Below are 226030 nucleotides of genomic sequence, written 5' to 3'. Positions count from 1 at the left end.
CCCATAGCGGCAGTCCCGTTGCCGGGATTGGTAGTCCACGTTGACTGCACCGCATCGTAACTGCGAACTTTTGAAATTGTCTACGCATTCATAATGGAGATTTACTACGGAGAATAGGGCATAGTGTTGATTTCGGTCCACATCGAACAGGGGCCTCGGTGTGACCGCGGTCCGATAGCAGCTCAAACCCGGTAGCGACAAGGTTTCTCAGCACTCGGGACCGATGGCGTCGGGCCGTCATCATCCCGCTCGATCAAACGTGCCACTGAGGACTGTCGGATCTATGCGCCAATCCCAGAATCGGGTACGGTCCCCCTGCCGTCACTCTGTACTCCCGTTATCTCGGGGAAACAAAGGGGCATAACCGTGAATATATATAAGCCGGCTCGAACCGTCGGGCTTGTTGTCACTATCGGTGCGCTCGTCCTCAGTGCCGGATGTGCCAAAAAGGACGAGGGTGAGGTCCAGGCCAGCGGGGTCAAGCTCGTCAAGGCGGGCACCCTGACCATCTGCACCCACCTGCCGTACCCGCCGTTCCAGTCCAAGGACGCCAGCGGCAAGATCGTCGGCTTCGACGTCGACGTGATGAACCTGGCCGCCAAGAAGTTGGGCCTTGAGCAGGCGATCATCGACACGCCGTTCGAGGGGATCAAGTCTGGCCAGGACCTGAACACGGGCAAGTGTGACGCCGCCGCCGCGGGCATGACGATCACCGAGGAGCGGCGGAAGGTGATGGACTTCTCCGATCCCTACTTCGACGCGACACAGGCGATGCTGGTCAAGACCGGCAAGCCGTACAAGTCGCTGAGCGACCTGAAGGGCAAGAAGGTAGGCGTTCAGGCGTCGACCACGGGCCGTGACTACGCCCGCAAGTTCGAGAAGGAGCTGGACCTCAAGCTCGTGGAGTTCGAGGATCTCGCCGCCGAGCAGCAGGCCCTCGCCAACGGGCAGATCGAGGCCGCCATCAACGACCTGCCGGTCTGGGCGGAGTACATCAAGGAGAACCCGGGCGGGTTCGAGGTGGCGGCCGAGTTCGACACCGGCGAGCAGTACGGGATCTCGGTACGCAAGGACGGCAACCCGGAGCTGCTCAAGGTGATCAACGAGGAGTTGGCCAAGGCGAAGCAGGACGGCACGTACGACGCGCTCTACGAGAAGTGGATCGGCAAGAAGCCGAGCCTCTGACTCGACCCGTACCCTCTGCGCGACACTCGGCAGTTGGGTCGCCGCGCCCCGCACGGGTACGTTAGCCTAACGATCGTTTAGGTCGGTCGGCGGGCCCGTGCGGCGGCCGGCGTGGGTGGCGGCAGTAGGGGGTCGGCGTGACGCTCGACGGTGAGGCGCTGGAGCAACTGCGCAAGCGGGCCCGGGCCGGCGGCGCGGACAAATACCACGCGGCCAACGCGGCAAAGGGCAAGCTCTTCGCCCGCGAGCGGGTCGCCCACCTCGTCGACGAGGGCTCCTTCGTCGAGGACGGCCTCTATGCCAACGCGCTCGCCGAAGGGCTGCCCGCCGACGGCGTGGTCACCGGCACCGCCACGATCGACGGCCGGCAGGTATGCCTGATGGCCAACGACTCCACAGTCAAGGCCGGCAGTTGGGGCGCCCGCACCGTCGAGAAGATCATCCGGATCATCGAGCGGGCGTACTCCACAAGTGTGCCGATGGTCTACCTGGTCGACTCGGCCGGCGCCCGGATCACCGACCAGGTCGACCTCTTCCCCGGCCGGCGGGGCGCCGGCAAGATCTTCTGGAACCAGGTGCGCGCCTCCGGCTCGATCCCACAGGTCTGCGCGCTGTTCGGCCCGAGCGCCGCCGGTGGGGCGTACATTCCGGCGTTCTGCGACGTGGTCGCCATGGTCGACGGCAACGCCAGCATGTATCTCGGCTCCGACCGGATGGTCGAGATGGTCACCGGGGAGAAGACCACCCTGGAGGCGATGGGTGGTGCCAAGGTGCACACCGCCGAGTCCGGCGTCGGGCACTTCCTCTGCAAGACCGAGGCCGACGCGCTCGACGTGGTGAAGACCTACCTGTCGTACCTGCCGGCCAACTGGACGCAGGCGCCGCCGACCGCGCCGGCCGTCGCCGCGCCCGCGAAGGCCGACCTGGCCGCGCTGGTGCCGGCCAGCGAGCGGCAGGCGTTCGACATGCGGCGGTACGTCAAGGGCCTGCTCGACGAGGGTTCGTTCTTCGAGATCCAGGCACTCTGGGCCAAGGAGATGACAATCGGGTTCGGCCGGCTCAACGGCGAGGTCGTCGGCGTGCTCGGCAACAACTCGATGTTCAAGGGCGGGGTGCTCTTCGTCGACTCGGCGGACAAGGCGACCCGGTTCGTGCAGCTCTGCGACGCGTTCAACGTGCCGCTGCTCTTCCTCAGTGACGTGCCCGGCTTCATGGTCGGCAGCGTTGTGGAGAAGCAGGGCATCATCCGGCACGGCGCCAAGATGATCACCGCGATCTCCGAGGCGACGGTCCCGAAGATCTGCGTGGTGGTCCGCAAGGCGTACGGCGCAGGCCTGTACGCGATGGCCGGCCCCGGCTTCGAGCCGGACGCCACGATCGCGCTGCCCACCGCCAAGATCGCGGTGATGGGGGCCGAGGCAGCGGTGAACGCGGTCTACGCCAACAAGATCGCAGCCATCGAGGACGAGGCCGAGCGGGCTGCCTTCGTGGCCGCCAAGCGGGCCGAGTACGAGCAGGACATCGACGTCGTACGCCTCGCCAGCGAGTTGGTGGTGGACGCCATCGTCGAGCCGCACGACCTGCGTACCGAGCTGGTCCGTCGGTTCGCGGCAGCGCGTACCAAGGACCGCTCCTTCTCCCGGCGTCGCCACGGCATCACCCCGGTCTGATCCCCGACCGCCCGCTGCGACCGTCCGGCGTCACGAGCGTCCGGCGATCGTCCATAAAGGAGGACTGAGATGGACTTCCGGCTCACCGACGAACAAGCGGCGCTGCGGGACAGCGTGCGGGACTTCGCCCGCGAGGTGGTCGCCCCGGTCATCGCCGAGCACTACGAACAGCACACCTTCCCGTACGAGGTGATCCGGCAGATGGGCAAGATGGGCCTGTTCGGCCTGCCCTTCGCCGAGGAGCACGGCGGCATGGGCGGTGACTACTTCGCGCTCTGCCTGGCCCTTGAGGAGTTGGCCCGGGTCGACTCCAGCGTGGCGATCACGCTTGAGGCGGCGGTGTCGCTGGGCGCGATGCCGATCTACCGCTTCGGCACCGAGGAGCAGAAGGCGACCTGGCTGCCCAAGCTGCTCAGCGGCGAGGCGCTGGCCGGCTTCGGGCTCACCGAGCCGGGGACCGGCTCCGACGCCGCAGGCACCCAGACGCGGGCGGTGCTGGACGGTGACGAGTGGGTCATCAACGGGTCGAAGGCGTTCATCACCAACTCGGGCACCGACATCACGGCAATGGTCACCGTCACCGCGGTGACCGGCACGAACCCGGACGGCTCGAAGGAGTTGTCGACAATCATCGTGCCGACCGGCACGCCGGGGTTCACCGTGGCGCCGGGCTACTCCAAGGTGGGCTGGACCGCCTCGGACACACACGAGTTGACCTTCGACGACTGCCGGGTGCCGGCGGGCAACCTGCTCGGCGAGCGGGGCCGGGGCTTCGCCCAGTTCCTGCGGATCCTCGACGAGGGTCGGATCGCCATCGCCGCGCTTGCCGTCGGCCTCGCCCAGGGCTGCGTCGACGAGTCGATCAAGTACGCGAAGGAGCGGCACGCCTTCGGCAAGCCGATCGGCGCCAACCAGGCGATCCAGTTCAAGATCGCCGACATGGAGATGAAGGCCCACACCGCCCGCCTGGCCTACTACGACGCCGCGGCCCGGATGCTCGCCGGCGAGCCGTTCAAGCGGCAGGCCGCCATCGCCAAGCTGCACGCCAGCACGATCGCTGTGGACAACGCCCGCGAGGCCACCCAGATCCACGGCGGCTACGGCTTCATGAACGAGTACCCGGTGGCCCGATTCTGGCGGGACTCCAAGATCCTGGAGATCGGTGAGGGCACCAGCGAGGTGCAGCGCATGATCATCGCTCGGGATCTGGGTCTCTGAGCGACCCCGCACCGGCCGCCGTCACAGGCCGGGCCCGTCTCCGCGCGATCCCGGGCACCGGCCGGGCGGCCCACTCGATCGTCCAGCCGGCCCAGGCCGGCTGTCCGTTCGGCTGTCGGATATCGGCGAGTGGGCGTCAGTAGCCCGACGTTCGACTGCCGCTGATCGGGGTCGAACCGTACTCTTCGTGCCCATGACTCCGGATCAGGAGTGGTCGGGGAGCCCGGCCGGTCGTCTCAGGCTGCCGGAGCTGCTCCATCGGCACCGGCGTGCCGCCGGCCTGACCCAGGCGGAGCTGGCGTCCCGAGCCGGCGTGGGCGTGCGGACGGTGCGCGACCTGGAACGGGGTCGGTCGGTCCGGCCCCAGCGCACGACCGTCGAGCTGCTCGCCACGGCGTTGGAGCTGACCGGTGCCACCCGGGCGGCGTTCCTGGGTGCGGCCCGCGGCACCGCCGGCGGTGATGCCCAGCCGGACGGTGTCCCGGGTGCGCTCAGCGGCGACAACGTGGCAGCAGGCGGGCCCACCTGGTCGGCCGCGCCTGTCGCCCTCCCGCCGCCTGTCGCCCTGATCGGGCGCGACCGCGACGTCTCCGAGTTGGCCGCGATGCTGCTCGCGGAGCGGGGGCCACGACTGGTGAGCCTGGTCGGGCTGGCCGGGGTCGGCAAGACCGCGCTCGCGCTCGCCGTGGCCCACGCGGCAGCCCGGGCGTACCCGGCCGGCGTCGCCGGGGTGCTGGTCGGCGAGGGCTCGGACGGCCCGGACGTGCTCGCCGGCGCGATGACAGTGCTCGGCGTGGCCCGGCTGCCGGAGCTCGTCGCCAAGTTCGCCGGACGGCCGGTCCTGCTGGTGATGGACGCGGTGGAGCGATCCCCCGGGCCGGTTGCCGAGACGCTGCACCGGCTGACCACTGTGGTGCCGTCCCTGCGGGTGCTGGTCACCGGGAGGCATCCGGTCGGGCTGCCCGGTGAACGGGTCTGGCCGGTGGCCCCGCTCGAGGTGCCGCCGCCGGACGCCCAGCGCTCCGGATCGACCACGCTCGGGTCGTGGCCGGCTGTCGCGCTGTTCATCGCCCGGCTCGCCCAGGTCCGTCGGGAGCCACCCACCCCCGAAGAGCTGCCGGCGTTGGCCGCGCTGGTTCGTCGGCTGGGTGGGCTGCCGCTCGCCATCGAGCTGATGGCCGCGCGGGGACGGCTGCTCGACCTCACCGAGCTGCTCGACAGGTACGGCGACCGGGTGCTCGACCTGGCCACCCCCGCCGACGCGGGCTGGGACGGGCCGGAGTCGGCAACCCACCGCGCGTACGGCACCGATGCCACGCGGGCGGCGGGGGCGGTCACCCTGCGGGATGCGGTGGCGAGCAGCTACCGGCTGCTGGCACCCGATGAGCGGGACGCGCTGCGTCGGCTCGCCATGTTCGGCAATCGATGGTCGGTGGAGCTGGCCGAGGAGATGCTCGTCGACGAGGCCGACCGGGACGGCACGGTGGCCGTCGACCCGGTCCCGCTGCTGGACCGGCTCGCCGAACTCGGCCTGTTGAACGTGCGTGGCACCGGGCCGTTCCGGTTCCGCCTGCTCGACGCCGTCCGTGAATTCGCTGTCGAGCAGGCGGTCGGCGGTGGCGAGTTGGCTTGCCACCGGCGACGGCATGCCGAGGTGGTCGCCCGCCTCGTGGCGCGGACCGCCGGCGACCTGGCCGGTCCCCGGCTGCTCGACGCGGTGCATCGGCTCGACGAGGTGAGCAGCGACATCAGCTCGGCGCTTGCGCACGCGGCCACCGACGATCCGCTTACCGCTCTCCGGCTGGCGGCCTGCCTGACCCGCTGGTGGCGGTTCCGGGGGCGCGACGTGGCCGGCCGGCAGTGGCTTCGCCGTCTGTTGGCCGATCCGCGGACCGCCGACGCGGACCCGGTCCTGCGCGGTTGGGCAAGTCTCGGGGTGGCGCGCCTCGCTGCCGAGCATGGCGCGGAAGCCGACGAGCTGCCGACCGCGCGGGCCGCGCTCGCCATGTTCCGGAAGGCGGGCGACGTGACAGGCGAGTTGGAGGCGCGCAACGTGCTCAGCGCGCTGCTGACCACCGTCGGCGCGCACGACGAGGCCCGCGAGCAGTCGGAGGCGCTGCTCCGACTGGCCGTCCGCAACGGGCGTACCCGGGACATGGCTGTGGCGCAGAACAGTCTTGCCTGGCACGAGATCCGGGTCGGTGACCTGGCCGCGGCCCGCCGCCGGCTGGCCGCCGTGGACCGGCTCGCGGCCGAGGGCGGTGAGCCGCGGTTGCGGGTGCTGGCCTGGGCCAACCGGGCCGAGGTCGCCCGGCTGGAGGGCCGGTATGCCGACGCCGTCGACGAGGGTCGGCGGGCGGTGGCGGCGCTGTCGGAGTTGGGCGATCCGGGCCATCGCCGCCGGGTGCTCGGGACGGTCGGGCTGGCGTTCGCCCAGGACGGGCGTGCCGCGGAGGCGACCGAGGTGCTCACCGAACTGCGTACGGGGGTGTCCGGGGCGGGGGTTGCCGCGCCGGGGCGACGTTCGGCGGAGCGGACCGGCCCACCCCGACCGCGCTCGGACGGGGCGGCGCTGTCCTGGGGCGGGCCGGAGGCGGGAATCTGTGCGTTGATCGAGGGGAACCTGGCCCTGCACAGGGGTGACCGGGAGTTGGCGGCCGAGTGGTTCGCTGCCGCCGTCGAGGCCGATCACGATCGGCGGGGCGTGGTGGAGGCGCTTGTGGGGCTGGCCGCGAGCACCGCGGACCCGGTCGTCCTCGATCGCCTCGACCGGGTCTGCGAGGAGAGCGGCATCCGGTTGTTACCGCAGGAATCGGGCCTGCTCTATGCGCTGACGGCCGGGCGCGGCGGACCGTCGGGCCAATAGTCGGGCGGGGAGTGGCGCGAGCGAAGAGCCCCCTTGGTGCTACCCCTCGCTGTTCGCCCGCGCCGTCACCCCCCGGTGATCCCCGGTGGACCTAGCCTGCCACCGCCGTCAGGGCGGAAGGTGCCCTTCAGGAGGTTTGTCCGGTCGGCAGGGTGAGTTCTGCCGGTCTTTCTGCCGGTGGTGTCGGCACTGCTCCGCCCACGCCCCGTCCACGTGGGACGGCCGGCGGGATCAGGCCGCGCCGGTGTCCTCGACCAGCTCGTACTCCTGGTCGGTGCTGCCGGCGGTGGCACCGGGATGCACGGCATCGCGCACGCGGCGCAGGCCGTCGAGCAGCGCAGCCAGGGCCTCGGGGTCGAGTTGGCCGGTAAACCACTGCTCGATGATCCGCAGATGCCCGGGTAACGTCTCATCGAGCCGCTGCAGGCCGGCTGCGGTAACCACCGCGTACGAACTGCGTCGGTCGTTCGGGCAGGCGCGGCGGGTGAGCAGCCCGTCGCGTTCCATTCGGTCCACGACGCGGGTCACCCCGCTCGTGGACAGGGACGTCTGAGCCGCGAGGTCGGTCATCCGCAGCTGGTTACCCGGCGAGCGGGCCAGTCGCGTGATCACCTCGAACTCGACCGAGGAGAGGCCGTGCTCTTCGAGTTGGGCGGAGAACCGGGCCGACAGCCCGGCGTGTGCCTCGTAGAGCAGGCCAACGGCGGTAATCCGGGGGTCGTCGAACACGTTGGTCACTCGTTCACCCTACCAGTACTTGACATGGGGAATATTGTTGCGGCTATAGTTGCTCAAGCAGTCGTTGGGCTACTAAACAATCCCCCTGGAGGAACAGCATGACCAGCAGCACCGATGCGGTTACCCGCGACTGGGACGGCCTCACCATCCCGGCGCCCGGCACCTACGTGCTGGACGCGGCGCACAAGCGCGTCGGCTTCGTCGCCCGGCACATGATGGTGAGCAAGGTCCGCGGCGAGTTCAGCGAGGCCACCGCCACCATCACCATCGCCGAGGACCCGCTGCAGTCCTCGGTCGTCGCGACCATCCAGGGCGCAAGCATCGACACTACCCAGGGTGACCGGGACGCGCACCTGCGCAGCCCTGAGTTCCTGGACGTCGAGAAGTACCCGACCCTGGAGTTCCGCAGCACCGGCGTCAAGTCCCGCCGCGGCAACGAGTTCGTCCTCGCCGGTGAGCTGACCATCAAGGACGTCACGCGTCCGGTCGAGCTCCAGGTCGAGTTCGAGGGCGTCGGCCGCAGCCCGTTCGGGCAGGACATCTTCGGCTTCTCCGCGAGCACCGAGATCGACCGCGAGGAGTTCGGCCTGACCTGGAACGTCACCCTGGAGACCGGTGGCGTGCTGGTCGGCAAGAAGATCAAGATTGAGATCGAGGGCGAGGCCATCCGCCAGGCCTGATCCCTCGGATCGCCGGCACGCCCGGGCCCACGCCGCATGTCGGTGTGGGCCCGGCGTCGTCTCCGAGCCCGTGTGAATTGTCACGAGCTGTTCGTACCGTCATCGGGTCGATCCTGCTCGGACGGGGTAGAGATGGCGCCACGAGCGCGTCCGCTCCGGCCGGCATCGGATCACCGCCGTCGGCCTCTGGCCCCGGCCAGGCGAGCGCTCTTAACGTGGGTGGTTCACAATGCGCTTTCCGGGACGGCAGGATCCCGACCGCGCCGGCTGTCGGGAGGACACAATGGGCAGGGACGTCGCGCAGGGCGCCTTCACCCGGGAGGACCGCGTCCGTTACCGGCAGAAGGTCCGGCGATGTCTTGACGTCTTCGCCCTGATGCTCGACGACTTCGGGTTCGACGCCGACCGGCCGATGACCGGCCTGGAGATCGAGCTCAACCTGGTCGACTCGGCGGCCGAGCCGGCGATGCGCAACGAGGAGATCCTCGCCGACATCGCCGACCCGCTCTTCCAGACCGAGCTGGGCCAGTTCAACCTCGAACTCAATGCCGAACCCCGACTGATCGAGGGCGCCGGTTTCGCCGACTACGAACACGACCTGCGCAGCAGCCTCTCCCGGGCCGACGAGCGGGCCGCCAAGTCCGACGCGAAGATCGTCCTGGTCGGCATCCTGCCCACCCTCACCGAGCGCCACCTGGTCGAGGACAACCTCTCCGCAAACGAGCGTTACCGGGTGCTCAACGACCAGATCGTCGGCGCCCGGGGTGAAGACATCGAACTCGACATCCGTGGCGTCGAGCAGTTGCGGACGCACACCGACTCGATCGCCCCCGAGGCGGCCTGCACAAGCCTCCAGTTCCACCTCCAGGTGGCACCGGACAGCTTCGCCGACTACTGGAACGCGTCCCAGGCCATCGCCGGAGTGCAGGTGGCGGTCGGAGCGAACTCACCATTCCTGTACGGCCGCCAACTCTGGGCCGAAACCCGGATCGCCCTGTTCAAGCAGGCCACCGACACCCGCCCGGAGGAGCTGAAAGCCCAGGGCGTACGCCCCCGGGTCTGGTTCGGCGAGCGGTGGATCACCTCGATCTTCGACCTCTTCGAGGAGAACGTCAGGTACTTCCCGCCGCTGCTGCCGATCTGTGAGGACGAGGACCCGGTGGAGGTGCTGCACGCCGGTGGGGTGCCCCAGCTGGGCGAGTTGCGGCTGCACAACGGGACTGTCTACCGGTGGAACCGCCCGGTCTACGACATCATGAACGGCCGCCCACACCTGCGGGTGGAGAACCGGGTGTTGCCGGCCGGCCCGACGGTCGTCGACATGCTGGCCAACGCGGCCTTCTACTTCGGTCTGGCCCGCGGCATGGCCGAGGCGGACCGCCCGATCTGGAGCCAGCTCACCTTCAGCTCCGCCGAGGAGAACTTCCACGCCGCCGCCCGGCGCGGCCTCGACGCCGTGCTGCACTGGCCCCGCCTCGGCGACGTGCCCGTCACCAAGCTGGTGCGTGACCAGTTGCTGCCCGTCGCCGCGACCGGCCTGGACACCTTCGGCGTCGACCCGGCGCAGCGGGACCGGCTGCTCGGCATCATCGAGCAGCGCTGCCGCACCGGCCGCAACGGTGCCGTCTGGCAGACCGAGGCGGTCTGGGCGGCGGAGCGACACCGGGGAATGGACCGGACCGCCGCGCTGCACCACATGGTCCAGCGCTACGCGGAGCTGCAACGCTCCAACGAGCCGGTCCACACCTGGCCGGTCGACTGACGATCCCGCCAGTCGCGCTTCCCACGGACCACCAGCAGGAGCGATCGACGCCGCAGGGCCGGGATCAGTCGCTGGTGGGGCGGGCTGGCCGGCGGCGCCGGCCAGCCGGGGCAGGGCTCTCCGTGGGTTCGCCGCCGGTGGATTCCGCCGGGTCCGAGAGATCCGGGTCCGTGCGGGGCGAGGGCACCTGGGGTACGCCGGCCCGGTCGCGGCGCGGCGGAGCGGCGACGCCCCGCGTCGGGGCCGCGTCGACGTCTCGGGGTGCGGCGGTGTCGCGGGTCCGTGATCGTGGCACCCGGCTCGTCGGCGAGGTGGCGTCGGCCACGCCGTCCCCAGTGGAGGATGCGTCCGAGGGCTCGGCCGGCCCTGCCTCGGACAGCGTCCCGACGGTCGAGGTCGCCCGAGCGTCGACACCCGGTGTCGCGCCGGCGTGAGCTGACGGTGCCCCCGGCACGGTCGCCCGCCGATTGGCGGCCCGGGTCCGCTCGGCACGTTCGGCGAGGACGGCGACCAGCACCGAGCCACCGATGCCGGCGATCACCGCGTACGGGGCGATGAGCTGGGTGGAGAACTGTGCCGGGCCGAGCGTCGCCCAGCGCGGCACTGTGGTCAGGTAGGCGAGCGCGACGAGGAGCGGGCCGGCCGCCCCGGAGGCCGCCGCACCGACCCGGTGCCCGCCCGATCGTGCGGCCCGCCGGGCGGCCAGCGCGCCGATCAGCAGCGCGGGCACGAGCGCCAGCAGCGCACCGGGCCAGTAGAGCTGACCCCCGATCCAGTACCGCGCGTGGTCCGGGTCGAGCTGCCAGGTGCCGAGCTGGGCGCCGGTCAGCCCGCGTCCGACGCGTACTCCGTCGATCACCGAGACCACCGCGAGCAGCCAGAGCCAGGCGGCCGTGGTGGTGATGTTCAGCGCGGCGGTCCGCGAGCGCAGCGCCCAGAGGGCGACGAGGACGCCGATCAGGATGCCCAGCGCCGCGTGCAGAGCGGCGACCCGCTGCGGCACGCTTGTGTCGGCACCCACCGCGACACGTGCCGGCACCGCGACCAGCAGCACGGTGACCAGTCCGCCGAGCCCGGCGGCGAGCGCCAACGCCAAGCTGCGGAGCAGGCCGTCGCGTTCGCCGGGCACCGTTTCGGCCACCTGCGTCGACCGACCGGCAGTCGCGCTCGGTCCGTCCTGAGCCGCGTCGGTGCCCGCGTCCGCCGGACCAGCCGCCGCCGGCTCCGGCTCGCCGGTCTCGTTGCCCGGGGCCAGTTGCGGCTGAGTGGACGGCGTCGGGTCCGCAAGGGGTACGCGCCTGTGGTGCAGCCGCTGCGCGCAGACCGCACCCAGCACCGTTGAGCTGGCGGCGAGCCAGGTGGCCCAGGCGAGGCCATCCGCCCAGGCCGTGTCGTTGGCCCCGGCATCGGTGGGCGTCCACGTGATGACGCCGAGCCCGTAGCCGAAGCCGAGCTGCGCGGCACCCGCGCCAGCAGCGACCCCGACCGCCGTCGCGATCGATACTCCCCAGCCCTGTCTGGCCATGCGGGGCAGCGTAACGTCCCGTCGTCGGCGCGGCGAGTCGCAGCGACCCGCCGGATGGACTGTCGGCACAACGGGGTTGGGCGACGAGCGGTACGGTCGCCGGTAATGAGGCGGTGGGCGGTATGACGGACGCGAACACGGGTCGGCAGGATTCCGCCGGCATCCGGGGCGGTGGTGGTGCGGGTCGGGCCAGCGTTCTGCTCGGTGGCGGGCTGGTCGCCGTGCTCCTCGCGGTTGTCGGTGCGACGGGCGGCTGGCTGCTGGCCGGCGAGGACGACGGCACCACAGCGGATGCGCAGGGGGTGGCGAGCGCGACCGCCACTCCGACGGGTCGGGCCACCCCGTCCCGACCGGCTACGAGCCGGACCACCCCCTCCGCCCCCCGGACGTCCGCAGCCCCGACCAAGGGGACGGGGCTGACCGTGCCACAGGTGGTCGGCATCGACTTCGAGAAGGCTCGCGACACGTTGCGCAAGCAGCGGTTGGGCTGGCGGCTCGTCTTCGGCAACGGCAGCGGCCGTACGGTGGAGAGCACTTCGCCGGCCGTGGGCACCGAGGTGTCCCGGGGCACCACCGTGCAACTTAAGGTGGCCGGCCCGCCGCCGCCCGCCGAGGTGCCGGACGTGGTCGGCGACGACTGCGCCGATGCGGCGGACGACCTGGTCGAGGCGGGTCTCTACCCGCGCTACCGCAGCGGGCGCGACGGAGAGGTGAGTCGGCAGGAGCCGGCCGAGGACGGCCCGGCTCGCTGGAACGACGAGGTAAGCATCTGGTGCGGGTCGGATCCGCCGAACCAGCCGACGACCAAACCCCCCGCCTGACCGGCCCCGCGCGCCGATCCCACAACCGGCCCAGCCGCTCGGTTCACCACGCCCACGCGGCCCTGCCGGAGTCGGCCGGGCGTCCTGCGGCGCGCGGTTCGTGCCCTTGATCCCCGCTCAGGTCGACCGGGGCGGTTAGGTTGGCGGTCGAGGGCCATGGTGCCCGCCCCGGTTCGGGAAAGGACGTGCGATGAGCGACGACCGCCAGGAGCCGCCCACCGGGGAGCCCGATGACGACCGGACGCGCGCTCTGCCACCTCCAGCCGACCAACCGCGGCCACCGGTGCCCGGCGCGTCGCCGGACGAGACGATGCCGATCGACCGGGCGGCGGCGGCCGGGCACACCCCGTCGCCGGACGCGACCGCCCCGATCGACCGCTCCGCTTTGCCGGACGCGACGATGCCGATCGACCGGGCTGCGTCCCCGGACGAGACAATGCCCATCGACCGGGCCGCGCTCGGGCAGCCGGGTGACCGGACGGCTCGGATGCCTGTGGAGCGGTCGACGACGACGCCGTGGGCTGGACGGGCCGAGGTCCGGGCGCCCCGACCGGCCGAACCCAGCGAGGGCTGGTACGTCGAGGAGCAGGGCGGCCGGCGCTGGTGGATGCCGATCCTGTGGGGAGTGCTCGCCCTGGTTTTCGCCGGACTGCTCGGGGCGGCGCTCTGGGTGGTGCTGAACGCGCGGGACGACGACCCCGACGGCCCCGGACCGACTCCGTCGCTGCCGCCGGCCACCACTGCAGCGCCGACAAGCGCCGCCCCCACGTCGGCCGCACCGACAAGCGCGACGCCGAGCAGCCCGCCGACAAGCGCCGCGCCGGAGGAGGTGCCGATGCCGCCGCTTACCGGCTTGGCGCAGGACACCGCCGAAGGGCTGCTGGATCGGCTCGGCCTGACCTATCGGGTGGTGTACCGCCCGTCCGAGTTGCCGCCGGGGACGGTGGTGAGCACCGAACCCGAGGCCGGCACGCCGGTGTCGACCGACGACGAGGTGCTGCTGGTGATCTCGCAGGACCGGCCGTCGACGGGGAGTAGCCCGGCCAGCGCGAGCCCGACTGTGACGAGCACGCCGTGACCGGCGCTCACCACATCCGGCGGCGGGTGCCGACCAGGCCGAGGCCGGCGAGCGAGATGGTGAGGCCGAAGATGCCGGACCAGAACAGTGAGCGGCGGACGTCCGTGGCGCTGTGGCCGGCCGGAGCCGCCGCGGCGGTCTCCTGGTGCCCGTCGGACTGACCGCCGGCACCGGCGCCGGCCGCCGGGCCGGTCGGGTCGGCGCGCCCCTCGGGCGGGTCGGCGGTGATCCAGCCGGGTTCGGAGGCCATCGGGTCGGAGTCGACCACTGTGATCTCGGGAGCCGGCACCGGAGTGACCAGCCGGGTGGACGACAACGCCGGGTCGCGGGCCAGCACCACGACTGTGGTCACTGCCCCGAGCAGGGCGAGGAGTCCGAGAGCATAGGTGATACGGGAGCGGTGGTGCCGCCGCACGGCGGGCTGATTGACCATGACCATCCCAGGCTCAGGGTCCGGGACGTGCGTGTGGAACGGTGCCGGGGTGGGCGTACCAATTCTATGGCTACGGCACGCCTACCCGTGGCGGTTCGCGCTGGTCAGCCAACTCTGACCGGAGTACGGGCGACAGGTCGCCGGGGCCGTACGGTGTGTTGGCGGGGCTGCGGTGCGGCCTGCGCCTGTCGCAGCCCGTCCCGCTGCACGAAGATCGACCGTCGGTTGACCGCGTCGCCAGCGGTGTTGAGTTCGTAGCCGTCGAGCCAGAGCCAGCCGTCGTAGGTCGGCCATTCAAGCACCCGGATCACCCGGAACATGATGGGCCTGAGGAACTGGACGCTCGCTGCGCGAGTCACATGCAGTACGTCACCGGAGCGGGGAAGCACATGGGCTCCTGGGAGGGTCGGCCGGCGACGTGCCGGCGGTGACTTGGCGGGGACGTCTCGGCCCGGTGACGGGGTCGCTCTCGTGGGCCGGTGGTGCGAGGTGGCGGTGGTCGGGCCGTACCCGCTGGTGGCGTGCCGCCACCCGACCATCACCTGACTGCTTCGGGGAACCGCGCCCACCGCCACAGCCAGCTGGCTTGTAGCGGTGGGGTCTTCACCCCGGGGCAGGTCTATGCGTCGCTGGCCGGGCTCGTGCCCCGAAAAACTCTCCGAGACCGGTGGGGTCACCACACCCGGAGAGCGGATCGAGACGCTGAGTGATCCCTGCCATACGGACAGAGTGCATCAGGGACGTGCTTCATGCAAGTTGCACGTCGACTTTTGCCAATACGTGAGTCCGACACGCAAACCGCTGCTTGAAGCCATCCGCGTGCGGACGGCACACTGGGGGCCGGTTTCGCCCGTCGCGGCCGTCCGATGCCGGCACCAACCCCTCGCCGCGAACGCCCGCCGGCCGACCATCGCGCCCCCGGCGGGCGGCAGACAGCGGCGCGTCGACCGGAGGTAGCCCGAGTGGGGTCGAGCAACCAGCGGTGGGAACCGGAAACTCAGAGGTCGCGATGAGTGAGCGGCGCAGCCCGACGATCAGACGGCGGAGGCTCGGTGCGGAGCTACGCCGGCAGCGGGAGTCGGCGGGGATAACCATCGAGGTGGTCGCCGAGCAGTTGGAGTGCTCGGCGTCGAAGGTCTCCCGGATCGAGACCGGGCACACCACTGCCACGCCGCGCGACGTGCGGGACATGCTGCGGATCTACGGGGTGGTGGGCGCCGAGAGCGACGAGCTCGTGCAGATCGCCCGGGAGGCGCGGCAGAAGGGCTGGTGGCACCCGTACAGCACCGTGCTGGTCGGGGCGTACGTCGGGCTGGAGGCCGCCGCGAGTTCGATTCGGGCGTACGAGCAGCAGGTGGTCCCCGGTCTGCTGGAGACCGAGGAGTACGCCGGGGCGATGATCCGCGCCGCCCGCCCCGATTTCACCGCCGACCAGGTGCACCAACGGGTGCGTGTCCGTCTGGGTCGTCAGTCGTTATTGACCCAGGACGATCCGGTCGATCTGTGGGTGGTGCTCGATGAGGCGGTGGTAAGCAGGCCGGTGGGCGGGGACGAGGTGATGCGCGGCCAACTCAGGCGGTTGGTCGAAGTGGCCGAGTTGCCGAACGTGACGCTGCAGATCCTGCCGTTCGAGGTGGGAGCGCACGCGGGCATGGACGGCACCTTCACGATCCTCAGCTTCCCCGAGCCCGGTGATCCGGATGTCGTGTATGCGGAGAACGCCACGGGTGGGCTCTTCCTCGAGAAGAGCGACGAACTACAGAAATACAGCTTCATCTTCGATCACATCCGTGCTGCGGCCATTCGTCCGGAGGAGTCCGTCGCACACATCGCAAAACTGGCAGAGGAGCCGAGATGGCGACCAAGGGGTTCCCCGTGGACCTGACGCAGGCAACGTGGTTCAAGAGCTCGAAGAGCGGGCCGAACTGCGACAACTGCGTGGAGGTGGCGTACGTGACCGGGGCTGTCGGCGTTCGGGACTCGAAGGACAAGGCCGGTCCGGCCCTGGTCTTCGCGCCCGGCGACTGGCACGCCTTCGTCGCCGGCGCCCGGGGTGGTGTGTTGAGCACGTCCTGACCCAACGGTCAGGTGAGGTCCCCGTCCGGCTCGACCGGGCGGGGACCTTCCGCGTCCCGGTCCGGGCTGCCCGAGGGCTCGGTTCGGCGGTCCCGGCGAGGTTCCGCCGGGAATCCCGTCGCCACAGCGCGCCCGCCTCGTTGAACCGGTCGGTACGGCGCTGGATCTCGACCCGCCGCGCCGACCGCACCCGAACGAGGTAGGCGAGACGGATGACGACGATCGGTTCAGACAACCTCACCAACGGTCCGGGCAAGCCGGAGCGGTTCGGTGGCAAATACCGCGGGGCGCGTCGGGACACCGTACTTACCGAGGTGGTCTCGACCGAGCAGGAGTTGAACGGCCGGGAATCGACGGACTCCGAGGGGGCCGACGCGCCGCTCTCGTTGCCGTCGCTGGACCCGAACCCGCTTGTCGAGCCGTCGTTCCCGCCGACCGGCTGGCCGATGGAGCCCGCCGGTTCGCTGGCCGACCACCCGCTGCTGCTCGGCCTGCTCATGGAGTTGCCCCCGAAGGGCAGCGTGCCGCCGCCGGGCTGGCTGGACCGCTGGTTCGAGGCCACCCGGGCGATCCTGGAGCTGCTATACGTGCAGGGAGCTGGTCGCTCGCGATGAGCGTGGCGCAACCGGAAGTGCCCGCTCGGCGAGTCGGCTGTGCCGGAGTGCGTGCCGGACGCCGATGGCGGCCACCGCGAGCGCGCCGACCGTGATCGCCGGCCCGGTGACCCGAGGCTCGGCGCCGAGGTCCGCTCCGGCTGCCGCGATGACCGCCGGCACGGTCGCCAGGGCGGTCACCTGCAACGGCAACCCGAGAAGCGGGTGTGCCGCGGCGGCGCGCAGCCCGTGCGGGGCAGGCGTGCCAGGTGCCGTCTCGAACGCGCCGGCACCGGCCCACAGGCGGCGGATCCGTCGTACGGAGCAGGCTGCCACCACGAACGCTGGGCCGATGGCGAGGGTGAGCGCCTCGGCGGCCTGCCCGACAGGGGTGGTGCCGGCACTTACCAGCCCGCCGATGGCCGCCGCAGCGGCGAGCGCCACGCCGGTCAGCGCCAGCGCCAGCAACCATCCGGTGCGCCTGCGCAGCGTGGACGTGTCGCGCAGCCGGGGCAGTCCGTCGGCCAGGACCGCGGCGGCCAGCCAGACGGCGGCTACCGGCAACAGGATCGCGAGCTGACTCTCCATGTTCGAGAGTCTTCCCCGATCCGGAGCTCGGCGAATCCGGGTCGGTCCCCGGTTCGCCCCGGACGTCAGCCCGTAGGGGCCATCCCATCAAGGTGATGGACGTTTCGACATGTTTCTTTGGCCGACCTACCGATCTACCCTCGGCTAGATCGGCAAGTGTCGATTGAGTAGATCGGTGGTCGTGGTTTCGCCGCCGGTCGGAGGGAGGTAGGGAGATGGGTCTTCCACGCAGGTCCGTACTTGTCGGGGTGGCAGCCGCGACCGTGCTGGCCGTCGGTACCCCGGCCCTGGCCGCCGAGCCCGTCGGCGTGGTCCGGGAGGCCGGCGGAGCCACCGCCGTCCAGGACAGCTACATCGTGGTCCTCAAGGACAGCGCCGTCGCCCGCGACCGCGTCGGCGACGCCGCGAAGCGGCTGACCGGCAGGCACGGCGGGTCGGTCGCCCGCACCTACGGCGCGGCGCTGCGTGGCTTCGAGATCGCCGTCAGCGCGAAGGCGGCGGCTCGGATCGCCGCCGACCCGGATGTGGCGTACGTCGAGCAGAACCACACCGTGTCGATCTCCGGAACGCAGGCCAACCCGCCCTCGTGGGGCCTGGACCGGATCGACCAGCGCAACCGGCCGCTGGACAGCTCCTACACCTACCCGAACACGGCGAGCAACGTGCACGCCTACATCATCGACACAGGCATCCGCTTCGCCCACAGCGACTTCGGTGGCCGGGCGACCTCCGGCTTCGACGCGGTGGACGGCGGGGCGGCCGACGACTGCAACGGGCACGGCACGCACGTCGCCGGCACCGTCGGCGGTTCCGCGTACGGCGTGGCCAAGGGCGTTCAACTCGTCGGCGTACGGGTGTTGAACTGCTCCGGCAGCGGCACCAACGCCGGTGTGATCGCAGGCGTCGACTGGGTCACCCAGAACGCCATCAAGCCGGCCGTGGCGAACATGAGCCTCGGCGGTGGGGCGAACAGTTCGCTGGACGCCGCGGTCCGCAACTCGATCGCGTCGGGCGTGACGTACGGCCTCGCGGCCGGCAACGACAACGGCGCGAACGCCTGCAACACCTCGCCGGCCCGCACCGCCGAGGCCATCACTGTCGGCTCGACGACAAACACGGACGCCCGTTCGTCGTTCTCCAACGTCGGCACCTGCCTGGACATCTTCGCGCCCGGGTCGTCCATCACGTCGGCCTGGTACACCAGCAACACCGCGACCAACACGATCAGCGGCACCTCGATGGCCACCCCGCACGTGGTCGGCGCGGCTGCCCTGGTGGCCAGCGCCAACCCGAGCTGGACCCCGCAGCAGGTCCGTAACGAACTCGTCGCCAACGCCACCCCCAGCGTGGTGACCAGCCCCGGCACCGGCTCGCCGAACCTGCTGCTCTACGTGGGCGCCGGTGGCACCACGCCGCCGCCTCCCACCGGCTGCACCGGCACCAACGGCACCGACGTGACGATCCCGGACGCCGGGTCGGCCGTCACCAGCTCGATCACCATCGCCGGATGTGCCCGCAACGCCTCCTCGTCCTCCACGGTGGCGGTGAACATCGTGCACACCTACCGCGGTGACCTGGTCATCGACCTGCTCGCCCCGGATGGCAGCGCGTACCGGCTGAAGAACAGCGGTTCGGACAGCGCCGACAACGTGATCGCCACGTACACGGCCAACCTGTCCAGTGAGGCCGCCAACGGCACCTGGCGCCTACAGGTGCGCGACGTCTACTCGGCCGACACCGGCTACATCAACAGCTGGACCCTGACCGTCTGACAGGTCCCGCACGACACGAGGCCCCACCCGCTCGGGTGGGGCCTCGCGCCGTACGCGAAATCGGGAGGGGGTCAGACCGCGAACGTCGCCGGTCGCTCCGTGGCCGGGGCCGGCGGGCGGGCCTTCCACAGGCCGGTCTTCTGCCCGGCCAGCCGGGCCAGGTATGCGGGGTTGAGGATCACGTAACGCTTCCAGAGGCGCTTCGGCTCCAGACCGAGCCGCCAGAACCACTCCAGGCCGGCGCGCTGCATCCACGGCGGCGGCTGACGCAGCAGCCCGGCGTGGTAGTCGAAGGCCGCGCCGACAGCCATCAGCGGCATGTCGAGCAACGGCCGCATGGCGTACGCGAAGACCTCCTGGCGCGGGCAGCCGAGCCCGACCAGGACGAGCCGGGCGCCGCTGGACCGGATCCGGTCGGCGATCTCGGCGTCCTCGCCCGGCTGGACGGCGCGGAACTTCGACGGCTCCACCCCGGCGATCTTCAGCGCGGGGAACATCCGCTCCAACGCCGGGATCAGCTTGGCAAGCGTCTCCTCGGTCGAGCCGTACAGGTAGACCGGCAGCCCTTCGTCGGCGAAGCGGGAGAGCACGTGCAGGGTGAGCGTCGGCCCGTAGACACGGTCGGTGAGCCCGGCGTGGTGCAGCAGGTTGAGCGCCCAGCGCACCGGCTGCCCGTCCGGGGTGACCACGTCGAACGAGTTGAGCCGGGCGTTGTGCGCCGGGTCCAGCACGCCTGTCATCACGCCGTGCACGGCGAGTGCGGTGAGCGCGAGCGGACGCCGCTCGTGTGCGGCGGTCACCACCGCGTCGGTGGCAGCTGAGTAGTCGGTGGCGTCGACGAGGACACCGAGCACATTGCGCTTGGTCTGTGCGGTCATGACTGCGGTACCCACTTGTCCACGTTTGCCTCATAGATCTCCCGCAGGATCATCGGCACGTCGTACGTGATCTTCCAGTCCGGGTACTGCTCCTCGAACCGGCCCATGCTGCTCACGTACCACTGGTGGTCGCCGGTGCGGGCCTGCTCGACGTAGTTGATCCGCGCCTCGCGGCCGGTGATCTCCTCGGCGATCCGGAACGCCTCGATGTGGGAGGTGTTGGAGTGCCGGCCGCCACCCAGGTTGTAGACCTCGGCCGAGCGGGGCGCACGGAAGAACGCCTCGAACGCTGTCAACACGTCGTGGGAGTGGATCGCGTCGCGGACCATCTTGCCCTTGTAGCCGAACAGGTTGTACGTCCGGCCCTCCATGACACAGCGCATCAGGTACGCCAGGAACCCGTGCAGCTCGGCGGCCGAGTGGGCCGGGCCGGTCAGCGTGCCACCCCGGAAACAGGCGGTCTTCATGTCGAAGTAACGCCCGTACTCCTGCACCATCACGTCCGCGGCGACCTTCGAGGCGCCGAAGACCGAGTGCAGCGAGTGGTCGATCGACATGTCCTCGGTGATGCCCTGGTACCAGCGGTGGTCCTCGGGCAGCTCGTACCGGGTGTCCAGCTCGATCAGCGGCAGGCTGTTGGGCCGGTCGCCGTAGACCTTGTTCGTCGAACAGTGGATGAACGGCGCGTCGATCGCGTGCCGCCGCGTGTTCTCCAGCATGTTGAGCGTGCCGCCGGCGTTCACGTCGAAGTCCGTGTACGGCTCCTTGGCTGCCCAGTCATGACTCGGCTGCGCGGCGCTGTGGATCACCACGGCGATGTCCGGGCCGTACTTCTTGAAGACCTGCTCAAGACCGTCGCGGTCCCGGATGTCCACCGCGAAGTGGGTGTAGGAGTCGCCCAGGTCCCGGCTCAGCCGCTCCAGGCTCCACGAGGTGGAGCCGTCCTCGCCGAAGAAGTACCGGCGCATGTCGTTGTCGATGCCGACGACGTCCAGGCCGAGGCCGGCGAAGTGTCGGACCGCTTCGGAGCCGATCAGACCACCCGAGCCAGTCACCAACGCGACAGTCACACGCCACTCCTGGTCCATTCGGAGGCAGAAACCATCGGAGCATAGCGTGATGCCCGGCACGCCCCGATACGACGGAAGGGTCCCGCATTCGGCGGAACGACGGAAGGGCCCCGCATCAGCGGAGCCCTCGTCATTTTGGTGGGGATGGGGGGAGTTGAACCCCCACGCCCTTTCGGGCACACGGACCTGAACCGTGCGCGTCTGCCATTCCGCCACATCCCCGTGGCACAACCCGGACCACTCTAGCCGAACCGAGCCCGTTGCATCCAACAGGGTTCCGGTGAGACGTGGTGTTTCCGGTGCTCGCCACGACCGGTTACCGTTCGTGGCGGTCGAAAGAGTAGCACGGCAGTCCCGGCCTTCCGAACAGGCTGGGAGCAGGCGGGCCGAGCGGCGTGTGAGCTGCGCGCGCGCCGGCCGGATACCATCATGTCCTCGGGACCCGAGGAGGAGCCGGTGAGCGTGCTGCAACGCTTCGAGAAGCGTCTGGAAGGCCTGGTCGAAGGGGCTTTCGCCAAGGTCTTCAAAGGGGTGGTCCACCCCGTGGAGATCCTCAATGCCATGCAGCGGGAGGCTGAGGCGCACAAGGCGATCCTGGCCGGTGGGCGAACGCTGGTGCCCAACCGCTATGTGATCGATCTATCGCCGTTCGACCACGGCCGTCTCGCGCCGTACGCCGCCGCGCTGGCCCAGGAACTGGCCCAGTCGCAGGCGGAGTTCATCGGCGAGCAGGCCTGGACGGTCTACGGCGACGTGATCGTCGAGATCGAGCGGGGTGAGGGCCTGGACACGGGAATGTTCCGGGTCACCGCCGAGGTCTACACCGGCGGCGAGGTAGCCCCCGTGTCGGCACCCGGCTACGACGCCGGCCCGCCCGCCTACCCCGCGTACGACCAGGGTGGGGGCTACGGTCCGCCGCCCGGGCACGGTGGCGGGCGCAACGTGCGGCTGGTCTCCGGCGACGGTCGCACCTACCCCCTCCAAATGGGGTCGACGGTGATCGGTCGCGGTGACCAGGCCAACCTGCGCCTGCCCGACGTCGGCATCTCCCGGCGACACGCCCGGCTGGATTTCGACGGCGGCCAGGTCGTGCTTACCGATCTGGGTTCCACAAACGGCACCATGGTCAACGGCCAGCGGGTCTCGGCCGTCGCCCTGAACCCTGGTGACATGGTCCAGCTCGGCACCACGACGCTGACCTTCCGCGTGGACGGCTGAGCCGCCTTGCCGGCACTGGTCATCACCGTTGCCCGGTTCGGGTTCCTGATCCTGCTGTGGATCTTCGTGTTCACGGTGGTCGGCGTGATCCGCCGGGACCTCTTCGCGGGAGCCCGGTCCGGTCGCCTGGTGGCGGCACCACGCGCGGTCGGCGCATCGACGGGGCAGGCGGCCAAACCAGCCAAGGTGAAGCGGGGGCGGGCGGCCCACCAGTTGGTGGTGACCGCCGGCCAACTGGCCGGCACCCGGATCACCCTCGGCGAAGCGCAGATCACCATCGGTCGGGCCGAGGATTCCACGCTCGTCATCACCGACGACTACGCCTCCGCGCGGCACGCCCGGCTCATGCCGCGCGAGGGGCAGTGGTTCGTCGAGGACCTCGGCTCGACTAACGGGACGTACCTCGATCGCGCTAAGGTCACCGGACCAACCCCCGTCCCCCTCGGCGTGCCGATCCGGATCGGCCGCACTTCCCTCGAATTACGGCCATGACTCTGACCCTGCGCTATGCGGCCCACAGCGACCGCGGTCTGATCCGTGACGGCAATCAAGACTCCGTCTACGCCGGGCCGCGGCTACTCGCCGTTGCCGACGGCATGGGCGGCATGGCCGCCGGTGACGTCGCCAGCAACATCGTCATCGGTGCCATGGCGCCGCTCGACGAGGACGTCCCAGGGGACGCACTTGTCGACGCGCTGCGTTCGGCCGTGGGCACCGCCAACCAACAGCTCCGCGACACGGTGGACGCCAACCCGCAGTTGGAGGGGATGGGCACCACGCTGACGGCGACCCTCTTCTCCGGCAGCAAGCTGGGGATGGTCCACATCGGCGATTCGCGGGCCTATCTGCTGCGCAACGGTGAGTTCGCCCAGATCACCAAGGACGACACGTACGTCCAGATGCTCGTCGACGAGGGCCGCATCAGCGCCGAGGAGGCCAGTAGCCACCCGCAGCGCTCGCTGCTGACACGCGCCCTGGACGGCCGGGACATCGACCCGGAATATTCGGTGCGCCAGGTGCTGCCCGGCGACCGCTACCTGATCTGCAGCGACGGCCTCTCGGGCGTGGTGAGCGCCGAGACCATCGGCGATTCCCTCCGCGAATACACCGACCCGCAGCAGTGCGTCGAGCGGCTGGTCCAACTCGCGCTGCGCGGCGGCGGTCCGGACAACATCACGGTGATCATCGCCGACGCCACCGACCACGACATCGTCGAGGCGACCCCGATCGTCGGTGGCGCCGCCGCCCGGGACCGGGGCATGGCCACGTCGGCCGACAACTCGACACCGGCCGCCCGGGCCTCGGCGCTGTCCGCCCCGCGCCCGCCAGTGCCGGAGGAGCCGGCGGCCTCGGACGACGAGCCGGAGCGGCGCAAGCACCGGCCGGTGCGGGCCACCGCCATGGCGCTGGCCCTGCTGGTGATCCTCGGTGGTGGGCTCTTCGCCGGTTGGACGTACACGCAGCGCCAGTACTACGTGGGTGCCACCGAGGAGGGTCAGGTCGCGGTCTTCCGGGGCATCCAGGGGCAGATCGCCGGGATGGACCTCTCCACCGTGCACCGCACCAGCGGCACCCGGCTGGACGACCTCACCGTCGCCGCTCAGGACACCGTCAAGGTGGGCATCCGGGCCAAGAGTGAGCCGGACGCCGAGCGTCAGCTCGCCGAGCTGACGAGCGACACCCCGAGCAATCCCAACCTGAAGCCGATCTGTCCGCCCGACCCGACAGCGGTGGGCGGCACGCCGACGCCCACGTCGACAGCGGCCCTGCCCGGGACGACGCCGTCGCCGAACGGCAGCCCCAGCGCCGGCCCGCCGGCGACCCCCGACGGGGTCGTGAGTCCGACCATCGCGGCCACCGCCGCTGCCGGCGTAACCGATCTGACCTCCCCATCCGACGCCACGCCCTCCGACTCGACACCGCCGGTGCTTGATCCGGCCGGCTGCCGGTCTCCTGAGTGAGCGTCGGCTGAGATCCCAAGGACTCCACCTGTGACCGTAGCGGCCACACCGGCACCCTCGCCCGCCACCACGGGCGGGGATTCCGGCGTACGCCTGGCCCGGTCCCGCCGCAACGCCGAGCTGTCCCTGCTGCTGCTGGCCATGGTGATCGTGGCCGCGTACATGGCGACCGTCGAGGCGAACCTGCTGGACACGGTCACCCCGGACTTCTGGATGCCCGCTGCCGCGGTCGGCGCGGTCTTCCTCGGCCTGCACCTGGTGATCCGGTTCCTCGCCCCGTTCGCCGACCCGGCCCTGCTGCCGGCGGTGGCCCTGCTCAACGGTCTCGGGGTGGGCTTTCTGCGCCGGATCGACCTGGGCGAGGCCGCGGTGGCCGACCGGGAGGGCCTGGCCACCTTCGCCGGTATCGGCGGCCGGCAGTTGGCCTGGACGCTCGCCTCGGTGATCCTCGCCGCCGCCCTGCTTGCCATCATGCGCGACCACCGTTCGATCTCCCGGTACGCGTACACCCTGGGGCTTGCCGGCATCGTGCTGGTGATGCTCCCGGCGGTGCTGCCCAGCAGCATCTCCGAGATCAACGGCGCGAAGCTGTGGATCCGGGTCGGTGGCTTCTCCATCCAGCCGGGTGAGTTCGCCAAGCTGGCGCTGCTTGTCTTCTTCGCCTATTACCTGGTGCGCAAGCGCGAGGTGTTGTCGCTGGCCAGCCGGCGGTTCCTCGGCATCGACTTCCCGCGCGGGCGCGACCTCGGCCCGGTGGTTGTGGTCTGGCTGATCAGCGTCCTGGTGCTGGTCTTCGAGAAGGACCTGGGCACCTCGCTGCTCTACTTCGGCATGTTCGTGGTGACGCTCTACATCGCCACCGAACGGGTCAGTTGGCTGTTGATCGGTCTGATCCTCTTCTTCGGGGGCGCCTACCTCGCCTACCTCCTCGGCTCGACTGTCGGTGGCCCGTTCGCCAACTTCTACGTGCGCGCGGAGATCTGGCTGGACCCGTTCGCCGATCCGCACGTCAAGGGCTATCAGCTCGTCCAGGGCCTGCTCGCCCTCGGTACGGGTGGGCTCTTCGGCGCCGGGCCGGGCGGTGGTCAGCCGGACATCCTGCCCGAGGTCCAGAACGACTTCATCTTCGCCGGCATCGGTGAGGAGATCGGCCTCTTCGGCCTCTCCGCGCTGCTTGTGGTCTACCTGCTGATCGTCGAGCGTGGCCTGCGCGCCGCGCTCGCGGTGCGCGACTCGTTCGGCAAGCTGCTCGCCGGCGGTCTCGCCTTCACCCTGGGCCTCCAGGTCTTCGTGATCGTCGGCGGCATCAGCAAGCTCATCCCGCTCACCGGTCAGACCACCCCGTTCCTGTCCGCCGGTGGCTCGTCGTTGATGGCCAACTGGCTGCTCGTCGCTGTGCTGCTGCGGGTCTCCGACGGCGCACGCCGGCCGGTGACCGGCGGTGGCGGCAAGGCGGCCCGACCAGCGGGTGGCCCGCCCGAGCAGTTGCACGGTGCTCCCACGGAGGTGATCAGGCCGTGAACGCACCCCTGCGCCGGGTCGGTGTCGTCGTCATGGTCCTTTTCGGTCTGCTCTTCGCCAACCTCAACTGGATCCAGGCGTACAAGGCCGACGAATACCGCACCAGCGACTACAACGGTCGGGTCCAGGTTGCCGACTACAAGCGCAAGCGCGGCAACATCGAGGCCGGCGGCACCGCGCTGGCAACCAGCAAGGAGACCACCGGCAAGCTGAAGTTCCAGCGCACCTACCCGGGTGGCGCCAAGTACGCCCACGTGCTCGGCTACAAGCCGGTCAACCTGGCCGATCAGGGCATCGAGCGGGTGGAGAACGACTTCCTGGCCGGCACCAGCGACCAGTTGTTCGGCGACCGGTTCAAGGACCTGTTCACAGGTGACGAGACCGGTGGCGGCAACGTGCTGCTCACGCTCTCCAAGCGGGCGCAGGACGTGGCGTACGACCAGATGCGCAACAACCAGGTGGGGGCGAAGAGGGGCGCGGCGATCGCGATCGACCCGCGTACCGGTGCGGTGCAGGCGCTTGTGTCCATGCCCAGCTTCGACCCGAACCCGCTGGTCAGCCACAACACCAATGAGGCGGCGGCGGCGTTCAACAAGCTCGAACAGGATCCGGACCGCCCACTGAACAACCGTGCGCTCGGCGAGACGCTGCCACCGGGCTCGACCTTCAAGGTCGTGGTGGCCGCGGCGGCGCTGGAGAACGGCATCGGCAAGAGCACCCAGATCCCCGCCGGGTCGAGCTACACCCCGCCCACCTCGGGCAGCCCGATCCGCAACGCCGCCCCGTCGATCTGCCCCGAATCGCAGGTCAGCCTGATGGAGGCGGTCACCGAATCCTGCAACACCGGGTTCGCGCAGCTCGGCGTACGGCTCGGCGCCGACACCATCAAGGAGAAGGCGCGGCAGTTCGGCTTCGAGCAGGAGGACCTGACCGTCGGCCAGCTCGGCGAGGGCGGCCTCCCCACGGCGGCCAGCCGGACCGGGGACATGCAGAACCCGGACGGCAGCACCGACCCGGCCGCGCTGGCCCAGTCCTCGATCGGGCAGAACAACGTCCGGATGACCCCGCTGGAAGGCGCCATGATCGCTGGCGCGGTCGCCAACAACGGCAGCCAGATGCGGCCGTACCTGGTCCGGCAGTTGCTCGCTCCGGACCGGACCACGAGTTACTACACCGCCAAGCCGCGGGAGCTGCGCCAGCCGGTGAACGGCCAGGTCGCCGGCGACCTGCGCGAGATGATGGTCAGCGTGGTCCAGAACGGCACCGGGCGGAAGGCCGCGATCAGCGGCTACACGGTCGGCGGCAAGACCGGCACCGCGCAGTCCGCCCCGGACCGGCCCGACCACGGCTGGTTCATCGGTTTCGCACTGGACAAGAACGGCACACCCGTCTCGGCGGTGTGTGTGGTGCTGGAGCAGGCCGGCAGCGGCGGCAGCGCCGAGGCCGCCCGAATCGCGGGCCAGATCATGCGTGCCGCCATCCTCGATCCCGGGGGTCGCTGACATGCTCAGCGCCGGTGTCCAGCTCGGCAACCGTTACCGCCTCGACGAGCGGATCGCCAGCGGCGGCATGGGCGACGTGTGGCGCGGCACCGACCAGGTGCTCGGCCGGACGGTCGCGGTGAAGAGCCTGCTCCCCGCACTGCTCGACGACCCGGACTTCGCCGAACGGTTCCGTGGCGAGGCCCGGACGATGGCCACCATCAACCACCCCGGCGTGGTGGACGTCTACGACTTCGGCAACGACCAGCAGATCGCCTTCCTGGTCATGGAGTACGTCGAGGGTGACGCCCTGTCGTCCACGCTGAGCCGGGTCGGTCGGCTCACCCCGGCCCGCACGATGGCCCTCGTCGCGCAGGCCGCCGACGCCCTGCACGCCGCCCACGAGAAGGGCATCGTGCACCGCGACGTGAAGCCGGGCAACCTGCTGGTCCGGCCGAACGGCACGCTCGTGCTGACCGACTTCGGCATCGCCCGCTCCGATCTGGTCGGCCAGCTCACCGCCGCCGGTTCGGTGCTCGGCACCGCCTCGTACATCTCCCCGGAGCAGGCCACCGGCGGGGTGGCGACCCCGGCGTCCGACGTCTACGCGCTCGGCGTGGTCGCCTACCAGTGCCTCGCCGGCCGTCGTCCGTTCGAGGGCGACAACCCCCTCGACATCGCCATGCGGCACGTCCGGGAGACGCCCCGGCCCCTGCCCGCCGACATCCCGCCGCAGGTCCGGGCCGTGGTGGAACGGGCGTTGGCAAAGGACCCGGCCGCCCGGTGGCCAAGCGCCGCCGCCCTCGCCGGGGTCGCCCGCCAGCTCAAGGCCGCGCTGTCTCAGCAGGCCAGGGCCGGTGGCAACCCCGGGCCGGTCTCGGCCGCGCCGTCCTCACCTGCCGCACCCGGCCGGGCGCAGGTGCCGCAGGCGCAGCAGATGCGCCCGCCAGGCGCCCCGCACCGCCCGGCGCCGCCCGGGCAACGGCCGACTTCGGTCCCGCCGGCCCAGCAGCCCCGCCCCACCTCCGGCGCGCCGGTCCAGCCCCGCCCCATCTCGGGCGCACCGGCCCAGCAGCTTCGCCCCACAGCCGTCGCGCCGGCCGTGCCCTACGCCCGGCCGCCGGCCGCCCCGACCAGCTACCCGCGCGGTGCCGCGGCGGTGCCGCCGGCACAGACCCGACAGGAACACCCTCCGGCGTACGTCCACCCGGCCGGCCCGGCGCCGTCCGCGCCGGACGCCCACGGGTCGCGGCCCGGAATGGTGCTCCTCGCCATCCTGCTGGCCGTACTGGTCCTGGTTTGCTCCGGCGTGATTTCCTACAACCTGCGGAAGCAGTCGCAGGCGAGTGCGCCAGCTCCACAGACCGCGACGTCCGGCGCGCTGAGGCTCGACGGACGCGACGATGCGACCCGGACGTCGTACCGTCGTGAGGTACGGCTCCAGCCGGGCGACGGCGGGACGACGACGAGCGAAGGACGACAGACGCGATGACAGCGCAGGCCCGCCTGCTCGGTGGCAGGTACCAGGTCGGCGAGCTGCTCGGCTATGGCGGCATGGCCGAAGTGCACCGCGGTCGCGACCTCCGGCTTGGTCGGGATGTCGCGATCAAGATGCTCCGCACCGACCTCGCCCGGGACGCGACGTTCCAGATGCGGTTCCGTCGGGAGGCACAGAACGCCGCCTCGCTCAACCACCCGGCGATCGTGGCCGTCTACGACACCGGCGAGGAGACCGCGCCGACAGGTGAGACGCTGCCGTTCATCGTCATGGAGTTCGTCAACGGGCGGACGTTGAAGGAGGTGCTCGGCGCCGAAGGGCGGCTGCAGCCCCGCCGGGCGCTGGAGATCTGCGCCGACATGTGCGCGGCGCTGGAGTTCAGTCACCGGCACGGCATCATCCACCGGGACATCAAGCCGGGCAACGTCATGCTCACCCAGACCGGCCAGGTCAAGGTGATGGACTTCGGCATCGCGCGGGCGCTGGCAAGCGGCGCGACAACAATGACGCAGACCAGCGCGGTGATCGGCACGGCACAATATCTCTCCCCGGAACAGGCGCGCGGCGAGGCCGTCGACGCCCGCTCCGACGTGTACGCAGCCGGCTGCGTGCTCTTCGAGCTGGTCTGCGGGCACCCGCCGTTCGTCGGGGACAGCCCGGTAAGCGTCGCGTACCAGCATGTGCGGGAGACGCCGCCGACGCCGAGCGACATCAACCCGGACGTCAACCCGGCTGTCGACGCCATCGTGCTCAAGGCGCTGTCGAAGAACCCGCTCAACCGCTACCAGAGCGCCGGGGAGATGCGGGCCGACCTGCTCCGCGCGGCCGCCGGCCGGCCGGTGCTCGCCACTCCGGTGATGCGCGAGGCCGAGACGGTGGCGATGGCTCCGGCTGGCGGCGGGAGCGGCTACCCGGCTGCCGCTGGGGCGCAGACCCGGCAGATCCCGGCCCGGGTCGGCGACCCGCGCCAGCGGAAGGCGTCCTCCTGGCTGATCGCCCTGTTCAGCGCGGTCGGCGTGCTGGCGGTTATCGCCTTGGTGGCGGCCCTGCTCTGGAGCCAACAGCAGGACAGGGACCTGAAGTCGGTGCCCACGCTCACCGGTAAGACACAGGACGTCGCGTTCAGCGAGATCCGCAACGCCAACCTCCAGCCGGTGTTGGGTGAGCCAGTCTCGAACAGCACCTGCAAGGAAGGCACGGTGGTCGGCCAGAACCCGCAGCCGGACACTCGCCTGAAGGCGGCCAGCACTGTCACCATCCAGGTCTGCGCCGGCAAGCCCGAGGTGACGGTCCCTCCGGGCCTGGTCAACTCCCAGGCCGAGAACGTCGAGTCTCAGCTCAAGGCTCTCGGGTTGGTGGTCGAGCAGCGCCAGGTCGACAACCCCGCCCAGAAGGGCATAGTTGTCAGGGTCAACCCGCCGTCCGGGACCACAGTCGCCCAGAACAGCAAGGTGACGATCGACGTCTCGCGGGGCAACGTCAACAAGGTCCCCAACGTCGTCAACTCGACGAAGGACGAGGCCGCTCAGGAGCTCCGCGCGGCGGGCTACGTGGTCGAGTTCCGCAACGGTGACGAGGTGTCGGCCGACCGGGCGGGCCGCGTCCAGTCGCAGAACCCGCGTGCCGGCACCGAGTTGGCCCAGGGCAAGAAGGTGACCATCGAGATCAGCATCCCGGAGAAGGTGGACGAGACGCCCAGTCCGCCGACGACGACGCCGACGCCGACGGTCACGCCGACCACTCCGGGTGGCGGTGGCGGCTCGGGTCAGCCGTTCCCGCCGATCCGGCTCCCCGAGGAGTAGCCGTCGCACGTCGGAGCGCCAGGGTGGACAGCGGCCTCAGCGCCGGCCGATGGCGACGGCACCTGCTCCGCCTGGCCGTCGCCGGCCTGGCCGTCCTGCTGCTGGCAAGCGTCCCGTGGCTGTGGACGACGATCGGTGCCCGTGGGCACGTACACGACGAGGCGGATGCGCCCGCCGCCGACGTGGTGATCGTGCTCGGCACCGCAGTGGCGGCGGATCGACAACGGCCGGGAGAACGGCTCGCCGGCCGCCTGGAAACCGCAGCGCAGTTGGTGACAAGTGGGCGGGCCAAGGTCGTCCTCGTGTCGGGCGACGGCGGCGGCAACTCGGGCGACGAGACTGCGGTGATGACGTCGTACCTCGCCGACCTCGGTGTCGACAGGCGTCGCGTGGTGGCCGACCCGTTCGGCCTCGACACCTACGACAGCTGCGTGCGGGCGCGCGAGGTGTACGGCGTCGAGCGGGCCCTTATCGTGACCCAGTCCTACCACCTGTCCCGGGCCGTGACGCTGTGCCGACAACTCGGCATCGACGCCGACGGCGTGACCGCACGCTGCGACGGTTGCGGTCGCGCGCTGCTCGCCGAGAAGTCGATCCGGGACTACTTCGCCAGCGGCAAGGCGGCGTGGGACGTGGTCCGGGGCCGGGCACCAGCGGTCAGCTCGCCTGCGGACCCGGCGGTCCAGAACGCGCTGCGGCTCTGACTGTCGCCGCGAGTCGAGCCGCTTTCTGAGGGGCGGATCGACAGGAGCCCGCTCAGGCGACGGCGAACGCCGCCCGGCGGCGGGTGTCGACCTCGGCTGCCAGCGCCGGGGCGCGGTCCAGGGCCTCCGGGTGACCGCAGCCGGCCAGCCAGTTGGCGAGCATCAGGTGGCCGCCCTCGGTGAGCACCGACTCCGGGTGGAACTGCACGCCCTCGATCGGCAACGTCCGGTGCCGCATCGCCATCACCACGCCGGACTCGGTCCAGCCGGTGACCTCCAACTCGTCGGGGAGCGTCTCGGGCAACACCGCAAGTGAGTGGTACCGGGTGGCGGTGAACGGGTCGGGCAGACCAGCGAGTACGCCGACCGAATGGTGCCGCACCTCGGAGGTCTTGCCGTGCAGCAGCTCGGGCGCCCGGGTCACTGTCGCCCCGAACGCCTCACCGATCGCCTGGTGACCGAGGCAGACGCCGAAGATCGGCAGCTTGCCCGCGTACTCCCGGATGACGTCCAGGCAGATGCCCGCGCGGTCCGGGCTGCCCGGCCCGGGTGAGAGCAGGATGCCGGCCGCGCCGACCCTGCCCACCTCGGCGACGTCGATCTCGTCGTTGCGGCGAACCTCGCAGTCCACGCCGAGCTGGCCGAGGTACTGCACGAGGTTGAACACGAACGAGTCGTAGTTGTCGATCACCAGGACGCGCATGGTCACCTGCTCGGGGAGGACGGTGCGGGGTTGTTCTGGTCGGTGTCGTACGGCAACTCGTGCTCGTCGCCGGCCGGCGGGGTCTCCCCGGTCACCGCGTCACCGCCGCCCGTCTCCGCGGGGACGCCGGACTCGACCTGCACGTCGTCGAAGGGCAGCAGCGGCTCGGCCCAGGGGAAGGCCACGAACCAGAGCAGGGCCACCGTGGCGGCCACGAGCAACACCGAGCCGGTCAGCTTGCCGACCAGGCCGAAGGGCAGCTTGCGCCAGATGAACGCGTACATCGGATCAGCCTCCCAGCTCTGCCGGGCGGCCCGCCGTCTTGGGCTGGGTCCGGTCCAGCTCGGCGTGGATGATCAAGCGCTGGTAGTTGTCGAACTTCGGGTTGCAGGTGGTGAGGGTAAGCATCCGCTTGGTCGGTTTCTTGTCCGGCTCGCCGGGGACCGGCGCCACCACCTCGACCTGCGTCGGCTTGACGATCCGGGACTGCGACACCTTGTAGACGTACCACTCGGTCTTGCCCTCGACCACGATCGCGTCACCGTCGTCGAGCTCGTCCAGCCGCCAGAAGGTGGCCCGGTTGCGGTGACCGGCGACGGAGAAGTTGCCTACCTGACCGGGCAGCGCGCTTGCCGGGTAGTGGCCCGGGGCGTACCGGATGTCGGCCTGGGTGACACCCTCGACGACCACCCAGTTCTTGTCGAGCTTGGGGATGTAGAGGCCCGCGATCGGCTTGCCGCGCACCGGCGGTGACGGCTTGGCGCTCGGTGCGGCCGAGGGTGCCACCGTCGGGTCGTCGGTCGGGGCCCACACCTGGGCGAGTTGGTTGCTGAGGTCGTTCTGATGGGCGTCGACGATTGCCGACTTGCCCCAGATCTCGTAGCCGGCGAAGAGCAGCACCACGAGGCCGAAGGTGATCAGCACCTCGCCGGTGATCCGGACGCCGGTACGGATCCGGGAGGCGAGCGACGGGCGGGTGAGTTCCGAGTAGACGCTCTTGTAGCCCTCGCCGGTCTGGTGCGGCCGGAGCTGGACCACCCGTTCGCCGCGCCGGGGGCGGGGAGGTTCGGCGGCGCTGTCGTCCGTACCAGCCGGATCGTCGGTCGTCGGGGTACGGGGGACGGCGCCCATCAGGGCCGTGGAGTCCATCACCGGGGGTCGGGGTGCGGGCCCGGAGGGCACGGCGGGGATGAGTGCGGTGGCGCCCGGGTCTGCCGCGCGCTCCGGCCCGCGACCGGGCCCGGCCGGGGAGACCGGCGCGCCGCCCGGAGAACCGGTCGGGCGGGTGGAGCGCGGACCGACCTGCGGGAGGAACGCGGTCGGCGCGTCGCCCTCGGACGGGTTCGGAGCACCAGGCGGGTTCGGAGTCACGCCAGGTGGGTTCGGAGTCACGTCAGGTGGGTGCGAGGGGCCGGCGGATGCCGTCGGCCGGGCTGCCGGGGGGTAGGGGGTCGGCGGCACCGAGGGACCGGACACTGCCGGCCGGGTCGGAGCGCCGTCGGGCGCACCCGGCCAGGTCGGAGCACCACCGGGACGGCCCGGCGGGGTGCCTGGCCCGGGCGGGCCGCTGGGGGCCGGCGGGCGGGGGGCCGCGGCGCCGGGCGCTGGCGGGCGGACGGGGACGTCACCGGGGACGGCCGGGCGGACCGGCCCCTGATCGGGGGAGGCGGTCGGTCGGCCGCTCCCGGCGGGGGGACGGCCGGGGCCAGCGTGCGGGCCGGGGCCGGCGTGCGGGCCGGGGCCGGCGTGCGGGCCGGGGCCGGCGGCTGCGGCACCGGGCCAGGGCGGCGGCGCGGCGGGGCCGGGATGGCCCGAGGCACGCGACGGATCGGGCCGGCCAGCGCTCGGCGGGGGCGAGTGGTCGGCCCGGGGAGGGTGCTCAGCGCGGGGAGAGTGGTCGACCCGGGGCGGGTAGTCAGCGCGGGGAGGGTGCTCAGCGCGGCCGGGGTGCGGCTGGGAGGCGCGGTCATCCCAGGGCGCGCCTGTGGCGCGCGGCGGCTCGGGAGCGGCCGGCGGGCGGGCCGGGCTCGGCCGTGCCGGCAGCACCGGCTCGGGCCAGTTGCCGGCCGGGGTCGGCCGGCCGGGCGTCGGCTCCGGGCGGCCAGGAGTCGGCTCCGGGCGGTTGACCCTGGGTAGGAAGTCGGTCGGTTCGTCGGCCTGGTCCCGATGTCGCCCGTCCCGGCGCTCGTCCGGGCCACTCATCGGGGCACCGTCGCGGAACGCAGAGCCGTGGAGTCCTCGAAGGCCGGGACTTCCACGGTGGAGACGGACTCCTTGTAGCCGAGCTGGTAGTCGTCGACAGCGTCCTTGAACAACCGGACTCCCTCAGAGCCGGCGAGGGCCTGCTGGAGGGCAGCGGGATCGCCGATTGCTACGATCTTGAACGGTGGGGAGTACACCCGCCCGTGCAGCAGCAGGGTGTTACCGACGCAGCGTACCGCGCTGGTCGCGAGCACGCGGACGTTCATGATTGACATGGCCTCCGCCCCTCCGGCCCAGAGCGCGTTGACCACCGCCTGGACGTCGCCCTGGTGCACGACCAGGTCGTCGTTGCTGGCCCCGGCGCGGGTCTCGTTGTTTTGCGGAGCGTCGTTCAGTTCGACTGTCACACCGGTGCCGATGAGCTTGGTGAACCCGGCCGCCTGAAGGTTGAGCTGGGCGCGGGCCTGCTGAGCCTGGATCGGGCCGTCCGACTTGGCCAGGGTATTGGTGCGTCGCTCGACTTCTTCACGCAGCGCGGCAGCGCGGCGCTCACTGGCGGCGACCTGCTGCTGGCGTTCCTCTTTGAGTTGGTTGAGCTGGGGCCGCCGGTCCTCCCGCAGTGCGGTGCCGCCGGCGGTGGTCGCGGTGGTGGTGAAGAGCAGCCCCGCTGCGGCGGCGATCAGGGGCACGCCGATCGACCAACCGGGTCGACGTTGCCGTGGCCGCCGGGGCAGCAGCCCGGCGACGGCCCGTCGGAGGACCTTCTGCCAGGAGGCCGCGCCGGATGTGTACTCCACCGAGCGTTCCTTCCGCGTGTCGGGGGGCAGGCCCGCCCCGGTCGGGCCGGGGATGCGAACAGTCCCGCCTTTTTCGGTCACTCCGCGCACCGGCCTGACCCCATTCGTGGTCCAGGCGGCCGATCGGGACTACGCTAGCTGTCGAACATTATTGGCCATGACCGTCGCCTCCGCGTCCGGTTGTCAGGCCGGCCGAGGTCGTCACCCCCTCTGGAGAGCGTCGTGCCCAAGTCCCAGGTCCGCAAGAAGAAGGTGTACACCCCGCCGACGGACGTTCGTCCGACGACGGCGGCGTCGACGCGCAAGCCTAGCCCGGTGTGGCTTCCGGTCACCGCCGTCGCTCTGATCGTCGCGGGCATCGGCTGGCTGGTGGTCTACTACCTCTCCGAGCAGCAGTACCCGGTCGCCTCGTGGCAGTACTGGAACCTCGCGGTCGGCTTCGGCGCGATGGTCGGGTCGCTGGTGCTGCTCTCCCGCTGGCGCTGAGGCGGCTCGGCGCGCCGCCGCGCCGCAGAGGTTTCGGTCATTCCGACGCGCCCCTGTCCGGCACGCCCGGGCGGGGCACCCTATGGTGTCCGCAGGCGGCGTGGCCTACTGCGAGATGACTCACGTTACTGCTGGGTAACCTTGCGCGTAGGCTGCACTGCATGACCGAGCGGAGCGAGGTCATCGACCGGTCCGGTCGCAGGTGCGGCGGCGCGACGCCGACTGCGTCCTGACCCGGCCCCGGTCGCTGTACTGCTCGACAGCAAGCACACCGGGGAGGCCAACTCGATGGGCAGCGTCCAGATCGTCACCACGATCCTCGCGGCCGGCATCACCGCCGTGGCGGTGTGGCTGGCGGTGCGTGCGGTCCTGAAGATGACGGCCGTCATCCGGCTCGGGCAGCCCGCTCCGGAGCGGTTCGCCGACAAGGCCACCCGCACGAAGACCATGCTTGTGGAGACCGCCGGCCACACCCGGATGTTCAAGTGGGGTGTGGTGGGGGCGGCCCACTGGTTCGTGATGGTCGGCTTCATCGTGCTGTCGCTGCTCGTGCTCGAGGCGTACTTCGAGGTCGTCACCACCGACGGCGGCCTGCCGATCATCGGGAACTGGACGATCTTCGGCCTGGTCACCGAGATCATCGGCGTGCTGGGCCTGGTCGGCATCGTGGTGCTGATGGCGATCCGGCTGCGCAACCGACCGAGCCGGCCGGGCGGCCGGTCCCGGTTCACCGGTTCCAGCATGTGGCAGGGCTATTTCGTCGAGTGGATCGTGCTCCTGGTCCTGGTCTTCGGGTTCGTGATCCGGGGCTTCAAGGTCGCCACCGACCACTTCGAGTTCCCGTTCTGGGCGACTCCGGTCAGCCACGCGGTCGGTGCGGTGCTCCCCGACTGGCAGGACGGCGTGAGTGTCGCCGCCGTCATCAAGATCATGATTTCGATGACCTGGCTGATCGTCATCTCGCTGAACGTCACGATGGGTGTCGCCTGGCACCGCTTCCTGGCGTTCCCCAACATCTTCTTCAAGCGTGAGCCGGCCAAGCCGGCCGGCTCCGGCCTCGGCGCGCTGCGCCCGATGACGAGCCAGGGCAAGCCGCTCGACTTCGAGGAGGCCGACCCGGAGAAGGACCAGTTCGGCGTCGCCCAGGTCGAGCAGTTCAGCTGGAAGGGTCTGCTGGACTTCAGCACCTGCACCGAGTGCGGTCGCTGCCAGTCGCAGTGCCCGGCCTGGAACACCGGCAAGCCGCTGTCGCCCAAGCTGCTCGTGCTGAGCCTGCGCGACCACGCGTACGCCAAGGCGCCCTACCTGCTGGCCGGCGGCGGCAAGGACCTCACCGGCGAGGAGAAGGCCACCCAGGCGCAGCTCGCCCACCTGGACGTCCTGTCCCTGGCCGAGGGGGACAAGCCGTTGATCGGCACCGCCGAGGAGGGCGGCGTCATCGACCCGGACGTGCTCTGGTCGTGCACCACCTGCGGCGCCTGCGTCGAGCAGTGCCCGGTGGACATCGAGCACGTCGACCACATCGTCGACATGCGGCGCTACCAGGTGCTTATCGAGTCGAGCTTCCCGTCGGAGGCCGGCGTGATGCTGCGTAACCTGGAGAACAAGGGCAACCCGTGGGGTGCCCCGCAGAACACCCGCGAGGACTGGACCAAGGGCCTCGACTTCGAGGTGCCCCGGGTGGGCGAGGTCGACGACTTCGAGTACCTGTTCTGGGTCGGCTGCGCCGGCGCCTTCGAGGACCGGGCCAAGAAGACCACGCGGGCGGTGGCGACCCTGCTCAACGAGGCGGGCGTGAAGTTCGCGATCCTCGGTGAGGGCGAGACCTGCTCCGGTGACCCGGCGCGGCGGATCGGCAACGAGTTCGTCTTCCAGATGCTCGCGCAGCAGAACGTGGAGACGCTGAACGAGGCGTTCGAGGGCCGCGAGAAGGCCAAGCGCAAGATCGTGGCGACCTGCCCGCACTGCTTCAACACCCTGGGCAACGAGTACGGCCAGCTCGGCGGCGAGTTCGAGGTCGTCCACCACACGCAACTGCTGGCCCACCTGGTGTCCACGGGCAAGCTCACCCCGGTGCAGCCGGTCGACGGCGGTGTCACCTACCACGACCCCTGCTATCTGGGCCGGCACAACCGCGTCTTCGCGGCTCCCCGTGAGGTTCTCGGTGACGCCATCGAGGGCGAGATCACCGAGATGCCGCGAAACAGCGAGCGCTCCTTCTGCTGTGGCGCCGGCGGCGCCCGGATGTGGATGGAGGAGAAGATCGGCAAGCGGATCAACGTGGACCGGGTCGAGGAGGCCATGGCCACCGGGGCGAAGACCGTCGCCGTCGGTTGCCCGTTCTGCTCGACGATGCTCAGCGACGGCGTGAACGGCAAGGGCGCAGGCGAGCAGGTCGAGGTGATCGACGTGGCGACCGTCCTGCTGCGCTCGGTCAAGCCGGAGGCACCTGCCGGTGAGCCGGAGGTCGTGCCTGCCGCAGGCTGAGGCGTACCCCGGCGGAAGCTGGACCACGACGGCGGCGGCACCCGTGCGGTGCCGCCGCCGCCCGTTCAGCTGACAGTGGTGGTGACGATGGCCGCGGTGGTCGTGACCATCAGCGCGGCCTGCATCTCGTCGATGGCCTTCTTGGCCGCGGCCGAGGCCCAGTCGCCTGCCGCGATCTCGTCCATCCGGGCCTTAACCCGATCCTTGGGCAGGTCGCGGAAGAGCTTGCGGTCCAGGCCGACCGCACGGGTCAGGGTGAGCAGCGCGGCCGTCCGGGCGTCGACCGGGCCGTCGCCGGTCAGCGCTGCCGCCATCCGCTCCCGGGCCGCCGTCTCCACCGCCGGCTGGGCGCCGGTCGGCGAGGGATAGCGGGTACGCGGGAAGACCAGCAGCACCCGGTCGGACTCCCGGCGCAGCACCCCGGCGTCCACCAACCCGGCGAGCACCCGCTCCAGCAGGCCCTTGGACAGCTTGCCGATCCAGTTCTTCGGCTTGCGGGGCCGCTCGGTGCCCATCATGGTCAGCGCCTCGTCGAGCAGCGGCACCCCGGTCGGTGTGGGATCGGTCACCACGAGGTGCTTGTCCGTCACCTCCACCCGGCCGGCGAGCGCCAGTTCCAGCAGCACCGCGCCGGCGAGGCCGTAGTCGAGGTGTGGGCGTCCGAGCCGATTGGTGCCGTCGTCGTCGTACGCGAGCAGGACCAGTTCATCGGTGAGTAGCAGACCGTCCATGCCACGACGTTACCGGGGACCCACCACCGGCACTCCCGTGTCAGAATCACGCGCATCGACGGACTTATTGTTTTGGCGCTGCTGCCGCTGATCGGTTTCGTGCTGCTGACCGTCGGCAACGCGTTCTTCGTCGCGGCCGAGTTCGCCCTGGTCACGGTCGACCGGGCGGAGATCGACAGGCGGGCGGCCGCTGGCGACGAGGCCGCCCGAACGGTCCGCACCGCGCTGCGCGAGCTGTCCTTCCAGCTCTCCGGAGCGCAGCTCGGAATCACCATCACCGCGCTGCTGACCGGCTATCTGGCCGAGCCGGCCCTGGCCCGGATCTTCACCCCGCTGCTGCGTCCCGTGGCCGGTGACAGCACCGACCGGTTCACTCCGTTCCTGGCGCTGGCCCTGGCCACTGTCATCTCCATGCTCTTCGGCGAGCTGGTGCCCAAGAACGCGGCGCTGGCCCGACCGATGCCGGCGGCGCTTGCCACCGCCGGCCCGATGCGCGCCTTCTCCCGGACGTTCGGGTGGGTGATCCGTGGCCTGAACGGCTCGGCGAACCGGCTGGTCCGGGCGCTCGGGGTGGAGCCGCAGGAAGAGCTGGCGAGCGCCCGTTCGCCGGAGGAGCTGGGCCTGCTGGCCGCCATCTCGGCCCGCGCCGGTGCGCTGCCTCCGGACACCGCGATGCTGCTGCGCCGCACCATCCGCTTCGGTGACAAGCGGGCGGCCGAGGCGATGACCCCGCGTGTCGACGTTGTCGCGTTGCGCGCCACCGCCACAGTGGCCGAGCTGTTGGAGGCGTCCCGGCGGACCGGGCGGACCCGCTTCCCGGTGTACGAGGAGACGCTCGACCTGGTCACCGGCGTCGCGGGCGTGCCGGACGCGCTTGGCGTGCCGCTGGCCGCCCGAGCGTCGATAGTGGTGGGTTCGGTGGCCCGCGAGCCGGTTTTCGTGCCGGAGAGCCTGAACCTGGACGGCGTGCTGACAGCGTTGAAGACCGCCGGTGCCGACCTCGCCATCGTGGTCGACGAGTACGGCGGCACGGACGGTGTGGTGACGATCGAGGACCTCGTCGAGGAGTTGGTAGGTGAGATAGCCGACGAGTTCGATCCGGCAAGCGTGGACGACCCCGGGCCGGTGGAGCTGACCGTGCCGGGCGGGGAGCGCACGGTGCTCGTCGACGGGGTGCTGCGCTCCGACGAGCTGGCCGAGCAGACCGGCTTCCGACTGCCCGAGGGCCCGTACGAGACGTTGGCCGGGTTCCTGCTGGCCCGGCTCGGGCACATCCCGCTGGCCGGCGAGACGATCCACGAGAGCGGCTGGGAGTTCACGGTGGTGGAGGTGGAGCGGCACCGGATCGAGCAGGTCCGGGTGCTGCGCCCGGCGGAGCCGGAGACCGATGACTGAGCTGCTGGTCACCGTCCTGCTGCTGCTCGGCAACGGGTTCTTCGTGGGCAGCGAGTTCGCGCTTATCGCGTCTCGGCGGACGGTCATCGAGCCGCTGGCCGCCGGATCGAAGCGGGCCCGCCTGGCGTTGTCCGCGATGAACCAGATCCCGCTGATGATCGCCGGCGCGCAGCTCGGTATCACGGTCTGCTCCCTGGGCCTTGGCGCGATAGCGGAGCCGGCGCTGGCGCACCTGCTGGAGTCGCCGTTCCACGCGATGGGCCTGTCCGAGCGGGCGGTACACCCGGTGGCGTTCGTGCTGGCGCTGGGCGTGGTGATCTTCCTGCACACGGTGGTCGGTGAGATGGTGCCGAAGAACATCACGCTGGCCGGCCCGGAGGTCTCCGCGCTGTGGCTCGGCCCAGCCATGCTGGCGTTCTGTGTGGCCACCAAGCCGCTGCTGCTGGCCATGAAGTGGGCGGCCCGCCGGGTGTTGGCGCTCTGGCGGATCGAGGCGACCGAGGCGGTGAAGACGGTGTTCACCGCCGAGGAGTTGGCAGTGCTTGTGTCGCAGGCGCGCACCGAGGGGTTGCTCGACGCCGAGGAACACACACGCATCACAGGTGCCCTGGCCCTGCACTCCCGGACCGCTGCGGACGCGTTGCAGCCGTGGTCGACTGTGGTGACTGTTGCCGAGGACGTCTCGCCCGCGTCGCTTGAGGTGCTGGCGACCCGGACCGGCCGTTCCCGGTTCCCCGTGGTGCAGCGGTCGACCCGTCGTGTGCTGGGCTTCGTGCACGTCAAGGACGTGCTCGGGTATGCCGGGCAGGGTCGTCGGGCACCGGTGCCGGCCCACGTTCGCCGGCCGCTGGCGGTGGTGCCGCCGGAGCGTACGCTAGCTGATCTGCTGCTGGCCATGCGCCGCGAACGGCGGCACATGGTGCTGGTCAGTGACGGCCGGCGCCCGCTCGGCGTAGTCACGCTTGACGATGTATTGACCGCAATCGTTGGCTAATGGAACAACACCGTTGGTGTGCAAGCGGTTGCGCGACAGTGATGGTGACGCAGTCCGCCTTGATTCCCGTCCAACGCTTCCCTAGTGTTGGGCACCGACCGCTGTGGGTCGTCTGCCTCGGCCCTTCCCTCACGCGAGGCGCCCGGCGGTCGGTTGTAAAGGAGTCGATGCCGGTGGCAACCGTGCCCCCTCATCGTCACGCCCCGGGGCTGTCCGTTCGACCGGGCGGTCTACGCCGGGTCGCCCACCGCCTGCTCGTCCTGGTCGCCGCCGCGGCCGTCGGCGCCGGCATGCTCGCCGTTCCGGCGCATGCTGAGCCCACGGTCGACGAGATCGAGGCGCAGATCGACAAGAAGTGGGAGCAGTTGGAGCCCACCATCGAGCAGTACAACAAGGTGCGGGCGGAACTGAAGGTCAACCGCAAGAAGTCGGCCGACCTGCAGAAGAAGATCGAGCCGCTGGCCCTGCAGAGCGAGTTGGCGCTCAACCGCGTCGGTGACCTCGCCTCCCGCTACTACATGTCGGGGCCGTCGCAGGAGATCAGCGCGCTGCTGGTCAGCGCCAAGCCGGACACGCTCACCGAGCAGCTCACCCTCCTCGACCGGCTCGCCGCGCGGGAGCGCAAGGAGGTCGAGGGCGTGCTTGCCGTCCGGGCCAAGTACGACGGCGAGAAGCAGAAGCTGGACGGGCTGATCGCCACCCAGACCAAGCAGCAGAACGATCTGGCGGCGAAGAAGAAGCAGATCGACGCCGACATCAAGAAGCTCGAGGCGTCGCTGCCCAAGACCACTGTCAAGACCGCAGGCTGCCCGACCATCAACGGTGTGCTCAGCGACAAGGCCCGCACCGCCATCAAGACGGCCTGCGGAAAGATCGGCAAGCCGTACGTCTGGGGTGCCACCGGCCCGAACTCGTTCGACTGCTCCGGCCTGACCCAGTACGCCTACAAGGCGGCCGGGGTCAGCCTCACCCACCACACGGGCAACCAGTGGAACGAGGGCAAGGCCATCTCACGTGCCGACGCCCGCCCCGGTGACCTGGTGTTCTTCTTCAGCGACCTGCATCATGTCGGCCTGTATCTGGGCAACGACCAGATGGTGCACGCCCCACGCGCCGGTAAACCGGTGCAGGTGGCAAGCATCAACAACATGCCGGTCGCCGGGTTCCGCAGACCCTGATCCACATCACGCAACGACGACGGCCCCCGGTCACCGACCGGGGGCCGTCGCGGTTTCGTCAGTGGGTCAGCGGGGTGCGCCCACCGGGGACGGGAGCACCTGCACGTCGGCCAGGTCGACGTACATGATGCGGTGGCCGAACTGGATCTGCACGTACCTGTTGTCGCCGCGGATCACTGTCCAGTCGCCGGGCGAGGAGCCATCGACAGTGCTGGCCCGGTAGTACTCGCCGGGCAGCACCGCCCCGACGGCGTACCGCTGACCGGCGGCCAGGGTGTACTGCAACGGCGAGATGGCCTGGTAGGGCACGCCGGCCGGGTAGGCGGCCTGCTCCGGGTACGCCCGCCCGTACACCGGAATGGTGGCGCGGCCGGGCTTCGGGGTGACCACCACGCCGACGGTCCAGGTGGCGGTGGGCGCGGACTTCGGGTTGTGGAACCAGGCCCGCTGCCCGAGGTACCAGATGGCCGTCCAGTCGCCCTGCCGCCCGGCCAGCGCGTATGTCTGGCCTGCGGAGGCGCGGGCGCCGTGGTCCGACACCTCCATCGTGTTGGGGGTGCCGTCGGGGCGCAGCGCGATGTCGTTGACAAGCGGCGCGTCCGCGGCCGGCGCGGTGCGCAGCACCACCGACGACGAACCGCGCGACGGGCAGGGCACGCCGGGGGCGTCGCAGCCGATGAACGCCGGCCTGTTGGTGGCGTAGTCCGGGTCGATCCGGACCAGGCCGGTGGCCGGGGTGCCGGTGTCCAGCCGTGGCGCGTGCAGCAGGTCGAAGTAGTGCGTCCAGTCCCAGTACGGTCCCGGGTCCCAGTGCATCCCGCGCACTGTCGACGCGGTGGTGCCGGGCACGTTGTCGTGGCCGATGATGTGCTGGCGGTCAAGCGGGATGCCCAACCGCAGCGCGAGGTGCCGGACGAGCTTCGCGGACGTCCGGTACATCGCCTCGGTGTACCAGGTGCCCTGCGCGGCGAATCCCTCGTGTTCCAACCCGATCGACTTGGCGTTGACGTACCAGTTGCCGGCGTGCCAGGCGACGTCCTTGGTCTTGACGTGCTGGGCGATGTGCCCGTCCACCGAGCGCAGCGAGTAGTGCCAGCTCACGTACGTCGGGTCCTGGACGAGCTTCAGGGTGGTCGCCCAACTCGCCTCGGTGTCGTGGATGACTATGTATTCGATCTTCTGCCGCTTGGGCCGGTCGGAGAGGTCGTGGTTGCCGTAGTCCCCGTCGCCGAACGCCTCGTACGGCGCCGGGATCCACTCACAGGAGATGGTGCGGGGACATTCCAGCCCGTCCGGGCGGGCGAGCTTGCGCAGGCCCAGCCGGTCCAGCCAGCTGCGCTCCGGCCGTACCGTGCGGGCCGGCAGCGTGACCCGCTGGCCGTCGTCGGTCACCCGGGACTCGCCCGCGCCGATCGTGGTGAAGACCTCGTCGGCGAAGGCCGCCGCGGCGTCGGCGCTGTCCGCGCCTGCGTAGCGGGCCACCGCGCCGTACCAGGCGGCCGGGTCGGTGCCGGCGCCGACAGGCGCACCCAACTCCCGTTGGTACGCCGCCAGCAGCGCCGCTCCGCCCCGGATGTTCACGATGGCGTCGGTGCGTAGCGACTCCGGGGCCGCGCCGGTCAGCGCGGCGGCGGCGTCCACGGTCTGTAGGGCGGCGCTGGGCGGTGCGGGGTCCGCGGCTTGGCGGGGGGCCAGCGCGGTACGCGATTCGTCGCCGCGCGGGTCCTCGGTGCCGGCGTCGTGGTGGCCGCGTCCGGGCAGGGCGGCCACGTGCCGGGCGTCGGTCAGGTGCATCGGGCCGTAGCCGCCGCTGGTGCTCGGTGTGCCGGCGTTGCTGTCCCAGCGCGACTCCAGATAGGAGACGCCGAGCAGCACGTCGGTCGGTACGCCGTATTCGCTGGCGGCTGCGGCGTACTGCTGCTGACGGTCGGCTGTGGGTGCGGCGGCGGCCGGACTCGCGGACAGCGGCAGCGCGGTCGCGGCGACAATGGCGGTGACCAGCAGTGCGTGCCGGCCGGACGACAGGGTTGGATGGTGCATCGAACCCCCTAGATTGCGTGGGTAACTGTGAGGTCACCCTCCCGCCGGCCGGGAGCCCGCGTCAATACCTTTCCATATCTCGACAGGCTCAGAAGGAAACTTTCGCCCACGGTCCGTGACATCTCCGGACCGGTACGGAGTGTCACGGCCCCAGCGGTTGCGGATCGGTAACGGCCGTCTCTACTCTGGTCATTTGTCGGCCCGGTGGCAGGTCTGCCCGTCCCGGGCGGTAACGGACCGACACCGCCGAGTCGCTTCAACAGCGAGCCGGGGACCCAGGTTCCCCGGGGTGAATCCGCAGTTCCTGCGGTAGGGCGCCCACTTCCCGCCCGAACCCGTCAGCTAACCCGGTAGGCGGTCAGGAAGAAGGAGTACGGAACCCCGGTGGCACTCCATGCCCCGCGGCCGTCGTCCGGGCGGTCGGCGTCAGCCGACCCGACATCGACAGTGCCGCGTCCACGCTCGTCCCGCTTCGCCGCCGCCCTCGCCGCCCTCGTCGGCGTTGCCGTCGTCCTGACCGGCAGCGCCACGGCGGCCCACGCGGACCCGTCCGTCGCCGAGATCGAACGTCAGATCGACGCCGACTGGAACAAACTCGAACCGATCATCGAACGGCACAACGCCACACGTGCCGACCTGGCCGCCAAGCGCAAGCAGGCCGACGCCCTGGCCGCCCGGATCGCTCCGCTGGAGCGCCAGGTCGACGCCGCGATGGACAAGGTGAGCGCGCTTGCCGTCCGCGCGTACATGGGCGAGAACGTCTCCACAGTCAACGCCATGCTCGGCAGTCGGTCGCCAAGCGAGATGGTCGGCCAGTTGGAGATGCTCGACCGGTTCGCCCACAACCAGCAGCAGGACGTGCAGCAGGTGTCCGACCTGCGCGACGAGCTGGCCCGACAGAAGGCGCCGCTGGACGAGATGGTGGCCCAACTGACCCTTACCGAGGCTCAGTTGGCGGCGAAGAAGAAGCAGATCAACGCGGAGATCGATCGGCTACAGAAGCTGCGCCTCAAGGTGTACGGCAACGGCGGCGGCGGTCCACTGCGTCCGGCGCCCTGCCCGGCCAGCTACCCGGGCGGCGGCGCGGGCACGGCCGTCAAGTTCGCATGCGCCCAGATCGGCAAGCCCTACGTGTGGGGCGCCGAGGGCCCGAACTCGTACGACTGCTCCGGGCTGATGCTTGCCGCGTGGGCCAAGGCCGGGGTGTCCCTGCCGCACAACGCCGCCGCGCAGAGCCGGGTGACCAAGGATGTCAGCCGCGCCGACCTGCGCCCCGGTGACCTGGTCTTCTACTACAGCGACATCCACCACGTCGGCATGTACGTCGGCGACGGCTGGGTGGTGCACGCCTCCCAGGCCGGTCAGCCGGTCAAGATGAAGAAGGTCGACGACGGCCCGATCCACAGTTACGGCCGCCCAGGCTGAACCTCTGCTGGTCGAGGGCCCGTCGGGATCCGTCCCGGCGGGCCCTCGTCGTTCACCCGACCCTCAACGGGTCGGCCAGGCCCGCCAGTTCTGCCAGGAGCGGCTCGGCGTCGGCCCCCGCTGACCCTGGTAACGCGAGCCGTAGACCACCGAGCCGTACGGGTGGTCGGCCGGCGAGGAGAGCCGGAAGATGCAGAGCTGACCGATCTTCATACCCGGCCAGAGAGTGATCGGCAGGTTCGCCACGTTTGACAGCTCAAGCGTCACGTGACCGGAGAAGCCGGGGTCGATGAAGCCGGCGGTGGAGTGGGTGAGCAGGCCGAGCCGGCCCAGGCTGGACTTGCCCTCCAGGCGGCCGGCGAGCTGGTCGCCGAGCGAGATCACCTCCAGCGTCGAGGCGAGCACGAACTCGCCCGGGTGCAGCACGAACGGCTCGCCGTCCGGCACCTCGACCACCGAGGTCAGGTCGTCCTGCTGCATCGCCGGGTCGATGTGCGTGTAGAGGTGGTTGTTGAAGACGCGGAACAGCCTGTCGAGTCGCACGTCGATGCTGGACGGTTGGACCAGGGTGGGTTCGAATGGGTCCAGGCCCAGCGCACCGGCCTTGATCTCGGTGACCAGGTCGCGGTCGGAGAGCAGCATCGGACCACCATAGCGAGGCGGCCGGTGACCAGCGTGTCGAGGTCGCTCTTCGTACATTTGTTCGATAGAATGTCAGCATGGCTTCCTGGTCCGATTTCGCCGCCGACGAGCCCCGACTCGCCGACGGGATCCGCGTTCTCCTGCAGCAGTACGGGCCGGGCTTCGGCTACCTGGCCACGGTCCGCGCCGACGGCGGTCCCCGGGTCCATCCGGTCTCCCCGGTCATCACCGACGAGGGTCTGTTCTGCTTCATCATCGACTCGCCGAAGCGCCGCGACCTGGAGCGCGACGGCCGCTACGCGCTGCACTCGTTTCCGCCGGAGGAGAGCGACGACGAGGCCTACGTGGCGGGGCACGCCTGGCAGGTGACCGATCCGGCCCGGGTGGCCCGGCTGGCGCAGACCGCCCGAGCGGAGCCGCAGGTCGACTGGAGGCTCTTCGAGTTCACCGTCGACGTGGCGATGCTGACTCGCCGCGAGCACCACATCACTGGCATTCCTGGCCTCCCGCCGAGCCGTCCGGCCGTGCGGGTCTGGCTCGACCCGCACGCCCCGGCGGCGGCCGCGCCACTCGGCGTACCCCAAGCTCGCCCGACCCGCCTCAGCCGTGACGTCCAGTGCACGGCCGCCGCCTGACCACGGCCCGAAAGACGTCGGTGCCGGCTCCGTCGTGACGGAGCCGGCACCGGGTGTACGCGGAGAGGCTAGGCCCCGCGGTATGCGTTCCAGGCGGTCAGCATGCGGCTGGCCTGACCCGGGGTGAACTGGTACATGCACGAGTCGTAGGTGTAGTCCATGAAGTTGGTGATCGGGTCGAGCCCGGCCGCCGAGCAGGTGTTGCGCCCGGTCGGGCACTGGTAGGCCGGCGACGCCTCGGCCGGGGTGTCGCTGACGCTGTCACCCGAGCCACCGCAGCCACCCTGGAAGGTGTGGTAGAGGTTCAACCAGTGCCCCACCTCGTGGGTGCCGGTGTCGCCCTGGTTGTAGTTGGTCGAGGTGCCACCCGGCAGCGACTCGTTAAGCGCGACCACGCCGTCCATCGTGCTGAGGTTCCGCTGCGGGAAGGTCGCCCAGCCCAGCAGGTTGTTGCTCAACTCGCCGAGGTAGATGTTGAGCGTGTTCTTGCCGCCGGTGCGCAGCGAGGACTTCATCGACCGCTCCGCCGACGAGCCCTGCACGATCGGATACCACGACGGGTTCGTCACCCGGTTGATCCTGTCGAGCCGGAAGCCGAACGCCGTGACCGCGCCGCCCGTCGCACCGGCGTACGCCTGGTTGAGCACGTTGATCTGCGAGGTGATCATCGAATCCGGGATGTTGCCGCCCGCACGGGTGCTGTTCTCCTGGATCACGTGGACCACCACCGGGATGGTGACGGTGGCAAGCGCGGTCGCGCCGGCACCCATGCGGTAGTTGGCGCGCTCCCGCAGCGCCGCGGCCAGGTCGGCTTCCCGCTCGCGGACCTGGTCGGCGGTCAACTCGTTCGGGTCGTGCTTGGCAGCCCCGCCGGGCTTCATGCGGGCGTTGGCGTGGCTGTCGGCCGGCTCCACGCAGGCGCCGTCGGGCGCTGCCGAGAAGGCTGATGCGGCCGGAACGACACCCACCGCAGCGGTGCTGAGCAGCAGCGCGAGGGTCGTCGATGCGACACCGGCGGTGCGCCGGGTCAGCAGGTTGGGACGGAGTCCCATGGGCCCACCTCTTTCTGGCGGCGCGGCAGGGGGTGTGTCACGCCGTGGCTGGGAACGTGTGGCAGACGTTACAACCCATCGATGCATTTGAGAACGCCCATATATTGCCGTGAGGAAACTTCTTGCTGGCCGCCTGCCGCTGTCGGCGCGCGGGGATGCCTGGGTGCACCGGCTCGGTGACTCGGGTACAGTGGTCCCGCCTGCGGGTGTAGTTCAATGGCAGAACATCAGCTTCCCAAGCTGACAGTGCGGGTTCGATTCCCGTCACCCGCTCCACGTACGGAAGCCCTGGTCAGGACACATGTCCCGCCAGGGCTTCCGTGGTTCTAGGTCATGCTGAAACAGGGATGGGCCATTAATGGGCCATTAGCTCGCCTCGGCGGCCGGTCCGTCGCCCTCGGCAACCCGCTTGACCTTGCGCTTGCTCGGCTTGCGCCGGGCAGCCTTGACCGCCTTGTCGATCGCGTCGGCGATGCCCTGGTCGGCCTCCCGATTGGCGTGCTGGTAGATCAGCGCGGCACGCGGGCTGTCGTGCCCCATCCGCGCCATGATGTCGCGCAGGCTCGCGCCGGGTGCCCGCGACGCGAGCGTATTGCCGGTGTGCCTCAGGTCGTGGAAGTGCAGCCCGGCCGCGCCGATCGCCGCTACCGCCTCGGGCCACTTGACTAGCTTGTTGAAGTTGCCGCGCCAGAGGTTCCGGCCGCTCTCGCCGGTGAACACGAACGCCTCGGATGCCTCGCCGACGTGGCTGCCCATGTGCTGTTTCAGCAAAGGTAGAGCCGCCTTGGGAAGGGCCACGGTCCGCGCGCCGGCCCGTGACTTTGGCGGGCCGAGGATCAGGCCGGTTCCGCGGTGCTCGACGAACGCCTGTCGCACCCGCACCGTGCCGGCCGACAGGTCGACGTCGCAGCGTTGCAGGGCGACCGCCTCGCCCCACCGCAAGCATCCGAACGTCGTGACCAGGATCAGCGCCCGGAAACGCTCCGGCATCCGCTCGGCCAGCTCGAAGATCTGCGGGACGGTGAGGACCGGCCGCTCTGCGGGCTTCTCCTGGTCGGCACCGACGACGCGACACGGGTTGACCCTGATCAGTTCGTCCTCCTTGACTGCGGTCATCAGGACCGCGCGTAGCAGCCGGTACGCCTTGGCGGCCATGGTCACCGACACGCCCTCGGCCAGCAGTCGCGACCGCCACTCGCGGACCATAGGCGTGTCGATCCGGTTGAGCGGCATGTCGCCGAGGTGCGGCGTGATGTGCCTGCCGAGGGTCCAGCGGTACAGGTGCACTGTCCGGGGCCGCAGGTTCGGCCGCTCGGCGATCCACCGCTCGGCGTAGTCGCGTAGCCGGATCTTGCCGCGCTCAGGGTCGATCCACTCGCCCCGCATCATCTGAGCCTCGACCAGCGACAGGTACTTCTCGGCCTCGGGCTTGCGGGCGAACGTCTGCGGAGCGGAGCGCATCCGCCCGTCCGGGCCGGGGTAGCGAGCCTGGTAGCGGCCGGACTCGCGTTTGCGGATGTTGCCGAATCGACGGTGTCCCTCTTGGTTTGCCATGATCAGGCGACACTCCTCAATCCGCGCCAAACGGTCTCTGCGGTCATGGGCTCGACTCGTCCGGCGTGGACGAACGCGGCCAGGTCGGCGGGGTCGATCCGGATCGACCGGCCGAGGCGGTGAAATGCGATCTGTCGCTCGGCGACGGCGCGGCGTACATAGCGCACGCTCATGCCGATGCGGCTTGCGGCTTCTTCGATGGTCAGCAACTCGGCGGGCAGTTCCAGGACCGGCGCGTTCTGGGTGATCCGCTTAGCCATCGGGTGTCCTTTCCGGGCAGTGCGGCCTATCAGGGGCGGTGCGGCAAGGCGTTGAGGGGGTCAGTAGCGGCTTCTCCAGCGGCGAGAGCGGTTCGGCGGGGGGTGGCGGGCCGCGTCGACAGAGAGCCATACGGCGGCCCGCTGAGAGCCACGCTGAGCCAAGATCTCGGGCTTCCCGGTGTCCTTGTATAGGTCTGTGCTGAAACAGCCTCATAAACCCCTGTTTCAGCATGTTCGGCAGGGTCACGGCCAGAGTCCCGTTGTCCCCGGGGTGTCCCCCTCGTTTTCGCTGCTCAGGGCGGGTTGGGGGACAGCGGGGACAGCGGGGACACCGGGGACTCGGTACCGGCCGCCGGTGTCGGCGGCGAGTTGCCCGTCGGCGAGCATCCGCTGACAGGTGCGCTTGACGTTGTCGTAGGCGAGTCCGACCCCCTCGGCGATGACCTTGGGCGTGCTGCCGGGGGTGGTCCGCAGGAAGCGCAGGATCGTCGCGCGGGTCTCGCCGACCTGGTGATCCTCGGCGGGGCCGTCGAGCATTTGCCAGGCACCGGCGGCGGGGTCGAATGTGAGGGCGTACTCGTTCTCGTCGACGTCGCGGCCGGTCACGTGCAGCACGCCGTCACCCTGGTTACGCGCCCGCTTGAGCACGAGGGTGGCGTCAGCAGCTCCGGCGAGTCCGTTGGTCCCCGAGACCTCAGTGAGGAAGTCGTCGGATCCGGCCTTGCGTACGTGGTGGACCAGGACAAACGCGACGCCGTAGTCGTCGGCGACCTTCTTCGCCCGGCCGACGGCGGCGTAGTCGGCGTCGTAGGCGGATGCGCCGGGTGCGGAGTTGCCGCGCAGCTTGGCGAACACGTCGATGATGACCATGCGCGCGGACGGGTTGCGGTCGAGCCACGCGGCGATGGCCTGGTCGCCACCCTGCGGCAGCGGCGGGCACTCGGTGGCGAGGGTGAGTCCGGCCGGGGCCTTGCGCTGGCCGAGGACCTTCCCGAGCCGGTTTTGCAGGCGGCGGGCGGTGTCTTCCAGAGCGAGGTACAGCACAGGGCCGGGCTCGACCGGGATCGCGCCGAACGCCTTGCCGCCAAGGGCGACGTCCAGGCCGAGGCCGAGCGACATCCACGACTTGCCGACCTTGGGCGGGCCACAGAGCAGGTTCACGCCCTCGGACAGCACACCGGGCACGGCCCACTTCGGCGGGGCGAACTCCATTGCCATGATGTCGGCGGCGGTCCACGACGTGCGGATCCGGGCGGGCCGCTTCGCCTCTGGCGACAGAACCTCGGCGGCGTCGTCCGGTCCGGCGACGTGCAGGTGCGGGCGGTCGGCGGGCATGGCGCTCATGCGGCCACCGTCCGGGGGCGACGGGCACCGGCGGCGAGGCCAGAGCGGATCGTGCGTAGCGTCTCGAACCGGCTGAGGCCGATCGACAGTGCGGTCTGCTCCAGCAGCGCGGCGGCCTGGTCGACGGACAGCGCTCCTCCGGCGGCAAGCTGGCCGAGGGCGACCGCGGACACGTAGAGCGTGTGGTTGCGCTCGCCCTCGGCCGCGTGCCGCAGGTGGTCGAGCTGGCGGCCGATCGCGGCGTCCAGGTAGGCGCCGGTCCGGCCGGACGGCAGGTCGACAGCGACCGGGCGTTGCGGCGGCAGCGGCGCGGGGGCGAGGCGTTCGGCGAGCCAGCCGGGAAGGTCGGCGACCGGCAGGTCACGAGCGACCGCGTAGGGGCGGCCCGCGACGGTGCTCCCGGCCGCGACGACGTAGCCACCGTGGGCGCGGGTGTCGACCAGCCAGCCGAGACCGTTGCCGCGCTCCCCGGCCGTGTTGCGTAGGGCCTGGCCGCCGGTGGGGTGTCGGAAGTACAGGTGCGCGCCGCCCCGCCCGGTGGTCACGGTGTAGGTGCCGTCGGGCACCGGCTGTCCAGCGGCTTCGCACAGCGCGGCGAGCACGTCGACGCCGTTCGTCGCGGCCGGGTACGGGCAACCGGTCGGCGGGACCTGGTCGGGCTTGCGCACGTCCAGGTCGACGACGACTAGTCCGGACGGGCCGCAGGCGATGCCGACGCCGTACGGGGTCTCGGCCCAGCCGCGCCGGATCCGGTCGGGGTCGACGGTGGCGCGAGCCTCCCAGCCGGTGTGCCCGTCGCGGCAGCGCGGGTCCCGGCCGAGGCAGTCGGCGGCCTGGTGGTCGGGAAAGGCGGGCCGCTTGTCGTTCGGCCGCAGGGGGAAGACGTGCCAGCCACGCGCGGCGGCGGCGAGAGCCACGTCGCGCAGGGATTCGTTGTCGGGCATGGGTTTCGGCCTCCTGATGTCGGGCATGGACGGGTGTTCGCGCTGGTAGTTCTCGCCGGCACACGCTGCGCAGTAGCGGGCCTTCTCCCATCGGGCGACCTGCAACGGCTGACCGGACACGGTGTCTTCGGCGGCGACGCTGCGGTCGCAGATGTGCGGGTAGGGCAGGTCGGTTGGCACGAGGCGGCCGAGGGCCTTGCTCGCGCCAATCCAGTGCCCGCCCGTCATCGGCCCGGCCGCCCGTCGTGGCAGTCCAGGCACTCGCCGAGCGAGCGGGGGATGTAGTAGTCGCGCAGCTCACCGCAGGTCGGGCAGATGCGGCGGGCACGCAGCGCGGCCGAGATCGCGCGCCGCTGGGCCGGCGTCGCGGTGCGCTTGGTTCGGGCGAGGTCGAGCCGGTACAGGTACGCGGTCCGGGTGCCACCGACGCCCCGCCAGAGGATCTGCGCGGCGATCGGCTGACCGCCCGGCCGCAGGCCGTGCGCCCGGAGCTGCCTGCGAGTGGCGTAACCGTCCGGCGCACCCTGCCACCAGAAGGTCGGGACGTCGTACCGCTCGGCGTCGGGATCCCAGTAGGCGGCCCGGATCCGCGACATCAGCCGGCCCTCCTGCCGAGCGCCGGTTGGTCGGCGGTCCGGCCGCGCAGGGCGGCGGGCCGGATCGCGGCGACAGCGGCCAACAACTCGCGGCACAGGTGCAGCACGAGGCCGAGCTGCCGCCGGGCGGTGTCCTCGATCCGGCTGAGCGGAACGCGGATGCGGATCTCGGCGTAGTCGACGTCGGCAGCGCGGACGCGGGTGATGACGGCTCGGCCGCCGAGCGGCCCGTCGGCGATGATGTCGGGGGCCTGGTGCAGGGTCACTCCGCAGCGGTGGTCGCGGGTGCACCAGGTGGTGTGCGGCGTCTCGGTCCGGGTGAACCGGGCCATGGTCCGGGCCATCAGCGGGTGCCCTTGCCGTGCACCTCGCGGAGGCTGTTGATGATGCGGCGGCCGATGCGCAGGCGGCGTCCGTCGCCGTGGCAGCGGCGGCAGAGGCCGAACGCGCGGCCGAACGGGGAGCGACGCGTGCCGGTGCCGGAGCACTTGCGGCAGGCTCCGAACGGCCAGAGCCAGCAGCCGAGGGCGTAACACAGCGTGCCGATCACGGCGGCGAGGATCAGCACGCCGATCGTGGTGGTTTCGGGGGTCGCGGTCGCGGCGAGGGCAGGCACAGTGAGCCTCCAGAGGCGGTTTTTGGGCGTGAAGGGCTGGCGACGCAACCCGCGACCGGTCAATGTCTGCGCTGACCAGGCCGGTCGCGGGTTGAGTCGCGGTGACGCGACCGGTCGCGGGCGGGCCGCGACCGGTCAGGCGGCCTTGCGGCGGGCGATCGCGGCGTCGATGTCGTCGGCCTTGGCTCCCTTGAGGGCCTTGCCGGACCGCTTGACGTCAACGCTGCGTACACCGAACGACCGGACCTGAGCGGAGATCGACTCGGCGGTCACGTCCGCGTACGCCTCGGGGAGCCGGGCGGCGAGGCGGGCCGCGATCTCTTCCCACTGCGCGCCGGTCTCGCCGCGCTCGATCACGCTGCGGACGTCGGCGAGCACGTCGCGGACCTCGCGGGCGACGTCCTCACCGGCCGCCATGCCGGACAGCGTCCCGGCCGCCTCGCGCAGCTTCCGAGCGGCGATCAGGATCTTCTCCGCGTCGTCCGCGTCGGCGAGGTACGTGCGAACCGTCGGGGTGGCATCCGACGCGCCGCGCAGGATGCCGACGCCCTTGTAGCTGGGCAGCAGCGTCGACGAGTCGTAGCCCTCGGAGTTCGCCCCCGCGCCGAGGACCAGGTCGGAGACGTTCCACGAGCCGGTACGCAGGGAGAACCGCACCTGGTGGTTGTCCCGGAAGCTGATGAACTGCGTGGCGACCTGCCCGCCGCCCACGCCCGAGGGGCGTTGGGTGGCGTCGACGAACCCGACACCGGCCGCCGGGGCGACCTTGACCAGGTAGACCAGCAGAGACGCGATCTCCTTGCTGATGTCGCCGAGGTCGAAGTACTCCTGGAACTCGTCCAGCACGACCAGCCGTACCGGCATCCGGTACTTCGGGTCACGGGCGATCTCGCGGGTCAGCTTGCCCTCGGGGCAGATGTCGACCGGCAGCTTGGACAGCCGCTCGTACCGGTCCTGCACGTCGGCCTTGATCTCGCGCAGCGCTTCGAGCGCGATCTCGGCGGGGTCACCGTCGCGGGTCATCGCCAGCCCGAACGCGTACCGGTCGGCGACCAGCGAGAACTTGCGCCAGTCCGGCTTGCCACCACCGTCCAGCACCGTCAGCTTCACGTAAGGGTCCAGCGCGGCGTACAGGGCCAGCGAGCGAGCGGCGAACGTCTTGCCCTGCCGAGGCTGCGCGCCGATCAGGATGCTGTTCCACATCAGGTCGACGCTCACCTTGTTGCCGCGCTCGTCCAGCCCGAACGGGGCAGGCTGCCATATGTCGGTCGGCTTGCACCGCAGCAGCGGCGTCCGGCCCGCGCCCTGGGCGAGCGGGTCGCGGTCGGCGACCCACAGCGTGTGTCGCCGGTGCGACGACGGGTCGCGGGTGATGAACACCTGCGAAACCGCGACGTCCAGGCCCGAGGCGATCGCGCCGCGTGCCTTCACCGCGTCGTCGAACGTCTTGCCGTACGGCAGGTCGATCGACACCTGCGAACCGGTGCCCGAGGCGTCCCGGGCCATGGTCGAGCCGAACCCGATCTGCTGGTGCGCCTTGTCCGGGTGCCCGAGGCCAGCGGCGTAGTAGGCCCGCAAGATGATGTCCGGGTTCACCCGGCGGAAGCGGCCCGAGACGGTGGCCGGGGTGATGATGCGCCGGTCTTCGGGACGACCGATGTGAGCCAGGAACGCGACCAACAGGCAGGCGGTAAGCACCAGTGCCCACACCGGGGCGACGGCGTAGAGCACCGGACCGCCGACGCACACCGCGACAGCCTCGGCGGCGAGCACGATGCCGCGCCACATGCGGGTGGCCTTGACCTCGCGGTGCAGCTTGAGCCACATAGCGGGGTCGTTGGCGTCGGCGGCGGCCTGCCGCAGCCCGTACTGCTCCGACACCCACCACCACTTGAGCTGCCGGCCGATCAGCCGGAACGTGCCAACCCCGGCCCAAAACGTGGCGAGGGTGGCGTACCAGGGTGCGCGGACGGCGTGGAACCCGGCGCGGTAGCCGGTCAAGGCGGCGGCCTGCGCGAGGCTGTGTCGGATGTTCGGCCATGTCGACCAGTTGGCCGGCACGATCGGCCGCTTGCCGGTCGCGTCGACCGGCGGCAGCTCGACCGGCACCCCGCCGCGCTGCGGGGTCTCGTCCAGGTTCACCTCGAAGTGGGTGCCTGCGTCGGCGGTCCGGCGGGTGCGCTCGGCGTTCAGGTCGACCACCTCGGCGACGTCGTTCTCGGCGGCGGTCCAGTCGAAGTTCTCGGGGTTGGGGTTGGGAGCAGTCATGATGGGGGTCTCTCCTGAGGTCTAGTGACTGATGGCGGGCCGGTGACGCGGCGCTTGCTTGGCGGCGGGTGGCCGCGTCACCGGGCGGAGCTAGGCGGCGGCGAGGGCGGACGTTTCCGCAGGAAGCGGGGCAGATGGTGACGCATCGGTGACGCGCAGGGCGGCGAGGTGACGTCGCGCGGTCGAGACCGAGACACCGGCCTTGGCGGCGATCTGCGAGACCGGCGCGTCGGGCATCTTGGCGGCGGCCTTGGCGACCTTCTCGGCCGACACCGGGCGCGGTGTGACGCGCTTCGCTGGCGTCCTTGTGACCGCCGGAGCCGGGGCAGGCTCGACGGTGGGCGGCTCCGGTCCCCAGATGTCCTCATTGGTGTAGACCGGCTTTGACTCGGCCAGGTCGGCGCGAACCGGGGTCGGCTCGTCGACCGCTTCGGCCTCGGTCGGCCTCTCGGTGAGGGTGCGGATCCGGCCGCCGATCTCGACCAGGCTGATCGACGCGACCACGATCAGGCCGTCCACGCTGAAGGGCAGGAGGTAGGCCGAGGAGTCGGCCTCGCCGTACCGGGTGGCTATTACCTGTAGCTGGCGCCGTGCCGTCCTCGACGTCTTCGTCGTTGGTTGTGACAGTGCCAGCAGCCGGTAACGGACACTTCGTGCTGGTGTGTCTGTGACGGGAGTTGCTGGTGGGGTTTCGAGTCCAGCGGTTGCGTGATCTGGATACGAGCGCTGTGTCGTTCACGGTGGTAGGTCCGGGCGGGTTGCCGGTGGAGTCGGTGGAGGTGTTCCTGGCTCATCTGGTGGCCGTGGGCAGGTCGCCGAACACGATCGCCGGTTACGCGCACGATCTTCGGGACTTCGTCGAGTGGCTCGATCAGGTTGGCCGGGACTTCCGGGTGTTGAGCCTGGAGGAGCTGACCGGATTCTTTTCCTGGGTGGCGCGGCCGGTGGCGGCGCGGGTGCTGGGGGTGTTCGTGTTGCCGGGCACGCCCTCGGCGATCGCGTCGGCGACGCTGGTCCGGAAGCGGGCTGCGCTGGCGAGCTTTTACCGTTTCCACGCTCAACGGGACGCGTCGGTCCCGGCGTTGCTGGGCTCGTCGGTAGGGCCGCGGGCGACGGGAGAGTTCGTGCCGATGCTGGTGCACACCCGTCGGGCCCGGCCGGGGCCGGAAACGTTGAGTCCTATCCGGATTGCGGTATCCCGCAAGCCTGCGATCGCGCTGTCGGATGCACAGGTGGCGCGGCTGGTGGTCGCGTGTGCACGGCGGCGGGATCGGTTCTTGCTGATTTTGCTGGATCAGACGGGGTTGCGGTTGGGGGAGGCGTTGGGGTTGCGGCACGCAGATCTTCGGCTGCGTGCCGGTGAGGTGCGGGTGGTCCCGAGGGAGGGCAACGTCAACGCGGCGCGGGTGAAGGGGTTGAAGGCGCGGATAGTGCCGGCAGGGGCGGTGGTGTTTGACGCGTACGCCGACTACATGGAGGTCGAGTACGGCGTGTTGGATAGCGACTGGGTGTTCGTCAACCTGTTCCGGCCGCCGGTCGGCGCGCCGATGACCGCTGGTGCGGTGGCCAAGCTGGTTGGGCGGTTGCGGGAGCGCACGGGGATTGCCGAGTTCACGCCGCATGTTCTGCGGCACGGGTATGCCACGCGGCTGCTGCGGGCGGGCGTGCCGGTGGAGGTGGTGGCCGAGTTGCTCGGGCATGCCAGCGCGACCACGACGTCGCAGACCTACAGCCACCTGGGCGTTGAGGACCACCGCCGGGCATTGCAGACGGCGGGGGTTCTGGCGTGACCGGGCGTCGGCCGGGTTTTCCGGCTGGCGCGCCTGATTGCGCTGGGTTGTTGGAGCTGTTGATGCGGGAGGTGCGTCCGCGGTTCCGGGCGGAGGTGTTCCGTCCCGACCGCGATGACATGGTCTTCGTCACGGGCGAGTGTCGGGTGGTCAACTGTCCAAACATGGTCGGGCAGCCGACGCGGGGGATATGCGATAGCCACTACCAGCGGTGGTTGTCCACTCGGTCAGAGGCGGTCGACTTTGACGCCTGGCTGGCGGGTGAGGATGAACGCCTCGCCAGGCGCGGTGTCCCGCCAGCGTGCGATGTGGTGGGGTGCAACCGCTCGACGTTGTATCGAGGGCTGTGTCCGCGGCATGCGCCTCGTTGGGCCGCGGCGGGCAGGCCGGACCGGGAGCGGTGGTTGGCCGGCGCGCGCTACACCCCCACCTCGGACGGGGAACGCGACTGCACCTTCACCAGTTGCCCTCGCTGGACGAACGGCCCGGGCAACCCGTTCTGCCAGCACCACCACAGCCGGTGGACGGCCGCGGGCCGACCGGACCCGGTCCAGTGGCAGGCGGACCTGCGGGCCAAGGCTGGGATGCGGCAGGTTCCGCACGTCAACCTCGCCCGCCTGGACCGGGGACTGCGTCTGGAGGTGCAGTACGGGCTGCAGTGCCGCCACGACGAGGCCAACAAGCGCACCACCGCCCGTGCGGTCACCCTCGCGGTGAAACGTCTGGCCGATGCCGGGGTGACCAGCATTCTGGATCTCGACGAGGACGGCTGGCGGACGTTCTTCGGCACCAACCGACGTATCTACGAGGGCAAGCGCCTCTACGCCTCTGTGTCACTGAAGTTCGTTCTCGACACCCGCATCCGGCTGCAGCGGTTGCTGATCGGTGATGACCCGTGGGCCGATCAGTATCCGCTTGAGGTGTGGGACCTGCGGCTGCTCGGCGTCGCCGCAGCGGGGCTGCGGTTCCTGCGCTTCGGTGGCATCGCCCAGCCGTGGCTGGGCGAGTTGGCCCGACGGTGGTGCCGGTGGCGGCTGGCGCAAGGCCTGACCGTGAGCACCGTGCATAGCAACCTGCTCGGGTTGACCAGCTTCGCCGCACGCTTCGCCGCCCATGCCGGGCCTGCGGCCGGGCCGGAGCAGCTGACCCGCCAGGAGATTGAATCGTGGCTGGCCGGTGGCCGGCCCGCCGGGCACATCGGCGGCGTCGGCCGGTTCCTACGCGACGTGCAACGTCACGGCTGGGCACCCGGAATCCCCGGCAACGCGCTGATCTTCGACGACTTCCCGCGCAAGCCGGCGTCCAAGCCTCGCTGGATCAGCGAGCACCTCATGCGGCAACTGGAGTCCGAGACCAACCTTGCCCTGTTCGGCAACGACGACGCCCGGCTGATCCTGCGCATCCTCATCCACTGCGGCCTGCGCCTCAAAGACGCCCGGCACCTACCATTCGACTGCGTGGTGCGCGACAACAGCGGCGCCCCCTACCTCGCCTGGATCAACCACAAGATCCACCAGCGGGCCGCGTTCTTCCCGATAGCCGAGGACCTCGCCACCCGCATCGCCGACCAACAGACCACGGTCCTCGCTCGCTTCCCCGATGGCTGCCGGTGGCTGTTCCCCGCGCTGAAAGTCAACCTCGACGGGGCGCGGCCGATGCCCGACATCTCCTTCCGCGACTACCTCGACACCTGGCTACGACGCATCCGCCTCGTCGACGAACACCGCCGACCCGCCCGGGTCACCGCTCACCAGTTCCGCCACACCCTCGGCACCAGACTGATCAACGCCGACGTCCCCCAGCACATCGTGCAGCAACTACTCGACCACATGTCACCGCAAATGACCGCCATCTACGCCCGCCTGCACAACAGCACCGTCCGCGCCCACTGGGAGAAAGCCGTCAAGGTCAACGCCGACGGCCACACCGCGGCCATCCCCGCCGACCACCCCCTCGCAAGCGCGGCTTGGACGCGCCTGAGCCTGGTCCGCGCAAAGGTCACCCTCCCCAACGGCTACTGCGGCGCCCCCGTGCAGACCGACTGCGAGTACGCCAACCCGTGCCTGGACTGCCGGTTCTTCATCACCACCGCCGACTTCCTCGACCAGCACCGTCGCCAACGCGACGACACCGACAAGCTCATCGACGATGCCCAAGCCGCAGGCCTGTCCCGCATCGCAGAACGCAACCGCCGCACCCTCGGCAGACTCGACGCCATCATCACCGCCCTCGAAACCACCGGCCCCGGACAGGTCCTCGCCGGCGGCACCGTGGAGACACTCGATGCCGCCAGCTGACAACACGGCCGCCCTTGCCGAAGCCACCCGCCGCCGCGCCGAACAGGCCCGCACCCGCGCAGAGCACGCCCTCGCCATCGCTGCCCGCATCGGGCGTCCGACCAGCGTCGCCGGCCTCGCCCGCACCGCCGGCATCTCTCGGTCCTGGCTCTACACCCAACCCGACCTCATCGCCGCGATCCGGCTACTCCAGCAACGTCAACCCGCCACCAACCGCACCGGCCCACAGCCAGCCAGCGTCGCCTCGATGCGACACCGACTCGACACCGCCCTCGCCCGCATCAAACAACTACGCGCCGACAACGCCGAGCTGACTCACCGGCTTGAAACTGCTCACGCCGAGATCCGCCGGCTCCGGATTCACGCTCCGACACGACTACCCTGACCACGATCTACCTGCAGGATTCACACAATCAGGCATACGGCACCTATCGATACCACTCGCCGCATCTCAGGGTGACTTTAAGAGATCAGACTGCGTTGATCATGTTTAGGGGCATCGAAGTCGTGCGCCCCTCGATAACATGAGTGCCTGCCGGCAGGAAATCGTTCAGGACGACGAATAGCGTTAGGGGAAATCGTGCCACGAATTCGGGCTCTCGTGCTCGCCGCAAGCCTCACTGTCGCCGTCGTTTTCGGGTCAAGCCCGCAGGCGTCCGCCGCAGAGCGAACATCCAATTTTGCACAACCGGCGGCGACGACGCCACAATCAACCTTCGCTACCTGGGTTCCCTGGGATGGTAATCAGATAACCAGCCTCGCCAACTGCCAGAGCCGCCGTCAGTACATCTCCACGACGTACAACATCAAACTTAGCGACCTTCGCTGTGACCGCATCGACATCGGGATACCGCCCTGCCCCGTCTACCGCTGGATCTTGATGGTCAATGCCGACGCGTTCGCGGTCCAATCGGTCCCGGCTGTTCAGCCCGTCACCCAACCCGCCCGCGCGCTATGCTGACGCGTGTCGCAGAATCACACGCCGGGACCAGGTGACGCGCCGTGGTTGCCCCTCGTCCTGGACGAGGGGCAACCCGCTCAAACCGAAGGCATGCTCGCACACATCAAGGGCCACCCACTCATCGTTACCGACGATGGCTCCGTCATCACCTTGAACGAAACGAACGTGGCCGCAACGCTCGCCGTGCCCATCCGAATAATTGATTCGAGCATCGACATTTCGGATTTCGATGGGCAACAGGTCATCGCTACCGGCGTTCTGCAAGGCCTGCAACTCGCCATAGAGTCGCCACCGGGGCTGACTTCTCGGCCAGTATTAGAAAAAACAGCACTCAGCCGTCGCCGGTCCATCTCGGCTCGTTCCAGGAGTTCAAGATCTGCCGCCACGCGTCGACCAGCCGCGGAGCAAACCCTGATAAAGCATGGAACTCTCCTCGACGCGTGGACCGACGAGCGGACGGGAAGGCGTTTGGCGCTTACAACTGACGTCGCGGCGATTAAAGACGCGCTAACGCCGTTCTACGGGAACACCCTCAGCGTCATCGAGAGCAGATGGAGTCGGCAGTATCTCGACGAGATTCACACCTCCATCGACGAAGAGCTTCTGCTGTCCTCTGGGAACACGATCAGCCCCAGCAACCAGCTGCAGGCAGCGATGACACTGCTTCACCTGCCCTCGCGGCTGGCGCGTCACCTGGCCAGGTTTCCCGCTGATGCTCTCCACGTGAAGGTGCTTGTGAAGCCGCTCGCGACCATCTGAACCCTTGTTCCGGCGCCGGCCTACCAGCCATCCCGTGAGACCGGACCGAGCGCGCTGGACAACCAGCGACATCAGGGTCTTGGGCGTCTTCTCACTCTCAATTCTCCGAGGCTCCGAACCACGCCACGGACATGTCTACGACGTGGACAGCGAGGTCCATCGCACGGCGTCAGGTGGAGCTACAGATAACGGCGACGCCGACCATGTGCCAGTACGACACCCATGCCGCGATGCCCGCGATGACGGCGGTTGCGCCGAGACGGACGGCGGACAGTGCGCCACGGCGCGCTGGAATCCGGGAGATCAGCTCGACTGCCAGCAGCAGCGCTACCGGCGACCATGCGGAGATTGCCTGGCTGATCACGTTGTCGGCGGCGTGAAGCACGTTGCCCGCCAGCGAGGCCGAAATACCGAGGGCGAACACCGAACGGACGCCCCACCCGATGCGCTTGAGGCGCTTGAGGTCCTGAGTCATCACGCGACCGCCTTCCGAGCGGTGGGACGCGCGGCCAGCTCGGCGGCGACGCGAGTCACGCGGGCCTCGGCCCGGCGCAGACGCCGCCAGTCCAGCGGCGACGGGCCGCCCTCAGCGGTCAACACTCGGAGCTCGGCGTCAACGAGGTCGATCTCTGCGTCGATCAGCGGCATCTCGCGCTCGATCGCAGCAAGGTCGGCGGCAGTAGGACCTTGGAGCTCGGACGGCAGGCGTTTCCTGTGCATCGATGGCTTCCTCTGCTGTTAGGTGCGCGGCCTAGAAGGCCGGTCAGCCCCGCTGGGCTGTGACCTACGCAACCTAACAACTGATAGGCAAACAGGTCAACTGTTAGGTTCAAAGTCGGCGTTGACCAGGTAGAACACGCAACAGCGGCCTACCATCTGATAGGCCGCTGGTAGGCTGCTCAGGTTCCCTGGCTGCCGTGAGATACGAGGTCCCGAGACATGACGTCCCCTGAACCCCGGCTGTCTAGGTCGGAAGCGCTGCACCTGCAAGTAGCCCGCAAGCTGCGGAACGACATCGGGGCCGGAATACTCCGGGACGGGGAAACGCTGCCATCTACCCGGGAGCTAGCCAAGCAATGGGATGTAAGCGTCTTCACCATTACCGAGGCAATGCGACTCCTGGCCGATGAAGGCTTGGTGGTCAGCAAGTCCAGATCCAAGCGTGTGGTGCACGCACCGGACCAGGGTCGCCGTAATGAAATACGGCTGCCACGGCCACAGGTAATCTTCGTCGGTGGTTATGCCGGAAGCGGCAAGACGGAGCTAGGCAGAATTCTCGCCAAGGAAACTGGCTGGCCGATGCTCGATAAGGACACGCTGACGCGACCAGTCGTCGAGGCCGCGCTAGAGATCCTCGGACTGTCGCCGCACGACCGTGAATCCGAAAGGTATCTAGCGCTGATCCGGCCCCGAGAGTACGAATCTCTGATGGCCGCCGCGCTAGAGAATGTTGGATGTGGAAATAGCGCCATCGTAACCGCCCCGTTTATTCGTGAGTTCAACGACGCATCTTGGATCACCCGCACCCGAGCCATGTTTACCGGCCTCAAGGCTGCCACTACTTTAGTTTGGGTCTACTGTGATGCCGACTCGATGAATGGCTACATCAGACAGCGGGGAGCAGCGAGAGACGGAGCGAAGCTTGCCGACTGGCCGGGTTACGTCGCCAGCATCAACCTTGACTTCCGGCCCTCGGCCCCTCACGTAGTCGTCAATAACTGCACGTCGGGCGAACCGTTGCAAAGTCAAGCCGCAGATTTGCTTAAGACCGTCATCGGTGGAGAGCAGCCATGACTCCAGGCGTAATCCTATACGGTCCGCCAGCCGCAGGAAAAGACACCGTCACGCAAGAATTGGTCAAGCTGCGAAAAGACTACGCACTCTTCCGTCGAATCAAGGTGGGGCGTGGTCGCACGGACGGATATCGGATGGCAACGGCTGCCGACGTTGAACGCCTACGCGCGAATGGCGGCATCCTGTGGGAGAACGAGCGCTATGGATCAACGTACGTAATTGACTATGAGACGTTGGTCGATGAACTTTCGCGACACATCCCCGTACTGCATTTAGGGCAGCCTGACGGAATAAATGCCGTACGAAACGCTTTTCCGTCCGGCTCGTGGATCGTTGTCTACATCTGGGCCTCCCGAAGTGTCGCAGCAGCGCGGATCGAGGCGCGGCAAACCGGTGACACAGCGGAGCGACTCGCCGCTTGGGATGCCACCCCGCGAGTTGACGCAGACGTCGAGATCGACACCGGCGAACTTTCCGCCAAGCAAGCCGCTCAGCGCATCAACGACGCCGTCCGGCTACACGGCGCAGCGTCCCCCGTGTCCCCGCTGTCCCCCGAGGGTGATTGAGCTGCGCAAACGAGGGGGACAACATAGGCGGTAGGTGTCCCCGGCGGCCACGGCGCTAGTGTGCCGCGCCGGAAATTCGCCTACAAAATCGGGCGAGTGATTCGAGGATCTCTTCGGCGGTCTTGGTCCAGATGAACGGTCGGGGGTTGCTGTTCCAGTCGGCGATCCAGGATCGGATGTCGGCTTCGAGGGCCTGGATGCTTTTGTGGGTGCCGCGGCGGATTTTCTGGTCGGTGAGGAAGCCGAACCAGCGTTCGACCTGGTTGATCCATGATGAGCCGGTCGGGGTGAAGTGCATGTGGAACCGTGGGTGTTTCGCCAGCCAGGCGCGTACTGCCGGCGTTTTGTGGGTGCCGTAGTTGTCGCAGATCAGGTGCACGTCGAGCTCGGCCGGGACGCTCTTGTCGATGGTGATCAGGAATTTTTTGAACTCGGTCGCTCGGTGCTGACGGTGCAGCTCGCTGATGACCGAGCCGTCGGCGATGTCGAATGCGGCGAACAGGCTGGTGATGCCGTTGCGGTGGTAGTCGTGGGTGCGGCGCTCGGGCATGCCGGGCATCATCGGCAAGACTGGTTGGGATCGTTCCAGGGCCTGGATCTGGGATTTCTCGTCCACGCACAGCACCACGGCCCGTTCCGGCGGGTGGTGGTACAAACCGACGACGTCGACGACCTTCTCGATGAACTGCGGATCGGCCGACAGCTTGAACGTGTCCGCCCGGTGCGGCTTCAGGCCGAAGTCGCGCCAGATCCGGCCGATCGTCGACTTCGACAGCCCCGACTTCTCGGCCATCGACGCCCGCGACCAGTGGGTGGCGTTACGCGGGGTCTGCTCGAGGGTCGCCACGACGACTTCTTCGACCTTGTCCACGGCGATCGAGGGTGGCCGGCCGGGACGTTGCTCGTCGATCAGGCCGTCGAGACGTTCGGCCAGGAACCGCCGCCGCCACTTGCCCACAGTAGACACATGAACACGCAGATCTGTCGCCACATCAGAGTTCGAGGCACCTTCGGCGCACGCCAGGATAATCCTCGACCGCATCGCGAGGACCTGCGCCGACTTCGCCCGCCGCGCCCAACGAGTCAATGTTACGCGTTCCTCGTCGGTCAACACCAACGGTGCGGTGGGACGCCCTGTTCGTGCCATCACCCCACCCTACACCGACTTATAAGGCGAATTTCCGGCGCGGCACACTAGTCAGTCGCCACGTTCGCCCGGTCAGCGGCTGCCTTGGTCAGCAGATATTCCGTAAAGCGTTGTGCCTTAGTGGCACGTTCAAGAATGACGCCTTCTGCATCAAGGTAGGCATTTGACCACTCCTTCAGCTTGGTGAACAGATCCCGGAGGTCGTCTTCCTTTACTTCGAGATCGTCTACTGCAAGTTGTCGTAGAAGCTGAGGAGTGCGGACAGGGCCACCGTTCAACTTCTCCACGACCAGCATGGACAAATGAAATTTAAGATTGCTCTTCTCGGAGACCGTGGCTTCGGAGCCGAGCGACAAGATGAATGTGTCGACCTTTCGCTGAAGCCGCGCCGCCCAATAATAAATCTCAAGCGGTATCTTGTCATTGAAGACGCTCTTGTAGTCTTCATTGTTCTTTAGTAGGGAGGATGGCTTGCCGCGAGACTTGTCTGGCCTCGCCAGACCCATAGCCGTAATAGCGGCACCCAGCATTGGAATGCTAATAATTCGAGCTGGGTCCTTCCCGTCGTTCTTGTAGAAATTCTTCCGACGGTCATAGAACCAACCGTGCGCCAAGAAGGAGTTCTCTATGTTCCGTTGGATCTCGTCAGTCGCGCGAAGCGACGAGTCAGATACTGCGGTCTGCCGGTTCGTAGCCTTGATAACCTGGTCTCTGGTGGCAATGTCGTCGGTCACAATTATTCGAACCAGCAACATGCGATCGCTTGATATGGTTGGGTTATCTGACAAGACGCGATAAATCTCATGGCTGGTCTGCAATCCATTGACGACCTGGATATTCTCCAATGAGTAAGTCTTTCCCGCGCTGGTAGCGGCGCTGCACAGAATAGTTACACCGTTGTTTAGCCACCAGAACTCAGGGCCAGTTTCACTAGTCAAAGACCTGCGGATATCCTGGTTAACAGAAACGTTTCCCTCATAGTCGCGCACGTTGTCGTCAAACAAGTGCCGCCTCAGGCGACCGCGTTCGTCTACTATCAATTCGTAATAGTCGGGAAGCTTTACCAGGGCTACATGAGAGTTTCCGCTCGTTGCAGCCTCCTGGTACTGCATGGGTAGCGAGTATGTTGGCCGCTCGTTGTAGAGCGCCACCAATTCGGTCGCCCCTACAAGCTCGACGGATGTGCCCGAATTATCCGGAACCGCAGTTTCAATGAACGAGCGGAGCGCGTTTAACTTAACTTCGACTTGTGGATTTATCCCTTGAGCATTCCCCGGTGTTGCATAAGCGACGTTCACGCGAATTTTCGGTCTCCGCGTGAGCAATTTGCGCCACGCCGTACGAAATAGGTTAAACTTGGCTATTATCTCCTCGTTGTAAAGGTCCCTTAGTTCGTTCAGTTCTATGGTGAGATCAAGGAACCTTCTGAGGCTATTTTCAAGCTTGTCGAGTGCGGTTTCTTCGAATTTTGCGGAACGCTTGGTCTGGATAACCCAAAGTTCCAGCGTGCGGCCCTGCCCGAAATTGCTCGGCTTTGAACCTGGTACGACAATTTCCGAGTCGTCGCGAACTAAGATGTCATCGAAGAACACGTAGACTGAGTCAATTGCGCCGTCTTGTCCGCCTCCTACGACGCCAGACTGAACGTCTTCCAGGCTGAGGCCGTAGTCTCTTAGCACCAACTCTGATGCGAAAATCTCGAATGCGGTGCCTGAATCGAGGCTAGGAAAACTCTCGGCGCGCCACGCATCGAAGATCTGCAAGATCAGTTTCTGGGCGTTGGTCACTGACGACATGAATGATCACCCCACCCATCGTTCGGAGTCGTAGGCGGACGGTACCAGCCGCGCACGACCACAGCCGTTGCGGCGCGTTCCTTCGGGCGGGCCATTAGCGGGCCATTAGGCCAGGGAGTCGGGTGTCACTCCAGGCCACTCGGTGGGTCGCTGTCCTGCTCCGAGGGGGTGTCGCTTCCGGATCTTGTACGGTTCCCAAGCTGACAGTGCGGGTTCGATTCCCGTCACCCGCTCCACGCGAAAGGCCCTGGTCAGGACTCACGTCCCAACCAGGGCCTTCGACGTCCCATGGGCTCGTCCAGTAGGGCGCTCTGCCTCGTGCCGATGCTGGTCGGCGCGGGCCTGGTGGACCGCAGTCGACTCCTCATCCGACGACAGCCGATTCCGGCCTCGCCGGCTCACGAAGACGACGACCGCGAGCACCAACACCACGAACACCACGAGCGATACCACCACCGTCGTCATGCCATCGTCGCTAGGGCGTGCGCGCCGGTCGTCCCCAACCCGCCCTCACGAGACGGACCACCCGCAGCCCTGTGATCCCGACAGCTGACGCTTCGCTATCCCGTCCAGCGGCAGGAGGATGAAGGGTGACCTCGACACGTTCGACGCCCCACACGCCGGCCGACGTACTCGCCAGGACCCGGTTCTCGATCCTGGACCGCTCCCGCACCCGTACCGGTGAGGACCGGGCCGAGGCGCTGCGGGCCACCGTCCGCTTCGCCCAGCAGGCCGAGGCGCTCGGGTACCACCGGTTCTGGGTCTCCGAGCACCACGGCGTGCCCGGTGTCGCCGGCTCCGCGCCCACCGTGCTCGCGGCAGCGATCGGCTCCGCGACGTCAGGGATCCGGGTCGGAACCGGCGGCGTCATGCTCCCCAACCACCAACCCCTCGTCGTCGCCGAACAGTTCGGGGTCCTCGAATCCCTCTTTCCCGGCCGCATCGACATGGGGCTCGGCCGGTCGGTCGGCTTCACCGAGGGCGTCCGCAGAGCACTCGGCCGCGACAAGCACGACGCCGACGACTTCGCGGAGCAACTGCGGCAACTGCTTGGCTGGTTCACCGGCGAGCAGACCGACCACCCGCAGGTCCACGCCCATCCCGCCGAGGGTCTGCGTCCCGCGCCCTTCGTCCTGGCCATGGGCACCGGTGCCGCGATCGCCGCGGAGCTGGGGCTGCCCCTCGTGATCGGCGACCTGCGCGACAAGGACCGCATGCTCGGGGCCATCGGCACCTACCGGGACAGCTTTCGCCCCTCGCGATGGTCTGAACAGCCGTACGTCGTCGTCTCCGGCACGGTTGCCGTCGCCGCCACCACCGACGCGGCACGACGCCTGCTGATCCCGGAAGCCGGATCGATGGCGTACTCCCGTACACACGGCGTCTTCCCGCCGCTGGCCACGGCCGACCAGACCGAAGCGCGGTCCATGACCGCCAAGGAACTGACGCACTACGAAGACGCTCTGCGCGGCCACATCCACGGCACGGAGGACGACGTGGTCGAACAACTGGCGACGATCGTGACAGCGAGCGGCGCCGACGAGGTGCTGGTCACCACCAGCACGTACGACCGCGCAGAGATGTACGACTCCTATCGCCGGCTGGCCCGCGCCCTGGGCCTGTCGGAGCCTCGCCTTCCCGAAGGGAACCGCCTCGCAGCCACAACTTGACGATCGCGCGGCCGTGCAGGACACGCTTGTGCGGATGGCCTGGTATGTCGACCGGCGCAACTGGAAGGGTCTCGGCCGTTGTGGTCGAACGGCGGGACCTACACGACCCACCTGCGCCGCGGTGCCCACGGATGGCGGATCACGGCGCTCATCGTCGAACTGCTGTGGGACTCGGGCAACGCCGCGGTTCTCACCGGAGACGAGGACGGCGTGCAGACTTCCGACAATGACGCGACCGAAGCGCCGTCCACAAGCGAGCACTCATAGCCCGCTTGTACGTGGGTCAAGTGGTGGAGTTCGGACAAGGGCTTCGGGTTCATCACACAGGACGGCGCGGCATCGAGGTCGGTCTCGCTGAGCCGTCGCACCGGTTAGTGTCCGGTCAGGAGGTGGTCGCGTGTTCACCGAGGCGTTCCCCATCGTGACGACGACAGACCTGCCACGGCTTATCGCGTTCTACCGGCATGTCGTCGGTTTCGAACTGACCTACCGGTTTCCCGAGAACGGTGAGCCGGAGTTCGTCGCGCTCCGGCTGGGCAACAGCGAGTTGGGCCTGGCCTCCGACCCGAACGCCGGTGACCCTGCCCTCTCGCCCCGCTGGGAGTTGTGCGTGTACGCCGACGACTGCGACGCGGCCGTGGACGCTCTGCGGGTGGGTGGCGCGACGGTCACCGAGGAGCCGGTCGACCAGCCGTGGGGTGAGCGGTCCGCCCGGGTCACGGACCCCGACGGCAATCGCATGCTGGTGCTGTCACGCCTGTAGACGCCAGCGCTGACGCCGCGCGCTCGGGCTGCGCTCGAAGGAACAGGAGGAGCAGGGCGGCGAGCATCCCGACGGGCACCAGAGCCCACGCGACAGTCACCACCGCCACAGCCCGGTTGTGGGGCGACCTCAACGTGAGCAGCGCATAGGCGCCGAGCGACATCAGCACGATCCACAGTGGCGCCAGCAGCGGCGTGAGCGCCGGCCAGATGGGCCACAGAGGCTCGGCGAGTCCGCGTGGGGCCAAGGCACTCCAGGTGAAGGCCACGCCCGGGAGTAGGCCGACCGTGACCAGGGAGACAACTACCAGCGGTACGGGTGGTCGCTGTCGTAACGCCAGCCAGAACAGGGCGGCGCCTGCGGTGGCGCCGATGAGGGCACCGGCGATCGTGACGGCGACGAACGTGTTCGGCGCGCTCGGCGCGACAGTCAACTCCGTGCCGCTCAGCGGCCGGGTCAGCGTGACGGTCAGCCCGTCTTTCTCGGCCCGCCAGCCGTCGCAGAGGTAGCCGGGCACCTGGCGGACGTCGTGCCATCCGTGCGTTTCGGCGTTCTGCCGCAGTTGGCCGGAGAGCTCGCAATCGTCATCGTCGTACCAGAAGCGGACCCGCCCCGAGCCGAAGTCGTCGGCGGCGAGACGGACGTCCCACCGGGAGCCTCGCACCACCCGATTCGAGCGATGCGGAGACGCGTTGGGGAGCAGCTCCGCAGCCACGTCTCGCGCTCGTTCGTCTGTGGGCGGGGTGACCCCGCGGCCCCCGTACCAGGAACCCAGGCTCAGGCCGACGGTGCCCAGCAGCATCGCCCCGAGCAGCAGAACCGCGAGCCTCCGCAGACGATGACCCACCGCCCACCCCCGGTCTGTAGTGGAGGCTCACGCTAGCGTCCAGTGCCTGGCCGTGCTGCCCCGCCGAGGGCCGCCGCCACACCGCCTCACCCGATCGTCGTCGGCCCGCCGCCGCTGCCCCGGTCGTCGAGCACGAGCGGGGCGCGACCACCTACGGCGTACCGGATGTGGGTGACCTCCGGTGTGGGGACGACCCGGATGGGGGTCAGCTCGATCGCCTCCTTGTCGCCGAGGTCGAGGTCCGCGTCGAGCAGCCGCAGGCCGGTGCCGAGCACGACAGGTACGACGTGCAGCTCCAACTCGTCGAGCAGGCCGGCCTTGAGCACCTGCCGCACGAGGCTGCCCCCGCCGGCCACAGCGACGTCCTTGCCACCGGCTGCGGCGCGTGCCTGCTCGACAGCGCTGGTCACGCCGTCGGTGACGTACGTAAAGGTGGTGCCACCCCCGCGCAGCAGTGGTTGGCGGGGGCGATGGGTGACGACGAAGACCGGTGCCCGGAACGGCGGCACCTCGCCCCACGGCACCTCACCCCCGTCGGCCATCCGCCGGCCCATCACGTACGCGCCGGCAGCCCCGAACGACTCGGCCACGATGGTGGAGTTGGTGTCCTGTTCGCCGCCTTCGAAGCCCAACCGTTCACGCCACGCCATCGCGTGCGTTACCCAGCGGGTGACCCGGAAGAAGCCTGCGGCCTCGGCCGAGTCGATCCAGTTGCCGTCGCCGGTGAACTGTGGGCCGGCGTAGAACCCGTCCACCGACACCGACAGTTGAGCGGTCACCTTCGTCATCTCGCATCGTCCCCTTCGTCGGCGACACCCGCCCGGGTGTCTGCTCGCCGAGAGGTCGGAGCCGGCGCGGAGGCCCCTACAGGAGAGTGGTGTGACGTGCGCCACATGGCTGGCGGCGGCGCGGAGGGCCATCCGGCCTCTCGAACCCAGGGAACACCGTCGGTCTTAGCCCGCGTTGGGCTCAGCCTTCGCCACGTACCACATGCCGGCGCGCTCGGGGTCGCGCAGCCAGCGCACGCGGGCCACCTCGTCCGGGCGGGGTCTCCAGTCGCGGTAGGGGGCGAAAGCCACCCGCCAGGCGATCACCGCGAATATCAACAGACCCGGACCGACCAGCCAGAGCAAGGCGTCGCGTCGCCGATAGGAGGCGTACGGCGCGAGCCAGGCAGTCATCACCACCGGCACCACGAGGGAGCTGACATCGGCCACCGGCCCGGCGCCGAACCAGGCCTCGGTCAGCTCGCGGATGAGCAGGGCCGGCACCACCACCGCCAGCACGATCACCACCGCGACGCACGTGCGCGCCCGTCGCCCCAGGGGTGCTCTGGCAGCGGCTGGTTCGACGGACATGCCCGGAGGGTACGGCGTGACGGGCGCGGTGAAACTACGTCTTACGGTCGCGGTCCTCGGTACGGCAGGGTGGCGCTGTAGACCAGGTTCGTGGTGGTGCTGCCGAGCGCCGCCAATTCGTCGATGACTCGTTCGAGGTGGGCCATCGAGGTCGCGGCCACCTTGAGCACGTAGCAGTCGTCGCCCGTGGTGCGCAGGCACTCCAGGATCTCGTACCGCTCGGCCAGCAGTTGCCGCAGCGGTTCGTGCCGGCTGCCGGGATACTTCAGCCGGACCACCGCGAGCACGGCGAACCCGACCTTCGTCAGATCGACTTCCGCCCGGTAGCCGCTGATCACCCCGGTCGACTCCAGCCGCTTCACCCGCTCGGTGGCCGCCGACGAGCTGAGGTTGACCCGCCGGCCCAACTCGGTCAGGGGGAGCCGGCCGTCGTTCTGCAACTCGCCGAGGATGGCCCAGTCGAGGGCGTCGAGATTGACGGTCATCGGGGCAATCTACCGGCAGATCCTCGGCGAAAGCCAGCGAACGCCGGCAATGGTACGTTTACAATTGGGACATCGCTCGATAACTTTGAGCCGTGGAAATTGGCGTCAACGTACCGAACTTCGCCCCGGGCACTGACCCCGAGATGCTGCGCCGATGGGCGCAGACCGTGGAGGGCCTGGGCTTCGACATGCTGCTGGTCTCGGACCACATCGTGATCACCCCGGACGTGGCAGAGCAGTATCCCGCTCCGTTCTACGAGCCGTTCACCACGCTGTCCTTCCTGGCCGGGGTGACCCGCCGGGTGAAGCTGGGCACCACGGTGCTCATCGTTCCGTACCGGCACCCGCTGCTGACCGCGCGGATGGCGGCGAACCTCAACCAGCTCAGCGGTGGCCGGCTGGTCCTCGGCGTCGGGGTCGGGTGGGCTCGGCAGGAGTTCGAGGCGCTCGGGGTGCCGTTCCGGCAGCGTGGGACGCTCACCGACGAGTACCTGCGCACGATCCGGGAGGCGTGGCGGGACACCGCCGACTACGACACCCCGCCGATTCCGATCTGGGTCGGCGGCAACAGCGACGCCGGCATCCGTCGCGCAGTGCGCCTCGGCGACGCCTGGCATCCGCTGCGGGTCACCCTGGACTGGCTGGCCGACGCGGCCGGCCGGCTGAAGACGACCGCGGACGAACTGGGCCGGCCGGTGCCGGCGCTGATCCCTCGGATCGCGCTCCGGGTGACCGACGAACCGGTCACCGACCCGGCCCGGCTCGCCGGGGTCGGCACCATCGGGCAGATCGCCGCCGACCTCGACCGGCTCCGGCTGCTCGGCGCAGGGACGGTGGTACTCGACCCGTTCAACAGCGACATCTCCGAGATCCGCGAGCCCGAACTGGCCTGGCGGGCGCTGGCCGCCGTCGCGGCGCTGCGCGACACCAACACCGAACAGCGATCCACGGAGGACAGATGAACCCCGACGACGAGAAGTTCCTCCGGCGAGCGATCGACATCGCCGACCGGGCCGGCGCGGCCGGCGAACGGCCGTTCGGCTCGCTGCTTGTCGGCCCGGGCGGCGACGTGCTGATCGAGGACCACAACACGGTGGTCTCCGAGGCCGACATCTCCGCCCACCCGGAGCTGAAGTTGGCCCGCTGGGCGGCCCGGGAACTCACGCCGGAGGCGGCGGCCGGCACCACCATGTACACGAGCTGCCAGCCGTGCCCGATGTGCGCCACCGCCATCGACAGGTCCGGCCTGGGTCGGGTGGTGTTCGCCCTGTCCGCCGAGCAGTTCGAGAGCGTCAAGCCGGCCGCTCCGGTTCCGGCCCCGGTCCGGTACGACGGCCCGGCCCTGTTCGCGGAGGCCCGCCGACCGATCGAGGACCACTACTGACCGGACCGTGAGGGCGTCCTCGCCCCGTGACCGCCGGCCCGTCGGGTGCCGCCAGGGCCGGATGGCGGCTTGGCGCGGCTAGGCTGGCGATCATGCGGATTGGCATCGTGATCCTGCCCGACCAGCGTTGGTCCGAGGCGCAGCGCCGCTGGCGGCAGGCCGACGAGTGGGGCTTCGACCACGCCTGGACGTACGACCACCTGGGCTGGCGGGATCTGGTGGACGGCCCGTGGTTCGACTCGGCGGCCACGTTGACGGCCGCCGCCACGGTGACCTCGCGGATCCGGTTGGGCACGCTCGTCGCGTCGCCGAACTTCCGGCACCCGGCCGCGTTCGCCCGGCAGATCACCACTGTCGACGACGTCTCGGACGGCCGGCTGCTGCTCGGCCTGGGCGCGGGCGGCATCGGTTTCGACTCGGCGGTGCTGGGCGGCGAGACGCTGCCGCCGCGCCAGCGGGTCGACAGGTTCGCCGAGTTCATCGAGCTGCTCGACCTGATCCTGCGGGAGGACGGCACCACCTGGCGCGGCGACTGGTTCTCGGCGGTGGACGCCCGCAACAACCCCGGTTGCGTACAGCAGCCCAGGGTGCCGTTCGTCGTGGCCGCGAACGGGCCGCGGTCGATGCGCCTGGTGGCACGGTTCGGTCAGGGTTGGGTGACGACCGGCACCGAGGCCGACGACGTGGAGGGCTGGTGGGGCACCGTTTCGACGTTGTCGGCCCGGATGGATCGGACGCTGGAGGAAGCCGGCCGTGACCCGGCCACCCTGGACCGCTACCTTTCGTTGGACGCGGCCCCGACGTTCTCGCTCAGCAGTGCGCAGTTCTTCGCCGACCAGGTCGGCCGGGCCGCCGAGTTGGGCTTCACCGACGTGGTGACGCACTGGCCGCGTGAGAGCAGCTGGTACGCCGGCGACGAGGCCGTTCTGGTGGACGTGGCGACCCGGCTGCTGCCTGACCTGCGCGGCTGAGGCCTGCGCGGCTGATGCAGCCATACCTCTCGGCGCGGACGCCTAGTGCGCGACCGGCTGCGGGAGCATCACAATCTTGCCTCGGGCGCGGCGGCTCTCGCTGAGCAGGTGGGCGGCCGGTGCATCCGACAGTGGGAACGACGCGGCGACCGGCACTCGGAGTCGGCCCTCGTCGGCGAGCGTGGCGGCGATGCCGAGCCCGTGGAGCGCCATCGGATCGGCGGGTGAGCCGACCATCTCGCTCGCCTCCGAGCCGGGCGCGGTGTGGGACATGTGGACGCCGTGTGCCGCCGCGCCGAAGTCGGCGATCGTCACGACGCGCGCCCGATCCCCGGTGATCTCGATCAGGTCGGGCAGCGCACCGCCGGCGCAGTCGAAGACGACGTCGACGCCACCCGGCGCGAGGGCCGTGACCCTCTCGACCATTCCCGCACCGTAGGTAGTCGGTGTCGCGCCCAGCGAGCGAAGGAACTCGTGGTTGTGCTCGCTCGCCGTACCGATGACTGTGGCGCCACGAGCGGCGGCGAGTTGGACAGCGATCGTGCCGACGCCGCCTGCCGCGCCGTGCACGAGCAGCGTCTGCCCCGCGCCCACGTCGAGCCGGTCGAGGACCCGGGTGGCCGTCTCGACGTTCCCCGCCGCGCCGCCGGCCTCCGCCCAACTCCACGCGGCCGGCTTGGTGGCCCAGGCGACGAGGACGACGTGCTCGGCGTTGGCCCCACCGAGCTTGGTCATGGCCGTCGTACCGAACACCTCGTCACCGAGTGACACGCCTGTGACGCCGTCGCCGATCTCGTCGACCACTCCGGCGGCGTCGTAACCGGGGATGTGCGGCAGCGTCACCTGGCCGCCCAGCAGGCCGGATCGGACGTACGTGTCGGATGGTGAGACGCCGGATGCGCGTACCGAAATGCGGATCTCGCCGGGACCGGCGTGCGGTGCCTCCACCTCGACGAGGCGCAGGACGTCGGCAGGTCCGAAATCGGAGAATTGAATAGCTTTCATGGGCGTTACGCTAACGGAACACCCCGTCCGGATAGCGGAAGTGAGAGCGGTGCCAGAGCAAGTGATCCAGAAGATGCGCTCGGATGCCCGCGCCAACCGCGACCGGATTCTCGAGGTCGCCCGCGCGGCGTTCGAGGCGGACGGCCTCGAGGTGTCGATGCGGGAGATCGCGCGACGGGCGGAGGTCGGAGCGGCAACCCTCTACCGCCGCTTCCCGACCAAGGAGGCGCTGATCATGGAGGCCTTCGCCGAGCAGATGACGGTGTGCTCCGCCATCGTCGACGAGGGCATCGCCGCACGTGATCCCTGGCAGGGTTTCTGTCTGGTCGTCGAGGAACTGATGGCGGTGCACGCCCTCGACCGGGGTTTCACCGCCGCCTTCCTGGCGCAGTTCCCGGAGCCCGCTGCCTTCGGCGCCGCCCGCGATCGGACGGTGCGCGCGATGCTGCACCTCATCCGCCGCGCCAAGGAGTCCGGTGAGCTGCGCGCGGACTTCGTCCTGGAGGACATCATCATGGCGATGATGGCCAACGGTGGCATTCGGGCCGACTCCCGCGCCGCGACGCTCGCGGCCTCCCGCCGCTTCGCGGCATTGATGATCCAGTCGTTTCATGCCAAACCGGCGCCGTCACCGCTGCCTCCGCCGGCCCAGCTCCCGCTGACCCCCCGATGGGGCGGCAGCGCCCGCGGCGCGAACCGCAGAGCCGGCCGCAGGGCCTCGGCAGCGGCGTGAACCGCAGCGCCTGCGGCGGCCAGGGTGCTCTCAGGTGCCGAGGTCGCCGCTGGCGACGCCGCCCTCGCCGCCGGAGACCAGTCGCAGCCGCAAACAGACGATCGGGGTGTCGTCGTCGACAGGGTTGCCGAGCCGCGCCCAGTAGGCGGCGTGCCCGGCCCGCCACTCCTCGATCGAGCGGTCACCCTCGCCTTCGGCATGGGCGAAGTCCCACGGTACGTCGGCGAAGCGGACCACCTCGACGGCGGTGATCTCCACGACGCCGGCCAGCGCGTCGTGGTCGTCGACAAGCGCCAGCCGTTCGCCGACGTGCTCCAACTCCTCGCCCTCTTCGGCGTACTCGGCGAGCCGGCCGGCGGTCGCGGTCTTCACGCCTTCCAGCACCAGGGTGTTCAGGGTCGCCCGCAGTTCGCCCGGGGTGCCGAGGGGGAGGGCGCGCAGTTCACCGATCCGAGGCCACATCCTGCCGAGGCTAGGTCAGCGCGGCCCCGCCGTCGCCGCAAATCGCGGAGCCCGGGTCGGCGGTGCGGCGGCGGTCAGTCGGCGGCGAAGCGGAGCGCAGGTCAGCGGCGGGCGACCGAGGTCAGGCGGGCAGGTCCGTGGCGGCGATGAGGCCGGTGATCCGTAGCTCGGCCGCGACCTCGGGCGGGCAGTCGACGGCAACCACTGCCGTGCCCAGCACCTCGGCCCCGCGCTTGGCGCAGATGTCATAGAGGGCGTGCAGTTGCGCGCCGGTGCGTACCCAGTCGTCCACCACGAGGACCCGGTCGCCGGGGCCGAGGTGGCGGTCCCGCACGGCCAGGTCGACCTGTCGGCCCCGGTAGTCCGGTGGGCTCTTTGCCCAGGTGAGCGGGCCGGCCGGCAGCCTCCCGTCGTCGGCCTTGTGGGCGGCCACGAAACCGACCCCGAGGGCGGTGGCGGCCAGCGGGCCGAGCAGCAGCCCGGTGACCGCTGGGGCGAGCACCACTGTCGGCCGGGCGGCCCGGTACGGCGCCACCAGGGCTGGCCCCAACTCGGCCAGCACCGCCGGGTCCCGCCACCAACCGGAGATGTCGCTGACCAGGTGGCTGGCGCCCGGCCCCGGGTCGATCCAGCGGAACCTGTCGACGAGGCGTTCGGTCAGCTCACCGGGCATTCGTCCATCCTGCGGCACGTGTGTTCGGCGGGTCGGCACCCGGGCCGGTCAGCCCATGCGGGATCGGATGATCGGCTACACGTACCAGTGCAAATGCGGGCATACCACAATGATCACGTTGACTTCGGAAGTGCTTCTCTCGTTACGGTCCGACCCGGTTTGTTCAGTCGACGAAAGGACCGAGCTGGTGGCTGGTAGGCACTCCCGTACCCGCATCTTCTCCTCTCCGGCGGGCATCGTGGCCACCGCGGCTGTCGGCGTCGCCCTCGCCGTCGGGGGCACGTTCGGTGCCGTGCAGCTGACCTCGGGCTCCGCGCAGTCGGGGCCTGTGGCCCTCGACCTGACGCCGACCACCGCTCCCAGCAGCCCGGCCGCCAGTTCCCCGGTCGCCTCGCCGAGTGCCAGTGTCTCGCCGAGCGCGTCGCCGAGCCCGTCGGCGAGCCGCTCGCCGCAGGCCGCCTCCCGGGCCAAGGCCCGTACGGCCACGCCTAAGCCGAGCGCGACCGCGAAGAAGACCACGCCGGCTGCGAAGGTGGTCCAGAGCGGGTCGTGCGGGGCCTCCTTCTACTCCGACGGGCAGCTCACCGCCAACGGTGAGTCGTTCAACCCGAACGAGTTGACCGCCGCGCACAAGACGCTGCCGTTCAACACCAAGGTCCGGGTGACCAACCCGAACAGCGGCAAGTCGGTGGTGGTGCGGATCAACGACCGTGGCCCGTTCATCGACGGCCGCTGCCTCGACCTCTCCCGTGCCGCGTTCGCGACCATCGCCTCGGTCGACGTCGGCGCGCTCACCGTGCGGTACGAGGTGCTCGGCTGAGGCGAGTAGACGAGGCCGATCCGGCTGAACGCTTGGGCCGGCTGGACAGAACCTCCTCGGACGACGGGCCAGGTTCATACCGGCGTTCACCTGAATCAGGCATGCTGTCCCTCGTACCCACGCGACTCCTCCAGTCGGGCCGCCGCCCGCTGAGCCCCGGATCCCGCGCCGGCCTCGGCGCGGCCCTCGCTCTGCTCGCGATCGTCTCGGCTGTGGAGCTGGCCGACGGCCGGCGGGCGCACTACGTCGCGCTGTTGATGACAGTCCCCGTGCTGGCTGCCGCCCTGGCGTCCTGGCGTGTGGTGCTCGGCGTCGGTGCCGTGGCGACACTGATCGGGGTGGGCTTCGCCCTGGCCGATCCGAAGATGTTGCTGGTCACCTCGGTCAACGTTGTCGCGGTCGCGCTCGCGACCGGGCTGGCGGTGGCGGTGGCGGCTGTTCGGCAGCGACAGGCGGAGCAGATCGGCGAGCTGACCAAACTCGCCTCGGTGGCCCAGCAGGCGGTGCTGCGTCCGCTCGGCCCGCAGGTCGGCACGCTTTCGGTGGCCGGCCGCTACATCTCCTCCACCGCCACGGCCGAGATCGGTGGCGACCTGTACGAGGCGATCGACACGCCCTACGGCGTACGCATGATCATCGGCGACGTACGCGGCAAGGGTCTGGACGCGGTCCGGCTGGCAAGCATCGTCCTCGGCTCCTACCGGCACGTGGCCTACGAGCGGGCCGACCTGCGTGCCGTCGTCGCCGACCTGGACCGCGCGGTGGCCCGCAACGTCGGCGACGAGGACTTCGTGACCGCGGCTCTGGTGGAGGAGCGGGGTGGCACGCTCACGATCGTCAACTGCGGACACCCGCCGCCGCTGCTACTGCGCAGGGGTGCGGTGATCCCGCTGGAGCCGCCGGCGCCGGCGCCCCCGCTCGGGTTCATGCCTGTGGTCCGTCCTCGTGTGGAGCGCTTGGAGCCCGGTGACCGGTTGCTGCTGTTCACCGACGGTCTCGGCGAGGCCCGGAGGGACGGCGAGTTCTTCCCCACCGCCGACCGGGCGTGGCGGCTGCTCGGTCACGGCACTGTCGCCGACGGGCTCGCCTCGCTGGAGACGGCCCTCGTCGAGTGGGTGCACGGCCGGCTCGACGACGACATCGCCCTGGTGCTCATGGAGTACGCCGGAACCCGGTCGGGCGTGACGTCGGCCGTGCCGAGCTGGGAAGTCGACGCGGCTGAGAGTTGAGCCCTGCGGTCGCCGCCGGAAGTGTGTAATGGCCGTCACTTCGGAGATCCGCTTGTCGCTGTCTACCCGTGAGTAATACAGTGTGGGTTACTGATCGGTAACACCTGTCCGGAAGCGGGGCCAGCGAGCATGACCCACTACAAGAGCAACCTGCGGGACCTTGAGTTCAACCTCTTCGAGGTCTTCGGGGCGGACCAGGCGTTCGGCCAGGCGCCGTACTCGGAACTCGACGCCGACACCGCCCGCACCTTCCTCGCGGAGCTCGACCGGCTCGCCCGCGAGGATCTGGCCGCCAGCTACACGGACAGCGACCGCAACCCGCCGGTGTTCGACCCGGCCACGCACACCGCGCCGCTGCCGGCGTCGTTCAAGAAGTCCTACCAGGCATTCATGGACTCCGAGTTCTGGCGCCTGGACCTGCCGCCGCACCTGGGCGGCACCACCGCGCCGCGTGCCCTCTGGTGGGCCCTCGCCGAACTGGTGCTCGGCTCCAACGCCCCCATCTGGATGTACGCCTCCGGGCCGTCCTTCGCGCACGTGCTGGAGGTCGAGGGCACCGAGCGGCAGAAGCAGTGGGCCAAGCTCTTCATCGACAAGCAGTGGGGCTCCACGATGGTGCTCACCGAGCCGGACGCCGGCTCGGACGTCGGCGCCGGTCGCGCCCGCGCCATCCAGCAGCCCGACGGCTCGTGGCACATCGAGGGCGTCAAGCGCTTCATCACCTCGGGTGAGCACGACCTCAGCGACAACATCGTGCACTACGTGCTCGCCCGCCCGGTGGGCGTGGAGGGCCACGGCGGCCCCGGCACCAAGGGCCTGTCGCTCTTCGTGGTGCCGAAGTTCCACTTTGACGAGACCACCGGCGAGTTGGGCGAGCGCAACGGCGTCTACGCCACGAACGTCGAGCACAAGATGGGTCTGAAGGTCTCCAACACCTGCGAGCTGACCTTCGGCGAGCACGGCGTACCCGCCAAGGGTTGGCTGCTGGGCGACAAGCACGACGGCATCCGGCAGATGTTCATGATCATCGAGTACGCCCGGATGCTCGTCGGCACCAAGGCCATCGCCACCCTCTCCACCGGCTACCTCAACGCCCTGGAGTACGCGAAGAACCGGGTGCAGGGCGCCGACCTGGTCCAGCAGGCGGACAAGACCGCGCCCCGGGTCACCATCACCCACCACCCGGACGTACGCCGCTCGCTGCTGCTGCAGAAGTCGTACGCCGAGGGTCTGCGTGCTCTTGTTCTCTACACCGCCACCTGGCAGGACAAGGTCGCCATCGCCGAGGCGGCCGGCGACGAGAAGGCCACCAAGCTTGCCAAGCGGGTCAACGACCTGCTGCTGCCGCTGGTCAAGGGCGTCGGTTCGGAGCGGGCGTACGAGATGCTCGGGCACGAGGCCCTGCAGACCTTCGGCGGCTCCGGCTTCCTCCAGGACTACCCCCTGGAGCAGTACGTCCGGGACGCCAAGATCGACACCCTGTACGAGGGCACCACAGCCATCCAGAGCCTGGACCTGATCTTCCGCAAGATCGTTCGGGACAACGGCAAGGCTCTGATGGCCGTCGCCGCCGAGATCCAGGAGTTCATCTCCACCGAGGCGGGCAACGGCCAGCTCAAGGAGGAGCGGCAGGCGCTCGGCAAGGCGCTCGGCGAGGTCCAGAACATCCTCGGCGTGATGACCGGCTGGCTGGGCGAGGCGCAGGGCGGCGACACCCGCGCCCTCTACAAGGTCGGCCTCGCCAGCAGGCGGTTCCTGCTGGCGATCGGCGACCTGGTGGTCGGGTGGCTGCTCCAGAAGCAGGCCGACGTTGCGCTCAAGGCGCTGGCCGGCGAGGTTTCCGCAAGCGACAAGGCGTTCTACACCGGCAAGGTCGCCGCGGCCCGGTTCTTCGCCCGCGAGGTGCTGCCGCGCATCGGCGCCGACCGTCGGATCATCGAGGGCACCGACCTCGACATCATGGACCTCCCGGAGGAGGCCTTCTGACCGTGCCACGGCACGCCTGACGGTTTCGGGCCGCACCACCCGGAACCGACGTAACGGCCGGCGGGGCAACTGCCCCGCCGGTCGTTGTCGTACCCGGAGGCCCGAGCGCGACGAATGTCGGACCCGGTCGGTGCCGGGCCGCCGGGGTACGTCGATTCGTCGAGCCGGGCCGGGTATGCCGGCCCTCTGGCGGGTAACCGGCGCGTGACCACGAAAGGGAACGCCCAGAGCCACCGCACGGGGGAGTGCAGCGCACATGGGTGTAGGTAGCGGCATCTTTCTCATCGCGCTCGGCGCGATCATGACCTTCGCGATCAGAGCCAACGTCTGGTGGATCGACCTACGCGCGGTCGGCTGGGTGTTCATCCTGGCTGGGCTGGCCGTGCTGCTGACCACGCTCTGGTTCTGGCAGGACCGGCGCAAGCGGGCACGGACCCTCATCGTCGAGGAGAACCGGCTGTCTCATCCGACGGCGATGATGCCGCCGCCGCCCGACCCGCCGCCGCCGACCGCGCCACCCTCCTGACCCGGCGTACGCCCTGAACCACCTGTCGAGGATCGACGGGTGGTTCAGTCGCGTGCGGTGTGCCGCTCGGCGATCGGCGCCCCGGCGCGACCCAGCTCCGGCCAGGCGAACGTGCCGCGGTGCACCACCAGTTCGGCCGTCCGTAGGCCCTCGTCGGCCGCCCCGTCCGGGTCGAGGAACGCCGACAACAACGAGACGCCAGGGTTGTGGGCGATCAGCAGCACCGTCCGCGCCGCCGGGTCGGCGGTGCGGACAAGCGCCAACAGTTCCTCAGGATGGGCGTCGTACGCGCCGGGCTCGTAGCGGACGCTCGGGCGGGGACCGGTCGGCCCGCCCTCCGGCGGCGATCCGGTCATCCCCATCGCCACCCCGTGCCAGGTCTGCCGGGTACGCCGGGCCGTCGAGCAGATCACCACGTCGGGCAGCAGATCGTGCTGGGCCAGCCACGCGCCGGCCGCCGCCGCGTCGGCCTCGCCACGCGCGCTCAGTGGACGGTCGGCGTCGTCCGACCCCTCGCCGCCCTGCTCGGCTTTCGCGTGCCGGAGCAGCACGAGTGTCCGTGTCCCGGCTCGGGTGTCCGTCATGTCCTCAGCTTGCCCGATTGGCGATCTTCGCGCCGGGGTAAGTCGAGGGATGCCGCGACCTCTACCGATGGCCGCGACGGGCCGTACGCCAGGTTAGAGCCGAGGAGCGAGACATGGGCATTGGTGGCAGCATCTTTCTGATCGCGTTGGGCGCGATCTTCGCATTCGCCGTGGAGGCCGACCTGGGCTGGCTGGACCTGGCGGTGGTCGGCTGGGTGCTCATGCTGGCCGGTGTCGCCGGCCTGCTCGCCACCCTCTACTTCTGGAACAGCCGCCGCCGCACTGTGGTCGCCGCGCCAGTCCGCGAGGACCGCGTGGTGGCCGATCGTGTCGTGCCGGTGCAGGACGACCGGGTCGTCCAGGAATACCGCGAGGTGCGCCGGCCGGGCCGGCAGGTCTGATCCTCGTCCGTGTACTCCGGGGTCCCGCAGCGTCGCGGGGCCCCGGCTCGCGTGTGCGGGGTCCGGCTGGTCCGGCTTGGCCGTGCTTCGGCTCAGGCGAACAGCGCGAAGTAGATCGCGATGTGGTGGCACAGCGCGGCCAGCAGCGTGCAGGCGTGGAAGAACTCGTGGTGGCCGAAGACGTTGGGCCACGGGTTGGGGCGACGCAGTGCGTAGAAGACCGCACCGACGCTGTACATGACGCCGCCGATGATCAGCAGCACCAGGGCCGTGACGCCGCCGCCGCGCAGGATCTCGGGCAGCATGGCCACCGCCACCCAGCCGAGCGCCAGGTAGAGCGGCGCGGAGACCCAGCGCGGTGCGTGCGGCCAGGCCATCTTGACCGCCACGCCGGCCAGTGCGCCACCCCAGACCAGGGCCAGCATCACGGTGGCCTGTCGCGGTGCGAGCAGCATGACGCAGAGCGGTGTGTACGTGCCGGCGATGAACACGAAGATCATCGAGTGGTCCATCCGGCGCATCAACTGGTAGCCACGCTCTGACCACACGCGACGGTGGTACAACGCGCTGGTGCCGAAGAGGCCGCAGACCGTCAGGCTGTAGATGACGCAGCTCACCAGGGGTGCCCACCCGGGGCGGGTGGCGGCGATCGAGCAGAGCACGATGCCGCTGGCGACAGCGACGAAGAAGGCGTACGTGTGCAGCCAGCCGCGCATCCGGGGTTTGCCGATGTCGACCGGCTTCAGGCGAAGCGGGGCGGAGGTGGTCACCCCATCAGGTTACGCTACCGTAGGTTACCTGCAAGTAGGCACGCTGCGTGACACCCGGCACCGTCCCGGTGAATTCCTCGCCGGCACGGCATCGGCGAAGATGAGCCGATGCGGATCCGATCCGTCGGGGCGCACGCGCTGCTCCTCGACTGCACCGCCCCCGCCGGCGTCCCCGCGGCCGTTCTCGTGGAGGCGTGGCGGGCCGAGCTGTGGCATCGCCGCGAGCGGGGCGACCTCAGCGCCGTCGAGATCGTGCCGGCGGCCAGCACCGTCCTGATCGACGGCGTGCCCGACCCGGCAGCCACGGCCGACCTGCTGACCAGTTGGGCACCGACTGTCACCGCCGCAGCCACGGCCAGCACCGACGGCGACCTGCCCTCCGACGACAGGTCCGGCGGGGCGGTGGTTGTCGTACCTGTCGAGTTCGACGGGCCGGACCTGCCCGCCGTCGCCGAACACTGGGCGGTCGACGTGCCAACCGTGCTGCGCCGCCTGACCCGCACCCCGTTCCGGGTCGCCTTCTGCGGCTTCGCCCCCGGGTTCCCCTACCTGACCGGGCTCCCCGCCGAACTGGCGCTGCCCCGGCTGCCCAGCCCCCGTCCCCGCGTTCCGGCCGGCTCCGTGGCTCTCGCAGGCCCGTACGCCGGCATCTACCCGAGCGCGTCCCCCGGCGGCTGGCTGCTCGTCGGCCGGACCGACCTGACCCTCTTCGACGTGGACTACGACCCACCGGCCCTGCTCGACCCCGGCACCCCGGTGCGGCTGGCGACGGCATGACCCTCCCCACCGAGATCGAGGTGCTCCGGGCCGGCGCCCTCACCACCGTGCAGGACCTCGGCCGGCCGGGCTGGGCGCACCTCGGCGTCCCCCGCTCCGGCGCGCTCGACCCGAGCGCCCTGCGGCTCGCCAACCGGCTGGTCGGCAACCCCGAGGACGCCGCCGGGCTGGAGATCACCCTGACCGGCTGCACGGTGCGGCTGACCAGGGCCACCACCGTCGCGATCACCGGCGCCGACGTCACCGTCCGCGCCGGAGAGCGACCCGGCGACACCGGACGCCCCCTCACCGTGCCGGCGGGGTCGGTGCTGACGATCGGTCCGGCCCGTCGGGGCGTACGCAGCTGGCTCGCCGTGGCGGGCGGGATCGACGTGCCAGCGGTGCTCGGCAGCCGGGCCACCGACACCCTCTCCGGGCTCGGCCCGCCCCCGCTGCGCGACGGCGACCGACTGCCCGTCGGTGTGCCGCTCGGGGAACCCGCGCCGGTGGACCTGACAGTCGGCCCGACACCCGCACCGGACCTGACCCTTACCGTGCGCCTCGGCCCACGCGACGACTGGTTCACCCCCGCCGCGCTCGACCGGCTGCTCGGCACCGCGTACACCGTGAGCCCGGTCAGCAACCGGGTCGGCGCGCGACTCGCCGGCGCGCCGCTGCCCCGCGCGGTCACCGGCGAGTTGCCAAGCGAGGGCGTCGTGCTCGGCGCGGTGCAGGTGCCGGCCGACGGGCAACCCCTGATCTTCCTCGCCGACCATCCGACGACGGGCGGATACCCGGTCATCGGGGTGGTCACCGACGTGACCCCGCTCGCGCAGGCCCGGCCAGGCACTACCGTCAGATTCCATGGACCTCAACGCTGACCTGGGCGAGGGCTTCGGCATCTGGCGGCTCGGTGACGACGACGCCCTCCTGGCCCTGGTGACCTCCGCGAACGTCGCCTGCGGCTTCCACGGCGGTGACCCGTCCACGATGCGGAAGGTCTGCGAGGGCGCGGCGCGACAGGGCGTCGCGGTGGGCGCGCAGGTCGGCTACCGCGACCTGGCCGGCTTCGGCCGGCGGCGCATCGCGTACGACTTCGCCGAGCTACGCGACGAGGTGACCTACCAGTTGGGGGCGCTCGACGCGTTCTGCCGGATCTTCCGCACCCGGGTCCGCTACCTCAAGCCACACGGCGCGCTCTACCACGCGGCGGCCACCGACGAGTCCCAGGCGGCAGCAGTGGTCGCCGCGATCTGCGAGTACGACCCCGAACTGCCCGTGCTCTGCCTGTCCGGCTCGGTGCTCGCCCAACTCGCCGTCGGCGCGGGCCTGCCGGTGGTCGCCGAGGCGTTCGCCGACCGCGGCTACCTGCCCAACGGGTCGCTGGTGCCGCGCGGAACACCCGGCGCGCTGATCACCGACCCGGAGGAGGTGGCGACCCGGGCGGTACGGATGGCCACCGAACGGACAGTGGTGGCGGTGGACGGCACAGTCATCCCCTGCGCGGTGGAGTCGATCTGCGTACACGGGGACACCCCGGGCGCGGTCTCCGCCACCGAACTGGTCCGCGCCTCCCTGATCGACGCCGGAGTCCAGATCACTCCGTTCGCGTGAAAGGAGGGGCCCCTTGTTATCGGATGTCGTATAACAAGGGGCCCCTCCTAACACGGTTAGGCGTCGAGGCCGCGCAGCACCAGGGGGAGTCGGGACGCGGCACCGTCGACCACCCGGACCGGGACACCCCAGTCCTGCCGAGTCAGGTGGCAGGCCGCGTGCTCGACGTCCTTGTCGCAGGTCGCCGCCTGGGCCGTCACCTGGAGGACCCCGCCGGTGACCTCGCCGTTGAGCACCAGCCGGCGGGACAACTCGGTGCCCGTGCCGCCACCGTCCAGCAACAGCTCCGGCGGGGACGCGGAGACCACCAGCCGGGTCGACGGCCCGTACGTCTCGTCGAGCTTCTGCCCCGGCGCGGGAGTGAAGACGATGTCGAGGGTGACAGCTCCTGCCGCGACATCGGTCGGCTTGCGTTCGGTGCGGTGCCGGGGCCCGTCGACGGTGCTCGCGCCGGCCGCCGACAGGGCACCCGGGGCGAGCCGGGTCAACCGGTGCGCGGCGGACTCCACCACAAGCACCTCACCGGCCGGGGTGAGCACCAGGTCGCTCGGCTCGGCCAGCCCGTCGGCGACTGTGGACACCTGGGAGGTGGCCGGATCGAACCGGCGTACCGCGCCGTTGTACGTGTCCGCGATCAACACCGAGCCGTCCGGCAGCGCGCACACCCCGAGCGGGTGCTGGAGCAGCGCCGACTCCGCCGGCCCGTCCACGTGACCGAAGTCGAACAGGCCCTGCCCGACGGCGGTGCCGAGCACTCCATTCTCGACGTACCGAACGGCGCTGGTCTCGCTGTCGGCGACCCAGAGCCGGGTGCCGTCGGCCGAGACGGAGAGCCCGGACGGCTGCGCCATCCACGCCTCGGCCAGCGGACCGTCGCGCAGCGCCTCGACTGTCGTGCCCGCGTACATGCCGGCGGTCCGCTTGATCGGGTCGAACCACCAGAGCTGGTGGATGCCGGCCATCGCGATGATCAGCTTGTCGTCGTACCAGGCCAGATCCCACGGGGACGACAGGTCCACGGCCAGCGCGTCGTGCGCGTGGTCGTCGACCGAGGCACGCCACTGCCGGCCGCTGCCAGCCACGGTGACCACCTCACCGGACCCCAGCCGTACGCCCCGCAGCAGGTGATTGACCGTGTCGGCGACCACCAGGTCGTAACCGGCCACCTCGGCGACCTGCTTGGGCAGCAGGCAGAGCCCCTGCGGCTCGGAGAAGGTCGCCGCGCCCGCCGGCCCGTCGGCCCGACCCCGATCGCCCGAGCCGATCCGGCGCACCGGCGTCTCGCCGTCCGGGGCCACCTCGACCAGGGAGTGCCGCGCCGAGTCGGAGACCAGCAGGTTGCCGCCGTCCAGGAGCACCGCCTTGCCCGGGAAGCGCAGCGTCGTCTCCGGTGCCGGCGGCGGCACGTACGGGCCGTCACCCCGGTGCAGGGTGCCCTTTGCCTCGTGGGTGGCGATCAACTCGTCGATCAACCGGGCCAGCCCTTCGGCGTGCCCCTCACCCGCCATTGTCGCCACCACGTAACCCTCGGGGTCGATCACCGACAGGGTCGGCCAGGCCCGGGCCGCGTATTGCTGCCACATGTCCAGCTCAGGGTCGTCGAGCACGGGGTGGTGCACCCCGTACCGCTCCACGGCGGCGGCCAGCGCGTCGGCGTCCTTCTCGTGCTCGAACTTCGGCGAGTGCACACCGATCACCACGAGTACGTCGCCGTACTTCTCCTCCAGCGGCCGCAGCTCATCGAGCACGTGCAGGCAGTTGATGCAGCAGAAGGTCCAAAAATCTAAGATGACGCAACGACCTCGAAGGTCCTGCAATGTCAGGTTTTGTCCACCCGTATTAAGCCACTGACGGCCCCGTAGTTCCGGCGCACGTACACGCGCTGTCGTTGCCATGCCTGTCAGCCTGCCACGGCGAGGCTTTCCGTATCGGTCGTCGTGACCCGGACGACAGAAAGCGTCGAGGCGCCTTCCCCCCCCCCAACTGCGTGGGTCGCGTTCGTCGGCCAGGTCGCCGCGCGGTCGTAACCAACGACAGAGGCACGGAAGCGCCCGCCCCGAATTTCGGGGCGGGCGCTTTATGTTGTGCGGAACGACGCGCCGGGCACAGCGTTAGACGTGCCCGAATCTGCACAATCTGTTTGGCGTTCGGGTGAGTGGGGCCATCCGCCGAACGGATAGATCAACTGCACTGACTGGAATAGGCATGCACAGTCGATCAGTGACGGCTACAGATAGCAATCATTTCTAGACGCAGCGTGAATTGCAGCGCTACGGGGCTTGCGCCACAACCGCCCACGTCCCCGTAGCGTAACTAGTACGTGACAACCCGCGAGCTGACAGGCGACGCTGCGACTCCCTGGCAGAGCCTGCTTGTCGATGCTGAATCCTGCTGCTGTTGCTCCGCATCCGAGAGGAAGTCCAGATGGTCCGTGACGCGCCGGACACGCCGGTCAACTTGACCCGACTCGCCGTAGGCCCGACCGTATATCTAGTAGTTGCATTGCTGTAAGTCGCCTACAGGTTGGGTCCGGCTACCGGCCCGGCGGCTGTAGCGTCTCCATTAAGGATGATGGAGGTACATCGAGGCGACACAAGGGCTTTGGCGGGCACTGCTCACCAACCCGAGATGCGATCTCAGTACGTCCCCAGCGGCCGCGGGGACGACGAAGAGGTCCGTGGTCCCCCTTACCTGAAGGGGTGGTAGGTGGGAAAACACTCGGCCCGTCCATCGGGCCACGGTCTGCGATTCAACACCGACTGGTGTCGGAGAGCGGGCGAAGTAGCAGCAACCGCACTGAAGATCGTCTACTACGTGGTGATGTTGGTCGTCATCCTGACCGACTCATCCGGGGGCGGGCCCACCTAAACCCAGAGGTCAGACAGGCCCGCTCCAACAGGATCAAGCCGCCGCCCGCAGCCTGGAAACTCGGCGTCGGCCTTCGTATCGCGCCGCCTTGTCGCAACGAGTTGTAACGAGTTGTAACGAGGCGGACGATACAACGAGTGTAGGTCTAGACCTACACCGAGCGCGAGATATGACAGTCGGCGTGACGGAGATTTCTTGTTCGACGACTGGCGGGAGCCGGGGGCGGCAGCTTCGCCGCCCCCGGTTGCGCTGGGGCTGAAGCGGGCCAGAAGTCGGCCAATCGGCCCCACGAGCAATCAGACCGACGCAAGGGCGGGGCCGCTTTGGCGGTCGTCGACGCCGTGTCGGCACCTTGTCGGCAGGCAGGTACCGACGGACGGTCCGCTCACTCACACCCAGGCGTGCGGCGATCTGCGCAGGCGTCGCCTCCGGTGTCTCGGCGAGCACTGCCGACACTCTGGCGGCGGTCGTGGGCGGTGCCGCCATCGGGCCGGGCGTCGTCGGCGTCGTGCCGACACGGGAAGCGACCGGCAGCGTCCGGACACCGGGCGGGATGACGGGCGGGCGCGGGCGAGGCCGGGGCGTCGGCGGGCGGACGCCGGGACGGTGACCAGCACCGGGGCGGGTGCCGGTACTGGCACCGAGGTGAGCGGCTGGGCGGGTGCCGCTGGCGTCCGGGCGAAGACAAGCTTCACAAGGGCCATGAAGGCGAGGGCAGGCACGGCCGGGGCCTGTCTTATGCGGTTGTGGGTGTCTGTTATCAGGCGTCAACGGGCACAGGCTCGGGCTCGTCGGCCCAGGTGAAGCGCAGACGTGCGGCGGGGTCGAACCGGTAGCCCCGGCGACCCTCGGCGGGCGTGATCGTTACGGCGTTCAGGGCCAGGCCGAGAAGGTCGCGCCGGCCGGGCACACTGGCGGCGTCCCAAGCTTCGCGAGCTAGAACCGGATCAAGTAGCGGGCTGATGTCGGCCTCGGGCAACGGGAACTCGGCGAGGTTGCGACGCAGCCCGGCGACGCGGGCGGTCAGCCGTTCGTGCAAACGGGTCCACCGCTGGACCGCCTCGGGGCCGACGAACTCGCCGCGCAGGTATCGGGCGTCTTCGAGGTCGACCAGGGCGGCGTTAGCGTCGTCCAGGGCGGCTGTGATGGTTGCGCGCTCGCGGATGACGGCGGGGTCGTGGCGGGCGACCCATCGTTCGGCGACGGCGTCAAGCAGTGGGTCGCCGGGCTCGGTCGCGGCGAGGCGGTTGACGAACGAATCGACCACGGCGCGGTCTACGGCGGCGACAAAGGCCGTGGTGTGCGCCGGGCAGGGACGGCCGAGACGGCGAGCCTGACAGACGTACGACTTGCCGGCGGCGGACATGCGCCCGCCGCAGCCCCCGCACCGCAGATAGCCGGTCAACAGGTGCGATACCTCAGCGCGGACCCCGCGATTGCGTCCCGTCCGATCGGCGGCGGCGCGGCCTTCGAGGAGGCGAACGGCTTGTAGTTGCTCGGCCGGCGTGACGATCCCTCGGCCGACCTCGACGGCCTCGCCGGTCTCCGGGTCGCGCCACGGAACGACTTTCGCCGTGTACTTCCCGTCGCGCTTGATGGTCTCAGGCAGTAGCCCGGCGAACGCGGGGGACTTGAGCAGAGTCGACAGCGTCCCGACGGCCCAGCTACCGCCCCGCGGCGCGGGGATCTCCCGGGCGTTGAGGTCGCGCGCGATCCTCACCAGCGGCTCGCCGGACAGGGCCCGGTCGGCGATCTCGCGGGCGGTCGGCGCGGTGCGCGGGTCGTGGTCTAGCCGGCCGTCCTCGCCGACGGCCAGGCCGTACGGCGGCTGTCCCCCGATCCATCGGCCGAGACCGCGAAGGTGGGCCTTCGCACTGGCGACGCGAAGTCCGATGTTCGCGGATTCGCTGCGGGCGACCTCGGACAGGAGGGCCAGCACGAGCCGGGCCTGAGAGTGCGACGTGTCGAGGCCGTCCTGTACGAAGACGATCCTCCCGCCGACCTTCTCGACATCGTCGAGGACCTGACCGACCTGGCCCATGCCACGCCGGGACAGGCGGTCAACCTTCCACACGACCAGCGTCCCGACGGTGCCGGTCGTGAGGGCAGACACGGCGGCGTCGAACCCGGCGCGGTCGACGGCCTTATAGCCGGACCGGCCCCGGTCGATGTGGACGGTACGGACCTCCAACCCGGCGCGTGTGGCCCAGGCCCGGCAGTCGGCCTCTTGGCGCTCGATTGCGGTCTTTCCCTCACGGTCGAGGGACAGGCGTAGGTATAGATCGGCGAGGTGTTCATGGTGGGACATGGCGAGGACGCTAGGCCCTCGGCGGTTGAGTTACAAGCTTCTTCTAGGACTTCCAAAAATCAGCCAGGACGATCTTGCCGCGCAGGTCGGCGAGCTTCAGATCGCGTCCACCGGTGTTCAGCCAGCCCCGACCGCGCAGTTCGGGGGCCCGTACTCGTGCGCTCATGTCCCCATCGTGCCTGACCACCGACGCCCGGCAGACCAGCGGGGGCGATCCGGGACGGCCATCGGGATGGGTGAACGGCGGCGGCGGGGCCACGGTTGCCCGTGACCCCGCCGCCGGTCGGTCTACTTCGCGACCGGCTTGAGGCAGAGCACCCGGTTGGCGCCGTCACCGGGCAGCACCACGTGGGGCTGGGCCGGGTCCGCGCACTTGTCCTTCGCGTCCACCTTGGAAACGATCGTGAAGGCCCCCTCCTCGCCGCAGTCCACCGCCGAGGCGGCCTGACCGGCCTGCTTCACGCACGTGCCGACCGCCGGGTCGAAGCTCGGCGCGCCGTCGTCGCCGCCGAACTTGCCGAGCAGCATCAGCAGGCCGAGGGGCACCGCGAGGATGAGCACCGCCGCGACCAGCACCGCCGCGAGCACGCGCCCGTTGCGCACCTTCGGCGCCGGCGGCTCAGCCTTGGGCTCGTCGGCCTCCGGCTTGAACGCGTCGAACCGGCCCTGATCCGATCCGCCGGGCTCCTGGCCCCATGACGGCGTGGGCTGTTGCGGCGGTGGGAAGGCCGGGAACTGACCACCCGGCGCCTGCTCGGTGGCCGGCCCGCCGCCGAACCCCGACCCGCCGAACCCCGATCCGCCGAAGCCCGGCGTGCCGTTCACCGCGGCGGAGCCGCCGCCGACCGGAGCCGCCGGACCGCCGAAGCGGTCGTCCGGGCGCTCGGCGCCGGACTGCGGCCTGACGCCGTTCACCGGCCGGTTGTTACCCGGCGCGTCGAGGAAGGACGGCACCCCAGGCGGGAACGCGGGTGGCACGGCGGACGAGGCGGGCTCGCCGAACCCGTCGGGCGCCGACGACCGGTCCCGGCCGTCGAAGCGCGGCTCGGGCGACGACTCGCCATCCCAGCCGGGGAAGCCGGGACGCTCCGGACCGTTCTGCCAGTCCGGTGTGCCCGGCTGGGCGGAGTCGCTCCGCCAGTCGGGCGTGCCCGGGCGCTCGGAGCCCGGGTCGGCCTGGAACGCCTCCGCCGCCGGCTGCTCCGGCTCGTTCTCCGGCTGGGCGGGCCGGCCGTACACCCGGGGCTGTGGCGTGGCCGCGCTTGCCGGCCGCATCGCCTGGTCGGCCGGGGGCATCACCCGGCTGGCCAGCGGCACCGAGGCGCTCGCCGAGGCGCGGCCCGCCGCGCCGGCCGGCGACCCGGGGTCCCCCACCGGTACGACCGCACGGCCCGCCCCCGACTCCGGCGAGGTACGCGGAGCGGGAACCACGGCACCACTGGCCGAAGCCTCGTCGGCGCGACCCCAACCGGCCGGCTCCGCCTCGTACTGCGCGGCGGCGTCCGGCGTGTCCCGCTCGGCGTACGCCGGCTGCTCGGGGATCGGTGAGTACTGGGCCGGCGGCGCGTAGTCGACAGGCGGGGCGGCGGCCAGGCTCGCGCCGGGCACACGCTGCTCCTGTGGCGGCAGAGGGACCGCGTTGGCCGGCGAGATGCCCGGCGCGGGACCGGGCTGGTAGACCGGTGACTCGTCGCCCCGGTCAGCGTCCCAGCCACCGCGGGACTGTGCGGAGGCCTCCGCCTCGGCGCGCCCCCACACCTCGCCCGGTGCCCACGGCTGGGCCTGTGGCACACCGGCACTTGCCTGCGCGGCGTTGCCGGGGTCAGCGGCGGCCCAACCGGGCGTCGCGTCGCTGCCGGGGACGCTGGCGCTGGCTCGGGCGGCCGGAGGGCCGGCCTGCTCCGCCTGGGGCCATCCCGCAGGCTCCGCCCGCTCGGCGGGCTGGTCCTGGGTCGAGAGCACCCAGTCCGGCTGTTGTGGACGGCTCTCGGCGCCACCCCAGGCGGCGGGCTGCGCGGGCTCGCCCTGCTTCACGTCGGCGCCGTCGCCCCAACCACCCGGCTGCGCCTGCTGTTGCTGCTGCTGTGCGGCCCACCCGCCGGAGCGGGCCGGGTCGTCCTGGCCGGGCCAGTTCGACGCCGGCACCTGGGCCGCACCACGGGCGCCTGCCGACTCGGCCTGCCCCCAGGTGGGTGCCGGCTGCTCGGCCTGGTCGGTGGGCTGGCCCCAGGTCTGGGATGACTGCTCGGCCGGCGTCCACACCGGCTGGTCGTCCCGGGCGGCGGCACCCACTGCCCAGCCACCGGAGCCGGACTGGTCGTCCTGCTGCGCGGGGCCGCCGGACCAGCCGGAGGGCTGCGCCGGCTCGGCACCACGCCACTCGGCGGCGGGCGGGTTGGCCTGCGCCGCGCCACCCCAGCCGGCGGACCCGGAAGCCTCGTCCGGCGAGGTGTCGGTGTTCCAGCCACCGGAGCGGGCCGGGTCTTCCTGTGCGGGCCACGCGGCGGTCGCTGGGGGCACCTGCGCGGCTCCCCGCGCGGACGGCTGGGCCTGCGCCCAGTCCGGCTGCCCGGGGGCGCTGGCGGGCCATGCGGGTGCGGCCTGGTCGGGCGGCGTCCAGCCCTGCTGCGGAGCCGTCCACTGCGCGGGCTGCCCCTGCTCGGGGGCGCCACCACCGGTGGCCCAGGCGGGCTGTGCGGGGTCGCTGGGTTGTGCGGCACCCCAGGCGGGGTTCGACTGCTGCTCGGACTGGGTGGCCCAGGCCGGAACCGGCGGGTTCGGCCGCGCGGGCGGCGGCGGCGCCCAGCCCAGGTCGGGGCCTGCGGCAGTGTAGCCATTCTCCGGCTGCGCCGGGCGGTCGCCGTACGGCGCCGGTCCGGCGCCCGGTGACACCTCGTCCGGCTCCTGGCCGGGGCGGTGCGGGCCCTCGGACGTCATGGGTGCGCCTCCTCCATCACATGTCGGCCGCCGGTGCCGATCGGTCTCCCCGGCATGGCTGCCGGCGTACCGCCGTGCGGGCTCCCCGCACCGTATCCGGTGGCCGCACGAGGTGTCCAAGGAGCACCGGTCGTCACTCCGCGTTGCCGGCCGGTGTCGAGCAGCTTCTATCGGCTCGGCGTCGGCCGTGCCGGCGGGTGGCGACCGAAGCTCACCGTACCGGGCGTCGCGGCAGGGCGGAATCCCGGAGCCACGTGATGGAGAAACGCCGATGGCCCACCCGGAACCGGGTGGGCCATCGATCTGGAGGAGGGTGCGGAATGTCGTGGGGCGTCAGCGCATGTGACGCTGGGCGATGACGAGGAGTTCGTCACGGACCGCCGGCGAGCTGGCGGAGCGCAGCGCGTGCTCGATGGCACGGGCGCGGCGGGCAGCGTCGCGGTGGTTGCGGATTCGCTCGATCATGCTCATTGGTGGGTCCCCCTGGCTATTCGGTTGTCGGCCCCTGATGCGTCTATTCAACAGCAACGGCCGGCAAGATGCCATCGATTATTAGGTGAGCTGAGACACCTGCCTAACAATCGAAGGCCCCGAGGGTGCGTGACCAACTGTTCCGTCACCCAACGGACACGGCCGGTGTGCCGGGCGTTAACCCGTGACACACCGGCCGTGGCCTGGCGTTTCGGACCGTCAGGTCCAGGCGAGCAGCGCCGCCTCGGGGTCGGTGAGGAAGTCACCGATGTCGCGCAGGAACTTCGAGCCCAACTCACCGTCGATGATCCGGTGATCGAAGCTCAGCCCCAGCGTGGTGACCTGACGCGCCTTGACCTTGCCCTTGTGCACCCAGGGCATCTCCCGCACCGCGCCGAAGGCAAGGATCGCCGACTCGCCAGGCGGCAGGATCGGCGTGCCGGTGTCCACTCCGAACACCCCGACGTTGGTGATGGTCAGCGTGCCGCCGGACATGTCCGCAGGCGAGGTGCGACCGGACTTCGCCGTCTGCACCAACCCGTTCAGCGCGTCCGCCAACTCGCGGAGCGAGAGCCGGCCGGCGTCCTTCACGTTCGGCACGATCAGACCGCGCTCGGTGGCCGCCGCGATGCCGAGGTTGACGTACTCCTTGACCACGATCTCGTCGCCGGCCCAGGTCGAGTTGACCATCGGGTGCCGCTTGACCGCCAGGAGCACTGCCTTCGCGACCAGCAGCAACGGCGAGACCCGTACGTCGCGCCACTCCCGCCGACCCCGCAGCCGGTCCAGGGCCTTCATCGCCCGGGTCACGTCGACGGTCAGGAACTCCGTCACGTGCGGGGCGGTGAACGCCGAGCGGGACATGTTCTCGGCGGTGAGCTTGCGTACCCCCTTGACCGGAATGCGCTGCTCGCGGTCGGCGCCGAAGCTCGCGGCGCTCGTCGCCACCGACGCGGTCGCGACCGGCTCGGCGGTCGCGACGGCCCCGCTCGCCGCCCGCTGTACGTCCTCCCGGGTGATCGAGCCCAGTGGACCCGATCCGGTAAGCGCGCTCAGGTCGACGCCGAGGTCCTTGGCGAGCTTGCGCACCGGCGGCTTCGCCAGCACCAGCCCGCCCTGGCCCGCGCCGTCGCGTCGATCATGGCCTTGGGGTGCCGGGATCGCGGCCACGCCATGATCGACCGCCGCGGGGGCGGGGGCGGCACCCTTGCGGGGGCGGCGCTTCGCGGTTGTGGTGCGGGGGCCGTAGCCGACCAGGACCGCCGTGCGCCCGCCCGGGGCGGGGCCACCGATCAGGCCCGGCTCGACCATGCCCTCGGCCGGCGCGACCTCCACCGCCGCCAGCGAGGCAGCCGACGGGGTGGGCAGGTCACCGGTGGGCGTCGCGGTGGTCGACGGCACGTCAAGCGGGCCGGCGCCCGGGTCGGTGTCGATCGCGATGATCGGCGTGCCGACCTCGACAGTCGTGCCCTCCGCGTGGAAGATCGCCTGCACCTGCCCGGCCCACTTCGCCGGGATCTCCACAGCCGCCTTGGCCGTCTCGACCTCGACGATCGGCTGGTTCAGCTCGATGGTGTCGCCGACCTTTACCAGCCAGGCCAGGATTTCGCCCTCGGTCAACCCCTCGCCCAGGTCGGGCAGGTTGAACTCCTTGATCCGGGACATGGCGCTCACCAGCCGAACGTGCGGTCGACGGCGTCGAGCACCCGATCGAGGTCGGGCAGGAACTCCTCCTCCACCCGGGCGGCCGGGTAGGGGATGTCGAAGCCCGTCACCCGCAGCACCGGCGACTCCAGCGAATAGAAGCACTGCTCGGTGATCCGCGCGGCGAGCTCGGCACCGAGACCGATGTTGGACGGCGCCTCGTGCACCACCACCGCGCGGCCGGTGCGCTTCACCGACTCGTACGCGGCCGTCAGGTCCAGCGGGGACAGCGAGCGAAGGTCGATGACCTCCAGCTCCCGGCCGTCCTCGGCGGCCACGGTCGCCGCCTCCAGGCACGTCCGCACCATCGGCCCGTAGGCCAGCACCGTCACGTCCGTGCCGGGCCGCACCACGCGTGCCGAGTGCAGGGGGTACGCGTCGGACAGCGGCGCGTCCAGGTCGACCGGACCCTTCTCCCAGTAGCGCCGCTTGGGCTCCAGGAAGACGATCGGGTCATCCGAGGCGATGGCCTGCTGGATCATCACGTACGCGTCCTGCGGGTTGGAGCAGGTCACGACCTTCAGACCGGCGGTGTGCGCGAAGTACGCCTCCGGCGACTCGGAGTGGTGCTCGACCGCCCCGATGCCACCGCCGAACGGAATCCGGATCACCATGGGGATGCTGAGCTTGCCGCCCGAGCGGTAGTGCATCTTCGCCACCTGCGACACGATCTGGTCGTACGCGGGGTAGACGAAGCCGTCGAACTGGATCTCGCAGATCGGCCGGTAGCCACGGATGGCCAGGCCGACGGCGGTGCCGATGATGCCGGATTCGGCGAGCGGGGTGTCGATGACCCGCTGGTCGCCGAAGTCCTTCTGGAGCCCGTCGGTGATCCGGAATACGCCGCCGAGCTTGCCGACGTCCTCGCCCATGATGATGACCTTGGGGTCGGTCTCCAGGGCGCGGCGCAGGCCGGTGTTGAGGGCCTTGCCGAGGGTGAGCGTCTCCGTGGCCATCAGTGGGCGCTCCCCTCGAACGACTCCATGTAGCGGTTGAACGTCGCGCGCTGCTCGTCGAGCAGCGGAGAGCCGTGGGGGTAGACGTGGTCGAACATCGTCACCGGCTCCGGGTTGGGCATGTTGAGCACCCGCTCGCGCAGGTGCACCGACTCGCGCCGGGCCTGCTCGTCGACCTCGGCGAAGAAGGTCGCGTCGGCGATCTGCTGCTTCTCCAGGAAGGCCTTGACCCGGGTGATCGGGTCCTTGGCCTGCCACGACTCGACCTCGCTGGCGATCCGGTAGCGGGTCGGGTCGTCGGAGGTGGTGTGCGCGCCCATCCGGTAGGTGTACGCCTCGATCAGGCTCGGACCCTGCCCGTGCCGGGCGTTGTCAAGCGCCGTACGGGTCACCGCGTACGAGGCCAGCACGTCGTTGCCGTCCACCCGTACGCCGGGGAAACCGAAGCCGGCGGCCCGCTGGTAGAGCGGAACCCGGGTCTGGCGCTCCAGCGGCTCGGAGATCGCGTACTGGTTGTTCTGGCAGAAGAAGACGAGCGGCGCGTTGAAGACGCTGGCCCAGACGAACGCCTCGTTCACGTCGCCCTGACTGGTGGCACCGTCGCCGAAGTAGGCGATCGCGGCCTCGCCGTCGTCGGTGCCGATCTTGCCGTCCATGGTGATGCCCATGGCGTAGCCGGTGGCGTGCAGGGTCTGCGCACCGATGACGATGGTGTACATGTTGAACTTGAACTCGTTCGGGTCCCAGCCGCCCTGGTCGACACCGCGGAACAGGCCCAGCGGCATGATCGGGTCGATGCCCCGGCAGTAGAGGACGCCGTGCTCCCGATAGGTCGGGAAGGCCATGTCCTGCGATCGCAGCGCCCGCCCGGAGCCGACCTGGGCCGCCTCCTGGCCGAGCAGGCTGGCCCAGAGGCCCAGCTCGCCCTGGCGCTGGAGGGCGGTCGCCTCGGCGTCCAGCTTGCGGACCAGCACCAGATCGCGGTAGAGCCCGCGGTATTCCTCGTCGGTGAAGTCCACGCGGTACTCGGTGCCGTCCGGCCCGGTGGCGCTGTCGATGCGCTCACCGTCGGGGGTGAGCAGCTGCACCAGCTCCGGATTGCCGGCCGCGCCCTTCTTGGAGCGGGGTGCCGCCCGCCTGCTGCGGGTAGTGCCCCCGGGGTCGCCCTTTGCCATCGGTCTCTCCCTGTCGTGTCTGCAGCGGCACCGGGGGGTCACCCGGCCGCGCAACTCGTGCGCCTGCCCGGCTGCTGCCGGACCGGTCCTGGCGGCCGCGCCTAGCCCCGGTGGGGGTTGCCGCACGGCGTGAACCGGGTTCTGGCCGAACCCGGGTCGGGAGCCGGCGCCGGGCCGCGTCTGCCGCGAGGGTGCGCGGCGGTCACGGCTGCGTTGCCGTCGTGCTCCATATTCGCAGAGCAGGTGAGCGCGCCCACAGTACGCCCGCCTCGCATTCCGACCGGCTACGGTTTGCTGTCGTTTGTCGCCATCATGCCGTCCCGCGTCCACCGGGCGATCCGGCGATGATTCGTCACCGTTCGGACAGTGCCGCGTGTCGACACGCGGTGGGTACTAGCTGACGGACGGTAACTGCGCCAGGCTGATTCCCACGGGATCGCGTCGATCGGGTGGTTTGCCGGCTTCCAGCCGGGGACGCCCCTGCGCGTTCTCCGACAGCGACGACGACAAGGGGTGCGCGGTGGACGAGCCAGGTGACGGTCCCGGCACACCGGTGCTCGGTCGGCACCGGTCCGCCGGTGGGTACCGCCGGGTGGTCGGCGCACACCGTGCCCCCGGCATCGGCGGTCCCTCGCGGGGCTACCTGCTCACCGTCGCGCTGCTGGTCGGCACCGCGTCGATGCCCATCCTGGCGGCGATCAGCGCGGGCTCGGCCACCCAGGGCAGCACCGCCCTACCGGACAGCGGCACCCCGTTCATCCCCACGCCGTCAGTCGGGCCGGTGATAATCCCGATGCCCGTGACCAGCCAGCCGGCGCTTCCGCCGCCCGGCACACCCAGCGCCGGCCCGCCCGCGACCGCCGGCTGGCTGCCCGCCGCTCCCCGACGCCCTGCCGACGAATCGTGGTCCGGGCCGGCCGCCGACGATCGGTCGCCTCCCCGCCGGGCGGTGCCCGCGCCGCCGGTGCCGCGCGCCACCCGGAGCACCCCGCCGGCCGCGCCTCCGCCCAGCCCGTCGCCGGTGCCGTCGCCCACCGGCCCGCCGGACCCCGACCCCACCCCCACGCCGAGCCCGACGCCGACCGACCCGGTGACACCCACCGCGACCGACCCGGTGACACCCACCGCCGACCCAGTGACACCCACTGCCGTCCCGACGAGCACCTATACCGAGCCTGCCGGCACACCGGCGTGCACTCCCACTGCCGCGCCGGCCACCCGGACCGCCAGCCCCGCAGTGCCGGCTGCCTCTCCCGCGGCGCCGGCCACCCGGACCGCTGCTCCCAGGGTGCCGGCCACCCGGACCGCTCCTCCAGCAGCGCCGGCCACCCGGCTCAGCCGGACCGCGCCGCCGTCGCCGGCCGGTCCGCCGTCACAAGCGGTCAGTTCGCCGCTGCCCGGACCGCGGCATCCCGTGGTCGCGCCGACGGTACGGTGACGATCAGGCGCCACCGACCGGCGGCGACGGTCCACGGTAGGCGCGTACCGGAGGGGGTGGCGTGGGCGGCGGTGTGGAGCCCCGCCCGGTCGCCGTCCGGCCCGGCCCGGGGCTGCGGATCGCCCGGCTGGTCACCGAGCTGACCGCGCCGGCAGTGCTTGTGTCGCTGCTGATGATCGCGGTGAGCTGGCACAGCTCCCCGAGCAACGGTCGAGGCCTGGCATGGGGTCTGCTCGCGGCCCTCTTCGTCACAGGCATCCCGTTCGCCTACATCGTGGGCGGGGTGCGTCGTGGCCGGTTCACCGACCACCACATCGGCCGTCGGGAGCAGCGCCGGGTGCCGCTGCTTGTCGGCCTCGGCTCGGTCGCCGCGGGCCTCGCCCTGCTCACCGTGCTCGGCGCGCCCCGCCCGCTGCTGGCGCTGGCGGTGGCCGGGCTTGTCGGGCTGGTTGTCGCCGTGTCGGTGAGCCACTGGTGGAAGATGTCGATCCACTCGGCGGTGGCGGCCGGCACGCTCGTCATCCTGTCGATGACCTTCGGACCCGGGCTCCTCGTCGCCGCGCCGCTGCTGGCGGTAGTCGGCTGGTCACGGGTGCGACTGCGGGACCACACCGTGCCGCAGGTGCTGGCGGGCGGCGTGCTCGGCGCGCTGATCGCCGCGCTCGCCTTCGGCCTGCTGCGCTGAGCACAGCGCGCCGCGCCGCGCCGCGCCGCGCTGTGCCGGTCCGGGCCGCGCTCAGCGCAGCAGGCCGTCGCGTGGGTCGATGCCGCCGCGTGGGGCGGGCTTGGCGTCCGGGCCGGGCAGCACCAGGCGGCCCGGCCCGGATGCCGTCAGGCGCCGTCGTCGGCGAGGCGGTGCCGGTTCGCTTCGATCCAGGCGTCAAGCGCGGCCGGGTCGTCCGGGTCCACGCCGTCGGCCATCAGTTGGGCGACCGCCGCAGTGGCTGGGCTGCGCCGCTCGCCTGTCGAGTAGAGCCGGGCGAACTCCGGCACCATCTCCTCGATCGCCTCGTCGGTGCGCGTCGCGGCGGCCTCGGGCAGCCCGCGCTGGCGGGACGCGTACCGGGCCCAGGCGCGCAGCACCCGGGGCAGCATGGCCGCGTCGTCCATGTCCAGCACGGCGCGACGGTGCACCCAGTCGAGCAGGAAGAGCCCGGACACCGCCGGGCTCCACCGCATCGGGTCGGCGTCCGGGAAGGTCGCCGAGTGGTCCAGCAGGAGGCTCAGGCAGAAGTGCAGTGAGGCGAGCTCCGGGCCGTCGACGGTGTCGAGACCGAACCGGGCGGCCTCCGGCGCGGCCAGGAAGCGCCGGACCAGGTCGGTGCGCTCGGCTGCGGACAGCGGCTCGACCTCCGCCGGGCCGGTCGGGGCGGCGGCCGTGGGCAGCACGGCCAGTCGGGCGCCGACCAGCGCGCGGTCGGTGGCGAGTGAGCCCTCGCCGGGCAGTTCGCTCAGGTCGTCGGTGACCGAGAGGTGGCGGGCCACCTCCCCCCGCAGGCGGGACGGGTCCTCGGTGCGGAACCAGGTCAGCTCGTCGTCGGCGCACATCTGCCGAACCTGGTCCAGGATCCGTTCCGCCGGCCCGCCGACGAAGACGTCCTTGGTGACCCCGATGTTGTGGTCCACGAGGGCCACAAGAGCGTGCTCCGGGCCGCCGGCCGCGTCGTCGTACGCGAAGGTGGCGAGGTAGGAGGTCTGGTCGCCGTACACGTCGCCGTACGCCCAGCTGCCGGTGAGGTGGACCCGGCCGAGCTGGCCGGCCCAGGCGGGCGCCTGGCTGCCGGGGCGCACCCGCTCGGTGCCCTCGGCGTTCGGGACGAGCGTGGCGAAGACCTGCCGGATGGTGGTCGCCGCCGCGATCCGGCGGCGGGCGGTGGCGGCGAGGAACCCGGTCACGAACTCCCGTACGGCGGTGTCGCGGTCGGTCTCCGCGATCGCGTAGACACTGCCCAGCAGGGCGCTGCCGAGCATCTCGGCGTCGAGGGCGGACTCCAGCTTGGTCACGTCGCGTGCGGCGTGCAGCACCGCGTCGTAGGGGGTCTGAGGCGTGGCCATGCTCCGACCCTACGCCGCCGAAGGAGCTGTGCAGAGCCGTAGCGAGGCGTCAGCGGTGGGCGGCGTCCCGCAGCGCCTCTCGTGCCTGCGCGTAGGAGGCGAGCACTGTGCGCACCGGGGCGAGCACGTACTCGTTGCCCACGCTTGCCACCTGGACCGTCAGCCGCTGCTGTGCCCGGGCGCGGGCCCGCCGGGCCGCCCAGCGGATCACCGGGCGGGTCAGCGCCGCCACCAGCAGCCCGGCCAGCAGACCGCCGAGCAGCAGCAGGGTGGGCATCGGCACCTGGCCGACCATCGGGTTGTCAAGCGCCGGCAGGCCGAGCACCCGCAGCGCGTAGCCGAGCACCAGCCAGCCCAGCCCGACCACGGCGGCGAGGGTGACCAACCACTGCGCCGCTCCGACGACACGCCACCAGAGGGGCCGCCGTTCCACGCCGAGGTCGGTGCCGGCGACGGCGCGATCCAGGGCGTCGGGCAGGTCACCCAGGCGGGACCGGGCGGCCGTGGTGACGACTGTCGGCCAGGCGGCGGGCAGGGGGGCGGCGGCGCGGTCGGCCACCGCGCGGATCGCCAGGCCGAGCGCCGAGCGCTGGGCGGCGGTCGGGTCCGGTACCGAGGTCGCCGCGACCAGGCTCGCCGCCGGGTCGGCCGGGTCGCCGGCAGGGCCGGGCAGGTGCAGCCGGCGCAGCGGGTCGGGCCGGAGTCGACGCCAGCCCCGCACCACAGGCCAGCCGGTGGCGGCGCCGGCCCGATGCCGGTACGCCTGCTCCACCGCCTCGGCGACCGCCGGCACACCTGCGGCCCCGGCCAGTGCCCGGTTCAGCCCGGCGACGGCCGCGTCGTCCGGCCCGGCGGCCGGTTGGTGCGAGCCCACCAGTTGCTCCAGCCCGGCGACGACCGAGTCGACGTCGCCGGCCAGCCGGCGCAGGGCGGCCTGCCGCTCGGCGACCGTCCGTTCCAGGGCGGCGCGCAGCCCGACCATCCCGGCCGGGTCGATGGCGGTGGTGGCCAGCAGTGGCACGCCGGTCAGCCCGTCGGAGTCGAGCAGCCGGCGCAGGTCGTCCAGGACCCGGGGCAGCTCGGCCGAGGGCAACCGGTCGGCCTGGTTGAGCACGACGAGGGTGACGTCGCGGTGCCTGTGGAACTCGCGCAGGTAGCTGTCGTGGATCACCCGGTCGGCGTACTTCTGCGGGTCGACCACCCAGACCACCTGGTCGACAAGGCCGAGCAGCCGGTCCACCTCCAGCCGGTGGGACCGCTGCACCGAGTCGAAGTCGGGCAGGTCGAGCAGGATCAGCCCGTGCAGTGCCGTCTCGTCGTTGCCGTCGAGCGCGCTCTCGCGAACGAAGCGGTGCCGGGGCAGCACGCCGATCCAGTCGAGCAGCCGGTTGGCACCCTCCAACGGCCCCCACACGCAGGCGTGGGTGACGCCGGTGGTCGGCCGGCGGACCCCGACCGGTGAGAGTTCCAGCTGGGCCAGGGCGTTGAAGAGGCTGGACTTGCCGCTGCCGGTGGCCCCGGCGAGCGCGACCACCGTGTGGTCACGGGACAACGCGAGCCGGGTGCCGGCACGCTCGACGAGGGTGTGCGCGGACACCAGGTCGGCGTCGGGGAGCAGCCCGTCGACGGCGGTCAGGAACCGGCGTACCCCGTCGAGGCGGGCGATAAGCGCGTCCGGGTCGATCCCCTGGTCGCCCCGGAACGCCTCGCGTACCCGGCCGGCGATGTTTGTCACCGGGACTCCTCCTCGTCGCCGGCCGGCGGCAGGTCGCCGCCGGTGGCCAGGCCGCTGCGGTGCCGGGCCAGTTCGACCTGGCCTGCGGCGCGGCGCAGCTCGTCGCCGGCCGCTTCGGCGGGCCGCGCCTCGGCGGTGCGGGTCAGGAAGCGGTCGGCCTCCGTCTCCAGCAGCGTCCGCACCCGGGCCAGCAGGTCGGCGCGGGCCTTGGCGGCGAGGGTACGCACCGCCTGGTCACCGAAGATCGCCTGGAGTACGGCCTGGGCGGCGACGGTCGTGCCGGCCCCGGTGGCCAACTCCAACCCGGTGGGAATGAACGCGGTGGAGGCGAACACGGCGATCATCACGGCCAGCCCTGTGGCGTTTACCGCGTACGCGGCGGTGCGGGCCACGAACCGCTTGTCGCCGCCCTCGACCCGGACGAGTTCCAGCACGCCGCGCTGCCAGTCCCGGACCATCCGCTCGGCGCGCTCGGGCAGGTCGGCGCTCGGATGGGCGAGCCCCGGCTCCAGCAGGTCGACGCCCGCCGGATGCGCCTTCCACCCGGTGTACGCGGCCTCGGCGGCCTCGGACGCCACACCGCGCAGCAGTGTGACGAGCTGCGACTCGATGGCGTTGCGCAGCTCGGCGGCGGGCGCTGGCCGGCCGGTGACGGCGGCCACCAACCGGTCCCGCAGTCGGCCGATCCGTGCTTCCAGGGTGCGGAAGAACTCGCCGGTGCCGACGAACTCCTGCCAGCGGGCGAGCACCTCACCGCGGAGCAGCCGGCCGTCCTGTAGACCCTGCTCGACGGTCCGCTCGGCGCCCCGGTAGGCGCCTCGGACGCGTTCGTCCAGCCCGTCGGCCGCGCTGACCTGCTCGTCGGCGGCGTCGGCAAGCTCCTCGACGGCGGGACGCAGGGCGGCGAGCGCGCCGTCAAGGGTCTGCCGGACCACTGCGGCGCGGGCGTCGGCGTCGGCGGCCAGCCGGGCGAACCAGTCGGCCAGCGGCGCGGTGACGCCCTCGGGCAGCAGCCCCTGACCGTCGACCCAGGTCTCCGGAAGCACGAAGAGGGGCGCCCGGCTCAGGTCCTGTGCGGCGAGCATCTCGGTCAGGTGCGCGGCGATCTCGTCGCTGGCCTCGACGGGCACCCGGTCCAGCACCATGGCGATCACCGCGCCCCGGGCCCGTGCGCTGCGCAGCAGCTCCCAGGGGACCGCGTCGGCGTACCGGGCCGCGGTGGTGACGAAGAGCCAGAGGTCGGCGGCGGCGAGCAGTTGGCTCGCGAGCGCCCTGTTGGCGTCGACGACCGAGTCGATGTCGGGTGCGTCGAGGAAGGCCAGACCAGGGGGCAGAGCCGGGGCGGTGACCAGGTGCAGGGCACGGGGATCATCGCTGGGCTCGGTGGTGCGGGTCAGCCCGGGCAGCAGGTCACCCTGCCGGAACCAGGCCGCGTCAGCCGGGTTGCAGACCAGCACCGGGGAACGGGTTGTGGGACGGAGCACACCGGCGGCGCTGACCCGGGCCTTGACCAGGCTGTTGACAAGTGTCGACTTGCCCGCGCCGGTGGAGCCGCCGACCACCACGAGCAGAGGCGCGTCCAGCCGGGCGAGCCGGGGCAGCAGATAGTCGTCGAGCTGGTCGGTGAGGGCGGTGGCGGCGTGCCGGGCAGAGCTGGCGGAGGGCAGCGCGAGGGGATAGCGGGCGGCGCCGATCGCGGCCCGGAGGCTCGACAGCGCGCCGGGGAGGCTGTCGTCCCCAGTGGTGGCGGGCTGCTCCTCCGCGGCGTCCGGCGGGCCGGTGCGGGCTGCGACGGCGGGCGCGCCGGAACGGGTGGCGGAATCGCCGTGCGTCGTCACCGCTAAAGCGTGCCCGACCGATGCAAGGGAAGACAACCGGACGGTAATAACGTCTGGGTTGCGTCGGGTCGACTCAAGTCGACTTGACGATTGGCCGTCGCGTGGCACTATTGAGTCAAGTCCACTCAACTTGTGGTGGGGCCCGCTGTGGGGCGGTGCCCGCCAAGCGGTCGCGGGCAACACCCGTCACCTGCACAACCTTACGAAGCGAGGAAGCGAAGATGGCACGTGCGGTCGGTATCGACCTCGGCACGACGAACTCCTGCGTCAGCGTTCTCGAGGGCGGTGAGCCCACCGTCATCGCCAACGCTGAGGGCTCGCGGACGACCCCGTCGATCGTCGCGTTCGCCCGTAACGGCGAGGTGCTCGTCGGTGAGGTCGCCAAGCGCCAGGCGGTGACCAACCCGGACCGGACGATCCGCTCGGTCAAGCGGGAGATCGGCACCAACTGGTCCGTCGACATCGACGGCAAGAAGTACACCCCGCAGGAGATCTCGGCCCGGACGCTGATGAAGCTCAAGCGGGACGCCGAGGCGTACCTGGGCGAGCAGATCACCGACGCGGTGATCACCGTCCCTGCCTACTTCAACGACGGCCAGCGCCAGTCGACCAAGGAGGCCGGTGAGATCGCCGGCTTCAACGTGCTGCGGATCGTCAACGAGCCGACCGCGGCCGCCCTGGCGTACGGGCTGGACAAGGGCTCCAAGGAGCAGACCGTCCTGGTCTTCGACCTCGGCGGCGGCACCTTCGACGTGTCGCTGCTCGAGCTGGCCGAGGGCGTTGTCGAGGTCAAGTCCACGAGCGGTGACAACCAGCTCGGTGGCGACGACTGGGACCAGCGGATCATCGACCACCTGGTCAAGACCTTCCGTGGCGAGCACGGCATCGACCTGGGTCAGGACAAGATGGCGCTCCAGCGGCTCCGTGAGGCCGCCGAGAAGGCCAAGATCGAGCTGTCCGCCGCCACCACCACGAACATCAACCTGCCGTACATCACCGCCGGCGCGGCCGGCCCGCTGCACCTCGACGTGACGCTCAGCCGCGCCGAGTTCCAGCGGATGACGCAGGACCTGCTGGACCGCTGCAAGGGCCCGTTCGAGCAGGCCGTGAAGGACGCCGGGATCAAGGTCTCCGACGTCGAGCACGTGATCCTGGTCGGCGGCTCCACCCGGATGCCGGCCGTCACCGACCTGGTCAAGCAGCTCACCGGTCGCGACCCGAACAAGGGCGTCAACCCGGACGAGGTCGTCGCCGTCGGCGCCGCCCTCCAGGCTGGCGTGCTCAAGGGCGAGGTCAAGGACGTCCTGCTGCTCGACGTGACCCCGCTGAGCCTGGGCATCGAGACCAAGGGCGGCATCTTCACCAAGCTGATCGAGCGCAACACCACCATCCCGACCAAGCGCTCCGAGGTCTTCACCACTGCCGACGACAACCAGCCGTCCGTGCTCATCCAGGTGTTCCAGGGTGAGCGGGAGATCGCGTCGTACAACAAGAAGCTCGGCACCTTCGAGCTGACCGGCCTGCCGCCGGCGCCGCGCGGTGTGCCGCAGATCGAGGTCGCCTTCGACATCGACGCCAACGGCATCGTCAACGTGCACGCCAAGGACCTGGGCACCGGCAAGGAACAGAAGATGACGATCACCGGCGGCTCCTCGCTGCCGAAGGACGACATCGAGCGGATGCGCCGGGACGCCGAGGAGCACGCGGAGGAGGACAAGCGCCGCCGCGACGACGCCGAGACCCGCAACGTGGCCGAGGCGCTCCAGTGGCAGACCGAGAAGTTCCTCGCCGAGAGCGGCGACAAGCTGCCCAGCGAGAACCGCGAGCAGCTCAACGAGGCGCTCGGTGAGCTGCGTGGCGCCCTCGGCGGCCAGGACATCGAGAAGATCAAGTCGGCGCACGAGCGGCTGGCGCAGGTTTCCCAGCAGGCCGGTTCGCTGCTCTACGCGGCTCAGGCCGAGCAGGGACAGCAGCCGGGTGGCGAGGCTGGCCCGGGTGCGGCCGGCGCGGCCGGTGCGACCGGCCCGCAGGCCGGTGCCGCCGGTGGCCCCGACGACGTGGTCGACGCGGAGATCGTGGACGAGGACGGCAAGAAGTGACCGTCGGCCTCCGACACGTATCCACGGCGAAGGGATGAGGTAGCCGCATGACGCAGAAGCCACGAGCCGTCGACCCGGACGACACCGGGTCGACGCCGGGTGGCTCCGCGCCCACGGAGCCAGCCACCGGGGACGGGGAGCGGGTGGTCATCCGCAACAACCGCAAGCTCACCGACACGACGGAGCCGGAGGGCACCGCCGCCGACGCGGGGAGCGACGTCTCGGCCGAGGGCCTCGTCGAGGACGCCGAGGTCGTGGTCGACGAGATCGAGGTCGAGGCGACAGCGGTCGACGGGTCGACGCCGTCCGGTCCGCCGGTGGTGGACGCCCCGGCGCAGCCGGTCGACGGCGGCGGGACGTCACTCGGCGCCGAGTTGGAGGCGCTCCGGGCCGAGCTGGACGAGCGCACCAGGGACGTGCAGCGGGTGTCGGCGGAGTACGCCAACTACCGCAAGCGGGTGGACCGGGACCGCAGCCTGGTGCAGGAGCAGGCGACCGGCTCGGTGCTTGCCGCGCTGCTGCCGATCCTGGACGACCTGGACCGGGCCCGGGAACACGGCGACCTGGTCGGACCGTTCGGCTCGGTGGCAGACCAGCTCACCACCGCGCTTGGGAAGTTCGGCCTGGCCGCCTTCGGCGAACAGGGTGACCCGTTCGACCCGACCCGACACGAGGCCGTCGCGCACCAGACCTCCGACGAGGTCAGCGAACCGACATGCGTGCAGGTCATGCGGCGCGGCTACCAGCTCGGTGAGCGGCTGCTGCGCCCCGCGCTGGTAGCGGTCGCGGACCCGGAATAGTGCGAGACGGTGACCGGGCCGTCCCGTCCCCCGCACGGCGGAGGGCGGGACGGCCGGGCCACGACGGTCGGAAGGGGGTGAACCGGTGAGTTCGAAGGACTGGATCGAGAAGGACTTCTACGCCGTGCTCGGCGTGGACAAGGCCGCCTCCGCGGATGGCATCAAGAAGGCGTACCGCAAGCTGGCCCGGGAATCGCATCCGGATCACAATCCGGGCGACCCGAAGGCCGAGGAGCGGTTCAAGGCCGTGTCCGAGGCGTACAACGTGTTGTCGGACGCCGGCCGCCGCCGGGAGTACGACGAGATGCGCTCCCTGTTCGGCTCGGGCGCCTTCCGGCGCAACGCCCGCGGTCCCGGGCAGCCGGGCGGCATGCCGTTCGACGTCTCCGACCTGTTCAACGGCGGCGCGGGCGGTGGCGGCGACCGTCGCTTCGGCGGCGCCGGCTTCCAGGACCTGTTCAGTTCGATCTTCTCCGGGGGGCAGGCCGGCGGGCAGGCCGCTCCGCGTGGTCCGGCCCGTGGTCGGGACGTGGAGACCGAGGTGGCTCTCGACTTCGACGACGCGGTCCGCGGGGTGACCCTGCCCCTGACGCTGCGCGCCCCGGGTGTCTGCGACACCTGCCACGGCAACGGCGCCAAGCCCGGCACCCAGCCGCGTACCTGCCCGGTGTGCCACGGCGCAGGCGTGACCACCCGCGACCAGGGGTCGTTCAGCTTCTCCGAGCCGTGCCGCAACTGTCAGGGTGTCGGCACGGTCGTGGAGGAGAAGTGCCCGGAGTGCCACGGCAGCGGCGGCGTCACCAAGACCCGCACGCTTAACGTGCGCTTCCCGGCGGGAGTGGCCGACGGCCAGCGCATCCGGCTGGCCGGGCGCGGTGAGCCGGGCGAGCGCGGCGGCCCGGCGGGTGACCTGTTCGTGCACGTCAAGGTTCGGCCGGACGACCTGTTCGGGCGTACCGGAGACGACCTGACGTTGACAGTGCCGGTCACCTTCGCGGAGGCCGTGCTCGGCACGGACCTGCGGGTGCCCACGCTCGACGGCGCGGTGACCCTGCGGGTGCCGCCGGGCACGCCGAGCGGGCGGGTGCTGCGGGCCCGGGGCAAGGGTGTGGTCCGCCGTGACGGGCAGGCCGGCGACCTGCTTGTCACGCTGGAGGTGGTGGTGCCGGCCCGGCTGTCGGACGAGGCGCGGACGGCACTTGAGGCGTTCGCCGAGCAGAGTCCGTCGGCGGCGCGGGAACATCTCGACGCCCGGGTGCGTCGGGTCAGTTAGTCCGGTGGGATGGACGCGGAGGTGAGCGGGATGTCGGGCGAATTCCTCGGTTCGGGTGATCCGGCCTACGAGGCCAAGGTGCTCATGATCTCGGTCGCGGCACGGATGGCGGGGATGCATCCGCAGACCCTGCGCCAGTACGACCGGCTGGGGCTGGTGCAGCCGGGCCGGGCCGCTGGCGGCGGACGCCGGTACAGCGTTCGTGACGTGGTGCTGCTGCGTGAGGTGCAGCGGCTCAGTCAGGACGACGGGATCAACCTGGCCGGGGTCAAGCGGATCATCGGGCTGGAGCAACTGCTGGAGCAGGCGCAGCAGCGCGTTGCCCGGCTGGAGGCGGAGCTGGACGCCGCGTACCGCCGGGTGGCCGAGCTGGAGTCGCTGGCCCGCTTCCCGGGTCGGGACCTGGTGCCGACCAACCGCACGTCCACAGCGCTTGTGGTGTGGCGTCCCCGCCGTACGCCGGACCGCTGATTCGCAGCTCACAGTACGTCGTTCCGCGGCCCGGCCCGCGTCGGTTTTCCGGCGGGGGCCGGGCCGTTCCGTTAGCCTGTCAATACGGGTCCTACCGCCTCAATTCGGGCCTATCGGCGCGATGGCGAGGGGGAGCGATGTCGGAGCCGGCGAAGAAGGTGGCGCAGCAGACGGAGGAGCGGCTGGAACACCTTGCCGACACCGTGCGCGAGAAGTTCGACAAGGTGACCGAGGGCAGTTTCCGGGACCGGGTCGTCGAGGGGCGGTTCGCCGACCACGGCGACTCCGGCGACCAGGGCGACCACGGCGACCGCAACGCCGAACAGGGCCGGGCCGCGCCCGAGCGGAAGCAGGACTGACCGGTAACCGACGTGCGGGCCGGGACCCACGGGGGGTCCCGGCCCGTTCGCCGTCCACGCTTCGTCGGCCGTCTGTCCCGGTCGGGATCTCCGGCCCGCCGGCAGGTCTGCGGAGGGCGTGTCAGCCGAGGCGGCGGTTTTCGCGGACCAGGCCGCCCTCGCACCAGTCCCGGTAGACGAAGAGATCCGGTCGGGCGAGCAGCACCCTGCCGTTGTGCGCCCAGATCCTCATCAGCTCGTCGCCGTCACGCTCGGCCTGCTCGACCAGCTTGCGGAAGCGCCGCTTGGGGTGGGCGCGGAAGTTCGTCCGGATGCCGTCGGCGGCGTAGATGTAGAGGCAGTGCAGCGCGAAGCGTCGCGCCGGGCAGGTCGGGTCCATCGCCAGGTCGAAGAGCGTCAGCACCAGCCGGTCACCGGAGACGAGGAGATCCCAGTCGGGCGGCATGGAGGCCAGCGGCACCGAATCGGGCTGAAACGCCCAAGCTCGCAACTCCGCCGGAGTCGGATCGACGGGGTTGGCAAAGCCGTGGAACGTCGACTCCTGCACGCTCACCGGCCAACCTCCCGCTCTCGCCCACGGTTGGCACTGGCCAATCGCGGACCGTGGCTGCTGGGGCGAAACGGTAACCTGCCGGCCGGTTGCTGCGGTAGTGCCGCAGGGCGCAATTCGGCAACCGTTGGCCGGCCCGGACCGAAAGGATGATCTCCCTGCCGGGCGTCAGTCGTGGATGGGGATCGGTGCGCTCCGCTGGATCAGCGCGCGTTTGCGCAGCCACCGCTTGAACCACAGGAAGTCGGGCAGCCGCGCCAGCATCGGCCCGGTCACGACGGTGATCAGGACGTACGCCGTGGCCAGTGCGGCAAGCCGTGGCTCGACGCTGCCGGCTGCCACCGCGAGCCCGGCGATGACTATGGAGAACTCCCCACGGGGTACGAGTGCCAGGCCGGCTCGCCAGCGACCGGGTTCGGCGATGCCGACCCGGCGGGCCGCGAGATAGCCGGTGAGCGTCTTCGTCGCCATGGTGATCACGGCCAACGCGAGCGCCGGCAGCAGCACCGGCGGGATGTCCCGTGGGTCGGTGACCAGGCCGAAGAAGACGAAGAACACCGCGGCGAACAGGTCTCGCAGCGGAGAGAGCAGCTCGGTGGCGTGGTGCGCCACCGGCCCGGAGAGCGCGATGCCGACAAGGAACGCGCCGACCGCCGCCGACACCTGGAGCTTCGCCGCGACGCCAGCGATCAGCAGAGTCAGCCCGAGTACGCCGAGCAGCAGCGCCTCCGGGTCCCTCGCCGACAGCGCGGCGGAGATCAGGTGGCCGTACCGGATGGCGACCACAAGCACCAGCAGGACGGTGCCCACCGCGACGGTGAGGGCGATGCCGCCGCCGATCAGGCCGGTGCCGGCAAGTACGGCGGTGACGAGCGGCAGGTAGAGCGCCATCGCCAGGTCTTCGATGACCAGGACCGAGAGGATCACGGGGGTTTCCCGGTTGCCGAGCCGGCCCAGGTCGCCGAGGACCTTGGCGATCACGCCGGAGGAGGAGACCCAGGTGATGCCGCCGAGCACCAGCGCGGCCACCCAGTCCCAGCCGAGCAGCAGGGCGAAAGCCGCGCCGGGCAGCGCGTTGAGCACCCCGTCGATCAGGCCGGCCGGAGCAGCCGAGCGGAGGTTGCCGACGAGTTCGTTTGCCGAGTATTCCAAGCCGAGCATGACCAGCAGCAGGATGACGCCGATCTCGGCGCCGACCGCGAAGAACTCCTCGCTGGCGTCGAGCGGGAGCAGCCCGCCGTGGCCGAAGGCGAGGCCGGCGAGCAGGTAGAGCGGGATGGGTGACAGGCCCACCCTGCGACTGAGTCGTCCGAGGAGCCCGAGGAGGAGGAGTAGCGCGCCGACTTCGACGAGAAGAGTTGTGGAATCGTGCATCCGCCTCAGCCGTCCGGGTCACTGTCGGCGAGGATGGCGGACACGCCGTCGAGCCCCTTGCGGGTCCCGACGACGACCACCACGTCACCGGCTGCGAAGCGGAAGGTGGGAAGCGGCGAGACGATGACTTCGCCGTCGCGCAGCACCGCCACGATGGAGGCGCTGGTGCGGGTACGCGCCTTCGTGTCGCCGAGCATCCGGTTGACGTACCCCGACGCGGCCGGGATCGCGATCTGCTCGGTGAGCAGGCCGGCGGCCTGCTCGCGCAGCCCGGAGAGCTGACCGAGCATCAGCGACGCGCCGAGGATGTCGGCAAGTGCCTCTGCCTCGTCATCGGTGAGTGGGATGTCCGCCTGACAGGAGTCGGGATCATCTGGGTCGTAGAAGACAAGATCACGACGGCCGTTTCGGTGGGAAACGACACCCAGGCGGCGTCCAGACTCCGTCACCAGATCATGACGTACGCCGATGCCGGGAAGGGCGGTCTGCTCGACACGTACTCGCACCGGCCAAGGTTACAGCTTCCTGAGAGTCCGGCAGATTTGGACTGGTCGTGGGCTGGCTGTCGGCGACCTGCGATGAGTGATGGGTGCCACAGCGCTAAGGTTGAGTGGAATACGCTCAACTCTGGTTGTGTCCAACCCAATGGACAACGCCGATCCGGGGGAGCCCATGAACACCGAACGCCTCACCACCAAGAGCCGCGAAGCCATCACCGGCGCCGTCGCGCTGGCAAACCAGCACGGCCACGCCACAGTCGAGCCCTGGCACCTGCTGCTGTCCCTGCTGGACACCGACGGCTCGACCGCCACCGGCCTGCTGCGCGCCGTCGGGGCCGACCCCGCCGAGCTGCGCCGGGCCGCTCAACGAGCCGTCGACGGCCTGCCGGCCGCTCGCGGCTCCAGCATCGCCGAGCCGACCTTGGCTCGGGAGTTCGTCAACGCCATCGGCGCCGCCGAGCAGATCGCCCGCCCGCTTGGCGACGAATACACCTCGACCGAGCACCTGCTCGCCGGCCTCGCCCGGGTCGGTGGGTCGGTGGCGAGCGCGTTGAAGTCGGCGGGCGTGACCGAGGAGACGCTTGTCGCAGCCTTCCCGACCGTTCGGGGCGGAGACCGGCGGGTCACCACTGCCGACCCGGAGCAGACCTACCAGGCCCTCGCGAAGTACGGCGTCGACCTGACCGCCAGCGCCCGCGACGGCAAGATCGACCCAGTGATCGGCCGCGACTCGGAGATCCGCCGGGTCATCCAGGTGCTCTCCCGGCGTACCAAGAACAACCCGGTGTTGATCGGCGAGCCCGGTGTCGGCAAGACCGCGATCGTCGAGGGCCTGGCCCAGCGGATCGTGGCCGGCGACGTCCCCGAGTCGCTGCGCGACAAGAAGCTTGTCTCGCTGGACCTCGGCGCGATGGTCGCCGGTGCCCAGTACCGCGGCCAGTTCGAGGAGCGACTCAAGTCCGTCCTGGAGGAGATCAAGAACTCCAACGGGCAGGTCATCACGTTTCTCGACGAGCTGCACACAGTCGTCGGCGCCGGCAAGGGCGAGGGCTCAATGGATGCCGGCAACATGCTCAAGCCCATGCTTGCCCGCGGCGAGCTGCGGATGGTCGGCGCGACGACGCTCGACGAATACCGCGAGCACATCGAGAAGGACCCGGCGTTGGAGCGCCGCTTCCAGCCGGTGGTGGTCGGCGAGCCGACAATCGAGGACACCATCGGCATCCTGCGCGGGCTGAAGGAGCGCTACGAGGTGCACCACGGCGTCCGGATCACCGACGCCGCGCTTGTCGCCGCCGCGTCGCTGTCCGACCGCTACATCACCGACCGGTTCCTGCCGGACAAGGCGATCGACCTGGTCGACGAGTCCGCGTCCCGGCTCCGCATGGAGATCGACTCCCGGCCGGTCGAGGTGGACGAGATCGAGCGGGCCGTCCGCCGGCTGGAGATCGAGGAGATGGCGCTGGCCAAGGAGCCGGACGCCGCCTCCGCCGAGCGGCTGGCGCGGCTGCGTCAGGAGTTGGCCGACAAGCGTGAGCAGCTCACAGTGCTCTCCGAGCGCTGGCAGACCGAGAAGAGCCACATCACCAAGCTCTCCACGGCCAAGGAGGAGCTGGAGCGCCTGGGCGGTGAGGCCGAGCGTGCCGAACGCGACGGCGAGCTGGAACGCGCCGCCGAGTTGCGCTACGGCCGGATCCCCGCCCTCAAGGTCGAGCTGAAGCAGGCCGAGGAGGAGTTGGCCCAGCTCCAGGCCGACGGCGCGATGCTCAAGGAGGAGGTCGGCGCGGACGACATCGCCGCCGTGGTCGCCTCCTGGACGGGCATCCCCGCCGGCCGGCTGCTGGAGGGCGAGACCGCCAAGCTGCTGCGGATGGAGGAGTCGCTGGGCAGCCGGGTGGTCGGCCAGGCCGAGGCCGTCGGTGCGGTCTCCGACGCCGTACGCCGCGCACGGGCCGGAGTCGCCGACCCGGACCGCCCGACCGGAAGCTTCCTCTTCCTCGGGCCGACCGGCGTCGGCAAGACCGAGTTGGCAAAGGCGCTCGCCGAGTTCCTCTTCGACGACGAGCGGGCGATGGTCCGCATCGACATGAGCGAGTACGGCGAGAAGCACTCCGTGGCCCGCCTGGTCGGTGCCCCGCCCGGCTACGTCGGCTACGAGGAGGGTGGTCAGCTCACCGAGGCGGTGCGCCGCCGGCCGTACTCGGTGATCCTGCTGGACGAGGTGGAGAAGGCCCACCCGGACGTCTTCGACGTGCTGCTCCAGGTGCTCGACGACGGTCGACTCACCGACGGTCAGGGCCGGACTGTGGACTTCCGCAACGCGATCCTGATCCTCACCTCCAACCTCGGGTCGTCGGTGATCAGCGACCTGATGCTTGCCGAGGAGGAGCGTCGCGAGGGCGTCCTCGCGGTGGTCCGCTCGCACTTCAAGCCGGAGTTCCTCAACCGTCTCGACGACATAGTGGTCTTCGCCGCGCTGCGCGGGGACGATCTGCGTTCCATCGTGGACATCCAGCTCGGCCGGATGCGCAAGCGTCTCGGCGACCGCCGACTGGCGCTGGACATCACCGAGCCCGCCCGTCAGTGGCTCGCCGAGCACGGCTACGACCCGATCTACGGTGCCCGTCCCCTGCGCCGCCTGGTCCAGACCGCGATCGGAGACAAGCTCGCCAAGGCTCTGCTCTCCGGCACGATCCGCGACGGCGACACGGTAAAGGTCGACCTGGCCGACACCAAGGAAGGGTTGACGGTCACCGCCGGTTGATCCGTCGTGCCCCGGGCCGACCCCGCCTCACCGGCGGGGTCGGCCCGCATGCTTTCGAGTCGGCGAAACCGTCGGAACACTCGGTAGTCGGATGATCGCCGCAGAGTGCATGTGTTTCCCCGCGTGCGCGGGGTTGTTACCGTCTCCGCCGACGCACTTGGGGAGGTGGTCGGGGTGAGTTCCGTGGCGTACGTCGTGACGACGCTGGGCTGTCTGGTCGGAGTCGCCGGGATCGTGGTGGCGGTGATCGCGTTGCGTAAGAGCCGTAAGCCGGCCCCGCCGTCGGCACCCGTGGACCCGTTCCGCGACACGGACTCCGACGCGCTGCGCGGCGACCCGCGCCGGCTCAAGCCCGGCGACATCGTCGAGATCCGCAGGGTGTCGTACGCGGTCCGCGGCTCGGTGCATTTCGCCGAGGGCAGCTGGAGTTGGGCCGAGCACCTGCTGGACACCGTCGACGGTGACAAGCGATGGCTCTCCGTGGAGGAGGACCCGGACCTGGAGCTGGTGCTCTGGACGGCCGAGCCGGCCGCGACGATCACCCCGGGCGCGTCCACCCTCGACTTCGCCGGCCGCCGCTACGCCGCTGAGGAATCCGGCCAGGCCCGCTACACGGCCACCGGCAGCACCGGCCTCGACCCGAACGGCACCGTCCGCTACCACGACTACCGGACCGCGAGCGGTGAGCGGCTCTCCTTCGAGGCGTACGGGCAGGCCGGCTGGGAGGTTGCCCGGGGCGAGCAGCTGCACCGCGCCGACGTGATGGTGTACCCGCAGGCCGGACCGGGAGCCAGCTGACGTGCTGGTCAGCCTCGACACCCCGTACGTCGACACCTGCGCCGCTGATCTGAGCCTGGCGCTCGGTGGCCCGGAGCGTCCCGCCCTGCACGTCCGTGACCTCACACTGCCCGGCGACGTCCGGCTGCGGCTGCGCCTGCTCGGGGCGTCCCACCAGGTCGTGCTGACCACCTCCGCGGGTGGGGGCGGGCTCACCGAGACGGTCGCCTGCCTGCCCGGTCGGCCACCGCATCTGCCCGGCACCCTGCACGACGAGGCGGGCGGCTACCGGTTCACCGCCACAGTCCTGCGTCCCGCCGACGGTGAACTGCACACTCGCATCGCCGCGCTCCGCGCCGACCTGGCCGCCGACCCGTACGCCCTGGTCGGGGTCTTTCCCGGCGACCCGGACGCGGTCACCGCGCTTGCCGTACGCGCCGACCCGCCGGACGGGTCGGTCGGCTGGCGCACCTGGCACGCGTACCCCCAGACCAACGAGCTGGTCCTGACCGAGACGGTGGTGGCACTGCGATGACGTACCGACGCTGGATCGTGGTGGGGGTGGCCACTGCGGTCATCGGGGCGATTGTCGCCGCCTTCGCGATCTTCTCCGGCAACTTCTCGCCGCGCGGCTACGTGAAGGACAACTACCAGCGGGCGGCCAGTCGGGACATCGGCCGGAACGCAGTGGCGTACACCTCGCGACAGCCCCCGAGCCAGGTGGCGAAGGACATCACCAAGGCCTGGAAACCGGCCGACCAGTACGTCGACGGCAGCGGTGTGTACCTGCGCTACGACGACGACTCGGTGGTGATCCTGCCGATCGCCACCGGCTCGGTGATCCTGCTCGAAGACATGGACACCGCCCACCCCCGCTACCACTCGACGGTGGGCAACCACTGGGGCTGGGGACGGGGCAGCACCGTACGCGGTGGCGGCCCCGGCTCCGGCAAGTAGTCCGCACCACCCCCGACCGGCGAATCAACCCCTTGGAGCCCGCTGTGCAGACCCTGGTCACCGATCTGCTTGTCACCCTCGCCTACGGGGTGGTCGGTGTCGCCCTGATGGCCCTCGGCTACGTGCTTGTCGACGTGATCACCCCGGGCAAGCTCCACGAGCAGATCTGGATCGAACGCAACCGCAACGCCGCGCTGCTGCTCGCCTCCAATCTGGCCGGCGTCGGCATCATCGTGGTCGCCGCGATCACCGCCAGTGACAACGACTTCGTGCTCGGCCTGGTCGGTGCCACCGCGTACGGGATCCTCGGCCTGGTCATCATGGCGGTGGCGTTCCTGCTGCTCGACGCGATCACCCCGGGCAAGCTCGGCGAGCTGCTTGTCGACCCCCAGCCGCACCCGGCGGTCTGGGTGTCGGCAGTCGTGCACGTCGCCACCGGCGCGATCATCGCCGCCGCGATCATCTGATGGCCAGGGCCGGACGGGGAGCCAAACCGCCCAACGCCGGCGTGGTTGTCGGGATCTTCGTCGGCCTGGTACTGCTGGTCTGCGTGGGGAGCAGCATCTTCAACAACGGGTCCGGCGGCACCACGGTCCCCGCCCCGGGGGCCGACGAACGGGCCGACACCGTGCCGCTGCTCGCCCAGGCCGCCGCCAGTCAGGGCATCTGCTATGGCTGGCTGCTGGACGAGTCGTACGACTCGGTGGTCAGCGTCGGATCCAACCTCGGCGACGGCGTGGCGGTGAGCGGGGACGCCCGCTGCCCGCGCTGGGTGGAGGTCCGCGCCCACATCAGCTACACCCCGGCGACCAGTGAGATCAACGACTCGGCGGGCGTCACCGTGGCCGGCTCGGAGGACATGCCCCGGGCCGACCTCCGGAGGGTCCAGGCCGGCCTGGACCGGTTCGGCCTGGACGAGGACGTCTTCATCGACGACCCCGGCTGGGCGGTCTGCCGTGCTGCGGTGGCGTTGCCGCTGCTGGTCGCCGAGGCCGGCATGGCACCGCCGGCCGCCACCCCGACCGCCGGCACCGGCACGGCGGTGGCGCCACTGCCGGACGCCGGCAGTGACTTCTGGCGGGACCGCTGGGGTTCGCTGCTCGCCGCCGCCGGGCTGCTGCTGGCCGCGGCGCTGCTGCTCACAGTCGGGTTCGTGCAACGCGGCCGGCAACGGGCGGCGACCCCCACCGGGCGTACCAGGGACATCCCGTGACCGGCACGACTGTGGTCGACGGCGACCCGGCAGCCCGGCCGTACTGGCGGCTGGCCCGAGCGTCGGTGCTGCTCGCGGTCTTCGTCTGTGCCGCCTGCGGGCTGGTCTACGAGCTGGCCCTGGTGGCCCTCGGCAGCTATCTGATCGGTGACACGGTCGGCCAGGCGTCGATCGTGCTCGGCGTGATGGTCTTCGCGATGGGGATCGGCGCGCTTGTCGCCAAGCCGTTGCAGACCCGAGCCGCCGCCGCGTTCGCGGTGATCGAGTTGACCCTCGCCCTGCTCGGTGGCCTGTCCGTGCTCGGCCTCTACGCCGCCTTCGCCTGGCTCGACCTCTACGGCCCGGCGCTTGTCGGCACCGCCTTCGTGCTGGGCCTGCTGATCGGCGCGGAGATCCCGCTGCTGATGGTGATGTTGCAGCGCATCCGCGAGCAGGCGGCCGGCAGCGCGGTGGCCGACCTGTTCGCCGCCGACTACATCGGCGCGCTGCTCGGCGGGCTCGCCTTCCCGTTCCTGTTGATCCCGGTCTTCGGCCAGCTCAAGGGCGCCCTGGTGGTCGGCGCGGTGAACGCGGTGGCGGGTGTCGCCCTGGTCTGCACGGTGTTCCGGGCGGAGCTGAGCCGTCGGGCGCGGCTCGTCATCGGCGCCGGCTCCGTAGTGGTCGCGCTCTGCTTGGGGTACGCGTGGATCACCGCCGCCGACTTCGAGGTGACGAGCAGGCAGCAGCTCTACCGGGACCCGGTGGTGCACGCCGAGCGGTCCCGTTACCAGGAGATCGTGCTGACCCGCTCGGTGCGCGAGGCCGGCCACAAGGACACCGACCTGCGGCTGTTCCTCAACGGTGACCTCCAGTTCAGCTCGGTCGACGAATACCGCTACCACGAGGCGCTCGTGCATCCGGCGCTGAACGGGTCGCGCGGTGAGGTGTTGGTCCTCGGTGCCGGCGACGGCCTCGCGGTCCGCGAGATCCTGCGCTACCCGGACGTGCGCCGGGTGACAGTTGTCGACCTCGACCCGGCCGTGGTGGCGTTGGCCCGCACCGAGCCACAGTTGCGCGCCCTCAACGGCGGGGCGCTCGACGACCCCCGGGTACGGGTGTTGAACACCGACGCCTTCGGTTGGCTGCGTAGCGCAGCCGAGCGCTTCGACGTGGTGGTCGCCGACCTGCCCGACCCGGACGAGACGGCGACCGCCAAGCTCTACACGGTCGAGTTCTACACGCTGATCCGGTCGGTGCTCGCCGAGCAGGGGCGGCTTGTGGTGCAGTCCGGCTCGCCGTACTTCGCGCCCCGGTCGTACTGGTCGATCGAGGCGTCGCTGCGGGAGGCGGGCTTCGCCACCGTGCCGTACCACGTGGACGTGCCGTCCTTCGGCGACTGGGGGTTCCTGCTCGGCGCGCCGGGCAGCGTCCCGCCGGTGCTGGAACTGCCTGCCGACGCGCCCCGGCTGCGTTTCCTCGACCCGGGGGTGCTGCGGGCGGCGGCCACCTTCCCCGCCGACCGTTCCCGCCTGGATGTGCCCGCCTCCACCCTGCTGCACCCCAGGGTCCTCGACTACGCCCGCGCGGAATGGCGCGGCTACTGACGCGGGAGTGTCAGCTCATGGCGCAAACCTTTTGATCAACAGGGTGGAGTGGCGTCGGGCGGGGAAAGGATGGGTGCATGTTCGGAATGCGGAAGGCTTGGGAGCGGGAGTTGGGCGCCGCCGTCGACCAGTTGATGACGGCTGACACGCTCGCCTTCGGCGGCACTGGCTTCGCCGGCACACTGCTGCCGGTGACCGAGGCGTACCTGGCGGTCGAGGCCGCGCAGGGCGACCACCCCGACGAGGTACGCCACCACATCGACCGGCTGCTGACCAAGGGCTCACCCGCCGGCCGGGCGTACGCGGCCACTCTGTTGGAGCGGATCGACCCGGCTGCGGCCCGAGCGGCCTGGACGTCGCTGCGGGACGACCCCACCGAGTTCACCACGTTCGTCGGCTGCGTCATGGGGCGCTCCACCGTCGGCGACTACGCCACCCAGCGACTCGCCACAGCATGATCCATTCGCCGGTCGAGGCTTGCCCGATCGGTCCTGCCGACAGCCAGCCACCCCCCGTACGTTGCGAGCCATGAGCTCGCCAGCCGCAACGCCGCGCCCGCCTCGGGCGACCCGCCGACCGGCGAGTCCACAGTGCCGCCGCCGGCCACGCCCGGCGACACGCCGGGTGCCGTCGGTAGCTGAGCTTTCGGTCACGACGCGACACGCTCCGGTGCCGACGGTTGTTACGGTCTGCGCCGACGTACCTGGGGAGGTGGTCGGGTGGACGGGGCGCTTGCGTACCTGGTGGTGGCCATTGTCGTACTCATCATGGCCCTGTTCGTGATCGTCCTGCGAGCCCGGCGGCGGGCGGCGACCCGGCCCGGCGGCGCACCGACTGCCGGTGGGCCGGTGCGCGGCGGCAGCACTGCCGCGCCGCGCGGCGGCCCGCACCGTCTGACCACCGGCGACCGCGTGTGGATCGGCGAGCGAGAGTACGCCGTGAGCGGCACGATCCGCCTCGTCGAGGGGGACTGGAGTTGGTCGCAGTACCTCCTCGACGACGCCTCCGGGGCTGGCCACCGGCTCTCTGTGGAGGGTGTCGGCGGCACCGACCTGGAGTTTGTGCTCTGGACCGCCGAGCCCGGCGCGACAGTCACCCCCGGCGCTCCGACAATCGACCTCGGCGGTCGGCGGTACACCTGGGCGGAGACCGGGCAGGCGCGCTACACCGCCACAGGGGAGACCGGGCTGCGGTCGACAGGGACGATGCGCTACCACGACTACCAGTCGGATGGGAGCGCCCGGCTCTCCTTCGAGGCGTACGGCGAAGAGGGCTGGCGGGTCGCCCGGGGTGACCTTCTCGACCCTGCCGACCTGGCGATTCGCCCCGCCAGGGAAGATCGCTGACTCAGACCCACAGACACGGCGCGAGCCGCCCGGCATGCCGGAGTGGCTCGTTGTCGATACGGTGTGGGCGCGATCTTAGGGAAGGAGAATCGTGGTCGATTCCCCCAGCACGCCGGCCCGCCAGCGGCCGTCAGTCGTGACGATTTCCAGCTATCTGCTTTTCCTGTTCGTGGCGTGCCAGGTGATCAGTCTCATCCTCACCCTCGCCACCATCGGCAAGACACGCGACGTGCTCCGCGAGGCGTACGCGGACAGTTCCACCGAGGGTGCCGACCAGGTGGCGGGCTTCTTCTACGCCTTCGGCCTCGGCAGCAGCATCATCGTGCTCCTGATCGCGGTCGCCCTGGGCGTCCTGGCCATCTTCAACAACCAGGGCCGCAACGGTGCCCGGATCACCACCTGGATCGTCGGCGGCATCATGGTGTGCTGCGTGGGCGGCACCCTGCTCACCGGTGCGGCCGGCAGCTTCACCACCACCGGCGACGCCGGCGGCGACATGCCGACTGGTGACGAGATCCAGCGACGCCTGGACGAGGCTCTGCCCTCCTGGATCACGCCGGTCAGTGTGCTGCTCGGCGTGATCAGCCTGCTCGCACTGCTCGCGGCGCTGATCCTGCTGGCGCTGCCGAAGGCCAACGAGTTCTTCCGTAAGGCCTCCACGACCTGGGAGCCGCCGACCCCGGGCACCAGCTACCCGGGTTACCCGCAGGCGTCCGGCCAGCCGGGTTACCCGCAGGCGTCCGGCCAGCCGGGTTACCCGCAGGCGTCCGGTCAGCCGGGTTACCCGCAGGCGTCCGGTCAGCCGGGCTATCCACAGGCTCCTGGTCAGCCGGGCTATCCGCAGACGCCTGGCCAGCCGGGCTATCCGCAGGCACCCGGTTACCCGTCGACCGGTGAGCCGGGCTATCCGTCGACGCCGGGCCAGGCGCCCAGCTCGGACCAGCCGGGCACGCCGCCGCCGTCCAGCTCGTCCGGCCCGTCGGGCTCGGACCGGCCGGACGACACGCCGCCGGCCGACCGTCCCGGGTCGACCCCGCCGTCGACGAGTTGACCGACAGATAAGCACGACGCCGACGATCCCTCCGAGTAGGTTGCAACCCGACGCCTACCGGAGGGATTCGTCGTGTCGTACCCCGAATCGGCGCCGTTCCGCCGGCCCGCCGTGGTCGTGCTGGCCACGGCCGTGCTGCTGGTGATGGCGGTCGCCGCACTCGCGTACGCCGTCGCGGACCTGGCGGTGCTGGGCCGGACGGTCGACGCGTTCCGCCGCGCGGCCGGCGACACCTCGGCGAACCCGCAGCAGATCGGCGACGTGGTGACCCTGCTGCGCGCGTCGGCGGTGCTGTCGGCGGTGGTGGCCGCGCTCTCCGCCCCGGTGCTCGCGGCCCTCGCCCTCGGGCTGCTGGCCGGTCGCTCCGGTGCCCGCGTAGCCACCTGGGTGGTTTGTGGGCTCGGCCTGCTCGCCGGCTGTTGCAGCGCGGCGGTCCTCATCGGTGAGCGCTCCGCGCCGCTGCGGCTGGGCACCGACGAGCGGGTCACCGCCGAGTTGCTTGGCCTGATCGGGGACGCGTACCCGTCGTGGTGGATCCCGCTCAACGGAGGGCTTTCGGTGGGGCAGGGGCTCGGTTACCTTGTGGTAGCAACGCTTCTGGCCCTGCCGGCGGCGAACGCCTGGTTCGGTCGCCGCCGCCTCGCCGCACCAACCGGGCCGTCCGCGCCACACGGGTTCCCGCCCGCCCCGCACCAGCCCGCGCCCCCGTACCCGCCCAGATGAGGACCTCCCGTGACGCTCGATCCCACGACCGCTGAGCGGCGGGCCCTGGTCACAGGTGCCACCGCCGGCATCGGCGCGGCATTCGTCCGGCGGCTGGCGGGCGACGGCTGGCACCTGGTGCTTGTCGCCCGCGACGAGGCGCGACTCACCGAGCTGGCCGCGGAGTTGAAGGCCGAGCACGGCCGCGAGGTGGAGACGCTCTCGGTGGACCTGTCCACCGATGACGGCTGCGCCATCGTCGAGCAGCGGCTCACCGTCGGAAGCCCCGTGCACCTGCTTGTCAACAACGCGGGCATAGGTCTGAACCAGTCGTTCCTGCGCTCCACAGCGGAGGACGAGGCCCGCCTGCTGCGGCTCAACGTGCACGCGGTCATGCGGTTGACGCTCGCTGCGCTGGGTCCGATGACCAAAAGGCGGGACGGGGCAGTGATAAATGTCTCTTCCGTTGCGGGGTTCGGCGCGGTGATGCCCGGGTCGACCTACTCGGCCAGCAAGGCGTGGGTCACCAATTTCAGCGAGTCCGTCGGGCAGGCGGCGCGGTCGTTCGACGTCCGGGTGATGGCCCTCTGCCCCGGCTACACCCGCACCGAGTTTCATCAGCGGGCCGGCATCAACATGTCGAAGACCCCGAGCTGGATGTGGCTGCGAGCCGAGGATGTCGTCGACGAAGCCCTACGTGACCTGCGGAAAGGCAAGTTGGTGAGCGTTCCGTCGTGGAAGTACAAGCTCGCTGTCGCGGGTCTGCGGCACGCGCCGCACCGGCTCCTGCAAGTGGTCGCCCGGGACACCCGCGGCCGCATCGGTCGCGACGAGCACTGAGTCACTGGCCCCGGCCGCACCGACAGCGCCGAAGTCTCACGTTGTCATCCCGCCAGTGGGCCAGTTGCTGAGCGTAGTCGAACATTGCCAGCCATCGGTCCCCCAGCGCCCTGATCAGGGTGGACCCCGGCCACGGCGCTCAGACTTGCGCAGTAACCTCTATCGCCATGGGGGACCACGACGACCTGCGTAAATTCATTGCCGACCTGGCTGTTGTCCACGGACGGGTCGTGCTCTCATCGGGGCGCGAGGCAGACTGGTACGTCGATCTGCGTCGTGTCACGCTCCATCACCAGGCCGCTCCATTGGTCGGCCGGGTGCTGCTCGACCTCACCGCCGACTGGGAGTACGAGGCAGTCGGTGGGCTCACCCTGGGCGCGGACCCTGTCGCGCTCTCGATGCTGCACGCCGCCGCTCCGGCCGGTCGGGCCCTGGACGCCTTTGTGGTGCGCAAGGCGGGCAAGGCCCACGGTCTGCAGCGACGGATCGAGGGACCGGAGGTGGCCGGCCGCCGAGTGTTGGCGGTGGAGGATACGTCCACAACGGGCGGAAGTGTTTTGACCGCCGTCGAGGCGCTTCGCGAGGCCGGAGCCGAGGTCGTGGGCGTGGCGGTTATTGTTGATCGAGGCGCCGGCGACGCGGTGCGAGCCGCCGGATTGCCGTACAAGGCGGCCTATACGTTGGCTGACCTCGGCCTTGTGGCGTAAAAGTTTGCCGATTCGGATCTGCTGATATGCAGGCGGATCGATGCTGCTGGTGGAAGGATGGAATACGTGGGAACTGCGTTGGCCGAAATGACAATGCCTCAGATCTCGCCGCTCAACGGCGAGCCGATCGAACGTGCCGATGCCGAGCGTCTCGCCGGGGTCCTCAAGGCCCTTGCCGACCCTGCTCGGTTGCGGCTGCTCAGCCTGATCCAGTCGGCCCCCGAGGGCGAGGCGTGCGTCTGTGACCTGACGGCGCCGCTTGGCCTCTCTCAGCCGACCGTCAGTCACCACCTGCGTATCCTCACCGAGGCCGGCTTGCTGGAGCGGGAGAAGCGCGGTGTCTGGGCGTACTACCGGCTGGTCCCGAGTGCGATCGCGACGATCGCCGATCTGCTGACCCCGCCGCGTAAGCGGGCCACCAAGAAGGCGCGCTGACCCGTACCGATCGTCCGGTGCAATCCTCCACCGGGGAAAGCACCGGACGGCCGGCCGGGCCGCTCACGGCAGGTCAGTACTTGCCGTAGTTCTCGCGGGTCTCCTTGATGGCCTCCTCGGCCGCAGCGCGTTCCGCTGCTGTCGTGCCGCGCTTGGCCGCCATGCGAGCCCTAAGCAACTCGATCGCGATCGGCACCACCGAGATCGCCACGATAGCGATCAGAATCAGCTCGATGTTCGCCTTGACGAACGCGAGCTGGCCGAGGAAATAGCCGAGCACCGTCACGCCGGTGCCCCAGAGCACACCACCGATGACGTTGTAGGTGACGAATGTGCGGTAGTTCATCCGGCTGACGCCTGCCACGATCGGCGTGAACGTCCGCACGATCGGCACGAAGCGGGCAAGCACGATGGAGCGCGCCCCGTACTTCTCGAAGAAGTCGTGCGCCTTGATGACGTTCTCCTGCTTGAACAGCCGGGAGTTCGGACGGCGGAACAACGCCGGGCCCACCTTGCGGCCGAATGCGTATCCCACCTGATCCCCGGCGATCGCCGCGAGAGTGATCAGCAGGCAGACCAGCCAGAGTGGGTAGGTGATGTACTTCCCATCGGCGGTCAGCAGGCCGGCCGTGAAGAGCAACGAGTCGCCCGGCAGGAAAAAGCCGATCAGCAGACCGGACTCGGCGAAGACGATGACCAGAATGCCGAGCAGCCCGAATGACGAGATCAACACCTCCGGATCGAGCCAGTCCGGGCCCAGGGCCAGGGTCGTGATGGGCGTCGACACGAGGTGACCTCCGATTTGTGTACCGGGTGGGGTGCGGTGGAGTCGCGCGTGGCGACCGCACGACCGTAGTCTAGGTGGCCGTCCGATCCGCCCGGTGCGCGACGTCACAGTCGTGGCGACCCCGAGCCGTCCACCGACTGGGAAGGCGCCGGTACGGCGGCTGTTGCTGACTGACGCCGCGCATCGATGAAGCACACCTAACGATTTCGCCGTCACCGCAACAATCGGCCCGTCCGCTCCCGTCATTTGAGGCAGGAAGCCCCGGGAGGTGCAGTGACGTACGAGGAGTTCGCGGACACGCGGCTGGCCCCGCTACTGCGGTACGCGGTGATGCTCACAGGCGATCCGCACCAGGCGCAGGATCTGGTGCAGGAGACCATGGTCCGGGTCCAGCTCAACTGGCGTCGGGTCGCCCGAGCGGACTCCCCGGAGCGTTACGTGCGCCGGATGCTCACCAACCAGTACGTCGACTGGCGACGGGGCTCCTGGGTACGCCGCGTGCTGTTGCTCGGGGAGTCCGAACCGACGGTGCCGGTGGCCACCGACCACGCCCAGTCCGCCGTCGACCGGGACCAGATCTGGTCCTGGTTGTCCCGGCTGCCGCGCCGGCAGCGGGCCACCCTGGTGCTGCGCTACTACGAGGACCTGCCCGACGCCGAGATCGCCGACATCCTCGGCTGCGCCGTCGGGACCGTACGTTCGTCCATCTCCCGGGCCCTGGCGACGCTCCGGGCCGAGTACGTGGAGGCGTGAACATGATCGAGGATGACCTGCGTGCCGTCTTCGCCCGGCACGAGCCGCTGACCCCACCGACCGGCCCGCTGCGCGCCTCGATCGACCGGCTGGCCGCCACCCGTCGCCGCCGCCGGCAGCGGTTCCAGGCGGCGGGCGTCACGCTCGCCCTGCTCGCGGCGCTCGGAGTCGGCGTGCCGCAACTGCGTCCCGATCGGCCGGCAGAGGAATCGCTGCTGTCCGGCCAACCGACTGACTCGCCGGCCCAGTCGCTGAACATCCTGTTGGTCGGCGTGGACGGCGTCGACGAGGACCCGCCGCTCCGGTTGGCGGACTCGATCATGCTGGTGCACATCCCGGCCGACCGGAGCCGGCCGTACCTCATCTCGTTGCCGCGCGACCTGGAGGTGTCGGTCCCCGGTCGGGGGACCGACAAGCTCAACACGGCGTTCTTCGACGGTGCCGGCGAGCCCCGGCCCGACATGGACGCCGGCTACGACCTGACCCGCCGGGTGGTCGCCGACCTGACCGGGGTACGCGTCGACGCTGGCGCGGTGCTGACCTTCGCGGGGCTGCACCGGATCACCGAGGCCGTGGACGGGGTGGAGGTCTGCCTACCGAGTGAGGTCCGGTCCGGGCACACCCGCCGGACCTTTCCGGCTGGCTGTCAGCGGTTGGACGGAGCTGCCTCCGTCGACCTGCTGCGGCAACGGCGGCACCTGCCCGCCGGTGCGCTCGACAGGGACCGGAACGCCCAGCGCTATGTCGCCGGGTTGATCCAGCGGGCGGTTGCGCAGGACGTGCTGAGCAACCCGGTCAGGCTCGCCGCGCTGCTGTCGGCCGCCGGTAAGGATCTGACGGTCGACGACGACGGCCTGTCACTGGTCAGGCTGGCTGCGGTGCTTCCCAAACTCGACAGCGTCGACCCCGTGGGGCTCAGCCTCCCGGTCGGCCCTGCGACGGACGCCATGACGCGGCTTCCGCTGGACCCGAAGCAAGGTCCGGCGTTCCTCGCCGCGCTGCGCGAGGATCGGTTGGCGCAGTGGGTGGCGCAGCACCCGGAGCAGGTCAACCGCACCGGGTGACGGACGAGGGGTCGCCGGTCAGGCGGGATGGGTCAGGCGACGAACCGGGTCCCGCGACGCTTGGCCGCCAGGTAGCCGCCCACGCCGACGGCGAGCAGCAGCGCGCCGAGGCCGGCGATCAGGCCGGTGGAGGAGCCGGTGATGGGCAGCGAACCACCGTCACCGCCACCGCCACCGCTGCCGCCATCCGCGCCGCCGCCCGTGACCGCGTTTACCACGATCAGTGCCCTGTCGTTGGCTGGCTTGATGTCGTCGGCGAAGCTGCCGCCACCGGGGCATTCGCACGGCGCGTTGACCCGCACCGCGCCCCGGGCGTTGGAGATGACCTCGTCGATGCGCAGCCGGAACTCCATGGTGTAGGTCTTGCCGGCAACCAGCAGCATCTCCGAGCCGCACAGGTACGTTCGGGTGCCCTGTCGCAAGGTGCAGTGATCCGGGACCTCGACGGCGGAGGTGCCCGGCGGCAGTTCGACGTCCATGTGGGTGGCGGCCTCGTAGTCCTCGTTTACCTTGTCGAGCGTCGCCGGGCCGTTGTTCTGGAAGCCGACGGTCGCCGTGACGACCTCGCCGGCCCTGCCCTTGAGCGTGTCGCCGATCGCCGCGAGGTCGGTGCCGTTCGTGCCGGTGCTCTTGATGGTCCACCCGGTGTAGTCGTAACCCGGGCCGACGTCGGTCTGGTCGGCCTGCCGCATCCCGCTGGGAGCCTCGGCAAGTGTCAGCTTCGGGCCGCTGCCGCGCATTGCCGCGCGGGCGCCGGCGGCTTCCCGCACACGGGTCAGGTCCTCGAAGTCGGCAGTTGTCATGAACTGGGCATAGCCGGACTGGTTGGACGGGGCGTAGGTGTCCTCGGCGAGTTCGAGGTCCAGCGTGGTGGCGAGGCCCTCGCCGACCGGGATCTCCTCGTCGAACTGACAGGAGAGGAGGTGGTCGTCGGAGTAGAGGCAGTTGCTGAAACGGTCCTTGGTCCGGATCGAGTAGGCGAGGTCGAAGACCGCGGCGAAACCCTTTACGGTGTTGTCGCCGACGTTCGCCATCGTCAGCGGCACCGTGATCTTCCCGCCCGGCCTGGATGAGTGCGTGGTGAACGGCCCGCCCGCCAGGTCGACCCCCTCGCCGACGCGTACGCGGGCGGTGTAGCTGCCCCGCCGCTCGCCGGCTGCCTCGAAGCTCACGGCGACGTCCCCCGAGTCGCCGAGCTGAGCATCTCCGGTAGCGGCGACGCGCACCTGCTTCGTCGCGTTGCGATAGACGCCGCTGCCGGGCGGCACCATCTCGTGCAGGACGACGTCGCTGGGCTCCGTGCAGACGAGAACGCCCGGCTCTGGAACGGCGCACTGCTGGCCGTTGGCGGGAGCAATGGTGATCGTGTCGGCGAGGGAGCGGTAGTCGTACCGCACGGAGACGTCGGCGAGAACCGTCGGCTCGTCGGAGTACAGGAACAGGTTGCGGGTGGTGGGTGCCGAGCCGACAGCCAGGGTGGCGTCCTGGAAGTAGGGCTCGATCGCGGACGCCGCGGCGATGGCGGGGGTGGCGGACGCGGCGACCAACGCGCCTGCGACGCCGAGCCCGGCCAGCCAGCGGGTCGAATGCTTGGGCATGGGGGATCCTCCTGGGGGGATTCAGGTGGCGCCCGGTCAACGTAGTGACAGCGCCGGCCCCTCCGCTTCCTCAATGTGATCGTTACCTGTCTATTGACCCGAACGGTTGAGCACGTCTGCCGCAACGGGCGGCCCGCCCTCCGGCGGGATCCGCGGTGGTCGTCCTCGTCGCCGGCGCATTCGCTGCCACAACGACGGTGCCCCGCCGACCTCAGTGGTCGGCGGGGCACCTGTCGAGTGGGACGGGTCAGGCCACGAAGCGGGTCCGGCGGCGCTTCGCCACCAGGAAGCCGCCGAGGCCAGCGGCGAGCAGCAGGGCGCCGAGGCCGGCGATCAGGCCGGTGGACTGACCGGTGATCGGCAGCGCGCCGCCGTCGTCACCGCCCTGACCACCGCCGTTACCGCCACCGTTAGCGCCACCCTCGGTCGCGTTCACCAGGATCTTGGCCACGTCGTTTGCTGGCTTCAGGTCCTCGGTGAAGCCATCGCACTCGCACTTGGCGTTGATGGTCACGGTGCCCGTCGCGTTCTCGATCACCTTGTCGATCCGCAGACTGATGTCGACCGTCTGCTCCTCGCCGACGCCGATGAAGATGTCCGGGTAACAGCGATAGAGCTTGTGCCCCGGCTTACCGGCGTTCGCCCGGTCCTGCGTGTCGCCGTTGAGGGGCGAGCAGACGTCGGGCACCTTGACAGCGGTGGTGCCCGCCGGAACGGCGACGTCGACCTTCGTGACCGGCGTGCCCGAGCGACCGAAGTCGAGCGCGGCCGGGCCGTCGTTACGAACTCCGAGGGTGGCCACGACCACGTCGCCCGCCCTGCCGACCAGCTTGCCGCCGACCGCTACCAGGTCGGTGCCGTTCTTGCCGTTGACCTGGATCGTCATCCCGGACCCGTTGTTCGTGGGGTCGGTGTCGGCCTGGAACCCGCGCGCCGTCGCATTGGTCGGTCCCGAAAGAGTGAGAACGGGACCCTTGCCGGGCTGCCCCGCCGAGACGCCCCGCGCCCGGAGGTAGGCGCTGTAATCCTCGAACTCGGCGACGGTCATCCAGTTGTAGTAGCCGTACTCCCTGCCCGGCGCGTAGGTGTCCTTGCCGAGCAGGTAGGGCAGCGACGCCGACCACGTCTCCTCGCCGGCGATCGTCGCGGAGAAGCTGCAGGTCCGCAGGCGACCATCCTGGTAGGTGCAGTTGCTGTACTGCTTGTCGGGGCGGATCGAGTAGTCCAGGTCGAAGACCGCGACCGCGCCCTTCACGTCGGTGTTACCGGCGTTGCGCAGCGTGAGCGGCGCGCTGATCCTGCCCCCTGGCGCGGTCGACACGGTGGTCTCCTCGCTCGGGGCAGCCAGGTCGACGCCTTCGCCGATCCGCACCTTTGCGGTGTGGCTGGCCGGAGCGATTCCCTTGGCGCTGACAGTGACCTTGAGGTCACCGGCGTCCCCGTCCGCGGCCTTCGCGGTCGGTGCCAGGACCACGTTGAAGAAGCCGCCGTAGGCCCACTCGTAGAGGTCGGTTTCGAAGGGGGTGGCGCAGACCAGGATGCCCGACTGGCGTGGCTCGCAATCGAAACCCGGATTCTCGGGTGTGACCTCGAGAATTCCGTCGAGATCACGGAAGTCGTACTGGACGGTGAGCCCTTGGACGACGACGGACCTGGAGGCGGACAGCAACGGCGAGTCGACCTTGCCCGGTGATTTTGCGGCGACAGTGGTATCGGAGAAGTAGACGCCCAGTTTGACGGGCGCCTCCTCGGCGGCGGCGACGGCGGGGCTGGCGGAGGTGGCCACGAGCGCGCCTGCGACGCCCAGCCCGGCGAGCCAGCGCCGGGTGGAGTGGGTGAGCATGAAGGAGATCCTCCAGTTGGGGATTCGGTGCAGCCTGTGGAGCTTAAGAACGTCCTAAGGTCCGCCGCTGCCCCGATCACCACCCAGCGCCGAAGTGCACCACAAACGTTGGCAGGCGTTCCCGCGACGTTCGTCGGCCCTTTCCCGGCCGTTGGGGCCGGCGGCCGGTAAGCCCGCCCTCCGACGCGATCAGCGGTAGTCGTCCTCGTCGCCGGTGACCACCCGGGCCTGCTCCATGGCGTCCCAGTCGTCGACCTCCAGGCCGCGGTGCGGCTCGGAGTCGATGTCGGCGGGGTCGACCACTGCCGCCTGCTCGACGGCGTCGGCCGGCTCCGCCTCGGGGTCGCGTTCATCCGCGGCGAGGTGGTCGCCGGGCACGAAGTCCTCCTCGGGCTGACCCATGCTGCTCCCTCCCGGGATCTCGGGGCACGGTTCCCACCACCGTACGGGCTGTGCCGGCGCGGCGCGCGGAAGCCGAGTCGGCCGAATCACCCCGTTCTGGTGCGACCCGATGCCAGGATGGGGCGGTGGGCTTCCTCATCCGGCTGGTGATCACCGCGATCGCGCTGTGGATAACCACGCTCATCGTGCCCGGGGTCGACGTGCACGGCCGCTCAGGCAGCAACACGGTGCTGACGCTGATCGTGGTGGCGCTCATCTTCGGTGTGATCAACGCGGTGCTCAAGCCGGTGATCAAGGTCGTCGGCTGTGTGTTCTACCTGCTGACCCTTGGCCTGTTCGCGCTCGTGGTCAACGCGCTGCTCTTCCTGCTCACCGACCGGATCGCCCGCGGGCTCGACCTGCCGTTCCACGTGGACGGTTTCTGGGCGGCGTTCTGGGGAGCGATCGTGATGACAGTGGTCACCTGGCTGATAAGCGTCATCGTCCCGGACAGTGTGGGTGAGCGGTGAACGGCTAGCCCTGGGGCGATTGGCCCCGCGCACCTCGTCTACGGGATACTGCCGGGCGGAGGACAGCGCGGTCCGGCGCACAAATGAACAACGGCGGCCAGCACGGCCGAGAGTGGTTAGTAAGGAGCGTTTGACATGCCCATCGCTTCCCCCGAGGCTTACGCGGAGATGTTGGACCGCGCCAAGGCTGGCCGGTACGCGTACCCCGCGATCAACGTGACCTCCTCCCAGACGCTGAACGCGGCGCTGAAGGGCTTCGCCGACGCGGAGAGCGACGGCATCATCCAGGTCTCCACAGGTGGCGCCGAATACCTGTCCGGTCCCTCGATCAAGGACATGGTCACCGGCGCGGTGGCGTTCGCGGCGTACGCGCACGAGGTGGCCAAGAAGTACTCGGTGAACATCGCGCTGCACACCGACCACTGCCCGAAGGACAAGCTGGACGGGTTCGTCCGTCCGCTGATGGCCCTCTCGCAGGAGCGGGTGAAGCGCGGCGAGCAGCCGCTGTTCCAGTCGCACATGTGGGACGGGTCGGCCGTGCCGGTCGCCGAGAACCTGCAGATCGCCGCCCAGCTCCTCGACGAGGCCGCCAAGGGCAAGATCGTCCTTGAGATCGAAGTCGGTGTCGTCGGTGGCGAGGAGGACGGCGTCGAGAACGCCATCAACGACAAGCTCTACACCACCACCGAGGACGGCCTGGCCATGGTCGAGGCGCTCGGCCTCGGCGAGAAGGGCCGCTACATGGCGGCGCTGACCTTCGGCAACGTGCACGGCGTCTACAAGCCGGGCAACGTCAAGCTGCGCCCGGAGATCCTCAAGCAGATCCAGGACGCCGTCGGTGCGAAGTACGGCAAGGACAAGCCGCTCAGCCTGGTCTTCCACGGCGGCTCGGGCTCCCTGCTGAGCGAGATCCGTGAGGCGCTGGACTACGGCGTGGTGAAGATGAACATCGACACCGACACCCAGTACGCCTTCACCCGGCCCGTCGCGGACCACATGCTCCGCAACTACGACGGCGTGCTGAAGATCGACGGCGAGGTCGGCAACAAGAAGCAGTACGACCCGCGCGCCTGGGGCAAGGCCGCCGAGGCTGGCCTGGCCGCCCGCGTCGTCGAGGCGTGCGAGCACCTGCGCTCCACCGGCACCACGATGTCCAAGTAACGACGTCCCACCGACGGCCGGCTCTCCCTCGGGGAGCCGGCCGTCGCCGTCAGGTCGTCAACAGTCGTACGGCCTCGTGCACGTCGTCGGTGAGGTGGATCGTCGACGACAGATCGCCGAACGGGGAGGCGGTCAGCAGCGGGCGCAACAACGCCTCCACCGGCAGCTCCCGCGTCCAGTAGTCGCGGTCCAGGAAGACGTACGCGCCGCTCGCCCCGTCGGTGCCGTAGTAGGTCTTGGTGGCCGCCTGGAACACCTCCTGCACGGTGCCCGCCCGACCCGGGGCGAAGACGATGCCGCCCCGAGCGAGCCGCAGGATGGTGTCCTCCCGGATCGCGTTGGAGAAGTACTTGGCGATCCGCCCGGCGAACAGGTTCGCCGGCTCGTGCCCGTACAGCCAGGTGGGGATGGCCAGCCCACCCGCCCGCGCCCAGCCGGCGTCGCCGCCACGCTGCCGTGGCACGCCCGCGTACCGCTGCCGCACCGCCAACGCCACAGCCGTGTACCGCTCGTGGTCGGTGAAGTCGGGCGCGGTGGCCAGCAGGTCGATCGCCCCCGTCAGGTCCGCCGCCGGCTGGTCCGCGAGGTACGCGCCGAGGTTCGCCGCCTCCATCACGCCGGGGCCGCCGCCGGTCACCACCAGCCGGTCGGCCCGGGCCAGCTCCCAACCCAGCACTGCCGCCATCCGGTACGCGGGGCTGCCGCGTCGTACCGCGTGCCCGCCCATGATGCCCACGACCGACTGCGGCCCGTGCCCGGCCAGCCAGGCACGGGTGGCGTCGGCGAGGGCGTTGTCCACGCCGTGGTCGTGCAGGCGCTGACCGAGCGCCTCCTTCACGTCCGGCAGCGCGCCGCCGTGCGCCCGGTAGTGGTCGTACACCCGGGTGTCGTACATCCCGGCGAAGCCGCCCTCGGCGAACCCGGCGGCCAACTCCTCAGGGGTGTAGAGGTGCGTCGGCTGGGTCGGGTACGGCAGCCCGGAGAACGGCGGCACCACGTTCGCGCCGCGCCGGACCAGGTCGGCGCCGACGTCCCGGGAGGCGAACCGGCAGCCGACGAAGAGGGTGCCGGCGACCTCGATGCCTGTCAGGTCGGGTGCCGGGTCGAGGTCGAGGCGCAGCCCCTGCACGGTCAGCCCGGTCAGGCGGCCGGTGGTCAGCTGTCGGTCGAACTCGTCCCGGGTCTGGATCTCGCCGGCGTGCAGGTGCGGCTCGATGACGTCCGCGGGAGGTGGGGTCGGCACCCGGCCATCCTGCCCCGTTGCCGGAGTCGGTAAAACCCCCGGGCGGGGGTGAACCGACAGGAGCCCGATGGTGGTGGCCATCGGGCTCCTGCATAACCGGGTCCTGGGGAGGCTCCGGACCATTAGTTGTAATGGAAAACACCTGGCGGCGGCATAGGCCGCAGGCGTGACCAAATCCTCAGCCGTTCAGCGGAACACGTCAGCCGACCCGCTCGCGCGTCGCCCCGCTCAGCGGGTTGAATGGGGCGATGCAGAACCTTTTGCCAGAGCCACCGGCCACACTCCTGCCGGCGGACGACGAGGCCGACGCCGCCCTAGCCGCCGCCGAGGAGGCCGGCACCGACGAGGCGTTCGCCGAGGTGGCGGCCCGATTCCCGACCTACAGCGCGGCCTGGGCTGAGCTGGCGGCGCGGGCGTACGCGAACGGCCAGGTGGTGACGGGGTACGCGTACGCCCGCACCGGCTACCACCGCGGCCTGGACCAACTGCGCCGTAGTGGCTGGAAGGGCCACGGGCCGGTGCCGTGGTCGCACGAGCCCAACCGGGGCTTCCTCCGCTGCCTGTACGTGCTGTCCCGGGCCGCCGACGAGATCGGCGAGGCCGACGAGGCGGCCCGCTGCGCCCAGTTCCTGCGCGACTGCGACCCGGCGGCGGCCGACGCGCTGGCCAGCAACTGATACCCGACCGAAGGCCGGCCCGGCGCCGGGCCGGCCTTCGGTGGGCTACAACCCTTCGGCGACCGCAGCGGCGATCTTCAGCCAGGCGTCCCGGGTGGCCGAGGAGAGCCCGCCGTAGCGGATCGGCTCGCCGCTGTCGATGAGCCGCTCGTACGGGGCCAGCAGCACCGCCCGGGTCCGCGCCGCGAAGTGTTCCTGGATGGCCGGCAGGTCGATCTCCTTGCGCGACGGCGGCATCGACACGACAGTCACCGCCTGCCGGACCAGCCGCTGCCGGCCGCTCTGCTCCAGGTGGTCGAGCATCCGGGCGGCGGTCTCGGCCGAGTCGTTACGGGCGGACATGGTGACCACGAGCTGGTCGGTGGCGTCCATCGAGGCCTGCCAGTTCTGCGCCCGGACGTTGTTCCCGGTGTCCACGAAGATCAACTTGTAGAACCGGCTGACCACCTCGCGGATCTCGGCGAACGCGGCAGCCGTGAGCATCTCACCGCCGGTGGCCGACTCGTCCGACGCGAGCACGTCGAACATCCCCTCGCCCTGCGAGCGGACGTACTGCGACAGGTCACCGACCCGCCCGTGTGCGCCCTGGAACTGCCCGAGGTCACGCAGCATGTCGCGCACCGTGCGGGAGTGGAAATCCTGCTGGGCCCGCATCCCGAGGGTGCCCTGGGTCTCGTTGTTGTCCCAGGCCAACACATAGCCGCCGCGCTTCTGACCGAACGTCATGGCGAGCAGCAGGATGGCCACAGTCTTGCCGGCGCCGCCCTTCGGGTTGACCACCGTCACCTGCCGCAGCCCACCGAAGTTGCGGCGCACCATCTCGATGTCCCGCTTGAGCTCCTGCTCGTGCCGCCCCGGCGAGAGCCGGACCAGCCCGATCTTGTTGACCACCGCGCGTACACCCATGGTCGCCACCGGATCGGCGGGCCGCACCTGCCGCCGCCTGGCGAAATCCTCGGCGGTCGGCGCCGCAGTGGTCTCCGGTGTCCAGGCGGCGTCCTGGTAGCCGGCGGCCGGCACCCGGGCCACCGGATCGGTCTCCTGGTACGCCTGCGGCGGCGCCGGTGGAGCCCCGGCCGCGCCCTGCTGCCAGGGCGGCGGATACCAGCCCGGTGACGGCGGGAACGGCCCCGGCGGCGAGGCCACCACACCGCCCTGCTGCGGATCCGGTGGGGGCGGGACCGGCGTCTGGCCGGGGATCGTCGGCGTGTACGCCTGACCCGAGTAGGTCTGACCGGCGTACGTCTGCCCCGCCCCGGCGGCCGGGCCAGCGACCTGCGGCGGCTGCGGGACGGGCGGGACGGGGACCGGGGGTGTCGCGGCGGCGGCCTGGTCGTGGGCCGACGGAGGTGAACCGGCCGGCCGCTGCGGCGGATACGCCCATGGTGACTCGGTGGTCGGCCGGGCCGTACCGACCGCGGCACCGTTCTCGCCGGCGCTTACCGACACTGGTTCGCCCTGAGCCCCCGGACCGTCTGCCGTGGGTGTCGTCGGCCCGGCGGCTGTGGGGCCGCCCGCTGCGGGACCGGGCTCTGGTTCCCGTGCGGTGGTCTGGCGATCGGTGGTCGGGCCATCGGCGATCGGGCGATCGGTGGGCGCTGCGGTTGCCGGCGGGTGGTCCAGCGAGAACGGCAGGTCCAGGTCGACGCTGCCCGGCGTGATCGGCGGGTTGGGGACGGGACCCGGCTCGCCGGGCTGCGCCGGCGGCGTCGACGAAGCGGCCGGCGTCGACGGCGTTGGCGGTGCCGACGGCGCGGCCGCTGTCGACGGTGCGGCTGGTGTCGACGGCGCTGGCGGCGTCGACGCAGCCGGCGGTGCCGGCGGGTCGGCCGGCGGCCAGCTCGGCTGCGCCGGAGCCCAGCCCGACCCTGCGCCGGACGGGCCGGTGGCTCCCCAGCCGGTCGGCGGCGGCACCGGGCCGCTCAGCGACGGATAGTCCGACGGCGACGGCGGAGGCAGGGGCGTTGCCCCCGGCTGCCCGGGGATCGGCGGGCGGCCGGTCGGTGGCGCGGCCACCGGCGGTGAAACGGTCGACGGCGACACCGCCGACGGGCCGCCCCGATTCTCGGCGACCGCCGCCCACGGTGGCACCACGTCAGCCGCGCCCCGGTCGGCCGGCTCCGGGGGCCAGAGTGGTTCGATGTCCCGCTCCGGCACCGGCTGCTGGCCGGGCACCTGGGCCCGGTCGGCGTTCTTGTCCATTACGGTTCCTCCCCAGTCCTCCTGCGAGGATAGGCCCATCGATCGACGAGGGCCGGACAACGCAGCCGGGGTCAGCTCACCCAGACCGCCCAGGCGCCCGGCTCGATCCACCAGGAACGCTTACGGGTCAGCTCGCCCTCGACACCGTCGTCGAGGTAGGGCACCTTTCCCTCCCTCGGCAGCACCGACACGGCCCGTCCACGAGCGCGCCGAACCTCCAGGCGTACTCGCTTGCGCCCCAACGCCGAGCGGACGACCACCGGGACGGCCACCGCGACCTCGACCTGGCCGTCGGCCGGGTCCGGCGCGGACAGCAACGTCACGTCGTCGAGCGACGCGTACCCGCCGGCGTTGCCGATCGCGCAGGCCAGCAGCGGTTCGTCGCCGTCGGCGAGGATGGCGTCGTCCACCTCCACACGGGCCCGCCAGTGCAGCGGGCGGCCCGCGTCGTCGGCGGCGCCCAGCAGGGCACCGTCCAGGGTCACCGAGCCGCCGTCGTTGCGCAGCAGGTCCAGGCGGCGCGGCGTGCCGTCCAGCACGGCGGCGGCCACGGCCGCCGGGTCGCGCGGCAGCCCGAGCTGCGCGGCCAGGTCACGGTGGGTGCCACCGCGCGCAGGGTCGAGCGGGAGTACGGCAACGGGCGGCAGATCCGGCAGGGTCCGGTCGCCGGGCAGGTCCGCCGGGCGGCGGCTCGGCGGTGGCGCGTACCGCCGGACCAGCCGGCGCAGCACGGCGCGCAACTGCCCGTCGCTCGCCGTGGCGATGACCAGCCGGGTCTTGCCGTCCGAATCCGGCCAGGTGAGGCCGTCGGGGCGGGCCGGACCGTCGAGCTGGGCCAGCACGGCGTCGATCTCGGCGTCCGAGTGGGCGGTGACCATCTGCACCCGGGCGCCCCGGGCGGTAAGCGCGTCCGCGCAGGCCAGCACCGGCACTCGGGGCCGATCGGTGACGCACCCGTCGGCGTCGCCACCGGCCTTGGTCGGCGTCGGGGCGGCCGTGTCGGTCGGCGGGTTGGTGTCGGTCCCGGTAGGCGGGTTGGTGGCCGTCTCGGTCGGCGGCTTGGTGTCTGTTTCGGTCGCGCCGCCGCAGCAGGCTCCGCCGCTGCCGCAGCCCCCGGGAGCGTCCCGCTCCGAAGCGAGGGTGAGCAGCACCACGTCGTACACGGAGGGCCTCCTGACTCTCGGCGCGACCCCTGCCGGCCACGCCGTCACTACTTGTTAACCTGACACCCCGGGCTCGCCAACCGGTCGCCACCTGGCACCCGAGCCTTCTGGAGGCGGAAAAGATGCCAGCGATCGTGCTCCTCGGCGCTCAGTGGGGCGACGAGGGCAAGGGCAAGGTTACCGACCTGCTCGGTGAGCGGGTCGACTACGTCGTGCGCTACTCCGGTGGCAACAACGCGGGCCACACGGTGATCACCCCGGACGGCCAGAAGTACGCGTTGCACCTGATGCCGTCCGGTGCGCTCTCGCCGAGCGCGATGATCGTCATCGGCAACGGTGTGGTGGTCGACCCCAAGGTGCTGCTCGCCGAGATCGACGGCCTGGCCGAGCGTGGCGTCGACGTCTCCCGACTGCGGATCTCCGGTGACGCGCACCTGATCATGCCGCACCACCGGGCGCTGGACCGGGTCATCGAGCGCTACCTCGGCTCGTCCCGGATCGGCACCACCGGGCGGGGCATCGGCCCGGCGTACGGCGACAAGGTCGCCCGGATCGGCATCCGGCTCCAGGACCTGCTCGACCCGGGCATCCTGCGCAAGAAGCTGGAACTCGCCCTGCGCGAGAAGAACCAGATCCTGTTCAAGGTCTACAACCGCAAGGCGATCGACCTTGAGGCGACAGTCGAGGAGTACCTGGAGTACGCGGAGCGGCTCAAGCCGTACATCGCGGAGACCCGGGCGATGCTCTGGGACGCCCTGGACCGGGGCGAGACGGTGCTGCTGGAGGGCGCGCAGGCCACCATGCTCGACATGGACCACGGCACGTACCCCTTCGTGACCTCGTCCAACCCGACCGCCGGTGGCGCCTGCGTGGGCGCTGGCATCCCGCCGACCGCGATCAACAAGGTGATCGCGGTGAGCAAGGCGTACACGACCCGGGTCGGTGCCGGGCCGTTCCCGACCGAGCTGTTCGACGCCAACGGAGCGCACCTGCGCAAGATCGGCGCGGAGTACGGCACGACCACTGGGCGGGAGCGCCGGTGCGGGTGGTTCGACGCTGTCGTGGCCCGGTATGCGTGCCGCCTCAACGGCGTCACCGACCTGGTCATCACCAAGCTGGACGTGCTCACCGGGCTGCCCAAGGTGCCGATCTGCGTCGGCTACGAGATCAACGGCGTCCGGGTCGACGACATGCCGATGAGCCAGACGGACTTCCACCACGCCACCCCGGTGTATGAGGAGCTGGACGGGTGGTGGGAGGACATCACCAAGGCCCGCACCGCCGAAGACCTCCCGGAGAACGCCCGCCGCTACATCGCCCGCGTAGAGGAACTCTGCAACACCAGAGTCAGCGTCGTAGGCGTAGGCCCAGGCCGAGAAGAAAACGTAGTAATCCACCCCCTCCTCCCCTAACCCCGCTCCCGCCCTGCCCCCGGGGTGCCCTCCCGTCCCGCCCCCGGTTGCCCCGGTGATCAAGAAGTTTGCGTCAGATTCGGGTGAAGTCCTGACGGAAATGTCTTGATCACCGGGATGAGGGCGAGGTTTTCCACAGGGGTGGGTTGGTTGTCCACAGGGCCTTATGGGGGTCCTGGGGGATGGGCAGGGTGTGGTGGTGGGACCTCACCAGCTTCTCCGCGACCTTGCAGCCCGCCAGGACGGGATGATCACTCTGGCGCAGGCGCTGCGTGTCGGCCTGACCAGGGATCAGGTTCGACAATTGCACCGGTCCGGTAGTTGGCAGCGTCTGCTGCGTGGGTGCTTCGTTCCGGACGCGGGGCTGAGCGACTCGACACTGCGGCGGGCTCGCATTCGGGCTGCGGTGCACAGTCTTGGCCCTGGTGCCTTTGCTGTGCTCGATACCGCTCTCGAACTGCGCGGTATCGCGGGTTTGCGCCGAAGCCCGCAGGTGCACGTCTCGGTGCCGGTTGATCGGCCCCGGCCTCAACGCGCTCTGGCGCCATGGCTGATCGTCCATCAGCTGACCCTCGGTCCTGGCGACGTCGACGAGGTCGCGGGTGTTCGCACGACCTCTGCGCTTCGTGCCGTCGCCGACGTCATCCTTCGAGTCGATCGCTATCCGGCCGTTTCGGTCCTCGACTCGGCGTTGAACCTGAACCACCTCACCCCAGCGCAACTCGCTCTGATCCCGGGCCTGATTCAGGGACGGCGCGGGGCGGTCGCAGCGCGGTCCCACATTGCCGAGGCCGACGGTCGGGCCCAGTCACCGCTGGAAACTCGCACCCGGTTGCGCTGCGTCGATGGCAGGGTGCCTCCGGACGCTCTCCAGTTAGAGGTACGCGACGACGACGGGTATCTGCTCGGCATTGGTGATCTGGGTTGGCGTGGTCCGAGGGTGATCGCGGAAGCGGACGGGCGCGATGCCCACGGCACGCCAGAGGCGGCGTACGCCGATCGCCGTCGCCAGAACCGCCTGGTCAACGCCGGCTGGACCATCCTCCGCTTCACCTGGCGGGACACCCTGGCGCCGGATTACATCCCGCACACCGTCCGCCAAGCGATAAGCGCGAACCGGCACCAGCCCCGGTGATCAAGAGGTTTGCGTCAAAATCCAGCCGCGCGCTGACGCAAATCTCTTGATCACCGGCCTTCAACGGGAGGGGCAGGGTGGGGGCAGTAGGATCTCGGGTTGTGCGGGTTCTCTTGGTGGGTGGTGGCGGGCGGGAGCATGCGCTTGCGCTTGGGTTGGCTGGCGATGCGGCTGTTTCCGCGCTGATTGCGGCACCGGGTAATCCCGGGATCGCCTCGGTTGCCGAGTTGCGGTCCGTGAACGCGTCCGATCCGGCAGCCGTGGCGGCGCTGGCCGTGGAGACTGCCGCTGACCTGGTGGTGATCGGGCCGGAGGCGCCGTTGGTCGCCGGGGTCGCCGACGCCGTACGGGCCAAGGGCATCGCCGTGTTCGGCCCGTCGGGTGAGGCTGCCCAGCTCGAAGGGTCGAAGGCGTTCGCCAAGGACGTGATGACCGCCGCTGGAGTGCCTACCGCGCGGGCGTACGTCTGCACGGACGAGGAGAGCACCGCACGCGCGCTCGACGAGTTCGGCGCACCGTACGTGGTGAAGGACAACGGGCTCGCCGCCGGCAAGGGCGTGGTGGTCACCGACGATCGGGCCGCCGCGTTGGCGCATGCCGCCGAGTGTGGCCGTGTGGTGGTCGAGGAGTTCCTCGACGGCCCGGAGGTCAGCCTTTTCGTGGTCACCGACGGTGAGGCGGCGCTGCCGCTGCTGCCCGCACAGGACTTCAAGCGGATCGGTGACGGCGACACCGGCCCGAACACCGGTGGCATGGGTGCGTACGCGCCGCTGCCCTGGACCCCGCCAAGCCTGGTGGACGACGTCATGCGCGACGTGGTTCACCCGACCCTGGCCGAGATGCGCCGTCGGGGCACTCCGTTCTCCGGTCTGCTCTACGTGGGGCTGGCGATGACCGCTGCCGGCCCTCGTGTGATCGAGTTCAACGCCCGCTTCGGCGACCCGGAGACCCAGGTGGTGCTCGCACTGCTGGAGACCCCGCTGGGCGGGCTGTTGCACGCGGCGGCCACCGGCACCCTGGCCCAGCACCCGCCGTTGCGCTGGCGGGACGGCGCGGCCGTGACAGTGGTGCTCGCCGCGCAGGGCTATCCGGCCGCGCCGCGTACCGGCGACGTGATCACCGGCGCGGACCGTCCGGGCATCATCCACGCCGGCACCGCCCGCCGGGCCAGCGACGGCGCGTTGCTGTCCGCCGGGGGCCGGGTGCTCTGCGGTACGGCCACCGGCCCCGACCTGGCCGCCGCGCGGGAAGCCGCGTACGCGCTTGTGGGCACCGTGGAGTTGGCCGGCTCGCAGCACCGCACCGACATCGCCGCCGCGGCGGTCGACGGCCGGATCACGATCCCCGGCTGACCCCGGCCGGATCACCGAGCGTGGGCGGCGGGCGGTTCGACCCTCAGCTGACGTAGCGGCGCAGCTCCCGCGTGAGCACCTTGCCTGTGGCGTTGCGGGGCAGGTACTTCACGTAGACCACGTCCCGGGGTACGGAGAAGCGGGCCAGGTAGTGCCGGACATATTCGCGGATTGCGTCGGGGTCGAGCGTCTCGCCGGGGTGCAGGGCGAGGAACGCGGCCAGTCGTTGGCCGTAGTCGGGGTCGGGCACCCCGATCACCGCCGCCTCGCGTACCTGCGGCAGTCGGGCGAGTAGGTCCTCCACCTCGGACGGGAAGACGTTCTCGCCACCAGAGACGATCATGTCGTCGGCTCGGCCGTCGACGAAGAGCAGCCCGTCGACGCTGAGCCGGCCGAGGTCGCCGGTGTCGAGCAGGCCGCCCCGGCTCTCCCGGCTGGCACCGGAGGTGTAGCCCTCGAAGAGCATCTCGTTGCCGACGAAGATCCGGCCGACGTGCCCGTTCGGCACGGGCTGGCCGTCGTCGTCGAGGATCTGCACGCGGGTGCCGTACGGCGGTCGGCCGGCCGAGGTGGGGGCGTGGCGTAGGTCCTGCGGGCCGGCGATGGACGCCCAGGAGACCTCGGTGGAGCCGTACAGGTTGTACATGACGTCGCCGTAGACGTCCATGAACTTCGGCGCCAGCCCGCCCGGCAGCGCCGACCCGCTGACCGCGACGGCCTTGAGCTTGGGGCGCGGGTCTGGTGGGGGCACCTCCAGCAGTCGCTGGATCATCACGGGTACGGCGAACAGGGCGTCACACCTGTGCGCCGTCAGGGCGGCGAGCGTGGCGGTCGGGTCGAAGCGGCGGTGCAGCACGATTGTGGCGCGCAGCGCGAAGCTCAACTGGAGAGCGGCGAAACCCCAGGTATGGAAGATCGGTGCGGCGATCATCACGCGGTCCCGGACGTGCAGCGGGATGCGGTCGATTATGGACACCAGCGGGCCGAACCCGTTCGGTGTGCGCCGGCGGGCGCCCTTGGGCGCGCCTGTGGTGCCGGAGGTGAGCACGATGATCCGGCCGTCGCGCTCCGGTGGCCGCAACTCGCCCGGCAGCGCCCCGGCCACCAGTTCTTCGCGGGCGCGTTCGTCGAGGCGGTGCAGTTCGGCGGGGAGCGCGAGGACCCGCTCGGCGAACTCGTCGTCGTGCACCAGCAGTCGTAGCTGCTGTTCCTCGGCGACGGTGCCCAACTGGGACGCGGACAGCCCGGTGTTGACGAGGACCGCGTCGGCGCCGAGCAGGGTGGCCGCCACGATCGTCTCGATGAACCCGTGGTGGTTGCGGCAGAGCAGACCGATCCGGTCGCCTGCCTGTACGCCGAGTCCGGCCCGCATCGACCGGGCCATTCGTTCGGCCCGGTCGAGGAGGTCCTTATAGGTCAGCTCGACGCCGTCCTCGTCGATGATCGCCGGACGGCCGGGGTCCCGTGCCGCTGCCTGGCGTAGTTCACCGGCGAGACTCCACCCCCAGGTGCGTAACGCGCTGAGCTGCGAGGCGATCCGGAGCGGCCGGCCGGGGGTGAGCAGGCCGCGACGCGTCAGCGTGGCAGCGACGAACGGCAAGTCCATGCCGCAGACCTCCTTGGGGTCGGCGCGGACAGGGCGGCGTTGCTTCCCGTCCGTCGGGGCGTCTCGCCTGATGATGCACCCGGCGTGGCGCCAAGCCCAGCCGGCGGCGGCGTGCGGTGACGAAGACGGCACGCATCGTGGACCGCAGGTTGCCCGGTAGGAGTACCTCGCCCGCCTTTGGGCCCGGCCCTAGCCGGAACGGGCCGGACCAGGAGGCGTTTCGCTCCACTTGACGACGGCCAGTCGCCCGCCTCAGGGATCAGCACGATTCTGTCACCCCTCACCCCTCACGCCTCGCCCAGGCAGGGGGGCGTCGGCGGCTGGTGGCGTAGCGCGAGGGCCGCCGCGCGGGCGGCGTCGAGCAACTCCTGCGGGGTCAGCTCGGCCAGTCGGGTGCGCTGATGCTCCAGCAGCCGGGCTGCCGCGTCGAGCAGCCCGTTCTCCTCGACTGGGCGGGGAGGCAGCTCCAGCTCTGCCGCGAGGTACCGCTGCAGGACCGCGCCCAGGTGGGCGACACCGATGTCCCGTACGGTCAGCGACAGGTGGGCGCTTGTGGACCCGTCGGCCGCCACCGCGCTGTGTGCCGCGCCCCGGGGCAGGTAGAGCACCTCTCCCGGCGCTAGCCTGGTCTGCAGCACGACCTGCCCGGGTTGCTCGGCTCGGCCGCGGTCCCACCGTCCGTCCGTCGGCGTGGAGTGGATCGTCCACTCCTTCTGCCCTTGCACCTGGACCACGAACACGTCGGCGTCGTCCCGGTGCGGCGGGAGAGCCTGACGCTCGGCAGGTGTGAGGAAGAAGAACGCCTCGACGGGGCGCCCCAGGTCGGTCCCCAGCTCGTACGCCAGCGTCGCGGTGGCAGCGTGCCAGTGCTCGATGTTGCGCAGCAGTACGCTCGCGCCCTCGGCCACCCGCCGGGAGACCTTTTCCGGGTCCACATAGTCGGGCAGGTACCGATCGGCGACCATGCGGGGTGTCACAATTCCGTCCACCGGGCTTTCACCCGCCCCGAGGACCGCGACGTAGGGGGCTCGGAGCAGGCCCCCGGCGAGTGACCGCTCCAGGTCCCGCACGGTAAAGACTCCCACCGGGGGCTGTGCCGGGCGCAGGACCCTCGGGACCCGTCGCCACGACTCCGCGAAGAATGCCGGGACGTCTCCGACCAGATCGCGGAGGACCGCACTGTCATCCATTGTGGCCATATCCGTCACACACTCGCCATCTGCTCGGTGAGAACCGAGGGGGTGGGGTCGACAGCCCGGGAGAGGGCGAGGTACTCGCGGGCTTGTCCGACGTCGCCGAGCTGCCGGAATGCCCAGCCGAGATAGAAGGCGGCGGACGCGACCGGAAGCCCTCCCTGCGGGAGGATCTGCTCCCAGGCGCGGATGGCGCCGATGAGGTCGTCGGCGGCGACGAGCGCCTTGGCATGCGCTTCCCATACCCGATGGTCGTACGGGCTGATGGCGGTCAGTGTGCTCGTGGCCTCCAGCGCCTCGCCGATCCGGCCCTGGCCGAGCAGGGTCTTGGCGCGGGTTTCGTACATCGGAAAGGCGTGGTCCTTCCACGAGAGAAGCTCCAGCGGCCCGGTCGCCGGCTCAGCTCGCTCCAGGGCGGCAGCGGCTCGGTCGAGGAGCTCCATCGTCTGTGGCATCTCTCCGCGTAAGTACGGCTCGTAGGCGACGGCCCGATAGAACGTGTGCTCGGTGAGGTGGCGATCCATCCCGACCAGGGTCACCTCCGTCATCGCCCGTCGTCCGAGCTCGATGGCCCGGTGCAGGGCTGGAACATCGGCCCCTCGCTTGCCGTTGGCGACGACGACGTAGTTGGCGAGTCGGACCCGGGTCTCGGGTGGGACGGCTGGGTCGGACGCGGCCCGCAACGCCCACTCTTCGAGCAGCGGGTACGCACCAGGGTGCAGCCGTACCAGGGCGGCCAGTTCGGCGCGGGCCGTCTCGGGGTTGACGGGGTGATCGGCGATCCGTGCGTCGAGGAGGCCGAGGATCTCACCGGCCCGCCGTGGGTACCCCAGGCGCAGCATGAGGTCACTCGCCACGCAGCGCTCCTGAGCCGTCAGCGAGCCGGGGGCTCGACAGGCCTCGTCCACCATCCACCACAGCTCGCTGGCGAGGTCCACAGGCATCGCTGCGAATTCGCTGCTCGTGGCGTCGACCCGGTCCCAGCTTGCCGCGTCGAGGATTCGTCGTTCCGGTTGTGGGAAGGTGTTGAAGGCAGGGACCAAATGCGCTGCCCCATCGACCAGGTGGCGGGCGATACCGTAGGTAATCAGCCCGAGGTTTGTGGAGCGGGTGACCGGCGCGCCCAGACCGACGTAGACAGGGCAGGCGGCCGGCCGGCCGGCGGTGGTGAGCGATATCAGCCGCTCGGTCAGCGCCTGCGCGCCGGGCATCGTTTGGTATTTCGGCAGTTCCATCGTCGTGGGATTTCCTTCGGCATCGCCGGATCGCGGCCAGCGCCGTTGTCGGATCAGTCGCGGGGGCGGTAGCCGCAGGCCCGACCGGGCCGAACGAGACCAGGACCCGCAGTGGGCGGGCCTGCGGCGACCGCGTCGATCATCAGATGTAGAACGGCTCGCCGTGCATGTCCCGGTCCCACGCCATCTGCTGGGTAGCGTCTTCGTGCGACTGTGTCGCGGCGACCGCGGGGGCGACGATCGCGCCACCGAGCGCAGCCGCAGCGACCACACCGAGGGCGATCCGCTTGGCCTGAAGCTTCTTGACGGATTCGGACTGTTCCATTTCAACTCCTTCTAGATTCGGCAGTCGATCGAAGCGTTGTCGACTTGTTTACCGCTAGAAGATGATTGCTGTGGAAAGAGCAGAAGGACGCCATTCTTCACGTCTTATTGACACAGAACCGCGCTTTCCTGACGGAAACTTGACGGGATCGATGGCAATGAGGCGACGCCAGGGAGAGCGGGAGTCTGCCGGGCTCAAATCCGGTTGCCGGAGATGGCCCGGGAGATGACCAGTCGTTGGATCTCGGAGGTGCCCTCGAAGATGGTGTAGATCTTGGCGTCCCGGTACCAGCGCTCCACGGGGTGGTCGCGTACGAAGCCGGCCCCGCCGAGCAGTTGTACGGCCTTGTCGGTGACGGACACCGCCACCTCGCCGGCCTTGAGCTTGGACATCGAACCCTCGCCCGCCGTGAACGGGCGGTTGTTGCGGCCCATCCAGGAGGCGCGCCAAACCAGCAGCCGCGCTGCGTCGATCTCCATCCGCATGTCGGCGAGCGCGAACGCGACAGCCTGGTTCTCGATGATCGGGCGGCCGAACTGGACCCGTTCCTTTGCGTAGTCCAGGGCGTACTCGTAGGCGGCCCGCGCCACGCCGAGCGCCTGCGCGCCCACCGTGGGTCGGGACAGTTCGAAGGTGCGCATCGCGGCCTGCCCGGTGGCCCGCTGTCCGGAGCGGGCCCGGTCGAGGCGTTCCAGCAGCGCGTCCCGGCCGCCGAGCAGGCACCTCCCGGGCACCCGTACGTCGTCGAGGAAGACGTCGGCGGTGTGCGACGCGCGGAGGCCGAGTTTGCGCAGCTTGCGGGTGGCGGCGAGGCCTGGGGTGCCGGGCGGTACGACGAACGCGGCCTGGCCGCGGGAGCCGAGGGTGGGGTCGACCGAGGCGGTGACCACGTGCACGCCGGCGATCCCGCCGTTGGTGGCGTACGCCTTCTGCCCGTTCAGCACCCACTCGTCGGTGGCCTCGTCGTAGACGGCCCGGGTGCGCATCGCGCTGACGTCCGAGCCGGCTTCCGGTTCGGTGGTGCAGAACGCGGCGACGGCCGGCGAGTCGACGTCGCCGAAGCACTGCGGCACCCATTCGACGAGCTGGTCGGGGGTGCCGGCGCCGTAGATGGCGGCGACGGCGAGCGAGGTGCCGAAGATGCTCAGCCCGATGCCGGCGTCACCCCAGAAGAGTTCCTCGCTGGCGATGGGCAGGGAGAGCCCGGCGGGATCGGCCCAGCAGGTGGCGAGGAACTCGAAGCCGTAGAGGCCGACCTTGGCGGCCTCCTGGATCACCGGCCAGGGGGTCTCCTCGCGCTCGTCCCACTCGGCGGCGGCCGGGCGCACGACCTCGGCGGCGAAGCCGTGCACCCAGTCCCGCAGGTCCCGCTGTTCCTCGTTCAGGTCGAGCGAGAACTCAGCCATGTCAGGCCTTGGGGATGTCGAACAGGTTGGCGATGTTGGCAGCGAGGCCGAGGTCGCCCTTGGCCTTCAGCTTGCCGGTCATGAACATCATCACGGGGTTGGCGCCACCGGAGACGATCTTCAGGAACTCCACCGGACCCATGGTCAGGCTGAGCTTCGGGTCGTGCTGCGGGGTCTCGTTGACCTGGCACTTGCCGTCGGCGATGACCACCTCGTAGGTGTCGCTGCCGCCGTCCGGGCGACCGGTGACGACCCAGTGGATGACCGCGTTTGTGGTGCCGGCCCGGTCGGCGCGGAACAGCGACGGCATCCGGCCGAACACCTCGCCGAGCACCTTGCCACGCAGGTCTCCGGACATCACCTGAGCGATCTTGTCGTCCGGGGTGGACTTGACCAGCTGGGCGAACTCCTTGGGGCCGACGTTGGCGAAGCTGGCCGGGTCGAAGTCAGTCATGAGATGCGCCTTCCGGAGGAGATTTGCCTACTGGTGCGTAACCCTACGCACGAGTAGGTATGCTCGCAAGGTGTCCACGCCTCCCGCCTTCAAGCGCCTGCCGCGCGCCGTCCGTGAGCAGCAGATGCTCGATGCGGCGGTGAAGGTTTTCTCCAAACGTGGCTTTCACGCGGCCAGCATGGACGAGATTGCGGAGGACGCCGGCATCTCCAAGCCGATGGTCTACGCGTACCTCGGGACGAAGGAGGAGCTCTTCGTCGCCTGCCTGCACCGCGAGGGCACCCGCATGATGCAGGCCATCGCCGGGGCGGCCGCCCCCGATCTGCCGGCTGACGTTCGGCTCTGGCGCGGCCTGAAGGCGTTCTTCGGCTTCGTCGGCGCGCACCGCGACGGCTGGGCGGTGCTCTACCGGCAGGCTCGGGGGGAGCAGCCGTTCGCCGGTGAACTCGCCACGATGCGGGCCCAGTTGGTCGAGGTCGTCGCCGGGATGCTCGACCACGCGCTGCGTGCCGAGGGCCGTGAGGTCACCGCCGTCGACCTGGAGGTCGTCGCGTACGCGCTTGTGGGCGCCACCGAGTCGCTTGCCGACTGGCTCGCCGACCACCCGGACGCCGACCCGGAGAAGACGGCGACCCGGATGATGAACGTGGCCTGGCTCGGCGCCGGCCAACTTCTGCACGGCGTCACCTGGCATCCGCAGCAGGACCCTGCCTGACCACCGCTCGGCGGCGGCGGGACCAGAACGCGGCGACCGCGTCAGCGACGGGCTCGTTGGTGGGCGCGGCGGCGTAGCCAGCGGATCAACTCCAGCAGGAACGTGATCGCCACCGAAAGGCCGATCCCGGCGAGGACGCCCCTGATGGGGTGGCGCTCGAAGACGATTCCACCGAAGTAGCCGAGCAGCCCGCAGTACAGCGCCCAGGTGACCGCCGCGATCGTGTCGTAGAGCAGGAACGTCCGGCGGGGATACCGCACCGCGCCCATGGTCAGGGTGACCGCCGTGCGACCGCCCGGCACGTACCGGGAGGTGGTCAGGATCAGCCCGCCGCGCCGGTCCACCGCGCGTCGGGCCCACTCGGTGCTTGCCTGCCTGCGGCTGCCGTCGGGAAACCGGGCGAGCCGGTGCGCGCCACCGCCGCGCCCGATGCCGTACGAGATGTGGTCACCCGCGAGCGCACCGAGGGCAGCGCTGATGATCACCAGGGCCAGGTTGGGGTGACCGCCGTCGGCGGCGAGCACCGCTGCGGTGATCACCGCCGCCTCGGCCGGCACGGCGGGGAAGAACGCGTCGACCGCGGTGAGCCCGAAGATCAGCAGGTGCACCCAGGGTGAGGTGACGAGCTGTCGGAGCAGGTCGAGCGCGGAATCCATGCCCCCATGCTCGCCGGGTACGACCCGCCCGGTGGCCGAAGCCGAGGGATAACCCCCCGCCTCTCCCCGCGCCGATCTTGCACTTTCTGCCCGAACCAACCCCCACAGAAGCCGCAGAACAGCGACCGAAAGTGCAAGATCGACGGGGTGGGGTCAGGCCGTGCGAGCCAGGGCCGGTGGGGTGAGCAACTGCCCGTGTGGGGTCTTGTCTTCGGAAGTTGGGCCTTGGGAGGTCAGGACCACAGGTGCGTCCAGTTCCCTGCTTACCGCCTCTGGCCAGTCCCTTGGCGGGTTGTCGTAGATCGGGCGGGAGCGCAGTAGGCGGGCGGTTAGCGCGGCCTGCCGGTCCAGGTCGCCGGGCGGGCCGGGGGTGAGGCGGTCGGTGGTGTCGTAGCGGCGGCAGATCCGCAGGTCGGGGCCGGCCAGGTCTAGGTGGGTCAGGGCCACGCCGTCGACGCCGCCGGCCGCGGCGAGGGCGTACCGGTGGGCGACCGCGTCGAAGTGGCCGAACCGGAAGCCGCCCTGCCACTGGTTCGTGGCGTTGTGCCGGTCGGTGAACGGCAGTGCCGGGTCCTCGGTCACCAGCGGGCCGGCCCCGTGTCGGGTGGTGACCACGCGGAGCACCCCGATCCGGGTCACGTCGCCGGGCAGGCCCGCCTCGGCGAGCAGGCCGTCGACGTTCGCGAACGTGGTGGTGCTCCACGTCGTGTACGGGTGGAAGCCGTGCCACTCGTCGAGCAGCACCCCCTGCGCGCCCTCGAAGACGCACGTCCCGGAGCGCAGCGCCCCGGCGAGCCAACTGCCGTCGACGATGGCGACCCGCCCGGCGAACCCGGTGAACGCGGGCAGGCAGTCCTCGACCGGCGGCGCGTCCAGCGGGCCGAGTTCGGCGGTCAGCCGGTCCCGCAGGGCGGTCAGCCGTCGGCGCAGCTCCTCCGGCCGGTGGCAGTCGGCGACCCGTGGCGCGTCGTCGGGGTGGGCGAGCCCGTACGCGACGGCCTCGCCCACCCCCAGCCCGCAGGAGCCGTGCCGGTCGGCTCCCCGGGCGATCTCCCGGGCTCGGTTGGCGGCCCGGTGGTACGGGGTGGCGAGCAGCGCCTCCCCGTCCACTGTCAGCCGGTCGAGCGCGTCGGGCACTCCGACCGTGGCGAGATGATCGGCCTCGGCGGCAAGCGCCAGCGGGTCCACCACCACGTGCCGCGACAGGTGCGTACGGACACCGGGGTGGAACGTGCCGGCGCCGAACTGCGCGAACGTGTGGTGCCGCCCGTCGGGCAGCACGACGTTGTGCGCCGCCTGCGCGCCCCCGTTGAAACGGACAACGGTGTGCACTCCACGGGTGGCGCAGAGCCAGTCCACCACCGTGCCCTTGCCGGCGTCGCCATAGCCGAGGTCGACCACCGCCACGTGCCTCACAGTCGGGTCACCCCGCCGGTGGTGTCGTGGAAGGCCGGCAGGGTCGACACCTCGGCGCGCCGCCCACGGTTGAGCCGGGCCAGCGCCTTCGACACGGTGCCGGTGGCGGCGGAGCCGGCGCGGTCCAGGTCGCGCAGGCCCTCGTCCAGGTCGATGGCCTGCTCGCCGAGGCCGATGGTGAGCGCGATGGTCTCGCAGACCGCGTCGAGGTCGTCGAGGACCACTGCGTTCTGCCCGAGCAGGTCTCGCCAGAAGTCCAGCACCTTGGCGTTGCCGGCGTAGTGGCTGCCGGCGGGGAGCAGGAAGTAGGTGTCCCAGCGGCGGGTCACCTCGTCGAAGATCTGCCGCAGTGGCACGTCCTCGGTCAGGTCGTCGCCCATCAGGCGGGCCACCTCCCGTGCCTTCACCTGCGGGTACGCCAGCTCGTCGCCGATGATGAACAGGTAGCCGCGCCGGCCGCGCTTCTCCCAGTTGTCGGTGGCGGTGTGCCGGGCCATGAAGTACATGGCCAGCTCGTACGACTCGGTCATCTGCCCGCCGCCACCGCCTTCGAGGACGATCCGGCCGAGGTCGTCGTCCATCCGGTTGTCCGACTCGAACTGGCCGACCTGCAACGGCACCCGGTCGCAGGTGGCGTCGCCGATCGCGCCGAACATGATCTGCGGGTCGCTTGCGTAGCCCTGCCGTTGCAGCAGCCCGAGCAGCTGCGGCAGCTTGGTCTGAAGGACACGCGGCACCTTGCGCATCGAGCCTGTCACGTCGAAGAGCACGGCGACGGGCGTCGAGCGGGGGTGCTCGTCGGAGTCGCGGCTCTCTCGCATCGCCTCCCGGGGGTCGAGCGTGGGGTGCACGGTGCGCGCCCCGCTGTCGCTGTAGGAGAAGGCGCTCTTGCCTGTGGACCGGCGGTAGCGGTCGGCGGCGTCGTACACGTCTGTGGACCAGGTTCCACTGCCCATGACAGCTCCTTAGGGGGTGAGGGTGAAGGGTCGGAAGGTGCGTGGCCCGTAGAGCCGGTCCAGCACCTGGTCGAATTCGCGCAGCAGGCGCCACGCGTCGTCGGGCCGGTCCTTGAGGAAGCGCTGCCGGCAGCCCTCGGCGAAGGTGAGCAGCTCGCGCGGCGCGTCGCGGTTCAGCAGCCAGGTCATGCAGCCGGTGGCCATCCAGATGTCGGTGCCCGGCCCGCACTGCCGCTTCTGGAGGACCTCGGGCGGATACCAGTCCTGGTGGTCGGGAACGATCGCGGGGACCGTGCCGCCGACGGGGGCGGAGAAGCACCAGTCGACGAGCACCACGCCGTGGGCACCCGGCTCGATCAGCACGTGCTGCGGCAGGACCGCGCCGTGCACGATGCCGGCCCGGTGGGCGAGGCCGAGCGCCACGAGCAGCCGGCGCCACATCCACGCCACGTCGCGGGCGTCCAGCCCGTTGGGGTACGCGCGCCGCACCACGTCGAGGTCGTGCAGGCCGGGCGCGGTGGCGAGCACGTTGATCCGCCGTTCGGCGCCGGTCGCGGCGTCCCGGTGCGCGAACTCGTCGACGAGCCGGGGCACGTACGGCAGGTAGCGCGGGTCGCCGTTCCTGGCGATGGTGTGCAGGGCGTGTGCCTCGCGGGCCATGAGGTCGTTGTCGGTGGGCCGTCGGGGCAGCTTGAGCAGCCTGTCCTCTCCGACGTCGTAGAGGTCGGCAAGGTCACCGGAGTGGGCAAGTGCGCCGAGGCGGTAGTCGCCGAGGATGGTGACCTGCCGGGCCTGCCACCGGGTGGTGACCTGGATGAACGCCTCGGTGGCTTCGGCGCGTACTCCCGGGTCGGCCAACCGGTCGGGGTGCAGGGCCGCGACCAGCTCGCGGTAGCGCCGGGCGGGTTGGTCGGTGCCGAACAGGTCGGCGTCGGTGCGGGCGGCCGTGACCAGGCGGATCGCCTCGGCGGTCCTCATCGCACGGTCTCCTCGCGGGCGGGCCGCAGCAGGGCCGGGTGCAGCAGCCGGGCGTCGCCGGCCCGGTAGAGCCGGGCGCGCGGGCCGCCCCGGGTGCCGCCGCGTTCGGTGCTGGCGCCTGTGCTCTCCACGAAGCCCGGCACGGAGAGCACCTTGCGGTGGAAGTTGCCGGCGTGCAGCGGGTGACCCCAGACCGTCTCGTAGACGGCGCGCAGCTCGCTGATGGTGAACTCGGCGGCGAGGAAGCGGGTGGCGAGCGGTGTGTATTCGAGCTTGGAGCGGGCGCGCTCCAGCGCGTCGTCGATGATCCGGCCGTGGTCGAAGGCGAGCTGCCGGCTGGTCAGCGCGGTCACCGGCAGCCAGATCGCCGCGTCGGCGTCGCTGCCGGCGGCCGGGTCCGGCAGGTCGGGGGCGAACGCGAGGTGCGCGACCGAGACGATGCGCATCCGCGGGTCGCGGTCAGGGTCGCCATAGCTGCCCAACTGCTCCAGGTGTACGCGGCGCAGCCCCTCACCGCCCAGCCCGGTCTCCTCGGCCAACTCCCGACGGGCCCCTGTGGCCAGGTCCTCGTTGGGCTGGACGAAGCCGCCGGGCAGCGCCCAGTGCCCCTCGAAGGGTGGCTGACCCCGCTGGATCAGCAGCAGGTGCAGGGCGCCGTCGCGGATGGTCAGCGCCACCACGTCGGTGGTCACGGCGACCGACGGGTAGGCCCCTGGGTCGTACGCCTCCAGGAACTCCTGCTCGTTCATCGCGTCACCCTCACTTTGAGAACATCTCGTTGTGAGAACAACCTAGCTTATGAAAACGCCCCTGCCAAGCCCGGAATCCGGTTTCGGCAGGGGCGCGTCAGCGCAGGAGGCCCACCAGGTGCGGTCGGCCACGCGAGTCGTGCAGGGCGAAACCGTCGTCCGGCAGCAGGGCGAAGCTCACAGTGGTCGGCAGCGGCACGGGAAGCTTGAAGGCGACCTCGACTGTGTACGCGTCCGGTAGCCGGCTCTCCAACGCCGCGAGGCAGCGCGCCTTGCTCCACATGCCGTGCGCGATCGGCCGACGGAAACCGAACAGCCGCGCCCCGAGCACTGACGTGTGGATCGGGTTGTGGTCCCCGGAGACCCGCGCGTACGCCGTGCCGATGCGGGGTTCCACGCGCCAACGGGCCGTGCCGGCCGGCGCCTCGGTGCGCTCGCCCCTGTCGCGTCGCTCGCCGCCACCGGGCGTGCGCTCCCGAGCCAGGTACGTCGACACGCCGCGCCAGACCTCCTCCCCGGCCACCGAGCCGACGAGCACCACGTCCACCTGCCGCCCCCGGTCGTGCGGGCGCAGGTCCTGGGCGTACGTCGTGAAGTCGAGGGTCTCGTCGGCGGTGATCGGGCGGTGCACGGTGATCCGGTTGCCGACGTGCACCAGGCCGGTAAGCGGCATGGGGAAGTCCGGCGCGGTCATCAGTCGCAGGGTCAGCGGGAAGCCCATGACGTGCGGAAACGTCGCAGGCAGCCGATCGGTGAGCCGAAACCCGCAGACCCGGTCGTAGTCGGCCAGATGTGCCAGGTCGACTGTCACCCCGCCCGTTGCCACCTCGACCGCCGGCAGGTCGGGCCCGCGCCGCCCACTGCCGAGGCCCGGCAGCGCACCGAGCAACGCGCGCCGGTACAGCGCGCCGGCCGCCGGCATCCGGGGCAGCTCGATGCGCTCCCTGGTGCCGGTGGCGGCGCGGTTGGCCGGTTCCGCGCCGGTGAGGTCGCGGGTCGCCTCGGCCGCGGCGGCGGTCAGGTCGTGTGTCTGCTCGACGCTCAGATCGTGACCGGAGCGCGCCGGCCGGCGGATCGCGTCCAGGGTCTCCCGCGTCAGGATCTCGGTGGGACCGTCGATCAGTTCGTGGACCGACAGGTCGTCCGGGTCCTCGGTGGGCTGTCCTCTCCGCGCCATCACGCCCCCAGCAGGCTCTGGCCGCAGACGCGTACGACGTTGCCGCTGACCGCGCCGGAGGCCGGCCAGGCCAGCCAGCCGATCGTCTCGGCCACGTCCACCGGCAGACCGCCCTGCGCCAGGCTGTTCATGCGTCGACCGGCCTCGCGGACCACAAGCGGGATGCGCGCCGTCAGGCGGGTCTCGATGAAGCCGGGGGCCACCGCGTTGACGCTGATCCCCCGCTCACGCAGGGCCGGGGCGAGGGAGTCGACAAGCCCGATCACGCCTGCCTTGCTCGTGGCGTAGTTGGTCTGCCCCCGGTTGCCGGCGATCCCGGCGATCGAGGAGACCGCCACGATCCGCCCGCCGGCCGGGATCAGCCCCCGCTCCAGCAGGACATCGTTGATCCGCTCCTGGCTGGAGAGGTTGACGTCTATCACCTGGTCCCACCGGTCGGCGTCCATCCGGCCGAGCGTCTTGTCCCGGGTGATGCCGGCGTTGTGCACCACCACGTCCACGCGGCCCTGCCGGCCGGCCAGGTGGTCGGCGAGCCGGGTCGGCGCGTCCGGCGTGGTCAGGTCGAGTTGCACTGCCGTACCGCCGATGTCGTTGGCCACCGCCGCGAGTGCGTCCCCGGCGGCAGGGATGTCCAGTGCCACCACCTGTGCGCCGTCGCGGGCCAGGACCCGGGCCAGCGCCGCGCCGATGCCCCGGGCCGCGCCGGTGACGAGCACGACCTGCCCGTCCAGCGGGCGATCCCAGTCGGTCGGTGCGCTCGCCGTGCCGTCGCCGACCCTGATGACCTGCCCCGACACGTACGCGGAGCGGCCGGAGAGGAGGAATCGGAGTGTCGATTCGAGGCTCGTACGGGTGCCGGCGTCACTGGCGTCGCCTGTCACGTAGACGAGTTGCGCGGTGGTGCCCCTGCCGAACTCCTTGCCGATGCTGCGCACGAGCCCTTCGAGAGCGCGCTGGGCGGTCGCCTCGCGTGGGGTCGGGCACTCCGACGGTGGGGTGCCGAGCACGATCACCCGGCCGCTGGGCAGCACGGACCGCGCCTGCGGGTGGAAGAAGTCGTAGAGCTGGCGCAGGGCGGTCGAGTCGGTGATTCCGGTGGCGTCGAACAGCAGCGCCCCGTACCGCTGGGGGGTGTCGCCGGGGGTGGTGGTGGCCTGGTCGGCCAGCTCGACCCCGGCGGCGGTCAGGATCTTGGCGACCGGCTCGGCGAGTCGGCTGCCGGTGGCCGCGCCGAGCAGCGCCGGCCCGGGCAGCAGCGGGTCACCGGGCTGGTGTCGGCGCAGTCGCGGCGGGTCGGGCAGCCCGAGGCGCTTGACCAGCGCGCGGCCGGCGGCCGATTGGACGAAGCTCGCGTACTTGTCGGTCATGGGCGTAGCCTACTGGCGAGTAGGGTTGGTGCAACACATCTCAAGGAGGCGGATCGTGCAAAGCATCCGACGGGTCGCGGTCATCGGCGGCAACCGCATCCCCTTTGCCCGTTCCAACTCCCGCTATGCGGACGCGTCCAACGCGGACATGCTCGGCGCGGCGCTTGACGGCCTGATCGCCCGGTATGGGCTGGCCGGGCAGCGGGTCGGCGAGGTGGTCGCCGGTGCGGTGCTGAAGCACTCCCGCGACTTCAACCTCACCCGTGAGGTGGTGCTCGGCTCGCGGCTCGACCCGCACACCCCGGCGTACGACATCCAGCAGGCGTGCGGCACCGGTCTGGAGGCCGCGATCCTGGTCGCCAACAAGATCGCCCTCGGCCAGATCGACGTGGGTATCGCCGGCGGCGTCGACACCACCTCGGACGCGCCGCTGGCCGTCAACGAGGACATGCGGCGCACGCTGCTCAAACTCAACTCCGCCCGGACGCTCGGCGAGCGGATGAAGATCGCCGCGAAGCTGCGCCCGCTCCAGCCGTTCAAGCCGGAGATCCCGCGCAACGCCGAACCACGTACCGGCCTGTCCATGGGGGACCACGCCGCCCAGACCGCCCTGCGGTGGCAGATCGACAGGCGGTCCCAGGACGAGCTGGCGCTGCGCTCACACAAGCGCCTGGCCGCCGCGTACGACAAGGGCTTCTTCGACGACCTGATGACGCCGTACCTGGGGCTCACCCGCGACCAGAACCTCCGCCCGGACACGAGCGTCGAGAAGCTCGGTTCGCTCAAGCCGGTCTTCGGCACCCGTGGCCCGGACGCCGAGCACGCAACGATGACCGCCGGCAACTCGTCGCCGCTCACCGACGGCGCGTCCACAGTGCTGCTGGCCAGCGAGGAGTGGGCCGCCGCGCACAACCTGCCCGTGCTGGCCTGGTTCAGCTGGTCGGAGACGGCCGCTGTGGACTTCGTGCACGGCGACGAGGGGCTGCTGATGGCCCCCGCGTACGCGGTGCCCCGCATGCTGGCCCGTGCCGGGCTGACGTTGCAGGACTTCGACTACTACGAGATCCACGAGGCGTTCGCCTCCCAGGTGCTTGCCACCCTCGCCGCCTGGGAGTCGCCGGAGTTCTGCAAGGACCGGCTCGGCCTGGACGCCCCGCTCGGTGCGATCGACCGGGAGCGGATCAACGTCAACGGCTCGTCGCTGGCCGCCGGGCACCCGTTCGCCGCCACCGGCGGGCGGATCGTGGCGACCCTTGCCAAGTTGCTGGCCGAGAAGGGCGGCGGCCGAGGGCTGATCTCCATCTGCGCGGCCGGCGGTCAGGGCGTGACGGCGATCCTGGAGCGCTGACCGACGCTTCCTAGATCGTGATGCGTGCATGGGAGGGCTAGCCTGACCCCGCCCTTCCCCATGCCCTGGAGGATCAAGCCCGATGTCGACCACCCCGATGTCTACGTCCGGTCCGCAGGCTCGTTTCGCCGTGCCGCCCCCTCGGCCGCCGTCGGGGGGCGTCCGGCTGAGTCGGACGGCCCAGATCATCACCGGCCTGGCGCTTGTCGTGCCGGCCGCCGTCGCCCTGCTCTGGTCGTACGTCATTCCGTCGATCAGCACCCTTGTGGACAGTTTTGGGCCAGCAAGACTGGTGCCGAACCGCCGCAGCCAAGCCTCCGATGGCGGCCTGGACAACTACCGAGAGATTGCCGCGTCGGGATTCCTCGGTGACCTGGTCTACGTGCTGCTGCTCGCACTGGTACCGGTGCTGCTCGCGCTGATCGTCGCCCCTGCGCTCGCGCTCGCGGCGGAGCGGGCTGGCCGGGTGCCGAGACTTGTCACCCGGGCGCTGCTGGCCGTGCCGCTGGCCGCCTACGCCCCGCTCGCCGTGGGGACGGCGCGGACGATGGAACAGGCCGGCACCGGCCCGGGGAAGACCTCCGCCATCAGTACGGTGGCGCTGCTGCCCGCCGGGCTGGTGATCGCGATCGGTGCCACAGTCTTCCTCGCCGTGTGGTGCCGCCGCCCCCACGGCAGGTCCCTGCCGGCGGCCCTGGCCGCCGGCGGCGTGCTGGCGCTTACCGTCGTCGCGGTGACGATGCAGTCCTGGTCCCTCCAGTGGCCCGTCGTCGCCCAGTGGGGGCAGAACAGAACTCCGTTGCTGGACGTCTACCAGCAGACCTTCGTCCTCGCCCAGACCGGTGTCGGCGCTGCCGGCAGTGCGGTGCTGTTGGTGCTGCTGGGAACGCTCGGCCTCCTCGCCGTCGCCCTGCTTCTGCTGACCCGTACGCGGATCGCCTTCACCGGTTGGCGCGACCGCCCGGCGGAACCGACCCGTGCCGTGCGGAGTCCTGTCGCACTCGGCCTCCTGGTGGTGGGGCTGCTGGCGTTCGTCGTCGTGCTCGCGTACGTGTTGACGCCGTGGCTGCGGCTGCTCACCGCCGACGTGGCGCCGCTGCCCCGGGGTGTCACCGCCGGCCAAATTCAGGTCAACACCTGGCTGCCACCGCTGATCTCGACGGTGATCGGGGTGGGCCTCGCCGCGCTGGCCGGATTTGCGATCGGTGGCCTGCGCCCGCTGGGCCGGGCCAGCGAGCTTCTCCTGCTGCCCTTCGCACCCTGGCTCTTCGTCGGCGTCGGCCCACTCGCGGGTGCCCACTACCTCCGGGTTCGTGAGGCCGAGCAGTTGGACACCTTCGCGGCGCTGATCCCGCCGAGCTGGCTCTCCGTCCCCGCGCTCGTGGTGTTCACCCTGTTCTTCAGGGGCCAGCGGGAACGTTGGGAGGGCGGCGGCCGGTTCACCTCGACGATGCTGCTGCCCGCCCTGCCGATGGTGGCCGGGGCCGGGCTGCTGACCTGGTTGGTCGCCGCGCAGGACTGGCTGTGGCCGCGCCTGGTCGTCGCGCAGAACGGGCTGTGGCCGGCGCCGAATTTCCTGCTCTACCGGCTCCGGGGGCAGTTCGGCGCTGAGGACACCGCGCAGGGGGACCTGGCTCAGATACTGCCCTTGCCGATGCTGCTGTTGTTCCTGCTCGCCTTCCTGGCGTTGCAGTTGCTCTACCTCGACCGGCTCGTCATCCTGGCGGGCCGACAGGATGACGAGCCGCACGCCGGTGCCGGGCCTACCGGTGCCGCAGCTACCGGTGCGATGCCTGCCGGTGTCGCGGCGGCGTCCCTTCCGCAGACCGACCAGAACGACGTCACGGAACGGGATCCGCGGCAGTCCTGAACGGCTCGCGCAGGCGGGGCGGCGTTGTCAGGGCTTCCTATCGTGGTGTGGGACCGCTCGGACGTCATGATGGCGGCGCCCTGTCGAGGAGAGTTCATGTCCCGTCACGCGCTACTTCGTACCACTGTCGTTGCTCTGGCCGTCGTGCTGGCGGCCGGCGGCTGTAGCTCCACCGCGACGAGTTCCGTGGATTCCGCGGCGACCACGGTGCCCACCGACCCGGCGAACACGCCCAGCGCCGACGCCGGCACGATCACCGACGCCGCGACGCCGAGCGGTGACCCGAAGGGCGGTGGCTCCACGGGCGGTGGCTCCACGGGCGACGGCTCCACGAGCGGTGGTGGCTCCACGAGCGGCCAGCCGGGCGGCGGCACCTCGACCGGCGGCGACAGCGGCCAGTCCGGTACGAAGGCGAGCGGGCCGGTCATCAGCTACTTCCGGGTGACCGCCAAGCCGCGCTGCCCGGCCGGCACCAGCGCCAACCCGATCGCCGGTAGCGGGGTGCGGATGGAGTGGCGGGTCAGCAACGTCACAGCGGTGGCCCTGTCGATCGACGGTGGGGGCATCTACCGCGACGACTACCCGGCGACCGGTAGTGAGGAGTTCACCTTCCCCTGCTCCGGCGGGGAGGGCGACATCCAGAAGCACACCTACACGTTGACGGCACGCAACGCGCACGGCACGCAGACGAAGACGATCGTGGTGACCGCCCCGGTGCACGACATCCCGGAGGTCTGACGAGCGCCCGACCTCCGCTACAGCCCGGCCCCGGCCGGGCTGTAGCGGGCAGGGGCCGTCCTCGCCGGGATGCCGCACAGCCCTGCCCGACCAGGTCGCCCGTTGTCGGGTAGGCGAGAATGAGGCACGTGACGACGATCCCGAACGTGCTGGCCAACCGGTACGCCTCACCCGAACTTGTCGCCCTCTGGTCCCCGGAGGAGAAGGTACGGATGGAGCGGCGACTCTGGCTCGCCGTGCTCCGCGCCCAGCGTGACCTCGGCGTGGCCGTGCCGGACGGCGTGGTCGAGGCGTACGAGCGGGTGCTCGACCACGTCGACCTCGCCTCGATCGCCGAGCGGGAGCGCGTCACCCGGCACGACGTGAAGGCCCGGATCGAGGAGTTCAGCGCGCTCGCCGGCTTCGAGCACGTGCACAAGGGGATGACGTCCCGGGACCTCACCGAAAACGTCGAGCAGTTGCAGGTGCGCGCCTCGCTGGAGCTGGTCCGGGACCGGGTGGTCGCCACCCTCGCCCGGTTGGCGTGGCTGGCCCACGAGCACTCCGAGCTGGTCATGACCGGCCGTTCGCACAACGTCGCCGCGCAGGCCACCACGCTGGGCAAGCGGTTCGCGTCGGCGGCGGAAGAGCTGCTCATCGCGTACGAGCGGCTGGAGGAGCTGATCGCCCGCTACCCGCTGCGCGGGATCAAGGGGCCGGTCGGCACGGCAGCCGACCAGCTCGACCTCTTCGACGGCGACGCCGACAAGGTCGCCGAGCTGGAGCGTCGGGTCGCCGAGCACCTCGGTTTCTCCCGTGTGCTGGACAGCGTCGGGCAGGTCTACCCGCGCTCGTTGGACTTCGACGTGCTTGCCGCGCTGGCGCAGACCGCCGCCGCGCCGTCGTCGCTGGCGACCACGATCCGGTTGATGGTCGGCCAGGAGTTGGTCACCGAGGGCTTCAAGCCGGGCCAGGTCGGCTCCAGCGCGATGCCGCACAAGATGAACACGCGCTCGTCGGAGCGGGTGAACGGCTTCGCGGTGATCATCCGGGGTTACCTGTCGATGGTCGGTGAGCTGGCCGGTGACCAGTGGAACGAGGGGGACGTGTCCTGCTCGGTGGTCCGCCGGGTGGCCCTGCCGGACGCGTTCTTCGCCGCCGACGGGCTCTTCCAGACGTTCCTCACAGTGCTCGACGAGTTCGGCGCGTACCCGGCGGTCATCAACCGGGAGTTGGAGCGGTTCCTGCCGTTCCTGGCCACCACCAAGATCCTGGTGGCGGCGGTCCGGCGTAGTGTCGGCCGGGAGGTCGCGCACGAGGTGATCAAGGAGCACGCGGTAGCGGTGGCGCTCGCCATGCGCGAGAAGGGCGCCCCGGAGAACGACCTGTTCGACAGGTTGGCGGCGGACGGCCGGCTGGGCCTGTCCCGCGCCGACATCGACACCCTGGTCGCCGACCGCACGGCCTTCGTGGGCGCCGCCCCCGCCCAGGTGGCAGCACTGACCCGCCGAATCACCAAGGTGGTAGAAACCCACCCAAACGCCGCAACCTACTCCCCGCCCCCCATCCTCTAAGCCCACCCGGCCCCGCCGAGGCGAGGGCGGGGCCAGGCGCAGGGCCAGGGCCGGGGTTGTTACTCGCCGGTGGGGGTTTCTGCTGCTGTGCGGAGGGTGGGGGCGCTCGCGGGTTCGGCGATGCCGCCGGGCGACTCCGTGAAGCCCGGGTCGTGTGCCGTGCCCGCGGCGACCGCCGGCTGGTCGGCCGGCATGACCTCGGGCATCTTGGGTACGGCGACGACGGCCGTGCCGTACGCGCAGATCTCCATCCACATCTCGCCGCAGTCCCGGCTGTCGAACCGCATGCCGATCACGGCGTTCGCGCCGAGCCGCAGGGCCTCCTCGCCGAGGCGGGCCACCGAGTCGGTGCGCCACCGGGTGAGGTTGTCCGGCGCCATCGGGTCGTACGCGCCACCGCGCAGGTTCTTGACCCCCTCGCGGTACGGGTTGCGCGTCCTGGCCATCGATGACACCACCTCACCGAGAATCTGTCGGATCTCGTAGCCGGGCAGTTGCTCCGTCGTCACGACCAGCACGGTTCCGATGCTGTCAGGAGTGGGGCGACCCGATCGTGTGCATTGTTCACCTGATCGGATGCTGCAAAACGACGCGGCGCGGACGGCCGGAACGAGCCCGACCATCCGCGCCGCGCGGGGCGGTAACCGTCAGACACCGGCCGTCGAGGTGATCCAGGCCCGGTTGTACGCGACACTGCCGTAGTTCTGGATGCTGGAGCCGTCGGCCGTGGAGGCCACGCCGACCTGCTGGTTGTTGTAGAACTGCGGGCCGCCCGAGTCGCCCCGCCAGGCGTTGCCGTTGATCCGGGTGCTGCGGATGGCCTGCCCGCCGTACGCGTCGGTGGCGCTGTTGCTTGTCACCCGGACGGTGGCCGTCTTGAGTTGGCTGGACGCGGAGCAGCCGCTGTAGCAGGTCATGCCCCAGCCGTAGATCGAGTTGGTGGAGCCGACCGGCGGGTTGCTGCTGGCCAGGCTCACCGTCGAGGTGCTGACAGTGCTGGAGAGCCGCATGAGGGCCAGGTCGTTGCGGGTGTAGGTGGCGCTGACGGTGCGGGTGACGCCGCCGGAGGCCCGGTAGACGCTGCCGACGCGTACCGACATGGTGCCGCTGATGCAGTGCCGGGCGGTGAGCACCCACTGCGGTGCGATCACGCTGCCGGAGCAGGTGAACGAGCCGTTGCTGAGCACCGCGGCGGCCCAGGGCGCGGACGAGACGGTGCCGCCGCCGATGATGGGTTGCGGGCCGGCGGGGGCGGCGACCGCGCCGGAGGCGCTGCCGAGGGCGCCGGCGAGCGCTACGCCGAGCATGGCGAGCAGGGGACGGATGCGCATCGAGGACTCCTTGGACGGGGCGGACCCGGGGTCGCCGGGTGCGGGAGGACGCCGAGGGAGGTCGCCGTCGGCGCCGGAATCGAGTTGCGTCGATGTACGGTAGGCCGATTGGCTGTCGTTTTCAAGAATTCGATCGAGGCAGCTCAATGTAACGGTTCGGCTACCCGCAGCGCCGAATATGCCCTGGTGGGAGCGCGTGTCCCGCGTCGACACCCGGTTCGACCGACAGTAATGTTGATCACTGCCTGAACTGCGCCCGGCCGGTGCGTCCGCGACGGTAACTGCCAGGTACGCTGGCTGCGCTCGCCCGTTGTGGGTCGGCACCCAACTGCGTACACAGTCAGGAGTGCCCAGTGCCTCGCGTCGTCGTCGACGTCATGCTCAAGCCCGAGATCCTCGATCCGCAGGGCCAGGCCGTCGCAAACGCGCTGCCCCGGCTCGGCGTCAGCGACGTCGCCTCAGTTCGGATCGGCAGGCGGATCGAGATCGACTTCACCGGTGAACCGGACCTGGACCGGGCCCGGGAGATCGCCGACAAGTTGCTCGCCAACCCGGTCATCGAGGACTTCACCGTCCGCCTGGTCGAGGCCGACGAGACCGCGGACGCCCGCTCGTGACCGCCCGGGTCGGTGTCGTCACCTTCCCCGGCTCACTCGACGACGGGGACGCGGCCCGTGCCGTCCGGATTGCCGGCGCCGAGCCGGTCCGGCTCTGGCACGGTGACCCGAGCCTGCACGGGGTCGACGCTGTCGTGCTCCCCGGCGGCTTCTCCTACGGTGACTACCTGCGCTGCGGCGCCATCGCCCGGTTCGCGCCGGTGATGGAGACGATCGTGGACGCCGCCCAGGGTGGCCTGCCGGTGCTCGGCATCTGCAACGGCTTCCAGATCCTCTGCGAGGCGCACCTGCTGCCGGGTGCGCTCACCCGCAACCAGCACCTGCACTTCCGCAACCGGGACCAGATCCTGCGCATCGAGTCGGCCGGCACCGCCTGGACCAACGCGTTCCAGCCCGGCCAGGAGGTGCTCATCCCGGTGAAGAACGGCGAGGGCTGCTACGTCGCCGACGCCGCGACGCTGGACCAGCTCGAAGCCGAGGGTCGGGTGGTCGCCCGCTACGTCGGCGGCAACCCCAACGGGTCGATGCGCGACATCGCCGCGATCACCAACTCCGCAGGCAACGTCGTCGGCATCATGCCGCACCCCGAGCACGCGGTGGAGGCGCTCACCGGCCCCTCCCTGGACGGCCTCGGCTTCTTCACCTCGGTCCTCAAGCACCTGGTGGGGGCTCCGGCATGACCGGCGGCACGATCATCGGTCAGCTCAATCGCCGGCCCGGTGGGCACGAGCGCAGCGAGGAGAGGTCATGACCACCCATCCGGACCCGGTACGGGACACACCGGAGGCATACTCCGCTCCCGCTCAGCCGGCGGCCGACTGGACCGACGGCGTGGACACCGTCCCGCGTGCCGACGGCACCCCGGGCGAGCTTCAGCCGTACACCGAGCTGGGCCTCCGCGACGACGAGTACGACCGGATCCGGCAGATCCTCGGCCGCCGGCCCACCCAGTCCGAGCTGGCGATGTACTCGATCATGTGGAGCGAGCACTGCTCCTACAAGTCGAGCAAGGTGCACCTGCGCCAGTTCGGTGAGAAGGCCCCGCCCAGCGACCGGATGCTCGCCGGCATCGGTGAGAACGCCGGTGTCGTGCAGATCTCCGATGAGTTGGCGGTGACCTTCAAGGTCGAGTCGCACAACCACCCGAGCTTCGTCGAGCCGTACCAGGGCGCGGCGACAGGTGTCGGTGGCATCGTCCGGGACATCCTCGCCATGGGTGCCCGCCCGGTCGCGGTGATGGACCCGCTGCGCTTCGGTGCGGCCGACCACCCGGACACCGCCCGGGTGCTCACCGGCGTGGTCGCCGGCGTCGGCGGCTACGGAAACTGCCTGGGCCTGCCCAACATCGGTGGCGAGCTGGTCTTCGACCCCTCCTACCAGGGCAACCCGCTGCTCAACGCGCTCTGCCTGGGCGTGCTGCCGGTCAGCCGGCTCCAGAACAAGGCCGCCGCTGGCCCGGGCAACGTTGTCGTGCTGATGGGCGCCAAGACCGGCCGCGACGGCATCGGCGGCGTCTCGGTGCTGGCCAGCGCCACATTCGACGAGGGCAGCGAGGCACGCCGCCCCGCAGTGCAGGTCGGCGACCCGTTCACCGAGAAGCTGCTGATCGAGGCCTGCCTCGAGCTGTACGACGGCCAACTCGTCGTCGGCATCCAGGACCTCGGCGGTGCCGGTCTGACCTGCGCGCTCACCGAGACCGCCGCCGCGGCCAGCACCGGCATGCGGGTCTGGCTGGAGCGGGTTCCGCTGCGCGAGCCCTCGATGGACCCGCACGAGATCCTGGCCAGCGAGTCGCAGGAGCGGATGCTGCTCGTCGTCGAGCCGGACAAGCTCGAAGCGGTGCTCAAGACCTGCGAGAAGTGGGGCGTCCTCGCCACCGCGATCGGTGAGGTCACCGCACCGGAGCCGGACGGCAGCCCGGGTCGACTGCTGATCACCTGGCACGACCACCTGGTCGTCGACGTGCCTCCGGGCTCGCTTGTCGACGACGGCCCGGTCTACGCCCGGCCGATGCGTGAGCCGGCCGACCTGATCCTGCTCCAGGCCGACCGGGCCGAGACGCTGCCCCGACCGGCCGACCCGGAGGCGCTGCGGGAGACCGTGCTGCGCATGATCGCGTCGCCGAACCTGGCCGACAAGAGCTGGGTCACCGAGCAGTACGACCGCTACGTGCTGGGCAACACGGTTCTCGCCCAGCCGGAGGACGGCGGCGTGATCCGGATCGACGAACGGACCGGTCTCGGCGTGGCGCTGTCGGTGGACGGCAACGGCCGTTACGCCCGACTGGACCCGTACAACGGCACCAAGCTGGCCCTGGCCGAGGCGTACCGGAACGTGGCGGTGACCGGCGCGAAGCCGATCGCCGTGACCGACTGCCTCAACTTCGGCTCGCCGGAGGACCCGGGCGTGATGTGGCAGTTCGCCGAGGCCGTGCGCGGCCTGGCGGACGGCTGCCTGGAGCTGGGCATCCCGGTGACCGGCGGCAACGTCAGCTTCTACAACCAGACCGGCGCGGCGGCCATCCACCCGACCCCCGTGGTTGGTGTGCTGGGTGTGCTGGACAACGTCGCCGACCGGGTGCCGATGGGCTTCGTGCCGCGCGCCGGTGGCGACCACGACCAGCTCTACCTGCTGGGCGAGACCAACGTCGAGCTGTCCGGTTCCGAGTGGGCCTGGGTGACGCACGAGCACCTCGGTGGCATCCCGCCGCAGGTCGACCTTCTCCGCGAGAAGGCCCTGGCCGAGCTGCTGGCCGAGGCGGCCCGGGTGGGTCACCTGGCCTCCGCGCACGACCTGTCCGACGGCGGCCTGGCCCAGAGCCTTGTCGAGTCCTGCCTGCGGCGTGGCGTCGGTGCCCGGATCGCGGTGCCGGAGCAGTTCGCCGAGGGCTCGATGCCGTTCGTCTACCTGTTCAGCGAGTCCGCCACGCGGGCGCTGGTGTCGGTGCCGCGCGGCCACGACAAGGCGTTCGCGGCGCTCTGCGCCGAGCGGGGGGTGCCGTTCGAGCTGATCGGCGTCACCGACCCGTCCGGCGGTGCGCTTGAGGTGCACGGCCAGTTCCGGATCGGCCTGGACGAGCTGCGCGCCGCGCACACCGAGACGTTGCCGCGCCTCTTCGGCGGTGCCGCTGTCGAGGTGTCCGCGCCGGCCGCTGGCGTGGCGGGCGCGGTCGAGGCCGTACCGCTGCCTGTCGCATCGGACGCGGAGGTCGCGCCGGTGGACGCGGCCGAGGTGGTCTCCGAGCCGATCGCCTCGTCGGGCCCCTCCCCGGAGACCGGCGCTGTCGAGCCGATCGGGCCGGGGTCGTCCGAGTCTGACTCCGGTGTCACCGACCCGTCACCTGACGAGCGCTGAGGCGTTGGCGGCGGCCGTCTACGGTCAGCACGGATCGGGTGCCCGATTCGACTGGGGGTTGACGGGCGCCGCCGAACTCGGCCGGGTCTGCGCGGCCCTGGTGGTGGTGGACGTCCTCTCGTTCACCACCGCTGTCGAGGTGGCGGTCGCTCGCGGAATGCGGGTGCACCCCTTCCCTTGGGGGGAGCAGGCCGCCGAGTATGCGATGCGGCTCGGTGCGGTCGCCGCGGTAGGCCGCCGGCAGGTGACGGCCGACCATCCGTGGTCGCTCTCGCCGGCCGCGCTCACCACCGCCCCGGTGGTGTCAGACCTGGTGCTGCCGTCGCCGAACGGCTCCGCGATCAGCGCGGCAGCCAGCGCCACCGGGCTGCCGGTGGTCGCGGCGTGCCTGCGTAACGCACCCGCCGTCGGGCGATGGCTGCGCAGCCAGGGGTACGGCACGACGGACGCCCCGATCGGCGTGATCGCCTCGGGGGAGCGCTGGCCGGACGGGTCTCTGCGGCCGTCGGTCGAGGACCAGTTGGGCGCGGCAAGCGTGCTCGACGCTCTCTCCGGTGTCCCGGGCGGGCTCTCCGTGGAGGCGGCCATGACGCTCGCCGCGCTGGCAAGCATCCCCGACGTTCCCGCCGCGGTGCGGGGAAGCGTGTCCGGCCGGGAGTTGTCCGAGAGTGGCTTCGCCGAGGACGTGGCGGTCGCCGTGCAGGTCGGCGCGTCGACAGTCGTCCCGGTCCTCCACCACGGCGTGTTCTCCGCCGCCTGATCGGCGATCCGCCTGCCTGGCGGTCCGCCTGGCCGCTGCCGGGCGCTGATCAACACGACATCGGCGACGTTGGTGTATCCGAACGCCTGGGATACCCCTACTTCACCGACGTCGAGTGGACCTTGCGGCGTGGGCGTGCTTGTCGAGGTGCGGCCCGTGTCTCGGCAACGAGAACGGCCACCCGGAACTCCGGGCGGCCGTTCTCACTGCGCGGTGTGTGGCGGGTCAGTCGTCCAGCCAGTCGAGGCGTCGGCCGCCCCGCTCGGTCGGCGGCGGGCTGTCCGGCCGGGCCCGCCCCTGCTGGTCGTAGCCGGCCTGGTTGTAACCGGCCTGGTCGTAGCCGGCCTGGTCGTAGCCCCGGTCGTCGTAGCTGCCGCGCTGCTGCGGGGGTTCCTGGCCGTACCCGCCACGTTGCTGCGGCGTCTCCTGCCCGTAGCCACCGCCGGCCGGCTGGCCGTAGCCGCCCTGCTCGTACCCGCCGCCCTGCTGGCCGTAGCCGCCCTGGTCATAGCCGCCCTGGTCGTAACCCCCGCGCTGCTGCGGAGTCTCCTGACCGTAGCCGCCCTGGTCGTACCCGCCGGCCGGCTGGCCGTAGCCACCCTGCTCGTACGCGTTGGTCTGCTGACCGTAGCCACCGGTCGGCTCGGCCGTCCGTCCTCCGCCGTACGGGGCAGCGTCCGGCTGGCCGTAGCCCTGGCCCTGCTCCGGCTGGTAGACGCCTGTCGCGTACGGGTCGGCCGGGGCCGGGTACTGCGTGCTGTCGCCGGTGTACCGGCCGGTCGGCTCGTCGAAGCGCTCACCACCGGCGGGAGCCGGTGGGTAGCCGGCCGCCCCGGCCGGGGCGGTGTAGTCGCGACTGCCGTAGCCACCGCCGGAGGCCGGTGCGTTGCCGTAGCCGCCGCCGGGCGCAGCGCCGTAGCCCGCGCCGGAGCCGGGTGCGGCACCGTAGCCAGCACCGGAGCCGGGCGCGGCGCCGTAGCTGTCACCGGCCGCGCCGTAGCCGCCGTCGGGGGTAGCCGCCGTGCCGTAGCCGCCGCCCGAGGCCGGTGCGTTGCCGTAGCCACCGGCGCCGTAGCCACCAGGCGCGGGCTCGTCGCCGTAGCCGGCGCCGCCCCAACCCTGCTGGCCCGCCGCGCCGTACGGCTGTGCGGGCGCGGCGTACGGGTCCGGCGGCACGTCGTCGACGACCGGGCGGTGCATCATCGTCGGCGCCTCGCTCAGGGCAGTGCCGCCGACCATCGTCGGATCGGGTCCGCCGCCGGGCCGGTTGACCACCCGGGTCTGGTCTTCGGCCCCGCGGAAGCCGCCCCGCGCCGCCGGCACCGCGCCGGCCGCGCCGGCAGCCGCCGGCTCGTCATCGTCGTCGCCGCTCTCCTTGCGCCGCATCCAGAGCAGCACGATCGTGCCGACACCGGCCGCGACGAGCAGACCACCGAGCAGGATGATCAGGTACGAGCCGATACCGCCGCCGTCGTCCTCGTTGGCGGCGTTCGCCGGGGCGGCCGGGGTGGCCTCCTCGGAGGGCTGCTCCTCGGCACCCTCATCGGCAGCCTCGTCCTCGGGAGTGGCCTCAGGCGTGGGGGATGGGGTGGCGCTCGGCGTCACCTCGACCTTGATCTCCAAGCTGATGCGCTGCCCGGTGACGGCCTGGCCCGCGTTCGCGTTGAAGCTCTTGACCGCGTTGATGTTGTTGGACGACGCGCCCACGTCGATCCGACCAGGGGTGATCGGCTTCTGGGAGCTTCCGGTGAACCGGAAGTTTCCGCTGTCATCGCTGATCGTGTCGTAGCGGTGGCCGGCGCTGTCCTGGAGGATCACGATCGCGTTCGGCACCGCGTCGCCGTTCGCCTTCACGACGACCTTGCCTGCGACAGACTTCACAGTCTGGTTCTGCGGCGGCGTCGGCGGCGCGGCCGCCCTGACGGTGACACGCAGCGTGCGGGAGTCGTTTCCGTTGCCTTCTACTCGGATTGTCGCCCGAGTGCCGTTGGCCGCTGATGCGTTGCCAGCCGCCGTCAACGTCAACGGCACTGGTTGTGCATCTGGCGCACCGGCCGGGAAAGTGATCTCGCCGCATCCTCCGCAGCTGACCCCGTCAGGAAGGCCGGTGATGTTGATATTGGCGGAGCTTTCACCCGGGTCCGGAGTTACCTCGACCTTCACCGTGACGGCACCACCACCTGCATCGACGGTGACGGCACCGTCAGCCTGTGTGATTCTGGCGGCCGCGGCTGGTGTTGCGGGGACGGTGAGCAGAGCGCCGGCAACCAGCGCTACGACCACACCGGCCCGCTGCTTCCAGGCACGTCGGTGTGTTGACACGTCCACCGCCTTCCGGGCTGACTTCCCTTGGCCGGCGGGGCGCCGGGCCGGGGATCATCACGGTTCGAATACGCCGTCGGCCACTATGCCTTGTCTAAGTGGATCGGCGCGACCCAGGGCCAACGTCGAGCGCTCCGGCTAAGGGTCGTATCGTCCCGTCGTGTCCTCTCCGCACAGTAAGTCCGCCGCCGTAGCAGCGGCTCTGTCGGCGCTTGACGAGGGGCGTACGGCCGAACGGCCGGTACTCCGAGAAGCGGTCCGGTCGTTGTTGGCCGTCCTCGCGGAGCGCGCCCCCGGCCGATCGGTGGAGGTGCGCGTACCACCATACGGCGCGATCCAGTGCGTGCCCGGCCCCCGACACACCAGGGGAAACCCGCCAAACGTGGTCGAGATGTCCCCGGTGACCTGGTTGGAGCTGGCCAGCGGCCGGATCGGGTGGGACGAGGCCGTCACCGACGGTCGCGTCCAGGTGAGTGGGATTCGGGCGGACATCTCGACGTATCTGCCCCTCTAGCTGCCCGAATGACCGGGTGAGCATCACGCACCGCAGGGAAATCGTGACTATCTGTATTGACACCGATTCGCGTACACTGTCAGGCGACGACAGTGGTCCCGGCCGAGGAGTGTGGATCCGCCCCGTGATCCCCGCCAGGCCGGTCCAGACCAGCATGAGGGAGCGGTAGTGCCCCGAGGCGACGGCCGGCTGAGCCACGACCTTGATCCCCAACGACCTGGCCCCCAGGACGCCTGTGGCGTCTTCGGTGTCTGGGCCCCCGGCGAAGAGGTTGCCAATCTGACCTACTTCGGCCTCTATGCCCTGCAACACCGTGGCCAGGAGGCCGCAGGCATCGCGGTGAGCGATGGCTCCGGAGTGGTGGTCTACAAGGACCTCGGCCTGGTGGCCCAGGTCTTCGACGAGCCCACCCTCGCGAGCCTGCGCGGCCACCTGGCCATCGGGCACGCCCGATACTCCACGACCGGCGCCTCCAACTGGGAAAATGCCCAGCCGACCATTCGGTCGACAAGCTCCGGCACGACGATCGCGTTGGCCCACAACGGCAACCTGGTCAACACCGCCGAGCTGGAGAAGGAGGTCGCCGAGCGCGGCCTTGTGGCGGACGGCTCGACGAACGACACCTCGCTTGTGACCATGCTGCTGGCCAGCCGTCCGGACCTGTCGGTCGAGGCGGCCGCACTGGAGGTGCTGCCGCAGCTGCGCGGGGCGTTCAGCTTCGTCTTCATGGACGAGTCGACGCTCTACGCGGCCCGCGACGCGCACGGCGTACGCCCGCTTGTGCTCGGCCGGCTGGAGCGTGGCTGGGTGGTGGCCAGCGAGACCGCCGCGCTGGACATCGTCGGCGCCAGCGTGGTGCGCGAGGTCGAGCCCGGTGAGCTGATCGCGATCGACGAGGAGGGGCTGCGCTCCACCCGGTTCGCGGCGCCGGAGCCGAAGGGCTGCCTCTTCGAGTACGTCTACATCGCCCGCCCGGACGCCACGATCGCCGGGCGCAATATCCACTCGGCACGGGTGCAGATCGGTCGACAGTTGGCCAAGGAGCACCCGGTCGAGGCTGACCTGGTGATCCCGGTTCCCGAGTCGGGCACACCGGCCGCGATCGGTTACGCCGAGGCGTCCGGCATCACCTACGGCGCCGGCCTGATGAAGAACCCGTACGTCGGGCGCACCTTCATCCAGCCGTCGCAGACCCTGCGCCAGCTCGGCATCCGGCTCAAGCTCAACCCGCTGCGGGAGAACGTGCGGGGCAAGCGGCTGGTGGTGGTGGACGACTCGATCGTCCGCGGCAACACGCAGCGGGCCATCGTGCGGATGCTGCGCGAGGCGGGGGCGCTCGAGGTGCACGTCCGGATCTCGTCTCCGCCGGTCAGTTGGCCATGCTTTTACGGCATCGACTTCGCCACACGGGCGGAGCTGCTGGCCAACGGGTTGGACAACGACGGCATTCGGCGTTCCATTGGCGCCGACACGCTGGGCTACGTCTCGCTTCCCGGCCTGATCGCCGCGACCGAGCAGCCGAAGACCCGACTGTGTCGGGCATGTTTCGATGGGGAGTACCCGATCGAGCTGCCGCCCGGCAACCTGATCGGCAAGCACGTGCTCGAAGGGGTGGGTCGGCGGGTCGCCAACGAGGCGCCGGAAACCCCGCACAGCAACGGCTCGCTCGTCGCCACTCCGGCTGGCGTGACCGCCAACCGCCCGTAGCACCAACCGGCGCGGCCGGCCATCGCCGGTGCGGCACCGAGAACCACAAAGGGGAGAACCGTGACGCACGTGTCCGAGCGCAACGGCGCAGGAAGCAGCCCGACCGGCGCCGGTGGCGACCGCCAGCCCTGGACGGCTGGCGCTGGCCGCCAGACGCGCAAACGCTCGGTCTCGTACGCCGACGCCGGCGTCTCGATCGACGCGGGTGACCGCGCTGTCGAGCTGCTCAAGTCGAAGGTGCGGCAGACCCGCCGCCCCGAGGTGCTGGGTGACCTGGGTGGCTTCGCCGGCCTGTTCCGGCTGGACACGACGAAGTACAAGAGTCCGATCCTGGCGTCCTCCACCGACGGTGTGGGCACCAAGCTGGTGATCGCCCAGCAGATGGACATCCACGACACGGTCGGCATCGACCTGGTGGCGATGGTCGTCGACGACCTGGTGGCCTGTGGCGCCGAGCCGCTGTTCCTGCTCGACTACATCGCCACCGGCGAGGTCGTGCCGGACAAGGTGGCCGAGATCGGCGCGGGCATCGCCGACGGCTGCCGGTACGCGGGCTGCGCGCTGCTGGGCGGGGAGACCGCCGAGCACCCGGGTGTGCTGCGCCCGGACGAGTACGACATCTCCGCGACCGGTGTGGGCGTTGTCGAGGAAGCCGACATCCTCAGCCCCGAGCGGGTCCAGGTGGGTGACGCGGTCATCGCCATGCGCTCCTCCGGTCTGCACTCCAACGGTTACTCGCTGGTCCGGCACGTGCTGCTCGGCGCGGCCCGGATGCGGCTGGACATCGTGATCGACGACTTCGGTCGGCAGCGGACCCTCGGTGAGGAGTTGCTCACCCCCACCAAGATCTACGCGAAGGACTGCCTGAAGCTGATCGCCGAGGCCGATGTGCGGGCCCTGTCCCACATCACCGGCGGTGGCATCCCCGGCAACCTGGTCCGGGTGCTGCCGGAGCACGTCGACGCGGTGGTCAACCGGTCTACCTGGAAGCCGCAGCCGGTCTTCGACCTGATCCAGTCCAAGGGCCGGATCGACGACCACGACATGGAGTCGACCTTCAACATGGGCGTCGGCATGTTCGCGATCGTGTCTGCGGAGGACGCCGACCGGGCGCTCGCCACGCTTACCGGCCGGGGCGTCGAGGCCTGGCAGGCCGGCGAGATCATCGAGGGCACGGGCAACGTGCAGATGGTTGGCCAGCACACCCGCGGATGATCACGTTCTGGTGATCGTACGAGCACCTGATGGGGGGTTCACCCGAGCGGCCAATGCCGCCTAGCCTGAAGGGCTCAGGCTCGGCGGAGGAGGGCGATGGCTGCTCGGGAACACTCGTTCAGCGGTATGCGCGGCATGGCTGCGGTCCCGTCGTACGTCGTGATGCAGCCCACCACCCTCTGCAACCTGGACTGCGCGTACTGCTATCTGCCGTTTCGGGCCACCGACAAGCGGATGTCGGTGCCGGTGGCCGAGGCGGTGGCGGCGGCTGTCAACCGGTGGGCGGCGTCCGGTCGTTTCTCGGTGGTGTGGCACGGCGGTGAGCCGTTGGCGGCCGGCCGGGAGCACCTGGCCGACCTGATGGCGCCGTTCGGGCCCGAGGTCGAGCACCACGTGCAGACGAACGCCACGCTCATCGACGACGAGTGGTGCGCCTTCTTCGCCCGGCACGAGATGCGCGTGAGCGTGAGCGTGGACGGGCCCCGGGAGCGCAATGGCGACCGGGTCAACAGGGGTGGCCAGCCGGCGTACGACCGGATCCTGCGGGGTGTGGCCGCGCTGCGCCGGCATGGCCTGCCGTTCTCGGCGCTGGCCGTGGTGTCCCGGCCGGCGCCCGGGCTCGCAGCCGAGCTGTACGACTACTTCCTCGGGTTGGGCTGTGACGTGCTCGGCATCAACATCGAGGAGACCGAGGGCGTCAACACCCGCGACAACCGGCACGACCCGGCGGCGGTGACCGCGTTCTGGGCCGAGCTGGTGTCGGCCTGGCGTCGGGAGCCCCGGATCCACCTGCGTGAGGTCGAGTGGTCGCTGCGGTACGCGGCGGCGGTGCTCGACGACACGGCGGACGGCGTGCTGCCCCGCCGGCTGGATCCGATCCCGACCATCGGGCACGACGGCACGGTGACTGTGCTCTCCCCGGAGTTGGCCGGCTTCACCGACCCCCGCTACGGCGATTTCAGCAGCGGGAACGTCCTGACCACCCCGCTGGCGCAGATCCTCTCCGCTGCGTCGTCGACGCCGTGGGTGGGGGAGTTCCTGGCGGGGGTGGAGGCGTGTCGGGCGACCTGCCCGTACTTCGGCTTCTGTGGCGGCGGTCACGCGGCCAACCGTTACTTCGAGCTGGGGCGTTTTGACGGTACGGAGACCGAGCACTGCCGCAACAGCAAGATCCGCTTATTGGAGGGAGTGTTGGAGCATGCCCGAGACCACCAGTCACCGGCGGCCTGAGCACGAGGCGAGTGACACCCCGACCGGAGTCACCGAACGGGTGCGGGAGGCCGCCCCCGGGCTCGTCGCGCTGCTCCAGGAGGCCGCTGACGCGCGGCGGCTGCGGGCGGAGGTGTCGGGCGGGGATGGCGCCAGCGCGGTCTGCGCCTGGAACCACTTCGAGAACATCCCGACCTTCTACAACTGGAACAACCGCCCACGCTGAGGTCGACCCCGATCAGGGGCCTGTCTGCCGGTAGGTGTGCTCTCCGGCTGGGGCAGGCCCCTGATCATCGGCACCGGTGTCTTCCCGACGGGCACATGCGTGAGCACGCGGGGCTTACCGCGTGCTCAGTGCGTCGAGAGGTCAGCGGGTCGGACGTACCCAGGGATCCGGGTCGTCGTCAGCATGATTCTCATCATCGTCGTCGACGAACTCTTTAGAGTCGTCGTCGAAGTGGTGCTCAGACTTACCAGCACCCGCCAGTTCGCGCTGCAAGGCGGTGAGGTCGGTGTTCGGGGAGTGGTACTTCAACTCCCGGGCCACCTTTGTCTGCTTGGCCTTAGCACGGCCGCGCCCCATGGCTCGACCCCCTCGCACAGAATGCGGGGCAGCCCGAAGGCGGGCCCCGATGACGTCAGGCATCTCTCGTAGCTCTTACGGTACATGGGGATGCCATCGTTCGGCACCTCGGGTTACCGTCAGCCGGCTCTGCGCGTCGCGATGATCCGGCCGTCACCCAGTGTACCCGGTAAGGAGCGAAACAGAGAGCGCCCGTGACGCCGGACAAACGCGACAAACTTGACTTGGCATCAGCCTACCGAGCGGGGCCGGCATGCGAGGCCCGGAGGCGGATCCCAGTCGACCCGCCTCCGGTGACGCTCAGCGCAGGTGGATCGTGCGCAGCCGGCCGACCTCGGCCATCCGCCGCTCGGCCAGCCGGTCCGCGGCGACAGCCGGCGGCACACCGTCGGCGTCCGCCAGGTGCAGGATCTCCCGGGTGGTGTCGTAGATCCGGGTCGCCCGCAGCTTCGCACGATCGAAGTTGAAGCCCTCGATCTCGTCGGCCACCTGGATCACGCCGCCGGCGTTGACCACGTAGTCCGGGGTGTACAGGATGCCCCGGTCGGCAAGCAGCTTCTCGATGCCCGGGTGGGCGAGCTGGTTGTTAGCCGCCCCGGCCACCACCTTGGCGCGCAGGGCCGGCACTGTGTCGTCGTTCAACGCGCCGCCCAGCGCGCACGGTGCGTACACGTCGATGTCCGCGGCGACGAGCGCTGTGGCGTCGTCGACCAGGGTGATCTGCGGGTGGTTGGTGCGTGCCCACGCCAGGGCCTTGGGGCTGACGTCGGTGGCGACCACCTCGGCGCCGTCCTCCAGGAGGTGCCCGGTCAGGTATTTGCCGACCTTGCCCAGGCCCGCCACGCCGACCCGACGGCCACGCAGGCTGGGGGTGCCCCAGACGTGCTCGGCGGCGGCCCGCATGCCCTGGAAGACGCCCCAGGCGGTGAGAATCGAGGAATCGCCGGCGCCACCGTGCTCGACGCTGCGACCTGTCACGTACCGGGTCTCCCGGGCGATGATGTCCATGTCGGCGACGTAGGTGCCGACGTCGCACGCCGTGTAGTAGCGGCCGGCGAGCGACTCCACGAAGCGGCCGTACGCGCGCAGCAGCGCCTCGCTCTTGACCTGCTCCGGGTCACCCCAGATGACCGCCTTGCCGCCGCCCAGATCCAGCCCGGCGAGCGCGTTCTTGTACGCCATTCCGCGGGACAGGTCGAGGACGTCGGCGAGCGCGTCGTCCTCGCTCGCGTACGGATAGAAGCGCGTGCCGCCCAGCGCCGGCCCCAGCGCGGTGGAGTAGATCCCGATGATCGCCTTCAGGCCGCTCTGCTTGTCCTGGCAGAACACGACCTGTTCGTGGCCGGTCGATTCCGGATCGTCGGTGCTCGCGAATACGCCCATGACTGGCTCCTGGAGTGGTGTGCGTCCTTGTGGGGCGCGGACCTGGTGGACCCCGGCGGGGATGCTGCCGGTGTGAGTCGAGCCTAGTATCGGCCGCCGCGCGGGTGCCTGACACGCCGCCGTCGTCCCACGTTGCGGCGCGCGTGGGTCCGGCCTCTGACGGCGTACCAGCGCGGTTCGTGGGAGGATCGCGCGGTGCCGTCGCTCTTCGCTTCTTACCTGCGCGTGTACGAGCCGCTGACCGCCTTCGACCGGGACCGGCAGAGCTACTGGCGCCGCTACGTCTCGGAAGGGCGCGCGGTCGCCCCCATGGAGGGGCCGGGCCGGCAGCGGACGGCGGTGATCGAGGCGCTGGGTGCGGGCTGGACCCGGCTACCCGACCCGCCCGAGGAGGCGTACGTCCTGGAGACGGACGACAGCCTGCTGATCTGCCCCTGGAACCTGCGGATCCGGGTCGCTGAGGCGGCCCTCAGCGCCCGGGACGGGGTGCCCTCGGTGCTCGCCGACGCCTTCGTGCCGCCGGTGCTCGCCGGGCAGGCCAGGGCAGCTGTGGACGACTGGCGCAGTGGCGCCCGGGTGCTGGAGCACGGGGTGCCGCGGGTGCACGAACAGATCGCCACCTGGGGCGTACCGCTGCGATGGTTCGTGCTCTTCGACCCGGCGGAGCGGGACCTGGTCACCGAGGCGGGCCGGCGTGCGCTGCGCTACCGCACCGAGATCTCCAAGGCCCGCCGCCGCTCGTCGCGGGCGCTGTCGGTGCTGCGCAAGTCGGTGGGCGAGGCGCCGATCACCGAGGCGGTGGAGGAGGCGGCCCGCTGGCTGGAGGAGTTCCACCCGCGTTCGGTGGTGGAGCTGGACTACGGCGGCCTTGTCGATCTGCTCTCCGATGAGACCCTCGCCGGGGACGACTCACCCGAGCTTGTCGCCAGCGGCCTCGCAGGACTGTCGCGCGGCGAGGCGGACGAGGCGTCCGCCGCGTACGACAAGCTTGTGGCCCGGTGGCGCGCGGTGCAGCTGTTGGAGCGGTGCAACTAAGGGCAAATCGCCCAAGGAGTGCCTGCAAGCTGAGCAGTGCTCGTAGTTGACGCATCACGAACCGTGATCATGAGTCCGAATAAGGTGGTTTCTGCCGTGTAAAAGTCGTAAAAATCGGGCATGGTTCATCCGTCCGTCTAGGGACCTTCATCCGTTCGGCCCATGTCGGACATCGGGGACTAGCCGGACCATGGGAGACGCGTCGGCCGGCGGGACCCCGGCCGATGTCTATACATGTGGAGGAGTGACCGATGGCATCGCGAACGCACGAACCAGAGCCGCTACTCACGCCGGCCGAGGTGGCGTCGATGTTCCGTGTCGACCCGAAGACGGTGACCCGGTGGGCCAAGGCGGGAAAGCTTAGCGCCATCCGAACGTTGGGTGGCCACCGTCGATACCGCGAGTCGGAGGTCAGGGCGTTACTGCAGGGCCAAATCCCGCAGCAACGGCAGGGCGACTGAGCAACATCAGCAAGTTCGGAAAGGGGCGGCGGATCTTGATCCGTCGCCCCTTTCCACATCCACAGCCAGCCTCAGTGCGGCCCCTCGGTCAGCGTGACGCGGATGCCGACCGTGCCACCCTCGCCCCGGCGCAGCCGGCTGCCGAGCAGGCTCAGGCGGCCGAGCAGCCGGTACTTGTGCTTGAGCAGCTCACGAATCCGTCCGATGTCGCCGCCACCGTAGATCGTGGCGTGCGCGGGCACCTCCGCGCCGTGCGGTCGGCCCCGCACGTCGCACGGCGCCACAGTCACCTCGCCGCTGCGGCGAATGCGCTTCACCTTGCCCGAGTCGGCCCGGGTCCAGACCGCCAACGCCTCGCCGTCGCGTACCGCCCAGACCGGGGTCGGCACCGCCCGACCGTCCTTGCGGAAGGTCGTGAGCAGGATGTACTTCTCGGCCGACAGCCTGTCCAAGATGGTCACGCCGCAAGGATACGGCCGGCATGGCCACTGAGTGGCCAGATAGCGTGAACGTCGTGACTGGCGAGCCTCTCATCGGAGACGTGGTCGGCGAACTGCTTCGGGACACGCTCGCCGTGGCCACCGGGGTAGGACCCCGGCCGATGGTCGGCGGGCGACTGCCCCGCCCGGTCATCGAGATCATCGAGCGGGACGACGGCCTGATCAACGGCGCGCCCGCCGCGCACTACCTGGACGGCCCGGCCGACTGGCAGCCGTACGACCACCGAGCCGTGGACCGGGCGCGGGGCGAGACGCTTGACGTCGGCACCGGAGCGGGCCGGATCGCGCTGCTGCTCCAGGAGCGCGGCGTACCGGTCACCGGGCTGGACACCTCGGCGGGCGCGCTGGCCGTCAGCCGGCGTCGGGGCGTACGGCGGCTGGTGCACGGCACGGTGGACACCTACGTCGCCGACGGCCAGCGGTACGACACATTCCTCCTGCTCGGCAACAATCTCGGGCTGTTCGAGGGGCGGGAGCGGGCGCCGGGATTCCTGGCCGCGCTCGCCGCGCTGGCCCGACCGGGGGCGCAGATCATCGCGCACGGCACCAACCCGTACGGCACCCGCGACCCGCTGCACACCGGCTACCACGAGCGCAACAGGCGTCGGGGCCGGCTCGGCGGTCAACTCCGGCTCCGGCTGCGCTATCGGGAGCTGGGCACGGAGTGGTTCGACTACCTGGTCTGCTCGCCCGACGAGTTCGCGGAACTCGTGCACGGCAGCGCCTGGCGGCTGACCGATGTGGACGACCGTGACGCCCCCTACTACCTGGCCACCCTGCGCCTGCGCGAATGACCGACGAAGGGCCCCTCGTCGACGAGGGGCCCTTCACCTCACATCTCAGACCTGGACGGTCGGGGGTAGCTGCTCGGGCGGCAGGCCACCGTCGCCGTCGACGACCTCGTCGGGGGTGCCGTCCTCGTCGATGTCCACCATTGTGATGTCCACCTTGCCGTCACCGTCGGTGTCGAACTGGAACAGGTCGGCCTTGCCGTCGCCGTCGGTGTCCACCACCCACACATCGGTCTTACCGTCGTTGTTGGTGTCAGCGCGCAACAGGTCGACTCGTTCGTCGCCCCGGGTCTCCACGACCTCGGAGTCGGTGCTGCCCGGGTCGGTGACGCTCTCCGGTGCCTGGCTCATGTCGACTGGTCCTTCCCTTGGTTGACGGGCCGTACGTACCCGATCCCGCGCTCCCCCACGCATAGGCCGGGCCGTCGTGCTGTTTAGGGTCGCACCATGAGCGAGCGGATCCGACGGAGCACCCGGTTCGGCGCGGCGGGGACCCCGCGCGCCACCGGGCCGGAAAGGGAGGCGTGATGAGCGATCGTTTCGTGGTCGTCGGTGCGGGCACGATGGGGCTCGGCATCGCGTACGTGGCGGCCGGGTCCGGGCACGCAGTGGAGCTGGTGGAGGTGGACCCCGACCGGGGCGCGACCGCACTGAATCGGCTCGCCGACCTGTGGGAGCGGGCGGTGCAGCGCGGCAAGCTGACCGCCGACGAGGCCGCCGCCAACCGGCAGCGGGTGACGCTGCGCCCCAGGCTCGCCGAGGTCGACCCCTCCCCGGCGGTGATCGTGGAGGCGGTGCCGGAGCGGCTGGACCTGAAGCGGGCCGTCCTGCGCGACGCCGCAGCCCTGACCCCGGCCCTGCTGGGCAGCAACACCTCAAGCATCGCCATCGGTGAGCTGGCCGCCGGGCTGGACGCGCCCGAGCGCTTCCTCGGCCTGCACTTCTTCAACCCGGTCTGGGCGATGGCGCTGCTGGAGATCGTGGTCGGCCCGGCCACCGCCGAGGAGACCACCACCGCGGCCGTCGCGCTCGCCGGCCGGCTGGGCAAGGACCCCGTCGTCGTACGCGACATGCCCGGCTTCGCCACCTCCCGACTCGGGGTCACTCTGGGGCTGGAGGCGATCCGGATGGTTGCCGACGGGGTCGCCAGTCCTGCCGACATCGACAAGGCGATGGTGCTCGGCTACCGGCACCCGATCGGGCCGCTGGAACTCACCGACCTCGTTGGCCTGGACGTGCGGCTGGACATCGCCCGTACCCTCCAGGCCGCGTACGGGGACCGCTTCGCGCCGCCGCCGCTGCTCGAGGAGATGGTGGCCGCCGGACGACTGGGCAAGAAGTCCGGGCACGGCTTCTATGACTGGGCCGGCGGGGTGAAGCGGTGAGCGGGCTGCGGATCGAGGAGCAGGCGGACCGGCTCGTGGTCACGCTGGACCGGCCGGAGAAGCGCAACGCCATCGACGCCGACCTGATCGCCGAGCTGCACCAGGTCTGCGCCCAGTTGGAGGCCCGGCCCCGGCTGCTGTTGTTGACAGGCGGTGCGGCGGGCATCTTCGCCGGCGGCGCCGACATCGGTCAGCTCCGCGAGCGGGGCCGCACGGACGCCCTGGCGGCGATCAACTCGGCCGCCTTCGCGCGGATCAGGGCGCTGCCTATGCCGAGTGTGGCCGCCGTCGACGGCCCGGCGCTGGGCGGTGGCGCGGAGCTGGCGTACGCCTGCGATCTGCGGGTGTGCACGGCGCGGGCGGTCTTCGGCCAGCCGGAGGTGCGGTTGGGCATCCTGGCCGGCGCCGGGGCTACCCACCGGCTACCCGCCCTGATCGGCGAGGCCCGGGCCAAGGAGTTGCTGTTCACGGGCCGGCGGGTGGATGCCGCTGAGGCGCTGCGGATCGGTCTGGTGAACCGGGTGGTGGACGAGCCCGCTGAGCTGCTGACCGTGGCGCACGGACTGCTTGACGAGATGGCACAGGGCTCACCGCTGGCGTTGCGGCTGACCAAGCTGGCGGTGGACGCACCGGCCGCCGCGCACCCGCAGCTCGACCTGGTCAGCCAGGCGGTGCTGTTCGAGGACGAGGAGAAGCACCGGCGGATGACCGAGTTCCTGGAGCGCCGTCGAGCCCGCTGACGCCGGCAAAACGCCCACCGCCCACCGTCTGCCGGCGCGCGGCGCTGCTCGGCCACGATCGACTCGGGTTCCTTGAAACCGGGGCATCGGACGCGCTCGGATACCGCGATTTGCAGGAAAGCGAGTCGATCACGCGCGACGCCTCAAATGGAAACGGGCCGCACCGGCGGGATGCCGGTGCGGCCGTCGCGGTCCGCGTTCGGTGCTCAGTGCCGGATCTGCACCCCGGAGTCGGCGAGCGCCCGGATCACCTGGGCGGACTCGCCGAACCCGATGATCAGCACGGCGTCGGCACCGAATTCCTTGATCTCCTTCGCGCCGCTCGTGAAGTCCACCGGAGGCGAATCCGGGTCCGGCGGCGGCTCGTAGGTGAGCAGCTTGAGCCGGTCGCCCGCGATGCCGGCCTTTTCCAGCTCGTCACGGACGGTGGCCTGAAGGCCCTCACCGTAGGAGTCCTTGCGAGCGACGATGACGATCTTCTGCGACCCGTCGCGGAGGATCACGTCGGCAAGCGCCCGGCCCTGCAGGCTGTCCGGCGGGGCGGTGCGGAAGTAGAGGCCGTTGTCCTCGACGTCGGTAAGGCTCGCGTCGGTGTTGGACGGCGAGAAGAGGATCTTGCCGGCCTTCACCACGTCCGGCAGCACCTCGCGGGAAATACCCGAGGCGCCTGCGCCGATGATGACGCTGACCCCGTCCGCCGCGTGCTTGGCCACCGTCGCCTTGGCCACCGTCGTGCTGGTGCCGTCGTCGCCGTCCATCCACGTCACCGGCTTGCCCAGCGCGCCACCAGCGGCGTTGATCTCCTTGATCGCCAGGGCGGCGCCGGCGGCCATCGGCGGGTACGCGATAGCCAGGTCGCCGGTCTTCGGCAGCAGGCCGCCGATGATCAAGGGCTGCTGGTCGTCGTCCCCGCCACCCGGGCGCGGCTTGCGGGCCTTCGGCGGGGCCTTGGTGCTCGCCGCCGACTCGGCACCCGCACCGACGAACTCGGTCTTACCGTCGTTGATCTGCTGGCCGTCGAAGGTAAGCGTGGCGTAGCTCGCGGTGGCCGGCTCGCCCTTGTCGGTGAAGCCCGCACGGGTCAGCGACACACTGCGATATTCGACGTCCTGCCCGGCGCGGGCCAGGGTGAGGCAACTGGCCGGGTCCTCGCAGCGTTGACCGTTGTTTGTCACGCCGACGATCTGCTTCGCGATGGCCGCCGGGTCGGTGCTCCCCGCGAGCTGGGCGGCGAGCGTCGCGATCACCACAGCGTCGTACGTCTCGGCCGCGTAGAGGTAGTCCGTCAGCGCCGGATTTACGGACCGTAGCCGATTCTTGAAGTCGTCGGGCAGTGGGGTGAGCGGCGTGGTGCCCTTCATCCCATCGACGAGATCCGCGCGTTCCTTCAACTCCGCTGGGTAGGAATTGAGCATGTTGCCATCCGTGCCGTAGAGGCGCACCTGTTGGGCGCTTCCCTCCTCGGCCTTGTCATCCCCGCAAGCGCTTGTGGCGAGCAGGATCGTTGCGCAGGCGGCCAATGTAGCCACCCGCGAACGGCGTGATACGAGCATGGTCGTCCTTCCTCCGGCGAAGGTCCGCTGCGCACATTAGCGTGCCGGGGCCGGTCGCGGGACCGTGGAGGTGGCGCAATGCGCAGGTCGCCCGCGTCGAACACGGAGAGTGACGGAAGTCCGGAGCCTTGACCTCCGGTCCTACTGTGCGCAGCGTGACGGACCTACCACAGCAGACGTTCGACGACGCGGCGGCAGTGCTCCGCTCGGCGCTCTCCGGCGACGGCGAGGCGGTGGTGGGAGCCTTCGATGCGGTTGTCGACCGCGCCGGCCTGCCCGGTGCGTACGGGGTCGCCTGGTGCCTCGCCGCGACGATGGTCGGTGACGCGCCGGCGACAAGCGGGTGCGCGCTGGACTTCCCCGGCATCGACCAGGCGGATTACGACACCCGCTGGGTGGCCCGCTTCGTGAGCGCCTACGCCAATCGGGACGTGCCGACCGGCGAGGCGCTCTTCGGTGCGGCCGCAGCCGACGGACAGCTCTCCGACTGTCTGCTCACGCTCGCCGGCTCGACGATCGCCACCCTGCGCAGCCGCGCCGACTGACGCTTCCCCCGGCGGCGGCGCACCCGCTCGGACCGCTCAGAACGCGTGGTACGCGACCAGAGGCTCGTACTCGTAGCGGAGGTTCTCGAAGCGGACCCGGAAGTTGACCCCGTCGCGGACGTTTGTCGCCACAGTGATCCAGCCGGAGTTGGCCGGCAGGTAGGTCCAGTAGTTGCAGCTGCCCGTCTTGTCGACGAAGATCACGCAGGCTTCCGTGCCGTACACGCTGGCGTTGCGCACGTTGATGTCCTTGCACCGGCTCGTGGTGCGGTAGGTGCCGGCCTGGCCGCCGTAGCCGCCGGTCTGGAAGAACGACCGGACCGCGCCGCCGTAGCAGGTGGCGAGCGGGGCGAAGAGGTTCGGCCCCGCCGAGACCTCCAGACCGGCCTCGGTGGACGGCGTTCGTTGGGCGGTCTGGGCGGCCTGGGCGGGCGCGCCGATTGCGAGCAGTGCGGTGGCCGTGGCGACGGCGAGCAGGCGAGCGGTCGGGGATGACATGCGTGCCTCCGGAATCAGTCAGCTGACCGTCCGTGTGGACGGACGATCTGAACGTGACGATGATACTGATCAATGGATCTGTGCGTTGTCCCGCGATGTCCGCCCGGTGTGATAGCTCTGAGGCATGTCCGAGGCCATGCTCAGCAAGGTGCGCAAGCTGCTGGCCCAGGCCGAGGACCCGGCCTGCACGCCCGCCGAGTCAGCCGCCTTCACCGCCAAGGCGACCGAGTTGATCGCCCGCTACGGCGTGGACCGCGCCCTGCTCGCGGTCCAAGACCCCACCACCGACCCGGTCGGCGACCGGGTTCTCGACATCGTCGCCCCGTACGCCCGCGACAAGGTCGGCCTGCTCGCCGCCGTCGCCGAGCCACTGCGCTGCCGCTGCGTCCGCCGCCGGCAGGGCAACGGGTTCACACTGCACCTGTTCGGCTTCGCCAGTGACCTGGAACGGGTCGACCTCCTCTTCACCTCGCTGCTCGTGCAGGCGGCGCACGGGCTGGCGGGCACGGAGGTGCCGGAGGGCGAGCATCCGGCAGCCTTCCGCAGGTCCTGGCTCGCCGGCTTCGCGCAGGTGATCGGGGGCCGACTCTGGGCCGCCGAGACGGCGGCGGCAAGTGAACCGGGCACACCGTCCGTGGCGCTGGTGCTTGCCGACCGCTCCGACCGGGTGCAGCGGCGGCTCGCCGAGGAGTACCCGCGACTCCGTACCGCTCCACCACGCCGGCTGGCCGGCACCGGCTTCGGCCCCGGGGCGGAGGCCGGGCAGCGCGCGAACCTGGGCGGTCGGGACCTGAGCACCGGCCTCTCCGCCGACCGGCAACTCGGCGGCCGCTGACCCACTGTCGCTGGCCGCGCTGGCCGCGCTGGCCGCGCTGGCCGCGCTGGCCGCGCTGGCCGCGCTGGATGGCCTTGGGGCCGCTGCTGGGTGTCAGGCGGGGCTTGTGGGGTGGCGGCGGGACACCGTGGCGAGATAGCGGGTGAGAAGCTCGTGCCAACCCGCCGTGAGCGCCTTGCGGTACCCCTCGGCGGCCTCGCCGTGCCGGTCGAAGTGCCGATGCTCCAGCTCGACCCGTGTGCGCTCAGGCCCATCCGGCAGGAACAGCACCTCGACCTCGCTCGCCCGCGCCGGATCCGGCACCGGCACCCGATCCGGGCCGATCTGCCAGGCGAACACCAGCCGGCGCGGCGGGTCCCAGGTGAGCACCCGGCCCCAGTCGACGCGGAAGCCGTACGGGCCGACCTCGTACAACATGCCGCCGGCCCGCGGCTCCATGCTCAGCTCGGCGAGGGCCTCCGGGCCGGACCAGGTGTACTCGGTGACCCACCAGTCACTCAGGTCATCGGTGAAAACCGCGAACGCGTGCTCCGCCGGCCCCGGGACGAGGAGGCTGCACCGTAAGGAGAAACGCTCCAGGTCCTGACGGATGCCTGCCGGACCAGCCATCTCCTGTCCCATAGGCCCGGACCATACCGGCTGATGCCCGGGTGTGCAGCTTCGCGTGGTGCCCGCTTCCAGACAGTGAGTCGCCGAACAGTCACGGATGGGATGCGCCGCCGGAAAGCGGGTAACCGCGCCGGACGGCCCGGACGACCCGGGCGGTGTACGGGCGGAGCGAACGAGCATGAGTGAGAGCGCGCAGCAGCGGCAGCCGGACCGGAACGTCGACGCCGGCGATCCAGACGTCCTGCTCGACATCTCCAGGGCCGAGGTCGACTCGCTGCGGCTGGCGGCCGACGGGTTGGACATTGACCTCTCGCTGCGGGCCCGGCTCGCCAACCTGATCGAGCTGGACGCTGGCGTACGGGTGCACCTGAACGGCGCCGAGCTGGACGTCGTCGGTGCACACGTCGAGGCACAGTTGCGGGCGCGGCTGGAGCAGGTGGTGACGCTACTGGGCCGGGCGCTGGAAACTATCGACAACAACCCGCAGGTGGTCGACGCCATCGGACGGTCTGTCGCCGTCACCATCGACGACAACAACCGCGGCACCGAACAGATGACCACCAGGGCCGCCGAGCACACCGCCCCAGGACAGCACTCCGGCGTACGCGACGATCCGCACAGGCGATCCGGAACGCCGGGTGGCGTCGCGCGCCCGGCCCGATCGGGGTCCGAGCGGCCCGGGACGCCCGACCAGGGCCGAGCGGAGGCTACCGGGCCAACGGGATCGCGTCCGGGTGAGCGCCCACCGACGGATCGAGGCCCCGCAGACCGGGCGCGCGAGGCGCAGGGCAGCGGCCGGCAGGATGGCGGGTCAGGTGGGGCTCAGGCCGCCGCTCAGAGCGCGACGCAGTTCGCCGAGCAGGCGGGCGAGACCCTGCTGCAGGCCGGGCGCAGCGTGTGGGAGGCGATCCAGGGCGGCCTGTCGCAGCATCGTCCGCCGGATGGCCGGGATTAGCGACGGAGATCCGGCAGCCCTACAACTGTCGATGTCCACCCTGCCGACATGCGGGTTGCCGGGAGTCAAAGCAGAGCGCCGACCGCGTTTCCGCTGATCGGCGCTCCTGTAGCCCGGCGAAAGGCTATGTGGCCAGGGGCGGGGTCGAACCGCCGACCTTCCGATTTCAGGCACGTACATTTTCGCAGTTCACAGCGTAGGAACGGCCTTCCTGCAAGTCGGAGACCTCGACTCGCCACAGCCGCCATCCGGCCCATTCTCGACCTCCCAGCGGACCGCCAAATCTCCTGGATCACGAAGCGGCTCGACCGGTTCTCCGCGATGCTCCGCGCCGATCCATACCGAGGCGCGAGCGCGGCGGACGACCTATATGAAGGAATCCGCACCCTGGACGGGTAGACGTCCCGGTGGCTGCCGCACATCACTGTCGGACTGCCGGCGTGTCGGGTCCCACCTGATGCTTGACGTTTCCGTCCCAGGACGTGCTTTACGGGTGGCCTTGATCATCGGAAGCGATCGGAAGCAGCCTCGCCGCTACGTCCTCGTAGTCGCCGGACCCACTGGTGGTCCGCAACACGCCGCGCGTCCGGTAGTAACCGCACAGCGGCTCGACCTGATCCCGGTAGCCCTCTTGATAGAACGAGTACATCCGCAGCAACTCTTGGCGTCGATCGGCTTGCTTAGGGTCCAGCTCTATCTGGCGTTCTACCCGGCGACGGACCGCGAGGCCGATCTCGTCCTCAGTCAAGACGAGCCCGATCACCGTGTCAGGTCCATGGCCGCTCTGCGCCAACAACTCCGCCTGACCGATCCTGCGCGGGTAGTTGCACAGCAGCCAGCCGCCATCCACGTCGGCCAGGGCGTCAGCGACGGCCTTCGTGGTCAGCTCATCCGGGACAAGATGCCCGGTCTGCATATAGCGGCTCATCTGTTCGCCTAGCGGCGTCCTCAGTTGCACGTGCTCACGACAGACGTTGCCAGGGCTGATGATCTGTAGGCCGGTCGCTTCTGCCAGAACCGACGCAGCCGAGGACAGGTCGACTAGCGGCCCGGCGATGAGGGCAACGTTCGCCATGCGTGCTCCCATGTGCGAGTGGCCAGCGAAGGGCAAAGCTAGCAGCACGCGTAAAGCATCAGGTGGGACGCGAGTGTCAAGCATCAGCCGTGACGGGACAATCCAGTTGCCGAATAGCGTTGCCGAATTGGCCTCTATCAGATCAAGGCGGCCCGCAAGCGGGCCGCGCCGATCCGGCCCCGGCCTGCTGGCGACCTCCGGCCGGCATCGGCCAGGCCGGCAACGCTGCTAACGGATGACGAGACTCTAAAGACCTCGGGGCTCCGCCCCGAACCCCGGCCCTCCTCAGAGATCCGCCAGTAGCTACTCGGACTTCCCGGTCTTTGCGATCACGTCTCCTGTCGGCGCGCTCGCTTGACGCGTCGGTCGTCGAGCCAGAGCGCCAGCTGTTCCCGTGTGCGGTACGCGGCGATACCGGTGATCAGGACGGTGATGAGGATGGTCCAGAACCAGAACCGGGCGCCTACTCCGTCGGGTGGGCTCGCGTCGCGGGTGCGGCCGCTGTGGATCACGTTATCGGCGACGTCGACGGCGAGGATTTGTTCCGGGGCGGTCATCATGGTCCGCGGCGCGGTGGCGTCGGGCGTCAGCGCTAGCACCCGCACCCTGCGCACGTTGGGGTACGCGGTGCGCTGGTCCATTTCCAGCGGCTGGTCGAACCGGTCAGGGCTGAGGGGTTCGGGCTGGTACGCGACCACCAGCGCTGACCCGCCCGGGCCCCAGCCGAGCAGTCGGATTGCGGTCACGCCGGAGACGCCGGGCAGAGGCAGTGGTCCCGTGTCCCTGCCGGTGGTGGGATCGACCGAGCGCAGGCTCCAGTCGCTGGTTCCGGCCTTCCGGGTGACGAGCGTCAACGCACCGTCTGTCGTCCATGCCCCCTTGCCGGCGAGCCAGCTTTCGGCGGGCAGCAGGAAGGAGGACTCCTTTCGGCCGTCCGGGTCCGCCACCGTCACGGTCCGGCCAACCTGGTACGCGAGCCGGCTTCCGCCTGGGGCGAAGGCGACGGGCGAGCCGAAGATCGCCTGTTGGGCCTCGTCGGTCAACCAGGTCCAGCGTTCGCCGTCGAGAGTGACGATGCTCAGCACCTGCCGGTAGCTGGCACCCTCCGGGCTGGTCGGCACGCTGTCTTCGACCACCAGTTGCTTGCCGTCGGGTGACCAGGCCAACGGGGTAGTCCCCACGCTGTCGGCAACCTTGCTGTCCAACCGCCGGGTGTGGCCGCCGGCGACCAGGTCGATGATGTCGACCCGTGGGTCGTCGGGAGGCCCGCCTGGCCGGGCGATGTACCGGCCGTCAGGGGAGAGAATCACCTTCTCGCCGACGGGTGCCTCGTAGCCCATGGAGAAGATTCGGTAGCGGTCGGAGTCGGCGCTGACCACGCCGACGATGCCATCTTCGTCCCAGCCCTGCAGGCGTGGTGCCTGGCCGCTGAAGATGACCGATGCCGGGCCGAGGCGGGGTCGGTCGGTGGCATGCAGGGTGCCGATCGGTGGCAGGGCGATCCGGTCGGGCAGCGCGGCGTCCGTGCTGGCCCCCGGGTCGGCGGCGGGGGTACGCGCGAGCGGCAGAATCGCCCCGGTCAGCGCGACCAGCACCAGTGCCGCGACGGTTGCGATCGCGGACCGGCGGCGGGCGCGGCGGGCGGTGGCGAGGGCTCGTTCGTACACGGGGTAGGTGGGCACGTCGGCGGCGGCGGTGCGCAGGGCGTCGCGGAGTCGGGCGGTCATCGCGGGCTCCTTTCCGTCGTCCGGTCGATCAGGTCGGGGGCGATGGCGCGCAGTCGGTGGATGGCATCGTGGCCGTGCCGTTTAACCGTGCCGACCGAGCAGCCGAGCACCTCGGCGACCTGCGCCTCGGTCAGGTCCTCGTAGAACCGCAGCACGATCACGGCGCGCTGGCGGGGGGTGAGCTGGCGCAGCGCGGCGGCCAGGCTTAGCCGCAGCGCGGTCGACTCGGAGTGGTCGTCGCCGGGCCGGTCGGTGGGGTGCGACTCCAGCCGTTCGGTGAGCCGGCGGCGCCGCCACCAGGAGACCTGCTGGTGGTACATCACGCGTCGCACGTACGCCTCGGGGTCGCCGCCGCGGATCCGCCGCCAGTGCCGGTACGTCCGCGCCAGTGCGGACTGCAACAGGTCCTCGGCGAGCTGGTGGTCGCCGGTGAGCAGGTAGGCGGTCCGGGACAGCGCAGGAGAGCGGTGCACCACGAACTCGTGGAACGTCTCGGTCATCCCCACCCCCTCGCCAGATAAGACGCCACCCGCCATCGGAATGGTTGAGGCCAGGTCAGCGGCAGCGTCGCACCACCGGCCCAGGTGCCGCTCAGCCGGCGGCGGCGATCTCAGACGGGACGGCGAAGGAGCCCAGGATGAGCGCCGAGCGAGACGTGGCAGCCAGGCGAGCTACATGCCGATGGAGCTGGACCTCTACTCGCAGCGAGGTTCGTCGTGCGATCCCCGTGCGACAAGGGCCGGGCATCAGCGGGATTCCGTGGTCAACGAGGGTCAGACCGTGGAGACGGGTAGCGAAGGTGAAAAGCAGAACGCCGACCGGCGTTTCCGCTGATCGGCGCTCCTGTAGCCCGGCGAAAGGCTATGTGGCCAGGGGCGGGGTCGAACCGCCGACCTTCCGATTTTCAGTCGGACGCTCGTACCAACTGAGCTACCTGGCCGTGTTGCTCGGCTCATGCTACCCGCCGACCTGCTGAATCAGCGGCAGGGTCACACGCTCCGATACGCAGAACGCCGCGCGAGGCGCGGCGTATGCGCTGCGGTCCTGACGGGACTTGAACCCGCGACCTCCGCCTTGACAGGGCGGCGAGCACTCCAACTGCTCCACAGGACCTAGCTTGTGTTGCTCCGGCTTGCGCCGGTCGTGCCCCCAACGGGATTCGAACCCGTGCTACCGCCTTGAAAGGGCGGCGTCCTGGGCCGCTAGACGATGAGGGCGGCCCCGCCATCATTGCACACTCGCAACTTCAAGCGGACTTGCTCCCATCCGGCCCCGCCGGAGGCTTGGAAAGCATACGTGATGCCTGGTCGGTCGACAAAACCGGTATCGCCGGGGCGGTGGCGGGCCGCATAACCGCAGGTCAGGGCCGATCTAGCGGAGTCGGGCGATGCCATAGCGGCGCTTCAGGTCGGAGATCAGGTGCGGGCAGGCGGCGAGCGTCGCAGCCCGGTCGCCGCCGCCGTCGTGCAGCAGCACGATGGCCCCGGGGCGGGCGCCGGAGTGGACGCGCTTGGCGATCGTCGCGGCCGTCGGCTTGTCCCAGTCCTGCGGGTCGACGTTCCAGTGCAGGGGGCGCATGCCGAGATCCTTCGCCACCGCCAGCACCTCCGCCGTCCACCGGCCGCCTGGCTGGCGGTAGAAGGTCACCGGAGTGCCGGGGGCCGCCGCCTGGATGGCCCTGTTGGTCCGGGTCAGGTCGGCCCGGATCTCGGCGACCGGCCGGCGGGCGAGGTCGAGGTCGTGCCGCCAACTGTGGTTGCAGAGCTGATGCCCCTCCCGGACGATCCGCCGGATCAGGTCGGGGTGGCGCTGCGCCTCGTAGCCGACGACGCAGAAGGTGGCGGTCACCTTGGCCGCCCGCAGTTGGTCGAGCACCTTGGGGGTCCAGGTGGGGCTGGGCCCGTCGTCGAAGGTCAACGCCACAGGCCGTACGCCGGTGTTGCGCCGCAGGCCGGCCGGGAGTTGGGTCGGCAGCGGTCGCAGCGGGGGCTTGGTGCGGGTGGGGCGCGGCGACGGGACAGGTGTCGGGGTGGGCGGGGTGGTCGACTCGGTCGGCTGCACCCCACCTGTGGCGTGGATGGTGCCGCCCGGCTGAGCGCAACCGGCCAGGGTCAGCACCACGGCGAGGACGGCCGCCAGGGCGGCGCGGGCTTGCATCGTTCGCTCCCGGGGGGTCGGGGCAGGCGGACCACCGACGGTAGTGGAAGCCGCGCAAAGCCGACAGAGCCGGTCAGGCCCCCGTCGCCTGGTCCAGGGAGTCGCGTACGGCGACGGCGAGCGAGAGCGCCTCGGCCAGGTCGACCGGGCGCACCACCCCGGCGGGCAGTGTGTCGGCCTGCCAGCCGGGGCCGGCGGCGAGGATCAGCAGCGGGCGGCGAGGCGCGGCGAGCAGTGCTCCGAGCTGGGCCGGGTCGGCGGTTGCCCGGGTGTGCGACCAGAGCACGACGGCGGCCGGGCCGGTTCGCGAAACCGCCTCGACGAGGGCGGCCAGCGGCACCCGGGCGCCAAGCATCCGACAGCTGATGCCGACCTCGGCGAGCGCGGCGGCCAGCGCCTCCAGGGGCAGGCTGTGTTGCTCCTCGTCGGCGCACGACAGCAGGATGCGGGCGGGGCCGGTGGGGGTTTTGGCCCGGCTGGCTGCCGCGAACGCCTCCGACACGCAGCGGGAAATCAGGTGTTCGACCTCGACCAGGGCGCCGGTGGCGGCGTGCCGTTCGCCGACGCCGACGAGTACGGGGCGCAGCAGGGTCTCCCAGGTGGCGACGACACCGGTGGCGGTCAGTGTGTGCGCGATCGTCTCGCTCATCGCGGCGGCGTCCAGTCGCATGGCGGCGCGGGCCAGCCCTCGGGCGGCCGGGCCGGCGCGACCCACCGGGATGGATCCGCCGCCGTCGCGGGTGAGCGGGCGAATCCGGCCCCCGTTGCGGAGGGCGTCGGCGGCCGCCTGGTTCGGTGCCTGGCGTGCCCACCGGGCTGCCTCGGCGGGGCTCACGCCTTCGGCGGTGAGCCGTCGCATGATTTCAAGGCGTGCCAGGTCGGCGGGCGTGTACCGGCGGTGGTGGCCCGGGACATGCTCGCTGGGGCCGAGCCCGTAGCGCTGGTGCCAGGTGCGCAGCGTGGTGACCGCCACCCCCAGCCGCCGCGCGACGGCGCCAGCGCTCAGCTCCTCATCGGCCACCCGGCCGCTCCGCCGCGTCATCCGCCGACGATCCGGGCGGGGTCACGGTCGGGCCGGGGGCGCCCGACGTCGAGCCAGAGGGGCGCAGCAGCCGGTTCACCACCCCGCCCAGCCACGGTGCGTACGACCGGGGGTCACGGTCCAACTCGGCCTCGAGGGCGGCCGGGTCGGCCCAGCGCAGCTCGGCCACCTCGTCCGGGTCCGGTTGCAGCGGGGCGGCGGGCAGGAACTCGCCGCGCAGCACGTGGTCGTACTCGAATTCGACCCGCCCGGTGGTGGGGTCCTCGGCGTAGTAGACGTAGACGCCGACCTCGGTCAGCTCGACCGGGCCGGTGCCCAACTCCTCGCGTAGCCGCCGGTTGGCGGCCTCGGTGAGCGACTCGTCGGGTTGGGGATGGCCGCAGCAGGAGTTGGCCCAGCGCAGCGGAAACCGGGTCTTGACCGCGGCCCGCCGCTGTAGCAGCACCTGGCCGTCCGGGTCGACAAGCAGCACGGAGAAGGCCCGGTGCAGTTGCCCGGGCGGCTGGTGGGCGGCTGCCACTGTGGTTTCACCGTGGGCCTGCCCGGCGTCGTCGACAAGTTCGACGAGGTGCTCTTCGCGGCTGCTCATCTGCCCTCCCCGGTGATCCGACAAGCGGCCAGCTTGCCCGAGATCAGCACCATCGGCACGCCCACACCGGGCTGGGTGCCGGATCCGACGAACACCACGTTCGCCAGGTCGCGGTGCAGGTTCGACGGGCGGAACGGGCCGGTCTGAAAGAGCGTGTGCGCGGCGGCGAACGGGGTGCCAGCGGCCATGCCCTGCTCCGCCCACTCGGCGGGGGTGATGGCCTGGAGCACCTCGACCCCGTCGCCGAAGCCGACGTAGCCGCGTTCCTCAAGGGTGCCGATCAGTTGGTCGCCGTAGCGTCGGGTCAGGTCGCCACGCCACTCGAACGGCGCCCGGTCGAGGTTGGGCACCGGAGCGAGCACGTAGTAGGTGTGCCGGTCCGGTGGGGCCACCGACGGGTCGGTCCGGCTGGGGTTGGTGACCAATAGCGACGGATCGGTCATCAGCTCGCCCCTGCGGATGACCTCATCGAAGGTGCCCTTCCACGCGCGGCCGAAGTGGATGTTGTGGTGGGCGATCTTCGCATATCCCTGCCGCGAGCCGACGTGCAGGACGACGCACGACGGCGAATAGGTGAGACGGCGCTTGGGGGCGGCGGGCAGCAGGTCCCGGTAGGCGACCGGCAGATCCGGGTTGAGGACCACCACGTCCGCCGGCACCAACTCGCCGTCGGCGGTGAGCACGCCGGTGGCCCGGCCGTTCGCGGTCTCCACACGGGTCACCGTGGTGTCGTACCGGATCTGCACGCCGTGCTTTTCGGCGGCGCCGGCCATCGCCCGGGAGACCGCGTGGATGCCGCCGCGCGGGAAGTAGACCCCGGCGACCGAGTCGAGGTACGCGATGACCGCGTAGATGGCAAGCGCGTCGTGCGGGGCGAGCCCTGCGTACATCGCCTGAAAGGAGAAGATCCGCTGGGTACGCGGGTCGCGGAAGAACTGGTTGATCTTTGTCTGGAGGCGGCGGAAGGCGCCCCCGGTGATCAGCTTGAGCAGGTTGCCCGTGATCAGGTCGGTGGGCGCGTCCAGGTTCCGCTCGATGAAGTCGGCCCGCTCCAGCCGCCACAGCTCCCGCGCGTACTCGACGAAACGCAGGTAGCCGTCGGCCTCGCGCGGCCCGCAGACCCGGGAGATCTCCGCGGCCATCCGCGTGGTGTCGGTGAGCACGTCAAGCGTCGAGCCGTCCGGATAGTACGCCCGGTAGGCGGGGTCGAGCGGCGTCAGGTCGAGCCAGTCGCGCAGCTCCTCGCCGACGGCACCGAGCGCCTCGGCGATCAGGTCGGGCATGGTGAGCACCGTCGGGCCGGTGTCGAAGTCGTAGCCGTCCACCGAGAGCCGGCCGGCCCGCCCACCGGGCACCGGCTCCCGCTCCAGCACTGTCACCTGCCGGCCGCTGCCGGCCAGGTGCAGGGCGCAGGCCAGCCCACCCAGGCCGGCGCCGACGACCACCACCCGATCCGTTCGTCCCGTCACCGTGCGCACGTGACCTCCTTGAGAGAGTCGCTCATCAGGCCTGCCGGTTGGTGGCGGCGGTGGCCAGCCCGGTCAGCGCCGTTCGCGCCGTCCGGTCCACGGGTGTGGCGTCGAGCGCGGCAAGCGCATCGCCCACCCGCTCGGCGATCATCCGTTCCACCCGCGCGACAGCGCCGGTGTCGGCGATCAGTTCGGCGAACCTGTCGATCGGCCCACCGCCAGCGCGATCCAACGCCCTGAGCTGGGCTGGCGTGGCCAGTTGACGGGCCAGCATGAGCAGCGTGGTCGGCTTGCCGGTGCGCAGGTCGTCGCCGGCAGGCTTGCCGGTGGCGGCCGGGTCGCCGTAGACACCGAGCAGGTCGTCGCGGAGTTGGAACGCCTCGCCGACGGCCAGGCCGTAGCGGGAGTACGCGGCAACGAGCGGGGCATCGGCGCTCACCCCGGCCAGGGCCGTGCCGAAGAGCAGCGGTCGTTGCACCGTGTAGCAGGCGGTCTTGTAGCGGGCCACCCGCAGCGAACGATCGACCGACCAGTTGGCCGCGTCGTTCTCGCCGAGCACGTCGAGGTATTGCCCGGCGATCGTCTCCACACGCATCTGGTCGTAGCAGCGGCGCACATCGAGCAGACGGGCCGGCGGCACCGCGGCGCGCGCCAGCAGCCGGTCGGCCCAGACCATGCAGAGGTCCCCGATGAGCACCGCGGCCGCCTCGCCATAGCGGCCGGGGTCGCCGCGATGACCGGCGGCGACGTGCTGGGCGGCGAGCGCGACGTGGGCGGTCGGCCGGCCGCGACGGGTGGCGGAGGCGTCCATCACGTCGTCGTGCACGAGCGCGAAGGTGTGCAGCAGTTCGAGGGCTGCCAGCGCGGGCAGCACCGGTACGAGTGATTCGGTGCCGCCGGTCGCCCCCCGCCAGCCCCAGTAGGCGAAGGTGGATCGGAGGCGCTTGCCGCCGGCCAGGACGGCGTCCCGCGCGGCGGACGCGAATGTGCCCATCGCTGCGTCGATGTCGGCGAGTGATGCGACCTCGGCGGTGAGGAAAGTGGTGAGGGTGCCATCCACCGCGGTGCTCAGGTCATGGGTGTACGCAGCCAGGACGGCGCGGACCGGATCGTCCCTGTCGGCCGGCCCGGTTGGCGCCAGCCGGATCGTGTTGCCCGCCGCTGCGTCGTTGGCCATGAGGGCGAGCGTACCCTAGGCTACGAGTTGCGTCGATTGGTGCGTCGATAATTGAGGAGGGCCGGTGGAAACGGATCTCACCGCTGCCTATGACCGATGCCGTGAGCTGCACAAGCGCCACGGCCGGACCTACTATCTCGCCACCAGACTGCTCCCCGCCTGGAAACGGCGACACGTGCACGCGCTCTACGGCTTCACCAGGTACGCCGACGAGATCGTCGACCGCACCGAGGACCTTCCGCCGGCCGAGCGGGCCGCCCTGCTCGACGACTGGTCCACGCAGTTCGTCGCCGGCCTGCACGGCGCGCCGGTCGACGACCCGCTGCTGCCGGCCGTGCTGCACACGATCGCCGTCTTCGACCTCGGCCGGGACGACTTTGCGTCGTTTCTCAAGAGCATGGCGATGGACCTGACCGTCACCGCGTACCCGACGTACGACCACCTGCTCGACTACATGGAGGGCTCGGCGGCCGTCATCGGCACCATGATGCTGCCGATCCTGGGCAGCTCCGACCCGGCGGCTGCCCGTGAGCCCGCCCGGCAGCTCGGCTTCGCCTTCCAGCTCACCAACTTCATCCGGGACGTCGCCGAGGACCTCGACCGGGGCCGCACCTACCTGCCGGACGAGGACCTGGCGAAGTTCGGCGTCACCCGCGACGACCTGCTCGAGGCCCGCGCCCGGGGGCGCGGCACGTCCCGGACCAGAGAGCTGATCGAGTACGAGGTGACCCGTGCCCAGGCGCACTACGCGGCCGCAGCGCCGGGCATCACCATGCTCGCGCCGGCCTCGCAGGCCTGCATGCGCACCGCGTACGCGCTCTACGGCGGCATCCTCGACGAGGTGGCCGCGCAGGACTACGACGTCTTCGCCCGGCGGGCCCTCGTGCCGAAGCGGCGGCGGATGGCGGTGGCCGCCCGCGCACTGCTCACCCCGACCGGCACCCCCGTCACGATTCCGGGGCCGACGATCCGCTGACCGCCGGCTGCGGAGAAAGCAAGGGCACCTGCAAAAGGGGCCCTTCCTAACAAGCGGTCACAGGCAGGAGTGCAGGGCATCCGCCAGCTCGTCGACACGGTCGTGCTCGGCCAGCCGGGCTGTGGCGTACGCGAGGGCGTAGCCCCGGCCCGGGTCGGCCCACGCGCTGCTGCCGCCGATGCCGCCCATGCCCCAGCTGCCGTCCGGCTCCCACTGCATGCCAAGCGTCCACTGGGCGACCCGGTCCAGCACCAGGTCCGGCCCGTCGTACTGGACCCGTGTCGCCTCCGCCACCAGTTCGGGGCTGAACAGGCGTACGTCGTCCAGGACACCGCCGGCCAGCAGACCGGCGTAGAGCCGGGCCAGGCTGGCGGCGGTGGCGTGCAGGTTGACCGCCGGCATCTCGGCGGCCCGCCAGAGCGGGCTGTTCAGCACGGCGAGGTCGAGCCCGCCGGTCGGGTTGCCCATCGCCCGCGCCCGCAACGAGCCCGGTTCGCCGAGCGCCCGGGTCGGCCACTGCGGGTCGCCGTAGCGCAGGTCCGCGCAGCGCCGCTGATCGGCGGCGGCCAGCCCGAAGGCGAGGTCGAGCCGCCACGGGCCGGCGATCTCCTCGGCCAGGAACCGGCCCACCGACCGACCGTCCACCCGGCGGACCAGTTCGCCCACCAGGTGCCCGTACGTCCAGGCGTGCTCACCGGCCGTCGAACCCGGCGGCCACTCGGGGTCGGCGGCGGCCAGGTCGCCGGCGAGCAGCGCCCAGTCGCTGATCGCGGAGGCCGGTCGGGGCACCGGGAAGGCCGGCAGCCCGGCGGTGTGCGACAACACCTGGCGCACGGTCGCCGGGGCACGGAACTCCGGCCAGTGCCGCGCCACCGGCGCGTCGAGATCGACCCGCCCCGTGTCGACGAGCATCAGCAGGCAGAGCGCCGCGACGGGCTTGCCCACCGAGTAGACGTTCACAAGCGTGTCCGGCCGCCACGGCTCACCGCCGGACGCGTCGGTGGTCCGCGACCCGCCGACGAGGTCGACAACCGGCTGACCGTCGTACCAGATGGCCAGGCTGGCGCCGGTTTCCCGACCGCTTGTGAACAGGTCGTGGAAGCAGTCTCGGACCGGAGCGAAGCGTGCGTGCATCAGGCCACCGTAGGCGGCGCGGCCCGATGGGCTCGCCGACTTTTCCGCACCTCGGTGGCCGGGGTGGGGCCACTGGGGGATGCTGTCGGAGTGGCAGAGCCGGAGCTGGTGGATGTGGTCGTGGTCGGGCTCGGGGTCGGCGGCGAGGAGGTGGCCGGGCGGCTCGCTGAGGCCGGGCTCAGCGTCGTCGGCATCGAACGGGACCTGGTCGGTGGCGAGTGCCCGTACTGGGGTTGCATCCCGAGCAAGATGATGATCAGAGCGGCCAACGCGCTTGCCGAGGCACGTCGGGTCGACGGGCTGGCCGGGACCGCCCAGGTTCAGCCGGACTGGGCGCCTGTGGCGAAGCGGATCCGCGAGGAGGCCACCGACACCTGGGACGACCGGGTCGCGGTCGAGCGGTTCACCGGCAAGGGCGGCCGGTTCGTCCGGGGCAGCGGCCGGCTCGACGGGCCGGGCCGCGTCCGGGTCGGTGACCAGGTGTTCCAGGCCCGGCACGGTGTCGTGCTGGGCACCGGCACCCGGCCCTCGGTGCCGCCGATCGACGGGCTGGCCGACACCCCGTACTGGACGAACCACCAGGCGATCGAGGTCGAGCGGCTGCCCGTGTCGATGCTCGTGCTCGGCGGCGGCGCCATCGGCTTGGAGCTGGCCCAGGTCTTCGCCCGCTTCGGCGTCCAGGTCACTGTGGTGGAGGCGTTGGACCGGGTGCTGGCCGTCGAGGAGCCGGAGGCGTCCGAGGTGGCCAACGCGGCGCTGCGCGCCGACGGCGTCGAGATCCACACTGGGGTACGCGCCGAGCGGGTCGAACACGACGGCAGCCGGTTCACGCTGCACGGGGCCGGCGGGGCGGAGTTCACCGCCGAGCGTCTGCTCGTGGTGACCGGCCGCCGGGCGTACCTGGACGAGCTGGGGTTGGATTCGGTCGGGGTGAGCGCCACCCAGCGCTACCTGCCGGTGGACGACCGGCTGCACGTCACCGACGGCGTCTGGGCGGTCGGCGACCTGACCGGCGAGGGCGCGTTCACGCACATCGCCATGTACCAGGCGGGGATCGTGGTGGCCGACGTGCTGGCCCATGTTCGGCAGGCGAATGCCGGGCCGGACGCCAGCGGGACCGCCAGCGTGGTCGGCGGTGCGATGGGCGCCTCCAATTCGCTTGCCGCAAGCGGGTCGAGCGGGTCGGCCGGCAGCGTGCCGCGCGCCGACTACCGCGCGCTGCCCCGGGTGACCTTCACCGACCCCGAGGTCGGCGCGGTCGGTCTGACCGAGCGGCAGGCCCGCGAGCGGGGCATAAACGTGCAGGTGGGCTTCACCAAGCTGGGCAGCTCCACCCGTGGGTGGATCCACCAGGTCGGCGACGAGGGCTTCATCAAGCTCATCGCGGACGCCGACGAGGGCGTGCTTGTCGGCGCGACCTCGGTCGGCCCGGCCGGCGGCGAGGTGCTCTCCGCGCTGGTCGTGGCGGTGCACGCGGCGGTGCCGCTGAGTCAGCTCCGGCACATGATCTACGCGTACCCGACCTTCCACCGCGCCATCGAGGACGCCCTCCGCGACCTCTCCTGACTTTGCCGCTGGCGGTGCCGACAGGTGCCAAGCGAGGGCGGCCGAGGCGGCAAGATGCGGCAGCGAGACAGCAAATTCCGGCGGATCTGCTGTTCATTTCTTGCAGTTCCGTGACGTACGATTGCGGCCGTGACCAAGCGGTTGACTGAAGTTGCCAAGAAGGCGGGCGTCAGCGAGGCCACCGTCAGCCGGGTGCTCAACGGCCGGGACGGGGTGTCCGAGGCCACCCGGACGGCTGTGCTCACCGCACTTGACGTGCTGGGCTACGAGCGACCGACAAAGCTGCGCGGCGAGCGTGCCCGGCTGGTCGGGCTGGTGCTGCCCGAGCTGCAAAACCCGATCTTCCCGGCGCTCGCCGAGGTGGTCACCGGATCCCTCGCCCAGCGCGGCTACACGCCGGCCCTCTGCGCCCGCACCATCGGCGGTGTGTCCGAGATGGATTACGTGGAGATGCTCCTCGACCACCAGGTCTCCGGGGTGATCTTCGCCGGCGGCTCGTACGCGCTCGCCGACGCGAAGCACGACCACTACCGCCGGCTGACCGATCGTGGCCTTCCGGTGGTGCTCGTCAACGCCGGTGTGGACGAGTTGGGTTTCCCCCGGGTCTCCACCGACGACGCGGTGGCGGTCGAGCAGGCGTACGGGCATCTGCGCTCGCTCGGTCACGAACGGATCGGGATGGTCCTCGGCCCGGAGGGGCACGTGCCGTCGCGCCGCAAGCTGGACGCCATGGTCCAGGCCGCCGGCTGGGGTGACGGCGAGCGGGAGTGCGTCGAGCGTTCCAGCTTCTCGATGGAGGGTGCGCGGGTCGCCGCGACCAAACTGGTCGAGCGAGGCGTGACAGGCATCATCTGCGCCAGCGACGTGCTGGCACTGGGCACCATCCGGGCCGCCCGCCGGCTGGGTCGTGCGGTGCCGGCCGACATCTCGGTGGTGGGCTTCGACGACTCGGCGTTCATGACCTGCACCGACCCGCCGTTGACCACGGTCCGGCAGCCCATCGAAACGATGGGCCAGGCCGCTGTGGACCTGCTCGTCACCCAGATCGAGGGCGTCGGCGTCCTGCAGGACGAGCTGCTGTTCGAGCCGGAGCTTGTCGTTCGGGGCTCCACCGCCCCAGCCCCTCGCCGCTGAGCCCTCGCACCCACGCCGCGCCGGGCCGCTGACCCGCGCCCCGCGCCGGGCCGCTGACCCGCGCCCCGCGGCGCTGAGCGCTGATCGACTCCAGGTCGGCGACATGGGGGTATCGCGTGACCGGGACACCGCAACATCGGCGATATCGAGTCGATCATTAGCCCGACCTCCGGTTATGCCGGTCTGGTCCCCATTGGACGACGCTCGGCCGTCGACCGCTTCCGGCGGTCGGCGGCCATTTTCGTTGACGCTGCAACCCCGCATCGCCAGCCCAAACACCGATGGTCCAAACGCTTCCAAAAGCCCCCAGAGCCGGCGTGGTGCGCGCTGCTGTCCGCATCTGCCGTTAAGAAGTCGTGTCCTTTCAAATTCAAGTCGATGTCTTGCCGGGATGAGTCGACGTCGTTACAGTGACCTCACTCACACCTGGCTCGGGCGCCGTTACTCGGCGTCAGGTCGCATCACCGCAGATCAGCGAAGTTCACGGAGACACCCGTTCCCGAAGGGATGGACAGATGTCCGTACCGCAATACCGAAAGGCTGCCGCCTTAGCGCTCGTGGCCGGCCTGGGGCTCAGCCTCACGGCGTGCTCCACGAAGGGCGACGACAAGGACGCGACCGCCGGCGGCAAGGTCACCATCACCGTCGACTGTCAGCCCGTCGGCGCGCAGAAAGAGCTGTTGAAGAACTGGAACGACGATGTCGCCGAGTTCCAGCGGCAGAATCCGGACATCGTCATCAAGAGCGTGAGCGTCGGCGAGCAGTGCAACAACCCGCCGGACTTCACCGCCCGCCTCGCTGGCGGCACCGTGACGGACGTGTTCTACGGGTACATGACCGATCTCCAGCAGGTGCTCGACTCCGGTCAGGCGATGGACATCAGCCAGTACGCCAACAAGGACACCATCCCTACCTGGGACAGCGTCGACCCGGCGCTCAAGGGCGTCTTCACCGACGGCGGCAAGCTCTACGCCGTTCCGGTGAAGAACTACTCGATGGGCCTGGTCTACAACAAGGTCCTGTTCCAGCGGGCCGGGCTCGACGTCAACAACCCGCCCAAGACGTGGGCCGACGTCCGGGCCGCCGCCAAGAAGATCTCCGCGCTGGGTGACGGCATCGCCGGTTACTCGGAGTACAGCGCCGGCAACACCGGCGGCTGGCACTTCACCTCGCTGCTCTACTCGCAGGGCGGCCGGGTGCTGACCGAGGACGGCAAGAAGGCCGACTTCAACAACGCCATGGGCAAGCAGGTCCTGCAGAACATCAAGGACATGCGGTACGGCGACAACAGCATGGGCGCCCGGCAGCTGCTCCAGTGGGGCGACCTGCTGACCAACGCCGGCGCCGGCAAGGTCGGCATGTTCATCGGCGCGCCGGACGCCACCCAGGCGATCGTCAGCCAGTTCCAGGGCAAGTTCCAGGACTGGGCGATGAGCCCGCTGCCCGGCCAGGACGGCGCGGCGAAGGGGACGCTCGGTGGCGGCGAGGGCTACTTCTTCAAGAAGGACCTCACTCCCGAGCAGGTCAAGGCCGGTCTGAAGTGGATCGCGTACCAGAAGCTGACCCCGGGCAAGGGCCAGTTCGACTACGTCCGGGCCAAGCCGCAGAACTACCCGGTGGGTCTGCCCCAGCCGCTGCTCTTCGCCAACGGCAGCGACGCGCAGAAGCAGGAACTCGAACTGCGTAAGGCCAACGCGAACGTCGACACGGCGAACTTCGCGCTCTTCGAGGCGACCCCGGTCCCGATCAAGGGTGAGCCGCGTAACGCGCAGGCGATCTACGCGGTGCTCGACGCCGCGATGTCCGGGGTGCTGACGAACCCGAACTCGAACATCGACGCACTGCTCAAGACGGCCGAGGACAAGGTCAACCAGCTCCTGGCCGCCGAGAGCTGATCGGCAGGTGTGGGGGCCGTGGCACCGGCCCCCACACCGCCCGCCGCACCGTCCGCGTCACTGACTTGGAGTTGCCTTGGCGATCACCACCGTCCCGGAGACCCCCAGGAAACCGGGTCGCCCGACGTCGCCGTACTCGGCGGGGCCGCAACGCACGAGCCTCGGCCGCAAGGTACGGGACAACCTCACCGGGCACGCGTTCCTGATCGGCGCCGTGCTCTGCTTCGTCGTCTTCTCCTGGTACCCGATGATCCGCGGCATCGTCATGAGCTTCCAGCGGACCCGGCGCGGTGAGACGACCTGGGTCGGCTGGGACAACTACACCCGCATCATCGGCGACCCGAGTTTCTGGACCGCCTGGAAGAACACGTTCACCTTCACGGTGCTCGCGCTCGTCCTCGGGTACGTGGTGCCGTTCTTCGTGGCGGTCCTGCTCAACGAGTTCCGCCACGCCAAGGGGTACCTGCGCATCCTGGTCTACCTGCCGGTGATGCTGCCGCCGGCGTCGGCGCTGTTCCTGTTCAAGTTCTACGCGTACGACCCCAGCGAGGCGGGGCTGTTCAACGCGATCCTGAAGGCGCTGCACCTGCCCACGTCGCAGTGGATGCAGTCGCCCCAGATGACGATGCCGGCGATGGTGGTCGCCTCCACCTGGATGAACATGGGTGGCGCCGTGCTGATCTACCTGGCGTCGTTGCAGAACATTCCCGGCGAGCTGTACGAGGCAGCCGAGCTGGACGGCGCCGGGATCTGGAAGCGGATCCGGCACGTGACCATCCCGCAGACCAGGCTGATCCTCGCGCTCCTGGCGATGTTGCAGATCGTCGCCACGATGCAGGTCTTCATCGAGCCACTGATCCTCGCCAACGGTGCGGGCGCGGAGGACTCCGCGACCTCGGTGGCGTACCTCATCTACCAGCACGGTTTCTTCCAGAACGACCTCAACGGCGCTGCGGCGCTCGGCGTGATCATGCTCGTGGTGCTGGCCGGCTTCTCCGCCGCGTACCTGCGGCTGAGCGCGAAACAGGACTAGGACGGGGCGAGGACATGGCACAGGACTCCGGCACCCGGACCCTCATCTCACACGCCCAGCTCAGTCGGGGGCGCGGCAGGATCATCTACTGGACGCTGCTCGCGGTCGTCGTCGCGGGTTTCACGCTCGTCTTCCTCGGGCCGCTCTACTGGATGGTCACCGGCGCGCTCAAATCCGGCCAGGAGATCGCGCAGACCCCGCCGTCGCTGTTTCCGAAGGACCCGCAGCCGCAGAACTATATCGACGCGTGGAACAACCTGGCCCTGGCCAAGCTGCTGTTCAACACGTTCTACTACGCGGCCGGCGCGGTGCTGTTCCAACTGGTCTTCGACACCGCCGCCGCGTACTCGCTGTCGAAACTTCGACCGATGTTCGGCAACGTCATTCTCGCCCTGATGCTGGGGACGCTGATGATTCCGGCGATGGTGCTCATCGTCCCGCAGTACGTGACAGTGATCGACCTGCCGATCGTGCACATCAACCTGCTCGACTCACCGTTCGCCATCTGGCTGCCCCTCGTCGCGAACGCGTTCAACATCTTCCTGTTGAAACGGTTCTTCGACTCGATTCCCGAGGAGTTGATGGCGGCGGCGCTGATGGACGGGGCGACGTCGCTGCGCACACTCTGGTCGATCATCCTGCCGCTGTCGCGTCCCATTCTCGGCGTGGTCTCGATCTTCGCGGTGACGGCGGTGTGGAAGGACTTCCTCTGGCCCAAGCTGGTCATGCCGTCGCCGGAGACCCGGACGGTGAGCGTGGGCATCTACGCCTTCGCGGGCGGTACGCCCATGAACGTGGTGATCGCCGCGTCGGTCATCGCCGCCATCCCGACAGTTATCGTCTTCCTGATCTTCCAGCGGAACATCATGTCCGGTCTGACCACGGGCAGCATCAAGGGGTAGCCAATCACTGCCACTTCCTGCGGCGAACAACTGTGGTTCGCCCGACACATATTCAGGTCGGCGACCCGTCGACGTACTGACGCAGAAAGCAGGTGCTCGTGTCCACAGCAGACAGCGGTCCGTGGTGGCGTGGAGCGGTTATCTACCAGGTGTATCCACGTAGCTTCGCCGACGGCAACGGCGACGGCGTCGGCGACGTCGCCGGCATCCGGTCCCGGCTGAACCACCTGTCCGCACTTGGCATCGACGCGATCTGGTTCAGTCCCTGGTATCCGTCGCCGATGGCCGACGCCGGCTACGACGTGTCCGACTACCGCGACATCGACCCGGTCTTCGGCTCCCTCGCCGAGGTGGAGGCGCTCATCACCGAGGCGCACGACCTGGGCATCCGGACGATCGTCGACGTGGTGCCCAACCACTGCTCCGACGCGCATCCGTGGTTCCAGGCCGCGCTGGCCGGCGGCCCGGGAGCGCCCGAGCGGGACCTGTTCTGGTTCCGCCCCGGCCGGGGCCCGAACGGTGACGAGCGGCCCACCGACTGGGTAGGCGAGTTCGGCGGCCCGACCTGGACGCGCACCACCAACCCGGACGGCACACCCGGCGACTGGTACCTGCACCTGTTCGCCCCCCAGCAGCCGGACTTCAACTGGGACCACCCCCGGGTGCGGGCCGAATTCGAGGACATCCTGCGGTTCTGGTTCGACAGGGGCGTGGACGGCATCCGGATCGACTCGGCCGGGCTGCTTGTCAAGGACGGGACGCTGCCCGAGGTCCAGCCGGACCAGCCGCACCCGTTCCACGACCTCGACGGCGTACACGACATCTACCGGGGCTGGCGGCGGGTCGCCGACTCCTACCCGGGCGAGCGGGCGCTGATCGGTGAGGTGTGGCTGCCGGACCGGCAGCGGTTCGCCAACTACCTGCGCCCCGACGAGCTGCACGCGGCGTTCAACTTCGACTTCCTCGGCTGCGCCTGGGACGCCCCGGCGCTGCGGGAGAGCATCGACGGGACGCTGAGCGCGCACGCACCGGTCGGCGCGCCGGCCACCTGGGTGCTGTCCAACCACGACGTGACCCGGCACGTCACCCGCTACGGCCGGGCGGACACCACGTTCAGCTTCGCCGCCAAGCGCGAGGGGATCCCCACCGACCTGGAGTTGGGAACCCGTCGTGCGCGGGCCGCCGCGCTGCTGTCGCTGTCGCTGCCCGGCGCGGCCTACGTCTACCAGGGCGAGGAGTTGGGTCTGTGGGAGGTCGAGGACATCCCGTACGCGCTGCGCCAGGACCCGATGTGGGAACGCTCCGGCCGGGTCGACCCCGGGCGGGACGGCTGCCGGGTGCCGCTGCCCTGGGCCGGTGACGAGCCGCCGTTCGAGTTCAGCCCGAAGGGTGCGGCGGCACCCTGGCTGCCCCAACCGGCCGACTGGAAGGACCGGACAGCCCGTGCGCAGACCGGCGACGCGACGTCGATGCTTGAGCTGTACCGGACGGCGATCGCCCTCCGGCGGGCCGACCCGGCGCTCGGCGATGGCGGGTTGAGCTGGTTGCCCGCCCCGGACGGTGTGCTCGCCTTCAGCCGGGGCGGTGGTTTCCGCTGCCTGGTCAATCTCTCCGACACGGCGGTGCCGCTGCCCGCCGACGGGGAGTTGCTGCTGGCCAGCGGCCCACTCGACGACGGTCTGCTGCCGTCGGACACGGCCGTCTGGCTGCGTACCCCCGAATTGGCGGACGGGCCGCACGCGGCGGACGGCGCCGCACTGACCTGACCGCACGTGGTGCCGGCGGTCCCGTCCCCGCCGGCACCACCCACCCGACCTGACATCGAGAGAGAGGAGAGACGAGGAACGCAATCGCACCGTCTCCACCTGTCGCGGCACGACGGGCGTATCCCCTGCACCCGTCACCGGGCAACGCAACGCACCCACCACCCCCGAAAGAGGTGTAAGCGACCCATGTCCAGAACCGGCACCAGACGAGGCACCCCACCGACCGGCACGCCCGGTCGCCGTCCCACCCGAGCCCGGCGGCTGCTCGCCGGCGCGCTCGCCGGCATGCTCCTCGCCACCGCACCGGCCCTCACCCCCGCGGCCAGCGCCGCACCGGCGGTCGACGCGTCCGCGTCCGCCGCCCGCGCCGCCCTGCTCGCCGGGCTCTCCGCCACGATGACCGCCAGCAGCTACAACCAGAACTACGTGGCGGGCAACGCCAACGACGGCAACACCGACACCTACTGGGAGAGCGCCAACAACGCGTTCCCGCAATGGATCCAGGCCGACCTCGGCGCCACAGTCAGCGTCGACCGGGTGGTGCTCAAACTGCCCCCGTCGTCGGCCTGGCAGACCCGCACCCAGACGCTGTCGGTGCTCGGCTCCACGAACGGCTCGACCTTCACCACCCTGAAGGCGTCCGCCGGCTACACGTTCAACCCGGCCAGCGGCAACACCGCGACCGTCAGCTTCACCGCCGCGAGCACCCGCTACGTGCGGATCCAGGTCACCGCCAACACCGGCTGGCCCGCCGCCCAGATCTCCGAGGTCGAGGTGTACGGCGCCGCCGGCAGCCCCGACACCCAGGCACCAAGCGCCCCCGGCAACCTGGCCTACACCCAGCCCGCCAGCGGCCAGATCCGGCTCACCTGGGCCGCGTCCACCGACAACGTCGCGGTGACCGGGTACGACATCTACGCGGGCGGCGCGCTGCGCGGCAGCGTCAGCGGTTCGACGCTCACGTACACCGACAGCCAGCCGGACACCGCGACTGTCTCGTACTACGTGCGGGCCCGGGACGCGGCCGGCAACCAGTCGGCGAACAGCAACACCGTGACCCGCACCGGCACCGGCAACCCGCCGGTCGGCACCAACCTCGCGGTCGGCAAGCCGATCACCGCCTCCGGGTACGTCCACACGTACGTGGCCACCAATGCCAACGACAACAACGTCGCCACCTACTGGGAGGGCAACGGCAACCCGAGCACGCTGACCGTGCAGCTCGGCGCGAACGCCAGCCTCAGCCAGATCGTGGTGAAGCTCAACCCGGACTCGGCCTGGGGCACGCGTACCCAGAACATCGCAGTGCTCGGCCGTGACCAGGGCTCGTCGACCTTCACCACGCTTCTCGGCGCGGCCAACTACACATTCAACCCGGCCACCGGCAACACGGTGACCATCCCGGTGTCGGGCGCGGCGGCCGACGTACGGCTCTCGATCGCCTCGAACACGGGCGCACCGGCCGGACAGGTAGCCGAGTTCCAGGTCATCGGCGTTCCGGCGCCGAACCCGGACCTGACAGTCACCGGCATGTCGTTCAGCCCGTCCGCGCCCGTCGAGACGAGTGCCGTCACCCTGTCGGCCACCGTGCGCAACGCCGGCTCGGCGGCCTCCGGTGCCACGAACGTCAACTTCTACCTCGGTGCGACCCGGGTCGGCACCGCGTCCGTCGGCGGTCTCGCCGCAGGCGCGTCGACGACTGTCAGCGCGAACATCGGCACCCGTGACGCGGGCAGCTACCCGCTCAGCGCGAAGGTCGACGAGAGCAACACAGTCGTCGAGCAGGACGACACCAACAACAGCTACACCAACCCCAACCCGCTGGTGGTCAGCCAGGTCGCCAGCTCCGACCTGGTCGCCTCGGCGGTCGCCTGGTCACCGGGCAACCCGTCGGCCGGCAACACTGTCACCTTCTCGGTGTCGGTGCGCAACGCCGGCAGCGTGGCATCCGCGTCCGGGGCGCACGGCATCACCCTCACCGTGCTCAACGAGGCCGGCACCGTGGTGCGGACCCTTACCGGCTCGTACTCCGGAGTGATCAACGCCGGGGCGACCGTCGGCCCGGTCAACCTGGGCACCTGGACGGCCGCGAACGGCAAGTACACAGTCCGGGTGGTGCTCGCCGCCGACGGCAACGAACTGCCCGTCAAGCAGGCAAACAACACGAGCGAACGCCCGCTCTTCGTCGGTCGCGGCGCCAACATGCCGTACGACATGTACGAGGCCGAGGACGGCGTGGTCGGCGGCGGCGCGACTGTCGTCGGGCCGAACCGGACCGTCGGCGACGTGGCCGGCGAGGCGTCCGGTCGCCGGGCGGTGACCCTCAACTCGACAGGCAGCTACGTCGAGTGGACCACCCGGGCCAGCACCAACACGCTCGTCACCCGCTTCTCCATCCCGGATGCACCCGGCGGCGGCGGGATCAACTCGACGCTCAACATCTACGTCGACGGCACGTTCCACAAGGCCATCGACCTGACCTCCCGGTATGCCTGGCTGTACGGCAACGAGACAAGCCCGGGTAACACGCCGAGCGCGGGCGGTCCACGGCACATCTACGACGAAGCCAACGTTATGCTCAACTCGACGGTCCCGGCGGGCAGCAGGATCCGCCTCCAGAAGGACCCGGCCAACACCACTACGTACGCCATCGACTTCATCAACACCGAGCAGGTGGCGCCGATCGCCAACCCGGACCCGGCGCGGTACACCACGCCGACCGGCTTCACCCACCAGGACGTGCAGAACGCCCTCGACCGGGTGCGGATGGACACCACAGGCAACCTGCTCGGGGTGTACCTGCCGGCCGGCAACTACTCCACCTCGTCCAAGTTTCAGGTGTACGGCAAGGCGGTCCAGGTCACCGGCGCCGGCCCCTGGTACACGCGGTTCAACGCCCCATCCGGCCAGGACAACACCGACATCGGCTTCCGGGCCGAGAACTCGGCGGCCGGATCGTCGTTCAAGAACTTCGCGTACTTCGGTAACTACACCTCGCGGATCGACGGCCCGGGCAAGGTGTTCGACTTCGCCAACGTGTCGAACATCGTGATCGACAACATCTGGAACGAGCACATGGTCTGCCTCTACTGGGGCGCCAACACCGACTACATGACGATCAAGAACTCCCGGATCCGGAACATGTTCGCCGACGGCATCAACATGACAAACGGAAGCACCAACAACCTGGTCAGCAACAACGACGCTCGTGCCACCGGCGATGACAGCTTCGCCCTGTTCTCGGCAATCGACGCGGGCGGCGCGGACATGCGGGACAACGTCTACGAGAACCTGACGTCGACGCTCACCTGGCGGGCCGCCGGTGTCGCCGTCTACGGCGGCTACGGCAACACGTTCCGCAACATCTACATCGCGGACACGCTCGTCTACTCCGGCATCACCATCAGCTCGCTCGACTTCGGCTACCCGATGAACGGCTTCGGCGCGAGCCCGCCCACCCGGTTCGAGAACATCTCGATCGTCCGGGCCGGTGGGCACTTCTGGGGCGGGCAGACCTTCCCGGCGATCTGGGTCTTCTCCGCCTCGAAGGTGTTCCAGGGCATCCGGGTCAGCGACGTGGACATCGTCGACCCGACCTACAGCGGCATCATGTTCCAGACGAACTACGTCAACGGGCAGCCGCAGTTCCCCATCACCGACACGGTCTTCACAAACATCTCCATCAGTGGAGCCCGCAAGAGCGGTGACGCCTACGACGCGAAGTCCGGCTTCGCGATCTGGGCAAACCCGATGCCGGAGGCCGGGCAGGGTCCGGCCGTCGGGTCGGTCACCTTCAACAACCTGCGGCTGAGCAACAACGCGGTGGACATCCAGAACCCCACCTCGACCTTCACCATCAACCGCAACTGACCCACACGGTCGCCCCTGCGGCGGCCGGTTCCCCGGGCGGTGTGGCCACTCGACACGGTGGCCGCACCGCCCGGCCTGTCGTTCAGTCCGCCGTGGTGTCGTGCGTCTGTTACGCCGCCCGGCCTCGCCAGCGTCGTCAGTCCGCTGCGGCGCCGTGCCGGCCGGCGCCGGCGGCGAACCGGGCCGCGCCGGCCGCCGCGTCGCTGGCCAGCGACGCCATCCCGTATGTCAACTCCGTCGCCAGTGCCTCCGGCTCGGGCCGACCCGCGCCGGCCAGCACCGCCGCCCGGTCGTTGCGCAGGCAGGTCTGCGGGTGCCGGGCGATCGTGGCCGCCAACTCCTCGGCCGCCGCCCGCGCCTGGCCCGGCGGCACCAATCGGTTGACCAACCCCATCGTGTACGCCTCCTCGGCCGCCACCGGCCGGCCGGTGAGGATCAGGTCCAGGGCGCGGCTCTCCCCGATCAGCCGGGGCAGCCGGACCGTGCCACCGTCGATCAACGGCACTCCCCAGCGGCGGCAGAACACCCCGAGCGTCGCGTCGGACTCGGCGACCCGCAGGTCACACCAGAGCGCCAGCTCCAGGCCGCCGGCCACGGCGTACCCGGAGATCGCCGCGATCACCGGCTTGCTCAGCACCATCCGGGTAGGACCCATCGGGCCGTCACCCTCGGGCTCGACCCGGTTGCCGCTCGGCGTACCGATCGCCATGAGGTCGGCACCGGCGCAGAACGTGCCCCCCGCTCCCCAGAGCACGGCCACTGCCGCGTCCGGGTCGGCGTCGAAGGCCCGAAAGGCGTCCGCGAGCGCCCGCGCGGTCGGCCTGTCCACCGCGTTGCGCACCGCCGGCCGGTCCAGCACCACAGTAGTAACCGGCCCCACCCGCTCCACCCAAACACCCATAACCCCAGCATCCCCCCACCCCCACCCACCCACCCCACCCCACCCCCACCCACCCACCCACCCACCCGCGCTGCGCCAAACCCCACCCCCACCCCTCGGCGATCTTGCAGTTTGTGTCGCTGTTCTGTCCGGAGGTGCCCGGATTGTCGGGGCAGAAAGTGCAAGATCGACGGGGAATTGGGTCGGGGAATGTCACTGGAGACCGGTTTGCGACCGGCTTCGCCGGGAAGTCGGTACGGGTGCGAGCACTTCTGACGAGAGTTGAGCAGGCAGCCGGGCTCGACCGGACGGGCGATCGGTTGCAACGGGTGGTTCTGGGCACGCTGCGTCCGCGGCGGCTGCGGGACCTGCTGCACGGTGTGACGCTGGGGCATCCACTGCACCCGGCGATGGTGCAGGTGCCGGTGGGCGCGTGGATCAGCGCCGCCGTGCTGGACCTGATGCCCGGGCAACGCCGCCCGGCCACGGTGCTTGTCGGCCTGGGCACCGTCAGCGCGCTTCCCGCAGCGGTCGCCGGGCTTAACGACTGGGCGGCCCTCTCCCGGGATCAGCGTCGCGTCGGCCTGGTGCACGCCGCCGCGAACACCGTCGGCGTCAGCCTCTACGCCGGCTCGCTGGCAGCGCGGCTCTCCGGGCGCAACGGCGTGGGCAAGGCCCTCGGCTTCCTCGGGCTCTCCGCCGTGAGCCTCGGCGCTTACATCGGTGGCCATCTCGCGTACAAGCAGGGCGCTCAGGTCAACCAGAGCGTGTCCGAGCTGCACCGGATGACCGACGGCTGGCACTCGCTGGCCGACATGGCGACGTTGCCGCAGCGCACGCTGATCACCCGCGAGGTGGACGACGACATCTCGGTGATCCTCTACCGCCACGGTGACGAGGTCACTGTGATGCTGGAGCGCTGTCCGCACCAGAGTGGGCCGCTCGGTGAGGGCGAGGTACAGGAGATCGACGGCCACGCGTGCGTGGTCTGCCCGTGGCACGGAAGCGCGTTCCGGCTCAATGGCGGCGAGGTCATGCAGGGGCCGTCCGGCAGTGACCAGCAGATCCTGCCCACGCGGATCCAGAACGGCGTTCTACAGACCCGCCTGCCCTGACCGATATCGGACCGCCCGCAAGGCGGTGTGCCCGGCGTTGGGTGCCGCTGGCCGTGCCGGGGTGGGTATCGCTATAGAGCGTGATGTCGCTGAGACATATTGACGTCCCAGTGACATCACGCTCTCCGGACCGCCTGTCCCAGCTGTCGAGGCGGTGGTCAGTCGCCGCATGTCCTACCGCGCCCCGCAGCGCGAGAGCAGCGCCGTTTCAGCCGCGTCGGTGTCGACCAGGTGAAGGTACGTCCGGCAGGAAGTCCAGGCCGCCATCGCCGCCGCTGCTAGTGCCGCCACCGCCACTGCCGCCAGTGCTACTGCCGCCGCCGGCGGTGCCGCCGCCACTGCCGGCAGATGCCGTACCGTCGCCGGGCCAGCCCGCTGCCGAGGCGGGCACGGTGCCCTGTGGCGGCGGTGCGGTGGCCCCGATGGCCGCTCTTGCGCGACTGGCGGCCAGCGCGGTGCCGCTGCTGCGGGCCGCACCGCTTCTGCGGCCCGCGCTGCTGCCGGCCATGTCGCCGCGGGCAGTACCGCTGCTGGCTGCGCGGTCGCCGGCCGAGCTGCTGCTGGCTGCGCCGCTGCGGGCCGCTCCGCTGGCTGCGCCGCTGCGGGCCCCTCCGCGTCGTGGTGCACGGCTGGCCGTGGACAGCCGGGGAGTCGCACCGGCGGTGGCCGGGCGGCGGCGCAGCCCGAGTACCGCGCCGATCTGAGCGCCGACGATGCTCGCGACGGCCAGCACGGCGGACACCGCCAGCGGTCGGTTCACCCGGTCGGTGGCTCCGGCCCGGGCCGCGCCGACTGTCATCGTGGGTGCCTGGCCCTTCGACTCCGTACCGCTGCGGGGTGCCGTCTCCGCACGTTCCGGTGCGGTATCCGCACGTTCCGGTGCGGCCTGCTCGGGCGCCGGTCGCGGTGCCGGCGGCTTGGGCGCGGCGGGCCGGCCGACGAGTTTCCCGGTGGCGTGCGGCCGGGCGCCCTGGTCGGCGGCCTCGGCGGGAAGCCGGAGCAGTTGGCCGGGGCGGATGCGGTCCGGGTCGTCCAGCCGGTTCAGCGCCGCCAGTTGCCGGTAGTCGGCGAACTCGTCGAGGTAGCGCTCTGCCACCTCGCCGAGGTAGTCGCCGCGCGCCACCCGGTACACCGGCTCCGCCTGGTCACCCGCACCCGCCCCGCCGGTCCCGGCGAGCCCGAGCGGCCCGTTGCCAGCCACCCCGACCCGGCCGCCCCCGGCGACCGCGAGGGGGCCGCTGCCGGCGGCTGTGAGGGAGCTGCTGCCGGCGGCCGCGAGAGAGCCGCTGCCGGTCGTCGCGGGTGGGGCGGCGGCCGAGGCGACTGAGGTGGCTGAGCCTGCGTACGCCGGGCCGGCGTAGACCGCTGCGGCGCTGGCGGCGGCCGGGCTAGCCGCGAGGATCAGCGCGACCGAACCGACGAGCGCGGCGGCGGCCTTCTGCTGGCGGCTCATCCCGGGCAGTTTCGGCGCTGGCCGGCGCAGGCTCTGCGCGCCCAACTCGACCAGGACCGAGAAGGTGAACGTGGCCCAGCCGAACCAGCCGGCCAGCGCCAGCGCCCGCAGGAAGAGTTGACCATCGTCCCGGCTGGTCAGTGCGGTGCCCACCTCGGCGAGGGTGGGAAGGTGGTCGGGCAGGGGGTTGCCGGCGAAGGCGAGCAGCGCGATCGGCGCGCCGACCACCAGGGCGCAGAGCACGACAAGCGCGCCGAAGCCGGTGAGGATACGTCCGGTCCGGCGTACCGCGGACCGATCCGATGCGGACATGGCTGCCTTCCTTCCTACGGTCCTGCGGTGATGGCCCGCGCGGTGGCCTCGCCGGTGACGGTGACCCGGTCGGTGAAGCCGAACAGCCCGAGCATCGAGCGGCGGTAGGTGATCGTGACGCGTACCTGGACGACGGTTTCCCCGGCGATGCGCGGGAAGCTCACGGTGTGGCCGTTGGTGCCGGCGGCGGAGAGGTAGTTGGCGACCGCGACGCGTGCCTGCGGCTCGTCGATCCGCTTCGGCCCGCCCTCGATGGCGGTCGCCCGGTCGATGGCCTGCCCGCCCGCGCGGGCCGCCTCGGCGGCCAGGTTGTCGGCCCGTTGCAGGGTGCGCAGCTGCCCGGCGCCGTCGAAGGAGAGCCCGATGATGGCCAGTACGCCGATCATCGCCACCGCCAGGAAGATGCTCACCCGGCCGTTGTCGTCCGTCAGCGGGCGCGGCGCGTTCATCGTCGGCTCCGGTAGCGGTCCAGGGGGGAGGTGAAGCTCGCCTCGATGCGGTTGTCGGTAGGCATGCCGGGCAGCGCGGCGAGCCGCAGGTCCCGGAAGGACACCCGGCAGGCGACCCGGACGGTGACCGTGGCGTTCTGCCCGACGGGGCTGCGGAAGGCGTCGTCGAAGCTGGTGGCCCTGCCCGCCACCGAGCCGGTGAACGTCAGCGTCGGGGCGCCAGTGCAGGCCAGCCCTCGCCAGTCCAACTGCTGGCGGACCGCGTCACGGGCCTCCGCCCGCGCGGTGGCGGCGTCCCGGGAGATCGAGGCAGCACGGGCCGCGTCGTGCGCGGCGGTGTCGATTGCCTCGGCTGCCACCGCGCTGCGCCCGGCCACGCCGGCCAGCACCATCAGTGCGATGAACGCGGGCGCGAGCACCGCCACCTCGATGGAGACCGAGCCGCGCTCGGCGGAACGCTTCACGGCGTGGTCACCCGCTCCACTGTCCCGTGGGCGGTCTGCTGCACCGCGAAGTCCACGCCCGGCACCACGGACAGGGACCGGCCGCGCACCGTGCAGGTCACCTCCACATCGGTGGCCACGCAACTCGGACCGGTCCTGTTCCAGCCCACCAGCCAGCCGCCGTTGGCGGTGAGGAACCGGGTGGCGCTGGCAGCCCCGGCACCGTCGGACGCGTCGTACAGCCGCTCGGCGTTGACCCCGCTCTGCGCGGCGTTCAACGCCGTGGAGCGGGCCAGGAAGACCGCCGAGACCTGGATCGACCCGAAGAGCAGCAGCAGGATCAGCGGCATCACCACTGCCAACTCCACAGGGTTGGCACCTCGCTCCCGGTCGCCGGCCACGAGCCGGCGCCGGGCGGTCGACACCGCCCGGCACCAGCACGGGTACGCGGCTCGGTGCATGCCGGCTACTTGGGGTTCACGTGGGTCGGAATGTTGGTCATCCAGTCGTTGGCCTTGCTCAGGGCCAGGCCGGTGACGATTGTCGCCACGAAGACCAGACCGAAGATGATCACGGCGGTCGGCACCGGGCTGTCACCGCGCTCGCCGTCGCGGCGCACCTCGGCGAGGCGCGTCGTCAGCACGACGTGCAGGTAGCTGAGGATGGACATGGCGTACTCCTTCTGGGGGTCGGGGTCAGACTCGGGCGATGAACGGATAGACGACGAAGCCGAGCAGCACGAAGACGAGCAGTGCGCCCGGGATGTCGAGCCGGCTGGTCACGCCCTCGGCGCGGGCGAGGTTGTCGGTGCGGATCTGGTCGCGCAGCGAGTCGGCTCGGCTGCGCAGGGTCTCGTGCACCTGCGCGCCCTCGCTGCCGGAGGACCGCATGATCGCGCCGACGTCCCCAAGCTCCGGGATGCCGATCTTGTCGGCGAGGTCGCGTAGCTCGTCCCAGGGCGCGTGCATCTGCATCTGGGCGATCCGCAGGGACTCCTGGAGTCGGTCGAAGACCCAGCCGTCGCAGACCGCGGCGGCCCGCTCCAACGACTGCACCGGCCCGTGCGCGGCCGAGAGTTGCAGGGCCACCAGGTCCAGGTAGGTGCAGACGGCCTGACGGAACTCGTCCCGGGCGGCGTTCGCCTTGGCCAGCACCGACCGATGCGCCACCAACCCGGCGATCAGCGCCATACCGAGGCTGCCGAGCACCGGCATGACAAGGGGAAACGAGATGCCGAGTACGTACAGCGCGACGCTGAGCAGGGTCGGTGTGGCCAGCCCGATCAGCGCGGAGAGCAGCACCGACAGCGCGTACTGCTCGGGTGTCTGACCGATCAGGGCGAGTTGCCGGTGCGGCGGACGCAGCCAGCGCGACAGGCCGGTCAACCAGTCCAGCCGTCGGGTCGCGGGCGTGGCGACCCGGCCGAGGCTGGGCGGCTGGTGCAACCGGCGCAGCGCCGGCCCGAGCGCCGGGGTCGCCGGCACCAACTCCCGGATCACCAGGAAGAGCCCCAACCCGATCGCGGCCCCGCCGCCCACGGCGACGGCGAAGTGCAGGTTGATGATCATGCTCATGCGATCACCTCCTGCGGGTCGGGCGCCGGCAGGAACCGGGCCGGGCGCTGCGGTTGGCTCATCGAGCGCACCCAGGCCAGCAGGCCGATGAAGGCCGCGCCGAGGCTGGCCATCACCAACTGACCCGTCGGCGTCCCGTACGGCTTTATGTACTCGGTGTTGACCAGCCCGTACGCAAGCGTCGCCACGGTCATCCCGGTGAGGAAGCGGACCGCGAACCGGGGCTGGGTGCGCTTGGCCTCGATCTCCCGACGGGTGGCGACCTCCGCCGCAGCCGCGCCGGCGATCGAGCCGAGCACGTCACCGAGCCGCTCACCCCTGTCGCTGAGGTGCAGGATCAACGCCGCCACCACCTGGTCGCAGACCGGGTCGCCGATCTCGTCGGCGAACGCCAGCAACGCGGTACGCGCCGTCCAGCCGGCCTGCAACCGGGCGGCGAGCAGCCGTACCTCGTCCTCGATGCCGGGCGGGACGCTGCCGATCGTGCCGATGATCGACTGTTGGAGGCCCTGCCCGATGCCGGAGACGTCCTTGAGACGGCGCGTCCACTCGCCGACCGCCTCGATCCGGGCGATGGCCCGCTGCTCGGCCTTGCCCACAGCGAACAGCCACGGCGTGCCGGGCACCGCCACCGCCACCAGCAGGCCCACCACCGGCAGCCCGGTCAGCAGGAAGGCAAGCACGCCGGCGACCACCGCGGCGAGCAGCAGCGCCTGATGGGCCCGCTGCTCGGCGGGGTTGGTGCTGGAGCCGCGCCACAGCCGGCTCAGACCCGGCCCCGATCCGGGGCCGGGGCCGGCGGGCCGGCGGGTGCCCACAAGGGCGACGACTGCCAGCAGCAGTCCCGCGACGCAGGCGGCCCCGGAGACCACCGCGATCAACTCCAGGCTATTGCCCATCAGGTCACCGCCGGGCCAGTCGGGTCTGCCGGGGGCGACGCCACGCCCCGGTGCCGGCCTCGATCCACCGGGTCAGCAGCCGGGCGTCGTAGCCCACCCGCAGCAACTGGTCGCGGACCCGCTCGGGCAGGTGCTGGGGGACCGCGCGACCGTCCGGGCCGGGCCCGAAGACGCTTGTGGTGGTGATCCGTCCGGCCTCACCGGCCCCGATCACCTCCTCCACGTGCGAGACGAACCGCTGCTTACGCCCGCCGATAGCGGTCTCGTCCTCGATGGTGACGTAGACGATCAGGTCGAGGGCGTTGCCGGCCATCCGCCGGGCCTGGTCGACTGTCATCTCGCGGCCGTGTGCCAGCGCCAACTCGACGATCCGCTCACCCACCCCGGAGGCCGTACGGGCGTGGATCGTGCACATCGAACCCCGGCTTGTGGTCATCGCCTGGAGCATCGGCACGATCTCCCGGGACCGCACCTCGCCCACGATGATCCGCAGTACGCCCATCCGCAGCGACAGCGGGATCAGGTCGGCGATCGTCACCTCACCGGCCGGGCGACCGTCGAAGCCGCGCTCGCCGTGCCCCTCCCGTGCCTCGAAGCTCATCACTGCCCGGTGCCGCTCCCGGCGGCGGGCCGGCAACAACTCCCGGCTCTCCTCCAGCAGCACGTACGGCTCGTCGGCCGGGATCTCGTTCATGAGCGCCCGGATGATCGTGGTCTTTCCGGCACCGGCCAGCCCGGCGACCATGATGTTCAACCCGGCGCGCATCGCCGCGCGGAGGAAGTCGCGCAGCAGCGGGTCGATCATCTCGTCAAGGTCGCCCCGGGCACCGGCCACGTCGTCAAGGCTCACGTCAAGCGTGTTGTGCTTGCGGATCACCGCGTACGGGCGGTGGCTGACCAGGAACACCGCGGCCAGCCGGCTGCCGTCGGGCAGTTGCAGATCGAGGGTCGGCTTCACTGTCGACAGTGACCGTTCGGTCGCGCCGGCTCGCCGCGCCGCAGCCTGGAGGATCTCCACAAGCTCGGCGTCGCTGTCGGCGATCGGCTCGGCCCAGTCCACGCCGCCGCCGTGCCGGGTGATGCGCACCTGGTCGCAGCCGAGGATGTGCACCTCCTCGATCGTGTCGTCGACAAGCAGGGTCTGTAGCCGGCCGAGCCCGACCAACTCGGCGGTCACCTGGTCGAGCAGCAGACGCTCGTCGCCGGCGGCCATCGGGGTGCCGGCCCGGCGGACCGCGTCCGCGTACTCGGCGACCACCGCGACGGCAAGCCGCGCCCGCTCGGTGTCCTCCTCGTCGACTGTGAACTCCCGGCCGCGCTGCCACAGCGTGAGGCGTTCGGTCAGTTCCCGGCGCAACTCCCGGACCACCTGGAAGTCCATCCGCTGCCGGGGTGGCGGCTCCGGTGGCGGGTTGACCGCGGGTGCCGGCGGCGTCGAGTGGTGCCGGCCGTTCGGCGTGGGCAGCGGCGGCGCGGTGGACGTCACGCCGGGCGGCGGCTGGCGCGGGTCGGCGGAGACCGGCTCAAAACGCATCCGGCACCCCCTGCTGCACAGGCCAGGCCAGGCGAGCCCGCCGCCGTTCCAGCAGCGCGCCGACCGGCACCTCCAACCCGGCCGCCGCGCGCAGCAGCGGCCGTCCGGAGCGCACCGTGCCACCCAGAGCCAGCACCTGCGCGGTACGCGGGTCGTGCGGCAGCCGGGCGATGACCGGCAGTTTCAACGCGCGGCTGATCTCCGCGCGGCCGTGTCCGTCACCGACCAGCAGCAGTCGCAGGGTGCCCGGTGGCACCCGGTGCTCGGCGAAGTCCCGTTCCAGGGCGGTGACCACGGCCCGCGTTCCGGACAGGTCCGGCAGGTGGGCGCGGGTCACCAGCAACACCGCCGACGCCGCCCGCAACAGTGGCCACGGTGGGCTGGCGACGTGCAGCCGTCCACAGTCGACGAGCACGTCATAGCCGGGGGTGCCACGGTCCAGGGCGTCGAAGTAGTCAGCGAAGCGCTGCCAGAGCGGGGTGACGCTGCCGGCCTGCGTCGGGTCGACCAGGCCGGGCAGCAGCAGCCGTTCCCGGCGGGGCGCGTCCAGGTCGACAAGTTGCGACCAGAACGCCGTCTCCAGATTGCCGTCCCGCAGCTCACCGACGGCCAACTCGCCGATTCCGCGTGGCCCGTCCAACTGGCCGCCGAGATAGCCGGCGAGGATCGACCCGCCGGCGGGGTCGCACTCGGCGAGGACCAGCCGGCGGTGCCAGGCCAGCGCGCAGGCAAGCGCCGACGTGGTCACGCCGGGCGAACCCTTCGCGGACACCAGCGCGATGATCGCCATGTTCAGGCCGCCTCGGTCAGGACGACGGCGATCCGCTCCTGGGCTGCCAGCGCCACCACTGCGGGGACGTCCCGGACGGGAAGTGCCAGGTACAGGACCCTCTCGTTGTCCGTCGGGCTCACCATGTCGATCACGGTGGCCGCGAACCGGGTGCTCGTGGCGGTCGCCCCGGTGGTGTTGTCGTCAGGGGTGCTGACCAGCAGGACCTTGTCGCCGGGGTGCAGTTCGCGTGCCGGCACCTGCGCGGTCTTCAGACCGAGCGCGATCTGTTGCTGACCCGGGCCGAGCAGCGGCGCGTCGGTGACCTGCCCCAGAGTGAGCAGGGTGCCGGGGACCAGCGCCACGGCGGCCCGCTTGCCGACCACCTCGTCCAGCCGGCCGGCGGCCACCGGGTGCAGCCCCTGCCCGCCGGCGACCTGCACGGTGATCAGGTCGGCCGCGCTGATCTCCCGTCCGACCTCGACCGGCCGCGCCACCGCGAGGTAGCTGCCCGTGGCCCGGACCGAGGTGACCGCGAACGCGGCCCCCAGCCCACCGAGGGCGATCAGGAGTACGGCAAGACCCAGCAGCCCTGGTCGAACCCGCCGCTGCCGCACCACCTTGGGTGGGCTGACCGGCGCATCCACCTGCCCGGTTCCGTTGCGCGTCGCCAGACTCACCGGCCCTGCTCCGTTCGCTCGCTTCTCACCTGGTGACCACCTGAAGCTCGTTGATCTGGACCGGCACGGTGCCACTCGTCCGGGTCTGGGAGATCGGGTCGCCCTCGACGCCGCCGGCCCACCACCGCACCGTCCAGAAGGTGGTGGCGCCGACCCGGTACGTGCCGGCCTTCGGGTAGCCGTTGCGGTAGCCGCAGTCCGGGGAGGGCCGGCCGGCGTGCCTGCCCTTCGCGTCGTACGGGGTGCCGGGGCTGGTGCAGGTGACCTTGTCGCCGTTGCCCATGTCCCAGACGATCCGGTTGACCTTCGCCTCGATGGTGACCGTCAACCCACGGTCGGACGCGGAAGCGCCCAGCGGCCCGAAGTAGCTGGCGCTCGGGGTCGCCCACATCCAGACGGGCAGGCCGACCAGGCCAGGGCCGATGTCCTTGCGGGGTGCCACCTTGAGCCGCGCGGGCAGCAGCTTGATCGACGCGAGCGCCCGCCGGGCCAACTCCTCCGGGTCCGGCGGCGCGCCGAAGCCGGGTGGCGGGGTGCTGCGCAGCACCGTGTCCTGGGCGCCGAGGTCGCCGCCGTTGCAGGTCTGCACGTACCACTGCTGACCTTCGGGTGCCTCGTCCTGCGGCTGGGCGAGCTTGTAGTAGCAACCACTGCCGTTGTCGAACCAGCCGAGCACCTCGTGGTAGCAGGGGATGGTCCGACCTCCCCACTGGCAGACGCCGCCCCCGCCGCCGCCGGAGTCCCCACCGCCGCCGTTGTCCCCGCCACCACCGGGGCCGCCCGGAGTTCCTGGCTCGTCGTCCCAGACGTTGCAGTCCGGCTGGCCGGGCGGGCACTCCACGCCCGGGTCGGCGCGCCGGGCGGCGGCGGCCGGCAGGGTCGTGCCGACCACAAGCAGCAGCGCCAGACCGACCCCGGCGAGCACCCGGCGGGGCACCCCTGCGGTACGGGCCGGGGCGCCCCTTCCTCCCCAGGTCAGCACGGCTGGTCCTGGTGTGCCGCGCCGGAGTTGATCAGCCATCGGCCGTCGGGATAGCGGGTGGCGGTGGCGGTGGCCAGGTGCCTGCCGCCACCGCTGCCCGGGACGACCCGCTGGTCCTTGGCGTAGACCAGGCGGTAGCCGGTCGTGTCCAGGCAGTCCTGGATGTCCACGGTGGCCGGCTTAGCGTCCAGGCTGACTGCGGTCACGGTCGGGTCGGACTTCAACGTCCCGGTACGCATCGCGCCATGCTCCTTGGCCTCGAGAATGGACAATTGGACCCGGGTCAGCAGCGGATCAGCGAGAAAACGGGACAGTTCCGGCGCTTGCGGATCGCTGCGTCGACTCGCCGTGCGTGAGGCCGCGAGATAACCGGCGTACGCGTCGAGCGCCGCCTTTTCGGCTGCCTGTCGATCGGCGTCCGAAACCACTTGGCGGTCTTCGCCTCGTGCTGCCGTCGGTCGTTCGACGGTCTCCCGTCCGCTGCCGCAGGCGGCGACCGGCACCGCAGCCGCGACCACCAGCAGGCAGATTGCCGCTCTGTTGAGCTGCCGTCCGCGCACCGTCGAGCCCTCCTCGTGATCGCCCGGTGCGGCGAGGGATCACCGCCGCCGGGCTGCCGAAGCGCAACCCGGATCAGCCCATCCGGAACCGTTCAGCGCGCTTCTGCATTCACCGTTATAGATCTTCTACAAATGCAGGGCCCCGTGATGTTTGTCGTCGAGGTGAGGCTTGCGTCACACCCAAGGGGCGAGCATAAGCTCACGTTCGCCGATGCAACAGAGGTAATCCGACTGAACACTCTGCGTAATGATGGGTGGTGGTGACGAGTGGCCGCGCTGCGCTGTGAGTGGTGGTCGACCGGAGGGCTGGCAACGGTTGACTCTCGCCGGGCCGGGTGCGTTCCCGACCGCCCCTCCGGCGGGCTCGGGAGTGGGACATCGCGCCCTCATCCCGGCATCCGGGTGGGGTTGGTGGTCGATCGGGGAGCCGTGCCGCCCGGCTCGGTGGCCGGCGTCGACCCGGCCGGCGGTTCGATCGGTCGTCCAGTTGTCGAGGTCGCTTTCCGCGCCATCCGCGACACCAGAGCGATCGTTCAGTCACGATACGTGTTCGCCCTCGTGAGGGATGTCGACCCGTCGGTGGGATCGACATGGCGCTGACCGGCCCCCCGATGGCCGCGCCAGGTCAGCAGGACCCGCCCGACCGGAGCCCGACCGGCCGGTTCTCGGCGGCCCTGGCCGTCCTGACGGTCAGCCCGCTGCTGCGGTTGGCTGCCCTGCGCTACGCCGTACCGTCGGGCAGCGCCGACCGGACCGGCTGCGACGCCTGCGGCGCGCCCGTCGTGCTGACCCGGCCCTGGCCGGCGCTCGGCCCGGCCGGCCGATGCGGCCGCTGCCACGCCCGCATCGGCCCCCCGCCCGGCACGGTGGAGGTGGCCGCGCTCGCCGCGGTGGCGCTGCTGGTGCTTGTCGGCCCGGCCGGCGGGGCGTTGCCGGCGTTGGCCTGGTGGCTCGGCTGGACCATCCCAGCGGTGTTCGTCGACCTGGCCGCGCACCGGCTGCCCGACCGGCTCACGCTGCCAGCGGCGGTGGGGACCTGGCTGCTGCTCGGCGCGGCCGCGCTCGGCGATGCCGATCCGGCGCCCTGGCTGCGAGCCGTCAGCGCCGGTGCGGGGCTGGCGCTGCTCTTCGCTGGCAGCACACTTGTGCTCGGCCGGCGTGGCTTCGGGCTCGGCGACGCCAAGTTGGCGCTCAGCGTGGGTGCGCTGCTCGGCTGGTACGGCTGGCCCGTCCTGGTGCTCGGGCTGCTGCTCGCGTTCGGGCTGTCCGCACTTGTCAGCGTGGTCCTGCTCGTCGCCAGACGGGTCCGGTGGTCCACCCATCTGCCGTTCGGCCCGTTCCTGCTGCTCGGCACGGCGGGCGCCCTCCTTCTGGCCACCTGACCGCCGCTCCAAGATCGCTTGCTCCACGGGGCGCTGCCACCGGGCCGCGCACGAGCCTGCCGCCCGGCCGTAACGTGCCGTCAGGGGCGCGGTCGGCCGGCCAGGTCGGGGACCGGGCGGCGGGCGCGGTCGGCCCGACGGCGCAGCGCCTCGGCGGTGGGGCGGGCCAGCAGTGGGGTGAGCACGACGGCCACCAGGGCGCCGAGCAGGACGCCCGCGATCACGTCGTGCGGGTAGTGCACGCCCACGAAGACCCGGGAGAAGGCAGCCAGCGCGGCGAGCGGCAGCGCGAGCAGGCCGAGCCGGCGGGAGAGCAGCAGCGTGGTGACCGCAAGCGCTCCCGCCACTGTGGCGTGGTTGCTGGGGAACGACCAGTCGCCGGGCGGTGGGCAGGTGCCCGCGATGATCGCCCGGCCGATGTTCCGGCACGGCCGATCCTCGTCCACCACGGTCTTGAGCGCTTCGCTGCCGGCGTACGCCAGGATTGTCGGCAGCGGCGCGACCAGGGCGACCGCCCGGTCGTGCCGGCCGCCGGCCAGGCGGCTCAACGCGGCCACCAACAGCAGCGCGCCGAGCAGGAGGATCACCCCCTCGGTGGCGTGCCCGACGAACCACTGCAGCGGTTGCGGGCTGCGGGCGGCGACGTCGACCACGTCGTGGTACCACTCGGAGCTGATCTCCGGAACGTCAGTGCTGCCGGTCTCGGCCATGAATCACCTCACCTGATGTTCATACCGCGTTCATGTTGGAGACAACCCAGGAACGCGGCAGCGGGTGCCGCAGAGATCAAAGGTCAGGCCAGCCACACGACTTTCGTCCAGCAACCGCACAGGCGCCTCTGCTTGGCTGGGCATCGACGTCGGCATCGACAGGAGGCTCCGTGCACACCAGTTCGGCCACCGACCAGCCGCCGCCCGTCGCCGGGACGGCGGACGACGCAACCTGGCGGATCCGGCGCACCGAGGCCGATCTGGACCGGCTCGGCGAAACCGAGTCGATCTTCGCTTTGGGCAACGGGTGGATCGGCTGGCGAGGCGTCCTCGACGAGGGTGCGCCCTGCGAGATGCCGGGCAGTTACGTAAACGGCCTCCACGAGCGGCGCGAGCTGAGCTACCCCGAGGAGGGGTACGCGTTTCCGCAGGCCAGCGACACCGTCATCAGCGCGCCGAACGCCGCGCTGATCCGGCTCTGGGTCGACGACGAGCCGCTGGACATCCGCACCGGGACGCTGCACAGCCACGAACGGGTGCTCGACCTGCGCGCGGGCGTGCTGCGCCGGGAAACCGAGTGGATCTCACCGGCCGGGCGGAGGGTGCTGATCCGCAGCACCCGGTTGGTGTCGCTGCCCCGCCGTCCGGTCGCCGCCGTCCGCTACGAGGTCGAGCCGCTGGACGCCCCCGTCGACCTGCGGGTCTGCTCGGACCTGCTGGCCAACGAGCGGGTGCCGGAGCGCTCCGACGACCCTCGCGCGGCCTCGGTGCCGACCGATCCGCTGACCGCCGAGACGCATCGCGCGAACGGCCTCGACGGGGTGCTTGTGCACCGCACCAAGCGCAGCGGCCAGCGCGTCGCGGTGGCGGTCAGCCACCTGCTGGACGCGCCGGCCACGGTGACCGCCACCTGTGACGACACCCCCGACCGGGTACGCCTCACCGTGGCCGGCCGGCTGCACCCGGGCGAGCGGCTGCGGCTGACGAAGTTCGCCGCGTACGAGTGCGTGTCGGTCGACGGCGCACCGGCAGCCGAGTTGGCCGACCTGGTCGCCGCCGAGGCGGACGCGGCCCGCGCGGACGGCTTCGACGCCCTGCTCGCCGACCAGCGGGCCAGCCTGGACGCCGCCTGGCAGGTCGCCGACGTGCTGCTCGACGGTGACCCGGAACTTCAGCAGGCGCTCCGGTTCGCGATGTTCCACCTGATCCAGGCGGGCCGCCCGGACGGCGACCGGACCATCTCGGCCAAGGGGTTGACCGGCAACGGCTACGACGGGCACGTGCTGTGGGACACCGAGACGTACGTGCTGCCGGTGCTCACCTACCTGGCGCCTGCGGTGGCCCGCTCGGCGCTGACCTGGCGGCACAGTCACCTGCCGGAGGCCCGGGAGCGGGCCGCCGAGTTGCGGCTGACCGGCGCGACGTTCCCGTGGCGGACCATCGGCGGCCGGGAGTGCTCCGGCTACTGGCCGGCCGGCACCGCCGCGCTGCACGTCAACGCGGACATCGCCGACGCGGTGCTGCGCTACCTGGCGGCCACCGACGACGAGCGGTTCCTCGCCGACGCCGGGCTGGAACTGTTGGTGGAGACGGCGCGGCTCTGGCACGGCTTCGGCCACTTCTCGGCCGACGGCGCGTTCCACATACCCGGGGTGACCGGCCCGGACGAATATTCGGCGCTTGTCGACGACAACGTCTTCACGAACCTGATGGCGCGGCGCAACCTGCGGGGCGCGGCGGACACCGCCGAACGCCACCCCGACCTGGCCGACCGGCTCGGCGTGGACCCGGCCGAGGTCGCCGGCTGGCGGGCCGCCGCCGATGCGGTGTTCATCCCATATGACGTGCAGCGGGGAGTGCACCAGCAGGCCGCCGGGTTCACCGAGCAGCCGGAGTGGGACTTCGCGAACA

The 226030-nt window shown here is 70.6% G+C and carries 214 protein-coding genes, 6 tRNA genes, 1 pseudogene and 1 riboswitch (1 of these 222 only partly in view); of the genes and pseudogenes, 109 read left to right on the top strand and 112 right to left on the bottom strand.

Annotation, left to right across the window (positions count from 1 at the left end):
* Nucleotides 1-366 precede the first annotated feature (366 nt).
* The 4 genes from ACFY2Q_RS03175 to ACFY2Q_RS03160 all read left to right on the top strand — a co-directional run bounded on the left by ACFY2Q_RS03175 (nt 367) and on the right by ACFY2Q_RS03160 (nt 6939).
* Nucleotides 367-1185 (top strand): basic amino acid ABC transporter substrate-binding protein, encoded by an 819-nt coding sequence (locus ACFY2Q_RS03175; protein ID WP_387127055.1) that lies wholly within the window; start codon nt 367-369, stop codon nt 1183-1185.
* A gap of 137 nt (nt 1186-1322) precedes the next feature.
* A complete protein-coding gene (locus tag ACFY2Q_RS03170) occupies nt 1323-2855 on the top strand; it encodes an acyl-CoA carboxylase subunit beta (RefSeq protein ID WP_387127053.1) in 1533 nt (510 codons plus the stop codon).
* Nucleotides 2856-2924: 69 nt separating this feature from the next.
* Nucleotides 2925-4073: an acyl-CoA dehydrogenase family protein gene (locus tag ACFY2Q_RS03165; protein WP_387127051.1), complete on the top strand. Its 1149-nt coding sequence runs from the start codon at nt 2925-2927 to the stop codon at nt 4071-4073.
* Between the two features lie 193 nt (nt 4074-4266).
* On the top strand, nt 4267-6939 hold the full coding sequence (locus tag ACFY2Q_RS03160) for an ATP-binding protein (protein ID WP_387127049.1): 2673 nt from the start codon (nt 4267-4269) through the stop codon (nt 6937-6939).
* A 231-nt stretch (nt 6940-7170) separates the two neighbouring features.
* Here ACFY2Q_RS03160 and ACFY2Q_RS03155 read toward each other — a convergent pair whose 3' ends face one another.
* Complete coding sequence (locus tag ACFY2Q_RS03155; protein ID WP_387127047.1) at nt 7171-7677, bottom strand: MarR family winged helix-turn-helix transcriptional regulator; 507 nt, start codon at nt 7675-7677, stop codon at nt 7171-7173.
* A gap of 98 nt (nt 7678-7775) precedes the next feature.
* Between ACFY2Q_RS03155 and ACFY2Q_RS03150 the strand changes: the two genes are divergently transcribed.
* Together ACFY2Q_RS03150 and ACFY2Q_RS03145 are read left to right on the top strand one after the other, a co-directional pair.
* On the top strand, nt 7776-8357 hold the full coding sequence (locus ACFY2Q_RS03150; RefSeq protein ID WP_387127044.1) for a YceI family protein: 582 nt from the start codon (nt 7776-7778) through the stop codon (nt 8355-8357).
* 283 nt (nt 8358-8640) lie between these two features.
* Nucleotides 8641-10119, top strand: coding sequence for a glutamate--cysteine ligase (locus ACFY2Q_RS03145; RefSeq protein WP_387127042.1), 1479 nt, complete (start codon nt 8641-8643; stop codon nt 10117-10119).
* A 64-nt stretch (nt 10120-10183) separates the two neighbouring features.
* Here ACFY2Q_RS03145 and ACFY2Q_RS03140 read toward each other — a convergent pair whose 3' ends face one another.
* The gene (locus tag ACFY2Q_RS03140; RefSeq protein WP_387127040.1) at nt 10184-11644 is read right to left on the bottom strand and encodes a hypothetical protein; all 1461 of its coding nucleotides are present in this window, start codon (nt 11642-11644) and stop codon (nt 10184-10186) included.
* 122 nt (nt 11645-11766) lie between these two features.
* Here ACFY2Q_RS03140 and ACFY2Q_RS03135 point away from each other — a divergent pair, with 122 nt between their 5' ends.
* Together ACFY2Q_RS03135 and ACFY2Q_RS03130 are read left to right on the top strand one after the other, a co-directional pair.
* The gene (locus tag ACFY2Q_RS03135) at nt 11767-12465 is read left to right on the top strand and encodes a PASTA domain-containing protein (protein ID WP_387127038.1); all 699 of its coding nucleotides are present in this window, start codon (nt 11767-11769) and stop codon (nt 12463-12465) included.
* A gap of 190 nt (nt 12466-12655) precedes the next feature.
* Nucleotides 12656-13543: a PASTA domain-containing protein gene (locus ACFY2Q_RS03130; RefSeq protein ID WP_387127036.1), complete on the top strand. Its 888-nt coding sequence runs from the start codon at nt 12656-12658 to the stop codon at nt 13541-13543.
* Between the two features lie 7 nt (nt 13544-13550).
* Here the strand turns inward: ACFY2Q_RS03130 and ACFY2Q_RS03125 are convergent, their stop codons facing one another.
* Both ACFY2Q_RS03125 and ACFY2Q_RS03120 read right to left on the bottom strand, forming a co-directional pair.
* Nucleotides 13551-13982, bottom strand: a complete 432-nt coding sequence (locus tag ACFY2Q_RS03125; RefSeq protein ID WP_387127034.1) for a hypothetical protein — start codon at nt 13980-13982, stop codon at nt 13551-13553.
* 98 nt (nt 13983-14080) lie between these two features.
* Complete coding sequence (locus ACFY2Q_RS03120; RefSeq protein WP_387127031.1) at nt 14081-14365, bottom strand: hypothetical protein; 285 nt, start codon at nt 14363-14365, stop codon at nt 14081-14083.
* Nucleotides 14366-14985: 620 nt separating this feature from the next.
* On the opposite strand from ACFY2Q_RS03120, the gene ACFY2Q_RS03115 reads away from it, so the two are divergent.
* The 3 genes from ACFY2Q_RS03115 to ACFY2Q_RS03105 all read left to right on the top strand — a co-directional run bounded on the left by ACFY2Q_RS03115 (nt 14986) and on the right by ACFY2Q_RS03105 (nt 16666).
* Complete coding sequence (locus ACFY2Q_RS03115; RefSeq protein ID WP_053651784.1) at nt 14986-15861, top strand: helix-turn-helix transcriptional regulator; 876 nt, start codon at nt 14986-14988, stop codon at nt 15859-15861.
* Nucleotides 15831-16052, top strand: coding sequence for a DUF397 domain-containing protein (locus ACFY2Q_RS03110; protein ID WP_357003303.1), 222 nt, complete (start codon nt 15831-15833; stop codon nt 16050-16052). The genes ACFY2Q_RS03115 and ACFY2Q_RS03110 overlap by 31 nt, the downstream gene beginning before the upstream one ends.
* A 212-nt stretch (nt 16053-16264) precedes the next feature.
* The gene (locus tag ACFY2Q_RS03105; protein WP_387127029.1) at nt 16265-16666 is read left to right on the top strand and encodes a hypothetical protein; all 402 of its coding nucleotides are present in this window, start codon (nt 16265-16267) and stop codon (nt 16664-16666) included.
* Here ACFY2Q_RS03105 and ACFY2Q_RS03100 read toward each other — a convergent pair.
* Nucleotides 16634-17233: a hypothetical protein gene (locus ACFY2Q_RS03100; RefSeq protein ID WP_387127027.1), complete on the bottom strand. Its 600-nt coding sequence runs from the start codon at nt 17231-17233 to the stop codon at nt 16634-16636. The two genes, ACFY2Q_RS03105 and ACFY2Q_RS03100, sit on opposite strands and share 33 nt — an antisense overlap.
* A gap of 215 nt (nt 17234-17448) precedes the next feature.
* On the opposite strand from ACFY2Q_RS03100, the gene ACFY2Q_RS03095 reads away from it, so the two are divergent.
* Nucleotides 17449-19005, top strand: coding sequence for a S8 family serine peptidase (locus tag ACFY2Q_RS03095; RefSeq protein WP_387127025.1), 1557 nt, complete (start codon nt 17449-17451; stop codon nt 19003-19005).
* Between the two features lie 71 nt (nt 19006-19076).
* On the opposite strand, the gene ACFY2Q_RS03090 is transcribed toward ACFY2Q_RS03095, so the two are convergent.
* From ACFY2Q_RS03090 to ACFY2Q_RS03080, 3 genes are all read right to left on the bottom strand, one after another.
* A complete protein-coding gene (locus ACFY2Q_RS03090) occupies nt 19077-19883 on the bottom strand; it encodes a WecB/TagA/CpsF family glycosyltransferase (protein WP_387127023.1) in 807 nt (268 codons plus the stop codon).
* Nucleotides 19880-20953: an NAD-dependent epimerase/dehydratase family protein gene (locus ACFY2Q_RS03085; protein ID WP_387127021.1), complete on the bottom strand. Its 1074-nt coding sequence runs from the start codon at nt 20951-20953 to the stop codon at nt 19880-19882. Before ACFY2Q_RS03085 ends, ACFY2Q_RS03090 begins: the two co-directional genes overlap by 4 nt.
* 136 nt (nt 20954-21089) lie before the next feature.
* Nucleotides 21090-21175, bottom strand: a tRNA-Leu gene (locus tag ACFY2Q_RS03080).
* Nucleotides 21176-21382: 207 nt separating this feature from the next.
* Here ACFY2Q_RS03080 and ACFY2Q_RS03075 point away from each other — a divergent pair.
* The 8 genes from ACFY2Q_RS03075 to ACFY2Q_RS03040 are packed head-to-tail and all read left to right on the top strand — an operon-like array spanning nt 21383 to nt 31138.
* Nucleotides 21383-22171 carry an FhaA domain-containing protein gene (locus tag ACFY2Q_RS03075; RefSeq protein WP_387127019.1) on the top strand — a complete coding sequence of 263 codons (789 nt, stop codon included), beginning with the start codon at nt 21383-21385 and terminating at the stop codon, nt 22169-22171.
* 6 nt (nt 22172-22177) lie between these two features.
* A complete protein-coding gene (locus ACFY2Q_RS03070; RefSeq protein WP_357003318.1) occupies nt 22178-22663 on the top strand; it encodes an FHA domain-containing protein in 486 nt (161 codons plus the stop codon).
* Entirely contained in the window at nt 22660-24132 is a 1473-nt protein-coding gene (locus ACFY2Q_RS03065; RefSeq protein WP_387127017.1) for a protein phosphatase 2C domain-containing protein, read from the top strand. Before ACFY2Q_RS03070 ends, ACFY2Q_RS03065 begins: the two co-directional genes overlap by 4 nt.
* Nucleotides 24133-24162: 30 nt before the next feature.
* Complete coding sequence (locus tag ACFY2Q_RS03060; protein WP_387127015.1) at nt 24163-25653, top strand: FtsW/RodA/SpoVE family cell cycle protein; 1491 nt, start codon at nt 24163-24165, stop codon at nt 25651-25653.
* Nucleotides 25650-27155, top strand: coding sequence for a peptidoglycan D,D-transpeptidase FtsI family protein (locus ACFY2Q_RS03055; protein WP_387127013.1), 1506 nt, complete (start codon nt 25650-25652; stop codon nt 27153-27155). The genes ACFY2Q_RS03060 and ACFY2Q_RS03055 overlap by 4 nt, the downstream gene beginning before the upstream one ends.
* Nucleotide 27156: 1 nt before the next feature.
* Entirely contained in the window at nt 27157-28626 is a 1470-nt protein-coding gene (locus ACFY2Q_RS03050; protein WP_387127011.1) for a protein kinase, read from the top strand.
* The gene (gene pknB / locus ACFY2Q_RS03045; RefSeq protein WP_387127009.1) at nt 28623-30434 is read left to right on the top strand and encodes a Stk1 family PASTA domain-containing Ser/Thr kinase; all 1812 of its coding nucleotides are present in this window, start codon (nt 28623-28625) and stop codon (nt 30432-30434) included. The genes ACFY2Q_RS03050 and pknB overlap by 4 nt, the downstream gene beginning before the upstream one ends.
* A 23-nt stretch (nt 30435-30457) precedes the next feature.
* Nucleotides 30458-31138 carry a vancomycin high temperature exclusion protein gene (locus ACFY2Q_RS03040; protein ID WP_387127007.1) on the top strand — a complete coding sequence of 227 codons (681 nt, stop codon included), beginning with the start codon at nt 30458-30460 and terminating at the stop codon, nt 31136-31138.
* A gap of 52 nt (nt 31139-31190) precedes the next feature.
* On the opposite strand, the gene ACFY2Q_RS03035 is transcribed toward ACFY2Q_RS03040, so the two are convergent.
* The 4 genes from ACFY2Q_RS03035 to ACFY2Q_RS03020 form a co-directional block, all read right to left on the bottom strand.
* On the bottom strand, nt 31191-31841 hold the full coding sequence (locus ACFY2Q_RS03035) for an aminodeoxychorismate/anthranilate synthase component II (RefSeq protein WP_387127005.1): 651 nt from the start codon (nt 31839-31841) through the stop codon (nt 31191-31193).
* 2 nt (nt 31842-31843) lie between these two features.
* Nucleotides 31844-32125, bottom strand: a complete 282-nt coding sequence (locus ACFY2Q_RS03030) for a hypothetical protein (RefSeq protein WP_387127003.1) — start codon at nt 32123-32125, stop codon at nt 31844-31846.
* A 4-nt stretch (nt 32126-32129) separates the two neighbouring features.
* Complete coding sequence (locus tag ACFY2Q_RS03025; protein ID WP_387127573.1) at nt 32130-32990, bottom strand: class E sortase; 861 nt, start codon at nt 32988-32990, stop codon at nt 32130-32132.
* Between the two features lie 1049 nt (nt 32991-34039).
* The gene (locus ACFY2Q_RS03020; protein WP_387127001.1) at nt 34040-34840 is read right to left on the bottom strand and encodes a DUF881 domain-containing protein; all 801 of its coding nucleotides are present in this window, start codon (nt 34838-34840) and stop codon (nt 34040-34042) included.
* Between the two features lie 222 nt (nt 34841-35062).
* On the opposite strand from ACFY2Q_RS03020, the gene ACFY2Q_RS03015 reads away from it, so the two are divergent.
* Both ACFY2Q_RS03015 and ACFY2Q_RS03010 read left to right on the top strand, forming a co-directional pair.
* Nucleotides 35063-35326, top strand: coding sequence for a cell division protein CrgA (locus ACFY2Q_RS03015; protein ID WP_387126999.1), 264 nt, complete (start codon nt 35063-35065; stop codon nt 35324-35326).
* 288 nt (nt 35327-35614) lie between these two features.
* Nucleotides 35615-37813: a (Fe-S)-binding protein gene (locus tag ACFY2Q_RS03010; RefSeq protein ID WP_387126997.1), complete on the top strand. Its 2199-nt coding sequence runs from the start codon at nt 35615-35617 to the stop codon at nt 37811-37813.
* 65 nt (nt 37814-37878) lie between these two features.
* Here the strand turns inward: ACFY2Q_RS03010 and ACFY2Q_RS03005 are convergent, their stop codons facing one another.
* On the bottom strand, nt 37879-38544 hold the full coding sequence (locus tag ACFY2Q_RS03005; protein ID WP_387126995.1) for a GPP34 family phosphoprotein: 666 nt from the start codon (nt 38542-38544) through the stop codon (nt 37879-37881).
* 81 nt (nt 38545-38625) lie between these two features.
* Between ACFY2Q_RS03005 and ACFY2Q_RS03000 the strand changes: the two genes are divergently transcribed.
* The 3 genes from ACFY2Q_RS03000 (at nt 38626) to ACFY2Q_RS02990 (ending at nt 42111) form a co-directional block, all read left to right on the top strand.
* The gene (locus tag ACFY2Q_RS03000; protein ID WP_387127571.1) at nt 38626-39939 is read left to right on the top strand and encodes a hemolysin family protein; all 1314 of its coding nucleotides are present in this window, start codon (nt 38626-38628) and stop codon (nt 39937-39939) included.
* Complete coding sequence (locus ACFY2Q_RS02995; protein ID WP_387126993.1) at nt 39932-40933, top strand: hemolysin family protein; 1002 nt, start codon at nt 39932-39934, stop codon at nt 40931-40933. The genes ACFY2Q_RS03000 and ACFY2Q_RS02995 overlap by 8 nt, the downstream gene beginning before the upstream one ends.
* Before the next feature lie 167 nt (nt 40934-41100).
* Entirely contained in the window at nt 41101-42111 is a 1011-nt protein-coding gene (locus ACFY2Q_RS02990; protein WP_387126991.1) for an NlpC/P60 family protein, read from the top strand.
* A 66-nt stretch (nt 42112-42177) separates the two neighbouring features.
* Here ACFY2Q_RS02990 and ACFY2Q_RS02985 read toward each other — a convergent pair whose 3' ends face one another.
* Nucleotides 42178-44151: an N-acetylmuramoyl-L-alanine amidase gene (locus ACFY2Q_RS02985; RefSeq protein ID WP_387126989.1), complete on the bottom strand. Its 1974-nt coding sequence runs from the start codon at nt 44149-44151 to the stop codon at nt 42178-42180.
* A gap of 234 nt (nt 44152-44385) precedes the next feature.
* A riboswitch (cyclic di-AMP (ydaO/yuaA leader) is annotated at nt 44386-44522 on the top strand.
* Between the two features lie 13 nt (nt 44523-44535).
* Here ACFY2Q_RS02985 and ACFY2Q_RS02980 point away from each other — a divergent pair.
* Nucleotides 44536-45576, top strand: coding sequence for an NlpC/P60 family protein (locus tag ACFY2Q_RS02980; protein ID WP_387126987.1), 1041 nt, complete (start codon nt 44536-44538; stop codon nt 45574-45576).
* A gap of 63 nt (nt 45577-45639) precedes the next feature.
* Here the strand turns inward: ACFY2Q_RS02980 and dcd are convergent, their stop codons facing one another.
* A complete protein-coding gene (gene dcd / locus ACFY2Q_RS02975; protein WP_357003370.1) occupies nt 45640-46218 on the bottom strand; it encodes a dCTP deaminase in 579 nt (192 codons plus the stop codon).
* A gap of 77 nt (nt 46219-46295) precedes the next feature.
* Here dcd and ACFY2Q_RS02970 point away from each other — a divergent pair, with 77 nt between their 5' ends.
* Nucleotides 46296-46853, top strand: a complete 558-nt coding sequence (locus ACFY2Q_RS02970) for a pyridoxamine 5'-phosphate oxidase family protein (RefSeq protein WP_387126985.1) — start codon at nt 46296-46298, stop codon at nt 46851-46853.
* 68 nt (nt 46854-46921) lie between these two features.
* On the opposite strand, the gene ACFY2Q_RS02965 is transcribed toward ACFY2Q_RS02970, so the two are convergent.
* Nucleotides 46922-47905: a zinc metalloprotease gene (locus ACFY2Q_RS02965; protein WP_387126983.1), complete on the bottom strand. Its 984-nt coding sequence runs from the start codon at nt 47903-47905 to the stop codon at nt 46922-46924.
* A gap of 202 nt (nt 47906-48107) precedes the next feature.
* On the opposite strand from ACFY2Q_RS02965, the gene ACFY2Q_RS02960 reads away from it, so the two are divergent.
* Nucleotides 48108-48181, top strand: a tRNA-Gly gene (locus ACFY2Q_RS02960).
* A 90-nt stretch (nt 48182-48271) separates the two neighbouring features.
* Here ACFY2Q_RS02960 and ACFY2Q_RS02955 read toward each other — a convergent pair.
* The 9 genes from ACFY2Q_RS02955 to ACFY2Q_RS02915 form a co-directional block, all read right to left on the bottom strand.
* The gene (locus ACFY2Q_RS02955) at nt 48272-49459 is read right to left on the bottom strand and encodes a tyrosine-type recombinase/integrase (RefSeq protein ID WP_387126981.1); all 1188 of its coding nucleotides are present in this window, start codon (nt 49457-49459) and stop codon (nt 48272-48274) included.
* Nucleotides 49460-49461: 2 nt separating this feature from the next.
* Nucleotides 49462-49719: an excisionase family DNA-binding protein gene (locus tag ACFY2Q_RS02950; RefSeq protein ID WP_124857467.1), complete on the bottom strand. Its 258-nt coding sequence runs from the start codon at nt 49717-49719 to the stop codon at nt 49462-49464.
* A gap of 243 nt (nt 49720-49962) precedes the next feature.
* Nucleotides 49963-51063 (bottom strand): AAA family ATPase, encoded by a 1101-nt coding sequence (locus ACFY2Q_RS02945; RefSeq protein WP_387126979.1) that lies wholly within the window; start codon nt 51061-51063, stop codon nt 49963-49965.
* A complete protein-coding gene (locus ACFY2Q_RS02940) occupies nt 51060-52235 on the bottom strand; it encodes a bifunctional DNA primase/polymerase (protein ID WP_387127569.1) in 1176 nt (391 codons plus the stop codon). The genes ACFY2Q_RS02945 and ACFY2Q_RS02940 overlap by 4 nt, the downstream gene beginning before the upstream one ends.
* Nucleotides 52232-52603: an RRQRL motif-containing zinc-binding protein gene (locus tag ACFY2Q_RS02935; protein WP_387126977.1), complete on the bottom strand. Its 372-nt coding sequence runs from the start codon at nt 52601-52603 to the stop codon at nt 52232-52234. Before ACFY2Q_RS02935 ends, ACFY2Q_RS02940 begins: the two co-directional genes overlap by 4 nt.
* On the bottom strand, nt 52603-52947 hold the full coding sequence (locus tag ACFY2Q_RS02930) for a hypothetical protein (RefSeq protein ID WP_387126975.1): 345 nt from the start codon (nt 52945-52947) through the stop codon (nt 52603-52605). The genes ACFY2Q_RS02935 and ACFY2Q_RS02930 overlap by 1 nt, the downstream gene beginning before the upstream one ends.
* A complete protein-coding gene (locus tag ACFY2Q_RS02925; protein ID WP_387126973.1) occupies nt 52947-53219 on the bottom strand; it encodes a hypothetical protein in 273 nt (90 codons plus the stop codon). The genes ACFY2Q_RS02930 and ACFY2Q_RS02925 overlap by 1 nt, the downstream gene beginning before the upstream one ends.
* 135 nt (nt 53220-53354) lie before the next feature.
* Entirely contained in the window at nt 53355-55487 is a 2133-nt protein-coding gene (locus tag ACFY2Q_RS02920) for a cell division protein FtsK (protein WP_387126971.1), read from the bottom strand.
* Between the two features lie 90 nt (nt 55488-55577).
* On the bottom strand, nt 55578-56006 hold the full coding sequence (locus ACFY2Q_RS02915) for a hypothetical protein (RefSeq protein ID WP_387126969.1): 429 nt from the start codon (nt 56004-56006) through the stop codon (nt 55578-55580).
* A 185-nt stretch (nt 56007-56191) separates the two neighbouring features.
* On the opposite strand from ACFY2Q_RS02915, the gene ACFY2Q_RS02910 reads away from it, so the two are divergent.
* The 4 genes from ACFY2Q_RS02910 (at nt 56192) to ACFY2Q_RS02895 (ending at nt 61294) form a co-directional block, all read left to right on the top strand.
* Complete coding sequence (locus ACFY2Q_RS02910) at nt 56192-57277, top strand: tyrosine-type recombinase/integrase (RefSeq protein WP_387126966.1); 1086 nt, start codon at nt 56192-56194, stop codon at nt 57275-57277.
* 404 nt (nt 57278-57681) lie between these two features.
* Nucleotides 57682-59574, top strand: coding sequence for a tyrosine-type recombinase/integrase (locus ACFY2Q_RS02905; protein WP_387126963.1), 1893 nt, complete (start codon nt 57682-57684; stop codon nt 59572-59574).
* On the top strand, nt 59561-59959 hold the full coding sequence (locus ACFY2Q_RS02900) for a DUF6262 family protein (protein ID WP_387126961.1): 399 nt from the start codon (nt 59561-59563) through the stop codon (nt 59957-59959). Before ACFY2Q_RS02905 ends, ACFY2Q_RS02900 begins: the two co-directional genes overlap by 14 nt.
* A 666-nt stretch (nt 59960-60625) precedes the next feature.
* Nucleotides 60626-61294 carry a hypothetical protein gene (locus ACFY2Q_RS02895; protein WP_387126959.1) on the top strand — a complete coding sequence of 223 codons (669 nt, stop codon included), beginning with the start codon at nt 60626-60628 and terminating at the stop codon, nt 61292-61294.
* A 169-nt stretch (nt 61295-61463) separates the two neighbouring features.
* On the opposite strand, the gene ACFY2Q_RS02890 is transcribed toward ACFY2Q_RS02895, so the two are convergent.
* Nucleotides 61464-61769: a hypothetical protein gene (locus tag ACFY2Q_RS02890; RefSeq protein WP_387126957.1), complete on the bottom strand. Its 306-nt coding sequence runs from the start codon at nt 61767-61769 to the stop codon at nt 61464-61466.
* Entirely contained in the window at nt 61769-62014 is a 246-nt protein-coding gene (locus tag ACFY2Q_RS02885; protein ID WP_387126955.1) for a DUF6284 family protein, read from the bottom strand. The genes ACFY2Q_RS02890 and ACFY2Q_RS02885 overlap by 1 nt, the downstream gene beginning before the upstream one ends.
* Before the next feature lie 219 nt (nt 62015-62233).
* On the opposite strand from ACFY2Q_RS02885, the gene ACFY2Q_RS02880 reads away from it, so the two are divergent.
* Nucleotides 62234-63088, top strand: coding sequence for a GntR family transcriptional regulator (locus ACFY2Q_RS02880; protein ID WP_387126953.1), 855 nt, complete (start codon nt 62234-62236; stop codon nt 63086-63088).
* A 134-nt stretch (nt 63089-63222) separates the two neighbouring features.
* Nucleotides 63223-63654, top strand: coding sequence for a kinase (locus ACFY2Q_RS02875; RefSeq protein WP_387126951.1), 432 nt, complete (start codon nt 63223-63225; stop codon nt 63652-63654).
* A gap of 55 nt (nt 63655-63709) precedes the next feature.
* Here the strand turns inward: ACFY2Q_RS02875 and ACFY2Q_RS02870 are convergent, their stop codons facing one another.
* From ACFY2Q_RS02870 to ACFY2Q_RS02860, 3 genes are all read right to left on the bottom strand, one after another.
* The gene (locus tag ACFY2Q_RS02870; protein WP_387126949.1) at nt 63710-64801 is read right to left on the bottom strand and encodes an IS630 family transposase; all 1092 of its coding nucleotides are present in this window, start codon (nt 64799-64801) and stop codon (nt 63710-63712) included.
* Nucleotides 64802-64848: 47 nt separating this feature from the next.
* Nucleotides 64849-66588 carry an AIPR family protein gene (locus tag ACFY2Q_RS02865; protein WP_387126947.1) on the bottom strand — a complete coding sequence of 580 codons (1740 nt, stop codon included), beginning with the start codon at nt 66586-66588 and terminating at the stop codon, nt 64849-64851.
* 267 nt (nt 66589-66855) lie between these two features.
* Complete coding sequence (locus tag ACFY2Q_RS02860) at nt 66856-67062, bottom strand: hypothetical protein (protein ID WP_387126945.1); 207 nt, start codon at nt 67060-67062, stop codon at nt 66856-66858.
* A 125-nt stretch (nt 67063-67187) separates the two neighbouring features.
* On the opposite strand from ACFY2Q_RS02860, the gene ACFY2Q_RS02855 reads away from it, so the two are divergent.
* Nucleotides 67188-68267 (top strand): LLM class flavin-dependent oxidoreductase, encoded by a 1080-nt coding sequence (locus tag ACFY2Q_RS02855; RefSeq protein WP_387126943.1) that lies wholly within the window; start codon nt 67188-67190, stop codon nt 68265-68267.
* A 397-nt stretch (nt 68268-68664) separates the two neighbouring features.
* Nucleotides 68665-69030: a VOC family protein gene (locus ACFY2Q_RS02850; RefSeq protein WP_387126941.1), complete on the top strand. Its 366-nt coding sequence runs from the start codon at nt 68665-68667 to the stop codon at nt 69028-69030.
* Here ACFY2Q_RS02850 and ACFY2Q_RS02845 read toward each other — a convergent pair.
* From ACFY2Q_RS02845 to ACFY2Q_RS02830, 4 genes are all read right to left on the bottom strand, one after another.
* Nucleotides 68984-69877, bottom strand: coding sequence for a hypothetical protein (locus tag ACFY2Q_RS02845; protein ID WP_387126939.1), 894 nt, complete (start codon nt 69875-69877; stop codon nt 68984-68986). The two genes, ACFY2Q_RS02850 and ACFY2Q_RS02845, sit on opposite strands and share 47 nt — an antisense overlap.
* An 86-nt stretch (nt 69878-69963) precedes the next feature.
* Complete coding sequence (locus ACFY2Q_RS02840) at nt 69964-70665, bottom strand: dihydrofolate reductase family protein (protein ID WP_387126937.1); 702 nt, start codon at nt 70663-70665, stop codon at nt 69964-69966.
* A 165-nt stretch (nt 70666-70830) separates the two neighbouring features.
* Nucleotides 70831-71235 carry a hypothetical protein gene (locus ACFY2Q_RS02835; RefSeq protein ID WP_387126935.1) on the bottom strand — a complete coding sequence of 135 codons (405 nt, stop codon included), beginning with the start codon at nt 71233-71235 and terminating at the stop codon, nt 70831-70833.
* A gap of 41 nt (nt 71236-71276) precedes the next feature.
* Nucleotides 71277-71720, bottom strand: a complete 444-nt coding sequence (locus tag ACFY2Q_RS02830; RefSeq protein ID WP_387126933.1) for an Lrp/AsnC family transcriptional regulator — start codon at nt 71718-71720, stop codon at nt 71277-71279.
* 92 nt (nt 71721-71812) lie between these two features.
* On the opposite strand from ACFY2Q_RS02830, the gene ACFY2Q_RS02825 reads away from it, so the two are divergent.
* The 3 genes from ACFY2Q_RS02825 to ACFY2Q_RS02815 all read left to right on the top strand — a co-directional run bounded on the left by ACFY2Q_RS02825 (nt 71813) and on the right by ACFY2Q_RS02815 (nt 74075).
* A complete protein-coding gene (locus ACFY2Q_RS02825) occupies nt 71813-72682 on the top strand; it encodes an LLM class flavin-dependent oxidoreductase (protein ID WP_387126931.1) in 870 nt (289 codons plus the stop codon).
* On the top strand, nt 72679-73104 hold the full coding sequence (locus ACFY2Q_RS02820) for a nucleoside deaminase (RefSeq protein WP_387126929.1): 426 nt from the start codon (nt 72679-72681) through the stop codon (nt 73102-73104). Before ACFY2Q_RS02825 ends, ACFY2Q_RS02820 begins: the two co-directional genes overlap by 4 nt.
* Before the next feature lie 92 nt (nt 73105-73196).
* Nucleotides 73197-74075: an LLM class flavin-dependent oxidoreductase gene (locus tag ACFY2Q_RS02815; RefSeq protein WP_387126927.1), complete on the top strand. Its 879-nt coding sequence runs from the start codon at nt 73197-73199 to the stop codon at nt 74073-74075.
* Between the two features lie 42 nt (nt 74076-74117).
* On the opposite strand, the gene ACFY2Q_RS02810 is transcribed toward ACFY2Q_RS02815, so the two are convergent.
* Nucleotides 74118-75080 carry an NADP-dependent oxidoreductase gene (locus ACFY2Q_RS02810; RefSeq protein WP_387126925.1) on the bottom strand — a complete coding sequence of 321 codons (963 nt, stop codon included), beginning with the start codon at nt 75078-75080 and terminating at the stop codon, nt 74118-74120.
* Between the two features lie 61 nt (nt 75081-75141).
* Between ACFY2Q_RS02810 and ACFY2Q_RS02805 the strand changes: the two genes are divergently transcribed.
* Complete coding sequence (locus ACFY2Q_RS02805) at nt 75142-75813, top strand: TetR/AcrR family transcriptional regulator (protein WP_387126923.1); 672 nt, start codon at nt 75142-75144, stop codon at nt 75811-75813.
* Nucleotides 75814-75843: 30 nt separating this feature from the next.
* Here ACFY2Q_RS02805 and ACFY2Q_RS02800 read toward each other — a convergent pair whose 3' ends face one another.
* Together ACFY2Q_RS02800 and ACFY2Q_RS02795 are read right to left on the bottom strand one after the other, a co-directional pair.
* Nucleotides 75844-76275 (bottom strand): ASCH domain-containing protein, encoded by a 432-nt coding sequence (locus ACFY2Q_RS02800; protein WP_387126921.1) that lies wholly within the window; start codon nt 76273-76275, stop codon nt 75844-75846.
* Nucleotides 76276-76396: 121 nt separating this feature from the next.
* Nucleotides 76397-76948: a phosphoribosyltransferase family protein gene (locus ACFY2Q_RS02795; RefSeq protein WP_387126919.1), complete on the bottom strand. Its 552-nt coding sequence runs from the start codon at nt 76946-76948 to the stop codon at nt 76397-76399.
* A gap of 187 nt (nt 76949-77135) precedes the next feature.
* Here ACFY2Q_RS02795 and ACFY2Q_RS02790 point away from each other — a divergent pair, with 187 nt between their 5' ends.
* From ACFY2Q_RS02790 to ACFY2Q_RS02775, 4 genes are all read left to right on the top strand, one after another.
* Nucleotides 77136-77768 carry a septal ring lytic transglycosylase RlpA family protein gene (locus ACFY2Q_RS02790; protein ID WP_387126917.1) on the top strand — a complete coding sequence of 211 codons (633 nt, stop codon included), beginning with the start codon at nt 77136-77138 and terminating at the stop codon, nt 77766-77768.
* 101 nt (nt 77769-77869) lie between these two features.
* Nucleotides 77870-78997, top strand: coding sequence for a PP2C family protein-serine/threonine phosphatase (locus ACFY2Q_RS02785; RefSeq protein ID WP_387126915.1), 1128 nt, complete (start codon nt 77870-77872; stop codon nt 78995-78997).
* Nucleotides 78998-79126: 129 nt separating this feature from the next.
* Complete coding sequence (locus tag ACFY2Q_RS02780) at nt 79127-80983, top strand: acyl-CoA dehydrogenase (RefSeq protein ID WP_387126913.1); 1857 nt, start codon at nt 79127-79129, stop codon at nt 80981-80983.
* 256 nt (nt 80984-81239) lie between these two features.
* Nucleotides 81240-81509: a DUF6458 family protein gene (locus tag ACFY2Q_RS02775; protein WP_007454197.1), complete on the top strand. Its 270-nt coding sequence runs from the start codon at nt 81240-81242 to the stop codon at nt 81507-81509.
* 44 nt (nt 81510-81553) lie between these two features.
* On the opposite strand, the gene ACFY2Q_RS02770 is transcribed toward ACFY2Q_RS02775, so the two are convergent.
* Complete coding sequence (locus ACFY2Q_RS02770; protein WP_387126911.1) at nt 81554-82093, bottom strand: SixA phosphatase family protein; 540 nt, start codon at nt 82091-82093, stop codon at nt 81554-81556.
* 113 nt (nt 82094-82206) lie between these two features.
* Here ACFY2Q_RS02770 and ACFY2Q_RS02765 point away from each other — a divergent pair, with 113 nt between their 5' ends.
* Nucleotides 82207-82494 carry a DUF6458 family protein gene (locus tag ACFY2Q_RS02765; RefSeq protein ID WP_387126909.1) on the top strand — a complete coding sequence of 96 codons (288 nt, stop codon included), beginning with the start codon at nt 82207-82209 and terminating at the stop codon, nt 82492-82494.
* Nucleotides 82495-82586: 92 nt separating this feature from the next.
* Here the strand turns inward: ACFY2Q_RS02765 and ACFY2Q_RS02760 are convergent, their stop codons facing one another.
* Nucleotides 82587-83264, bottom strand: coding sequence for a hemolysin III family protein (locus ACFY2Q_RS02760; protein ID WP_387126907.1), 678 nt, complete (start codon nt 83262-83264; stop codon nt 82587-82589).
* Nucleotides 83265-83372: 108 nt separating this feature from the next.
* On the opposite strand from ACFY2Q_RS02760, the gene ACFY2Q_RS02755 reads away from it, so the two are divergent.
* The 3 genes from ACFY2Q_RS02755 to ACFY2Q_RS02745 are packed head-to-tail and all read left to right on the top strand — an operon-like array spanning nt 83373 to nt 85634.
* A complete protein-coding gene (locus tag ACFY2Q_RS02755; protein ID WP_387126905.1) occupies nt 83373-84041 on the top strand; it encodes an allophanate hydrolase subunit 1 in 669 nt (222 codons plus the stop codon).
* Nucleotides 84038-84901, top strand: a complete 864-nt coding sequence (locus ACFY2Q_RS02750) for a biotin-dependent carboxyltransferase family protein (protein ID WP_387126903.1) — start codon at nt 84038-84040, stop codon at nt 84899-84901. Before ACFY2Q_RS02755 ends, ACFY2Q_RS02750 begins: the two co-directional genes overlap by 4 nt.
* Nucleotides 84885-85634: a LamB/YcsF family protein gene (locus tag ACFY2Q_RS02745; RefSeq protein WP_387126901.1), complete on the top strand. Its 750-nt coding sequence runs from the start codon at nt 84885-84887 to the stop codon at nt 85632-85634. Before ACFY2Q_RS02750 ends, ACFY2Q_RS02745 begins: the two co-directional genes overlap by 17 nt.
* Before the next feature lie 56 nt (nt 85635-85690).
* Here ACFY2Q_RS02745 and ACFY2Q_RS02740 read toward each other — a convergent pair whose 3' ends face one another.
* The 10 genes from ACFY2Q_RS02740 to ACFY2Q_RS02695 all read right to left on the bottom strand — a co-directional run bounded on the left by ACFY2Q_RS02740 (nt 85691) and on the right by ACFY2Q_RS02695 (nt 99352).
* Nucleotides 85691-87529, bottom strand: coding sequence for an NHL domain-containing thioredoxin family protein (locus ACFY2Q_RS02740; RefSeq protein ID WP_387126899.1), 1839 nt, complete (start codon nt 87527-87529; stop codon nt 85691-85693).
* A 1733-nt stretch (nt 87530-89262) separates the two neighbouring features.
* Nucleotides 89263-90810 carry a recombinase family protein gene (locus ACFY2Q_RS02735; protein ID WP_387126897.1) on the bottom strand — a complete coding sequence of 516 codons (1548 nt, stop codon included), beginning with the start codon at nt 90808-90810 and terminating at the stop codon, nt 89263-89265.
* 43 nt (nt 90811-90853) lie between these two features.
* Entirely contained in the window at nt 90854-90976 is a 123-nt protein-coding gene (locus ACFY2Q_RS02730; protein WP_387127616.1) for a hypothetical protein, read from the bottom strand.
* 122 nt (nt 90977-91098) lie between these two features.
* Nucleotides 91099-93747, bottom strand: a complete 2649-nt coding sequence (locus ACFY2Q_RS02725) for a hypothetical protein (RefSeq protein WP_387126895.1) — start codon at nt 93745-93747, stop codon at nt 91099-91101.
* Between the two features lie 333 nt (nt 93748-94080).
* Nucleotides 94081-94218, bottom strand: a complete 138-nt coding sequence (locus ACFY2Q_RS02720; protein WP_387126894.1) for a hypothetical protein — start codon at nt 94216-94218, stop codon at nt 94081-94083.
* Nucleotides 94219-94437: 219 nt separating this feature from the next.
* A complete protein-coding gene (locus ACFY2Q_RS02715) occupies nt 94438-95883 on the bottom strand; it encodes a dihydrolipoamide acetyltransferase family protein (protein WP_387127568.1) in 1446 nt (481 codons plus the stop codon).
* A 5-nt stretch (nt 95884-95888) separates the two neighbouring features.
* A complete protein-coding gene (locus ACFY2Q_RS02710; RefSeq protein ID WP_387126892.1) occupies nt 95889-96878 on the bottom strand; it encodes an alpha-ketoacid dehydrogenase subunit beta in 990 nt (329 codons plus the stop codon).
* Nucleotides 96878-98053 carry a pyruvate dehydrogenase (acetyl-transferring) E1 component subunit alpha gene (gene pdhA / locus ACFY2Q_RS02705; protein ID WP_387126890.1) on the bottom strand — a complete coding sequence of 392 codons (1176 nt, stop codon included), beginning with the start codon at nt 98051-98053 and terminating at the stop codon, nt 96878-96880. Before pdhA ends, ACFY2Q_RS02710 begins: the two co-directional genes overlap by 1 nt.
* A gap of 639 nt (nt 98054-98692) precedes the next feature.
* Nucleotides 98693-99217: a hypothetical protein gene (locus ACFY2Q_RS02700; RefSeq protein WP_387126888.1), complete on the bottom strand. Its 525-nt coding sequence runs from the start codon at nt 99215-99217 to the stop codon at nt 98693-98695.
* Entirely contained in the window at nt 99218-99352 is a 135-nt protein-coding gene (locus ACFY2Q_RS02695) for a hypothetical protein (protein ID WP_387126886.1), read from the bottom strand.
* A 200-nt stretch (nt 99353-99552) separates the two neighbouring features.
* Between ACFY2Q_RS02695 and ACFY2Q_RS02690 the strand changes: the two genes are divergently transcribed.
* Complete coding sequence (locus ACFY2Q_RS02690) at nt 99553-100176, top strand: phosphoesterase PA-phosphatase (RefSeq protein ID WP_387126884.1); 624 nt, start codon at nt 99553-99555, stop codon at nt 100174-100176.
* A gap of 146 nt (nt 100177-100322) precedes the next feature.
* Here ACFY2Q_RS02690 and ACFY2Q_RS02685 read toward each other — a convergent pair whose 3' ends face one another.
* From ACFY2Q_RS02685 to ACFY2Q_RS02675, 3 genes are read right to left on the bottom strand one after another with little or no spacing between them, the layout of a single operon-like run.
* Nucleotides 100323-101546 carry a hypothetical protein gene (locus ACFY2Q_RS02685; protein ID WP_387126881.1) on the bottom strand — a complete coding sequence of 408 codons (1224 nt, stop codon included), beginning with the start codon at nt 101544-101546 and terminating at the stop codon, nt 100323-100325.
* A 49-nt stretch (nt 101547-101595) separates the two neighbouring features.
* Complete coding sequence (locus ACFY2Q_RS02680; RefSeq protein WP_387126879.1) at nt 101596-103281, bottom strand: GTPase; 1686 nt, start codon at nt 103279-103281, stop codon at nt 101596-101598.
* Nucleotides 103278-105119, bottom strand: a complete 1842-nt coding sequence (locus ACFY2Q_RS02675) for an ABC transporter (protein ID WP_387126877.1) — start codon at nt 105117-105119, stop codon at nt 103278-103280. The genes ACFY2Q_RS02680 and ACFY2Q_RS02675 overlap by 4 nt, the downstream gene beginning before the upstream one ends.
* A gap of 221 nt (nt 105120-105340) precedes the next feature.
* On the opposite strand from ACFY2Q_RS02675, the gene dnaK reads away from it, so the two are divergent.
* The 5 genes from dnaK (at nt 105341) to ACFY2Q_RS02650 (ending at nt 110121) form a co-directional block, all read left to right on the top strand.
* Nucleotides 105341-107218, top strand: coding sequence for a molecular chaperone DnaK (gene dnaK, locus ACFY2Q_RS02670; RefSeq protein WP_387126875.1), 1878 nt, complete (start codon nt 105341-105343; stop codon nt 107216-107218).
* Between the two features lie 47 nt (nt 107219-107265).
* Nucleotides 107266-108018, top strand: coding sequence for a nucleotide exchange factor GrpE (gene grpE, locus ACFY2Q_RS02665; protein WP_387126873.1), 753 nt, complete (start codon nt 107266-107268; stop codon nt 108016-108018).
* Nucleotides 108019-108103: 85 nt separating this feature from the next.
* Nucleotides 108104-109291, top strand: coding sequence for a molecular chaperone DnaJ (gene dnaJ / locus ACFY2Q_RS02660; protein ID WP_387126871.1), 1188 nt, complete (start codon nt 108104-108106; stop codon nt 109289-109291).
* Between the two features lie 30 nt (nt 109292-109321).
* Nucleotides 109322-109762 (top strand): heat shock protein transcriptional repressor HspR, encoded by a 441-nt coding sequence (locus ACFY2Q_RS02655; RefSeq protein ID WP_387126869.1) that lies wholly within the window; start codon nt 109322-109324, stop codon nt 109760-109762.
* A gap of 137 nt (nt 109763-109899) precedes the next feature.
* Nucleotides 109900-110121 (top strand): hypothetical protein, encoded by a 222-nt coding sequence (locus ACFY2Q_RS02650; protein WP_387126867.1) that lies wholly within the window; start codon nt 109900-109902, stop codon nt 110119-110121.
* 121 nt (nt 110122-110242) lie between these two features.
* On the opposite strand, the gene ACFY2Q_RS02645 is transcribed toward ACFY2Q_RS02650, so the two are convergent.
* From ACFY2Q_RS02645 to ACFY2Q_RS02635, 3 genes are all read right to left on the bottom strand, one after another.
* The gene (locus tag ACFY2Q_RS02645) at nt 110243-110674 is read right to left on the bottom strand and encodes a hypothetical protein (protein WP_387126865.1); all 432 of its coding nucleotides are present in this window, start codon (nt 110672-110674) and stop codon (nt 110243-110245) included.
* Nucleotides 110675-110839: 165 nt separating this feature from the next.
* Nucleotides 110840-112045: a cation:proton antiporter gene (locus ACFY2Q_RS02640; RefSeq protein ID WP_387126863.1), complete on the bottom strand. Its 1206-nt coding sequence runs from the start codon at nt 112043-112045 to the stop codon at nt 110840-110842.
* Nucleotides 112046-112050: 5 nt separating this feature from the next.
* Entirely contained in the window at nt 112051-112551 is a 501-nt protein-coding gene (locus tag ACFY2Q_RS02635; RefSeq protein WP_387126861.1) for a cation:proton antiporter regulatory subunit, read from the bottom strand.
* A 166-nt stretch (nt 112552-112717) separates the two neighbouring features.
* Here ACFY2Q_RS02635 and clpB point away from each other — a divergent pair, with 166 nt between their 5' ends.
* From clpB to ACFY2Q_RS02565, 14 genes are all read left to right on the top strand, one after another.
* On the top strand, nt 112718-115309 hold the full coding sequence (gene clpB, locus ACFY2Q_RS02630) for an ATP-dependent chaperone ClpB (protein ID WP_387126859.1): 2592 nt from the start codon (nt 112718-112720) through the stop codon (nt 115307-115309).
* 174 nt (nt 115310-115483) lie between these two features.
* Nucleotides 115484-116107: a DUF4178 domain-containing protein gene (locus tag ACFY2Q_RS02625; protein ID WP_387126857.1), complete on the top strand. Its 624-nt coding sequence runs from the start codon at nt 115484-115486 to the stop codon at nt 116105-116107.
* A gap of 1 nt (nt 116108) precedes the next feature.
* The gene (locus ACFY2Q_RS02620) at nt 116109-116621 is read left to right on the top strand and encodes a DUF2617 family protein (protein WP_387126855.1); all 513 of its coding nucleotides are present in this window, start codon (nt 116109-116111) and stop codon (nt 116619-116621) included.
* A complete protein-coding gene (locus tag ACFY2Q_RS02615) occupies nt 116618-117043 on the top strand; it encodes a DUF4247 domain-containing protein (RefSeq protein ID WP_387126853.1) in 426 nt (141 codons plus the stop codon). The genes ACFY2Q_RS02620 and ACFY2Q_RS02615 overlap by 4 nt, the downstream gene beginning before the upstream one ends.
* 44 nt (nt 117044-117087) lie before the next feature.
* Nucleotides 117088-117510 (top strand): DUF350 domain-containing protein, encoded by a 423-nt coding sequence (locus ACFY2Q_RS02610; RefSeq protein WP_387126851.1) that lies wholly within the window; start codon nt 117088-117090, stop codon nt 117508-117510.
* The gene (locus tag ACFY2Q_RS02605; protein ID WP_387126849.1) at nt 117510-118256 is read left to right on the top strand and encodes a hypothetical protein; all 747 of its coding nucleotides are present in this window, start codon (nt 117510-117512) and stop codon (nt 118254-118256) included. Before ACFY2Q_RS02610 ends, ACFY2Q_RS02605 begins: the two co-directional genes overlap by 1 nt.
* Complete coding sequence (locus ACFY2Q_RS02600; protein ID WP_387126847.1) at nt 118253-119839, top strand: polyamine aminopropyltransferase; 1587 nt, start codon at nt 118253-118255, stop codon at nt 119837-119839. The genes ACFY2Q_RS02605 and ACFY2Q_RS02600 overlap by 4 nt, the downstream gene beginning before the upstream one ends.
* 77 nt (nt 119840-119916) lie before the next feature.
* Nucleotides 119917-120297, top strand: a complete 381-nt coding sequence (locus ACFY2Q_RS02595; protein ID WP_387126845.1) for a hypothetical protein — start codon at nt 119917-119919, stop codon at nt 120295-120297.
* A 261-nt stretch (nt 120298-120558) separates the two neighbouring features.
* Complete coding sequence (locus tag ACFY2Q_RS02590; RefSeq protein ID WP_387126843.1) at nt 120559-121185, top strand: DUF4178 domain-containing protein; 627 nt, start codon at nt 120559-120561, stop codon at nt 121183-121185.
* Between the two features lie 91 nt (nt 121186-121276).
* Entirely contained in the window at nt 121277-122236 is a 960-nt protein-coding gene (locus ACFY2Q_RS02585; RefSeq protein ID WP_387126841.1) for a hypothetical protein, read from the top strand.
* A gap of 72 nt (nt 122237-122308) precedes the next feature.
* Entirely contained in the window at nt 122309-122959 is a 651-nt protein-coding gene (locus tag ACFY2Q_RS02580; RefSeq protein ID WP_387126839.1) for a hypothetical protein, read from the top strand.
* A gap of 9 nt (nt 122960-122968) precedes the next feature.
* The gene (locus ACFY2Q_RS02575; RefSeq protein WP_387126837.1) at nt 122969-123778 is read left to right on the top strand and encodes an SDR family NAD(P)-dependent oxidoreductase; all 810 of its coding nucleotides are present in this window, start codon (nt 122969-122971) and stop codon (nt 123776-123778) included.
* Between the two features lie 167 nt (nt 123779-123945).
* Nucleotides 123946-124485, top strand: a complete 540-nt coding sequence (pyrE, locus tag ACFY2Q_RS02570; RefSeq protein WP_357003509.1) for an orotate phosphoribosyltransferase — start codon at nt 123946-123948, stop codon at nt 124483-124485.
* A 57-nt stretch (nt 124486-124542) separates the two neighbouring features.
* Complete coding sequence (locus ACFY2Q_RS02565; protein ID WP_357003511.1) at nt 124543-124920, top strand: metalloregulator ArsR/SmtB family transcription factor; 378 nt, start codon at nt 124543-124545, stop codon at nt 124918-124920.
* Between the two features lie 73 nt (nt 124921-124993).
* Here the strand turns inward: ACFY2Q_RS02565 and ACFY2Q_RS02560 are convergent, their stop codons facing one another.
* Nucleotides 124994-125707, bottom strand: a complete 714-nt coding sequence (locus tag ACFY2Q_RS02560; protein WP_387126834.1) for a DedA family protein — start codon at nt 125705-125707, stop codon at nt 124994-124996.
* Nucleotides 125708-125980: 273 nt separating this feature from the next.
* On the opposite strand from ACFY2Q_RS02560, the gene ACFY2Q_RS02555 reads away from it, so the two are divergent.
* Both ACFY2Q_RS02555 and ACFY2Q_RS02550 read left to right on the top strand, forming a co-directional pair.
* Nucleotides 125981-126460, top strand: a complete 480-nt coding sequence (locus tag ACFY2Q_RS02555; protein ID WP_387126832.1) for a SigE family RNA polymerase sigma factor — start codon at nt 125981-125983, stop codon at nt 126458-126460.
* A 2-nt stretch (nt 126461-126462) separates the two neighbouring features.
* Nucleotides 126463-127524, top strand: a complete 1062-nt coding sequence (locus ACFY2Q_RS02550; protein ID WP_387126830.1) for an LCP family protein — start codon at nt 126463-126465, stop codon at nt 127522-127524.
* Between the two features lie 32 nt (nt 127525-127556).
* On the opposite strand, the gene ACFY2Q_RS02545 is transcribed toward ACFY2Q_RS02550, so the two are convergent.
* The 3 genes from ACFY2Q_RS02545 to ACFY2Q_RS02535 form a co-directional block, all read right to left on the bottom strand.
* Nucleotides 127557-129122 carry an LPXTG cell wall anchor domain-containing protein gene (locus ACFY2Q_RS02545; protein WP_387126828.1) on the bottom strand — a complete coding sequence of 522 codons (1566 nt, stop codon included), beginning with the start codon at nt 129120-129122 and terminating at the stop codon, nt 127557-127559.
* Between the two features lie 247 nt (nt 129123-129369).
* Nucleotides 129370-130965, bottom strand: coding sequence for an LPXTG cell wall anchor domain-containing protein (locus tag ACFY2Q_RS02540; protein ID WP_387126826.1), 1596 nt, complete (start codon nt 130963-130965; stop codon nt 129370-129372).
* Between the two features lie 189 nt (nt 130966-131154).
* Entirely contained in the window at nt 131155-131367 is a 213-nt protein-coding gene (locus ACFY2Q_RS02535; protein ID WP_387126824.1) for a hypothetical protein, read from the bottom strand.
* 125 nt (nt 131368-131492) lie between these two features.
* Between ACFY2Q_RS02535 and ACFY2Q_RS02530 the strand changes: the two genes are divergently transcribed.
* Both ACFY2Q_RS02530 and fbaA read left to right on the top strand, forming a co-directional pair.
* Nucleotides 131493-131876, top strand: coding sequence for a phage holin family protein (locus ACFY2Q_RS02530; RefSeq protein WP_387126822.1), 384 nt, complete (start codon nt 131493-131495; stop codon nt 131874-131876).
* A gap of 135 nt (nt 131877-132011) precedes the next feature.
* Nucleotides 132012-133037 carry a class II fructose-bisphosphate aldolase gene (gene fbaA, locus ACFY2Q_RS02525; protein WP_387126819.1) on the top strand — a complete coding sequence of 342 codons (1026 nt, stop codon included), beginning with the start codon at nt 132012-132014 and terminating at the stop codon, nt 133035-133037.
* Nucleotides 133038-133086: 49 nt separating this feature from the next.
* Here the strand turns inward: fbaA and ACFY2Q_RS02520 are convergent, their stop codons facing one another.
* The gene (locus ACFY2Q_RS02520) at nt 133087-134280 is read right to left on the bottom strand and encodes an LOG family protein (protein ID WP_387126817.1); all 1194 of its coding nucleotides are present in this window, start codon (nt 134278-134280) and stop codon (nt 133087-133089) included.
* A 248-nt stretch (nt 134281-134528) separates the two neighbouring features.
* Between ACFY2Q_RS02520 and ACFY2Q_RS02515 the strand changes: the two genes are divergently transcribed.
* Complete coding sequence (locus tag ACFY2Q_RS02515; protein WP_387126815.1) at nt 134529-134957, top strand: DUF3151 domain-containing protein; 429 nt, start codon at nt 134529-134531, stop codon at nt 134955-134957.
* 45 nt (nt 134958-135002) lie between these two features.
* Here ACFY2Q_RS02515 and ACFY2Q_RS02510 read toward each other — a convergent pair whose 3' ends face one another.
* Nucleotides 135003-137159, bottom strand: coding sequence for a chromosome partitioning protein (locus ACFY2Q_RS02510; RefSeq protein WP_387126813.1), 2157 nt, complete (start codon nt 137157-137159; stop codon nt 135003-135005).
* A gap of 71 nt (nt 137160-137230) precedes the next feature.
* Nucleotides 137231-138322, bottom strand: a complete 1092-nt coding sequence (locus tag ACFY2Q_RS02505) for a diacylglycerol kinase family protein (RefSeq protein ID WP_387126811.1) — start codon at nt 138320-138322, stop codon at nt 137231-137233.
* A gap of 122 nt (nt 138323-138444) precedes the next feature.
* Between ACFY2Q_RS02505 and ACFY2Q_RS02500 the strand changes: the two genes are divergently transcribed.
* The 3 genes from ACFY2Q_RS02500 (at nt 138445) to purD (ending at nt 142221) form a co-directional block, all read left to right on the top strand.
* Nucleotides 138445-139734 carry an adenylosuccinate synthase gene (locus ACFY2Q_RS02500; RefSeq protein WP_387126809.1) on the top strand — a complete coding sequence of 430 codons (1290 nt, stop codon included), beginning with the start codon at nt 138445-138447 and terminating at the stop codon, nt 139732-139734.
* Between the two features lie 199 nt (nt 139735-139933).
* Complete coding sequence (locus ACFY2Q_RS02495; RefSeq protein WP_387126807.1) at nt 139934-140869, top strand: type IV toxin-antitoxin system AbiEi family antitoxin domain-containing protein; 936 nt, start codon at nt 139934-139936, stop codon at nt 140867-140869.
* A 101-nt stretch (nt 140870-140970) separates the two neighbouring features.
* Complete coding sequence (purD, locus tag ACFY2Q_RS02490; protein WP_387126805.1) at nt 140971-142221, top strand: phosphoribosylamine--glycine ligase; 1251 nt, start codon at nt 140971-140973, stop codon at nt 142219-142221.
* Between the two features lie 43 nt (nt 142222-142264).
* Here purD and ACFY2Q_RS02485 read toward each other — a convergent pair whose 3' ends face one another.
* The 6 genes from ACFY2Q_RS02485 to ACFY2Q_RS02460 form a co-directional block, all read right to left on the bottom strand.
* Entirely contained in the window at nt 142265-143827 is a 1563-nt protein-coding gene (locus ACFY2Q_RS02485) for an AMP-binding protein (RefSeq protein ID WP_387126803.1), read from the bottom strand.
* A gap of 287 nt (nt 143828-144114) precedes the next feature.
* Nucleotides 144115-144816 (bottom strand): JmjC domain-containing protein, encoded by a 702-nt coding sequence (locus tag ACFY2Q_RS02480; protein ID WP_387126801.1) that lies wholly within the window; start codon nt 144814-144816, stop codon nt 144115-144117.
* A 215-nt stretch (nt 144817-145031) separates the two neighbouring features.
* On the bottom strand, nt 145032-146255 hold the full coding sequence (locus ACFY2Q_RS02475; protein WP_387126798.1) for a hypothetical protein: 1224 nt from the start codon (nt 146253-146255) through the stop codon (nt 145032-145034).
* A 142-nt stretch (nt 146256-146397) separates the two neighbouring features.
* A complete protein-coding gene (locus ACFY2Q_RS02470) occupies nt 146398-146580 on the bottom strand; it encodes a hypothetical protein (protein ID WP_387126795.1) in 183 nt (60 codons plus the stop codon).
* Between the two features lie 194 nt (nt 146581-146774).
* The gene (locus tag ACFY2Q_RS02465) at nt 146775-147986 is read right to left on the bottom strand and encodes an acyl-CoA dehydrogenase family protein (RefSeq protein ID WP_387126793.1); all 1212 of its coding nucleotides are present in this window, start codon (nt 147984-147986) and stop codon (nt 146775-146777) included.
* Between the two features lies 1 nt (nt 147987).
* Nucleotides 147988-148440, bottom strand: a complete 453-nt coding sequence (locus tag ACFY2Q_RS02460; RefSeq protein WP_387126791.1) for an SCP2 sterol-binding domain-containing protein — start codon at nt 148438-148440, stop codon at nt 147988-147990.
* A 70-nt stretch (nt 148441-148510) separates the two neighbouring features.
* On the opposite strand from ACFY2Q_RS02460, the gene ACFY2Q_RS02455 reads away from it, so the two are divergent.
* Nucleotides 148511-149155 (top strand): TetR/AcrR family transcriptional regulator, encoded by a 645-nt coding sequence (locus ACFY2Q_RS02455; protein WP_387126789.1) that lies wholly within the window; start codon nt 148511-148513, stop codon nt 149153-149155.
* 41 nt (nt 149156-149196) lie between these two features.
* Here the strand turns inward: ACFY2Q_RS02455 and ACFY2Q_RS02450 are convergent, their stop codons facing one another.
* The 7 genes from ACFY2Q_RS02450 to ACFY2Q_RS02420 form a co-directional block, all read right to left on the bottom strand.
* A complete protein-coding gene (locus tag ACFY2Q_RS02450) occupies nt 149197-149811 on the bottom strand; it encodes a DedA family protein (RefSeq protein ID WP_387126787.1) in 615 nt (204 codons plus the stop codon).
* A gap of 153 nt (nt 149812-149964) precedes the next feature.
* On the bottom strand, nt 149965-151227 hold the full coding sequence (locus ACFY2Q_RS02445) for an adenylosuccinate synthetase (protein ID WP_387126785.1): 1263 nt from the start codon (nt 151225-151227) through the stop codon (nt 149965-149967).
* Nucleotides 151224-152183, bottom strand: a complete 960-nt coding sequence (locus tag ACFY2Q_RS02440; RefSeq protein WP_387126783.1) for a hypothetical protein — start codon at nt 152181-152183, stop codon at nt 151224-151226. The genes ACFY2Q_RS02445 and ACFY2Q_RS02440 overlap by 4 nt, the downstream gene beginning before the upstream one ends.
* Nucleotides 152184-152192: 9 nt before the next feature.
* The gene (locus ACFY2Q_RS02435) at nt 152193-153161 is read right to left on the bottom strand and encodes a serine/threonine protein kinase (protein WP_387126781.1); all 969 of its coding nucleotides are present in this window, start codon (nt 153159-153161) and stop codon (nt 152193-152195) included.
* On the bottom strand, nt 153158-153910 hold the full coding sequence (locus tag ACFY2Q_RS02430) for an NUDIX domain-containing protein (RefSeq protein WP_387126779.1): 753 nt from the start codon (nt 153908-153910) through the stop codon (nt 153158-153160). The genes ACFY2Q_RS02435 and ACFY2Q_RS02430 overlap by 4 nt, the downstream gene beginning before the upstream one ends.
* Before the next feature lie 97 nt (nt 153911-154007).
* Entirely contained in the window at nt 154008-155087 is a 1080-nt protein-coding gene (locus ACFY2Q_RS02425; protein ID WP_387126777.1) for a MaoC family dehydratase, read from the bottom strand.
* Nucleotides 155087-156454 (bottom strand): 3-oxoacyl-ACP reductase, encoded by a 1368-nt coding sequence (locus ACFY2Q_RS02420; RefSeq protein WP_387126775.1) that lies wholly within the window; start codon nt 156452-156454, stop codon nt 155087-155089. The genes ACFY2Q_RS02425 and ACFY2Q_RS02420 overlap by 1 nt, the downstream gene beginning before the upstream one ends.
* 55 nt (nt 156455-156509) lie before the next feature.
* Between ACFY2Q_RS02420 and ACFY2Q_RS02415 the strand changes: the two genes are divergently transcribed.
* The 4 genes from ACFY2Q_RS02415 to purB all read left to right on the top strand — a co-directional run bounded on the left by ACFY2Q_RS02415 (nt 156510) and on the right by purB (nt 161963).
* Nucleotides 156510-157802, top strand: coding sequence for an acetyl-CoA C-acetyltransferase (locus tag ACFY2Q_RS02415; RefSeq protein WP_387126773.1), 1293 nt, complete (start codon nt 156510-156512; stop codon nt 157800-157802).
* An 82-nt stretch (nt 157803-157884) separates the two neighbouring features.
* A complete protein-coding gene (locus ACFY2Q_RS02410; RefSeq protein ID WP_387126771.1) occupies nt 157885-159672 on the top strand; it encodes a sugar ABC transporter permease in 1788 nt (595 codons plus the stop codon).
* Nucleotides 159673-159768: 96 nt separating this feature from the next.
* On the top strand, nt 159769-160410 hold the full coding sequence (locus ACFY2Q_RS02405) for a hypothetical protein (protein WP_387126769.1): 642 nt from the start codon (nt 159769-159771) through the stop codon (nt 160408-160410).
* Between the two features lie 128 nt (nt 160411-160538).
* A complete protein-coding gene (purB, locus tag ACFY2Q_RS02400) occupies nt 160539-161963 on the top strand; it encodes an adenylosuccinate lyase (RefSeq protein ID WP_387126767.1) in 1425 nt (474 codons plus the stop codon).
* Nucleotides 161964-162022: 59 nt separating this feature from the next.
* Here the strand turns inward: purB and ACFY2Q_RS02395 are convergent, their stop codons facing one another.
* Together ACFY2Q_RS02395 and ACFY2Q_RS02390 are read right to left on the bottom strand one after the other, a co-directional pair.
* Nucleotides 162023-162586 carry a YbjQ family protein gene (locus tag ACFY2Q_RS02395; RefSeq protein WP_387126765.1) on the bottom strand — a complete coding sequence of 188 codons (564 nt, stop codon included), beginning with the start codon at nt 162584-162586 and terminating at the stop codon, nt 162023-162025.
* 24 nt (nt 162587-162610) lie between these two features.
* On the bottom strand, nt 162611-163294 hold the full coding sequence (locus tag ACFY2Q_RS02390; protein ID WP_387126763.1) for a S1 family peptidase: 684 nt from the start codon (nt 163292-163294) through the stop codon (nt 162611-162613).
* 353 nt (nt 163295-163647) lie between these two features.
* On the opposite strand from ACFY2Q_RS02390, the gene purS reads away from it, so the two are divergent.
* The 4 genes from purS (at nt 163648) to ACFY2Q_RS02370 (ending at nt 168025) form a co-directional block, all read left to right on the top strand.
* Nucleotides 163648-163911, top strand: coding sequence for a phosphoribosylformylglycinamidine synthase subunit PurS (purS, locus tag ACFY2Q_RS02385; protein WP_053651986.1), 264 nt, complete (start codon nt 163648-163650; stop codon nt 163909-163911).
* Nucleotides 163908-164591: a phosphoribosylformylglycinamidine synthase subunit PurQ gene (gene purQ / locus ACFY2Q_RS02380; protein WP_387126761.1), complete on the top strand. Its 684-nt coding sequence runs from the start codon at nt 163908-163910 to the stop codon at nt 164589-164591. The genes purS and purQ overlap by 4 nt, the downstream gene beginning before the upstream one ends.
* Nucleotides 164592-164658: 67 nt before the next feature.
* The gene (gene purL, locus ACFY2Q_RS02375; RefSeq protein WP_387126759.1) at nt 164659-167265 is read left to right on the top strand and encodes a phosphoribosylformylglycinamidine synthase subunit PurL; all 2607 of its coding nucleotides are present in this window, start codon (nt 164659-164661) and stop codon (nt 167263-167265) included.
* Nucleotides 167234-168025 carry a 2-phosphosulfolactate phosphatase gene (locus ACFY2Q_RS02370; RefSeq protein WP_387126757.1) on the top strand — a complete coding sequence of 264 codons (792 nt, stop codon included), beginning with the start codon at nt 167234-167236 and terminating at the stop codon, nt 168023-168025. Before purL ends, ACFY2Q_RS02370 begins: the two co-directional genes overlap by 32 nt.
* A 225-nt stretch (nt 168026-168250) precedes the next feature.
* Here ACFY2Q_RS02370 and ACFY2Q_RS02365 read toward each other — a convergent pair whose 3' ends face one another.
* Nucleotides 168251-170347, bottom strand: coding sequence for a carboxypeptidase-like regulatory domain-containing protein (locus ACFY2Q_RS02365; RefSeq protein WP_387126755.1), 2097 nt, complete (start codon nt 170345-170347; stop codon nt 168251-168253).
* A 160-nt stretch (nt 170348-170507) separates the two neighbouring features.
* Between ACFY2Q_RS02365 and ACFY2Q_RS02360 the strand changes: the two genes are divergently transcribed.
* The 5 genes from ACFY2Q_RS02360 to amcA all read left to right on the top strand — a co-directional run bounded on the left by ACFY2Q_RS02360 (nt 170508) and on the right by amcA (nt 175218).
* The gene (locus ACFY2Q_RS02360; protein ID WP_387126753.1) at nt 170508-170861 is read left to right on the top strand and encodes a sterol carrier family protein; all 354 of its coding nucleotides are present in this window, start codon (nt 170508-170510) and stop codon (nt 170859-170861) included.
* A 168-nt stretch (nt 170862-171029) separates the two neighbouring features.
* Nucleotides 171030-172568, top strand: a complete 1539-nt coding sequence (purF, locus tag ACFY2Q_RS02355; RefSeq protein ID WP_387126751.1) for an amidophosphoribosyltransferase — start codon at nt 171030-171032, stop codon at nt 172566-172568.
* Between the two features lie 60 nt (nt 172569-172628).
* Nucleotides 172629-173783 carry a phosphoribosylformylglycinamidine cyclo-ligase gene (purM, locus tag ACFY2Q_RS02350; RefSeq protein ID WP_387126750.1) on the top strand — a complete coding sequence of 385 codons (1155 nt, stop codon included), beginning with the start codon at nt 172629-172631 and terminating at the stop codon, nt 173781-173783.
* Between the two features lie 126 nt (nt 173784-173909).
* Complete coding sequence (gene amcB, locus ACFY2Q_RS02345; RefSeq protein ID WP_387127566.1) at nt 173910-175013, top strand: cyclophane-forming radical SAM peptide maturase AmcB; 1104 nt, start codon at nt 173910-173912, stop codon at nt 175011-175013.
* Nucleotides 174982-175218 carry a multiple cyclophane-containing RiPP AmcA gene (gene amcA / locus ACFY2Q_RS02340; protein WP_357003581.1) on the top strand — a complete coding sequence of 79 codons (237 nt, stop codon included), beginning with the start codon at nt 174982-174984 and terminating at the stop codon, nt 175216-175218. Before amcB ends, amcA begins: the two co-directional genes overlap by 32 nt.
* 141 nt (nt 175219-175359) lie before the next feature.
* Here the strand turns inward: amcA and ACFY2Q_RS02335 are convergent, their stop codons facing one another.
* Both ACFY2Q_RS02335 and ACFY2Q_RS02330 read right to left on the bottom strand, forming a co-directional pair.
* The gene (locus ACFY2Q_RS02335; protein ID WP_007454329.1) at nt 175360-175575 is read right to left on the bottom strand and encodes a DUF3073 domain-containing protein; all 216 of its coding nucleotides are present in this window, start codon (nt 175573-175575) and stop codon (nt 175360-175362) included.
* Between the two features lie 300 nt (nt 175576-175875).
* Complete coding sequence (locus ACFY2Q_RS02330) at nt 175876-176958, bottom strand: Glu/Leu/Phe/Val dehydrogenase (protein ID WP_387126748.1); 1083 nt, start codon at nt 176956-176958, stop codon at nt 175876-175878.
* Nucleotides 176959-177153: 195 nt separating this feature from the next.
* Here ACFY2Q_RS02330 and ACFY2Q_RS02325 point away from each other — a divergent pair, with 195 nt between their 5' ends.
* Nucleotides 177154-177993: a hypothetical protein gene (locus ACFY2Q_RS02325; protein ID WP_387126746.1), complete on the top strand. Its 840-nt coding sequence runs from the start codon at nt 177154-177156 to the stop codon at nt 177991-177993.
* Between the two features lie 251 nt (nt 177994-178244).
* Nucleotides 178245-178454, top strand: a complete 210-nt coding sequence (locus ACFY2Q_RS02320; protein ID WP_007073996.1) for a BldC family transcriptional regulator — start codon at nt 178245-178247, stop codon at nt 178452-178454.
* A gap of 71 nt (nt 178455-178525) precedes the next feature.
* Here the strand turns inward: ACFY2Q_RS02320 and ACFY2Q_RS02315 are convergent, their stop codons facing one another.
* On the bottom strand, nt 178526-178915 hold the full coding sequence (locus tag ACFY2Q_RS02315; protein ID WP_387126744.1) for a PPOX class F420-dependent oxidoreductase: 390 nt from the start codon (nt 178913-178915) through the stop codon (nt 178526-178528).
* Nucleotides 178916-178968: 53 nt separating this feature from the next.
* On the opposite strand from ACFY2Q_RS02315, the gene ACFY2Q_RS02310 reads away from it, so the two are divergent.
* Nucleotides 178969-179748 carry a class I SAM-dependent methyltransferase gene (locus ACFY2Q_RS02310; RefSeq protein WP_387126742.1) on the top strand — a complete coding sequence of 260 codons (780 nt, stop codon included), beginning with the start codon at nt 178969-178971 and terminating at the stop codon, nt 179746-179748.
* 45 nt (nt 179749-179793) lie between these two features.
* Here the strand turns inward: ACFY2Q_RS02310 and ACFY2Q_RS02305 are convergent, their stop codons facing one another.
* Complete coding sequence (locus ACFY2Q_RS02305) at nt 179794-180096, bottom strand: hypothetical protein (protein ID WP_387126740.1); 303 nt, start codon at nt 180094-180096, stop codon at nt 179794-179796.
* Between the two features lie 176 nt (nt 180097-180272).
* Between ACFY2Q_RS02305 and ACFY2Q_RS02300 the strand changes: the two genes are divergently transcribed.
* Both ACFY2Q_RS02300 and ACFY2Q_RS02295 read left to right on the top strand, forming a co-directional pair.
* Entirely contained in the window at nt 180273-181130 is an 858-nt protein-coding gene (locus tag ACFY2Q_RS02300) for a 3-hydroxyacyl-CoA dehydrogenase family protein (RefSeq protein ID WP_387126738.1), read from the top strand.
* Nucleotides 181127-181870, top strand: a complete 744-nt coding sequence (locus ACFY2Q_RS02295; RefSeq protein WP_387126736.1) for an enoyl-CoA hydratase/isomerase family protein — start codon at nt 181127-181129, stop codon at nt 181868-181870. The genes ACFY2Q_RS02300 and ACFY2Q_RS02295 overlap by 4 nt, the downstream gene beginning before the upstream one ends.
* Before the next feature lie 206 nt (nt 181871-182076).
* On the opposite strand, the gene ACFY2Q_RS02290 is transcribed toward ACFY2Q_RS02295, so the two are convergent.
* On the bottom strand, nt 182077-183423 hold the full coding sequence (locus ACFY2Q_RS02290; RefSeq protein ID WP_387126734.1) for an ABC transporter substrate-binding protein: 1347 nt from the start codon (nt 183421-183423) through the stop codon (nt 182077-182079).
* A gap of 155 nt (nt 183424-183578) precedes the next feature.
* Here ACFY2Q_RS02290 and ACFY2Q_RS02285 point away from each other — a divergent pair, with 155 nt between their 5' ends.
* Nucleotides 183579-183968, top strand: coding sequence for a hypothetical protein (locus ACFY2Q_RS02285; RefSeq protein WP_387126733.1), 390 nt, complete (start codon nt 183579-183581; stop codon nt 183966-183968).
* Nucleotides 183969-184004: 36 nt separating this feature from the next.
* Here ACFY2Q_RS02285 and ACFY2Q_RS02280 read toward each other — a convergent pair whose 3' ends face one another.
* Complete coding sequence (locus ACFY2Q_RS02280; RefSeq protein ID WP_387126731.1) at nt 184005-184466, bottom strand: hypothetical protein; 462 nt, start codon at nt 184464-184466, stop codon at nt 184005-184007.
* A 124-nt stretch (nt 184467-184590) separates the two neighbouring features.
* On the opposite strand from ACFY2Q_RS02280, the gene ACFY2Q_RS02275 reads away from it, so the two are divergent.
* Nucleotides 184591-185301: a DUF2786 domain-containing protein gene (locus ACFY2Q_RS02275; RefSeq protein WP_387126729.1), complete on the top strand. Its 711-nt coding sequence runs from the start codon at nt 184591-184593 to the stop codon at nt 185299-185301.
* A gap of 93 nt (nt 185302-185394) precedes the next feature.
* Here the strand turns inward: ACFY2Q_RS02275 and ACFY2Q_RS02270 are convergent, their stop codons facing one another.
* Entirely contained in the window at nt 185395-185922 is a 528-nt protein-coding gene (locus ACFY2Q_RS02270; protein ID WP_387126727.1) for an SRPBCC family protein, read from the bottom strand.
* Nucleotides 185923-186088: 166 nt separating this feature from the next.
* On the opposite strand from ACFY2Q_RS02270, the gene ACFY2Q_RS02265 reads away from it, so the two are divergent.
* Nucleotides 186089-186865 carry a hypothetical protein gene (locus ACFY2Q_RS02265; protein ID WP_387126725.1) on the top strand — a complete coding sequence of 259 codons (777 nt, stop codon included), beginning with the start codon at nt 186089-186091 and terminating at the stop codon, nt 186863-186865.
* Nucleotides 186866-186994: 129 nt separating this feature from the next.
* On the opposite strand, the gene ACFY2Q_RS02260 is transcribed toward ACFY2Q_RS02265, so the two are convergent.
* The 12 genes from ACFY2Q_RS02260 to ACFY2Q_RS02205 all read right to left on the bottom strand — a co-directional run bounded on the left by ACFY2Q_RS02260 (nt 186995) and on the right by ACFY2Q_RS02205 (nt 196101).
* A tRNA-OTHER gene (locus ACFY2Q_RS02260) sits at nt 186995-187119 on the bottom strand.
* Nucleotides 187120-187352: 233 nt separating this feature from the next.
* The gene (locus tag ACFY2Q_RS02255; protein ID WP_387126723.1) at nt 187353-187940 is read right to left on the bottom strand and encodes an adenylate kinase family protein; all 588 of its coding nucleotides are present in this window, start codon (nt 187938-187940) and stop codon (nt 187353-187355) included.
* A 329-nt stretch (nt 187941-188269) separates the two neighbouring features.
* A complete protein-coding gene (locus ACFY2Q_RS02250; RefSeq protein ID WP_387126721.1) occupies nt 188270-189667 on the bottom strand; it encodes a TolB family protein in 1398 nt (465 codons plus the stop codon).
* Nucleotides 189664-190167 (bottom strand): SigE family RNA polymerase sigma factor, encoded by a 504-nt coding sequence (locus tag ACFY2Q_RS02245; RefSeq protein ID WP_387126719.1) that lies wholly within the window; start codon nt 190165-190167, stop codon nt 189664-189666. Before ACFY2Q_RS02245 ends, ACFY2Q_RS02250 begins: the two co-directional genes overlap by 4 nt.
* Nucleotides 190168-190533: 366 nt before the next feature.
* Nucleotides 190534-190607, bottom strand: a tRNA-Phe gene (locus tag ACFY2Q_RS02240).
* 99 nt (nt 190608-190706) lie between these two features.
* Nucleotides 190707-190780, bottom strand: a tRNA-Asp gene (locus ACFY2Q_RS02235).
* Between the two features lie 31 nt (nt 190781-190811).
* Nucleotides 190812-190884: transfer RNA gene (locus ACFY2Q_RS02230), tRNA-Glu, on the bottom strand.
* Nucleotides 190885-191038: 154 nt separating this feature from the next.
* Nucleotides 191039-191824 carry a polysaccharide deacetylase family protein gene (locus ACFY2Q_RS02225; protein ID WP_387126717.1) on the bottom strand — a complete coding sequence of 262 codons (786 nt, stop codon included), beginning with the start codon at nt 191822-191824 and terminating at the stop codon, nt 191039-191041.
* A gap of 73 nt (nt 191825-191897) precedes the next feature.
* Nucleotides 191898-192845: a MerR family transcriptional regulator gene (locus ACFY2Q_RS02220; RefSeq protein WP_387127565.1), complete on the bottom strand. Its 948-nt coding sequence runs from the start codon at nt 192843-192845 to the stop codon at nt 191898-191900.
* On the bottom strand, nt 192835-193455 hold the full coding sequence (gene idi / locus ACFY2Q_RS02215; protein WP_387126715.1) for an isopentenyl-diphosphate Delta-isomerase: 621 nt from the start codon (nt 193453-193455) through the stop codon (nt 192835-192837). The genes ACFY2Q_RS02220 and idi overlap by 11 nt, the downstream gene beginning before the upstream one ends.
* A complete protein-coding gene (crtI, locus tag ACFY2Q_RS02210; RefSeq protein WP_387126713.1) occupies nt 193452-194933 on the bottom strand; it encodes a phytoene desaturase family protein in 1482 nt (493 codons plus the stop codon). The genes idi and crtI overlap by 4 nt, the downstream gene beginning before the upstream one ends.
* A 25-nt stretch (nt 194934-194958) precedes the next feature.
* On the bottom strand, nt 194959-196101 hold the full coding sequence (locus tag ACFY2Q_RS02205) for a polyprenyl synthetase family protein (protein WP_387126711.1): 1143 nt from the start codon (nt 196099-196101) through the stop codon (nt 194959-194961).
* A gap of 64 nt (nt 196102-196165) precedes the next feature.
* Here ACFY2Q_RS02205 and ACFY2Q_RS02200 point away from each other — a divergent pair, with 64 nt between their 5' ends.
* Nucleotides 196166-197077, top strand: a complete 912-nt coding sequence (locus ACFY2Q_RS02200) for a phytoene/squalene synthase family protein (RefSeq protein ID WP_387126709.1) — start codon at nt 196166-196168, stop codon at nt 197075-197077.
* A 57-nt stretch (nt 197078-197134) separates the two neighbouring features.
* Here ACFY2Q_RS02200 and ACFY2Q_RS02195 read toward each other — a convergent pair whose 3' ends face one another.
* Nucleotides 197135-198211, bottom strand: coding sequence for a serine hydrolase domain-containing protein (locus ACFY2Q_RS02195; protein WP_387126707.1), 1077 nt, complete (start codon nt 198209-198211; stop codon nt 197135-197137).
* Between the two features lie 90 nt (nt 198212-198301).
* Here ACFY2Q_RS02195 and ACFY2Q_RS02190 point away from each other — a divergent pair, with 90 nt between their 5' ends.
* From ACFY2Q_RS02190 to ACFY2Q_RS02160, 7 genes are all read left to right on the top strand, one after another.
* Complete coding sequence (locus ACFY2Q_RS02190) at nt 198302-199777, top strand: dihydrolipoyl dehydrogenase family protein (protein ID WP_387126705.1); 1476 nt, start codon at nt 198302-198304, stop codon at nt 199775-199777.
* A 129-nt stretch (nt 199778-199906) separates the two neighbouring features.
* Nucleotides 199907-200911: a LacI family DNA-binding transcriptional regulator gene (locus ACFY2Q_RS02185; RefSeq protein ID WP_387126703.1), complete on the top strand. Its 1005-nt coding sequence runs from the start codon at nt 199907-199909 to the stop codon at nt 200909-200911.
* Between the two features lie 515 nt (nt 200912-201426).
* Nucleotides 201427-202806 (top strand): ABC transporter substrate-binding protein, encoded by a 1380-nt coding sequence (locus ACFY2Q_RS02180; protein ID WP_387126701.1) that lies wholly within the window; start codon nt 201427-201429, stop codon nt 202804-202806.
* 76 nt (nt 202807-202882) lie between these two features.
* Nucleotides 202883-203839: a carbohydrate ABC transporter permease gene (locus ACFY2Q_RS02175; protein WP_387126699.1), complete on the top strand. Its 957-nt coding sequence runs from the start codon at nt 202883-202885 to the stop codon at nt 203837-203839.
* A 14-nt stretch (nt 203840-203853) separates the two neighbouring features.
* Nucleotides 203854-204741, top strand: coding sequence for a carbohydrate ABC transporter permease (locus tag ACFY2Q_RS02170; RefSeq protein WP_387126697.1), 888 nt, complete (start codon nt 203854-203856; stop codon nt 204739-204741).
* 98 nt (nt 204742-204839) lie between these two features.
* Nucleotides 204840-206507, top strand: coding sequence for a glycoside hydrolase family 13 protein (locus ACFY2Q_RS02165; RefSeq protein WP_387126695.1), 1668 nt, complete (start codon nt 204840-204842; stop codon nt 206505-206507).
* Between the two features lie 186 nt (nt 206508-206693).
* Nucleotides 206694-210377 carry a discoidin domain-containing protein gene (locus ACFY2Q_RS02160; RefSeq protein ID WP_387126693.1) on the top strand — a complete coding sequence of 1228 codons (3684 nt, stop codon included), beginning with the start codon at nt 206694-206696 and terminating at the stop codon, nt 210375-210377.
* A gap of 136 nt (nt 210378-210513) precedes the next feature.
* Here the strand turns inward: ACFY2Q_RS02160 and ACFY2Q_RS02155 are convergent, their stop codons facing one another.
* Entirely contained in the window at nt 210514-211278 is a 765-nt protein-coding gene (locus ACFY2Q_RS02155; protein WP_387126691.1) for a crotonase/enoyl-CoA hydratase family protein, read from the bottom strand.
* 239 nt (nt 211279-211517) lie between these two features.
* Between ACFY2Q_RS02155 and ACFY2Q_RS02150 the strand changes: the two genes are divergently transcribed.
* The gene (locus ACFY2Q_RS02150) at nt 211518-212372 is read left to right on the top strand and encodes a DUF2231 domain-containing protein (RefSeq protein ID WP_387126690.1); all 855 of its coding nucleotides are present in this window, start codon (nt 211518-211520) and stop codon (nt 212370-212372) included.
* Between the two features lie 208 nt (nt 212373-212580).
* Here the strand turns inward: ACFY2Q_RS02150 and ACFY2Q_RS02145 are convergent, their stop codons facing one another.
* The 12 genes and pseudogenes from ACFY2Q_RS02145 to ACFY2Q_RS02090 all read right to left on the bottom strand — a co-directional run bounded on the left by ACFY2Q_RS02145 (nt 212581) and on the right by ACFY2Q_RS02090 (nt 222027).
* Nucleotides 212581-214137 carry a LysM peptidoglycan-binding domain-containing protein gene (locus tag ACFY2Q_RS02145; RefSeq protein ID WP_387126688.1) on the bottom strand — a complete coding sequence of 519 codons (1557 nt, stop codon included), beginning with the start codon at nt 214135-214137 and terminating at the stop codon, nt 212581-212583.
* A 14-nt stretch (nt 214138-214151) separates the two neighbouring features.
* On the bottom strand, nt 214152-214586 hold the full coding sequence (locus tag ACFY2Q_RS02140; protein ID WP_387126686.1) for a pilus assembly protein TadG-related protein: 435 nt from the start codon (nt 214584-214586) through the stop codon (nt 214152-214154).
* Complete coding sequence (locus ACFY2Q_RS02135) at nt 214583-215050, bottom strand: TadE/TadG family type IV pilus assembly protein (RefSeq protein ID WP_387126684.1); 468 nt, start codon at nt 215048-215050, stop codon at nt 214583-214585. The genes ACFY2Q_RS02140 and ACFY2Q_RS02135 overlap by 4 nt, the downstream gene beginning before the upstream one ends.
* Nucleotides 215047-215490, bottom strand: a complete 444-nt coding sequence (locus ACFY2Q_RS02130; protein WP_387126682.1) for a TadE/TadG family type IV pilus assembly protein — start codon at nt 215488-215490, stop codon at nt 215047-215049. Before ACFY2Q_RS02130 ends, ACFY2Q_RS02135 begins: the two co-directional genes overlap by 4 nt.
* 5 nt (nt 215491-215495) lie before the next feature.
* Entirely contained in the window at nt 215496-215699 is a 204-nt protein-coding gene (locus ACFY2Q_RS02125; RefSeq protein WP_387126680.1) for a hypothetical protein, read from the bottom strand.
* A 25-nt stretch (nt 215700-215724) separates the two neighbouring features.
* Complete coding sequence (locus tag ACFY2Q_RS02120) at nt 215725-216597, bottom strand: type II secretion system F family protein (protein WP_387127563.1); 873 nt, start codon at nt 216595-216597, stop codon at nt 215725-215727.
* 2 nt (nt 216598-216599) lie between these two features.
* Nucleotides 216600-217546 (bottom strand): annotated as a pseudogene (locus ACFY2Q_RS02115) (type II secretion system F family protein).
* Complete coding sequence (locus ACFY2Q_RS02110) at nt 217507-219036, bottom strand: CpaF family protein (protein WP_387126678.1); 1530 nt, start codon at nt 219034-219036, stop codon at nt 217507-217509. Before ACFY2Q_RS02110 ends, ACFY2Q_RS02115 begins: the two are co-directional and overlap by 40 nt.
* Nucleotides 219026-219826: a ParA family protein gene (locus ACFY2Q_RS02105; RefSeq protein ID WP_387126675.1), complete on the bottom strand. Its 801-nt coding sequence runs from the start codon at nt 219824-219826 to the stop codon at nt 219026-219028. Before ACFY2Q_RS02105 ends, ACFY2Q_RS02110 begins: the two co-directional genes overlap by 11 nt.
* 2 nt (nt 219827-219828) lie before the next feature.
* Nucleotides 219829-220485: an SAF domain-containing protein gene (locus ACFY2Q_RS02100; protein ID WP_387126673.1), complete on the bottom strand. Its 657-nt coding sequence runs from the start codon at nt 220483-220485 to the stop codon at nt 219829-219831.
* A gap of 25 nt (nt 220486-220510) precedes the next feature.
* Entirely contained in the window at nt 220511-221506 is a 996-nt protein-coding gene (locus ACFY2Q_RS02095; RefSeq protein WP_387126671.1) for a hypothetical protein, read from the bottom strand.
* Nucleotides 221461-222027 (bottom strand): hypothetical protein, encoded by a 567-nt coding sequence (locus ACFY2Q_RS02090; RefSeq protein ID WP_387126669.1) that lies wholly within the window; start codon nt 222025-222027, stop codon nt 221461-221463. Before ACFY2Q_RS02090 ends, ACFY2Q_RS02095 begins: the two co-directional genes overlap by 46 nt.
* Nucleotides 222028-222617: 590 nt before the next feature.
* On the opposite strand from ACFY2Q_RS02090, the gene ACFY2Q_RS02085 reads away from it, so the two are divergent.
* A complete protein-coding gene (locus tag ACFY2Q_RS02085; protein WP_387126667.1) occupies nt 222618-223409 on the top strand; it encodes a prepilin peptidase in 792 nt (263 codons plus the stop codon).
* An 80-nt stretch (nt 223410-223489) separates the two neighbouring features.
* Here ACFY2Q_RS02085 and ACFY2Q_RS02080 read toward each other — a convergent pair whose 3' ends face one another.
* On the bottom strand, nt 223490-224119 hold the full coding sequence (locus ACFY2Q_RS02080) for a phosphatase PAP2 family protein (protein ID WP_387126666.1): 630 nt from the start codon (nt 224117-224119) through the stop codon (nt 223490-223492).
* A gap of 239 nt (nt 224120-224358) precedes the next feature.
* Here ACFY2Q_RS02080 and ACFY2Q_RS02075 point away from each other — a divergent pair, with 239 nt between their 5' ends.
* Nucleotides 224359-226030 carry the 5' portion of a glycoside hydrolase family 65 protein gene (locus ACFY2Q_RS02075; protein WP_387127561.1) on the top strand. Its footprint extends 659 nt past the window's final position, so 1672 of the gene's 2331 nt are visible here — the first part of the coding sequence; its start codon is at nt 224359-224361; its stop codon lies beyond the right edge, outside the window.

It is taken from the genome of Micromonospora sp. NPDC000316 (genome assembly GCF_042898885.1).
Taxonomy (GTDB): Bacteria; Actinomycetota; Actinomycetes; order Mycobacteriales; family Micromonosporaceae; genus Micromonospora.
This window is presented reverse-complemented; position numbering and strand designations above follow the sequence as displayed.

Bases quoted from the DNA above. Each gene is read 5' to 3' on its own strand.
- pknB (WP_387127009.1), top strand. From the start codon at position 28,623: ATGACAGCGCAGGCCCGCCTGCTCGGTGGCAGGTACCAGGTCGGCGAG.
- ACFY2Q_RS02955 (WP_387126981.1), bottom strand. From the start codon at position 49,459: ATGGCAAACCAAGAGGGACACCGTCGATTCGGCAACATCCGCAAACGC.
- ACFY2Q_RS02765 (WP_387126909.1), top strand. From the start codon at position 82,207: ATGGGCATTGGTGGCAGCATCTTTCTGATCGCGTTGGGCGCGATCTTC.
- ACFY2Q_RS02095 (WP_387126671.1), bottom strand. From the start codon at position 221,506: ATGGCTGATCAACTCCGGCGCGGCACACCAGGACCAGCCGTGCTGACC.
- ACFY2Q_RS03115 (WP_053651784.1), top strand. From the start codon at position 14,986: ATGAGTGAGCGGCGCAGCCCGACGATCAGACGGCGGAGGCTCGGTGCG.
- ACFY2Q_RS02225 (WP_387126717.1), bottom strand. From the start codon at position 191,824: ATGCAAGCCCGCGCCGCCCTGGCGGCCGTCCTCGCCGTGGTGCTGACC.
- ACFY2Q_RS02920 (WP_387126971.1), bottom strand. From the start codon at position 55,487: ATGACTGCTCCCAACCCCAACCCCGAGAACTTCGACTGGACCGCCGCC.
- ACFY2Q_RS02465 (WP_387126793.1), bottom strand. From the start codon at position 147,986: ATGGCTGAGTTCTCGCTCGACCTGAACGAGGAACAGCGGGACCTGCGG.
- fbaA (WP_387126819.1), top strand. From the start codon at position 132,012: ATGCCCATCGCTTCCCCCGAGGCTTACGCGGAGATGTTGGACCGCGCC.
- ACFY2Q_RS02440 (WP_387126783.1), bottom strand. From the start codon at position 152,183: ATGGGCAGTGGAACCTGGTCCACAGACGTGTACGACGCCGCCGACCGC.
- ACFY2Q_RS02715 (WP_387127568.1), bottom strand. From the start codon at position 95,883: ATGTCCCGGATCAAGGAGTTCAACCTGCCCGACCTGGGCGAGGGGTTG.
- ACFY2Q_RS02330 (WP_387126748.1), bottom strand. From the start codon at position 176,958: ATGGGCGTATTCGCGAGCACCGACGATCCGGAATCGACCGGCCACGAA.
- ACFY2Q_RS03005 (WP_387126995.1), bottom strand. From the start codon at position 38,544: ATGGACGGTCTGCTACTCACCGATGAACTGGTCCTGCTCGCGTACGAC.
- ACFY2Q_RS02430 (WP_387126779.1), bottom strand. From the start codon at position 153,910: ATGAACGAGCAGGAGTTCCTGGAGGCGTACGACCCAGGGGCCTACCCG.
- ACFY2Q_RS02900 (WP_387126961.1), top strand. From the start codon at position 59,561: ATGCCGCCAGCTGACAACACGGCCGCCCTTGCCGAAGCCACCCGCCGC.
- ACFY2Q_RS02205 (WP_387126711.1), bottom strand. From the start codon at position 196,101: ATGGCCAACGACGCAGCGGCGGGCAACACGATCCGGCTGGCGCCAACC.
- ACFY2Q_RS02885 (WP_387126955.1), bottom strand. From the start codon at position 62,014: ATGCACAGGAAACGCCTGCCGTCCGAGCTCCAAGGTCCTACTGCCGCC.
- ACFY2Q_RS02735 (WP_387126897.1), bottom strand. From the start codon at position 90,810: ATGTCCCACCATGAACACCTCGCCGATCTATACCTACGCCTGTCCCTC.
- ACFY2Q_RS02840 (WP_387126937.1), bottom strand. From the start codon at position 70,665: ATGACGAAGGTGACCGCTCAACTGTCGGTGTCGGTGGACGGGTTCTAC.
- amcA (WP_357003581.1), top strand. From the start codon at position 174,982: ATGCCCGAGACCACCAGTCACCGGCGGCCTGAGCACGAGGCGAGTGAC.
- ACFY2Q_RS02305 (WP_387126740.1), bottom strand. From the start codon at position 180,096: ATGAGCCAGGCACCGGAGAGCGTCACCGACCCGGGCAGCACCGACTCC.
- ACFY2Q_RS02500 (WP_387126809.1), top strand. From the start codon at position 138,445: ATGCCAGCGATCGTGCTCCTCGGCGCTCAGTGGGGCGACGAGGGCAAG.
- ACFY2Q_RS02810 (WP_387126925.1), bottom strand. From the start codon at position 75,080: ATGAAAGCTATTCAATTCTCCGATTTCGGACCTGCCGACGTCCTGCGC.
- amcB (WP_387127566.1), top strand. From the start codon at position 173,910: ATGCGCGGCATGGCTGCGGTCCCGTCGTACGTCGTGATGCAGCCCACC.
- ACFY2Q_RS02795 (WP_387126919.1), bottom strand. From the start codon at position 76,948: ATGCCCGGTGAGCTGACCGAACGCCTCGTCGACAGGTTCCGCTGGATC.
- ACFY2Q_RS02655 (WP_387126869.1), top strand. From the start codon at position 109,322: ATGTCGGGCGAATTCCTCGGTTCGGGTGATCCGGCCTACGAGGCCAAG.
- ACFY2Q_RS02725 (WP_387126895.1), bottom strand. From the start codon at position 93,747: ATGACGTCCGAGGGCCCGCACCGCCCCGGCCAGGAGCCGGACGAGGTG.
- ACFY2Q_RS02595 (WP_387126845.1), top strand. From the start codon at position 119,917: ATGTTCGGAATGCGGAAGGCTTGGGAGCGGGAGTTGGGCGCCGCCGTC.
- ACFY2Q_RS02745 (WP_387126901.1), top strand. From the start codon at position 84,885: ATGGACCTCAACGCTGACCTGGGCGAGGGCTTCGGCATCTGGCGGCTC.
- ACFY2Q_RS03140 (WP_387127040.1), bottom strand. From the start codon at position 11,644: ATGGCCAGACAGGGCTGGGGAGTATCGATCGCGACGGCGGTCGGGGTC.
- ACFY2Q_RS02270 (WP_387126727.1), bottom strand. From the start codon at position 185,922: ATGGGACAGGAGATGGCTGGTCCGGCAGGCATCCGTCAGGACCTGGAG.
- ACFY2Q_RS02820 (WP_387126929.1), top strand. From the start codon at position 72,679: ATGAACCCCGACGACGAGAAGTTCCTCCGGCGAGCGATCGACATCGCC.
- ACFY2Q_RS02550 (WP_387126830.1), top strand. From the start codon at position 126,463: ATGATCGAGGATGACCTGCGTGCCGTCTTCGCCCGGCACGAGCCGCTG.
- ACFY2Q_RS02930 (WP_387126975.1), bottom strand. From the start codon at position 52,947: ATGGCCCGGACCATGGCCCGGTTCACCCGGACCGAGACGCCGCACACC.
- ACFY2Q_RS02470 (WP_387126795.1), bottom strand. From the start codon at position 146,580: ATGGAACAGTCCGAATCCGTCAAGAAGCTTCAGGCCAAGCGGATCGCC.
- ACFY2Q_RS02160 (WP_387126693.1), top strand. From the start codon at position 206,694: ATGTCCAGAACCGGCACCAGACGAGGCACCCCACCGACCGGCACGCCC.
- ACFY2Q_RS02335 (WP_007454329.1), bottom strand. From the start codon at position 175,575: ATGGGGCGCGGCCGTGCTAAGGCCAAGCAGACAAAGGTGGCCCGGGAG.
- ACFY2Q_RS02080 (WP_387126666.1), bottom strand. From the start codon at position 224,119: ATGGCCGAGACCGGCAGCACTGACGTTCCGGAGATCAGCTCCGAGTGG.
- ACFY2Q_RS03075 (WP_387127019.1), top strand. From the start codon at position 21,383: ATGTCCTCGGGACCCGAGGAGGAGCCGGTGAGCGTGCTGCAACGCTTC.
- ACFY2Q_RS02110 (WP_387126678.1), bottom strand. From the start codon at position 219,036: ATGCGTTTTGAGCCGGTCTCCGCCGACCCGCGCCAGCCGCCGCCCGGC.
- ACFY2Q_RS02085 (WP_387126667.1), top strand. From the start codon at position 222,618: ATGGCGCTGACCGGCCCCCCGATGGCCGCGCCAGGTCAGCAGGACCCG.
- ACFY2Q_RS02775 (WP_007454197.1), top strand. From the start codon at position 81,240: ATGGGTGTAGGTAGCGGCATCTTTCTCATCGCGCTCGGCGCGATCATG.
- pyrE (WP_357003509.1), top strand. From the start codon at position 123,946: ATGGGGGACCACGACGACCTGCGTAAATTCATTGCCGACCTGGCTGTT.
- idi (WP_387126715.1), bottom strand. From the start codon at position 193,455: ATGAGCAGCCGCGAAGAGCACCTCGTCGAACTTGTCGACGACGCCGGG.
- ACFY2Q_RS02155 (WP_387126691.1), bottom strand. From the start codon at position 211,278: ATGGGTGTTTGGGTGGAGCGGGTGGGGCCGGTTACTACTGTGGTGCTG.
- ACFY2Q_RS02935 (WP_387126977.1), bottom strand. From the start codon at position 52,603: ATGTCGCGGATCCGGGCCGCCTACTGGGATCCCGACGCCGAGCGGTAC.
- ACFY2Q_RS02730 (WP_387127616.1), bottom strand. From the start codon at position 90,976: ATGAGCGCACGAGTACGGGCCCCCGAACTGCGCGGTCGGGGCTGGCTG.
- purL (WP_387126759.1), top strand. From the start codon at position 164,659: ATGACCACCCATCCGGACCCGGTACGGGACACACCGGAGGCATACTCC.
- ACFY2Q_RS02565 (WP_357003511.1), top strand. From the start codon at position 124,543: ATGGAATACGTGGGAACTGCGTTGGCCGAAATGACAATGCCTCAGATC.
- ACFY2Q_RS02255 (WP_387126723.1), bottom strand. From the start codon at position 187,940: ATGGCGAACGTTGCCCTCATCGCCGGGCCGCTAGTCGACCTGTCCTCG.
- ACFY2Q_RS02390 (WP_387126763.1), bottom strand. From the start codon at position 163,294: ATGCGCATCCGTCCCCTGCTCGCCATGCTCGGCGTAGCGCTCGCCGGC.
- ACFY2Q_RS02180 (WP_387126701.1), top strand. From the start codon at position 201,427: ATGTCCGTACCGCAATACCGAAAGGCTGCCGCCTTAGCGCTCGTGGCC.
- ACFY2Q_RS02830 (WP_387126933.1), bottom strand. From the start codon at position 71,720: ATGACCGTCAATCTCGACGCCCTCGACTGGGCCATCCTCGGCGAGTTG.
- ACFY2Q_RS02995 (WP_387126993.1), top strand. From the start codon at position 39,932: ATGACTGAGCTGCTGGTCACCGTCCTGCTGCTGCTCGGCAACGGGTTC.
- ACFY2Q_RS03160 (WP_387127049.1), top strand. From the start codon at position 4,267: ATGACTCCGGATCAGGAGTGGTCGGGGAGCCCGGCCGGTCGTCTCAGG.
- ACFY2Q_RS02545 (WP_387126828.1), bottom strand. From the start codon at position 129,122: ATGCCCAAGCATTCGACCCGCTGGCTGGCCGGGCTCGGCGTCGCAGGC.
- pdhA (WP_387126890.1), bottom strand. From the start codon at position 98,053: ATGGCAAAGGGCGACCCCGGGGGCACTACCCGCAGCAGGCGGGCGGCA.
- ACFY2Q_RS03050 (WP_387127011.1), top strand. From the start codon at position 27,157: ATGCTCAGCGCCGGTGTCCAGCTCGGCAACCGTTACCGCCTCGACGAG.
- ACFY2Q_RS03145 (WP_387127042.1), top strand. From the start codon at position 8,641: ATGGGCAGGGACGTCGCGCAGGGCGCCTTCACCCGGGAGGACCGCGTC.
- ACFY2Q_RS02275 (WP_387126729.1), top strand. From the start codon at position 184,591: ATGTCCGAGGCCATGCTCAGCAAGGTGCGCAAGCTGCTGGCCCAGGCC.
- ACFY2Q_RS03105 (WP_387127029.1), top strand. From the start codon at position 16,265: ATGACGACGATCGGTTCAGACAACCTCACCAACGGTCCGGGCAAGCCG.
- ACFY2Q_RS02170 (WP_387126697.1), top strand. From the start codon at position 203,854: ATGGCACAGGACTCCGGCACCCGGACCCTCATCTCACACGCCCAGCTC.
- ACFY2Q_RS02875 (WP_387126951.1), top strand. From the start codon at position 63,223: ATGGCAACGGCTGCCGACGTTGAACGCCTACGCGCGAATGGCGGCATC.
- ACFY2Q_RS02970 (WP_387126985.1), top strand. From the start codon at position 46,296: ATGGCTTCCTGGTCCGATTTCGCCGCCGACGAGCCCCGACTCGCCGAC.
- ACFY2Q_RS02880 (WP_387126953.1), top strand. From the start codon at position 62,234: ATGACGTCCCCTGAACCCCGGCTGTCTAGGTCGGAAGCGCTGCACCTG.
- ACFY2Q_RS02770 (WP_387126911.1), bottom strand. From the start codon at position 82,093: ATGACGGACACCCGAGCCGGGACACGGACACTCGTGCTGCTCCGGCAC.
- ACFY2Q_RS03035 (WP_387127005.1), bottom strand. From the start codon at position 31,841: ATGCGCGTCCTGGTGATCGACAACTACGACTCGTTCGTGTTCAACCTC.
- ACFY2Q_RS02740 (WP_387126899.1), bottom strand. From the start codon at position 87,529: ATGGCAACGACAGCGCGTGTACGTGCGCCGGAACTACGGGGCCGTCAG.
- ACFY2Q_RS03025 (WP_387127573.1), bottom strand. From the start codon at position 32,990: ATGGACTCCACGGCCCTGATGGGCGCCGTCCCCCGTACCCCGACGACC.
- ACFY2Q_RS03135 (WP_387127038.1), top strand. From the start codon at position 11,767: ATGACGGACGCGAACACGGGTCGGCAGGATTCCGCCGGCATCCGGGGC.
- ACFY2Q_RS02815 (WP_387126927.1), top strand. From the start codon at position 73,197: ATGCGGATTGGCATCGTGATCCTGCCCGACCAGCGTTGGTCCGAGGCG.
- ACFY2Q_RS02835 (WP_387126935.1), bottom strand. From the start codon at position 71,235: ATGTCCGTCGAACCAGCCGCTGCCAGAGCACCCCTGGGGCGACGGGCG.
- ACFY2Q_RS02890 (WP_387126957.1), bottom strand. From the start codon at position 61,769: ATGACTCAGGACCTCAAGCGCCTCAAGCGCATCGGGTGGGGCGTCCGT.
- ACFY2Q_RS02720 (WP_387126894.1), bottom strand. From the start codon at position 94,218: ATGAGCATGATCGAGCGAATCCGCAACCACCGCGACGCTGCCCGCCGC.
- ACFY2Q_RS02265 (WP_387126725.1), top strand. From the start codon at position 186,089: ATGAGTGAGAGCGCGCAGCAGCGGCAGCCGGACCGGAACGTCGACGCC.
- ACFY2Q_RS02535 (WP_387126824.1), bottom strand. From the start codon at position 131,367: ATGGGTCAGCCCGAGGAGGACTTCGTGCCCGGCGACCACCTCGCCGCG.
- ACFY2Q_RS03095 (WP_387127025.1), top strand. From the start codon at position 17,449: ATGGGTCTTCCACGCAGGTCCGTACTTGTCGGGGTGGCAGCCGCGACC.
- ACFY2Q_RS03125 (WP_387127034.1), bottom strand. From the start codon at position 13,982: ATGGTCATGGTCAATCAGCCCGCCGTGCGGCGGCACCACCGCTCCCGT.
- ACFY2Q_RS02640 (WP_387126863.1), bottom strand. From the start codon at position 112,045: ATGCACGATTCCACAACTCTTCTCGTCGAAGTCGGCGCGCTACTCCTC.
- ACFY2Q_RS02870 (WP_387126949.1), bottom strand. From the start codon at position 64,801: ATGGCACGAACAGGGCGTCCCACCGCACCGTTGGTGTTGACCGACGAG.
- ACFY2Q_RS02140 (WP_387126686.1), bottom strand. From the start codon at position 214,586: ATGAACGCGCCGCGCCCGCTGACGGACGACAACGGCCGGGTGAGCATC.
- ACFY2Q_RS02710 (WP_387126892.1), bottom strand. From the start codon at position 96,878: ATGGCCACGGAGACGCTCACCCTCGGCAAGGCCCTCAACACCGGCCTG.
- ACFY2Q_RS02410 (WP_387126771.1), top strand. From the start codon at position 157,885: ATGTCGACCACCCCGATGTCTACGTCCGGTCCGCAGGCTCGTTTCGCC.
- ACFY2Q_RS02750 (WP_387126903.1), top strand. From the start codon at position 84,038: ATGACCCTCCCCACCGAGATCGAGGTGCTCCGGGCCGGCGCCCTCACC.
- ACFY2Q_RS02615 (WP_387126853.1), top strand. From the start codon at position 116,618: ATGACGTACCGACGCTGGATCGTGGTGGGGGTGGCCACTGCGGTCATC.
- ACFY2Q_RS03090 (WP_387127023.1), bottom strand. From the start codon at position 19,883: ATGACCGCACAGACCAAGCGCAATGTGCTCGGTGTCCTCGTCGACGCC.
- dcd (WP_357003370.1), bottom strand. From the start codon at position 46,218: ATGCTGCTCTCCGACCGCGACCTGGTCACCGAGATCAAGGCCGGTGCG.
- ACFY2Q_RS02145 (WP_387126688.1), bottom strand. From the start codon at position 214,137: ATGTCCGCATCGGATCGGTCCGCGGTACGCCGGACCGGACGTATCCTC.
- ACFY2Q_RS02245 (WP_387126719.1), bottom strand. From the start codon at position 190,167: ATGACCGAGACGTTCCACGAGTTCGTGGTGCACCGCTCTCCTGCGCTG.
- ACFY2Q_RS02425 (WP_387126777.1), bottom strand. From the start codon at position 155,087: ATGGCGCGGAGAGGACAGCCCACCGAGGACCCGGACGACCTGTCGGTC.
- ACFY2Q_RS02105 (WP_387126675.1), bottom strand. From the start codon at position 219,826: ATGGCGATCATCGCGCTGGTGTCCGCGAAGGGTTCGCCCGGCGTGACC.
- ACFY2Q_RS02460 (WP_387126791.1), bottom strand. From the start codon at position 148,440: ATGACTGACTTCGACCCGGCCAGCTTCGCCAACGTCGGCCCCAAGGAG.
- ACFY2Q_RS02450 (WP_387126787.1), bottom strand. From the start codon at position 149,811: ATGGATTCCGCGCTCGACCTGCTCCGACAGCTCGTCACCTCACCCTGG.
- ACFY2Q_RS02195 (WP_387126707.1), bottom strand. From the start codon at position 198,211: ATGCACGCACGCTTCGCTCCGGTCCGAGACTGCTTCCACGACCTGTTC.
- ACFY2Q_RS03165 (WP_387127051.1), top strand. From the start codon at position 2,925: ATGGACTTCCGGCTCACCGACGAACAAGCGGCGCTGCGGGACAGCGTG.
- ACFY2Q_RS02895 (WP_387126959.1), top strand. From the start codon at position 60,626: ATGCTCGCACACATCAAGGGCCACCCACTCATCGTTACCGACGATGGC.
- ACFY2Q_RS02800 (WP_387126921.1), bottom strand. From the start codon at position 76,275: ATGTGGCCTCGGATCGGTGAACTGCGCGCCCTCCCCCTCGGCACCCCG.
- ACFY2Q_RS02985 (WP_387126989.1), bottom strand. From the start codon at position 44,151: ATGCACCATCCAACCCTGTCGTCCGGCCGGCACGCACTGCTGGTCACC.
- ACFY2Q_RS03150 (WP_387127044.1), top strand. From the start codon at position 7,776: ATGACCAGCAGCACCGATGCGGTTACCCGCGACTGGGACGGCCTCACC.
- ACFY2Q_RS02300 (WP_387126738.1), top strand. From the start codon at position 180,273: ATGAGCGATCGTTTCGTGGTCGTCGGTGCGGGCACGATGGGGCTCGGC.
- ACFY2Q_RS02320 (WP_007073996.1), top strand. From the start codon at position 178,245: ATGGCATCGCGAACGCACGAACCAGAGCCGCTACTCACGCCGGCCGAG.
- ACFY2Q_RS02420 (WP_387126775.1), bottom strand. From the start codon at position 156,454: ATGACCGACAAGTACGCGAGCTTCGTCCAATCGGCCGCCGGCCGCGCG.
- ACFY2Q_RS02435 (WP_387126781.1), bottom strand. From the start codon at position 153,161: ATGAGGACCGCCGAGGCGATCCGCCTGGTCACGGCCGCCCGCACCGAC.
- ACFY2Q_RS03010 (WP_387126997.1), top strand. From the start codon at position 35,615: ATGGGCAGCGTCCAGATCGTCACCACGATCCTCGCGGCCGGCATCACC.
- dnaK (WP_387126875.1), top strand. From the start codon at position 105,341: ATGGCACGTGCGGTCGGTATCGACCTCGGCACGACGAACTCCTGCGTC.
- ACFY2Q_RS03110 (WP_357003303.1), top strand. From the start codon at position 15,831: ATGGCGACCAAGGGGTTCCCCGTGGACCTGACGCAGGCAACGTGGTTC.
- ACFY2Q_RS02280 (WP_387126731.1), bottom strand. From the start codon at position 184,466: ATGTCATCCCCGACCGCTCGCCTGCTCGCCGTCGCCACGGCCACCGCA.
- ACFY2Q_RS02685 (WP_387126881.1), bottom strand. From the start codon at position 101,546: ATGGCCACGCCTCAGACCCCCTACGACGCGGTGCTGCACGCCGCACGC.
- ACFY2Q_RS02965 (WP_387126983.1), bottom strand. From the start codon at position 47,905: ATGGGACTCCGTCCCAACCTGCTGACCCGGCGCACCGCCGGTGTCGCA.
- ACFY2Q_RS02120 (WP_387127563.1), bottom strand. From the start codon at position 216,597: ATGATCATCAACCTGCACTTCGCCGTCGCCGTGGGCGGCGGGGCCGCG.
- ACFY2Q_RS02540 (WP_387126826.1), bottom strand. From the start codon at position 130,965: ATGCTCACCCACTCCACCCGGCGCTGGCTCGCCGGGCTGGGCGTCGCA.
- ACFY2Q_RS02605 (WP_387126849.1), top strand. From the start codon at position 117,510: ATGGCCAGGGCCGGACGGGGAGCCAAACCGCCCAACGCCGGCGTGGTT.
- ACFY2Q_RS02290 (WP_387126734.1), bottom strand. From the start codon at position 183,423: ATGCTCGTATCACGCCGTTCGCGGGTGGCTACATTGGCCGCCTGCGCA.
- ACFY2Q_RS02485 (WP_387126803.1), bottom strand. From the start codon at position 143,827: ATGGACTTGCCGTTCGTCGCTGCCACGCTGACGCGTCGCGGCCTGCTC.
- ACFY2Q_RS02130 (WP_387126682.1), bottom strand. From the start codon at position 215,490: ATGCACCGAGCCGCGTACCCGTGCTGGTGCCGGGCGGTGTCGACCGCC.
- ACFY2Q_RS03130 (WP_387127036.1), top strand. From the start codon at position 12,656: ATGAGCGACGACCGCCAGGAGCCGCCCACCGGGGAGCCCGATGACGAC.
- ACFY2Q_RS02125 (WP_387126680.1), bottom strand. From the start codon at position 215,699: ATGTCCATCCTCAGCTACCTGCACGTCGTGCTGACGACGCGCCTCGCC.
- ACFY2Q_RS02945 (WP_387126979.1), bottom strand. From the start codon at position 51,063: ATGAGCGCCATGCCCGCCGACCGCCCGCACCTGCACGTCGCCGGACCG.
- ACFY2Q_RS02780 (WP_387126913.1), top strand. From the start codon at position 79,127: ATGACCCACTACAAGAGCAACCTGCGGGACCTTGAGTTCAACCTCTTC.
- ACFY2Q_RS02650 (WP_387126867.1), top strand. From the start codon at position 109,900: ATGTCGGAGCCGGCGAAGAAGGTGGCGCAGCAGACGGAGGAGCGGCTG.
- ACFY2Q_RS02475 (WP_387126798.1), bottom strand. From the start codon at position 146,255: ATGGAACTGCCGAAATACCAAACGATGCCCGGCGCGCAGGCGCTGACC.
- ACFY2Q_RS02860 (WP_387126945.1), bottom strand. From the start codon at position 67,062: ATGACGACGGTGGTGGTATCGCTCGTGGTGTTCGTGGTGTTGGTGCTC.
- ACFY2Q_RS02940 (WP_387127569.1), bottom strand. From the start codon at position 52,235: ATGACGGGCGGGCACTGGATTGGCGCGAGCAAGGCCCTCGGCCGCCTC.
- ACFY2Q_RS02405 (WP_387126769.1), top strand. From the start codon at position 159,769: ATGTCCCGTCACGCGCTACTTCGTACCACTGTCGTTGCTCTGGCCGTC.
- ACFY2Q_RS03065 (WP_387127017.1), top strand. From the start codon at position 22,660: ATGACTCTGACCCTGCGCTATGCGGCCCACAGCGACCGCGGTCTGATC.
- ACFY2Q_RS02785 (WP_387126915.1), top strand. From the start codon at position 77,870: ATGCTGTCCCTCGTACCCACGCGACTCCTCCAGTCGGGCCGCCGCCCG.
- ACFY2Q_RS02515 (WP_387126815.1), top strand. From the start codon at position 134,529: ATGCAGAACCTTTTGCCAGAGCCACCGGCCACACTCCTGCCGGCGGAC.
- grpE (WP_387126873.1), top strand. From the start codon at position 107,266: ATGACGCAGAAGCCACGAGCCGTCGACCCGGACGACACCGGGTCGACG.
- ACFY2Q_RS02755 (WP_387126905.1), top strand. From the start codon at position 83,373: ATGCGGATCCGATCCGTCGGGGCGCACGCGCTGCTCCTCGACTGCACC.
- ACFY2Q_RS02510 (WP_387126813.1), bottom strand. From the start codon at position 137,159: ATGGACAAGAACGCCGACCGGGCCCAGGTGCCCGGCCAGCAGCCGGTG.
- ACFY2Q_RS02950 (WP_124857467.1), bottom strand. From the start codon at position 49,719: ATGGCTAAGCGGATCACCCAGAACGCGCCGGTCCTGGAACTGCCCGCC.
- clpB (WP_387126859.1), top strand. From the start codon at position 112,718: ATGAACACCGAACGCCTCACCACCAAGAGCCGCGAAGCCATCACCGGC.
- ACFY2Q_RS02250 (WP_387126721.1), bottom strand. From the start codon at position 189,667: ATGACCGCCCGACTCCGCGACGCCCTGCGCACCGCCGCCGCCGACGTG.
- ACFY2Q_RS03030 (WP_387127003.1), bottom strand. From the start codon at position 32,125: ATGTACGCGTTCATCTGGCGCAAGCTGCCCTTCGGCCTGGTCGGCAAG.
- ACFY2Q_RS02990 (WP_387126991.1), top strand. From the start codon at position 41,101: ATGCCGGTGGCAACCGTGCCCCCTCATCGTCACGCCCCGGGGCTGTCC.
- ACFY2Q_RS02395 (WP_387126765.1), bottom strand. From the start codon at position 162,586: ATGGTCGGGCTCGTTCCGGCCGTCCGCGCCGCGTCGTTTTGCAGCATC.
- ACFY2Q_RS03100 (WP_387127027.1), bottom strand. From the start codon at position 17,233: ATGGAGAGTCAGCTCGCGATCCTGTTGCCGGTAGCCGCCGTCTGGCTG.